The sequence below is a fragment of the Spirosoma endbachense genome, from assembly GCF_010233585.1.
GTDB classification, from domain to species: Bacteria; Bacteroidota; Bacteroidia; order Cytophagales; family Spirosomataceae; genus Spirosoma; species Spirosoma endbachense.
The window spans coordinates 7,550,654-7,781,339 of sequence record NZ_CP045997.1 but is presented as its reverse complement, the minus strand read 5'-3'; the positions used below and the strand labels follow the sequence as shown (position 1 = coordinate 7,781,339).

At 48.3% G+C, this 230,686-nt stretch carries 220 protein-coding genes (1 of these 220 only partly in view); 88 read left to right on the top strand and 132 right to left on the bottom strand.

From position 1 onward, the window contains the following. The 3 genes from GJR95_RS31790 to rpoN form a co-directional block, all read right to left on the bottom strand. Window positions 1-672, bottom strand: the 5' portion of a protein-coding gene (locus GJR95_RS31790) for an enoyl-CoA hydratase/isomerase family protein (protein WP_162389698.1). 126 nt of this gene lie to the left of the window's left edge; 672 of the gene's 798 nt are visible here — the first part of the coding sequence; its start codon is at window positions 670-672; its stop codon lies beyond the left edge, outside the window. Between the two features lie 115 nt (window positions 673-787). Beyond that, window positions 788-1,375, bottom strand: coding sequence for a phosphatase PAP2 family protein (locus GJR95_RS31785; RefSeq protein ID WP_162389697.1), 588 nt, complete (start codon window positions 1,373-1,375; stop codon window positions 788-790). A 166-nt stretch (window positions 1,376-1,541) separates the two neighbouring features. Then, window positions 1,542-2,993 carry an RNA polymerase factor sigma-54 gene (rpoN, locus tag GJR95_RS31780; RefSeq protein ID WP_162389696.1) on the bottom strand — a complete coding sequence of 484 codons (1,452 nt, stop codon included), beginning with the start codon at window positions 2,991-2,993 and terminating at the stop codon, window positions 1,542-1,544. A gap of 148 nt (window positions 2,994-3,141) precedes the next feature. On the opposite strand from rpoN, the gene GJR95_RS31775 reads away from it, so the two are divergent. The 3 genes from GJR95_RS31775 to GJR95_RS31765 all read left to right on the top strand — a co-directional run bounded on the left by GJR95_RS31775 (window position 3,142) and on the right by GJR95_RS31765 (window position 6,797). Beyond that, window positions 3,142-4,638, top strand: coding sequence for a nicotinate phosphoribosyltransferase (locus GJR95_RS31775; RefSeq protein ID WP_162389695.1), 1,497 nt, complete (start codon window positions 3,142-3,144; stop codon window positions 4,636-4,638). Between the two features lie 167 nt (window positions 4,639-4,805). Next, window positions 4,806-5,543: an HAD family hydrolase gene (locus GJR95_RS31770; RefSeq protein ID WP_162389694.1), complete on the top strand. Its 738-nt coding sequence runs from the start codon at window positions 4,806-4,808 to the stop codon at window positions 5,541-5,543. A 102-nt stretch (window positions 5,544-5,645) separates the two neighbouring features. After that, complete coding sequence (locus GJR95_RS31765) at window positions 5,646-6,797, top strand: TIGR03364 family FAD-dependent oxidoreductase (protein WP_162389693.1); 1,152 nt, start codon at window positions 5,646-5,648, stop codon at window positions 6,795-6,797. A gap of 85 nt (window positions 6,798-6,882) precedes the next feature. Here GJR95_RS31765 and GJR95_RS31760 read toward each other — a convergent pair whose 3' ends face one another. Further along, on the bottom strand, window positions 6,883-8,538 hold the full coding sequence (locus GJR95_RS31760) for a beta-N-acetylhexosaminidase (protein ID WP_162389692.1): 1,656 nt from the start codon (window positions 8,536-8,538) through the stop codon (window positions 6,883-6,885). A gap of 439 nt (window positions 8,539-8,977) precedes the next feature. Continuing rightward, window positions 8,978-9,847: an FkbM family methyltransferase gene (locus GJR95_RS31755; RefSeq protein ID WP_198424759.1), complete on the bottom strand. Its 870-nt coding sequence runs from the start codon at window positions 9,845-9,847 to the stop codon at window positions 8,978-8,980. Window positions 9,848-10,825: 978 nt separating this feature from the next. Between GJR95_RS31755 and GJR95_RS31750 the strand changes: the two genes are divergently transcribed. Then, on the top strand, window positions 10,826-11,098 hold the full coding sequence (locus tag GJR95_RS31750; RefSeq protein ID WP_162389690.1) for a hypothetical protein: 273 nt from the start codon (window positions 10,826-10,828) through the stop codon (window positions 11,096-11,098). A 307-nt stretch (window positions 11,099-11,405) separates the two neighbouring features. Here GJR95_RS31750 and GJR95_RS31745 read toward each other — a convergent pair whose 3' ends face one another. Beyond that, window positions 11,406-12,815 (bottom strand): DUF4403 family protein, encoded by a 1,410-nt coding sequence (locus GJR95_RS31745; RefSeq protein ID WP_162389689.1) that lies wholly within the window; start codon window positions 12,813-12,815, stop codon window positions 11,406-11,408. A gap of 138 nt (window positions 12,816-12,953) precedes the next feature. Between GJR95_RS31745 and GJR95_RS31740 the strand changes: the two genes are divergently transcribed. After that, window positions 12,954-14,321, top strand: a complete 1,368-nt coding sequence (locus GJR95_RS31740; protein WP_162389688.1) for a TrpB-like pyridoxal phosphate-dependent enzyme — start codon at window positions 12,954-12,956, stop codon at window positions 14,319-14,321. Window positions 14,322-14,377: 56 nt separating this feature from the next. Here GJR95_RS31740 and GJR95_RS31735 read toward each other — a convergent pair whose 3' ends face one another. After that, window positions 14,378-15,421, bottom strand: a complete 1,044-nt coding sequence (locus GJR95_RS31735; protein WP_162389687.1) for a Smr/MutS family protein — start codon at window positions 15,419-15,421, stop codon at window positions 14,378-14,380. 266 nt (window positions 15,422-15,687) lie between these two features. Here GJR95_RS31735 and GJR95_RS31730 point away from each other — a divergent pair, with 266 nt between their 5' ends. Beyond that, window positions 15,688-18,162, top strand: coding sequence for a helix-turn-helix domain-containing protein (locus GJR95_RS31730; RefSeq protein ID WP_162389686.1), 2,475 nt, complete (start codon window positions 15,688-15,690; stop codon window positions 18,160-18,162). A 127-nt stretch (window positions 18,163-18,289) separates the two neighbouring features. Here the strand turns inward: GJR95_RS31730 and GJR95_RS31725 are convergent, their stop codons facing one another. The 4 genes from GJR95_RS31725 to fabG form a co-directional block, all read right to left on the bottom strand. Then, a complete protein-coding gene (locus GJR95_RS31725) occupies window positions 18,290-18,790 on the bottom strand; it encodes a DUF6169 family protein (protein ID WP_162389685.1) in 501 nt (166 codons plus the stop codon). After that, on the bottom strand, window positions 18,768-18,935 hold the full coding sequence (locus tag GJR95_RS31720) for a hypothetical protein (RefSeq protein ID WP_162389684.1): 168 nt from the start codon (window positions 18,933-18,935) through the stop codon (window positions 18,768-18,770). Before GJR95_RS31720 ends, GJR95_RS31725 begins: the two co-directional genes overlap by 23 nt. A gap of 115 nt (window positions 18,936-19,050) precedes the next feature. Beyond that, on the bottom strand, window positions 19,051-21,174 hold the full coding sequence (locus tag GJR95_RS31715) for a vWA domain-containing protein (RefSeq protein ID WP_232540918.1): 2,124 nt from the start codon (window positions 21,172-21,174) through the stop codon (window positions 19,051-19,053). A gap of 102 nt (window positions 21,175-21,276) precedes the next feature. Next, window positions 21,277-22,023, bottom strand: coding sequence for a 3-oxoacyl-[acyl-carrier-protein] reductase (gene fabG, locus GJR95_RS31710; RefSeq protein ID WP_162389683.1), 747 nt, complete (start codon window positions 22,021-22,023; stop codon window positions 21,277-21,279). Window positions 22,024-22,177: 154 nt separating this feature from the next. Between fabG and GJR95_RS31705 the strand changes: the two genes are divergently transcribed. Together GJR95_RS31705 and GJR95_RS31700 are read left to right on the top strand one after the other, a co-directional pair. Next, entirely contained in the window at window positions 22,178-22,927 is a 750-nt protein-coding gene (locus GJR95_RS31705; protein WP_162389682.1) for a phosphatidylinositol-specific phospholipase C/glycerophosphodiester phosphodiesterase family protein, read from the top strand. A 228-nt stretch (window positions 22,928-23,155) separates the two neighbouring features. After that, window positions 23,156-24,910, top strand: a complete 1,755-nt coding sequence (locus tag GJR95_RS31700; RefSeq protein ID WP_162389681.1) for a GMC oxidoreductase — start codon at window positions 23,156-23,158, stop codon at window positions 24,908-24,910. An 85-nt stretch (window positions 24,911-24,995) separates the two neighbouring features. On the opposite strand, the gene GJR95_RS31695 is transcribed toward GJR95_RS31700, so the two are convergent. Both GJR95_RS31695 and GJR95_RS31690 read right to left on the bottom strand, forming a co-directional pair. Next, window positions 24,996-27,527: an ATP-dependent Clp protease ATP-binding subunit gene (locus GJR95_RS31695; protein ID WP_162389680.1), complete on the bottom strand. Its 2,532-nt coding sequence runs from the start codon at window positions 27,525-27,527 to the stop codon at window positions 24,996-24,998. 148 nt (window positions 27,528-27,675) lie between these two features. Beyond that, the gene (locus tag GJR95_RS31690) at window positions 27,676-28,320 is read right to left on the bottom strand and encodes a WbqC family protein (protein WP_162389679.1); all 645 of its coding nucleotides are present in this window, start codon (window positions 28,318-28,320) and stop codon (window positions 27,676-27,678) included. 133 nt (window positions 28,321-28,453) lie between these two features. Between GJR95_RS31690 and GJR95_RS31685 the strand changes: the two genes are divergently transcribed. Next, on the top strand, window positions 28,454-29,326 hold the full coding sequence (locus tag GJR95_RS31685; protein WP_162389678.1) for a lysophospholipid acyltransferase family protein: 873 nt from the start codon (window positions 28,454-28,456) through the stop codon (window positions 29,324-29,326). 262 nt (window positions 29,327-29,588) lie between these two features. After that, window positions 29,589-32,216, top strand: coding sequence for a S8 family serine peptidase (locus tag GJR95_RS31680; RefSeq protein WP_162389677.1), 2,628 nt, complete (start codon window positions 29,589-29,591; stop codon window positions 32,214-32,216). 91 nt (window positions 32,217-32,307) lie between these two features. On the opposite strand, the gene GJR95_RS31675 is transcribed toward GJR95_RS31680, so the two are convergent. From GJR95_RS31675 to GJR95_RS31645, 7 genes are all read right to left on the bottom strand, one after another. Next, window positions 32,308-32,640, bottom strand: coding sequence for a hypothetical protein (locus GJR95_RS31675; protein ID WP_162389676.1), 333 nt, complete (start codon window positions 32,638-32,640; stop codon window positions 32,308-32,310). A gap of 276 nt (window positions 32,641-32,916) precedes the next feature. After that, complete coding sequence (locus GJR95_RS31670) at window positions 32,917-34,206, bottom strand: site-specific integrase (RefSeq protein ID WP_162389675.1); 1,290 nt, start codon at window positions 34,204-34,206, stop codon at window positions 32,917-32,919. Continuing rightward, entirely contained in the window at window positions 34,207-34,377 is a 171-nt protein-coding gene (locus GJR95_RS31665; RefSeq protein WP_162389674.1) for a hypothetical protein, read from the bottom strand. 14 nt (window positions 34,378-34,391) lie between these two features. Then, window positions 34,392-35,117, bottom strand: coding sequence for an Ntn hydrolase family protein (locus GJR95_RS31660; protein ID WP_162389673.1), 726 nt, complete (start codon window positions 35,115-35,117; stop codon window positions 34,392-34,394). A gap of 27 nt (window positions 35,118-35,144) precedes the next feature. Continuing rightward, a complete protein-coding gene (locus tag GJR95_RS31655; protein WP_162389672.1) occupies window positions 35,145-35,477 on the bottom strand; it encodes a hypothetical protein in 333 nt (110 codons plus the stop codon). 27 nt (window positions 35,478-35,504) lie between these two features. Continuing rightward, window positions 35,505-36,083 carry an SHOCT domain-containing protein gene (locus GJR95_RS41915; RefSeq protein ID WP_198424758.1) on the bottom strand — a complete coding sequence of 193 codons (579 nt, stop codon included), beginning with the start codon at window positions 36,081-36,083 and terminating at the stop codon, window positions 35,505-35,507. Window positions 36,084-36,111: 28 nt separating this feature from the next. Next, window positions 36,112-36,810 (bottom strand): LexA family transcriptional regulator, encoded by a 699-nt coding sequence (locus tag GJR95_RS31645; RefSeq protein ID WP_162389671.1) that lies wholly within the window; start codon window positions 36,808-36,810, stop codon window positions 36,112-36,114. Window positions 36,811-36,943: 133 nt separating this feature from the next. Between GJR95_RS31645 and GJR95_RS31640 the strand changes: the two genes are divergently transcribed. From GJR95_RS31640 to GJR95_RS31535, 23 genes are all read left to right on the top strand, one after another. Then, window positions 36,944-37,177, top strand: coding sequence for a hypothetical protein (locus GJR95_RS31640; protein WP_162389670.1), 234 nt, complete (start codon window positions 36,944-36,946; stop codon window positions 37,175-37,177). Between the two features lie 53 nt (window positions 37,178-37,230). Beyond that, window positions 37,231-37,983 (top strand): KilA-N domain-containing protein, encoded by a 753-nt coding sequence (locus GJR95_RS31635; protein WP_162389669.1) that lies wholly within the window; start codon window positions 37,231-37,233, stop codon window positions 37,981-37,983. Between the two features lie 3 nt (window positions 37,984-37,986). Beyond that, complete coding sequence (locus GJR95_RS31630; RefSeq protein WP_162389668.1) at window positions 37,987-38,307, top strand: hypothetical protein; 321 nt, start codon at window positions 37,987-37,989, stop codon at window positions 38,305-38,307. A 97-nt stretch (window positions 38,308-38,404) separates the two neighbouring features. After that, complete coding sequence (locus GJR95_RS31625; RefSeq protein ID WP_162389667.1) at window positions 38,405-38,791, top strand: hypothetical protein; 387 nt, start codon at window positions 38,405-38,407, stop codon at window positions 38,789-38,791. 7 nt (window positions 38,792-38,798) lie between these two features. After that, a complete protein-coding gene (locus tag GJR95_RS31620) occupies window positions 38,799-39,038 on the top strand; it encodes a hypothetical protein (RefSeq protein ID WP_162389666.1) in 240 nt (79 codons plus the stop codon). Continuing rightward, window positions 39,038-39,487, top strand: a complete 450-nt coding sequence (locus tag GJR95_RS31615; protein WP_162389665.1) for a hypothetical protein — start codon at window positions 39,038-39,040, stop codon at window positions 39,485-39,487. The genes GJR95_RS31620 and GJR95_RS31615 overlap by 1 nt, the downstream gene beginning before the upstream one ends. Before the next feature lie 4 nt (window positions 39,488-39,491). Beyond that, window positions 39,492-39,884 (top strand): hypothetical protein, encoded by a 393-nt coding sequence (locus GJR95_RS31610; protein ID WP_232540917.1) that lies wholly within the window; start codon window positions 39,492-39,494, stop codon window positions 39,882-39,884. Continuing rightward, window positions 39,881-40,012 carry a hypothetical protein gene (locus GJR95_RS42615; RefSeq protein ID WP_262889738.1) on the top strand — a complete coding sequence of 44 codons (132 nt, stop codon included), beginning with the start codon at window positions 39,881-39,883 and terminating at the stop codon, window positions 40,010-40,012. The genes GJR95_RS31610 and GJR95_RS42615 overlap by 4 nt, the downstream gene beginning before the upstream one ends. A 518-nt stretch (window positions 40,013-40,530) precedes the next feature. After that, window positions 40,531-41,007: a hypothetical protein gene (locus GJR95_RS31605; RefSeq protein WP_162389663.1), complete on the top strand. Its 477-nt coding sequence runs from the start codon at window positions 40,531-40,533 to the stop codon at window positions 41,005-41,007. Next, window positions 40,898-41,896: a P-loop NTPase family protein gene (locus GJR95_RS31600; RefSeq protein WP_162389662.1), complete on the top strand. Its 999-nt coding sequence runs from the start codon at window positions 40,898-40,900 to the stop codon at window positions 41,894-41,896. Before GJR95_RS31605 ends, GJR95_RS31600 begins: the two co-directional genes overlap by 110 nt. Next, entirely contained in the window at window positions 41,883-42,410 is a 528-nt protein-coding gene (locus tag GJR95_RS31595) for a hypothetical protein (RefSeq protein WP_162389661.1), read from the top strand. The genes GJR95_RS31600 and GJR95_RS31595 overlap by 14 nt, the downstream gene beginning before the upstream one ends. A 36-nt stretch (window positions 42,411-42,446) precedes the next feature. Next, complete coding sequence (locus GJR95_RS31590; RefSeq protein WP_162389660.1) at window positions 42,447-42,743, top strand: hypothetical protein; 297 nt, start codon at window positions 42,447-42,449, stop codon at window positions 42,741-42,743. An 11-nt stretch (window positions 42,744-42,754) separates the two neighbouring features. Beyond that, entirely contained in the window at window positions 42,755-43,414 is a 660-nt protein-coding gene (locus GJR95_RS31585; RefSeq protein WP_394369971.1) for a DUF4494 domain-containing protein, read from the top strand. After that, window positions 43,407-44,246 carry a hypothetical protein gene (locus tag GJR95_RS31580; RefSeq protein WP_162389659.1) on the top strand — a complete coding sequence of 280 codons (840 nt, stop codon included), beginning with the start codon at window positions 43,407-43,409 and terminating at the stop codon, window positions 44,244-44,246. The genes GJR95_RS31585 and GJR95_RS31580 overlap by 8 nt, the downstream gene beginning before the upstream one ends. A 48-nt stretch (window positions 44,247-44,294) precedes the next feature. Then, complete coding sequence (locus tag GJR95_RS31575) at window positions 44,295-45,068, top strand: N-6 DNA methylase (RefSeq protein ID WP_162389658.1); 774 nt, start codon at window positions 44,295-44,297, stop codon at window positions 45,066-45,068. 131 nt (window positions 45,069-45,199) lie between these two features. After that, entirely contained in the window at window positions 45,200-45,796 is a 597-nt protein-coding gene (locus tag GJR95_RS31570; protein WP_162389657.1) for a DUF6794 domain-containing protein, read from the top strand. 21 nt (window positions 45,797-45,817) lie between these two features. Beyond that, the gene (locus GJR95_RS31565; protein ID WP_162389656.1) at window positions 45,818-46,267 is read left to right on the top strand and encodes an ASCH domain-containing protein; all 450 of its coding nucleotides are present in this window, start codon (window positions 45,818-45,820) and stop codon (window positions 46,265-46,267) included. Between the two features lie 14 nt (window positions 46,268-46,281). Continuing rightward, entirely contained in the window at window positions 46,282-46,506 is a 225-nt protein-coding gene (locus tag GJR95_RS31560; RefSeq protein WP_162389655.1) for a hypothetical protein, read from the top strand. Continuing rightward, window positions 46,503-46,904, top strand: coding sequence for a hypothetical protein (locus GJR95_RS31555; protein WP_162389654.1), 402 nt, complete (start codon window positions 46,503-46,505; stop codon window positions 46,902-46,904). The genes GJR95_RS31560 and GJR95_RS31555 overlap by 4 nt, the downstream gene beginning before the upstream one ends. Before the next feature lie 414 nt (window positions 46,905-47,318). Then, window positions 47,319-47,663: a hypothetical protein gene (locus GJR95_RS31550; RefSeq protein WP_162389653.1), complete on the top strand. Its 345-nt coding sequence runs from the start codon at window positions 47,319-47,321 to the stop codon at window positions 47,661-47,663. Window positions 47,664-47,756: 93 nt separating this feature from the next. Beyond that, the gene (locus GJR95_RS31545) at window positions 47,757-48,335 is read left to right on the top strand and encodes a hypothetical protein (RefSeq protein WP_162389652.1); all 579 of its coding nucleotides are present in this window, start codon (window positions 47,757-47,759) and stop codon (window positions 48,333-48,335) included. A 3-nt stretch (window positions 48,336-48,338) separates the two neighbouring features. Next, window positions 48,339-48,545, top strand: a complete 207-nt coding sequence (locus tag GJR95_RS31540; RefSeq protein ID WP_162389651.1) for a hypothetical protein — start codon at window positions 48,339-48,341, stop codon at window positions 48,543-48,545. After that, entirely contained in the window at window positions 48,542-48,790 is a 249-nt protein-coding gene (locus GJR95_RS31535) for a hypothetical protein (RefSeq protein WP_162389650.1), read from the top strand. Before GJR95_RS31540 ends, GJR95_RS31535 begins: the two co-directional genes overlap by 4 nt. 13 nt (window positions 48,791-48,803) lie before the next feature. Here GJR95_RS31535 and GJR95_RS31530 read toward each other — a convergent pair whose 3' ends face one another. Then, window positions 48,804-49,079 (bottom strand): hypothetical protein, encoded by a 276-nt coding sequence (locus GJR95_RS31530; RefSeq protein WP_162389649.1) that lies wholly within the window; start codon window positions 49,077-49,079, stop codon window positions 48,804-48,806. Window positions 49,080-49,254: 175 nt separating this feature from the next. Between GJR95_RS31530 and GJR95_RS31525 the strand changes: the two genes are divergently transcribed. Both GJR95_RS31525 and GJR95_RS31520 read left to right on the top strand, forming a co-directional pair. Next, complete coding sequence (locus tag GJR95_RS31525; RefSeq protein WP_162389648.1) at window positions 49,255-49,407, top strand: hypothetical protein; 153 nt, start codon at window positions 49,255-49,257, stop codon at window positions 49,405-49,407. 137 nt (window positions 49,408-49,544) lie between these two features. Next, window positions 49,545-49,835 (top strand): hypothetical protein, encoded by a 291-nt coding sequence (locus GJR95_RS31520; protein WP_162389647.1) that lies wholly within the window; start codon window positions 49,545-49,547, stop codon window positions 49,833-49,835. Between the two features lie 95 nt (window positions 49,836-49,930). Here the strand turns inward: GJR95_RS31520 and GJR95_RS31515 are convergent, their stop codons facing one another. From GJR95_RS31515 to GJR95_RS31245, 56 genes are all read right to left on the bottom strand, one after another. Beyond that, window positions 49,931-50,494, bottom strand: a complete 564-nt coding sequence (locus GJR95_RS31515; protein ID WP_162389646.1) for a glycoside hydrolase family 19 protein — start codon at window positions 50,492-50,494, stop codon at window positions 49,931-49,933. Further along, window positions 50,491-50,946, bottom strand: coding sequence for a hypothetical protein (locus GJR95_RS31510; protein WP_162389645.1), 456 nt, complete (start codon window positions 50,944-50,946; stop codon window positions 50,491-50,493). Before GJR95_RS31510 ends, GJR95_RS31515 begins: the two co-directional genes overlap by 4 nt. Further along, on the bottom strand, window positions 50,943-51,404 hold the full coding sequence (locus GJR95_RS31505) for a hypothetical protein (RefSeq protein WP_162389644.1): 462 nt from the start codon (window positions 51,402-51,404) through the stop codon (window positions 50,943-50,945). The genes GJR95_RS31510 and GJR95_RS31505 overlap by 4 nt, the downstream gene beginning before the upstream one ends. Then, entirely contained in the window at window positions 51,401-51,763 is a 363-nt protein-coding gene (locus GJR95_RS31500; protein ID WP_162389643.1) for a hypothetical protein, read from the bottom strand. Before GJR95_RS31500 ends, GJR95_RS31505 begins: the two co-directional genes overlap by 4 nt. A 64-nt stretch (window positions 51,764-51,827) precedes the next feature. After that, window positions 51,828-53,063 (bottom strand): SGNH/GDSL hydrolase family protein, encoded by a 1,236-nt coding sequence (locus GJR95_RS31495; protein WP_162389642.1) that lies wholly within the window; start codon window positions 53,061-53,063, stop codon window positions 51,828-51,830. Window position 53,064: 1 nt separating this feature from the next. Continuing rightward, window positions 53,065-53,769, bottom strand: a complete 705-nt coding sequence (locus GJR95_RS31490; RefSeq protein WP_162389641.1) for a hypothetical protein — start codon at window positions 53,767-53,769, stop codon at window positions 53,065-53,067. Between the two features lie 12 nt (window positions 53,770-53,781). Then, the gene (locus tag GJR95_RS31485; protein WP_162389640.1) at window positions 53,782-54,417 is read right to left on the bottom strand and encodes a hypothetical protein; all 636 of its coding nucleotides are present in this window, start codon (window positions 54,415-54,417) and stop codon (window positions 53,782-53,784) included. A gap of 3 nt (window positions 54,418-54,420) precedes the next feature. Then, window positions 54,421-56,481 (bottom strand): hypothetical protein, encoded by a 2,061-nt coding sequence (locus GJR95_RS31480; protein ID WP_162389639.1) that lies wholly within the window; start codon window positions 56,479-56,481, stop codon window positions 54,421-54,423. Between the two features lie 60 nt (window positions 56,482-56,541). Continuing rightward, entirely contained in the window at window positions 56,542-57,018 is a 477-nt protein-coding gene (locus GJR95_RS31475) for a hypothetical protein (RefSeq protein WP_162389638.1), read from the bottom strand. Between the two features lie 25 nt (window positions 57,019-57,043). Further along, entirely contained in the window at window positions 57,044-57,388 is a 345-nt protein-coding gene (locus tag GJR95_RS31470) for a hypothetical protein (RefSeq protein ID WP_162389637.1), read from the bottom strand. Window positions 57,389-57,409: 21 nt separating this feature from the next. After that, a complete protein-coding gene (locus tag GJR95_RS31465) occupies window positions 57,410-60,190 on the bottom strand; it encodes a carbohydrate-binding protein (protein ID WP_162389636.1) in 2,781 nt (926 codons plus the stop codon). A gap of 33 nt (window positions 60,191-60,223) precedes the next feature. Beyond that, window positions 60,224-62,152, bottom strand: a complete 1,929-nt coding sequence (locus tag GJR95_RS31460; RefSeq protein ID WP_162389635.1) for a hypothetical protein — start codon at window positions 62,150-62,152, stop codon at window positions 60,224-60,226. Between the two features lie 4 nt (window positions 62,153-62,156). Further along, window positions 62,157-62,528 carry a hypothetical protein gene (locus GJR95_RS31455; protein ID WP_162389634.1) on the bottom strand — a complete coding sequence of 124 codons (372 nt, stop codon included), beginning with the start codon at window positions 62,526-62,528 and terminating at the stop codon, window positions 62,157-62,159. Beyond that, the gene (locus GJR95_RS31450; protein WP_162389633.1) at window positions 62,528-64,777 is read right to left on the bottom strand and encodes a hypothetical protein; all 2,250 of its coding nucleotides are present in this window, start codon (window positions 64,775-64,777) and stop codon (window positions 62,528-62,530) included. Before GJR95_RS31450 ends, GJR95_RS31455 begins: the two co-directional genes overlap by 1 nt. Further along, entirely contained in the window at window positions 64,774-67,413 is a 2,640-nt protein-coding gene (locus GJR95_RS31445; protein WP_162389632.1) for a hypothetical protein, read from the bottom strand. The genes GJR95_RS31450 and GJR95_RS31445 overlap by 4 nt, the downstream gene beginning before the upstream one ends. Next, a complete protein-coding gene (locus GJR95_RS31440; protein WP_162389631.1) occupies window positions 67,413-70,355 on the bottom strand; it encodes a tape measure protein in 2,943 nt (980 codons plus the stop codon). Before GJR95_RS31440 ends, GJR95_RS31445 begins: the two co-directional genes overlap by 1 nt. Before the next feature lies 1 nt (window position 70,356). Further along, window positions 70,357-70,584, bottom strand: a complete 228-nt coding sequence (locus GJR95_RS42330; protein ID WP_232540916.1) for a hypothetical protein — start codon at window positions 70,582-70,584, stop codon at window positions 70,357-70,359. A 50-nt stretch (window positions 70,585-70,634) separates the two neighbouring features. Then, complete coding sequence (locus tag GJR95_RS31430) at window positions 70,635-71,030, bottom strand: hypothetical protein (RefSeq protein ID WP_162389630.1); 396 nt, start codon at window positions 71,028-71,030, stop codon at window positions 70,635-70,637. A gap of 81 nt (window positions 71,031-71,111) precedes the next feature. Then, window positions 71,112-71,582, bottom strand: a complete 471-nt coding sequence (locus GJR95_RS31425) for a hypothetical protein (protein WP_162389629.1) — start codon at window positions 71,580-71,582, stop codon at window positions 71,112-71,114. A gap of 4 nt (window positions 71,583-71,586) precedes the next feature. Next, window positions 71,587-71,982 (bottom strand): hypothetical protein, encoded by a 396-nt coding sequence (locus GJR95_RS31420; RefSeq protein ID WP_162389628.1) that lies wholly within the window; start codon window positions 71,980-71,982, stop codon window positions 71,587-71,589. After that, the gene (locus GJR95_RS31415) at window positions 71,982-72,464 is read right to left on the bottom strand and encodes a hypothetical protein (protein WP_162389627.1); all 483 of its coding nucleotides are present in this window, start codon (window positions 72,462-72,464) and stop codon (window positions 71,982-71,984) included. The genes GJR95_RS31420 and GJR95_RS31415 overlap by 1 nt, the downstream gene beginning before the upstream one ends. Further along, complete coding sequence (locus GJR95_RS31410) at window positions 72,464-72,823, bottom strand: head-tail adaptor protein (protein ID WP_162389626.1); 360 nt, start codon at window positions 72,821-72,823, stop codon at window positions 72,464-72,466. Before GJR95_RS31410 ends, GJR95_RS31415 begins: the two co-directional genes overlap by 1 nt. A 2-nt stretch (window positions 72,824-72,825) precedes the next feature. After that, window positions 72,826-73,371 carry a phage gp6-like head-tail connector protein gene (locus GJR95_RS31405; RefSeq protein ID WP_162389625.1) on the bottom strand — a complete coding sequence of 182 codons (546 nt, stop codon included), beginning with the start codon at window positions 73,369-73,371 and terminating at the stop codon, window positions 72,826-72,828. Continuing rightward, window positions 73,371-73,610 (bottom strand): hypothetical protein, encoded by a 240-nt coding sequence (locus GJR95_RS31400; protein ID WP_162389624.1) that lies wholly within the window; start codon window positions 73,608-73,610, stop codon window positions 73,371-73,373. The genes GJR95_RS31405 and GJR95_RS31400 overlap by 1 nt, the downstream gene beginning before the upstream one ends. Window positions 73,611-73,619: 9 nt before the next feature. Continuing rightward, window positions 73,620-74,885 carry a phage major capsid protein gene (locus GJR95_RS31395; protein ID WP_162389623.1) on the bottom strand — a complete coding sequence of 422 codons (1,266 nt, stop codon included), beginning with the start codon at window positions 74,883-74,885 and terminating at the stop codon, window positions 73,620-73,622. A gap of 2 nt (window positions 74,886-74,887) precedes the next feature. After that, window positions 74,888-75,880: an HK97 family phage prohead protease gene (locus GJR95_RS31390; protein WP_162389622.1), complete on the bottom strand. Its 993-nt coding sequence runs from the start codon at window positions 75,878-75,880 to the stop codon at window positions 74,888-74,890. Next, window positions 75,877-77,205, bottom strand: coding sequence for a phage portal protein (locus tag GJR95_RS31385; RefSeq protein WP_162389621.1), 1,329 nt, complete (start codon window positions 77,203-77,205; stop codon window positions 75,877-75,879). The genes GJR95_RS31390 and GJR95_RS31385 overlap by 4 nt, the downstream gene beginning before the upstream one ends. Window positions 77,206-77,353: 148 nt before the next feature. Next, on the bottom strand, window positions 77,354-77,638 hold the full coding sequence (locus GJR95_RS31380; RefSeq protein ID WP_162389620.1) for a hypothetical protein: 285 nt from the start codon (window positions 77,636-77,638) through the stop codon (window positions 77,354-77,356). After that, entirely contained in the window at window positions 77,631-77,969 is a 339-nt protein-coding gene (locus tag GJR95_RS31375; RefSeq protein ID WP_162389619.1) for a hypothetical protein, read from the bottom strand. The genes GJR95_RS31380 and GJR95_RS31375 overlap by 8 nt, the downstream gene beginning before the upstream one ends. A 129-nt stretch (window positions 77,970-78,098) precedes the next feature. Next, complete coding sequence (locus GJR95_RS31370) at window positions 78,099-78,389, bottom strand: hypothetical protein (RefSeq protein ID WP_162389618.1); 291 nt, start codon at window positions 78,387-78,389, stop codon at window positions 78,099-78,101. Between the two features lie 29 nt (window positions 78,390-78,418). Further along, window positions 78,419-78,550: a hypothetical protein gene (locus GJR95_RS42610; RefSeq protein ID WP_262889737.1), complete on the bottom strand. Its 132-nt coding sequence runs from the start codon at window positions 78,548-78,550 to the stop codon at window positions 78,419-78,421. A gap of 72 nt (window positions 78,551-78,622) precedes the next feature. Next, complete coding sequence (locus GJR95_RS31365) at window positions 78,623-80,377, bottom strand: terminase large subunit (RefSeq protein WP_162389617.1); 1,755 nt, start codon at window positions 80,375-80,377, stop codon at window positions 78,623-78,625. Window positions 80,378-80,398: 21 nt separating this feature from the next. Then, window positions 80,399-80,887 (bottom strand): phage terminase small subunit P27 family, encoded by a 489-nt coding sequence (locus tag GJR95_RS31360; protein WP_162389616.1) that lies wholly within the window; start codon window positions 80,885-80,887, stop codon window positions 80,399-80,401. Further along, window positions 80,887-81,498, bottom strand: coding sequence for a ParB N-terminal domain-containing protein (locus GJR95_RS31355; protein WP_162389615.1), 612 nt, complete (start codon window positions 81,496-81,498; stop codon window positions 80,887-80,889). Before GJR95_RS31355 ends, GJR95_RS31360 begins: the two co-directional genes overlap by 1 nt. Before the next feature lie 174 nt (window positions 81,499-81,672). Further along, window positions 81,673-81,876 (bottom strand): hypothetical protein, encoded by a 204-nt coding sequence (locus GJR95_RS31350; protein WP_162389614.1) that lies wholly within the window; start codon window positions 81,874-81,876, stop codon window positions 81,673-81,675. Window positions 81,877-81,915: 39 nt separating this feature from the next. Continuing rightward, complete coding sequence (locus GJR95_RS31345) at window positions 81,916-82,194, bottom strand: hypothetical protein (protein WP_162389613.1); 279 nt, start codon at window positions 82,192-82,194, stop codon at window positions 81,916-81,918. A gap of 7 nt (window positions 82,195-82,201) precedes the next feature. Further along, window positions 82,202-82,405: a hypothetical protein gene (locus GJR95_RS31340; RefSeq protein WP_162389612.1), complete on the bottom strand. Its 204-nt coding sequence runs from the start codon at window positions 82,403-82,405 to the stop codon at window positions 82,202-82,204. After that, the gene (locus GJR95_RS31335) at window positions 82,402-82,707 is read right to left on the bottom strand and encodes a hypothetical protein (protein WP_162389611.1); all 306 of its coding nucleotides are present in this window, start codon (window positions 82,705-82,707) and stop codon (window positions 82,402-82,404) included. The genes GJR95_RS31340 and GJR95_RS31335 overlap by 4 nt, the downstream gene beginning before the upstream one ends. Window positions 82,708-82,721: 14 nt before the next feature. After that, window positions 82,722-82,940 (bottom strand): hypothetical protein, encoded by a 219-nt coding sequence (locus GJR95_RS31330; RefSeq protein WP_162389610.1) that lies wholly within the window; start codon window positions 82,938-82,940, stop codon window positions 82,722-82,724. Further along, complete coding sequence (locus GJR95_RS31325; RefSeq protein WP_162389609.1) at window positions 82,937-83,320, bottom strand: hypothetical protein; 384 nt, start codon at window positions 83,318-83,320, stop codon at window positions 82,937-82,939. The genes GJR95_RS31330 and GJR95_RS31325 overlap by 4 nt, the downstream gene beginning before the upstream one ends. Continuing rightward, complete coding sequence (locus tag GJR95_RS31320; protein ID WP_162389608.1) at window positions 83,313-83,600, bottom strand: DUF4884 domain-containing protein; 288 nt, start codon at window positions 83,598-83,600, stop codon at window positions 83,313-83,315. Before GJR95_RS31320 ends, GJR95_RS31325 begins: the two co-directional genes overlap by 8 nt. A gap of 3 nt (window positions 83,601-83,603) precedes the next feature. After that, on the bottom strand, window positions 83,604-83,915 hold the full coding sequence (locus GJR95_RS31315) for a hypothetical protein (protein ID WP_162389607.1): 312 nt from the start codon (window positions 83,913-83,915) through the stop codon (window positions 83,604-83,606). Further along, entirely contained in the window at window positions 83,912-84,484 is a 573-nt protein-coding gene (locus GJR95_RS31310; protein ID WP_162389606.1) for a hypothetical protein, read from the bottom strand. Before GJR95_RS31310 ends, GJR95_RS31315 begins: the two co-directional genes overlap by 4 nt. Beyond that, window positions 84,481-84,798, bottom strand: a complete 318-nt coding sequence (locus tag GJR95_RS31305; protein ID WP_162389605.1) for an HNH endonuclease — start codon at window positions 84,796-84,798, stop codon at window positions 84,481-84,483. Before GJR95_RS31305 ends, GJR95_RS31310 begins: the two co-directional genes overlap by 4 nt. A gap of 83 nt (window positions 84,799-84,881) precedes the next feature. Next, on the bottom strand, window positions 84,882-85,076 hold the full coding sequence (locus GJR95_RS31300) for a hypothetical protein (protein ID WP_162389604.1): 195 nt from the start codon (window positions 85,074-85,076) through the stop codon (window positions 84,882-84,884). A gap of 226 nt (window positions 85,077-85,302) precedes the next feature. After that, entirely contained in the window at window positions 85,303-85,887 is a 585-nt protein-coding gene (locus tag GJR95_RS42325; RefSeq protein WP_162389603.1) for a J domain-containing protein, read from the bottom strand. Continuing rightward, window positions 85,884-86,675 (bottom strand): PRTRC system ThiF family protein, encoded by a 792-nt coding sequence (locus GJR95_RS31290; protein ID WP_198424757.1) that lies wholly within the window; start codon window positions 86,673-86,675, stop codon window positions 85,884-85,886. Before GJR95_RS31290 ends, GJR95_RS42325 begins: the two co-directional genes overlap by 4 nt. Continuing rightward, complete coding sequence (locus GJR95_RS31285) at window positions 86,672-87,388, bottom strand: PRTRC system protein B (protein ID WP_162389602.1); 717 nt, start codon at window positions 87,386-87,388, stop codon at window positions 86,672-86,674. The genes GJR95_RS31290 and GJR95_RS31285 overlap by 4 nt, the downstream gene beginning before the upstream one ends. Then, window positions 87,306-88,532 (bottom strand): hypothetical protein, encoded by a 1,227-nt coding sequence (locus tag GJR95_RS31280; protein ID WP_162389601.1) that lies wholly within the window; start codon window positions 88,530-88,532, stop codon window positions 87,306-87,308. Before GJR95_RS31280 ends, GJR95_RS31285 begins: the two co-directional genes overlap by 83 nt. 81 nt (window positions 88,533-88,613) lie before the next feature. Next, a complete protein-coding gene (locus GJR95_RS31275) occupies window positions 88,614-88,835 on the bottom strand; it encodes a PRTRC system protein C (protein ID WP_162389600.1) in 222 nt (73 codons plus the stop codon). A gap of 1 nt (window position 88,836) precedes the next feature. Then, on the bottom strand, window positions 88,837-89,382 hold the full coding sequence (locus GJR95_RS31270) for a PRTRC system protein E (RefSeq protein WP_162389599.1): 546 nt from the start codon (window positions 89,380-89,382) through the stop codon (window positions 88,837-88,839). Window position 89,383: 1 nt separating this feature from the next. After that, a complete protein-coding gene (locus GJR95_RS31265) occupies window positions 89,384-89,827 on the bottom strand; it encodes a hypothetical protein (RefSeq protein ID WP_162389598.1) in 444 nt (147 codons plus the stop codon). Continuing rightward, window positions 89,824-90,687: a hypothetical protein gene (locus tag GJR95_RS31260; RefSeq protein ID WP_162389597.1), complete on the bottom strand. Its 864-nt coding sequence runs from the start codon at window positions 90,685-90,687 to the stop codon at window positions 89,824-89,826. The genes GJR95_RS31265 and GJR95_RS31260 overlap by 4 nt, the downstream gene beginning before the upstream one ends. Window positions 90,688-90,691: 4 nt before the next feature. Continuing rightward, complete coding sequence (locus GJR95_RS31255; RefSeq protein ID WP_162389596.1) at window positions 90,692-90,904, bottom strand: hypothetical protein; 213 nt, start codon at window positions 90,902-90,904, stop codon at window positions 90,692-90,694. Further along, window positions 90,901-91,188, bottom strand: a complete 288-nt coding sequence (locus GJR95_RS31250) for a hypothetical protein (protein ID WP_162389595.1) — start codon at window positions 91,186-91,188, stop codon at window positions 90,901-90,903. The genes GJR95_RS31255 and GJR95_RS31250 overlap by 4 nt, the downstream gene beginning before the upstream one ends. Before the next feature lie 5 nt (window positions 91,189-91,193). Beyond that, window positions 91,194-91,484, bottom strand: a complete 291-nt coding sequence (locus GJR95_RS31245) for a hypothetical protein (RefSeq protein WP_162389594.1) — start codon at window positions 91,482-91,484, stop codon at window positions 91,194-91,196. Window positions 91,485-92,085: 601 nt separating this feature from the next. Between GJR95_RS31245 and GJR95_RS31240 the strand changes: the two genes are divergently transcribed. The 5 genes from GJR95_RS31240 to GJR95_RS31220 all read left to right on the top strand — a co-directional run bounded on the left by GJR95_RS31240 (window position 92,086) and on the right by GJR95_RS31220 (window position 95,971). Then, window positions 92,086-92,421 carry a hypothetical protein gene (locus GJR95_RS31240; protein ID WP_162389593.1) on the top strand — a complete coding sequence of 112 codons (336 nt, stop codon included), beginning with the start codon at window positions 92,086-92,088 and terminating at the stop codon, window positions 92,419-92,421. Window positions 92,422-92,687: 266 nt separating this feature from the next. Next, a complete protein-coding gene (gene ispG / locus GJR95_RS31235; protein ID WP_162391934.1) occupies window positions 92,688-94,730 on the top strand; it encodes a (E)-4-hydroxy-3-methylbut-2-enyl-diphosphate synthase in 2,043 nt (680 codons plus the stop codon). Between the two features lie 85 nt (window positions 94,731-94,815). Continuing rightward, window positions 94,816-95,004 carry a DUF6728 family protein gene (locus tag GJR95_RS31230; RefSeq protein ID WP_162389592.1) on the top strand — a complete coding sequence of 63 codons (189 nt, stop codon included), beginning with the start codon at window positions 94,816-94,818 and terminating at the stop codon, window positions 95,002-95,004. Continuing rightward, on the top strand, window positions 95,001-95,351 hold the full coding sequence (locus GJR95_RS31225) for an MmcQ/YjbR family DNA-binding protein (RefSeq protein ID WP_162389591.1): 351 nt from the start codon (window positions 95,001-95,003) through the stop codon (window positions 95,349-95,351). Before GJR95_RS31230 ends, GJR95_RS31225 begins: the two co-directional genes overlap by 4 nt. 35 nt (window positions 95,352-95,386) lie before the next feature. Beyond that, window positions 95,387-95,971: a tetratricopeptide repeat protein gene (locus GJR95_RS31220; RefSeq protein ID WP_317167097.1), complete on the top strand. Its 585-nt coding sequence runs from the start codon at window positions 95,387-95,389 to the stop codon at window positions 95,969-95,971. 63 nt (window positions 95,972-96,034) lie between these two features. Here GJR95_RS31220 and GJR95_RS31215 read toward each other — a convergent pair whose 3' ends face one another. Together GJR95_RS31215 and gldC are read right to left on the bottom strand one after the other, a co-directional pair. Continuing rightward, window positions 96,035-97,222 (bottom strand): thioredoxin family protein, encoded by a 1,188-nt coding sequence (locus GJR95_RS31215; RefSeq protein WP_162389589.1) that lies wholly within the window; start codon window positions 97,220-97,222, stop codon window positions 96,035-96,037. 66 nt (window positions 97,223-97,288) lie between these two features. Next, window positions 97,289-97,639 (bottom strand): gliding motility protein GldC, encoded by a 351-nt coding sequence (gene gldC / locus GJR95_RS31210; RefSeq protein ID WP_162389588.1) that lies wholly within the window; start codon window positions 97,637-97,639, stop codon window positions 97,289-97,291. A 124-nt stretch (window positions 97,640-97,763) separates the two neighbouring features. Here gldC and GJR95_RS31205 point away from each other — a divergent pair, with 124 nt between their 5' ends. Continuing rightward, window positions 97,764-98,108: a Spx/MgsR family RNA polymerase-binding regulatory protein gene (locus tag GJR95_RS31205; protein WP_162389587.1), complete on the top strand. Its 345-nt coding sequence runs from the start codon at window positions 97,764-97,766 to the stop codon at window positions 98,106-98,108. 24 nt (window positions 98,109-98,132) lie between these two features. Next, window positions 98,133-98,534 (top strand): group III truncated hemoglobin, encoded by a 402-nt coding sequence (locus tag GJR95_RS31200; RefSeq protein ID WP_162389586.1) that lies wholly within the window; start codon window positions 98,133-98,135, stop codon window positions 98,532-98,534. A gap of 81 nt (window positions 98,535-98,615) precedes the next feature. Here GJR95_RS31200 and GJR95_RS31195 read toward each other — a convergent pair whose 3' ends face one another. Next, window positions 98,616-99,377, bottom strand: a complete 762-nt coding sequence (locus GJR95_RS31195; protein ID WP_162389585.1) for a DUF4197 domain-containing protein — start codon at window positions 99,375-99,377, stop codon at window positions 98,616-98,618. 139 nt (window positions 99,378-99,516) lie between these two features. Between GJR95_RS31195 and GJR95_RS31190 the strand changes: the two genes are divergently transcribed. The 3 genes from GJR95_RS31190 to GJR95_RS31180 all read left to right on the top strand — a co-directional run bounded on the left by GJR95_RS31190 (window position 99,517) and on the right by GJR95_RS31180 (window position 102,923). Beyond that, window positions 99,517-100,767, top strand: a complete 1,251-nt coding sequence (locus tag GJR95_RS31190) for a competence/damage-inducible protein A (protein ID WP_162391933.1) — start codon at window positions 99,517-99,519, stop codon at window positions 100,765-100,767. A gap of 89 nt (window positions 100,768-100,856) precedes the next feature. Beyond that, window positions 100,857-102,305, top strand: a complete 1,449-nt coding sequence (locus GJR95_RS31185) for a dihydrolipoamide acetyltransferase family protein (RefSeq protein ID WP_162389584.1) — start codon at window positions 100,857-100,859, stop codon at window positions 102,303-102,305. 90 nt (window positions 102,306-102,395) lie between these two features. Next, on the top strand, window positions 102,396-102,923 hold the full coding sequence (locus tag GJR95_RS31180; protein WP_162389583.1) for a 5' nucleotidase, NT5C type: 528 nt from the start codon (window positions 102,396-102,398) through the stop codon (window positions 102,921-102,923). 84 nt (window positions 102,924-103,007) lie between these two features. On the opposite strand, the gene GJR95_RS31175 is transcribed toward GJR95_RS31180, so the two are convergent. The 3 genes from GJR95_RS31175 to GJR95_RS31165 all read right to left on the bottom strand — a co-directional run bounded on the left by GJR95_RS31175 (window position 103,008) and on the right by GJR95_RS31165 (window position 105,400). Further along, window positions 103,008-103,814 (bottom strand): acyl-CoA desaturase, encoded by an 807-nt coding sequence (locus tag GJR95_RS31175; RefSeq protein WP_162389582.1) that lies wholly within the window; start codon window positions 103,812-103,814, stop codon window positions 103,008-103,010. Window positions 103,815-104,033: 219 nt separating this feature from the next. Further along, window positions 104,034-104,696 (bottom strand): DUF4159 domain-containing protein, encoded by a 663-nt coding sequence (locus GJR95_RS31170; protein ID WP_162389581.1) that lies wholly within the window; start codon window positions 104,694-104,696, stop codon window positions 104,034-104,036. Further along, the gene (locus GJR95_RS31165) at window positions 104,693-105,400 is read right to left on the bottom strand and encodes an RsmE family RNA methyltransferase (protein WP_162389580.1); all 708 of its coding nucleotides are present in this window, start codon (window positions 105,398-105,400) and stop codon (window positions 104,693-104,695) included. Before GJR95_RS31165 ends, GJR95_RS31170 begins: the two co-directional genes overlap by 4 nt. 241 nt (window positions 105,401-105,641) lie before the next feature. Between GJR95_RS31165 and GJR95_RS31160 the strand changes: the two genes are divergently transcribed. Continuing rightward, window positions 105,642-105,851 carry a hypothetical protein gene (locus GJR95_RS31160; RefSeq protein ID WP_162389579.1) on the top strand — a complete coding sequence of 70 codons (210 nt, stop codon included), beginning with the start codon at window positions 105,642-105,644 and terminating at the stop codon, window positions 105,849-105,851. A 117-nt stretch (window positions 105,852-105,968) separates the two neighbouring features. Here the strand turns inward: GJR95_RS31160 and GJR95_RS31155 are convergent, their stop codons facing one another. The 4 genes from GJR95_RS31155 to GJR95_RS31140 form a co-directional block, all read right to left on the bottom strand. Next, a complete protein-coding gene (locus GJR95_RS31155) occupies window positions 105,969-107,192 on the bottom strand; it encodes a vWA domain-containing protein (RefSeq protein WP_162389578.1) in 1,224 nt (407 codons plus the stop codon). Between the two features lie 72 nt (window positions 107,193-107,264). Continuing rightward, complete coding sequence (locus GJR95_RS31150; RefSeq protein ID WP_162389577.1) at window positions 107,265-108,113, bottom strand: AAA family ATPase; 849 nt, start codon at window positions 108,111-108,113, stop codon at window positions 107,265-107,267. Window positions 108,114-108,229: 116 nt separating this feature from the next. Next, entirely contained in the window at window positions 108,230-108,790 is a 561-nt protein-coding gene (locus tag GJR95_RS31145; RefSeq protein WP_162389576.1) for a hypothetical protein, read from the bottom strand. Window positions 108,791-108,887: 97 nt separating this feature from the next. Beyond that, on the bottom strand, window positions 108,888-109,922 hold the full coding sequence (locus GJR95_RS31140) for a cytochrome-c peroxidase (protein WP_162389575.1): 1,035 nt from the start codon (window positions 109,920-109,922) through the stop codon (window positions 108,888-108,890). Window positions 109,923-110,294: 372 nt separating this feature from the next. On the opposite strand from GJR95_RS31140, the gene GJR95_RS31135 reads away from it, so the two are divergent. Continuing rightward, the gene (locus GJR95_RS31135) at window positions 110,295-110,978 is read left to right on the top strand and encodes an SDR family NAD(P)-dependent oxidoreductase (RefSeq protein WP_162389574.1); all 684 of its coding nucleotides are present in this window, start codon (window positions 110,295-110,297) and stop codon (window positions 110,976-110,978) included. A gap of 115 nt (window positions 110,979-111,093) precedes the next feature. Beyond that, window positions 111,094-111,984, top strand: a complete 891-nt coding sequence (locus GJR95_RS31130) for a hypothetical protein (RefSeq protein WP_162389573.1) — start codon at window positions 111,094-111,096, stop codon at window positions 111,982-111,984. A 28-nt stretch (window positions 111,985-112,012) separates the two neighbouring features. On the opposite strand, the gene GJR95_RS31125 is transcribed toward GJR95_RS31130, so the two are convergent. From GJR95_RS31125 to GJR95_RS31105, 5 genes are all read right to left on the bottom strand, one after another. Continuing rightward, complete coding sequence (locus GJR95_RS31125; protein WP_162389572.1) at window positions 112,013-113,347, bottom strand: vanadium-dependent haloperoxidase; 1,335 nt, start codon at window positions 113,345-113,347, stop codon at window positions 112,013-112,015. Then, on the bottom strand, window positions 113,344-116,712 hold the full coding sequence (locus tag GJR95_RS31120) for a VCBS repeat-containing protein (RefSeq protein ID WP_162389571.1): 3,369 nt from the start codon (window positions 116,710-116,712) through the stop codon (window positions 113,344-113,346). The genes GJR95_RS31125 and GJR95_RS31120 overlap by 4 nt, the downstream gene beginning before the upstream one ends. 6 nt (window positions 116,713-116,718) lie before the next feature. Further along, a complete protein-coding gene (locus tag GJR95_RS31115; protein WP_162389570.1) occupies window positions 116,719-118,050 on the bottom strand; it encodes a c-type cytochrome in 1,332 nt (443 codons plus the stop codon). Window positions 118,051-118,125: 75 nt separating this feature from the next. After that, window positions 118,126-119,835, bottom strand: coding sequence for a SusD/RagB family nutrient-binding outer membrane lipoprotein (locus tag GJR95_RS31110; RefSeq protein ID WP_162389569.1), 1,710 nt, complete (start codon window positions 119,833-119,835; stop codon window positions 118,126-118,128). Between the two features lie 33 nt (window positions 119,836-119,868). Continuing rightward, entirely contained in the window at window positions 119,869-123,168 is a 3,300-nt protein-coding gene (locus tag GJR95_RS31105) for a SusC/RagA family TonB-linked outer membrane protein (RefSeq protein ID WP_162389568.1), read from the bottom strand. A gap of 258 nt (window positions 123,169-123,426) precedes the next feature. Here GJR95_RS31105 and GJR95_RS31100 point away from each other — a divergent pair, with 258 nt between their 5' ends. Beyond that, window positions 123,427-124,659: an ROK family transcriptional regulator gene (locus tag GJR95_RS31100; protein ID WP_162389567.1), complete on the top strand. Its 1,233-nt coding sequence runs from the start codon at window positions 123,427-123,429 to the stop codon at window positions 124,657-124,659. 73 nt (window positions 124,660-124,732) lie between these two features. Here GJR95_RS31100 and GJR95_RS31095 read toward each other — a convergent pair whose 3' ends face one another. From GJR95_RS31095 to GJR95_RS31070, 6 genes are all read right to left on the bottom strand, one after another. Then, window positions 124,733-126,922 (bottom strand): glutamine synthetase III family protein, encoded by a 2,190-nt coding sequence (locus GJR95_RS31095; protein WP_162389566.1) that lies wholly within the window; start codon window positions 126,920-126,922, stop codon window positions 124,733-124,735. Window positions 126,923-127,051: 129 nt separating this feature from the next. Next, window positions 127,052-130,063 carry a M4 family metallopeptidase gene (locus GJR95_RS31090; protein ID WP_162389565.1) on the bottom strand — a complete coding sequence of 1,004 codons (3,012 nt, stop codon included), beginning with the start codon at window positions 130,061-130,063 and terminating at the stop codon, window positions 127,052-127,054. 40 nt (window positions 130,064-130,103) lie between these two features. Continuing rightward, window positions 130,104-130,553: a hypothetical protein gene (locus tag GJR95_RS31085; protein WP_162389564.1), complete on the bottom strand. Its 450-nt coding sequence runs from the start codon at window positions 130,551-130,553 to the stop codon at window positions 130,104-130,106. A gap of 49 nt (window positions 130,554-130,602) precedes the next feature. After that, window positions 130,603-130,767: a hypothetical protein gene (locus GJR95_RS31080; RefSeq protein WP_162389563.1), complete on the bottom strand. Its 165-nt coding sequence runs from the start codon at window positions 130,765-130,767 to the stop codon at window positions 130,603-130,605. A gap of 35 nt (window positions 130,768-130,802) precedes the next feature. Continuing rightward, window positions 130,803-131,237 (bottom strand): hypothetical protein, encoded by a 435-nt coding sequence (locus tag GJR95_RS31075; protein WP_162389562.1) that lies wholly within the window; start codon window positions 131,235-131,237, stop codon window positions 130,803-130,805. 489 nt (window positions 131,238-131,726) lie between these two features. Next, window positions 131,727-132,761, bottom strand: a complete 1,035-nt coding sequence (locus GJR95_RS31070; RefSeq protein WP_162389561.1) for a glutamine synthetase beta-grasp domain-containing protein — start codon at window positions 132,759-132,761, stop codon at window positions 131,727-131,729. A 642-nt stretch (window positions 132,762-133,403) separates the two neighbouring features. Between GJR95_RS31070 and GJR95_RS31065 the strand changes: the two genes are divergently transcribed. The 7 genes from GJR95_RS31065 to GJR95_RS31035 all read left to right on the top strand — a co-directional run bounded on the left by GJR95_RS31065 (window position 133,404) and on the right by GJR95_RS31035 (window position 142,784). Then, complete coding sequence (locus GJR95_RS31065; protein WP_162391932.1) at window positions 133,404-135,920, top strand: phosphocholine-specific phospholipase C; 2,517 nt, start codon at window positions 133,404-133,406, stop codon at window positions 135,918-135,920. 47 nt (window positions 135,921-135,967) lie between these two features. After that, window positions 135,968-137,284 carry an ethanolamine permease gene (gene eat / locus GJR95_RS31060; protein WP_162389560.1) on the top strand — a complete coding sequence of 439 codons (1,317 nt, stop codon included), beginning with the start codon at window positions 135,968-135,970 and terminating at the stop codon, window positions 137,282-137,284. 76 nt (window positions 137,285-137,360) lie between these two features. Further along, the gene (locus GJR95_RS31055) at window positions 137,361-138,743 is read left to right on the top strand and encodes an ethanolamine ammonia-lyase subunit EutB (protein ID WP_162389559.1); all 1,383 of its coding nucleotides are present in this window, start codon (window positions 137,361-137,363) and stop codon (window positions 138,741-138,743) included. Beyond that, window positions 138,740-139,519 carry an ethanolamine ammonia-lyase subunit EutC gene (eutC, locus tag GJR95_RS31050; protein WP_162389558.1) on the top strand — a complete coding sequence of 260 codons (780 nt, stop codon included), beginning with the start codon at window positions 138,740-138,742 and terminating at the stop codon, window positions 139,517-139,519. Before GJR95_RS31055 ends, eutC begins: the two co-directional genes overlap by 4 nt. Window positions 139,520-139,631: 112 nt before the next feature. Then, a complete protein-coding gene (gene mtaB / locus GJR95_RS31045) occupies window positions 139,632-141,017 on the top strand; it encodes a tRNA (N(6)-L-threonylcarbamoyladenosine(37)-C(2))-methylthiotransferase MtaB (protein ID WP_162389557.1) in 1,386 nt (461 codons plus the stop codon). A gap of 221 nt (window positions 141,018-141,238) precedes the next feature. After that, the gene (locus GJR95_RS31040) at window positions 141,239-141,631 is read left to right on the top strand and encodes a VOC family protein (protein ID WP_162389556.1); all 393 of its coding nucleotides are present in this window, start codon (window positions 141,239-141,241) and stop codon (window positions 141,629-141,631) included. A 40-nt stretch (window positions 141,632-141,671) separates the two neighbouring features. Beyond that, complete coding sequence (locus GJR95_RS31035; protein WP_162389555.1) at window positions 141,672-142,784, top strand: serine hydrolase domain-containing protein; 1,113 nt, start codon at window positions 141,672-141,674, stop codon at window positions 142,782-142,784. Window positions 142,785-142,868: 84 nt separating this feature from the next. On the opposite strand, the gene GJR95_RS31030 is transcribed toward GJR95_RS31035, so the two are convergent. The 4 genes from GJR95_RS31030 to lpxK all read right to left on the bottom strand — a co-directional run bounded on the left by GJR95_RS31030 (window position 142,869) and on the right by lpxK (window position 148,432). Further along, complete coding sequence (locus GJR95_RS31030) at window positions 142,869-143,507, bottom strand: gluconate 2-dehydrogenase subunit 3 family protein (RefSeq protein ID WP_162389554.1); 639 nt, start codon at window positions 143,505-143,507, stop codon at window positions 142,869-142,871. 10 nt (window positions 143,508-143,517) lie between these two features. Continuing rightward, the gene (locus tag GJR95_RS31025; protein ID WP_162389553.1) at window positions 143,518-145,263 is read right to left on the bottom strand and encodes a GMC family oxidoreductase; all 1,746 of its coding nucleotides are present in this window, start codon (window positions 145,261-145,263) and stop codon (window positions 143,518-143,520) included. A 90-nt stretch (window positions 145,264-145,353) separates the two neighbouring features. Next, complete coding sequence (locus GJR95_RS31020; RefSeq protein ID WP_162389552.1) at window positions 145,354-147,324, bottom strand: putative porin; 1,971 nt, start codon at window positions 147,322-147,324, stop codon at window positions 145,354-145,356. Between the two features lie 52 nt (window positions 147,325-147,376). After that, window positions 147,377-148,432 (bottom strand): tetraacyldisaccharide 4'-kinase, encoded by a 1,056-nt coding sequence (lpxK, locus tag GJR95_RS31015; RefSeq protein WP_317167023.1) that lies wholly within the window; start codon window positions 148,430-148,432, stop codon window positions 147,377-147,379. A gap of 93 nt (window positions 148,433-148,525) precedes the next feature. Here lpxK and GJR95_RS31010 point away from each other — a divergent pair, with 93 nt between their 5' ends. Then, window positions 148,526-149,632: an o-succinylbenzoate synthase gene (locus GJR95_RS31010; protein ID WP_162389551.1), complete on the top strand. Its 1,107-nt coding sequence runs from the start codon at window positions 148,526-148,528 to the stop codon at window positions 149,630-149,632. Here the strand turns inward: GJR95_RS31010 and GJR95_RS31005 are convergent. The 6 genes from GJR95_RS31005 to GJR95_RS30980 form a co-directional block, all read right to left on the bottom strand. Beyond that, window positions 149,624-150,475, bottom strand: coding sequence for a helix-turn-helix domain-containing protein (locus tag GJR95_RS31005; RefSeq protein ID WP_162389550.1), 852 nt, complete (start codon window positions 150,473-150,475; stop codon window positions 149,624-149,626). The genes GJR95_RS31010 and GJR95_RS31005 overlap by 9 nt on opposite strands. Before the next feature lie 79 nt (window positions 150,476-150,554). Then, a complete protein-coding gene (gene hemF / locus GJR95_RS31000; protein ID WP_162389549.1) occupies window positions 150,555-151,466 on the bottom strand; it encodes an oxygen-dependent coproporphyrinogen oxidase in 912 nt (303 codons plus the stop codon). A gap of 24 nt (window positions 151,467-151,490) precedes the next feature. Continuing rightward, a complete protein-coding gene (locus GJR95_RS30995) occupies window positions 151,491-152,120 on the bottom strand; it encodes an AlbA family DNA-binding domain-containing protein (RefSeq protein WP_162389548.1) in 630 nt (209 codons plus the stop codon). A 727-nt stretch (window positions 152,121-152,847) separates the two neighbouring features. Then, window positions 152,848-153,321: a hypothetical protein gene (locus tag GJR95_RS30990; RefSeq protein WP_162389547.1), complete on the bottom strand. Its 474-nt coding sequence runs from the start codon at window positions 153,319-153,321 to the stop codon at window positions 152,848-152,850. A 754-nt stretch (window positions 153,322-154,075) separates the two neighbouring features. Next, the gene (locus tag GJR95_RS30985; protein ID WP_162389546.1) at window positions 154,076-155,374 is read right to left on the bottom strand and encodes a sensor histidine kinase; all 1,299 of its coding nucleotides are present in this window, start codon (window positions 155,372-155,374) and stop codon (window positions 154,076-154,078) included. Next, on the bottom strand, window positions 155,371-156,048 hold the full coding sequence (locus GJR95_RS30980) for a response regulator transcription factor (RefSeq protein WP_162389545.1): 678 nt from the start codon (window positions 156,046-156,048) through the stop codon (window positions 155,371-155,373). Before GJR95_RS30980 ends, GJR95_RS30985 begins: the two co-directional genes overlap by 4 nt. Before the next feature lie 149 nt (window positions 156,049-156,197). On the opposite strand from GJR95_RS30980, the gene GJR95_RS30975 reads away from it, so the two are divergent. Beyond that, entirely contained in the window at window positions 156,198-157,295 is a 1,098-nt protein-coding gene (locus GJR95_RS30975; protein ID WP_162389544.1) for a TlpA disulfide reductase family protein, read from the top strand. Window positions 157,296-157,528: 233 nt separating this feature from the next. Here the strand turns inward: GJR95_RS30975 and GJR95_RS30970 are convergent, their stop codons facing one another. After that, window positions 157,529-157,990: a GNAT family N-acetyltransferase gene (locus GJR95_RS30970; RefSeq protein ID WP_162389543.1), complete on the bottom strand. Its 462-nt coding sequence runs from the start codon at window positions 157,988-157,990 to the stop codon at window positions 157,529-157,531. Window positions 157,991-158,197: 207 nt separating this feature from the next. On the opposite strand from GJR95_RS30970, the gene GJR95_RS30965 reads away from it, so the two are divergent. From GJR95_RS30965 to GJR95_RS30955, 3 genes are all read left to right on the top strand, one after another. Further along, window positions 158,198-159,634, top strand: a complete 1,437-nt coding sequence (locus tag GJR95_RS30965; RefSeq protein ID WP_162389542.1) for a TolC family protein — start codon at window positions 158,198-158,200, stop codon at window positions 159,632-159,634. Between the two features lie 68 nt (window positions 159,635-159,702). Beyond that, window positions 159,703-162,945, top strand: coding sequence for an efflux RND transporter permease subunit (locus tag GJR95_RS30960; RefSeq protein WP_162389541.1), 3,243 nt, complete (start codon window positions 159,703-159,705; stop codon window positions 162,943-162,945). Next, window positions 162,942-164,081 carry an efflux RND transporter periplasmic adaptor subunit gene (locus GJR95_RS30955; protein ID WP_162389540.1) on the top strand — a complete coding sequence of 380 codons (1,140 nt, stop codon included), beginning with the start codon at window positions 162,942-162,944 and terminating at the stop codon, window positions 164,079-164,081. The genes GJR95_RS30960 and GJR95_RS30955 overlap by 4 nt, the downstream gene beginning before the upstream one ends. Before the next feature lie 174 nt (window positions 164,082-164,255). Here the strand turns inward: GJR95_RS30955 and GJR95_RS30950 are convergent, their stop codons facing one another. Both GJR95_RS30950 and GJR95_RS30945 read right to left on the bottom strand, forming a co-directional pair. Continuing rightward, window positions 164,256-166,754, bottom strand: a complete 2,499-nt coding sequence (locus GJR95_RS30950; protein WP_162389539.1) for a TonB-dependent receptor domain-containing protein — start codon at window positions 166,752-166,754, stop codon at window positions 164,256-164,258. Between the two features lie 154 nt (window positions 166,755-166,908). Further along, window positions 166,909-167,835 (bottom strand): AraC family transcriptional regulator, encoded by a 927-nt coding sequence (locus GJR95_RS30945; RefSeq protein ID WP_162389538.1) that lies wholly within the window; start codon window positions 167,833-167,835, stop codon window positions 166,909-166,911. A gap of 369 nt (window positions 167,836-168,204) precedes the next feature. On the opposite strand from GJR95_RS30945, the gene GJR95_RS30940 reads away from it, so the two are divergent. Next, complete coding sequence (locus GJR95_RS30940) at window positions 168,205-169,731, top strand: aldehyde dehydrogenase family protein (RefSeq protein ID WP_162389537.1); 1,527 nt, start codon at window positions 168,205-168,207, stop codon at window positions 169,729-169,731. A gap of 223 nt (window positions 169,732-169,954) precedes the next feature. Then, complete coding sequence (locus GJR95_RS30935; RefSeq protein ID WP_162389536.1) at window positions 169,955-170,344, top strand: DUF779 domain-containing protein; 390 nt, start codon at window positions 169,955-169,957, stop codon at window positions 170,342-170,344. Between the two features lie 18 nt (window positions 170,345-170,362). Here GJR95_RS30935 and GJR95_RS30930 read toward each other — a convergent pair whose 3' ends face one another. The 3 genes from GJR95_RS30930 to GJR95_RS30920 all read right to left on the bottom strand — a co-directional run bounded on the left by GJR95_RS30930 (window position 170,363) and on the right by GJR95_RS30920 (window position 174,464). Next, window positions 170,363-171,001, bottom strand: a complete 639-nt coding sequence (locus GJR95_RS30930) for a response regulator (protein WP_232540915.1) — start codon at window positions 170,999-171,001, stop codon at window positions 170,363-170,365. A gap of 6 nt (window positions 171,002-171,007) precedes the next feature. Next, entirely contained in the window at window positions 171,008-174,094 is a 3,087-nt protein-coding gene (locus GJR95_RS30925) for a sensor histidine kinase (RefSeq protein ID WP_162389535.1), read from the bottom strand. A gap of 163 nt (window positions 174,095-174,257) precedes the next feature. Further along, entirely contained in the window at window positions 174,258-174,464 is a 207-nt protein-coding gene (locus GJR95_RS30920) for a hypothetical protein (protein ID WP_162389534.1), read from the bottom strand. A gap of 390 nt (window positions 174,465-174,854) precedes the next feature. Here GJR95_RS30920 and GJR95_RS30915 point away from each other — a divergent pair, with 390 nt between their 5' ends. Next, complete coding sequence (locus GJR95_RS30915) at window positions 174,855-175,310, top strand: DUF2147 domain-containing protein (protein ID WP_162389533.1); 456 nt, start codon at window positions 174,855-174,857, stop codon at window positions 175,308-175,310. 547 nt (window positions 175,311-175,857) lie between these two features. Here the strand turns inward: GJR95_RS30915 and GJR95_RS30910 are convergent. Then, the gene (locus GJR95_RS30910) at window positions 175,858-176,463 is read right to left on the bottom strand and encodes a T9SS type A sorting domain-containing protein (RefSeq protein WP_162389532.1); all 606 of its coding nucleotides are present in this window, start codon (window positions 176,461-176,463) and stop codon (window positions 175,858-175,860) included. 452 nt (window positions 176,464-176,915) lie between these two features. Between GJR95_RS30910 and GJR95_RS30905 the strand changes: the two genes are divergently transcribed. Then, window positions 176,916-177,872: an alpha/beta fold hydrolase gene (locus tag GJR95_RS30905; protein ID WP_162389531.1), complete on the top strand. Its 957-nt coding sequence runs from the start codon at window positions 176,916-176,918 to the stop codon at window positions 177,870-177,872. A 267-nt stretch (window positions 177,873-178,139) separates the two neighbouring features. After that, on the top strand, window positions 178,140-178,670 hold the full coding sequence (locus GJR95_RS30900) for a hypothetical protein (RefSeq protein ID WP_162389530.1): 531 nt from the start codon (window positions 178,140-178,142) through the stop codon (window positions 178,668-178,670). A 68-nt stretch (window positions 178,671-178,738) separates the two neighbouring features. On the opposite strand, the gene GJR95_RS30895 is transcribed toward GJR95_RS30900, so the two are convergent. The 4 genes from GJR95_RS30895 to GJR95_RS30880 all read right to left on the bottom strand — a co-directional run bounded on the left by GJR95_RS30895 (window position 178,739) and on the right by GJR95_RS30880 (window position 182,560). After that, a complete protein-coding gene (locus GJR95_RS30895) occupies window positions 178,739-180,127 on the bottom strand; it encodes a glycoside hydrolase family 140 protein (RefSeq protein ID WP_162389529.1) in 1,389 nt (462 codons plus the stop codon). Window positions 180,128-180,269: 142 nt separating this feature from the next. Continuing rightward, window positions 180,270-180,794, bottom strand: a complete 525-nt coding sequence (locus tag GJR95_RS30890; protein WP_162389528.1) for an anthrone oxygenase family protein — start codon at window positions 180,792-180,794, stop codon at window positions 180,270-180,272. Window positions 180,795-180,807: 13 nt separating this feature from the next. After that, window positions 180,808-181,680 (bottom strand): SDR family oxidoreductase, encoded by an 873-nt coding sequence (locus tag GJR95_RS30885; protein WP_232540914.1) that lies wholly within the window; start codon window positions 181,678-181,680, stop codon window positions 180,808-180,810. 64 nt (window positions 181,681-181,744) lie between these two features. Next, on the bottom strand, window positions 181,745-182,560 hold the full coding sequence (locus tag GJR95_RS30880) for a helix-turn-helix transcriptional regulator (RefSeq protein ID WP_162389527.1): 816 nt from the start codon (window positions 182,558-182,560) through the stop codon (window positions 181,745-181,747). A gap of 533 nt (window positions 182,561-183,093) precedes the next feature. Between GJR95_RS30880 and GJR95_RS30875 the strand changes: the two genes are divergently transcribed. From GJR95_RS30875 to GJR95_RS30805, 15 genes are all read left to right on the top strand, one after another. Continuing rightward, window positions 183,094-185,640: a galactose oxidase gene (locus GJR95_RS30875; RefSeq protein ID WP_162389526.1), complete on the top strand. Its 2,547-nt coding sequence runs from the start codon at window positions 183,094-183,096 to the stop codon at window positions 185,638-185,640. A gap of 341 nt (window positions 185,641-185,981) precedes the next feature. After that, entirely contained in the window at window positions 185,982-186,551 is a 570-nt protein-coding gene (locus tag GJR95_RS30870; protein WP_162389525.1) for an RNA polymerase sigma-70 factor, read from the top strand. Window positions 186,552-186,743: 192 nt separating this feature from the next. After that, a complete protein-coding gene (locus GJR95_RS30865) occupies window positions 186,744-187,997 on the top strand; it encodes a FecR family protein (protein ID WP_162389524.1) in 1,254 nt (417 codons plus the stop codon). Between the two features lie 180 nt (window positions 187,998-188,177). After that, complete coding sequence (locus tag GJR95_RS30860; RefSeq protein WP_162389523.1) at window positions 188,178-191,672, top strand: TonB-dependent receptor; 3,495 nt, start codon at window positions 188,178-188,180, stop codon at window positions 191,670-191,672. 42 nt (window positions 191,673-191,714) lie between these two features. Beyond that, window positions 191,715-193,247: a RagB/SusD family nutrient uptake outer membrane protein gene (locus tag GJR95_RS30855; protein WP_162389522.1), complete on the top strand. Its 1,533-nt coding sequence runs from the start codon at window positions 191,715-191,717 to the stop codon at window positions 193,245-193,247. A 103-nt stretch (window positions 193,248-193,350) separates the two neighbouring features. After that, window positions 193,351-195,390: a GSCFA domain-containing protein gene (locus GJR95_RS30850; protein ID WP_162389521.1), complete on the top strand. Its 2,040-nt coding sequence runs from the start codon at window positions 193,351-193,353 to the stop codon at window positions 195,388-195,390. Window positions 195,391-195,525: 135 nt separating this feature from the next. Beyond that, a complete protein-coding gene (locus GJR95_RS30845) occupies window positions 195,526-197,646 on the top strand; it encodes an outer membrane protein assembly factor BamB family protein (RefSeq protein WP_449618983.1) in 2,121 nt (706 codons plus the stop codon). A 13-nt stretch (window positions 197,647-197,659) separates the two neighbouring features. Then, window positions 197,660-198,658 carry a hypothetical protein gene (locus tag GJR95_RS30840; protein ID WP_232540912.1) on the top strand — a complete coding sequence of 333 codons (999 nt, stop codon included), beginning with the start codon at window positions 197,660-197,662 and terminating at the stop codon, window positions 198,656-198,658. A 56-nt stretch (window positions 198,659-198,714) separates the two neighbouring features. Then, a complete protein-coding gene (locus tag GJR95_RS30835) occupies window positions 198,715-200,079 on the top strand; it encodes an enolase C-terminal domain-like protein (RefSeq protein ID WP_198424756.1) in 1,365 nt (454 codons plus the stop codon). Between the two features lie 69 nt (window positions 200,080-200,148). After that, on the top strand, window positions 200,149-201,432 hold the full coding sequence (locus GJR95_RS30830; protein WP_162389520.1) for a glycoside hydrolase family 71/99-like protein: 1,284 nt from the start codon (window positions 200,149-200,151) through the stop codon (window positions 201,430-201,432). A 3-nt stretch (window positions 201,433-201,435) separates the two neighbouring features. Continuing rightward, window positions 201,436-203,004 carry a glycoside hydrolase family 43 protein gene (locus GJR95_RS30825; RefSeq protein WP_162389519.1) on the top strand — a complete coding sequence of 523 codons (1,569 nt, stop codon included), beginning with the start codon at window positions 201,436-201,438 and terminating at the stop codon, window positions 203,002-203,004. Window positions 203,005-203,301: 297 nt separating this feature from the next. Further along, on the top strand, window positions 203,302-204,696 hold the full coding sequence (locus GJR95_RS30820; RefSeq protein ID WP_162389518.1) for an ATP-binding protein: 1,395 nt from the start codon (window positions 203,302-203,304) through the stop codon (window positions 204,694-204,696). Between the two features lie 18 nt (window positions 204,697-204,714). Continuing rightward, a complete protein-coding gene (locus tag GJR95_RS30815; RefSeq protein ID WP_162389517.1) occupies window positions 204,715-205,095 on the top strand; it encodes a response regulator in 381 nt (126 codons plus the stop codon). Continuing rightward, window positions 205,092-206,138, top strand: coding sequence for an adenylate/guanylate cyclase domain-containing protein (locus GJR95_RS30810; RefSeq protein WP_162389516.1), 1,047 nt, complete (start codon window positions 205,092-205,094; stop codon window positions 206,136-206,138). Before GJR95_RS30815 ends, GJR95_RS30810 begins: the two co-directional genes overlap by 4 nt. An 81-nt stretch (window positions 206,139-206,219) precedes the next feature. Continuing rightward, window positions 206,220-206,822: an HD domain-containing protein gene (locus GJR95_RS30805; RefSeq protein ID WP_162389515.1), complete on the top strand. Its 603-nt coding sequence runs from the start codon at window positions 206,220-206,222 to the stop codon at window positions 206,820-206,822. A gap of 24 nt (window positions 206,823-206,846) precedes the next feature. On the opposite strand, the gene GJR95_RS30800 is transcribed toward GJR95_RS30805, so the two are convergent. From GJR95_RS30800 to GJR95_RS30790, 3 genes are all read right to left on the bottom strand, one after another. Continuing rightward, window positions 206,847-210,074 (bottom strand): cyclic nucleotide-binding domain-containing protein, encoded by a 3,228-nt coding sequence (locus GJR95_RS30800; protein WP_232540911.1) that lies wholly within the window; start codon window positions 210,072-210,074, stop codon window positions 206,847-206,849. Window positions 210,075-210,505: 431 nt separating this feature from the next. Further along, window positions 210,506-210,742 carry a hypothetical protein gene (locus GJR95_RS30795; protein WP_162389513.1) on the bottom strand — a complete coding sequence of 79 codons (237 nt, stop codon included), beginning with the start codon at window positions 210,740-210,742 and terminating at the stop codon, window positions 210,506-210,508. 7 nt (window positions 210,743-210,749) lie between these two features. Continuing rightward, window positions 210,750-210,947, bottom strand: coding sequence for a hypothetical protein (locus GJR95_RS30790; protein WP_162389512.1), 198 nt, complete (start codon window positions 210,945-210,947; stop codon window positions 210,750-210,752). Window positions 210,948-211,952: 1,005 nt separating this feature from the next. Here GJR95_RS30790 and GJR95_RS30785 point away from each other — a divergent pair. Together GJR95_RS30785 and GJR95_RS30780 are read left to right on the top strand one after the other, a co-directional pair. Next, window positions 211,953-212,648: a 3-keto-disaccharide hydrolase gene (locus tag GJR95_RS30785; RefSeq protein WP_162389511.1), complete on the top strand. Its 696-nt coding sequence runs from the start codon at window positions 211,953-211,955 to the stop codon at window positions 212,646-212,648. Between the two features lie 266 nt (window positions 212,649-212,914). After that, complete coding sequence (locus tag GJR95_RS30780; RefSeq protein WP_162389510.1) at window positions 212,915-214,453, top strand: TolB family protein; 1,539 nt, start codon at window positions 212,915-212,917, stop codon at window positions 214,451-214,453. A 223-nt stretch (window positions 214,454-214,676) separates the two neighbouring features. Here the strand turns inward: GJR95_RS30780 and GJR95_RS30775 are convergent, their stop codons facing one another. From GJR95_RS30775 to GJR95_RS30765, 3 genes are all read right to left on the bottom strand, one after another. Next, window positions 214,677-215,306 (bottom strand): hypothetical protein, encoded by a 630-nt coding sequence (locus tag GJR95_RS30775; RefSeq protein WP_162389509.1) that lies wholly within the window; start codon window positions 215,304-215,306, stop codon window positions 214,677-214,679. Window positions 215,307-216,096: 790 nt separating this feature from the next. Next, window positions 216,097-216,519, bottom strand: a complete 423-nt coding sequence (locus GJR95_RS30770; protein ID WP_162389508.1) for a hypothetical protein — start codon at window positions 216,517-216,519, stop codon at window positions 216,097-216,099. Window positions 216,520-217,441: 922 nt separating this feature from the next. Then, a complete protein-coding gene (locus tag GJR95_RS30765; RefSeq protein ID WP_162389507.1) occupies window positions 217,442-217,873 on the bottom strand; it encodes a hypothetical protein in 432 nt (143 codons plus the stop codon). A 593-nt stretch (window positions 217,874-218,466) separates the two neighbouring features. On the opposite strand from GJR95_RS30765, the gene GJR95_RS30760 reads away from it, so the two are divergent. The 5 genes from GJR95_RS30760 to GJR95_RS30740 all read left to right on the top strand — a co-directional run bounded on the left by GJR95_RS30760 (window position 218,467) and on the right by GJR95_RS30740 (window position 223,666). After that, window positions 218,467-218,670 carry a hypothetical protein gene (locus tag GJR95_RS30760; protein WP_162389506.1) on the top strand — a complete coding sequence of 68 codons (204 nt, stop codon included), beginning with the start codon at window positions 218,467-218,469 and terminating at the stop codon, window positions 218,668-218,670. Between the two features lie 135 nt (window positions 218,671-218,805). After that, the gene (locus GJR95_RS30755) at window positions 218,806-219,783 is read left to right on the top strand and encodes a GlxA family transcriptional regulator (RefSeq protein ID WP_162389505.1); all 978 of its coding nucleotides are present in this window, start codon (window positions 218,806-218,808) and stop codon (window positions 219,781-219,783) included. Window positions 219,784-220,271: 488 nt separating this feature from the next. Then, window positions 220,272-220,835, top strand: a complete 564-nt coding sequence (locus GJR95_RS30750; protein WP_162389504.1) for a methyltransferase family protein — start codon at window positions 220,272-220,274, stop codon at window positions 220,833-220,835. A gap of 91 nt (window positions 220,836-220,926) precedes the next feature. After that, window positions 220,927-221,280 carry a nuclear transport factor 2 family protein gene (locus GJR95_RS30745; RefSeq protein WP_162389503.1) on the top strand — a complete coding sequence of 118 codons (354 nt, stop codon included), beginning with the start codon at window positions 220,927-220,929 and terminating at the stop codon, window positions 221,278-221,280. 472 nt (window positions 221,281-221,752) lie between these two features. Then, window positions 221,753-223,666, top strand: coding sequence for an ATP-binding protein (locus tag GJR95_RS30740; protein WP_162389502.1), 1,914 nt, complete (start codon window positions 221,753-221,755; stop codon window positions 223,664-223,666). Window positions 223,667-223,967: 301 nt separating this feature from the next. Here the strand turns inward: GJR95_RS30740 and GJR95_RS30735 are convergent, their stop codons facing one another. The 7 genes from GJR95_RS30735 to GJR95_RS30705 form a co-directional block, all read right to left on the bottom strand. Beyond that, window positions 223,968-224,195 carry a hypothetical protein gene (locus GJR95_RS30735; RefSeq protein ID WP_162389501.1) on the bottom strand — a complete coding sequence of 76 codons (228 nt, stop codon included), beginning with the start codon at window positions 224,193-224,195 and terminating at the stop codon, window positions 223,968-223,970. Window positions 224,196-224,247: 52 nt separating this feature from the next. Further along, window positions 224,248-224,967, bottom strand: a complete 720-nt coding sequence (locus tag GJR95_RS30730) for a hypothetical protein (RefSeq protein WP_162389500.1) — start codon at window positions 224,965-224,967, stop codon at window positions 224,248-224,250. A 6-nt stretch (window positions 224,968-224,973) separates the two neighbouring features. Continuing rightward, window positions 224,974-225,954, bottom strand: coding sequence for a hypothetical protein (locus GJR95_RS30725; protein ID WP_162389499.1), 981 nt, complete (start codon window positions 225,952-225,954; stop codon window positions 224,974-224,976). 70 nt (window positions 225,955-226,024) lie between these two features. Beyond that, window positions 226,025-226,783, bottom strand: coding sequence for a LytR/AlgR family response regulator transcription factor (locus tag GJR95_RS30720; protein WP_162389498.1), 759 nt, complete (start codon window positions 226,781-226,783; stop codon window positions 226,025-226,027). A gap of 1 nt (window position 226,784) precedes the next feature. Continuing rightward, window positions 226,785-227,897, bottom strand: a complete 1,113-nt coding sequence (locus tag GJR95_RS30715; RefSeq protein WP_162389497.1) for a sensor histidine kinase — start codon at window positions 227,895-227,897, stop codon at window positions 226,785-226,787. 133 nt (window positions 227,898-228,030) lie between these two features. Then, window positions 228,031-228,450: a hypothetical protein gene (locus tag GJR95_RS30710; protein WP_162389496.1), complete on the bottom strand. Its 420-nt coding sequence runs from the start codon at window positions 228,448-228,450 to the stop codon at window positions 228,031-228,033. A 64-nt stretch (window positions 228,451-228,514) separates the two neighbouring features. Beyond that, window positions 228,515-229,789, bottom strand: a complete 1,275-nt coding sequence (locus tag GJR95_RS30705) for an FAD-dependent oxidoreductase (RefSeq protein ID WP_162389495.1) — start codon at window positions 229,787-229,789, stop codon at window positions 228,515-228,517. Window positions 229,790-230,686: the final 897 nt, after the last annotated feature.

Below are 230,686 nucleotides of genomic sequence, written 5' to 3'. Positions count from 1 at the left end.
ATAGAGCGATTGATTCAAAACTTTTTTCATTGCGCCGATAGCACGAGTCGGTGCAGTAGCATAATAAGCAACTACATCATCTACCGTTTGATCTAAATCGGTGGCGGGTACGGAACGACTTACCAGCCCAATTTGCGCGGCTTCAGGCCCGTATACCCGTCGGCCAGTGCTACTCAATTCGAATGCTCGTTGCGGTCCAATAAGCCGGGGTAGGAAAAAAGTGGAGCCAGCATCAGGCATCAAACCGATATTGACGAATATCTGACTAAAATAAGCCTCTTCGACACAAATGACAAGGTCGCAGGCCAATGCCAGCGAACAGCCTGCCCCCGCAGCAATGCCGTTAACACGACCAATAATCGGCTTTGCCAGATTTCGCATAGACTTGATCATCGGATGATAGCCATTACGCAACGATTCGCCCAGATTTAACTGACCACCCGAAGCAGCTGCATTAGCAAAACCTGCTTTCAGATCGGCACCCGAGCAGAACGCTTTATCGCCCGCGCCAGTCAGCACAACCACTCGAACAGTATCGTCATTTCCAGCCGCTTCTACAGCAACCGTAATCTCGTGAATCAGGTTAGGACTAAGCGCATTATATACCTGTGGTCGGTTGAGCGTAATGCGGCAGATACCATCAGTACTATCATAAAGAAGATTTTCAAACATGGGTAAGGCTATTTTAGCTGAATTGGTATGCAAGCATACAGCTTTTAGCAGATTCCACAAAACGAACGATGCCACAACATTCCGTTATGGCATCGTTCGTTTTATACTATAGCCTTTAAATCAACCAGTATACTGTCATCATGCTTATATTGAGACCCAGGACCAATCCAGCTCCGATCTGGGTGGGCGTATGTGCATTGAGTTGGAGTCGTGCACTGGCAACCATACCTGCTACTATAATCAGGGCAGCTAAAACCAGTATTAAGTCGGTTTCGCCGAATTTAGTAATGATGCCCGCCACAATACCAACTACTCCGCCGATCCCTACGCTATGCGCACTGATCTGCCAGTAGATGCTAATGAGTCCAACCAGCAAAATAGAGAGCGTTATTGAGCCAAGCAGGATAGCAATTCCAGGCGCTATGCTCGACAGAAGCTGCATTCTAAAGGCAAACAAAAAGGTCAGACCCGTATAGACGATGGCCGTTAAAAAATAAGGCAATCGACGGTCATCAAGGGATTCCAGTTGTAACGACCTGACGTAGCCGCTCCGAAACAGATAGTAGATCAGCAACGAAGGAACGCCAAAAGTGCCTATAAAAATCAGGATCAGCAGGCTAATGCGTAGTGTCCCCGAAAAAGCGTCGACTCCCAAAATAGAAGGAGCCAGATACAGTAAAATGCCGAACAGGAGCGTCGGCATTAACAACGGGTGAAAGACGATAGATAGAAAACGGGCCAGACTCGTATTCAATGATGAATTATCGATTATAAATGCGCTTCGAAACAGTCAATAACCACAAAGTTAACGAATGCTATCGTTCATCTTTCATCATTGTATCGTCAGCCCGGCTATAATTCATCAGGAGTTATAACTGTTTTCTGAGACGCGCCACCGGAATATTAAGCTGTTCACGGTATTTGGCCACCGTACGGCGAGCAATGTTATAACCCCGGTCGTTAAGAATCTTTTCGAGCTTATCATCCGAAAGCGGGTTAAGCTTCGGTTCGTTGTCGATCAGATCTTTTAAGATATTTTTCACCTCCCGGCTGCTAACGTCTTCGCCTGAATCAGTGGCAATACCCTCTGAAAAGAAATATTTGAGTGGATAAATCCCGAATTCTGTCTGCACCGATTTACTATTGGCCACCCGCGACACCGTCGACACATCCATATCGATCAACGTGGCAATGTCTTTCAATATCATCGGCCGAAGCTTCGATTCGTCGCCCGACAGAAAGAAATCATACTGAAAACGCACAATCGCGTTCATCGTCTTGAGCAATGTTTGCTGCCGTTGTTTAATGGCATCGATAAACCATTTGGCTGCGTCGAGCTTTTGCTTAACGAACGAGACGGTTTCTTTGAGCGATTTGTTCTGCTTACTGCTCTTATCATATGTATCGAGCATGTCGGCAAATGAGCGACTGATGCGTAATTCGGGTGCGTTCTTGGAATTAAGCGTCAGGTCGAGCTTGCCGTTACTATTGGTTAGAATAAAATCGGGGATCAGGTACTGAACAGAACCCGATTCTCCCTCAACCGAACCAGGTTTAGGATTCAGCTTGATGATAATGTCGATTACCCGTTTCAGGGATTCATCACTGATATTGAGCCGACGCTGGATTTTATCGAAATGTTTTTTAGAGAACTCCTCGAAGAAATCTTCAATAATACGCATCGCCAGGATTATATAGGGGTCTGATGCGTCTTTGCGCTGAAGCTGCAACAACAGGCATTCCTGTAACGAACGGGCTCCAATACCAGGCGGATCGAAGGTCTGGATTTTCTGAAGCACTTCCTCCAACTCCTCGGTATCAGTGAACACATTCTGCGAGAAAGCGAGGTCATTGACGATTGCCTGCATGGATCGACGTATGTACCCGTCAGCCTCAATACTGCCGATGAGCTGAAGGCCAACAACGCGCTGGTTTTCAGTCAGCTGGAGATATCCAAATTGCTGCATTAGTGCATCAAGCAGACTCGAACTGGTAGCGAGTGGCATATCCCGATCTTCTTCGCCATAATTGCCATCGCCCTGCATTTTATACCCCGTATAATCTTCATTCTGGAGGTACGTGTCAATATCCAGGTCATCGTTACGATCCTTATAATCGTCGTCAAATTCGTCAGCAAAGGAATCCTCCTCCTTCTGATCATACTCTTCCTCCATTCCCTCCTCGAGCGCCGGATTGATCTCTAACTCCTCCTCAATGCGCGTGTCGAGCTCGGCCGTGGGGATTTGCAACAGTTTGATAAACTGTATCTGTTGAGGAGACAGTTTCTGTTGAAGCGACTGGGAGAGGCTTAACTTCTGCATGGGTGGTAACTGTAAGCGGTAGAATTAATGAGTCATACGGAGCAATTCTTGGCAAAGTGCCCTGCACAAATATCAGACCAATTTACTCTTTTTTTGTTTGTCGCGAATAAAAATTTTGCATGAAGTTGTAGAATAGTACCTTCGCGTTATGACCAATAAACTCTACGATACCTCTTTAAGCTTACTTACAGACTTATATCAGGTGACCATGGCCTATGGCTACTGGAAATCCGGAACTGCTGAAAAAGAAGCTGTTTTCAACCTATATTTCCGGAAACACCCCTTTGGAGGAGGGTTCACCGTTGCCTGTGGACTGACGAATGTGATCGGCTATATAGAACACTTTAGCCTGTCAAAAAAAGATCTGCGGTATCTCCAAACGCTGACCGGCAACGACGGTCAGCCGCTATTTGAAGAAGCTTTTCTGGACTATCTGGCCAATCTGAAACTCACCTGCGATATCGAAGCGATTCCGGAAGGAACGGTCGTTTTTCCGAACGAACCACTGGTGCGGGTGCGTGGGCCAATCCTACAGTGCCAGCTGCTCGAAACACCACTTCTGAATCTGATCAATTTCGAATCGCTCATTGCCACAAAAGCTGCCAGATTACGATTGGTTGCCGAAAATGACACGTTGCTCGAGTTTGGCTTACGTCGGGCGCAGGGCGTTGATGGGGGTATGACAGCTTCCCGCGCGGCCTATATTGGCGGTTGCGATGCTACCTCGAATGTGCTGGCAGGTAAGCTCTACGGCATTCCGGTGCGGGGTACGCATGCCCATAGCTGGGTCATGTCGTTCGAGAATGAAGCAGAAGCCTTCCAAACCTATGCCGATGTTTTGCCAAACAATGTGACGCTTCTGGTTGATACCTACGACACCATACAGGGCGTTCATAATGCCATTGAAGTCGGGCGAAAATTGGAACAGAAGGGGCATAAACTGGCCGGAATCCGGCTCGACTCGGGCGATTTGGCCTATTTGAGCATAGCAGCCCGCAAACTGCTGGACGAAGCAGGCTTCACAGATACAGCGATTGTTGCCAGCAATGACCTGGACGAAACGATCATCACCAGTTTAAAACAACAAGGCGCAAAAATCGACGTCTGGGGCGTTGGTACTAAGCTCGTTACGGCTTTTGATCAGCCTGCACTGGGTGGAGTTTATAAATTAGCCGCCTTGCGGCATACCTCATCGGAAAATGCGGAACCTGATGGATGGGACTACAAAATGAAACTGTCTGAGCAGGCGATCAAAATTTCGACACCGGGTATTCAGCAGGTACGTCGGTTTCGGAACGAGCAGGGTTTTATCGCCGACATGATCTTTGACGAAAGTAATGCGGAGCCAAATCCTGCAGGCGTTACGATGACAATGATCGATCCACTTGATTTTACGAAACGACGAAAGTTCGACGCTACGCAGGCGTTCGACGATTTATTAGTGCCGGTTTTTAGAGACGGAACCTGTGTCTATGAAAGTCCTGATATTCATGCAATTCGGGCTCGGGTACAAACCCAGCTTACCAATCTGCATTCGGGTGTAAAGCGATTTGTGAATCCACATACGTACCCGGTTGGTCTGGAAAGAAACCTGCACGAACTGAAAACAGCGTTGGTCATGAAATTGCGGGAGAGAAATGACTAGTTTAAACCTATAAGGTTTTTGAAACCTTATAGGTTTGGAATCAATCGATCATGGTTGGTTAACAATTAGTGCTTTTGCAGGCTAATTTTTCTCGATTTCTTAATACGATCGGATTTGTATGTATTAAAAGATTGCGTTGCTTTACCTCCTCTTTCTCTGAAAAAAAGATGCAACCTATTGAATTAGTAGTATTCGACATGGCTGGCACAACCGTAACCGATCACCACGAGGTTGAGCGGTGTTTTGCACAGGCAGCCGCCGAAACGGGTCTGATCGCTTCAGCCGATCGAATTCTGGCCATGCAGGGACTGTCTAAACGGTATGTATTCAATTCGCTTTGGAAAGAACAACTTGGCGAAATGCACCACGATATTGCCAAGCACGTTGATGTATCTTATGCTGCGTTTCAGGGTATTCTGGAGAACCATTATCGTGTAAATGGCGCTACACCAACAGAAGGCTGTCTGGAAACGTTCGCTAATCTGCGCGAACGGGGTATTGCCATTGCCCTCACAACAGGGTTTTATCGGGTGGTTACGGATATCATTCTGGAAAAACTCGGCTGGCTCGATGGACTCGACAACCAGCATATAGGCACCCCATCCAGTATGATCCAGCTGTCGATTGCCAGCGATGAAGTCGAACGCGGACGCCCTTATCCATTGATGATCGAGCGGGCAATTCAGTGGCTGGATATCAGCAGCCCGAAAGCCGTTGTCAACATCGGTGACACCCCTTCCGATCTGTTGTCGGGGCGGGCAGCTGGCGTCGCGTTGAACCTGGGCGTTACCAATGGAACTCATTCACAAGACCAACTCGAAGCCTATCCGCATGATCTGCTGATCGGATCGCTTCGCGAATTACCTGCTTTGCTGGATTCTCGTACAATATCGGTTAATGCATAACAGTGAACCGATGCGGGGGCATAAGGATAGTGAACCAGAGCGAGTTCCCCTACCCTGCTTCCCGGTAAACCATTGTCGTCTCTTTCCATCTCTCTTTATCGTATGGCTACTTACGATCTGATTGTCATCGGCGCGGGTGCGCTGGGAACCTTCCATGCTTACCATGCGGCAAAAGCTGGTCAGCGCGTACTCTTACTCGAAAAAGATCAGTATCCAATCGGGGCTACGGTCCGCAATTTTGGGCAGGTAGTACCGTCGGGTTTAGCTGGCCGCTGGTTCGATTACGGCCGCCGAAGCCTGGAAATTTACCGTGATATCCAAAATCAGACCGACCTGACCGTACGGGCAAACGGTTCGGTTTACATTGCCTCTGATACCGACGAATGGAAACTGGCCAACGAACTCCACGACCGATACAATCACCTCGGCTACGCCAGTGAATTGCTCTCGAAAGCGCAGTGTCTGACTAAATACCCGACGCTACAAGCTGATTATGTTGTTGGAGGATTGTATTTCCCGGACGAACTGAGCGTAGAACCCGAACAGATGGTCCATCGACTGATTGCGTTTATCCAGAAGAAATATGCCGTGGATTACCGGCCTGGTTCGGCGGTGATCGATTGCCAGTCTAACTACAGTGGCGCTATCGTATCGCTCACCAATCGACAACGGTTTCAGGCAGGGCGCGTTATTATTTGCAGTGGTCACGAAGTTCGGTTGCTGTTTCCGGAAGTGCTGGCAGATGCCGATCTGGTCGTGAGTAAATTACAAATGCTTCTGGTAAAACCTGTCTCGGGCATTACATTACCCGGAAACATCCTGACGGGTTTGTCTATTCGTCGTTATGAGTCTTTCCAGGCTTGTCCTTCATTTTCAACTATTCCTAAACCCGAACACCTCGCCGAACTACAACGATGGGGCATCCACATTCTGTTCAAGCAGGCGATTGACGGTTCCTTCATTGTCGGTGACTCGCACGAATACGCCGATGCGACCAAAGCCGAAGACCTGGGCTATCATACCCAGGACTACATCAACGATCTGATGCTAGCCGAAGCAAGACGTATTGTAACCTTTCCGCTGGCTGTTGAAAAAACGTGGGCTGGCTTTTATAGTCAGACAAAAGCCGAGATTTTCGAACATGACGTTGATGAAAACATCCGGATCGTGACGGGCATTGGCGGTAAAGGCATGAGTTCCGGAGCTGGTTATGCCGAAGCCAGCATTCGGCAATGGCTGGGTGTAACAGCCTAAGCTATATGATTGACCGGGCGGATTACGCTCAGCCAGTCAATCATATAGCTTACCGTAAACATCATCTAGCTAAAGAATTTTAACCTTACTTTCCGGCAACTGCTTTTGGCCACTGATACTCAAATGTATTGTTGATCGGTGCCCCAAAATAATTGACCTTCAGAAAATCCAGCCGTTTTTTGTGAACTTCCAATCGCTGTTTGAAGTCATCAAAATTCTTGCCGTCGCTGGGAGTCCAGGCAGTTTCGGCAATGGCAATAAGGCGCGGAAACGTCATGTATTCAACGTATTGCGTCGTGGGCATGTACTCTGTCCAGATGTTAGCCTGCACGCCAAGAACGTGCTTCGATTGATCAGCCGTTAGACTATCGGTTACTGATGGATTAAAACTATACACTTTGTCGAGGGGCAGAAATCCGCCAATGGCAATGGGTTGCGTTTTGGCATCAGCCTGGTAGTAATCGAGGTAGCAGTATGTATTTGGGGTCATTATAACGTCGTGGTTTTGCCGGGCAGCTGCAATGCCCCCATTCACACCACGCCAGCTCATCACCGTAGCATTCGGTGACAGACCGCCTTCCAGAATCTCATCCCAACCTACCATCCGACGACCTTTCGCCGTAATGAATTTGTCGATGCGCCGAATAAAATAACTCTGCAATTCGTGCTCATCTTTCAGGCCTTCTTTCTTCATCAGGTCCTGGCAAAAGCGGCTTTGTTTCCATTGCGTTTTCGGGCATTCGTCTCCGCCAATATGAATATACTGACTAGGAAACAGGTCCATAACCTCAGTCAGTACATCCTGTAAAAACGTAAAGGTTTCTTCACGGGGGAACAGCACCTCGTCGTGAACGCCCCATTTGCTACTCACCTGCAGAATTTTATCAGGGTTACTACCAAACTCAGGATAAGCTGCAAGTACGGCAACCGAGTGGCCGGGCATTTCGATTTCGGGAACTACTGTCACATAGCGTGACTGCGCGTATTTAACCACTTCGCGCACCTCATCCTGGGTATAAAATCCACCATAGGGCTTGCCATCGTAGGTATTGTCGCTATACCGGCCTATCATTGATTTTGGACGTATCGAGCCAATCTGCGTAAGCTTAGGGTACTTTTTGATCTCAATCCGCCAACCCTGATCTTCCGTCAGATGCCAATGAAAGGTATTCATTTTGTGCAGCGCCAGCAGGTCAATGTATTTTTTGATAAACGGAACCGGCATAAAATTACGGCCGGCATCCAGCATCGATCCACGATAACTATACCGGGGCCGATCGTCAATAACACAGGCTGGCACAGACCACGTTACGCCCTCAACTTTTGTGGGGCTAAAAACAGCGGATGGCATCAACTGCAAAAGTGACTGAACCCCGTAAAAAAAGCCCTGGGGCTGTTCGGCCGCGATACTAATACTCTTGGGCGAAACCGTCAATCTATAACCTTCTGCGCCTAATGAACCCTCTTTTTCAAGCACGAATGAAATCCCTTTCGACGCTTTACCAGTCGTTATGGTCGGCGTGTTGCCGCTGGATTTAGCAATCTGATCGGCAAGGAGCTGGGCAATCTGACGAACGTTGTCGTTACCAGCCGGTACAGCAATGGCTAGCCTGGCGGGTATCGTAAACGCACCACTTTTTTCTTCAAGCCGGGTCGGCTTTGGTAGAATGGCGTACTTAGTCTGAGCAAAAAGTTGCGCAGAAAGCACCATAACAAGCAAACAGGTAAGCAGCGTCTTCATTCAAGTAGAGTTTAGTCTATATAGCTCCTTTTAGATAAGGAGATTTGAACCACTAAATTACGATGAAGCACCTTGCCTTAAACGCATGAACCTGCCAGGCTCAGCCAGAAACTGTTACCGTTACTATCTGTTGATTACCCGCACCGACCTTTCACGCCCCCGCCCATATGCATGATAAAGATCTAATTATTAGCACCTTAAATAACTGGATGTACTTGTTTAGGAAATTATTGATTACTGTATTACGCCTGGAGTTAGGCTGTGCAATCGTTTGCTTTATTTGCAGAAAAAAACGCGGCTGGATGTCAAAATTATCCAGCCGCGTTTCGTCAATATTATTTCAGGAGTTTCGTTTGGAGCCGTGCCACGGTTTGTTGTACATTAATTGTAACCGTGGCACGGCTCCAAACGAAACTCCTGGAAAGGCAACGTTAAGAACCTATGTTATAGGGAAAGCTTTCTTTTTTACGTTTAGCGTATCAAAAACGTCTTTCCGAATAAATGTGCGTTTCAACGATTCGGTAGAGTGTACCAGTACATAGCCTGCTTTTTTCAGTTGGCTACAGGATTTTTTTATGCGAAAATGATAGGCTTTATCGGTGGCATTATGTACCTCGTCAAACTCCACCAGGATTGCCTTGATATCTAATTTATCCTGAACAATTGTATCAATTACGGTATACTCGGCTCCTTCAATTTCCAGCTTCACTACATCTACGGCCGTATGGCCGAGCATGGCCATCAAGTTACTTAGGCGATCTACCGGTGCTTCGATAAACTCATTCGAATCCTTGAATAAGAAAACTGAATGTGACACATAATTTTCCTTTTGGGGAGCAAAGAAACGGAGCGTCGTTTTTTGATCCCATACGCCAATCGGTACATAGGTAATGGCGTTTACCTGGTCGGCCGTTAAACGATAGGTAAAAGGTGCTTTATTGTGAGGTGGCTTATTATGAATAGTTAGTGACTGGTCGTTTTGAGTATAGTCTTTTACTTTTTGAAAATGATTGATCCCCTCGGGTGTTGGATCAAAAATAAAGACCTGTGCGTCAAAAATAGCCTTGAGTTCAGTATCAAATGAAATGTCCTCGCCAGCTCCTACACAGTAGCAAATTGATTCACTTGTCAGAAAGTGTTCAGGCAAATGGTACCCATGAAATCTGGAGCCAATATGCACCAGGCCAGGCACCGGCTTTACACCTTGCTGGGGGTGTATTCCCATCACTTTCTTGGTAATGTCCAGAATGTTTTCCATGAATGGTTGATTGGTAAATGCTTCTTTTGGGTGGGTTTTTCTTAAAGTCATAGCTGCTGGTATGTCCATTATCAGACATCCACCTTTGACGTTCGGTTCGTTAGATAGTCATTGATAAGCCGCCCTGAACTGTTGTGATTTAGCTTCCATCGTTCATCGACACCAATGTACCTATATTTACAATTTTGGTGACAATATTTTCCAAAAGCTGTGTTCGTCTTACGACTGACAGTGGGTCTGTTTAGTTGATTTGCCTGTTAAGTATGACGATTTGGAAGGATTGGGACGGCCTTAATCGAGGCCGTGCAGATTGAATACTTCTTAGGAGCCCCGGCAGGGCTGAAATGGAAAGAGAAATTTTCAGCAATTGAGTCATGAATTTAATAACTAGTAACAGGACAAAATTAGTAAGTGTTGAAAAAGGGCCGGACGATAAAGAAGTCGTATGTTCTCTATAGTATTGAGAACACATACTAAGAAAGCAAATTTACGGGCTAATTCCGTTTGAATAATTACAGGATTTGGCTCAGTTTTTATAAAATTCCCTGAATTTCAATGAGATCAAACAAACAGGAGACAATTTTCAGCCTATACAACGCCAATTGGCGAATAATCAGCGAGCCCAGGCCATTCCTTTTAATCGTAATTAGCGCTAAAAGAACGGCATCAGGTATTTTAGTACAACTTGTTAGATCGGAAAATCCGATCTAACAAGTTACCGAAGTTCTATTTTTATCACTAATATTGTACATCTATCAAGTGCTACCAGCAATGGGAGCCTTGAAATGGTGTGGATAGAATTGGAAAGGCCCGGCCAGTTGAGTCGGGTCATTTCTTATCAACGCTTCCTGTCCTGAGGCTTTCTATTCACTACATAGTGTACGATCAATAAGTAGAGAAAATTTATCTGCGTTTATCCCAAAACAATCTGCTTATTTTGTTCTTCGCCAGGTTGTGGCGAAGACATATGTCTTTGCTCATTAGCGTTGGCTTTTCAAATCTCCAGCTTATCATAACCACTCCCCAAAGATGAAGACAAGATATTTTGATCTTATATATTGTCTGGAAGGTGTTCGGGCTGGGGTACGCTTCAATACAGAGCAAGACATTCAGGACTATATGTATAATCAGGTTAAACCCGGTGAGGATTCACGGTTTGAACTGAGGTCAGATCTTACGTATGCTCGCGTTTATCATAATATCAGGCCGGGTTATAAAGAAGAAGCAACCCTTCTGTTTGTCGTCAGTAATGGACAGATCATCCAACAATTGAGTCCTGACCAGGCTGAACGGCTTCAGTAATCATAATTCATCTTGGTAACAGCGTTTTAACTCATCCCCCGGTTTGGTTTACCTCCTGCCGTATAGGCGACTAGTCTGGTCATGAGAAAGCCTGACGATAATGGCCAGGCTTTCTCACAATCTACTATTACATTGCGTCATACTTTTGACGCGTAAAGGAAGTCTGGTCACAGCATTTTAAAGGAGCAATTCGTGTAGTATGTCAGAATATTAAACAATACAAAGAACCTACCGCCGGTATTCATTCCTGCCGAATTATGCATTCAGGGCGGCAATAACTGACAGAACAGTTTGTTCCAATAACAACTTACTGTAACCCATCCACTTTCACATCGATCCGGCCACGGGCGTTCACAACAGCCAGTAAAGAGGTGGGAGTCAAATAAACCTGATCAGGTTTTATTTCATCGATCCGGCCATTCACCACAACGCCTTTTGCCAGTTGGTTATTCTTGAGCTTATCCTGAAGTAGTTTCTGCATCTCGGCAATCTGCGAACCTACCGGAATTGTAAGCTGCTTTTCCAGCGTTCGGGCAAACGTGCCTTTCAGGAGCCAGCTGGCTGATTGCTGAAGTATATTTTTCGTATCCAGATCGTAGGCAAGATCTTTTAGAGAAATAGTCTGGCTCCTGGCATCATAATAGGGTCGGCCACGGAGGTAAATGTCCCCATTGATTGTTCCTTTCAGTCCTGCTTTAATAATAAGATTCTCATTCTGCCCATACATTTCCATACTGGTTATGGTGATGGTATACCGATTTTCACTGAACGAAAAACTCTTCCCGACAAACTCGTCCGCTACGATTCTGGCAGCTTCCTGATAGCTGGCTTCGCTGAGCAGACCAATTTGAAAATCATCCTTGACCTGCGACACAACCGTTAGGTCGGGAAGCGACACTGCCGGACGAATGTCTGGGCGAGCACCCGTCGTTGTCAGCGTAAACCCTTCTATGCCAATAGTAGCCCGAATGGTACGGCCTTCGAAACGGAGAGGAGTAATCAGCACCCGCTTCGGAACAACCTGTAAGTAGGTGCGGTATTTTTCGGAGATCAGGTAGGGCTCACGCAATGTATTCCAGGCTTTCAGAACGGGCGTTCGGAGATCAACATTACGGCGAATCTGCTGATCCAATGTCTTGGTGATCGTTCCCAGATTTTTGTCGATCAGTCGCCCAACGATGTTTGTTATCGGAATATTGACACCAACAACGCTTACCGTTGGCCGACGCACCCAACCATAACCGTCGGCCTGCGTTTGGGTATGTACCGTCCAATCATGGTCAAGGTCGAACTTCGTCTTAAACCGAAGGTCAATCTCAAATTCTGTTTCTTTATACTGCGTAAAACCCAGTACAGATACACCGGCTTTTGCCCAGATTCGTAAGGGAACTGTGAAATGAAAAAGGCTATCCTGCGCGTTAACGATAATGGTGCCGCGCTTCCAGACCTTCGTCATAAAATTATCGTTATTGTTGTCTTCCAGGCTATTGTCTTCATAGATCACGCCATTGACCTGAGCATTTATTTGCCGCTCAATGTCTCCCAGCGCAATGGAGACAGGAACATGCACGGTAGACAGAAAGCGATCGTTACGGACTTCCATTTCGGTGGTGTTATAGGCTTCTTTGGGCGCTTGTGGATTCAGACGTTTTTGGGATGGCTGACAACTCAGCATCAACCAGCCAAACGCCAGATAAACCACGAGAATACGACTCATAGCAGGTAGTTGATTTCGGGGCTAAGTTACATCAATTGGTCGCTTTTCGCTGTTTACGCTGAGTAGATTAATGGCAAATCGTGGGTTTTAGAAAGATGTTTTCCTAAAACCTGGCCAACGCTGGCCCTCCTGTTAATCATGACACAAATCAAGAAAATCAATTTACCCGAAACCGACATTCCGGAGAACTGGTACAACATTGTGGCCGATATGCCCAACAAACCACTCCCACCGCTGCATCCGGGCACTCACGAGCCTATTGGCCCTGAAATGCTCGCTCCGTTGTTTCCAATGGAATTAATTAAGCAGGAAGTATCGACAGATAGGTGGGTAGGGATACCGGAAGAAGTTCGAGAGATTTACAAAATATGGCGACCAACGCCGTTGTTCCGTGCCACTGGACTCGAAAAATTGCTCGATACTCCCGCCAAAATCTATTACAAATACGAAGGTGTTAGCCCGGCCGGATCGCATAAGCCGAATACGGCAGTTCCTCAGGCTTTTTACAACAAACAGGCTGGTGTTCAGCGCATCACGACCGAAACGGGCGCGGGTCAATGGGGCAGTGCGCTGAGTTTTGCCTGTCAGTTGTTCGGTATCGAATGCGAAGTATATATGGTTCGGGCCAGTTATGAAGGGAAGCCTTACCGAAAAATCATGATGAATACATGGGGAGCCAAGGTGTATCCGTCTCCCTCGGAGCGTACAGCATCGGGTCGGCAGATTCTGGCGAGGGACCCGCAATCGCCCGGTAGCCTGGGAATCGCCATTTCTGAAGCGGTCGAGCTGGCCATGCTGGACGAACATACCAAATATGCCCTCGGTTCGGTACTGAACCATGTACTCATGCATCAAACGGTTATTGGTCTGGAGGCTATCAAGCAACTGGAAATCGCCGGTGACTTCCCCGATATTGTTGTCGCTCCGTTTGGGGGCGGCTCCAATTTTGCCGGTATTGCTTTCCCGTTTCTGCGCTATAACCTGACTGCCGGTAAACAGATTCGCTGTATTGCTGCCGAACCAGCTTCCTGTCCCAAACTAACGCGCGGTGTGTTCCGCTATGATCTGGGCGATACAATCGGTATGACGCCCCTGCTACCCATGTATACGCTGGGGCACAACTTCATTCCGGCACCTATTCATGCAGGCGGGTTGCGTTACCACGGCGCGGGCGCCATTGTAAGCCAGTTACTGAAAGACGGGCTCATTGAAGCACAGGCATTCAAGCAGTTAGAATGTTTCGACGCTGGCATTCAGTTTGCCCGAACAGAAGGTATTATTCCGGCTCCCGAAGCAACTCATGCCATTGCCACGGTCATTCGGGAAGCCAAACAGGCTAAAGTGGAAGGAAAGGCTAAAACAATTCTGTTCAACCTATGCGGTCATGGTCACTTCGACATGAGCGCTTACGAACAATACCTGAGCGGCAAACTGGTTGAACACGAGGTCACTTCGGAGGAAATTCAGGCATCGCTGGCTGAACTGGACACACCGCTCATTGCCTAGTTTAGTATAGCCAACAGCAGGCCGGATAACCAGACGCCTGCTGTTGGCTACTCCAACTATTTAATTGTCACTTTGGTAGCCCCATACCCAAACTTCTGTTTCTGGGCATCTTCAAAGAATTTCACGTTGGGGTGTTTGCCCAATCGTTTATGGAGTTCTGTCCGCAGGGCTCCACTCCCAACACCGTGAATAAACGTGATGTCGTGCATACCGCTGGCAATGGCATTTTCAAGCGATTTATCAAACGTATCGAGTTGAAGTGTCAATAGATCAGCGGGTGTACGCTTACCAGTACCGTTGGGTAACAACGCTTCTGTATGCAGGTCGACAACCGACGATGGGCGCTCAATCGATAGTCCGGCCGATTCGGATTTGGACTTAAGCATTTCCGCTTTTAAATCTTCGGGCCGAATCGTGGTTGGGCGGGAATGCGTACCTGCCGTACGGTTACTCGACGGGGCAGCTGACGACGGCTCGGTTGGCGTTGCGGCTTCAACATCCAGTTGCGTCTGAAAGCCGGATTGATTCAGTACGGGAACCGTGGTTTTATTTTTGAAGAATGTAGCTGCCCGTGCCTTAAATCGCTTCACCAGTGGCGCTCGCAGCGATGCCTTTCCAGCCCGAAACCAAAGTCCCTGAACGACAAAAGTCGGCCATTCTTCGAATTTGGCGTGTGCGTAAAGGTCATTCATTTTTTGCTGTGCCTTGGGTTTCAATACGCCACTTTGGAGGCCACGATACTGTACTCCTCCCCCACTGGCCGCCGATTCCTCGCCTAATGTATAGGGAAACTCCCAATCCGTGTTGTTGATCAGGTGAAGCGTGTATTCACGGTCATTGACGGGTATGAATGCCAGATAAATGCCCTGATTAGACAGAATGGCGGGAGCCGATGGAGCCACCGTTTTCTGCGGTTCGTAAATACTGGTCTTTAAAAGTCGGTCGGCCTCCAGGGGCGAAACCAGAACCAGTTCCGATCGCATAACGGGAATCCGAAAACCATCTTCAATCTCAATTTCAATCATGTTGCCGGGCAGAAACCGCGACACGACACCCTGTTCTTTTGCCCGAAGTAGTCGGACTTTATCGCCAATATTCATAATTACTTAGTCAATTTCCAGAATATTTGCTTTGAGCCGTGCCACGGTTACCTGGGCAGAGCACATGAACCGTGGCACGGCTCAAAACAAATGTTCTATTTTTTCAAATGTACAACGTTGATCTTTTGTTTAAACACAGTCGTCACGAGATCACACAGAAAATAATCAGGTGCTGCGCTCAGTTCGCCAGATAGCGTCTCTCTAATGAAACAAATTTCTATGTCCACTATGTTCGTTAATTTTGCCCGGTTTATACCCACCGCTTTATGCCAGCTACCGTAAACGAAAAACTTGACCTTGCCACTAATTTCGTCCTGCATACGAATCGAAATATTTTTCTGACCGGCAAAGCCGGAACGGGCAAGACAACGTTTTTACACCAGATTAAACAGTCGAACGCAAAACGGCTGGCCGTTGTGGCTCCTACGGGCGTAGCCGCAATCAATGCCGGGGGCGTTACCATTCATTCACTATTTCAGCTTCCATTCGGTCCGCTTATACCGGGATCTACCCAGAGGGACAATCGAAAATTTAATCGCGAGAAAATCAACCTGCTCCGTACGCTCGATCTGCTCGTTATCGACGAAATCAGTATGGTTCGGGCCGATGTGCTCGACGGGATCGACGAAGTGCTCCGGCGGTATCGCTATAATTCGGAACCATTCGGGGGGGTGCAGTTACTGCTCATTGGCGATATGCAGCAGTTACCACCCGTTATCCGCGACGACGACTGGGCGCTTCTGAGACCACATTACGAAACAGGCTATTTTTTCGGCAGCAAAGCCCTTCAAAAAACACCCTATGTTTCCATTGAACTGACGCATATTTACCGCCAGGCCGACCAGCGTTTTATCGATATTCTGAACAGCATTCGGGAGAAAACCGTAACACAGAGGCAATTAGACGAACTCAATCAGCAGTACATTCCTAATTTTCAGCCCAGCGACGACGAAGGCTACATCACGCTATCGACACACAACACAACCGCGCAGCAGATCAATAGCCAAAAATTAGCGGCTTTAAAAACCAAACTCCATTCATTTACAGCCTCCGTTGAAGGTGATTTTCCATCCCACGCTTATCCAACTGAAGCCGAACTCGATCTGAAGGTAGGCGCTCAGGTGATGTTTATTAAAAACGACATCTCCCGCGACAAGCTGTATTATAACGGCAAAATCGGTCAGGTGACGGATATGGACGAAGGCGTTATTTATGTACGAAGCCAGCAGGACGGTGAAGAAATTGCCGTTTATCCTGCCGAATGGACCAATGTTCGCTATAGCCTCGATCCGGAAACGAAGGAAATAAAAGCGGAACCTATCGGAAAGTTTATCCAATTTCCGCTGAAACTTGCCTGGGCCATTACGATTCACAAAAGCCAGGGGCTAACGTTCGAGAAGGCGATTATTGATGCTTCGGGGGCCTTTGCACACGGTCAGGTTTATGTGGCACTGAGCCGCTGCAAAAGCCTGGACGGTCTGGTATTGCGCACTCCGATACCGTCGCACAGCATTAAAACGGAGCAAATGCTGGAAGATTTTCATGAGCAGGTTCAGCAGCAAACACCAACCGAACAACACCTTCTGGAGTCCAAACGAACGAATCAGGAACAATTGTTACGAGAGTTATTCTCCTTTGAACGGGCAAACTCACTGATTTATCGCTGTCGGCGGGTGGTTAACCAACACCTCGACAGCTTTCCGGAAGAACTACAGTCGGGGCTTGCCCAACTTGCCGACGCCTTACACGGAAAAGCACGAGACATTGCGAACCGGTTTCAGAAACAGCTCCCTGCTTATTTTTCAAATGAGGTGTTGCCCGAAGCCAACGAATCATTGCAGGACCGTGTCCGTAAAGCAAGTGCGTATTTTCAGACTGTTTTGGCCGATGAATTACTGCCGATTATCTATCGGTGCCCGACCGACTGCGACAATAAACAAGTTCGCGAAAGTATGCTGGAAATTCTGGATGAACTGGAAAAAGAGTTATTCAGCAAGCTCCGCAGTTTCGAGAGTAATCGCGATAAGTTTGATGCACTGGTCTACCTACAGGCACGCAATCGGGCCGAACTCGATTTTATGCCCGAACGGCGAAAAATTGAACCCCAACCGACAGAGACAGCCTCTGATAGCCCGGCCCGGGGAGGATTATATGGCGCGTTGATGAAGTGGCGTAACGATATGGCTGGCGAACACAATACATCCGGTTATATGGTGTTGCCTCAAAAAACTGTAGCAGAACTGGCTCGCCTTCGGCCCACAAGTACCGATGAACTACTGGCTATTAAAGGGTTTGGCAAAACGAAAGTGAAACAGGTTGGAGCCGATATTCTGGCTATTATCCAGACATATGCCGATCGGAGCGAAACTGCGGCAAAACTCCGGCAGGCGGCTAAAACACCGAAACTCAAAGAACCCAAAGAGCCTAAAATACCGTCGATCACCGTTACACTAACGCTATTTCAATCGGGCAAAAGCATCGCCGATATTGCAACAGAACGTAGCTTATCAGTGGGAACCGTTGAAGGTCATCTGGCCAAATGCATCAGCTCTGGCGACCTTTCTGTTGAGGATGTTCTGCCAGCTGCCCGGATCAGGGCCATCCGGTCTTACTATGAAACCAATGAACCCGAAAGCTTGAGTGAAGCTCTACAAGCCATTGGCAATGGGGTGACTTACAACGAAATTCGGTTTGTTCGAAACGCAATGCAGGTGGATCAGAGAGTGGCAGAAGACGAATAATAGGCAGACTAAACGTTTCAGTCTCTTTGGCCAACGACCATTTTATTTTGGTATTGGGCGTGTAGTTACTATTTATTGATCGACAATAATTGTCGATCCAAGCAGAATAACTGGCAAGCGAGTACGTCTATTTATCGGCTTCCGCTAAATGGTTGAAAAGATCGACAAACTGACTGAAGTACGGGTGTTTCTTGCATAGAATACCAGAGAGAAGGGTAAACTGGTCGCCATCAGGAAGGCGAGCGTCCATTTTAATGAAATCGGCGGTATTATTTTTGTAATACCAGCTGGCAAATTTTCGGAATCGTGCTTCCTGTCGCCCGTCGGAGCTATCGCAGATATAAACGATAATATGCTCTTTCGGGCGAAAAAAATTGTAGAAAATAGCCTGGATGGTCAGTTCAGTAAGTGGGTCAGCAGGTATTTGATTGCCGGTTGGATTGTCTGCCACAGCAATTATCATCTCAAAGGCATTGACTGTTTGTTCTACGTAATCGACGAACAAATAAGCTGACGGTACAAATTTAATCTCATAGCCAATATCGGTATTCGTTGTAAAGGCATACCTATTGTAATCCCCTCCAATCCAAACAAATTTGTAGCTACTACTTGGCCCGTCTTTCGGCATTTTCCTGCCTTAATTGTTGAAATATAGCCCGGTACTCCGGATCATTCAGGTATCGTTCCTTTGCTTCTCGCTGCGCCTGTTCTTTCACTTCCACGAGTTTGCGGATTTTTTCGCGGGCAGTCATTGGCTTCGATGGCGTTTCCATTGTCATTGCAGGTTTAAAGACGAATAAAAAGAGCCTAAGTCTCCACGGTCAAGCAGAAAACATTGATTTTCAACAAAAAAGTTTTGCAATACCAGTTTTGTACCTTTGACTGGTATCAATAACCCCCATAAAATTTCCTCAATCCCCACTCAATCGCAGCAAGCGTTAGAACGACGAAGAAAAGCCACCGCCAGTTGATGATTTCATTCATCTCTTCGGTACTGGTTAATCGGGCTGGACGCGAACGCGAAGTCAGATTACGAACGAGGTCGTCTACGGCAGCCGGACCGTAAAACTTCCCGCCTGTTTGCTGCGCCAACTGACGAAGCATGCCGTGATCGGCTGTTGTGTTAAGCGCTTCAAGTTGAAGGTCGCGCACAACAAACTGGCCTGACGACTGTTCAGACCGATTATTGATGGTTACACTGCCCTTAAAACGATAGGCGCCTTCGGGTAGCCGACTGATCTCGAATCGGCTATTGGCTGCTGTTGGTGTATAATTGTAGGACCGGGTCAGGTTTTTTTCGTCAGTTATTTCTAGCCGGACCGGGCTGTCGAATAACCGTTCGTAGATGTCGTTGTAGAGTTCAGTCTCAAAGATGACTTTTTCGCCCGCAATAAATTCATTCCGGATTGGATAAACGCGGAGCTTACGCCGGTCTTCCTTAACCGAAATCAATTGGATTACTTTCTGAACCAGCTCGTCAACAACTTCCTGTTTGTCGGTCAGTGCATACTCTTCCAGTCGCCACGACCACAATCCTTCGCCCGCCAAAACCGCCGTTTTACGGGGTGCCGTAACGTTCAGTGCTAATAACGGCTTTGTCGTACGAACGCTCCCGACCTGTTGCCACAAAACAACCTCGCTACCGGGTTGTAGCCGAAACTCACCGTAGGGAACAGACATGGGCGGAAGCTTGCTCAAAAGCTCAAGCTTGGCCGGATCCAGGTTTAACTGTTTAAAATCATTGTTAAAAACACCTGTCACCTTGTCACTCTGATTCGGCTGAGCCACAACCTGCATAACAGGATTTGAGGTATTAAATGGCCCCAGTGATGACTGGTTTCCTAAAATGAACAGGACTGGTGTATTTTTAGCCAGGTATTTTTGAACCAATGCATTGCCCACGCCCCCATTGTCGGGAATTTGATGCAGAATAATCAGATCGTAGGTTTTATCGGCTGGAGGAGTAGCCTCATTGGCCGTTCCGGTTAAAATACGGACGTCCAGTTCATAGTTCTGATTACGTTCCAGAATATTGCGTAACGCCTTCACATCAGGATGAGGGGCCAAAGCCAATAGCAATACTTTTTCTTTTCCGTCAATAACGTCCAGGTAAACGTCCTGCCGGTTATTTCGAGTACTGAATTCGCCCGGCTGTGGCAATACCTCAACCACATAATGCTGTACTCCTTTTTGGGTGGCCGTGGCCTGAAATGTCAGTTGGTTAAACGTATCGTTCTTACCGAAATTGATGGATTGGCGTCCCAGCTCGCGGCCATTTTGCCGCAATACAACTGTTGCACTTCGCCCCTGAAACCCATTACTAACAATTTCGGCCTGGACCGGAAACTGATTGCCCAGATAGGCAATCCGGTTCGCAACAATACCTTTAAGCTGGATGTCTTTCTTGGCGATTGTATCCCCTAAACCGACCGTCTGAACGGCGAACGGATAATCCCCAAAGGTTGGCGATACGCCCTGATTAAAAATACCATCCGACACCAGAACGACATCGGTCAGATTACGTCCTTCGTAATCTGACCGAATGCCCGATAACAGGCCCGACAGATTGGATGTACGCTGGGTAAACGGAATTTGGGTAAGATCAACGTCGGTGATGGTATCGCCAAATGTACGCACAGCTACATCCAGGCCTTTATCGGTGAGTTGTTGCCTCAGAGTTTGCAGACTTGTCAGCGCCCGGTTCAAAGCGGGCCGTCCTGATGCGACAATCGACTCGGAGTTATCCACCGCCAGCACAACTTTAGGCTTCTCGGTGATTGTTTTCAAACTTCGGATAAGGGGATTCAGCAGCAGAAAGCATAGAAAACTTACAACCACAAACCGCAACGCAGCCAGGCCATATGTTGTCCGCTTATCGAAACCACCAAGGGCTGCTCCACTCCCGGCAAGGCGCGGAAGCGGTTGATACATAGCAAACGCGTAGACCGCTCCTACGAGCAGGCACACTAAAATCCACCAGGGCGAAGTTTGAAAAATAACGTCAGAGCGCACGTTGTAAAAGTTTACAGTCTACAGCTTACAGTTTACGGTTGCCTTTCCAATAGCGATGCTTTAACCAGCCGAAGGAACTGAAAACTATAAACTGAGAACATTTTAAGTAAGCATTCCTCCATCCACTTGCAGCACCTGACCAGTGATGTAGCGTGAAAGGTCGGAAGCTAAGAATATGGCGCAATCAGCTACCTCGTCGGGTTGTCCTCCGCGTTTCATCGGTATTTGCTGCTTCCATTCTTCAATAGCTTTCTCATTTATTTCGCCGGTCATCTCGGTCTCAATAAAACCCGGCGCAATGGCATTGGATCGAATATTCCGTGACCCTAATTCTAGGGCAACCGACTTGGTAAAGCCAATGATTCCTGCTTTTGAGGCCGCATAATTCGCCTGACCCGCGTTGCCGCGAATACCAACCACCGATGTCAGATTGATAATCGAGCCAGACTTGGCCTTCATCATTGGTTTGATAGCGGCTTTAGTCAGATTGAAGACTGACTTTAAGTTAACGTTGATTACGCTATCCCATTGTTCCTCCGACATGCGCATCAACAATCCATCTTTCGTAATGCCCGCATTGTTGATCAGAACATCAAGTTTACCGAAGTCGGCCACAACCTGATTGATGAGTTCTTCCGCTGCTTTGTGGTCCGATGCATCCGAACGATAGCCTTTTGCCTCTCCACCAAAAGCCCGGAGTTCATTTTCCAGCGCCTGGCCTTTTTCAACACTAGACAAATACGTGAACGCTACGGTAGCACCTTCCTGCGCAAATTTGAGAGCCATAGCCCGCCCGATGCCGCGCGACGCACCAGTAATTAACGCAACTTTTCCTTTCAGTAAATCCATTAGTTAGTCAAAAACCCGACCGGCAAGATGAGCGGGTCGTTAATAAAAAACAAGAAGAGCCAAAAATAGTAGTTTGAGCGGAAACGGCAAGGTTGATGAGCGGTTTTGGTTTGGTAAATAAGTGTGTTACTTTGTCAGAAATTAAGTAGTGCTTATGTCGCTCCGTATCCTACTCCCTTTATTGCTCTCTGCGTCGGTCGCTACCGCACAGAAAATCCATGCCCATAACGACTACGCTCAGCCTAAACCATTCGTAGCTGCCTACGAACAACGTGCCGACTTTATTGAAGCCGACATCTGGTTGCAGGGTGATAAATTAGTTGTTTCGCATGAAAAGCCAGCTGGCAATGCCCCAACGCTGGATTCATTGTACATAAAGCCCATTTCGAAACTATTCAACCAATATAAGACCAAAGTAAGTCCCGACCGGGATTACACATTTGGTTTGGTGGTTGATGTAAAAGACAGCCCGGCAGACATACTACCGAAACTGATTACGCTCCTACAGGAGAATCTGGCATCGTTCAATAGAACCGCGAATACAAAGGCCATTCAGGTCATCGTTAGCGGCAATCGCCCTAAAATCGAAAACTACCTCGATTATCCACTTCTGATCCAGTTCGATGGTCGCCCGAGCGAAGTCTATGATGAAGAAACACTGCAACGGGTAGCCATGATCAGCGATAATTTCCGGCTTTACTCCCGTTGGGATGGCATGGGTGATATACCCGATGCGGACCGCGAAAAACTGAAGCGCGTTATCAAGCGGGCACACAGCGACAACAAACCGATCCGCTTCTGGGCCATTCCCGACACACCCAATGCCTGGAAGCAATTGAAAAAGTTAGGCATCGATATAATTAATACCGATAAAGTAGCCGAAGCCGTTCAGGCTATGCGGTAACGATTACCTGCTTTATAATTTAGGTCAGGAATCGCTCCTGAAAAGCATTATAGCCGAACAGCATTGTTCGGCTTTTTTCGTTCCTGAGCCACGAACGGGTTATTATTTTTAAAGCTGTAGATTTTCCACGGATTCCATACAAATAGATAACAGTAAACATGATGACTTCCCTCCTTTTAGAAATATCAACGTCAAGTTGGCTTTCCTAAAAAACCTCTTTCCTTTCCGATGGATATTCCTCAACTAAAAAAGGCTCCCCTTGTCTATGATGTCGTCATTGTCGGTTCTGGCGCGGGGGGTGGCATGGCCGCTTATACGCTAGCCAAAGCAGGCGCTAAAGTTGCCCTGCTCGAAGCTGGTGGCTATTATGACCCTGCCGATCCAAAATACATTACCCAACTGAAATGGCCCTGGGAATCACCCCGACGTGGGGCTAGTACAGCCGCTCGTTCGGGTGGCGATTTCGATGCAGCCTGGGGCGGATGGGATATCGACGGAGAGCCGTATTCGTCTAAGCCAGGCACCGAGTTTCACTGGTTCCGTTCCCGGATGCTTGGTGGACGTACGAACCACTGGGGGCGGATCTCGCTCCGGTTCGGCCCCGACGATTTCCGGCGTCGCTCCTTAACGGGTGTTGGCGATGACTGGCCCATCGGCTATGATGATCTTAAACCTTTCTATGACCGGGTTGACAAATTAATTGGTGTCTTCGGTTCGATCGAGAACCTTCCGAATGAACCAGACGGAATTTTTCTGCCGCCACCAAAACCCCGTCTGCACGAGCTGATGATTCGGAAGGGTGCCAAAAGTATCGGCATTCCTGTAATTCCATCACGGCTTAGCATTCTGACCAAACCCATCAATAAAGAACGAGGTCAGTGTTTCTATTGCCATCAGTGCAACCGGGGTTGCCAGGCTTATGCCGATTTTTCGTCATCGTCAGTTCTTTGTATTCCGGCGGTTAAAACGGGCAACGTAACACTGATCAACGGGGCTATGGCTCGTGAGGTTCTTACCGATCCGCAAACCGGACTGGCAACGGGCGTTAGCTACGTAGACACCCGTACACTGGAAGAGATTACCATTCGGGCAAAGGCTGTTATGCTCGGAGCTAGTACCTGCGAATCAGCCCGGATTCTGCTCAACTCCAAATCGGCTCGCTTTCCGAACGGCCTGGCTAATTCGAGTGGCGTTGTCGGGAAATACCTTAATGATTCGACCGGAGCCAGTCGCTCGGCGTTTGTACCGGCTTTGATGGATCGCAAACGCTACAACGAAGATGGCGTTGGGGGCATGCACGTCTTCACACCGTGGTGGCTCGACAACCGCAAGCTTGACTTCCCACGTGGTTACCACATCGAGTATGGTGGCGGAATGGGCATGCCAGGCTACGGCTTTGGCGGAGGGGTTGAAGCACTTAATGGTATGATTCCCGGCCGCGACGGCAAAACGAAACCGGGCGGTGGCTATGGCAAAGGGCTAAAAGATGATTATCGCCGATTCTACGGTGCTTATATTGGTATGTCAGGTCGGGGTGAACCGGTTCCACTTGAAAGTAACTATTGCGAAATTGATCCGAATGCGGTGGACAAATACGGGATTCCTGTTTTGCGCTTCCACTACAAATGGTCAGATTATGAGGTGAAGCAGGCCAAACACATGCAGGATACCTTCGAAGAAATCATTCATTCGATGGGTGGTATTGCGCTTGGTCCTAAACCTGGTCCTGATTCTGCACACGGTTACGGCCTGGCTGCACCCGGCCGAATCATTCATGAAGTAGGTACGGTCCGCATGGGCAATGACCCACAGAAATCAGCTCTGAATAAGTATCAGCAGGCTCATGACGTAAAAAATCTGTTTGTTATCGATGCTGCTCCATTTGTTTCGCAGGGCGACAAAAACGTAACCTGGACCATTCTGGCCAGTTCCATGCGAACATCAGAATATTTGATTGATCAGGTCAAGCAGAAAAACATATAATTTATAGCGCACCAGAAATTGTGCGCTATAAACAAAAAAAGCCTGCCAATTTTGAATTGGCAGGCTTTTTAGTATGTAATGAGGGTTACTCAACCACAGCTTCAGGCTTTTTTACCGTAATGGTTAAGACATCGCCTTCGCCACTATAGTCAGCCAGAATCGTATCGCCCTCTTTTAGTTCTCCTTTCAGAATTTCTTCTGCAACGGGGTCTTCAAGGTAACGCTGGATAGCGCGGCTTAGCGGACGAGCACCGTATTGTGGATCATATCCTTTCTCGGACAGGAAGTCTTTTGCCTTTTCAGTCAGTTCAACCGTGTAACCAAGGTTGGTTACACGACCCAGGAGTTTGCCCAACATCAGGTCAATGATTTTGTGAATGTCTTCGCGTTGCAGCGAGTTAAACACAATTACATCGTCCAGACGGTTGAGGAATTCAGGTGAGAACGCTTTACGCAGTGCACTCTGAATTGTACTCTTCATCAGATCGTCCTGCGATTCAGCCGACTTGCGGGTAGCAAAACCAATACCAGCCCCGAAATCTTTCAGGTCACGAACCCCAATGTTGGAGGTCATGATTATGATTGTATTCCGGAAATCTACGCGACGACCCAGACCATCGGTCAGGATACCATCGTCTAGCACTTGCAACAGAATGTTAAATACATCTGGGTGTGCTTTTTCGATTTCATCCAACAGCACAACGCTGTATGGTTTCCGGCGGATTTTTTCGGTCAACTGACCACCTTCTTCATAACCTACGTAGCCCGGAGGTGCACCAACTAATCGGCTTACACTGAATTTCTCCATGTATTCCGACATATCGATCCGCACCAGCGCGTCGTCCTTATCGAAGAGGTAGGTAGCCAGCACTTTGGCAAGCTCGGTCTTACCTACGCCCGTTGGGCCCAGGAAGATGAACGAACCAATCGGTTTCTTCGGATCTTTCAGACCAACCCGTGTCCGCTGGATCGCTTTCACCAGTTTATCGATTGCCGACTGCTGACCAATTACACGACCTTTTAGCTCCTCGCCCATGTTGACGAGTTTCTTGCCTTCGTCGTTGGATACACTGGTTACCGGAATTCCGGTCATCATAGCAACGACCTCGGCAACACTTTCTTCGTTGACCGTGTAACGACGCTTCTTCGTATCCTCTTCCCATGCCTGTTTAGCACGGTCGAGCTGATCGATCAGGCGTTTTTCCTTGTCACGAAGCTGAGCGGCTTCTTCGTATTTCTGGCTCTTAACAACCTGATTTTTCTCTTTCTTGATATTCTCAATTTGCTCTTCAAGCTTAAGAATATCTTCGGGAACCGTGATGTTCGAGATGTGTACCCGAGCACCTACTTCGTCCAGTACATCAATAGCTTTATCGGGCAGGAACCGATCAGAAATATACCGTTCTGACAGTTTCACAGCAGCCTCAATTGCTTCTTTAGTATAGGTAACGTGGTGGTGATCTTCGTATTTATCCTTGATGTTGTTCAGGATTTCGATCGTTTCATCGATCGAGGTCGCATCGACCATAACCATCTGGAAACGACGGGCTAAAGCACCATCTTTCTCGATATACTGCCGATACTCATCAAGCGTGGTTGCGCCAATGCATTGAATGTCACCCCGCGCCAGCGCTGGTTTGAACATATTCGAGGCATCCAGCGAACCCGATGCACCGCCTGCACCAACAATGGTGTGCAACTCATCGATAAACAGAATGACTTCTGGTGACTTCTCCAGTTCATTCATTACAGCCTTCATGCGCTCTTCGAACTGACCGCGATATTTCGTGCCAGCAACGAGCGATGCAAGGTCAAGTGTAACGACACGCTTACCGAACAACACCCGCGATACTTTCTTCTGCACAATGCGCAGGGCAAGTCCCTCGGCAATAGCCGTCTTACCAACGCCTGGCTCACCGATCAGGATCGGGTTGTTTTTCTTCCGGCGGCTCAGGATCTGGGCCACACGCTCAATTTCTTTTTCACGACCCACGATAGGATCCAGCTTGCCGACTTCTGCAAGTTTGGTCAAATCCCGGCCGAAATTGTCAAGAACAGGAGTTCTCGATTTTTCTGAGCCTTTGGGATCTTTGCCCGAACCAGAGCTGCCGCCACCGCCGAACATGCCCCGATCGTTGTCGTCGTCGTCGGTTTCGGGGCCCATCACTGGACGGCTTCCCGAAGACTGATATTCGAGCATTTCCTTAATGACTTCGTAATTAACATTAAACTTGTTCAGAATCTGCGTAGCGACATTGTCTTCATCACGCAGAATCGATAGCAACAAATGCTCCGTTCCAATGAGCGGGCTTTTGAAAATTTTTGCTTCCAGGTACGTGATTTTCAGGGTCTTTTCCGACTGACGGGTCAGCGGAATGTTGGCCAGATTTTTCACATTGTTGGTTGCGGTTCCTTTCGTTGCCTGTTCGATCGTGACCCGGAGTTCGTCGAGTGAGATACCGAGTTTTTTCAGTAGACCAACGGCCACACCCTCTCCCTCACGAATCATGCCTAGCAGCAGATGTTCGGTTCCAATGTAGTCGTGGCCTAAGCGTAAGGCTTCCTCCCGACTCAGCGTGATGACTTCCTTGACGCGGTTTGAGAATTTTGCTTCCATTCGCTTGGGGTCTCCTTAGGTAAGCGTATACTGGCTTAACGAAGAGTTTTAAGGATTTGTTCACTCCTGCCAGCGAGCCAGTTTTACAGTTATCGGTACGTACGCTTTCAGGTAAAATACTGCATATATAACGCCTGAAACCAGTAAATCATTTCAAACTTAAAAACTCCGTCGCCAGTGGTCCCTGGCAGAATAATAGGTCTATAATACTCAGATTTGGTACAAAATCAAAGCCAAAGTTCTGCTGATAGGGTATCGGTTTGTAGAATACATACGATTCTGACCTATTTCGCGGATTTATCATCGAACGAGCGTCAAATAGGCTGGCCACCGAAGGCTTTTCATAGCAATTTGTCAGGTTCACCGTCTTGGTTATCCCAAGTAGTTTCAGACAAATTGTCAGCAGCTCGCTATTCAAATCAAACAAAAACGTCCAGTTTTTCTGGTAAATCCGTTCAAACTCGGGCGCATAGTACTCAAAAAACGGTGCTTTACTATAAGCTGCCTGAAGGCTCCGCCAGTGATGCTTTTGCCAGGACTGTCCATTATCCACCTGGAGATCCCGAATCGGGTGATGATGGGTTCCCTGTTGTACGGGCACTGTAAGGGCATCTACTTTATTTGCCGTCAGAACGTAGCAGCGATTTCTGTAACTTTGCTTCTGGTAATGCTCATGAGCCTCTAACCGCACTCGCTGAAATTGCAATAACCCTGACACATAGTCCAGACAAGGCAAATAGTGTAATTCAACGAGTAACTCGGTCGGATCAGGCTGCGGTTGGTACTTTTCCAATAACAACAAACGTATCCGTTCACAAGTAAGGCAAAAAATCAATACCACCAACTGATTTTGTATATTTTTAATTTTTCGGGTATCAGCGAAGCAAAATCATCGTTTTGACTTCAGATTTCCTACCAATTACAGAATGATTTTCTTTCGTTTATTGTCACGGCTGCCGCTAGGATTGCTTTATGGCCTTGCCGACTTCCTGTACTTTCTGTTACTGCACGTCGTTCGCTATCGGCGTAAGGTCGTCATTGAGAATCTTCAGTTATCATTCCCGGAAAAATCACCCTCGGAAATCCACCGAATAGCCAGAGGATTTTATCGAAACTTAACGGATTTGATTGTTGAAACCATTAAAATGCCTACCCTCCCAGCGGAGGAGTTACGGCAGAGGGTTCGGTTTACGAATGCTGACCTGGTTAAAGAGCAGTTGCGATCGGGCCAGGCTGTGATCGGAATGGCTTCTCATAGTAGCAATTGGGAGTGGATTCCATCGGCTTCCGTATTGAACGGCATGCCGACCGATAGCATTTATAAACAGCTAAACAGTCCTTTTTTTGAAAAATTGATGCAGTCAGTGCGGGCGAGTTTTGGCGCGGTGCCTGTTCCGATGAATACGCTCCCCCGCCGGATGGTTGCCCAGAAAGATGTTCCGCGCATTATTGCGCTCGTGGCCGATCAGGTGCCGGATGTTCCTGAGCAGGCCTACTGGACGAATTTCCTGCATCGGGATACGCCATTTTATCCAGGTACTGAACGGCTGGCACGAAGTCGGGACCTGCCTGTTTTTTATACTGAACTAAGACGAATTCGCCGAGGCTACTACGAGGTAACATTTACGCTCATTGGCCAACCTCCTTACAAGGCGCTGCCGCCCGGCGCTATCATGGAAAACTACCGTGACTTACTGGAAGAAACCATCCGCAAATACCCATCCGACTGGCTTTGGTCGCACAAGCGGTGGAAACACTGGCGTGGTAAGTATGCCAAGGTTGGGGCGAAACTGGACTAGCCCTGGTTCATTACAATCAAACTACTTACCTTAAAAGTTGTAAGTCTGCCCAACTAATAGACCCTTTTAAGGTAGACCTATATACTACCAGGGCATCTCCAAAATGCAACCGTTTTGGGCATATGATATCACATAGTTCTATTGTTTCTACATAGGATAAATAAATTATATCATCACGAAACAGATAAAATTATTTTTTCCCATATTGGGCCACTTTATTTTTAGCCCAATACTTACAACTAACCTCTAACTCAAATTATTCATGAAATTACTTCTACAAGCAGGCAGAGGGTTTTTAGCCGTTGTGGTTATACTACTATGTCTATCGTCATGGAGCCAGGCTCAGGATGTCAAACAATTGGCAAAAGATGCCAAAGTTTCGCCCGATTTATACGCCATTATTTCGAATAATGGCATTCCCAATCAGGCACCCATTGGTGGCCTTCAACGGGTGAATCTGTTCAACACGGTTGGCAACACGATTGCCATTGAAGCTGCGGCCAACTCCGAACAGGAAGGGGTTGCTTTGTTACAGGTTCTCCAGTCGATGGGGCTCCAGAAAGGGCTGGTTTTCAAGCAAAAAGTATCGGGTTATCTACCAATCGACCAGTTGGGGGCTCTAAAGTCAGTTTCGGCACTGAAGTTTGCCCGCCCTTCTTATAAGCCCAGAAATAATGTTGGTTCAGTAACATCACAGGGGGATGTGGCCCTGCGCGCTGATGTGGCCCGCTCTACCTACAATGTTACGGGTGCTGGCGTAAAAGTTGGTGTTATTTCTGATTCCTATAATGCGTTAGGTGGTGCACCAGCCGGTGTAGCCTCCGGCGATTTGCCAGCTGGGGTCGAAGTGCTGGAAGACATATCTCCTGGCACCGATGAAGGGCGCGCCATGGCCGAGTTGGTTCATGACATAGCACCTGGTTCCCCAATAGCCTTTCATACGGCTTATAGTACAGAACTTAATTTTGCTCAGGGTATCCGAGATCTGGCCGCTGCCGGCTGTAAGGTCATTACGGATGATATCAGTTATTTTGCTGAGCCGTTTTTTCAGGATGGCGTGGTTGCGCAGGCGGTCGATGATGTCGTAAACAATCAGGGGGTAACTTATTTTTCGGCAGCCGCTAACTCGGGCCGTGCCTCCTATCAGGCCGCGTTCAATCCTGCTCCTTATTCTGATCCCCAATATGCAGGCGGAACCTACAGTGCCCATAATTTCGGTGGTGGCGACATAAAGCAAAGTATCACAATTCCAGGTAGAGGAGCTACAGCCATAATTAGCTTCCAGTGGGATGATCCATTCTTTTCGGTTAGTGGTGGGGCAGGCGCTCAAACCGATATGGATCTTCTTGTTTATTACAATGGAACACTTCTGGGAGATTTATCGAGTTTTGAAATAAATGTAGGTGGTGATCCGGTTGAAATCATTGGTATTCAGAACAATGGCTCTTCATCGGTTACGATTGACTTAGTACTGGTCAAATATGAAGGGCCAAACCCGTCATTGATTAAATGGGTCAACTTTGCGGATGATGTAACCATTGAGTACGACACGAAAAGTTCTACGATTGTTGGGCATGCCAACTCTACCCGTGGCATTGCGGTAGGTGCGGCACCGTTCAATTTAACACCTGCTTTCAATGGTGGGCTGACTACGGCTACCATCGAGCCCTTTTCTTCGGTAGGTGGAACACCTATTCTTTTCAACACGGCTGGTCAGCGGATAAGCCAGATCACTCGCCAGAAGCCTGAAATTACTTCAGTGGATGGCACCAACACGACATTCTTTGTCTCAGATTCGCCAAGAGATGCCGATGCGTTCCCGAACTTCTTCGGTACATCGGCCGCTGCTCCCCACGCTGCAGCCGTAGCCGCTTTGATGAAAGAAAAGGGTGGAAACAGCCTGTCGTCAAGCTCGATTCTTTCTGCGCTGGAACAGACAGCGCTGGATATGGACGATCCGTATACACCTGGCTTCGATACGGGCTTTGATTATGGGACTGGGTTTGGGTTTATTCAGGCCGATAAAGCGCTTCAGTCCATTAGTGGTTCATCGTCAGACTTCGCCATTGTTGGGACATCGAATGTTACCTGCACAACCATCTCAGTAGGACAACGCACCTTAACGTTCAACCCTATCTATGCTGGCGTGAATGGTCAACCGTTGTCGTTTTCGGTCGTGAACGAGTTAAGCCCAACTACCAATCCCGGCCCTTATACGCTTAACCTGTATACTGACAATCCGGTTATTACCCTCAAAGCTACTCAGGCCGGAACGCCTACTGAAGCTAGTTTTGTGTATAACTGGTTGGAAGCCTGCGGTAACAATACAACCCCGCCAGGAACGTTCGCTATCATTGGTGTCAATACCATCACCTGTACAGCTGTATCTCCTACACAACGGACGCTGACGTTCAATCCTAACTACGCTGGTGTGAATGGTCAGCCTTTGTCGTTTTCGGTCGTGAACGAGTTAAGCCCAACCACCAATCCCGGCCCTTATACGCTTAACCTGTATACTGACAATCCGGTCGTGACGCTCAAAGCCACGCAGGCCGGAACACCTGGTGAAGTTAGTTTCACGTATAACTGGCTGGCTGCCTGCGGAGGAGGCAGTGGTCGTTTAGGTGCCGAGTCGGGAGCCGGTTTGCAGGTGCGTGTACTGGGAAATCCGGTAAATGAAACGGCCGAAGTTGAAGTTAGGGGTGTATCCGGGCAGTCTGTACAGTTAGAATTAACAGACATTCAGGGCCGGGTAATCCAACAGCATACCATTGAAGAAGCAAAATCAATCGAGCGGTTGAGCTTACCCGTCGGTGGACGCAAGGGATTATTGCTGCTGCGTGTCGGTACGCCAACCGAGCACAAATCCATTAAACTGATGAAACAGTAAGACTAAAAATCGATTTGTAAAAGTAATCCCGCCGATCATCAGCAGCAGCAGTGATCGGCGGGATTTTTTGTCGAGTACTTATACTAATCCTTTACAAAGAATCTCGTTTTGCGGCACGCGACGAATCGCGTTTAGCTTTTACCTTATCGACTTCATCCGTAACGGCATCACCCACTTTCCGGGCACCAGTGCCTATGGCTTCACCCGCTACTTTTGCTTTCCGCTTTGCTCCCTGACCCGCTTCGGTAGCCGTTTCGCCAATGCTCTGGCCCGTATTCTTCATATCCTCCTTCAGGCGGGCTTTCCGTTCAGCCTTTTCCTGCCGACGCATTTCTTTCTTACTCATCGCAGTAGTGTCCTGCGCATAAGCCCCCACAGTCAACATCAAAACGAGTGCAAACACACTCAATAATTTAGTTTTCATAACGTATGTTTTATGTAAATGACAAGTTGTATTTCAGTTCGTTCGTAAAGATTACGTTCTTCAAACAGTTAGTCATGTTTCGTAACTCTAACCCACGGCATGGTTTTAATGTTTAATATAATGACTTATAGGGTCAAAAAAGCCTCTATATCGTCAAACAACACGACAAGCGTTAAACCGGGAAATTTCAGGAGTGGTGCGAGTCGGCCTATTTACTCCTTATATATATAGAGTGCATTTAACTTTTAGCCAATTTGACTCTATTTCGGAGTAGGGTCAACGCTTACCTTGCTTTGCCCAGGCCTCCAGTGTATGCTTTACAATATCTGGATTGGAAACCGTTTGGTAGCGTTGGGTTGAATTCAGGGATTTATGGCCCATCAATTCTTTTAACGTAAACGTATTGATCCCGCCGGCTGTCATACGTGTTGCAAAGGTGTGCCTGGCCATGTGGCTCGACATGGCATCATACAGGGGAATGGCATCGGCCAGCAGCTTGCCTTTATAAAAGGAGCCGACAGTCACTAACTGATTTAGTTTCGCCTGACGACCGATTAGGCGAAGGGATTGATTATAGGGTTCGCAGAGGGGTGGTTTTCGATCCGTTACAGGATTGCGTAGTAAATAATAGGCGGTTTCACTTAAGGGAATAGCTACCCGGTTACCCGTCTTTTGTTGAAGCGCCATTAAACAGGGCGTATTTTCAATGTGTTCGATCCGCGGATTCAGATACTGCCACTGATCAGAACGACGCAAGCCTGTATGACAGGACAAAATGAAATACCAGCGGACCATCTCCAGTAAATTCGCATGAACTTGCTTTACTTTCTGATTTTGATGCAGCGTGGCATTCAGAATTTTTTGTTCGTCACCCGCTTCCAGGCTGGGCCGAATCACCTCCCCCATTCGGGTTTCCACCCAAAAGATATCGCGTGGCACAACGATTCCGCTGCGCTCGGCATATTCACACATCCCCCGAAATAAGCTAATGTAGGTGTGAATGGTATTATCGGATAAATCTTTTTCCTCCTGTAAATACACCTTGAACTGATTGAGCGTATTGATCGTCAGGGTTGACCACTCCAGCCCAGGCCGAAATACCTCCAGTTGCCTCATGATGGTATTCAGTGTATTTCCCCAGGAAGGCGATCGGTCAGCCTTCATTTCGGCGATGTATTGGGGTGCAAATTCCTGGAGGGTTGGCGCGGTCGGCTCGATGTGAACGGGCTGAAGCAGGGCCGGTTTGGATTTTTTCTGAAAGAGTTCTACCCGGATCCGGTTGATTTCAGCCTGCACGGCCTTCGTTGTCAACTCGGTTTGGGTCGGGTCATTCTGGTGACGATAAAAAAATGTTTCCAGCTCACTGCGGTAGGTACCCAGCGTTTGATTGATATGAGTCGCATGAGCCAGTGATGCTTTAACACGCTCATTTTTAAAGTCTTTCGGCAACACCTTCTCCCCTGTTGAGAAGCGAACTTTCTGTGATTGCCAGCAGATTCGGCCGTGAATCATCAGCCGGCCTTGGCTGTCGGATTGCTCTGCTTTCAGATAGAAGGTAAGTTCCATTTAGCGCAATTGATTCATGATCTGCTCATACTCGGCCATTATCGCACGGCCTGACCGGTAAAGCTGTGGAGGCAAGTTTTGAAAAGGGCTGGCCCAATTGGCAATCATCATGTTGGCAATGATCAGGGCTTCGAGTTGTTTCTTTTGATTGAGTAGTTTTCGGCGTGGCATAAACCCCTCTAATTCTAATTACAATTAGCTTTTTTAGCGATCCATTTTTTACCAGTTGCCGAAATTTCAATGATATCGATTGGCCCGCCAACCTTTGGGTGACTCATTTCGGCCATGATGTAGTCTTTAATTACTTTTGCTGGATTTTTTAAAAGCTTATTAGTTACAGCATCTGGCGTTTCCTTGTATAAATGATCATTTATGCCCAGGGGTAATAAAATGTTGGGAAATCCTGGCTGGCTATCAGTAGAGGCAATTTTCACTTGTGGTTTGGCCATTAAAGCATTTGTCATAGTGATATTGTATTGCCTCAATTTGGCAGTTTTACCCTCAAAATAAACAATAACAATCTCTGCAATTCTACCTCGGCTATAAACATCTTTATAGATTGCGGGGAATTTCTCTTGTGCATCCAATAGCCTCTTTTCATAATAAGTTTTTATATTGAATTCAAGTTTTGGGAAGACAATTTTTGGATTAGCCGAATATTTTAACGCACTCTTTAACCTTTGATGAAGGTTGTCATTGTCAAAACCTGCGAACGTAAATACGTATTTATTGACCGGAATTATTTTGCAGTAGTTATCGAAATTTACATACGTGTTATCTGCCATCTGCCCAGCATTTCTACTGTCAGCCCCTATATACACGACGTTTCCTTTTTTAAATACGATTATACATGTTCCTAATGATGGAAGGGACAACAACAAGAAGCCTAACAAAAAAATGTAGTTGTGCATTGTTTCAAAGAGTGATTTAGGTGTTGATCAGTCTTCTGTTAATTCTAGACTGTAGCCTTTCCAGTCAAGCTTATCGGCTGTTAAAGAGCCGAAATGTATTCCCTCATGGTATTCCTGGACTTCATCCGGCAATTCTGTCCCCGCTGGCCAGCCGACTCTTATCATTAAAATGAGTTGATAAAAGACCTGTTTTGAGTGCTCAATAAGTTCTGCCTCATTAATTGACCAGGCACGATAATGCGTAGAGACAGTATGGATGCGGTGAACCGCAGGATCGTCATTAATCCGGTAGAAATAAATTAAGTCGAGACCATCCCGATCTAGGTTGATGCGTTTGCAGCCATCAAAGGTAAGTTTCATGGAACGGTGTGGTTTTGAGTTTTTTATTTATTGTTTAACAAACTTCCAATCGATCAAATGGCCATCGTTCCCGTCAATATTACCTTCTGCATAATTCACAATTTTACCCCCAAATGCATTCTTACCCCGAAACTTCGTCAGGACATAGATCGTGCTCCCATTGTCTTTGAAGCGTGTTTCCACATGCTCGTAACTGTCGGGATCATTCATGCTTTCTTTGATTGCTTTTTCTAGCTGGCGGTGTGATCCATCCCAGCCTGAAAAGAAGCCTTCAACGACTTCTCGACGAGACTTGGGAGCCTCAGCCGTTGTCTCTGTACTAGTCGACACATTAGCAGCATTTTTGTCGGGCGCCTTCTCTGGTTCAAATAGTCTCGAAATACCACCAACTACCGCAAACCCCAAAAACACATAAAGCCAAATTTTCCAGTTTGACTTCTTCCCAGTTGAGGTTGGTGTCGGCGATGGAGCAAGAGCACGGGCGATTGGTGAGGCCGTTGGCTTAAACAGGTTTGCTTTCTGTTGCAGAAACTCCTCTTCGGAAATAACACCCTGGTCTTTAAGTTTAGCCAGACGCTCCAGTTGGCTTAGTAGATCGTCATTCATACAGGAAGGTTTAGATTAGGATAGCACTTTATACCCTCGGTTTTTCGACTTTAAATTCGATGTTATACACCTGCCGTAGCTCTCTTAAAGAAATAGGGGCGACAGGATTATAGGTTGGGTTACTGCTACTCAGGTAAACAGTTTCATCAACCGTATTTTCGTACGCCTTCACGATAATACCTTCGTCGGTCTGAAACACATAGATTTTCCCTTTTCTCATCCAAGTCCAATCTTCTAATAAAGTTGATACAACATAGCTACCTGGCACATAATCAGGGAACATCGAAAAGCCTTCTACCTCAAAACAAAAACATTCACCCTGTATCATAGGGAAACTAACACGCTGAATCTGTTCAGCGAATAAACGTTTAGCGAAGCCATTAATAAATCCAGCCTGCGCACGAGCAGGTACGACCCACATATTTAGCCGTCCGCCGTTGTCTCTAGGCTGTGCGTTATAAGGTGAAATGGGCTCTTGCGTATAAGCCGAACTTTGATTGGCCGGCTTGTTCCAGAGCCGTTTCGGCCCTATACCCGTTCGAATCCATCGGGCTGACCATCCAAGTTCATCCTCGATAGTTCTCAAAAAAATGTCACTAGGTTTATTATCAGGATTCAAGTAACTACTGACTAAACCTCTTGACTTGTTAATTTTTTCAGCCAGTTCAGTTTGATTTAACTTATCCTCATCCATGAGACTTTGAATCCGGGATGCAGGGGTTTCCATAACTATTTCAATTTCAGGTTGAACTATCATGCCGTTAGAATTTCAAAAAAAAGTTTAGTAATTCTTGCGAATGTTAGAAAAACTAAACTTACATTTGTATCAACGATTTGTCAACGGTTAATAAACTACACAAATGGCGAAAATGCAAGACATAATTAACGCTCGCGACTTATTGCGTCTAGAGGTTGAAGAGTTGGATGGAGGCTACACGACAGTTGGAAAGGTCATGAGAAAGACTACGCAATTCGTTAACAAGACGTTAGGCCCTAATAATATTCCTAGACTTGAGACCCTGGAGGCTATCAAGGATGCCGTAGAACTTGCAAAAAGAAAGCAAAAAGCGCGTCTAGCTGGTCTAAAGGCTTAATTTTTTTTGCCCGTCTTGTTCAGTTTTTCTAAACAAACTTCAGCAATACTAACATGCATATTCAGCTAGGTACTTCTGAACTTGATATTCGATCTGAAGCCAATGGGTTGGTTAGTTTAACTGACCTCTGGAAAAGCATGGGCAGCCCCGATAAAAAATCGCCCACCGACTGGCAGGAACGGGAATCGACTATCGATTTAATTGACACACTGACTGCCGTTTTAAATACCCCAAAAATGGGGGTTTTAAAAGCAAGCCGCGGTCGATATGGTGGAACATGGGCACACAAGAATTTGGCACTCTCTTATGCCAAATGGTTAAGCCCTGAACTGCACCTGGCCGTTAACCAGGCTTTTCTGGAACGACTCGACGAAGAGGCCAATCCCGAACTCGCCATTCAACGTGGCACGGAACGCGCCGTTCGCAAATGGAAAGCCGATGGTAAGTCTGACAAATGGATCGAGGCTCGACTGAAAGGGGTGGCCACCCGCAACAGCTTCACCAAAACGCTGGCTGCGCATGGTGTCAAGTACGGCGGCTTCAAAGTCTGCACCAATGCCATATATACGCCCCTGTATGGGGGAACGGCCGAGGTAGTTCGGCTTAAAAAAGGGCTACCCGAAAAAGTAAATATTCGTGAAAACGTCAGTGCACTGGAACTGAAAGCCATTGAGTTCGCCGAAGCGATGGCTCAGGAGAATATTGACGCCATGAATTTGAAAGGCAATGCCCAATGTGAGCTGGCTTGTACTCATGCCAGCCGATCGGTGGCCAAGGCACTAATTGATAACAAAAAACTAGCCTGATCCATGCAAGCTCAAACGCTCTACACTGGCTCACCTGCCGACATTGAAGCGGCTATGCTGCGGGTAATTACACCCCTCATCGAGCAAATTCAGCAACTGCAAAAGGCCCAGCAATTGCCACAGGAACCTTCTGGAAAGGCTATTTACACGGTTTCGGAATTAGCCGAACACATTAGCTATAGTGCCCAGATGGTTCGGCGGTTCATTCGGGAAGGTCGGCGAGACCGAAAAGGTAAACTGGTTTACCTCAAAGCGAAAGAATTAACGGCTGGCGATTTCCGCATTACGTCGGCTGATCTGAATCAGTTCCTCTCCCATTTCTAGTAAGCATGCTGAGTAATCAAATCTTTTCTTTCTAAAACGAGGCACGCCCGGCGCAAAACGTCCGGACGTGCTGGGTAATCAAATCTACTGCAAACATATGCAATCCCGTCAACTATCTGCCCTCCCCCTTATCCTGGGGGCCTTTTTCGACCCAATTCTAATGCCGACAACACTGGCTGATCTAGACCGCGAAAAGGACTTTTTGGAACTCGAGCAACTGGTTGGCCAGTTGGCTGGCCCACACTGTTTGGGCATTGAATTTCTTGATGACAATCGGAAACATGGCTGCCGGGCCTTGGAATTCCGGGTCACTGTATCGGTCTATAATGGCCGGATTGAATTCAGCGAAGACGGAAAGCATCCTGATACAAGCACCATTCGGGAGACCGTTTGGGTTCCCGTTCGCGATACAGACACGATTCAGAACATCGCTGAGCGCGTCACTAAGGAGGTTCAGGGTATCGACTGCAACATTCACGCCTGATACGATCATGATGACCATCACCATCCTAGCCATTTTGGCCGCACTGGCGATTAATGGCCTGTTTTGTACGATCATGCTCCGATCGCTGCCCCTGGCTGACTGGCTGATTCACGTTCGCTACTGGTGGCTGACCAACCGGGCTACTATCATCACGGCCCTGATACATCGTACACTCCTGCTGCTCTTTTTTATCGGTCTGTTCGTCGGCCTATGGATGCTTGCCTATCACGGTTTAATCCTGTACTGATGGAAACGATCGACATAAAAGATTTGGTAGTTGGTAGCTATTTCTCCTATCTGGATAAGATTACGGAAGTACAAAGTTTCACTCGGACGCCTGTTGAGTTAGCCGTAGCGATTCATCTTGGCAAAGCGATGCCCATGCGTACCAGGTGCACACTCAGTGAGTTGAGCGTGCTTCCCATTACACCCGAATGGCTTGAAAAGCTGGGCTTTACGCTTTTAAGTAACGATCCGATATCGTCGAATTACGGCTTCTACGGATTGCATTGGAACAAGGCCTTTGGCGTCTACAACTACGTGCTGGTACCCGCCGAATCAAGCCAGTGGGATCTACTTTCCGATTCCCACTATTATGCAGCCGTTTTGGGCGTCCATCACCTGCAAGCCCTGATCTGGCATCTGGAACGGGTTTGGCTAACGATTCAGACAGAAATGGAGGTAGCCCATGAATAAGCCCATGCACACCTCCGCCCAACAGGAAGCTCACAAGTTTTTCGAGCTGCTTCACGATTTGCTGCCAGAAGACTGGCAGGCAGACCTGCAAGCCTGTCAATTCGAATTCGAGCTATGGCTGGCCACCTTTGATGTGAAACGGCATCAGGAAAAATTGTCGGGTTTTGCCCTGCTTACGGCTGCCCGACGGCGTGCAGAACGCTACTACCAGCATGATCTGAAGCAGTCCCACCACACATTACTGGAGTGGTCATACTTTCGATTTCGCCTGGAGATCGCTCTACTGCAAACCTGCAAAGTAGATGCCGATACGCTCCAGCACTGCTACCTGTACGCCGATCTGCTCAGCAACTACGCTTTTACCATCCTGACCGATAGCCGACGCCCTGTATCATGATACATTCCTCCACATTCACACGCTTCAAATGGTGCATGATAATTGGCTGGACTGGCCTGTTATTGTACGCTGTCGGCTGGTTTCTGGCCGAATACAACCGGATTATTCCGGGTGGAATCAACTATTGATTTCTGATTTTTTTGAGTGCCCCTCTATGGTTTCTTACATCGATCTCATGAACCGTTTCTGGCAGGTAGATAAACTCATTGGTGGCTTTTCGGGCAACGAATCGAGGCTGTATTACTTTCTGCTCAATGTGGCCAATGAGACAAGGCCAGTAGCCTGGCCTGAGAGTTTTTTGCTGGGTGACCCCGAAATTAAAGAGCATTGTAAGCTCTCAAAAGGTACGATTAGAGACTGCCGCAGACGGTTGGCCGACGTGGGTCTTCTAGATTTTTCGGAGGGCGGAAAAGGCCAGGGCGCGAAGCATAAATACGAGCTTAGGTATCAAATTTTGACACCTAAAACCGAAGAGCTTTGGTGTCAAATTTTGACAGCTAAACCCGCTATTAGGTGTCAAAATTTGGAACCTAAACCGATTTTGGTGTCAAAATTTGACACCTTAACGCTGACTTTGGTGCCAAATTTTGACACCAAGTCTATATATAAGAGATTATTAAAATCTTATACACTCACACAAAGGGGTGTGCGCGAAAAAACGAAACGGTTTATTTTTTTTAAACGCGCTCGAAAAAACAAAATTCGAAAACGCCCCCTCGTTCCGCGCGTTCCCCCAAAACCTAAGCCTCAGCCGTTTCGTAGTGACCCATTCCTGCTCAAACGAGATGCTGAAGCGCTAAATGTCCCCTTCTCGCAGTGGTACACGCTCTACGATCTCAACATTGCTCAGGATCAGTGCCGTCGACTCTGGATTACACTCACCAACGAAGAGCGGCAAACGGCCCTCCAGCATACGCCGGCTTACGTGCGGTCAACACCCAACAAACGTTACCGAAAGGCCCCCACCAATTATCTGGAAACAAAAGTTTTCAACGACGAAATCATCAATCGACATGAAGCCGACTCCGTCCCTAACTCCAGTCAATCCGACGCCAGCCCCCAGCGAGAAATCATCCGAACCGACTACGGCCCCCAAAAATTTAAGCGAAGTAGTAGCACTTAGTGATGAGCTACTCAATGAACATCTGGGTATACCGGATCCGGATCAACAGAAAGCCTATGAGCTAACTCAGCAGCGCATCGAGGAACGTCGAAACAAATTTTACGGCAAAACGTCCTTCGTTCAGCCCATCGATTACGATAAGCTATCACCGGACGGTCGGGCCCACCGGGCCAAAGTGGGCGCTGATCCGGTCGCCACGATGCGCAATGTTAGCCGACTGGATAGCATCCTCGGCAAAGTAGCTGCTCTTCGCAAGCCAGGTCGCAATCAGGTGTTGCCCTTTGAGGAAGCGCAGGTGATTGTTCGGGCCATTTACGAAACTGATTTGGCAGGCCGAGAGCGGAAACCTTATTGGACAACCGAAAGCTTTGCTGTCGTCGATGAAGTGACCAAATACTTTATCGGCGACCCAACAAGCCAGATTCCTTTATCCAAAAATCTGTATGTCTATGGCTCAGTCGGCGTGGGTAAAACCTACCTGTTTCGCATGATGGCCGTGCTCTGCGAGGTAGTACCCATCAAGGATATGGCGTTTCGGATGGTCAGCACTAAGCGGCTTATGCGGGCGATCAGTAGCGCCAAGAGCCTGAATCCAATTGCCAAAATTGAACAGGGCAACTGGCTGATTGACGAATTAGGCGGTGAAAAGAAGTTGGTCAAGGTCTACGGTGATCAGGAAGACCCGATGGACTATCTGATCAATAGCATCTATGAATCCTACATCGACTACGGCAAAAAGACGCATTTCACCTCCAATAAGGTGCCTGACGAACTCGAAGCGATTTACGGAACCCGCAATTATGACCGGTTCTGCGAAATGGTCGAAGCCGTTTATTTCCCCGGTAAATCCATCCGTATCGACCCTAACCTTATCGATGATGAAGAATAACAACGAACGGCCAGCTGGCTACCAAACCCCAATCAACCGCCCCTCCAAACGTCAGTTTGTTCTAGGCATCGATCCCGATAAAAATCAAAGCGGTTTTGCCGTCTGGAGCTATCCCCAGAACAAATTCGTTAAGCACGTTCCGCTCTACTTTGCCGAGTTGCAGGAAACCTGCTTTGGCTACGATCCCTATGATTGCGTGGTTTATTTGGAGGCTGGCTGGCTCAACGAAGGCCGCAATAAATACCAGTCGAAGACACTCCCAAAGGATTTCGATACCTGGTCTAGAGCCAGGCGCGAAGCCTACATTTTTGAACGGGGCTGTGACGTTGGAATCAATTTTGGCGCAGGCTTCGCCATCACTCACGTGTTGCGGGCCAACGGCTACACGGTCAATCACTACTGCCCGAAAACGGCTAAATGGGATGCTGCGGCCCTGCGTCGCTATACGGGAATTACCGCCATGACCAATCAGGATGTACGTGATGCCATTCGGGCCGCTTACCTCAATCGCTAATCAATAATTCGGTAATCAAATCTAATTCGAAAAATCATGTTGCAAGCCACCAGACCCGGGCGGCATAACCTACGTGCTGCCCAGCCGCCCGGTTTCATCCATCTGCCAACGATCGGCCCGACACCCATTGAGCGTATTCAAATGATCAGATCTGAAGGCATGTACAGCAAGGTCAAATTGAAACGCAAAAAGCTCCAATTGGTTAGCGAACCCTTATCCTATTTCGCTCGCTTACTGCCTGATTTTCAGGTCGTCATATTCAGGGATAAGCGAAGACGGAAAGTCCGTAAAAAGCTCATCAATCCCATTTTTATCAAGTCGTTCACCCAATAAATTTTACCACTATGCCTAATTGGTTCCTCGGCAAAATCCGCTATCAGCAACCCATCGACGATTCGAATGTCGGGTCTCGGAAGGATGAATTTATCAAGCAAAAAACGATTACAGAGGCTTATCTGGTTGATGCTGTCAGTTACACCGACGCTGAAGCTCGCTTATATCAGGAAATCGCAGCAAATACGCCTGACTTTGAGATTACCAACATTACCCGCATGAAACTCGCCGATGTCTTTTACCATGATGACGGTGGTGAGACCTGGTTTAAAGTGAAGGCGGTATTTATTACTGACGACGAAAAAACGGGTAAACAGAAGAAAACGCCGAGCGTGATGCTGGTGAATGCTGAAACGCCTAAACAGGCCTACGAACGTGTAGAGTTGAGCTTGAAAACCGCTCTTGATCCGTTCGAAATTACGGACGTCAACACGACTAAAATACTGGAGATTTTCCCCTATACAGAGGAATCTGAATCAACAATCGTCGATGAGCAGACGGGTGAGGTCACCAATCATCGGCCTTCTGCCCAATGGGCGCAGCTAAAAGACGGTTTGCGTAAAGCCAGATCCATTGCCAATACCATGGTTAAGGGCTTAGCTAAGGAGGGCATCAGTGTCAGCGTTAAAGGGCCAGGTGAGTCTGAATATCAACAGCTGAAAGATGGCTAATCAACGGTTTACCGCCCACCCCAGCCTGATCGTTTACCTATCCAATTTTTATAGTGTAGGTCAGCTGGAGCTCTTTTACTGTACGCTGACCGATTCTAGTCCATTGCCGGGCTACAGTGATCGGAAACGGGGCGAATACGCCGATGCGATCGCCAAAATATTAGGCAAAACGCCCATGGTACCCGAACCGACACCCGCAAAACAGATGCCTTTGGAAACCAACAAAACCGACAAAGTGCCTGCTCCAGAACGGCAAAAGATTGAACTGGCAAAAGCCAAGAAACTGGCCGATAATCTGGTTTTTGAACTGGAGGACTACTGCGATAAGATTTACATCGCAGGCAGTATTCGGCGGCTAAAACAAGAGGTCAAAGACATCGAGCTGGTTGTTTTGCCAAAGAAGTTTTCGCCTACGGATTTCAGTCTGTTTGGGGGTGTCGCTCAGCCCGCCCAGGTCAGTCCCGCATTTCGGCGAACAGTTGAAGGCTTTGGCAACGTGATCAAGGGCAAGCCCGACGGCAGGTACATGCAAATCGAAATGCCTCGAATTGTCCTGGATTTATTTATGCCGTCGAGGGAAGACTTTTATCGTCAATTCGCCATCCGTACCGGCTCTGCTGATTATTCGGCTAAAGTTATCGCTGGCGGCTGGAAACGAAAGGGCTGGTGTGGAACGCCCGACGGTCTTCGGCTCATTACCGACTGTGAAGAGAAGCACTCCACCTGGAAGTGCATCAACCCGAATCCTCAATTGCCACCAGTTTGGGAGTCTGAAAAACACTTTTTCGACTGGCTGGACGTCAAGTGGGTTGCCCCTGAAAAAAGAATTTAAATCCATCTCCTTACTATCCTTCAATCAATGGCTCAAGCAATGTCTGCTATGGCTAAGGCGATTAATGCCCTGGCATATAAGCACGGTACGTATAATGTCTTTGCTGACTTCTGCGAAATGGCCGCTATATCCTTTTCCAATGCAGTTGATAAGCAGCAGTACCAGGGTCGAGAGTCCCGGTATATGGAAATGATCAAGAAGTATTCGGCAGAGGAGCTCAACGAATTTCCAAAGCTGTTGATCCTGCTAGCCAATGAAATGGAGATAGCTCCGAGAGATGTACTTGGCGAATTATTCCATGAACTGGAGCTTCACAACCAACATGCTGGCCAGTTCTTTACGCCCTACGGTCTTTGCGAAATGATGGCTAAAATGACTTTCGACAAAGGGATTCAACGGACTATCGATGAAAAAGGCCACATGACCCTTCAGGAGCCTGCCTGTGGATCTGGAGCGATGGTAATCGCCTTTGCAATGGCTATGTATTCGTACAAGATCAACTACCAGCATTGTTTGCACGTCTCGGCTATTGATATCGATATACGGTGCGTGCACATGACCTATGTACAGTTTTCACTACTACACATCCCAGCTGTGGTCTATGCCGGCAACACGCTCACGATGGAAATGAGGGAATCCTGGTATACGCCTGCGCACATTATGGGAGGTTGGGATTGGAGGCTAAGGAGCACTGCAAAGCCAGTTCCGGAAGCGGCAATTCTGCCCATTAAAACCGAAACGGTCTGCATCGATACAACGCCAAAAGAAAGCCCCAAAACAGCTAGAAAAGTGGCTAATGCTGGCCAATTAACTCTGTTCTAATGAACCAACTCTTCCACCTGCGTGGACCGCCAGGCCTGCGCTGATCCGACCCACACCGGGCGCACTGATTGGGTATCAGAAATGGGAACGCCCGGTGTTTTAATCAATCAATTTACTAATCAAATTTTACGATGTATACACTCGAAAATTTATATCAGGAGCTAAGTAAACTTACGCCTGAGCAACGCCAGCAGCCAGCTCGCATACTTGGGGAAAAATTCAATCAGAATATTGATTCTGTATGGATATTGAACGAAGACCACATAAATCCAACCAGTGATGGCTGGGAGCCCAAGTCTGTTTATGCTCAGGAAGAGGGCTATGATGATGAACCCATTGTTGGTATAAAAGGCGATATCTATTTGACCTGCATACCTGGTATGGTGGTAGAACCTTCATCGACTACCCCCGATCAGCCTAAGCCTCCCTTACCGATAACCCTCAACGAGGCCGTTGATTACCTACTGCCACGTTTTCAAGGGATGGAAAAGTACCTGAAAGACGGTGAAAATGATTTTGCCGCATTCTGTCATTCTCAGCTGAGTGGTGGCATCGGGATGCAGATCCGGAATGAGTTGAAATTGTGGGTGCATGAATCCCCCATCCATCAGCACTTTCTGGCTGATCATCAATTAGTCCATCCAGACGAAATGAGCGATTTGATTATTCGGCACATCTATCGAAAAATGGCTTCAGCCAACGCCCCTGCCCAAACGCCTCAAAATTAGAATGTGTCCAGATCAAGAAACATGAGAATCATAACGCTATATCAGCCCTATGCAACTTTGATGATGTTAGGGCTAAAGACTAACGAAACCCGCAATAGACGGACGTTGGTTCGTGGTACGCTTGGCATTCATGCCGCTGCGGCTATTCCGAACTGGTGTAGGCTGAAGATGAATGAAGCGTCGTTCAAGTCAGCACTGAAAGATGTGGAGTTGCCGACCGGAAAGATATTGGGCACGGTTGAATTGATTGGCTCGATGCGAACGGAAGAATGGCTGCTTAGTCAGTCCGATATCATTGAAGGATTCTACACGGCCGCTGTGTGGAATGAAATCGCATTTGGTGATTATTCCGCTAACCGGTGGGCTTGGCAGACAATCAATCCGACACCCTTTGAAACGCCTATCCCAGCTAAGGGGTCACAAGGTTTCTGGTTTTTCGACCTTCCCAATGAAGTTATTCAGCAGGACTAATTACATATTTTCTCATGAATGTCGAATCGCATAACGAAACAATCGTCTGCCCAAAATGTGAACTGATCCAGATTGCAACTGTCGAGCATACAGTTCCCTGGCACTCGTACGTGCATACCTGTTCAGCCTGTCAGTACATCATCACCGAAAGCGAATGGCAGCGAGTGCAGGATACGGTCGCCTATTACGAGGAATTGAAACGAGGAGTAATGGGCGTGCTCGGTGAAACACCACTATGAAAAATATCATTGCTACTATTCCGAAAGGCCGCTTCAAAACCTGGGAGGTTGCCGAACGGGTTTTACGGCGATGCGATGGCGAAACCGATTGGGACGAAGTAGACCGGGTAGGCACGAATCAGGGCAAGGAATGGCTCTGGTTTGTTCGCCTGGTCCGATTGCCTAAAGCACCCCTGGGCGAGTCGGTTTGTTTTATGATCTATGACGGAAGAGTCAGAGGCTACTTTCACATCATCTCTTCCGATAGTGCCCAGGTTTGGATTAACAAGGGGTATTTACTGGAAGACAAACCATCGGGTTTTGTTATCGTGCTAGCTAACTGGGTTTCCCTGCCCTACTCAAAGCAAATTGAAATGACCGGTTTTCAAGGATGGCGATACACGGCTTTACGACCTTAAAATTTAGGCTTTTAAGTAGTGTCTCAGTTCGATAAAAGTATAGGTATAATTCCATTTTTATTTGTACAAAAAGGACTAATCGACTGATAGCCAACGGAAATATTCGCTCAAAACCTTGTGTATAATTCCATTTTTTTTTGTACAAGCCAATCTAATACATTATGGGTTTTTATCAACTCCCCGGCGGAGGCTGGGTGCATCTTAATGAAGCCAGGCCGCCAAGGGTGGTACCGGGCAACGAGCGCCACAAATGGGATGGTAAGCCAGAATGGGGAGAAAGCGCTACTTGCGTGAAGTGTGGTTGCGTAAAACGCAGAAAGAAACAGCGACCCGACTGGATTGAAACCTACCAGATGCCGGGAGGCGAGGAGGTGACAGAGCGACCTGCTTGTACTGGACAGATTATAGCGACCAATGGACATTCAACTTGATCAACCCGAATGGACGCTGGAGAGTCCGATCATGACTCAAAAGCTTTCTTGCATACTGCAAATCGAACTGCTTACCATGCGAGGGGAAACTATGCGAGTGGCCAGACATATGAGCATTGCGGTTCCTAATGATCGGGATTCTTTGCCTTCAAGTCCTACCCTTCGTGATTTGGTCATGCTCGCCATTAAGCGGCTGCATCCGGCGATGCAATACATCGCTGAGCTTAACGGCATTCGGGTATGGTATCACGAGCAATGGGCATTGCATCAGGTTTGGGGCTGCATCGAGTTTGGGCCCGATGGGGTGGCCAAACGGATCGTGCCCTGAATTGCAGAAAATGGGCGAAAAGTTGCTCAAACGTGAGCGAAATCACCCAAAAACGAGCTAAAAATTGCAACAAACGTGTCAAAAATCAGATCTATGTCGAAACAATATGACCACCAAATACTAACCGAGTTAGACGATCATTTTAGCAGCATTCTGGAATTGCTGGCGGAATCGGATATGGGAGACGATAGCGCGAATGGGTTTCGCGATGAAATCTACCAATACATCAATCCGCAGCAATTGCGACTTCAGTTGATCATGAAGGGTCTTGGACTGCCAGAGCCTACTGAATCCGCAATTAACGAAGCTGATTTACGCGATGAGTTTCGCCATCTCTTAAATGGATTCATGCGGGCATTACTCGAAAAATTGATTGCCAATGAGCGTAAATATAAGTTCGGTTGGGCTTGGCAGGAATCCGATTGGGAAGAGCAGCTGCAACGTGATTTAGTGAAGCATATCGAGAAAGGCGATCCGCGCGATACAGCCATTTTCAGTTTGTTCGCCTGGCACCACCAGTGGCGAACTGGCCCCGCTCCCGAAACCGACGAACAATTGGAAGCTCGTACTGAGCGAAACATGAATCTGATCAGTCAGTTTTTGGATCATGTAAAATCAGAGTCCGGAATAGCTATTTCAGAAGATGTAGTCCTATCTTTTTTCAACGCCTAAGCCATGACGAAGAAACAAGCTGAACAATTCAACAAGATGCGAGCTGCTCTCCTGCGAATCAGTAAGATGTATCAAACGCCCGCTCAGCTACGGAAATCCAGCAAAAGCCAATTCGGTTTGGATTACGAAGAAGCCCTGGAAATGACCTATGAGAATCTTCAGAGCGAAGCGGCCGCTGCCGTTAAAGGCGTGAAGGAGGTTCAGCCATGAGCATTCAGATCTTACCAACCGACACCCTATTTCGTGATTCGCCTGATGCTGGCCATCCCCAATGTTTATGCAGTCGCTGCGGGAAAAAGCTTGAGGAATGGCATCATCCTATTCGTGCCTGGCCAGAAAAACAGAATGCAGAATACCGATTTCACCTGGCCTGTATAGGATTAGGGAAAGATCGAACCAAGGAAGAATGGGAAGCTGAAAATGAGGCCTTTTACGATGATATTGATTTTCCTTAAAAGAGAACCCGATTCACGCAGGATCGGGTTTTGCTTTTGTTGGCGGTTCTTCAGGCAGGCCTTTCTCAATGGCATCGGTTGCGCTGTTGTCTAACAGGTTCAGTTCGACGAAGGTTGACCGAAAAACGGCCCACTGTTTGCGCTGTAGTGGTGCCCAGCTATAGGCTGGCGGTGCATTTTCAGGAGCGATCCTCGTCCATCCTGGGCCATTGATGCGGCGATACCAGATGCCATTCAGGCGTAGATAGGGATCATTTGTATTGGCGTAAATGCTTGTTTTTTCGTCCATGGTCGCAAAACTACGAAACAAAAGCCCGGATCTGCTAGGTCTGGGCTTTCCTGTTTTTAGGCCAATTGGTACCCTAAAAAAATCTAAAAATTTCTTGAAAATAATTGCCACTTTTCTTGTTCCATTAGTGAACAGACTATATCTTTGTTCCATAATCAAACAACGCACGAAGATTATGAATCAGGGATTTATCAACCGAATCAAGGCACAGATCAGAAAGATTGAAGCCTACCTCAAAGAGCATCAAGGCGAGCTAACAGAAGAGGAAATCAATGAAGCATTAGACCGAATCAACTTCTTAAAAGACTGCCTAGAAGGATTCGACTAATGAAGGGGGTGAAAACCCCCAACCATAATATGCCGCAGTGATATAGAGTAAGGACGTATAATTTGGGTGACAATCATGGATAGGGACGGTACAATGGGGATGGAACAATTAGGACAATAATCAAGGATATGAAAACTATGGAAACTAAAAGCAAGGTAAAAAATGAAGGGTTAGCGAACCTGCTCAAGGAAACGGACGAACTAATAAAGGAAATTAAGGCAGGAGATGCCTACATGGTTGTTAACGGCAAGAAAATAGATTTCTCTGAATGGGTCACGTTGAAGGAGTATGCGAAACGGCACAACCTGGAGAGCATCAATGTAGTCACGAACTGGATCAGACGGGGCATTATTCCCGCTGAAGATGTGAGAGAATATTCCTTTCTGAATAATCTACGGATGATTCGGGATAAAGAATACAAGAAGTAAAACCTTCAACTGTGCGTTGTAGAAAAAAGGCTGGTCACACTGTGACCAGCCTTTTTAGTTATAAACCCTAATCTATTCTACATGAAAGTTCTTTATCAAAACATCTCAGCCAATACGCCCTTACATCGCCTGACTAATGCCTGACGCTCTACCCATCCGTTGGGAAATTGACGTTTTTCATTTGGCAGAGGTATATGGCCAATATTGATCAGACAGCTAATCTGATAAACCCTATCCATATCGGCCCAGCCATTTAATTTATTGACGTTCCAGAAGTTCAATGCTGAGGCTACTGCCCAGCGAGGTTCGGCGATCAATTCCGGATGGTTCATGCAGTCTACGCCGAATTTCTCCGCAAACGCTGCGTAGTTCTTTCGGCCCGTTAACTGAATCAAGCCACGCCCTTTAAAGCGCATTCCGTCGCCGGGTTCACTATTCCCTAAGTCCTCTCTACCTTCGTAGGCTGCCCCTGACGCATATTCTTCTGCAGTTTTCATCGAGTCGCACTCATGCAGCACTTGCGCCAGAAAATGCGATACCCGCAGATGGGTCGTGATCTTGTAATAGGGAAGTAGTTCGTTCAACAGGGCGACGTACTTCTCGGCTCCCGACCGGACAGCTCCGCAGCGAACCAGTAGATCAACTGTTAGTGCTTTCATGGTACCGCTGCTTTAATGGCGAAAAACAGAACGGTTCCGCCCCCTACGTACTTCAAAGCGTTACTTACTTTCCGGATCGCTTTTCCGGCAATCGTTTTGCCTTCATATTTGGCGAGCTCGTCACTAACCGGTTTTAATGCGGTTTCAGCTTTTACGGCTCGATCAGTCTGCCCATTACGTTCTTTGACGAGTCGAACAATAGTTGCATTCTGCTTAATAATCGTATCATTGGCAGCTTTGAGGCTTTCTGACAATCCATAAATAGCAGTTCGCCCGTATTGCTCAAGTCCGTTCGCTCTGGCCTGTTCCTCCTGATACAGATTATACCAGTAGCCAGGATCCTGATTGATGTACATGGGCAGGCTCTGAGCCTGTGCCATGGAGAACAGCATCACTCCCGCATAGAGCAGCAGCAGGTTGACAATAATCAATCCGATTCGCTGAGCTTTCATTTCGACAGGGCGTTAAACTGATCAATTGCTTTCTGCGTACTATCCCCGATCGCAACGGTTGTTGAGGTCGGCGCCTGCGTTGCGTCCACTGGAGTAGCGGCTACCGGCTCGTTCAGCTGGAGTATCAACGCTGTGGCCAGTACGGCCGCTACCGACGTGATCACGACGCCAATCGCATATTCACGAATCAGTTTTACCCGTTCATCCCGAGTCATGACGGCTTTATGGGTATGGCGAAAGCCGGTTGCTGCGGCTAGTGTAATCGACAGGCCGAGGGCAACTATCCCATAGTTGGAATGAATGGACCATTTCCAGACGAGCAGAAGGGTTAATCCAAACGATGCTGCAATGCCTGCTACTGATAAGCGAACCAGCTTTGGGACTTTATGCAGACCAGCTAAAAAAATAACGCTGGCGTTCATGGCCAGAAACAGAATAACGATGGTCAGTACTTTCATGGTTTTACGGTGGTTTTTGTAAAGCGTTTTTGTATTTCATCCAAAATGAATGGAAGCAATTCCTTGATTGGCATTTTCTTGATTTCATCACCTTTGGCAATCAAGATTTCGACAATGAAGCTGCTGGCCAGCGGAGCTGCCAGAGCGACCCACCAGGCTGTTTTCATGTGCCATTCTGCCTGATAGATGACACAGCCGGTAATAGCGGCACCAACAATGAGCGACCAGTAAAATTCTTTGAGAGCGGCCATTGCTGAAATCGACTCATTCCGGGTCAACCGAGCCAAGCTACTCGCAATCAGGCACAAAAAAATTAGGGCGTCTCCTGGTATTGAATCGATAAAAGGGGTTTCGTTCACAGGTTGAGTGGGTTACGGTTTACTAATAGGTTTCACTGCTGATCGCAATCATTTGCGTGGCGTATCAGAATGAACTGTAGAAAGGCGTTGTCTTAATCACGGTGTATAGCCCTTTTCCGATGAGCGTGCTGCCGATGCCACTAGGGTGCACCCGGTTGGTAGCCGTGCGATCGGTACTGGAAATATTTACATCAGCTGTGGCTGTAGCGTTGAGTGAATACGCATTACTCGCATCGTAGTAATAGACCCGGTTTGCTGTGCTGACCAGTGCACTCATTGCTGATCGATAACCCGCTACGTTAGACACATAGGGCGTTTTGTCGGTGACGGGCATTCCGATCAATACAATGGATGGTTTTTGAATCGTAGGATCATCCTGAAGTCGAATGTTCCATTGCCGATTGCGCCAGCGAATAATCTCATTGAGCTCATCGGTGAACTGTTGCGTGATGGTAGCTGTAGCATTATTAAATCCCACAAAGACAGTCAGCAAATCAAATGGAATGTCATCGAGTGTACCATTTCGAATAGCTTCCACCAGATCCGTGGATGTTCCGGAATCGAGATGTCGATTGACCAAACGCGTAATTTTTCCTTCAGCAATTAAGCTGTCTACACCGACGAATGAATAATGCCAGCGGCCCATATAGCGTTTACCTCCAGCGTCATTCCCCATCGCATTGGCACCCGACATGCTATCGCCAATGTTAAGCCAGACCTTTTTCGCATTCCAGACCTGATGATTCGTAAATTCAGTCCCGTTAATCATGGCCGTGACAGCTGCGGACTTAATCGAATCACTAACAATTCGGGGAGCCAGGTACTGACTATTGAGCGTAATTTTAGCGCCTTCATAGAGGTATTTGGGTAATATGGCTTTGTAGACATTGCCCGGTCCAGCAATCACATTCAACGGAATAGCTGCTCCGCCGACCGTATTGGATTCTGAGTAGTTTCCATGTTTTATATAGCCCCCAAACGCCAACGGCTGATCCGATTGAATAATCAATTCGCCATCAGCCAGCACACAACCTGGTGTAACGGTAAACGTTGTCGAGGGACCCGAACTACCAGGTGTGCGCGTCGTGCGACTCGCTCCTGTCTGTGTACTAGCGTACGACATATTGGGCAAGTGTCCCTCTTTTAGAATGCGATACGCCCGATCATCCACCGAGCGAATGTGTAAATCGGTATTGGTAACCTTAACCGGGGGCAATACGCCAATATCGACTTGACGGTTTGGAATGGATTGAGCCAGGGCAGTACTGGCCAAAAGCAGGAGTGCGAGTATCGTTTTCATCTTAAAAAAGTGGGTATTGCAAGGGTTGATTATCTCCGTCATAGATGTACTTATTGGTTCGATTGCCGTCTGATTCATCGGTCGTGACCGTAATAATTTTTGGTTGCAAACCCGTTGCTGCCAATGCCGCAGCTGTTTTGTTGGCCACCGTGACGCGCAAATAATAGCCTTGTAGAATCGTGGTGACTTCAGCCTGAGTATAGGTCTGACTTTTAGGGTACACATTGACGGCCTTCGCATACGGTTGCAGCATCGACGTGGTATCCGATTTGTTCAATTTGGTTGGCAATGCATCCTGTATTACAGCTACTTGACTCAGATATTTTGCAAGTAAAGTACCGTCAGCGTTTGTCACAGCCGTCCCATTTTTACCGACACTGACGACACCAATGAACTTGGTTTTGCCGACGCCAGCGGAGAGTTCATACCAGCCCGTTTCTGGCAAAGTAGCCGTCGAGGTAAACCGCAAAACGACAGTTAACCCAGTTCGTGTAATGGTTGGCTGGGGATCAACGAGCTGACTGGTGGTGGCCTTCGTATAGGTGTAGCGAACCGATAACGTTTGCAATGTATCGGCTGGCACCAGTGTCAACGGCTTCGATTCGTAGATATCCCCTCGGAAGATTTGAAAATCTGCCTGGACCGGCGCTGGTGTTTGCGCCAGCACTGGTAATGCCAATACCCAGAAGAATAATAGCTTTTTCATGGTAGTGCCTGGTTAAATGCCTGCTCTGGCAACGATGCCCAGCATGCCTATTTTCATCATGATATAGACCCGCTGTTGAGAACGTAGCTCCTCTTCCGATACGATTCCCTGAGCGATCAAAGCAGTATCCGGTAAGTTTTGATAGAAAATCCGCTCAGGGATTGCCCCTTCAGGAACATTACCGTCAGCGTCAGGCTTGACCATTTCCATCGTAGAAGGAATGATCCAGCTGTCTCTTGTGGATTTAGGGGCTAATCGGTAGGAGGCAAACAACTTCTTTTGTTGCTCCTTCGCATCAGCGGATAGCGTAGGGTCGTTTATGATTTTGTCGATCATTGGCGTTCCATCGGGGGCCCAGTGATCGATTTGCACTGTCATTACTTTATGAAGATCCTCCTGATCTGTACATTCGATCATTCTGACTGTTCGAGTATGCTCGATCGTAATGAGAGCACTAGGAGGAATAGCAGATATGAGCCCACATTGTGCGCCACTCTCGTATTCTTCTGTGACCGCAGGCACTTCCGGCGAACCGCCCTCGAATTGGCCCGTTTCCGGATTAAACGTACCTGGTACAGCTGGTATGGCAGGCGTCACTACACGAGTGAGGACTTCATATAATATTCCGTTTCGATTGATAGCTCCCATAATCTATTGAGTCATAGTGAATGTAAAGGCGTATTCAGTAGTGGCTTGCAGGGCAGTCACAGCCCAGATCTCAAACCCACTAGTAGTAATGTTCTTAACCCGATACCTGCTGAAATCCGTAGCAGCCGCATCGCTATAGGCCGCTAAGGATACGTGAGGCTGCTGATTTAAAGTTGTGTTGAACGTGTAAGTCAGAATCTTGCCAATGGTAGGCGAACTACCCGTCGTAAAGTAGATCTCACCACCACCGTAAGTCGTAGCGTTCGTGATGATCGATGAGGGGGCAGTACCCATCCCTACGCTGGCAGAAGTCGTAGGGCTCATACTCGGACTACTGACCGGCTTACCTGTTATGTTACCACTTACATCGATCGAGAATCTGGACGTGAAGGTTGCGTTTGCATCTTTGATGCCTGATGGAGCCGTAAAAATGTATGAAGTCCCACTTGCTGATTGAAAGAATAGCGAAGCGGGGCCATCATTTTTGTACTTGAATCCTCCCCCCGAAATAGGATAGGCATTATTGGCTAAAATGAGATCATTGGAAGATAGCGATGCCAGTATGACAGCCGATTGCCCCAAGTGCTGTTGCGTATAGGCTGTGCTCAATGAACCTGGCAAAACACTGGACTGGATAACATTACCTCCTACGGTCAGACTGCCCGGTATTGAAACGTTACCCGCTTCAGTCGACATTAGATACCGTTCCCACACTGAACCGTTATATCTATACGTGCCTGGCCAGCTGTCCGTCTGGTTAATCATGAACCCAGTACTGGGAGTCATTGCATTGCGATTGCCAGCTGTCGTATTTCGAAATCCGAACCCGTTCGCCGTAACATAGGCGATATCAGTCAATCCAGACTGGAATAGATGAATCGCGTTACTTCCTGCTCGGTGTATCAAGGTACTAGGGGCTATACCGAATCCATAAGCTTCTGCATAGGAGGAGCCTCTATACAGATACGCTTTCAATCCTTCTGTTGTAGTAGGGGCGTAGTCACTACCAAGGTTGAAGTTAGTAGGATCGTTCCTGGCTGTTTGAGCAGCACCAGCACCAATTACTAAATCCCCTGTAAAAATCCCAGGACCAGAGACTTGCAATTTATACCCAGATCCTACCTCAGTAGTCGAACCGATCCTTACGCTACCTCCCTGATCCTGCATTACGATGGGAGCCGTATAGGCTACACCAGCATATAAACCTTGAATATGCGTGTATCCTCCGTTAGCATTCGTACCAGTAGCCGCTATTATCGTTGCAGCACTGCCCCCTCCTGATCCTCCGTTACCTGACGAGGCTACGAATTGACCGCCGTTATGAATGCCGACATACGGACTCACCAGGCTAGTCGCCACAATATTTTTACCCGTAACTGTCTGCGCACTGGAAAGGTCTACATACCTGGCGTCGGCTTCAGTTTTAGACCAGGCTCCTACCTGGCTTGCTGAGCTAGGAATGGTTGGCTTATTGAGAAGATCTAAATAATTGCCTGAAAAAAAGTTGGGTTTTCCAGTTAGTTCAGCAAAACTCGGAACATAATTGATGGCTTTAAACCGGCTGTCTGACTGACTTTTCGAATACACTTCGGTACTGTTGATCTTCAGACCCAGCGCCGTACTTAACCCGACAACATCAGCGATCGTAGAAGGAAAACTAGTCGGTTTCTGTAAGATCTGATTCCACGTAACGGTTGATGTTGAACCTGATCCTCCACCGGGAGGCATGGTTTCTCCGATAGTCAGTTTTCCCGTATACCGACGTACCCCATTCGTTACAACTTCAACGAAGGTTTCATTTTGCAGGGCTGCTGATTGACCCGCCGAAATTGTCACCGTAAGCGACACGCCAGCTTGAACAACGGCTGGCTGCATTTTTGTCGGATAGACAGATCCACCTGATGAATAATAGAGCTTCACTGTTGCCGTCTCATTGCCGTAAATAGAAGCCAATGATACCGTATTGACAATAGGCTGTCCGCGAACGCCAACCCAGGAAAAGTCCTGAGCGAGAACCGCCGTTACCAGTAGGCTAAATACGATGGTTAATAAGTTACGTTTCATGGAGTCAGAGACAAGATTGGAATAGTGGCCACTGCCAGAATCGACAGTGGCCAGTTTTAATTAAGGGATAGCTGGGCCACCGGTTGCCCGTTTCCAGATCAGGAAACGATTCATGCCCTGCTCATACCAATACATGTACTGGAGATCGCTGGAAAAGCCGATTGTGTAGGAAACCTGTACCTGAGAAGTCAGGTAGTTATAAGCATTGCGGTTGAGCGTAAACGGATCGCTATCGTAATTCGAATAAAACTCGATCGTCTCTCCAGAGAAGTTCGGCCACGACTCGAAGCCAATGCCGCCATACGCTGCCTCGGCCGCCAGATCATATAGGCTATGGCTGCCACACCCACCATAGTTACCATTGTAGATGCTGATCGAGCCATGCCGCCCATCTGGATACAGGGAGTTATAGAGCCAGACGTAGCTTAATGGGCAGGACGGGTGATCGCTATCCCAATTGTAATTGGTGTACCCACCATTGTAGAAACCATCTAGTTTCCATTGGCCAGCTGTTTTAGCGATTTCAGTTGTTGTCATTCTATAGGTAGTTAAAGTGGTTGCGTTAATAGATGTGATGGGCCGGTGTTACCGTGTGTCGAAATGCCTTGACGACCGCGATCAGGATGTCGAGAATGGGCCGCTCTGAATCCTCGGCAAACCGCAGCTCACTCTGATACTGATAGATCAGCAGTTGGTCTGTATAGGTATCAGGATTATTGAGCACGTAGGACAGCTCTGAAGCATACGGAGGCAAACCATGCGTCGAGCACTGCTCCGCAAAATCCTTTTGAAAAAAGGGTTCATGCGGCAGTAGAATGCCAGCCGCTGCATAAAACAGTTTAGCCAGGTTGATGTAGTCCGCATTCGTACGGAACGGCTCTAGATTCGGAGTTGGATTCTTCAACATGATTTTGGATTGATTAAAACGTTAGTTGGCGGGCGCCGAATTGACCGTATTGATCCAGTTGGGCACGAAACGCTCGCTACCCGTCATGCTGGGGCGTAAACTGACTGGCGTACCAATGAAGAATCGGACGATCGTCCCATCCCAGCCAGACGTACCCGCCATGTTGATCGTGAGCGTTTGCGGTGAATTCGGGTTGGTGATGTTGATCAGCTTACGCTGAGAAGCGGCAGCATTGTCATCCTGACCCGCTTTGATCCAGCCAATTTCTAACTGAGACACACCAACGGACTCCACATTGAGGTAGATGGTGTTCAGACTGGAGGCTGACCAGTTGCCGTACTGGCTGTTAAATTTCCCCTCACCACGGGTACCGCTTGGATTTTGATCCGTGATCGAAGTCGGATTGACATCGGTGATGTAAAAAACCACCTTGCCATTTTCGGCTTTCGTTTTCGCATCGACCGATGACCAGCCGTTAAATTTCCCACCCGCGAAATTGGTAGCGAAGGGTAACAGCTCGATGGAGCTATGAGCGGCCTGCCAGCTTTTAAATTCAGCGTTGGTACCTACATGGATGTAGCCTGAAAAGGCCACTTTACGAGGTGAATCCAGATCCGTGAATGGGGCACAGTTGATGTAGGAGCTGGCCAGGCTTTGGTAATTACCAAAGCGGCTGTTGAACTGCTTTCCGTTGAATCGACTCGTATAGGGGCTAAAAATGGTAATACCATAGCCATCGTCTCGATAGCTACCCATATAGTTTTTAGTCGTATTCTTGGTTCCGGTGTCGGTCTGGTTGTTTGGCGGGTTTCCCGGTGGCGGAGAGGTAACCTCAGCCACATCGCCATTGCTACCCAGCTCTACCTTATGGTGGTAGTAATTGGCCGATGTATAGATGCCAGGCAGCTCCTGCTGACTGCCCTGAAAACGCATCTGGTTATCATCCCGGTTATTCTCATAGATGTAGAAATACCGGATGGTTTCCCCCTCCAGCCAGTACCAGGCATGACGGACATATTTGGTACGCACCCGATCCATGGACCACATCATGGTCACGGTCCGGGTATAGTCTACATCCCCGTAGCCGACAACATTTTTGCGCTGGTAGTAATCGACTGGATTCTGATGGGCGTAGCGGTCACCCGCCGGGATACCATTATAGCCGGTATCATCACCACTGTCTTTCGTACTCTGAGTACCTTCTCTATAGTCCTTTGGTGTACCATAGGCCCAGGCATCACCTGAACGTCCTTTATCCCAGAGATCCGGATCATTTGAATCCCGATTCCAGGTGTTGACCATGTTTTCACTAACCCGAACATCCTCAATGCGGGTGATACTGGCCCCGATACTCTTGTGAATGCCGAACCGAATCCGTGAATTTTGCTGCGTTTTTTCGGTGCGATCGGACCAGCTGACAATCTGATTCTGATCAGGCACAAAGGGTGCAAACGCATACAACTCCGAGAGCGTACCCTCCGCATACCCGCCTCGCATGGCTGTTGTGGGCGGATTAACCGATACACAGCCCGACACACTCACGGTCGCTGTTGCCTGTACCGAACACCCGGCTTTGGTCGCTGTGACGATATAGTCATAGGTGCCATTCGACTGAGCCGCTGCGATGGCAATCGAGGCTCCTGAGCCTACGTAATTGTTTGGCCCTGTCCAGGCATAGGTCAGGCCAGTGGCACCCGTTCCGGAAGCCGTAGCGGTTAGCGTCACATTGCCCCCACAACTCGTGGATGGTGAGTTTACGGCCACGGTATAGCCACAATTCGGGGCTAAAACCGTTCCCGTCCGACTCACCGTGATTTTATCCTGGGCGAAATAGTCGCCCGCTGGGGTAACCTTCACCGAATTGGTACCCGTTGTAAAACCGGGCACCGTCGTGCTGATGCTCGTCAGCACTCCGCCTGTAGCGGCCAGATTGAAATTGGTTGCCGTGCCGCCATTGACGCTGATCTGAGCGACGGGTGGATTCGTATTGGACTGATACGACAGGGCAACCGTGTAGCTGCCTGGAGCCGGAATATTCGGCACCGTATAGGTAATTTCACCGTCCTTGATTTTACTATCGGTGGCCCCTGGTTTATCATAAATTGTTCCGGAACCCGATGCCTGATAAGCCGCAAAACTCTGATTATAGGTAATCGTTGTCGTACCTGATCCCGGATTGGAGGTGGTTCCAATGACCTGCACCGTGCCTGCGCTGAGCGATGGCGTTAGATTGAGCACATACGTTTCGGTACCTCCAGCTTTCTGAAATGTGACATTCAGCGCAACCGCAGGAATGTTGATTTCCCATTGACGATCATAGCCATCGGCATCGCCGGTTATTGACCCATAGCCATAATACTGATCATTGGTAATGGGTACACCGCCTGGGTTATTGATCGTGAATGCTTGCCCATCCACCCGAGCGAATTTGGCCTGCCCAATTGTGCCTCTGGCCTCAAAGCGTAGTTTCTGAGGAGACTCGTATTTGTAGCGCAGGCCCGTTACCCAGCTGGGAGCGGTGGTGGTCGAGCAGGTAGGCAGCGTAATCGGCGTGGGTACACCCACCGCAAGCGGACAGCCATTTTCTGCAATCCGTTCAATCTGATTCAGCTTGATGGCATTCAGGAAATCAATCCAGCCCTGATTGTTGGACGGGAAGGTGCTCGTATTGCGCACGGCCGTCATTTTGTAGACGTTCGTGCCGGGTGGATACTGAACGATCAGGTGTTCAGTGACCGTCGTCTGTGCCCAGCCCGAAATGGCCAGACACAGTACGGACAAAAGGGAGAGGAATTTTTTCATAAAAAGTTACGGTAGCACTGGAAAGAATAGAGACTAATTGACCCGACCACCATACCCGGCTTTTTCCCAGTTGGTCTGAGCCGTGGGAACCGCTTCGTAGATCTGGCCTGAATCACTGGCATTGACGGAAAACTCGTAGATCTGAGCCGCTGGCCCTCGCAGTTTGACCCGGAACATGTTTCCGTTCACCCCACCACCAGGCACCCGAATGATGTCCGTTCGTTCGGCGGTCCAGTCCTGATTCATGCCGCCCAGCACATATACTGTCCAGCCGGTGGCTGTTTGTTTGTAGCGGAGCATGTATGCCGGTTTCTGCACACCCTGCACACCTCCAGCGTAGTTATAGGCCGCCGTGGCATTGTAGGCCGAAAAAGAGCCAACGCCATTCAGCTGTACCTCCGGATCTTCCACCAGTGTCGAGCCGGTGTAAAATCGCTCCAGTGGCTGCATGTCTGCTCTGGCCTGAAACAGGGCCGTGACGGTGTGCAGATCGTGATTGTAGAGCGGTATCTGGCTGAAATCACCCCGAACGAACTGGGGTGAAGTCGGAAATAAATAAAAGCCCCAGTCCTGCTCATTCCCCGCAAAAAACCGGGTCACCGCATAGCGGCTGTACATGGCATAGGGCTGTTGCCAGACTTTGGGCGTTTCATAACCGCCCGGATTTTGCAGATCTGGAAACGGTACTGGATTCGCGATGGCAGGATATCCGCCATCGACAAACCCCCCATCGCCCTCGTACATGGGCTCGCACATCCGCCAGAAAGGACGGGTAACGCCCTGACGGGCCAGCATCCGTTTTCTGTTCAGCTGGATGTAGCCTTTTTCGTCGGCTACAATGTGAACGGTCTTGATTTTCGACCACAGATAGGGATAATTCTGGGTACCCGGCAGCTTATTGATCCAGATATCCTGATAATCCTGACCAGAAATATCGAAATTAAACCAGTAGTAGTACCCCATGCAGAAATCCTCTGCATCCCAGGCCGATCCGGTGAGCTGATAGGTACGAGTGCCGCCGTCCGGATTGTTGAACGTAATGTTGCCCTGCGCATCACCGCCGATGCCGGGTGCATCGACCTTGCAGGAGCCCTCCAGAAAGACACCATGCGAATTATCCTCAAAATCCGTTCTGGGACGGCCCTGATAGGGACTGGCACCAATGCTGACTTTGCAACTCGGATGTGATTTCTGTTTTAAGACCAGCAGTAACAGCCGGTAACGATTGGTACGACGGATATAGGTTTCGTTTTGCCACCAGCTGTCACCCATCGCCTGAATCTGCTCCACCGTCCGGGTTACCCCGTCTGTTTCGCATTTGACTGATTTGGTTTTGCCCACATCCCAGCTGGGCCAGCCAATCAGCCCGGAACCATAAATGTCCCGTTTCCAATCGGAACTCGTTTCAATGTTCAAAACGAGGTACTTCATAAATGCCAGATCCCCATAGCCATAGGCTGGGCACCGGCTCCAGATCATGTTATAGTAGGTTTGCAGATCCGACACATAGAAACCTTCTCCCTCCAGTGTGTGATGAATGCCGCTTTCCGTGATGTACGCTTGCCCTTCACCGGGTGAGTACTGGGATCTGTCGGCTTCAGCGACGCTAAAATCATTAAACGTATTAACGCCGTACGCTAACCGTTGGGCTTTGGTGGCTGTACCGACGAAATCAACCGAAAATCGGAACGTGGGCGAATAGTATTTATTCGTTCCGAATTGGGCGGGATTAAATACCCTTTTATTCTCTGGTGCATACGGGATCAGGCTCCTGCCACCCAGACGGCTGCGGACAGCATCCGTGGGTAAGTGATCGACCTGTACCTGCGTACCATCTGAATATTGCCGGTAAACTAACTGGGTGCCATCGACCAGCGTACTGGCCCGATAGCCAGTGATGGTCTGGGCTGTGGTGCTCAGTGCAATCAGCACCAACGACAAAAATAGGCTGAGCTGTCTCATTGGGCTAGACGGGTCCCCCGTCGTTATTTGAAGTGGATGTATACAGAATGGAGTTGGTCTCATCGGAGGGGTTCGTACTACCCGGATCAGTGCCGCCACCCGGTGTGTCAGGTACGTGCGGATAGGCCGGATCGTAAATGATGGTCGGTACGGCTCCCGAGGGCGAACAGCCTCTAGGATTCCAATGCATGCCCGCCAGATTCACCGGCACATCCGTTGTCGTTAGAGCCTGTTTGTTATCAAGTGCCAGGAATGCAGCGGCATCCGTATCGCAATCCACGCCAGCAACGGCCTGTAGAAAATGCCGGGTTTCCAGTACCGGAGCTCCGCCATCGACGACGGTCGATTTTTGGACTACTAATCTCAGTCGTGCCATTAGGGTGTGGGTTCTACGGTTTCAGTGAACGTTGCTGTGTTGTTAGCCAGATTGACCGACCAGCGACCAATTACGAAATCCACGTCGGCGGGTATCAACACGCCTTGCACACTGTCCCCCAAATACTTTTTCTGCACTCCGTCTTGCGAAATGCCGTTGTAGTCATAGTCCACGCCCGTGTTATCATTCAGCGGAATCGAGACGATACCATACGAGCGGTGATTGCTGAAATTGACCTGCGTAACCCGGTACCTGGAGTCAGCATCATAGGTAGTCCCCGATGCAAACTTTCGTTTTACAGTCAGATCAAAATCAATGACGGTCGCCGTTGGATACAGCGCTTTGAGCCGCTTCAGGGAAAGAGCGAAGCTGTAATATTTTGAGTTGGAGGTGGTATTGCGAAAGCTCTTGTAGGGGCTAGCAATCACGCTAGCCGTTTCGACCGTCAGGCCATCCAGGAAGCGAGCGGATGTAGCCGGATTGTTGGTTACGAATTGATTCGAAATGGTTAACCCAGCGGTTACGCATTTCACTTTCATCTCGTAATCAATAACCAGGTTGGTCGAACTGCTAATCGTTGAGAAAATGACGTTGATGGCTGTTGCTCCGACTTCACTAGGTGGTGTTACCGGCGTCGTATACGTCGAATCTTTGACAGCCACAATTTTGCCACCAACAACCTGAATCGCCTTTTTCACGGTGTTTCCACCCTGACTATCGAAAACAGCATAGATGTTATCGCCCGCCTTCTCGCAGCTGGTACCATTCCCCAAATACACATCCGTACCCACGTTGAGGTTGGCAGCCTGAATAATAAACATATCCAGATTGCCGGGCCGAGTATTGTCGAAGGCTTCGCCTGCCGTATCGTTTGCCTCGTCCAAGGTTGGATAAGGAGGGTCACTGAACCCACCGGTCGGGATAAAGTGATAACTGGCGTTATAGGTCGTCAACCCACCAGGCCGGGTACAACCAACCGTAATCACCTGAACGGTCTGCGGCAACGTCAGCGAACAGGTAATGACAAAATCAGAAACCGTTGCATCATTGGTTGCCGCGACATCAAGCGTTTTAGCCGGATCGTAGGGAACCGCCACAATACCCGCAGGCACGCCCGAAATACCCCATACCGGAACAAGTGAGCCGGCATAAGCTGTTTCTGACCAATCGGACCAAACCTGAATCAGGGTTACTGTCTTACTATCGCCCCCTTTGTTGACCGAGTTGATCAACGACTGCTTGATGAACATCTCGTAAGGGACGTCCGGAACAACAGGAGCTGCGCAGGTCTTTTCTTTCGGCACATTGTAATCAACCGCTTCGACTCCATCGACAAATACGCGCCAGGCGTGCTGAACCCCGTCGTGGTATTTGGCTGGCTTCATGTAGTTAAAGCCAAATACCGTATTGTCGGTCTGGATACCGGCAGCAATCAACGCATCGCGCACATCGGTGCGGACCCGCTGAGCCGTTACATTGGCTTCAAAGACACCATCCACGGTAATCGTGACGACGGCTGGAATGACCTGGCTATTATAACCCCAACCGGCCAGCTGTTCGCAGTCGTTGACGTCCATCGCAGACTTTTTGGTAAACGGCGGTGGGTCGGGGGGATCAACAACATCATCGTCCTCTTCGATGTACTGCTCAAGAACAGTCCACGTTATGACTTCGGTGGGTAGAGTTACTTCCGTAGATCGGTACAAGATGCCATCGTTGCCAATCAGCACATTCGCAACTGGCGTACCGGGCGGAGGGGTAGGCAGGATCGCGTTAATTCCACCTTTGAAAAAGGGCATGATCGTCGTATGGGCACCATTTTGGGTAACAATCTGAAGCGTCGGATCATCGGGCACGGCATAGTATGCATTGCCAATTTTTAGTACTCCCCAGAACTGGCCGTTTTTCCCAGTACCTGGTAAAAAGGTTACACCATTGGTGCTGCCATTGCCTACGTCTCCAGATCCGGGATTCTCGTTCGGGTCCAGAAAATCATAGCCGCCTGTTTCTTTGAAGACGACCCGCACCAGCTCCTGATCGGCCATGTACACCGGGTGATAGCCCAAAAACCGGTACACCACGCCCGCGACAAACGGCTGGTTGTCGTAATCGGCCACAAACAGCGGATCCTCCTGCTGATCCCGCTGGTCCTCTTCGTGGCCAGCCTGATTGGAGAGCACCGAAAACGTAAAGCCTTTTGTGAGAAAGCCGCCGGTCGTCAGGGTTATGGATTTTGCAGGTAGGCTCATGGGTTCATCAGGCTAATTTGCCGGCGCAGGCTGGCGATGACAGAGCCAACCTTAATGCCGTTCGTGAATACATCGGCTCCCAGTTTGGCCTTTCCCGTTTCAATCGGGGTATAGCCTCGGATGGCCGAGCTAATGCCCAGTTTGGCTTTCAGACCGGCCCCCTGGAGGTTCCGCTGAAATTGTTCGGTCTCGCTGAGCGTCGTTTTCAGGGCAGGCGGAACGGGCTGATCGTTGTCATCGAGCGCCAGGGGAATCAAATTGCCGTCCTTATCCGCCCAGTACCCTTTGGGCATGGGTAGTTGTTCGACATCGAGATCCATCACCCGGCTGGCGGAAGTAACGATTTCGCAGCCACGTACATCCCAGTCCATGCGGGTCTGCTGAAAGATGTAGGGAGTAAACAGGCCATCGTCGATGGTGCTGGTATCCGTAATGGCTACCCCCGAACTCTTGCCTGGTGTCAGCGTACCATCGACCGTAAAGAACCAGGGATCTTTCACCAGGCCTGAATAGCTGGTTACCGTGTAGGTACCCGAGTTGGCACCGGATGGATCCATGATCGTTACCTGCATGCCCACCTTGATCCAGGGCAGATACACGCCCGGCAGGACGTAATTGCCAAAACCCGGACTCTGGAACTCGACAGACAGATTCGTCGATTGCAACGGTATCTGTCCCGAGCCGCTGCGACCAATATCCAGAAAGCGAAGACCGGTGTGCAGGCCGTACGGCAGCCGTCCCATGAGTGTCACTTCAATGACCTCACTGGGCTGCATGGTCTGCCGGGCCAGCGATTCAGCCAGCCAGTTTGTAAGCGGCTTACCGGTTGCATCACCAGCATCCCCCCGGTTCCAGTCGACCGTCGGTTCATGACTGCCGGCCCGAAACAACGAGCCAATCCGGTCATTGGGCAGGGGCCAGGGCACGTCGCCCAGCGTCAGGGTCGCCGTCGCATCGAGCTTGCGTTTGGAGTCGGTAATGACGACCTGACTGCTTTCCAGGTTGACGCCATCCTTCTCGGTTTCCAGCGTGACGTTGTAGTACTTGACGAAGGGGCGATTGCCCGGTGTACCCAGGTTGGGCCCACCACCCGGCAAATCGAGTGCTTCGCCCACACAGACCCAGATATCCAGCATCCGCACACGATCCAGCGCATTCATGGGCAAGGTGATCGAAGAGATACCCGGAAAGGAAATCGTGCCGGCTTCATTCGCATTGTAGGTTAGGAGGCCTACCATTTCCGCCCGGCTCGGCGCCCGCTTCCAGGTGCCACCTCCCTGCAGAATGTATTCACCACCATCATTGTTGCCACTATCATCCCGATAGGCGAGCACCACGATTTTAGCGGCCCGAATCAGATGCAGTTCAAACTTGCATTTCAGGGTTCGTTTGTAAGATTGGGTATAGGCGAGCGATCCCTTTTCAAAAATCATTCGGGTGCGAATGCTGGGCGTATCGGCGTTGGCTTTTTCGTCGCCCGCTCCGTACAGCACCATCCCATATTGGTCCTCTTCGTTGCCCAGGCCCACCCGGAAGGAATTATCCGCTGTGATGTTATTGCGCGTCCAGTTGGTCGGCAAAAAGGTTGAATCGACTGATGCCCAGTCCCCGTTTTTCAAATAGTTCAGGTACCGGCCAAACTGCTGCACCACTTTGACGCCGGGTTTGATGCCCAGCAGGCGCAGCGTGGGATCTTCGTTTTTCACCCGAACGGTCTGATTGGGGTAAATATCGATCAGCATATCCCGGCTGACATCGGAATTGATATCCGGACCTGCCGACAAATCGGAGCTGGTGTAGGTACGGGTATGCAGGCGCTTGCCGGCTTCCTGATTCCAGACATCCCACTCGCCCGTAATTTCATCGGCCCGAATGGCAAACCACTTACCCTCAGCTTGTCCCAATCTTACCCCCATGGGTTCCAGCACTTTTTTGAGCGCGTCGTAGCAACTCAGGGTCTCACCCGAGTCACTAACCAGCGCTTCGGCCTGCATCTGGGTGGTAAAAAGCGGGTCACTGGCTGGATTGGCTTTTCCATTGATCAGCTGGCCAGCGGCCAGGCTCGCCCGCTCAAACAGGTTCACCCCCGTGATCAGGGGCAATTCCAGACCAGAATTATACAGAGCCGTGCGAATAACGGTCGATTTACTAACGTATCCCTGTAAACGTTTGCCGTCTGGGTCCAGAATGGGCCGATCTTTCAGCGTCGATAAGCCACAGGATGCCGAGACCGAAATGGGGTAGGGTTTTTTGCCGTACCGCTCGGAAAAATCAGCGGGCAGCAGCCAGCCCGCAAAAACCGTACTGGTGTAGGCAAAGCCGGTAGCCGTGGTATCTTTTAAAATAACGACCTGGATATCGCGATCGGAGCGGACATAAAATTCCCGGCTTTCGAAGGCATTCGACGCGCGAAGTTTGAAATCTGCCTTCAGCGGATGCCAGAACGCCAACCGGCTGGAGTCCGAGGTCGATTTACTGATCTTGACGGGCGAATCTTTATAGACCTGTAGTTTGGTCGGTGTTCCCGAGAAATCAGGAAACCGAAAGGATATTTTATATAAAGCAGGAAATAGCCCCAGCCCTTTGTTTGGCTGCTCGATGAATTCGGCGTAGTATTTTTCGACGTACTGGGGCATTACGAATAGTATTCGTTGGTTTGCTCGGCATCGGCCAGCGACAGGGCTAAATCGCCCTTGCTGAGCCTGAATTCACCGGTATGGGTCACCAGCAGCCGCTGGGGCCGTACCTGGCTTAAATCGGGTCGGTTGATCTGGGGGCCACCCAGATTTTTCATAATGCGTTCCGAGATTAAATCAGCGCCTAAGCCAACGGGTGATACCCATTCGCCCAGACCACCTGAAGTTGCCCGGCTGGACTCACCCACCCGGATCAAACTTTCCGATCGGAACAGCCCGCCTTTGGCGAAGCCTTTTGTGTTGTCGGACAGCAACGCCCCGGCCAGGCCTTTGGCCACGCCACCGGCCAGCACGATGGCACCACCCGTCAGGATCTGCTTGAAACCCAAAGCGGCCGTTGCCGGGAATAGTGTGAGCGGAATACCGGTCGTGATCATCACCTTACCAATGGCGATGACCGCATCGGCAATCATATCGATGACACTTTTGATGATCGACTTGAAGCTGAGCTTACCCGCTCCCAGTCCTTCGCCAATGCCAGCCAGCAGATCAATACCCCCTGAAATCAAACTATCGCGAGCACTGGAAATAGCCCCCGAAATGGCCTGAACGGACGAAAGAACAGACGTGATTAGACCCTGCGTATTAAGAGGATCGCTCGTGATCAATCCCTGCATTTCGTCCTTGATGGAGCCAAACACCGTTGGGAAATCAGCCAGGGCGATACGCAGCGTATCTTTGTTGTTTTTAAGCGTTAATTGGGCTTCGAAAATCTGTTCATTCGCTTTCCGCTGAAATTCATCGAGTCCTGGTAAGCCAATTGAAGCCAGTGACCCATTGGCACCTTGTGTGGTTACCCCACCACTACTGATAATCGAGTTTACCCGTTGATTGGACGCATTCGGTGCGACAATCGGCTTTAACTCACCGAGATTAACGGGTTTGAAATTAGCAAGCTCCTTTTCCTGTTTAACCAGGTCCTGAAACAGGGCTACCTGCTGGCTTCTTGATTTATTGGCCGTATCGCCCTGCTCTCTAAGTTCTTTGGTGAGCCGCTTTAAAATGCGCTCATTCGTGGTCAGTGCCGATCCAACCCCTTCAACGGCAGGCTTTTGCGCCTTAAATGAAGAGGTGGCCGAATCAAGACTAGCCTTTAGTTTATCGTATTCAGCCTGTTGAGCCGATACATCCTTCCCTAACAGCTTCCCACTGGCAATCTCGTCTTTTAATTCTTTGATTCGCTTTTTGGTCTGCTCAGCGGCAGACCCTGCCATGCTAATGCTGGCGTAATCAAAGGCTTTGTCTTTACTCGTAGCTGCCCCGGCTTTATTGCCCGTCGCTACATTGAGCGATACGCCTGCTTTGGCAACCGCCTGAACGGATTGAATACTTCCCTTAAGTCCATCCAGTTTACTCAGTGCCTTATCAATACCGGCTGTAATCTTATCCGCCAGACTGGTGGCTCCGAACAGCTGAAAAATAGAGCCGATGGTGCGGCCGATCGTAGCAGCCATGAGCTTGAAGCCGTCAATCAGTAAGTTCCAGATGGATTTGGCGACAATCAGTAAGCCGTTGCCGAACTGGCTCCAATTACCCGTTAGTAACCCCGTAAGCGCCGAAAAGATACCCTGCAATAAGCCAGCCCCGAACTTAAAAACGGCCACGACTCCTTCAAAGGCTCCTTTGGCAATGGTTGTAAAGAAGCCCCCGAATCGTGCCCAGACGGCCTGGATATAGCCGACATAAACGGTAAATACTGACCGCACAAAGCCCATGGCTGAGCCGACCAGATCCTTGACCGATTGCCAGATGCCCGAATTCGTTAAAACTGTTTTGATATAATCCCAGTTGGCGGCCACCAGCACGGCCACACCGGCAATGGCTGCACCAATTAGCAGGATGGGTCCAATCGACACGCCCAGCGCAGCTGTTATAGCCGCCGATCCGGCGACTACGGAAGGGACTAGGGCAAGCAGTCCGCCAATCCCCAGAGCCAGTGGACCAATGGCGGCCACCAGGCCCGCAACGGTCAGGATTACTTTCTGCGTCGTGGGTGAAAGGGCCGTAAAACGATCGGCCAGACTACCGACGGCATTGCCAATCCGGTCGATTAGTTCTGTCAGCCCAAAGGCTTTATCGGCCGCTGATGCGAACTGGAATTGGGCAATCTTCAGGCCATCACCGAGATTTTCCAGGGCATTTTTTGGCCCACCTTCTACCCGCTCCAGCTTGGCTAGGTTAATGACCAGATCGTTGATGAAGTCTTTCGGACTCCGACCCACCGCTTGCAGTTTGGCACTGATCTGCTCCGAATCGACCGTGCCGAACATATCGCTGATCGCCTTGGAGATAACGGGCGAGGCTGTAATGATGGGTTTCAGGTCATCTCCCAGTACTTTGGCTTTTCCTGCCATCTGGGTAAACTGGGTAATGACCTGCGCAAATTCGACTTTGCCTTTCCCACCCAACGCGATGGCATTCCCCACCTCATTGACATATTTCTCGGCGGTCTGGGCTTTATAGCCTAACGTTTCGAGTTGAAGGCCTGCCTGGGTTACTTCTTCCAGACCTAAACCCGGCAGACGGGCCAGCTGTCGAAATTCCGCGAACTGTTTGGTGGCCTCCTGCGCGGAACCCGCTGTAATTTTCAGTGCCCGCTGAATGCCATCGATCTCGCCGTAGGTTTTAAACGATGCAATACCCAGTGCGGTAATACCCGCCGATACTAGCGAAGCCGTTCGGCCAAAACTCTCCATACTGGAAGCGACCCGGCCCAGGCCCCGCTCGAACTGACGGGATTGCCGATCAGCGGCCGCAAAGCTGGCGACCACATTGCCATTGAGCTGCGTAACCAGTTGACCAGCCGCAGCGCCTGCAGCCCGAAACCCGGCAACAAAGTCGGTAACAACTGCCCCCAGCTTAATGTTAACTGCTCCTGCCATGTTAAGATTTAGCGATTCGACTCACCAGTTCAGCCCATTCGGCCTCGGTTCGTTTTTTGAGTTTGGGCTGTGCAGCAGCTCGCGGCTTTTTCTCGCCAGGTAGCCGCATCACATCAATCCCTTCGATAGCCGGGGCTTTCTCGCCCCGGTTGATGTTATAGAGTAGTGCGTAGAGTTCGCGGAAATACACGCCCTCTTTGTTAATGCGACGCACGTAACCGGCAACCATTCGGTCAAATTCGGCGGGGGTTATCTCCCAGAATTCGCCTGGCCGCAGGCCTACTTCGTAAGCTGTTTCCTGGAGGGACTCCCAGTCAGTGTAACGGGGCTTCCGTCTGGCAGCTGCCCGAGTAGTTTTTCTACCAGACTGTTTACGTTTGGGATTCGCTCGAATGCCGTTTTGGAGATCACCAGCGCTTGGGCCAGATCCTCGTCACTCATCGTGTCCATCCAGTCAAGCATGGTGTCGATGGTAAATACGGCCGGCAGATCGTTCTGTTCAAAGCGACACATCAGACCGGCCCAGAGGGTGAGGCCCATCATCTCATAGTTGCCCGAGACACCTTCGCCTTGCTTTTCGACGAGTTTGGCGGCCAGCATGCCGAACTTAAACGTGCGGGCTTTGCCATTGACTTCGGCGACGAATTCGCCGTTGGCTTGTTCAATTGGTTTCATAAAGACGGTAGGTACGATTAGGGTAATGAACTTGGTTAAAACCTACTAAAACCGTTAAGCTTTAGTAGGTTTTAACCGGAATTACGGAGCGACGATCAGGCTCCGGGTGGGCATCGTCAGGAAATTAAACGTGGCTCCGCCCGTGGCATCGCCTTTCTGGGGGCCTTTGCGGGAAAAGCCGTTAAAGAAGCCCTGACCCGTATAAACCGGATCGCCGATTTTATCACCGACTGAATACTTGAGGTCGATAATCTGAGCGGTATCGTTCCACTGCTGGACTTCGTCGTCAGAAACGTTGGTTGCCTGATCGCCGGTCGCATAGTGACGCACGATGTGTTCGATCGACAGTGTCGGTACGGCGATATCGCCCGACGGGCTTTTTTCAGTACCCGACCGGCAGGCGGTCTCTTCCACTTCAGCCCCCGGTGAATCCAGGTCAGCAGCGGTCATGCAGCCAAACAGGATATAATCAGCTCCCGCTGGCTTTTTGATGAGCACAATAATCTCTTTGCCTTTGACCAGTGTTTTGGTCCGTGCTACAGGAGGTGCCATTGCGTTACAGTTTGGTTACGGTTAAATCGAAAAATTGTCTTTTGTAAAAAGCCCCTATGTCCGGGTCGGTCTCGTCGAAATCATCGTCGTTGATCTCCAGACTGATCTGGTAGCCCAGGTGAACGCCTTCGTAGCCATCGAGTACATCATTGACTGTATCGGCCAGCGTTTCAAGCTCGATGGAGTTTTTGGCGACCAGGCCGATTTCCAGCAGGCCCTGTTTGGTCTGGTCAGGTGTCCGACAGGCCAGTTTTTTAAGCCCTTTGGTATTGTAATAGAGCGCCGAAAAGCTGTCAGCCTGCGCAAAGGTGACGGGTGTCACCCGCCCTTCATGGAGGGATTCCAGGTCAATCTGCGTATTGAGCAGATCGTAGAGGGCTTCGCCAATTTTTGCGTCCATTATTTTACTAGCTCTTTTTCTACTTCAGCATGCAGGGCTGTGGTCAGGCTCGCTTCGGCCAGTGCGCCTCCCTGCGATTCGGCTCTGGACAGAAAGTCGTCGACGCCCCGGCGGTGGATATTCGGTCGGGTGATCAGGTGTGTCCGCCAACCGGCATACCCTCGTTTTTTGCTGGCTCCGACCAGAACCCGAACGACCTCGCCCTGACTACCCGGTACCACCAGGATCCGCAGGCTTCGTTTGGTGGCTCCGCCCTTGTCATAGGTGCCGTCCCGTTTGGTTTTGCCCGATTTAAGCCGGCGAACCTTCTGGCTTCGAAACAGCCGTTGACCGATGGGCACTTCCCGTTTGGCAATGTCGAGCATCGGTTTGACGGCCACCCGCATCGTTCGGCCCATGAATCGGGCATCGACCACACGGCCCGTTCGGGCCAGTTTTCGATCGAGCACAAACAGCTCGCGCGTGTCGATGCTGCCCCTCATCAGTCATGTTTCTGGGTTTCGATCGTTAACCACTGCCGGCGCGTTCCAGCCATTGCATGGATGTTGAGGATATCATACTGAATCCCTTCGCAGTAAAGAATCATGGTCGGCAACAAATCCATACGGTAGCGAATATCGAAGTCAACCAGCCCGTAGGCGGTTTCGCGCGACGCAGCCGGGCTTCCCGATCCATCACCACCCGTTTCCACACCACCCCGTTCGCGTTTGCGGCAGGAGAGGTTCTGAACGAAGGGACTTTCGGATTGGCCAATCGATTCGCCTTTGCCGTTTTTATGGGTATCCAGGGTGAACAGGCTCAGTTTGCAGTCCAGATCGCCCGCTTGCAGTGCTTTTGCCATGCTTATAAAATCGGTAAAACGTACTTGTCCATGATCCATTCGGCATGCGAACGCCATTGTTTGCGATCATCGGCCCGGTTGTCATACCAGCGCCCAATGAGCAGCCGCACCACCTGCAGAATATCAGCCGGCAGTTCGGTCGACTCGTAGCCAGCCCGGTAGCTCACCCGAATGCGGGTAACTCCCCGAATCTGACAGGCCACTGGTAAAAACTGAATCTCACCCGTTTCATGCCAGCGGTAAGCCGTTGGGGGTAACTCGACCCAGTCCGCGGTATCCTGTTGGTAGTGAATGGCCGAAACCGTCTGCACATTTAAACTGTGCAGTTGCGCCGGGCAGAAATCATCCCCATAACCATAGTAATCGCGGGCGAACAGGGGCTGCTTGCAGAAGCTTTCCGCCCAGTCCATCGCTGCTTGCACCAGACTGACCGCCTGCCCTTTATCAGCCACACTGTCCCGATCGATCCGAATCCAGTCGCAGGCTGTAGCGCCGTCGATGCATGGCTCGAAAGGAACAGCGGGTTTTTTCAGGCGGGCGGTGAGCATTAGCGTCTGCGCGTTTCGGCGTTGGGTTTGACGGTGGCAGTTTGACCGGCCGGCGTCCGTTTGGCCAGTTGGCCAGTCGGTACAACAGCGGCCGTTTCAGGCTTTTTCGGTTCCACCGGCAGGGCCAGTTGGTGTTTGATCAGGTCAGCAGCCTGCTCGGGCTCGACGTCAACTACTTCACCAGGGAAATAGCTAAAGTTGATACCCGAACAGGATGCCAGGATTTCTATCGTTACCATACCGGGCGCTTAGCTGGCTGCGTGCTGGAGGAACTTAACGGCCCCCTGGTTGATCAGCTTGGCATCCGTCCGCATAAAGCCGACATAGGCCGTCTGGTTGAATTCAGCAAAACGCTCAGTCAACCGGATAATCAGCGGAGAAGCTACATTACGGATGATGTATTTGCTGAAATCGCCGAAACCGACCGACTTCGCACTGAGGCCTATATCAGCCAGATCATCGTTAATCACGTACGTATATCCCCACAGATTTTCGGGTGTTCCTTTCTGAATGTCACCCATCTGCCAGATGTAGCGGCCCTGGCTGTCTTTCAATTTACGGACAGCGGCCAGCGTCAAATCGTTGAAGGAGAACTTACCGTTTTTACGGTACGCCCGGTTGACCGAATGCAATAGATCCAACAAATTGTCAGCCGTTAAAGCCGTCCCGGCTACACCCGTGTTAAAGACACCCGCATTAATGATGACCCCTTCCGGTTTGTTGGTCCCGTCGGCTTTGGTGTAGTGATCGTTCTGAATCCGGCCAAACCGAATGCCCATGGCTTCCGTGATCAGGGCGCCCAAATTGAAGGCTGAATCCTGAATCAGGGCGTTATCGACCTTGATCACGTCCGAGGTGTAGGTGTAAGCGCCCAGTGTTTTGGAGCCAAATCCAAGATCCGTTGAACCGGTCGTGGCATCGGTACCCGAGGAAAGCAAACGACCTTTCGTCGCTGTGTCATCGAGGGTTGGCCAATCCACCGTCGCCCCGGTACCGGTGCCCCAGATGCGGCCTAGTTCCAGCATGCCGCCGTAGGCTTTCAGGGCAATTTCCAGTTCATTGCTGAACTCACGGGGTACGGTGTAGCCGCCAGCGGCACCCGAACCTGAACTCTGGGCGCGGGTTTCAGCGCCATTGCCTTCAACGGCTTTGACAAAGCCACCCAGTGCCCGTTTTTCAGCTTCGGTCATATCGGCAACCCCGTAGCGCAGGTACGCATCGAAAGCCTGTTTATGAGCCGTTTCGGCCGATTTTTCATCGGTTTGAGCGCGTTTTTCTTCCTGCGCTTTGTTGGCTGTTTCCGCAACCGCCCGCTGATCGGCTTCTTCGCGCTGAAAATGGGCGATTTTCCGATCGATATCAGCAATATCGCTGTCGTGTCTGTCAAACTGAGACCGTTCCTCAGCAGAAAAAGCACGGCTGTTCTCCGTTTCAGCTTTGTCGATGAGCGACCGCTGCTCCGCTACAATACGCCCTTTCTGTTCCTGAAGGGCTTTCAGTTTGTCTACTGACATAGTTATAAAGAGTTACGATGGGCATTATTTTTGGCTATATACCACTCCAGGGGGTGCCCTTGTGATTCCCCGGAATGGATTTCTTCGGACGACTCAACGGAGCGCGTCTCGGGATTTTCAGTTATAGTTTTTTCTATCGCCGTTTCACCGGTTTCTGAAGTACTGCGGCCTTCCTCGGTCTCAGTACCGGCCGTTTCCAGCGTGGCTTCGGTTAGTTCGGCGATCGTTTCTTCGATCCAGCTCTGCTGGTAGATCAAATCGCTTAACCGACCCGCTGCCAGGCGCTTGACATTGCTATCGGTCAGCTTCGAGACGGCCGTGGAAATGAAATCGACCTGCGTTTGCATCTGAGCCACCAGGCCGGTTAGAAAAGCCTGGTCGTTTTCACTGAGTTGCCGTTTTTCGCGGAAATACATCCCCCGAGTGGCAGCCTGCTGATCCATAGCATCGGTATAGGACCGCGTTGTGGCGGCCACATTGATCGTCGTTTGTAGATAGGCGGCACGAGTGACGAGTGACAGATCCATGAGTTTGGAGATCTTCTCGACGTACCGATAGAGGACATTGTCTTTGGTTTCCCAGCGGTCTTTGGCCACAAAAAACTTAAATGACATGCCCCGGATATCGCCCCGGTTGACCCATACTTCACAGTCATTGCCGACCGTATTTTCAGGCTTGAGAATACGCACCTCGACGCCCTTCTCAGTCGTTTTGAAGGTGAGCGTACCCGAGTAATTAGCTCCCAGAAGCCGGTTTTCGTCGTGATTGAACACGGCCAGTACTTCCGACAGATCGGTATCGGCATCAATGGCACCCGGCTCAATAATTTCCTGAAACATCCCCCGCTTCTGATCATAGAGCGGACGGGAAGGCTGATTAAACACAATGCCGGTACCGATAAAGAATTTACCACCACCCTCGGCAGCAGCCCGTTCCTCGACGGTGACAATGGTTTTATAGAGCCGTTCTTCGACGGTGGCTACTTGTTCGCTCATGCGTCAGCAGATGGTTTAGTGTCGGCAGCTGGCTTGGTTTTGTCCGCGGCCGACGGTGTAGTTTCAGTAGTTGAGGACGGATCGGGCGCACCCATGTGGGAGCCCGGCAAGACCCGCTGCATGTTCATTTGCACGAACGTATCATCCAGACCCGCCAACCGGTTGAGGTTGTTGCGTCGACGAATCTCGTTCTGGGTAATGGAGCCCGTATTGAACAGAGCCTGCGTCTGGGCTGCCTGCGCTACCGAATCACCCCGTAGCAGGAAGTCATAATCCCAGACCACCTCTTTGGATGGCTTTTCGGCTTCAGCAATCAATTTGCGTTTAAACTCCTGACCAATCCGAACGGTCCAGGGTAAGATGGTGCCCGTAATAAATTCTTTGCTCTGGTGCTCGATGTTATTATTCGTCGAGCGGTCCAGCTTGCCAATCTTGTGCTGAGGCACGTTGTACATCCGGGCAATGTCTTCGACCTGAAAGTTTCGGGTCTCGATGAACTGCGCATGGTTAGGCGGGATGGTGACCTGTTTATAGGTCATGCCATCTTCCAGAATCAAGGGCTTATGCGCATTTTGGAGACCGGTCTGACGCTCGGCAAACTGCTTGCGAAGCCGGTCGACGGTCGCCTGCTCTTTAAATACTTTACCCGTTTCCAGCACACCCATGCCACCAGCGCCCTGTCCAAAGAAACGCCCACCGAACTCTTCGGCCGCCAGCGAGAGTCCAATGCCATTGGCAAACAACTCAATGGGGCTTTTGCCTTCGATGCCGTTGGTACCCAGACAGCGAATGTGAATGATATCGCGTTTATCGACGATCTCACCAAATACATTGTAGTAGAGGTAGCGCTGGCGACCCATGTTGACATAGATCGGCTGACACTCGCCGGGTTCCAGAAACCGAATACTCAGGGGTTTCATGTACGTATCCCGCTCAATCAAGGCATAGGCGTTGCCGCGCGATAAAGCCGCAGCCACCAGCACATACATGAAATCAGACCAGTTTAAAAAATCATCCGGGCCATATTCATACAGAAGCTGTAAAGGATCCTTGGGGTCAAGATCACGTCCCAACTTCGTCTCCTTAAAGACGCCAATGGGAATCGTGGCAATGGTGGAAGCGATGGTATTGATACAGGCGTAAACCGCCGATACACGCCAGGCTGAATCGGGAGTCACAACGACACCCGCATGGGAGCCGCCTGATACATGCCCTGTTAAATCATCCCAGGAACTCATCTGCGAGAGCGGTACCGCTGGATTTTCGAGCGAACGGACCTCGGCGGGCAATTCGGCTGAACGCTCGCCACTATACGCAACGGGCATAGGGGCGCTATCAGCTGTAGCTGCCCCTGTTAATAAATTCCAAGCCCGTGTTGCGAAACCCGCCATCTACCCAGAATCTCCGGAAAAACAAATGAAGAGGTACGAATATGGGGGCGGCCGACAGCGAGATACATAGCTACTCGGCGGGTTATCTCACTTTCACTACCTTTTCGCCAGCCCGTTTGCTGTAGGCATCGAAGAAATTTTCCCGATCGGGAAAGCAGCGACCGCGCTGGAAAAACTGCTCATAGAGGACTTCTGTCTGCTCATAGGCTTTCGATTTGAGGCCTCGTTTTTTGCGTGAAGAGCCCCAGATGAGTGCCAGTTGCTGCTCATAGACCCGGAAAAAGCCGCGCCTGGTCTGAAAAAGCAGGCAAAAAGCCAGCGTTTTGCGGGTTGGCTCGTCCAAAGGAAGCGTCGGGAGCTCACCCATGGCGACGAACGGTTACGATAGCCGAAATCGGAATATGCTGTGTTTTGAGCCGTGTTTCGGTGCCAATGACGCACAAACGGCCCCGCTTAAGGCCAATAATGGCCGCTTCTCCCTGACTCTCCAGCACCAGATAGTCAATATTCTCAGTTTCCAGACCAATAAAACGGCCTTCCAACTGATAGGTAATGGAGGAGAGTTCAGGGCCTGTTGGCGTATAGCGTTTGCGATCGGCTTCTGCTGGGCCTTTGTAGAAGATATTGGCCGATGAGGTGCAGCAATATAAGCACACCAATTCACCTGGCTTGAGTCGGGCGAGTTCAGAAAGAAACATTCAAGTACAGTTACGGTTACGGTCTGCTTTTTGGGCAGTGATGTAAAAGTAGCCGACTTGTTTGGCGATTTCGTCGCAAAATGAGACGAAAATCAGCGCAAAATGAGACGAAAATGTGTAAATATTTAATTAGGATGCCTGTTGCAAATACTCAGACAAGAGCTTGCCGAATATCCACCGCATGGTTTTGGAAACATACGCATTCATCGTTTCGGGCAGCGGCATAGTAACGGGAACCCATGCGACGTTTGTCGTTACCCAAAACTCTAACCCTAAGCGCTCAGGTCGCAGGGATATTTTGACGTTCCCAAAGTCGTAATGTACATAGTATTTATCCTCACTAACGATGCCACCAAAATTGCCAATGGCAATAATTCTCTTAATGCGTTCGTGATCAAGAATTGAGTCTACGGTTTCCATCTATTTTGTTTTTTACTGTAAATTTTCGACTACCGTACGCTGTAAAACACCCGCTTAAACGTGGCCAGTGAAAAGGGCAGTTGGTGCCGATGCTGCTGCTCATAGTGCTCTTTGGCCCAATCAAACCGTTCGTTGATGGTTCGCAGCTGACGATTTTTCATTGCAGGCTCGTAAAACTGGGTCAAAAACTGTTGTTCAAGGGTAGGTAAGAGTGGCATCGGTTGATGAGTGGGTTAGAGTTCTAGAAAGCCGCGCGTATCATAGATATTGCTGGTTTGCTCATTGCGATCCATCATCCAGGCGGCTTTGGCCATGATGCCCGAAACAATACCATCCACTTTATCAGGAGCTCGCTTGGGATCTTTGGTGATTTTGATGTTGCCGTTAGTGTCAGCGATCGGGATGGCATTACGCATCATCCACTGGGCAATGGGGTTCATGCCGTGATTGAAGCGCTCCTGCAACACCAGGTCCCGAAAAGCCTTGGTAGGCTCGGCGAACATGGGCATCGTCTGGGGAAATTCCAGCGCCGGCACACCTCCTTTTTCCTGGATGGTCAAGGCTGTCGAGGTCGCGTTATAGCGGTCGTAGGCCATGCCCTGAATGTCATAGAGCGGCTTTAACGGTAAAACCGTTTCCTCAATCTGTCGCGGATCGATCACGTTGCCATCGAGAACGGTGATGTGCCCCGCTTTCTGCCAGTCGCGCAAATTGTGAAGCCCATCAGCGATGCGTTTGTCAAATTTGAAGTCGGGGATCCAGAACCACCAGAGCATGTAGTGAATGCCTGGTACTTTCAGAGGGGACCGCATATAGAGCAGCTTTTCTTTCTGCTCTTCAGTCAGCTCCTCATCGTACTGGGCCCAGTCAACTGGCGGGAAATACAGCGAATAAGCACAGAAATCGTTGGTGGCTCCCATATCCAGACCTGCCCAGGCCTGCCGACCCTCCAGTATAGCCGGGTCAAACGTGCTGCCGGACTTGATCCAGATGGAATCAGGAATAAACACCTGGGGGGCATCGCACCACCAATTTAAATTCAGTGTTTTGAAGCTGACAATACCCTCTTCCCCCTTCAGATATTGCGCATCGCGTTCTTCGACGAGGGTTTCCAGCTTGATAATGCCCCCTTTACAGAGCATCGGGTTCGATTTGATCCAGGTTTCTGGTTTTTCAATCTCATCTTCCGAATCCTGGGAGTAAATCACCACAAAGAACGAGTCGTTGTGCACCGAGGCCTCCAGAATGGGGATGTACACCTTAAATTCAGCCTGAAAACAGGGCCATTCCTTATGGCTGCCCCGCGTCGTTACAATGCTCATGATCGGCTCATCCTTCTTGATCAGACCCGAGGTAAGTTTGTTGAGCATTTTATCGTCTTCAAACTCGTGATACTCGTCGATGACGGCGTAACTCGGCCGGGTACCGTCGGCTGTTTTCGGATTCGAAGTCAGAAAGCCAAATTTGGCGTTGCTAGTCGGGTTAAAAATGCGCTCAGCGGACGAGCTAAGGTAATCCTGTAGATCAGGCGACGAGTTGAGCATCAGCACGGCATCGTCAAAGGCGATTTTTGCCTGTGCTTCTTTCGTCGCTGATACGTAGGCTTCTGCATTGGTCAGCCCTTCAACCGTCAGGTGATAGAGAATTTGTAGGGATTCGATTGGCGTTTTGCCCGATCCTCGTGCACAACTCTTATACTTCCGGCGAAACCGACGTAAACCGTTTTCCCGCTTCCAGCCATAGAAAACGTAGAGTTCCCAGACCTGAAACGGAAAGAGGTGTAGTGGTTTTTCGGGGCCAATGTTGACGCAGTCGGTAAAGTCGAGCATGCGCTGGCCTGCGTCATGATCGAAATAAATACCTCGCTTGTGTCCATTAGCCAGATCGTCACGCTGCCGTTTGATGGCCAGCTTCAGCAAACGACCCGCAGTCAACCGGCCCGATAGAATATCTTCTTCGTACTGCCAGGCAATCGCATTATACTCCATTGTTACGGTAGGAAATTATGCTTATTTACGATTCATCAGTTGGGCCATCTTAGACTTAGGCTTATCAGGAATTGCTCCCATGGTCAGACGTGTCCGAGCCGACGGGGTAAAACCGAACTGGGTGGCCAGCTTTAGGGCTGCATCGAGCGAATCTTTGCGCAAGGCTGTAAATGGATTCTTCTGCACTCGAACAACCAGGCCGTCTTTGTTTTTGATGGCCACCACCGCACCTTTTGATTTTACCTGTGCATCATACTCCCAATAGTTCGATACTTCGTTGCAGTAAGCAGCGATTAACGATAAATCCGTGGCAGCCAGATTGCCAGTATCATGAAGCCACCGGCAGACGACATGCCACTCCCGAACACCCCATTCGCCCAGGCCTTCGGGCGGTTCCGGAATTTGGGCAAGCAAATCGGGCTGCACTTCGTTGGAAAGCGCCCGGTCAGGTCGATAAGTACCTTCCAGCACTTTGACGGCCGTAGGTTTGGCAGGTCGTCCGGGAGGCATTAGCTACGACGTTTGAGAAATTCCTTGACCAGGACCATCAGGGCTTCACCATCGGTTTCCTTGACTGAATCGAGTTCAGCTTCCAATTTGGCAGTGGCCAGCGCTTTCTTGAGTTCAGCTTGTTGGAAGGTGCTCAGCTGAAAGGTGATTTTATCATCTTCCTTGGGGGCCTTCTCTTCTTTTTCGGCTTGTTCTTCCTCATCGTCGAAGCTGGAGAAACCCCAGGCATCCAGATCGATACTGTACTCATCGCCCAATTCTTGCAGCACATTCTCGTCAAACTCCAGATTGGCCTGGCTGACTTTATTGTCGGCGATCGCCAGCTCCCGGCCCTGCTTGCTGTCGATGTCCAGATCAGTCCGTTGCACGACGATCAGTTTGGTACCGTCCGAGGGAACAATGATCACGTCATTCAGGCCGATGGCTGCTGCTGTTTCGAGAGTCTTATTGCCCGCTATCACATTGCCATGCTTATCGGTCAGAATGGAGCGACCGGTACCGAGTTCACGAAGTGATTTTTCCAGAAGGTGCTGGCCGAACTCCCGGCCCTTATTGGCATTTTTCTGATCCGGAATCAGATCATCAATGGTTCCAGTTTTGACAGTATTCATACGAGTTGTTACGGTGAATTAATGGCAATTATTTTCAAGTTGATACGGTGGGTTACTCACTATAAAAATCAGCCACTTAACTGACGGACCACAAGCCCAAAAAACTGTGAATTATGACGCGCGCTTTTTTCGGGGTAAGCAGCGGTCGCAAGACACATGAAATTTTTAACATTTTTAGTGCCCCTCCCCCTTCTTGGTTTCGTCCTGCTTCTGGCCTTCTGGCTGCACTATTCCTTCGTCAGGATCAACCTTACTATTCTTCGTTCGCTCATCAACTATATCGAGTAAGCACTTGACCATTGAAAGAATGCCATTCGTGCTAGGCTGCGAGGGCGATGGTACTGTAAGGGCAATACCTTTATAATGAATACTAATCATGAGTGGCTAATGGTTTATAGTGAGCTTCGATCGTCATGGCTATTCGGCTCTACTGGTATCAACTCTTACTCGTTCAGGCATACCATCTATAATACGACTCTTAAGTTCGCTACCTGAAACCTCTGCTTTAATTTCGATAGACAACGGCATGACGATGAAGTTCTCAGGGTGCTCAATGATATCATCAATAGTCTGCTTGAGTAGAGCCAGCACACGATTGGCTGTTTCAGGAAACCCGTTCGTTTTATAGCGCAGATAGTCGTTGACTAGATCATGCAGCAGCGGCACCTCTTTGGGCATTGGGAGGGGGTTAGACATGTTACGGTTAGTTAGAACGTTTGGCGTTGATCTCAACACGCTTGGTAATCAGTTCAATCTCCTTGAGTCGGCGTTCGGTTGTCTCTACTTTGATGAGTGACAATTGCTGTAGTTTCGAATAGTGTGTTACTTCAAACGTAAAACCGGCCTTTTCAAGCTCAGCCCGAAAGAGAGGCACTTTATAATCATCAGCAACGATCCCTGCTTTCATGAGCCTACTAGTTGATCGGTTCCATCCCAAACGAACTCACCAACGGGGAGATGCTTGATACAGCCGCAGCAGTAAGTAGCGCCGTAGAATTTAGGATTGCGAGCGTATGTTTCGGCAATAGCTTGGCTCATAGTCGTAGCGACTCCACATTTACTGTGTACATAGGTTCGTCGCACAGGTCGAACAAAACCCTGTGCCCGCTCTTCTTCGGATAAGACCAAATACACATCATGCTGTGCGGTTGGCTCCTGATCAACGCCACGACCTAGTCGCGGATCAGTTGGGTCGGTGGTATGACTCATATTGTTACGGTAGGTTAGTTTTCGTTTAAGCCAAATAGTCTCCTCTTTGCCCAGTTCAGCATACCGCTTAATGGCCCTTCATAGACGTTATTGTGATTGTCGTTGTAAACCACGATGATTGTTTCTGGCTCCTCATTCATTCGGCGAATCAACTCGCCCAGTTCAGCATTATTGTAATCGCCATCCTGGTCGACTGTCATCTTCGTATCCTTGTAATAGTAGGTGATCTTCATGATTGCTTTTCCTTCAGGCGTCGTAAGATCTTCGAAAACAAATTGATGAGCCGGGTTAACTCTGGTTCATCTGAGATTTTAACAAAGTCCCAACTACCAAAGGCTTTAACGTAGATAAACGCCTGGGAACTGGTCAATTCCTTCCGATTGCCCATCTCCTGTAAGATGACCGTTTGCAGCTGCGGCAGCTTGGCTACGTCGACCTCACCAATCATTTCGAAGATTACCTTCCGAATGCCCAATAGAATAAAGTCGGTATCATCCTCTGCATTCAGAATACCGATGATCAAGCCGTTTAGGGCTTCAAGTGCTGCATCAGACAGGGTTTTGATGCGAGCTTCCAAGTCCTGCAATTCCATCAACTTTGTAAGGTTATTCATGGGTCGATGGGAGCTCCTCGGTTAACGAATCCACATGGTGAGTAATGCTGGTCTTGCCGGACCGAGTCGTATACTTGTAACTAACCTGACCTTTACACGTCGTGAAATAAACGTCGCGGTTTCCATCCTCAAACCGATAGACCTTGCAGCCATCGACTTCAAGCAATAAATACGCATGTTGGCCAGGATTGCCCGTGGTGACCAGACCTATGGGCGTGATTTTGCTTTTGCAGCTGGCAACAAATAGAATAACTGCCAGCAATAGGAGTACTTTTTTCATTGGTTACGGTAGGTTTGACTTAATTAATTGACATTGTTGAGCTTGGGTCTGCTCTTTTTGACGAATTGTCTGCTGCATGGCTTCAACGACGATATCGGGCAAGCGTAGGTTTAGAGCCCGCCGAAAGCTTTGGTTTCCCTCTGGTGTTAGCTGCCTGACAAATGCATCTACATTTACAGGCTCGCCTTCCGGGGTAAAATCAGCAACCATCGTGTTGATTGTGGGTACCAGACCACTGATGTAAGCCCGAATGAAAACAGGATCGACAACCAGGTCGAGATAGAACTGAACCAGGGAAATAGTTTTAGGTGTCATAGGGCTGCTGCTTCCCGTTTAAAGCCAAAGTCCGTTTTCCGGATCTTACACATTCGACCGTCGGGATGATGGAACACAATACCCTCAACTTGTAGAACGAAAAGAAAAGCCTGGATAAACTCAAAGGTTCGCTGTGAGTAAGTCAACACTAATGGCCAGGCTTCATGTGGAATTAGAAAGTGTGTAGTAAAACCTTCAGGATTGCGCTTAACCTTGGGCCCACACAGTTCATACGTGCCATAATGGCGATTTCCGTCTCCCAGATTCAACCAGCCTTCCCAGAAGTATTGATCAGCAGGGTCATTCGGGTCGCAGCGAACCCAGTGCGGCCAGTGACCAGTAATAGGGTCAGGATCCTGACAGGGTATACCGCCGATGGGTGCAGGCTTGCCGTGCTTGGCATCATAGCGCTTATATAATTCCCCATCGATGATAGCGCAGGCGGTACCGTCAAACTTACGGTAGGCCATACCTGATGTCAATGCCCAGGCATTCTCTGGATCCACTTCAGCAATAACCCGACTCAGATCAGACGGGTCTTTTTTAAACAGCGTACTGATTTTCTTCATGGCTGCTTCGCTAGATGACGCTCCCTGGCTGATTTTTTCTGGTGACACTTCAGGCAAAGCCCCTGATGGTTGTCCGAATTCCACGGTTCACCATTCTGATTAATAGGGACAATGTGGTCGGTCACGGTGGCCAGCGTTTGCTTGCCTTTAGCAGCACAGCGAATGCAGAAAGGATGGTCCCGTAAATGATTTTTGGAGGTCTTTTTCCAACGGGAGGAGCCATAGATATCCCGATTGGCTTCCGTGCGGCCCTGATTGGGCGCATTGGCCTGAACCCCGGCTTTGGGGAACTTGACTTTATGGACGGTGGGCATCGACAGATTTGATTACTTGTTTCAAAAATATAGATAAAATCTATATATCAGTAAAAAATCATAGATACGGTCGATAAGTAGGATTACTCAGGCAGAATGCCGAGGTTTTGGGCTGTATTAACCAGGTTTTGCAGCTGATCGAATTGCTGTTGCTGCTGCTGCCGGGCTGCCCGTAAATGGAAGTTTTTTCCCGTAAATAGGTATAGAGCAAAATCGAATTCTCGGACTTGACGTTCGAGTTCATCGACAGTGGGTGGTGGTAGGGATGCTTTGCGCATAGTGAGTACGCAAAGATAAAATAGTATATGTGCATGAACGTAGTCTTCTGCACATACAAAAATGCCCGGTCTCAAAGTGAACCGGGCATTTTGATTAATCTACTTAAAATATACTCTTAGTTCATTTAGACGTACTACCTGTCAAAAGGGGACAAAAACGCCCGGCATCAAGTGACGCCGGGCGTTCCTTACTATCCACACCATAGTGGTTTACACCACTAATTTCTTAGTTCATGCCATTGAAGAACTTAGCGACTTCATAGGCATTTTGAATTTTCTGAAACTGATCGGCTTTTCCACCTTTATCAGGATGATGCCGCTGAGCCAATTTAATATAGGCTTTCCGGATCTCATCCGGGCTGGCGGACTCAGGCACTTCGAGCACGCTCCACCATTCCTCTTTATGGGTCGCGGGTTCAGCGAGTGCTTTAAAACCTGTAAAAGTACGCTTTAGCATCTGGCTTACTCCCCATCGCTCTAAACCTCTAATGGCTTCGATGGCCAGCCCCAAGGCACGAATGTTATCACCGATATCTAGCCATTTATCGCAGGCAAATACGACCTGCTCACCTTCATATAAAAAATAGACCGCAACACCTGGATCATTGACTGCCGGTTGTTTTGAGTAGGGCAATCCATCATTTCTCAATTTGGCGTTCGAGGAAATAACAACCTGTGTTCCGCCGAGCCTGCGAATCTGCTCCAGTAAATCATCGCGTGAGTCGGCCAGCGATCGGCCAAATCGTGAGGGCTTTCTATAGCCAGTACGTGGGTAACTGGCTGGCCACTGAAGGGGATAGGCTTGTGTCATACTTTTACAGGCTGTGTTCTAAAATCACTCAGGTTCAGAAAAAAACCTCTGTTCTCAGTCATACCATTCCGGAACAGGCTCCAGAGTAGAGCACTCCCCATGTTGGCCAGCGTCGAATTAATAAATAAATCCTGCTTTTCGAGTGCTTCAGCGAGCGAGCAGCTGGGCGTGTTGTCTTCAACTTCGCTTTGTCGTAGTGCATCCCCCCATTCCTCCGTAATAAGAGGTAATTGATCAACTGGGCTATACTTCATTGATTCTGGCTGCTTGACTTTACCGATCGTAGAAAGAATTACCTGACCGGTTTTTTGACTATTACCGAAGTCGAGCCAGTAATAGGGTCGGTCCCGTTGCTGATCCTTCATGTTCAACCCTTTTAGGATGTCGGCAATCTCGAACCGGGCTGAAACCGTATCAACGCAGCTGATAATAATGTTCGCCGTTCCGTTCACACCAGCCAGGTAATGATCGGCACGATCGTACCGCCGATTCTGCGCTTTCCAGTTCGTGCCGAAAAACCGATTAACACGATTGATCAGGGCTACGCTCTTCGCTAATCCCACTTCAGCCTGAGCAAACAATTGTCGGCCTAAATTAGCCGTGCTTACGGTATCGTTGTCCCAGACCGTTACGTGCAGGCCTGGATGACCCAGCGCGACCATCGCATGATTCATCTTGCCAAGGGCCGTAAGTACTTGCGATCCGGTACCACCGGCACCGATGAGCTGAACGGTTATCGGGTTTTGTGGCTCCATGAAATAGGTAGCGGTGAAGTGTACGCGTGTCATGGTAAGATCGATTTAAGGGTGGTTTTGCTAGTGAGCAGTAATTCGTTCGGGAACGGTTTACCCGTTTTAATTAGCTCGTTCCATAGCTCTTTTGGGTCTACCGATACCGGTAGCAAGCCGTTGAGATGCGAAAACTTGGAATTGAAAAAGAAATCCTGCCAGGCTTGCATGAATCGACCTAATGAAGCGGTTTCCAGTGAGGGGATTGTTACATCGCCAATGCATACCAGCCCGTTAGCGGCTGTGTTGAACAGGGGGGCATGATAGAGCGGTGTGCTGACCGTTGGGCGTTTTTTCGATTTAAGCGCGAAAATGTACAACTGGGACTTCGTCGCTTTCCACAGTAATGCCGGCACATAAGCGGGGCCATCTTTAATCTCTAAGTGTTTTGAGAAAAACAGTTTTCGCTTCATGGGTGGGGTGTACCAGATCGCCAACCCTTCGCTACGAGGATTAACATACAGTACGGTTTCGGGCATCAAGCCATCGGGTACCAGAAACCCCATATGCTTTTCCTGAGCCGAGTTCAATTGACGGCCTAGCTTTGCGGCCTCCTCAATGCTAAGTGGGTGTGCGTTGATCGGTTGGCCAGTGGTCTGATCGATCTCGAACGATTCGACGTAAACATCATTAAGCTTTGATGTGTGCCGATAGATCAGTAGAGCTGTCTTCGGTTGGTAATATTGTTGAAAGTCGCTTGTTATATTCTGCATCGTCGAGTTTACTGATGTAGGTGATAAATTCAGCCATGCTACTTAGCAGGTGACTCATGAACATTTCGCTGTTTAGTAGCTCGTCTTTTGTTGCATACGATTTATCATATAAAACGGAACAGGCATAAGGCCCTTCCTCTGATCCAGACGAAAACTCAGCATCAAAATTTTCGATGATATATTGATAGACCAGGTCGTTCTCAGCCCAGATAAATGAAACCCGGCGATCAATACTTATTTGATATTCCTCTTCTTCACTTACATCCTGATTGTAATTGTAAACCTGAGCCAACTCAAAACTATGCTCGGGAAACGTTTCGTAGAGTTCGAGAAAACGCCGGGCTACCTGCAATAGGGTGTGATCGTCTTCACAAATAGGCTGGAACGTCTCGCTGAGACGAGCGAATTTTTCGAGGTGTCGCTGCTTATTAAACCGCTTCAGGCATTTGATCAATTTCCCATTGATCTCCTTAATATAGTTGGCACCTGCGTCCTTTTCCGCCTCCATATCGGCGAGCTCATAATCGCTCCATTCCTGTTCACGCTCCCGGATGTAATCATATTCTGAGCTGACATAACTGCCCTGATCATCGGTACAGTAGGGAATTTTTGCGACTTGGTATAGGTAGGCGTATATGCAACAGATGAGTTCCGTACGGGGGCTTTTAGTGCGCCTTTGAATCAGATAGTAAAGCGGGCGAACCGGTACGTAATAAAGTCCCCATTCGGCTTCTTTATCTTTTACCGTTGCCAGCGTCGCCAGGTGTTTATCATCTTTGATGATGATCAGCCGGGCGTCGGGTTCTAATGGGTTGAATTGCTGGCGGGTTATTGTTAAAACGTGGCCGATATTGAGTGGGTATGGTAAGGTATCCACTTCAGTCGTTGGCGTGAATCCATACGTCGTGGCCAGATAGCTGAGCGATTGGAAAAACTCAGCTTGTACGGCTTCGGGCGTACGCTTTTCATCTTCCGGGCGGTTGGTCCGTTGCTCCAGGACAATCGGACTAAAACTAACCCTTAGAAAAGCATCGGCAGTGACTCGATCGGGCAGCTTCGCAGGCGCTGGCTTAGCACTGTGGCCGCGTCGGGTAGTTGGTAGATGTCGGTCAACAACTCGCCGACGTTGTTGTGTAGCTGGCATACGCGATACTCAGGCTTAGGTAGGGTACGTACACCCGATTCGAGTGTACGTACGATTTTCTTTTTGGGCATTGGATAATGATTAACCTTTGGTTCCCATGACGGCCGTGCCGAATGAATACAGCATCGCATCGTTCTTGATCTCAGGCCCGGTAATCTTAGCGGAGATTAATTCGGGGTAGGTGTTGCTGTAGAAATTCATCACAGCTTCAGGACTCATACTGCGGTCAGGATCAGGCAGGGTAACGTTCTGGCCTTTGACGGAGTAGCTAAACTTGCGCTCAAGTTGGTTTACGACTAACATATTAAGCGGTTTCTACGGTTGATGTATCGAACATGGTACCCTGTAAGGCGAGGCCATTGATTTCTTTTCGCTTGGCATCGATCAGATCAACTTTTTCAGGATAGTCAGCGACTAAGGGTAGCTTGCTAATGGCATCGCGGTATTTTTTAGCCTTTGCCAGTTCGTCAACCTTACTCATAGCCTGATCAAACTGGAGCTGTTTCATGTCTACGGGGGCTGGTGGAATTACTTCTTTGGCTTCTGACTTCTTATCCTTATTCATGGCGGCTTGCTCTTTAGCAGTGGCCACGCTTTTAAGGTGGTCTTCCATATTGACTAATAGGCTCGATGTTTCACGAATGGGAGCTGCTATGTTGTCAAAAAAGCCTTTGTCTAACTCCTCGGCTGTGCCTTTCAGAATTAGTGGTAAAATGGCATTAGCGGCTTTATCGCCACATTTTGGATTATTCAGCATCACGCTGACAATCAGTTTATCGCTGTTTTTGGTAACAACGATTTTCAAATCACCCTGTAAGTCCAGGGCATCGAGTTGTTTAAAGAAGTCCATATTAAAAGAGTTGAAATTGACCGTGTCTGCCTGTTATTGGCTCAGGCAATTGAGCTGATTTAGGCTTAGGTTTGAGATGCTCAAATTCCGCTGCCAAAGCGTGATTATGGGGCTGGTTAAACCAGGTACCGAGTTTAGAAGTCTTGATTGCATTCCCCTCGATCGTCAGATCGCGCCAGGCCAATGCATGATTATGTACGTTGTAGCCGCAGCGGCATACATATACCAGCTGGAATGTATGGTAGCCATCGCCGTTGGTATAAAACGATAGTTTGCCCTGGCAACCGATAGGGGTTAATACCAAGCCCAGATCCAGCATCACAACGGAACCTCTTTTGAAGTCCTGCCATTGTGCGATAACCTGCATTTTCCCTAATTCAGGAGTTTCAATGATAAACTCATCGCCCTCCGTGAAGGTCTGCCCGTTGATGTCGAAGGTTTTCATACAATTCGGGGAAAGCCTTCACTCATTCGCCACACCAATTGCCCAATCGTTTTTCCTTCCCGCAAGGCATTCCATGCTTTAATGGTGAGGGCCAGTCGCTCGACGGCTGTAAAGTTGAAGCGGCCATCACGGGCCTGCTGCAATCTATTCCGTAACAGATAAACCGGATGCCCTTCTGTCAGGTTAAGCCCAGTCATGATCTGGGTTAAAAAAGCATGGCCCCGCTGCGGCTCTTTCTGCTCAAGCAAATAATGCAGTACTGCCCATTCGGGGAAATTCAGAAGGCGGCAACGGCCATAGTACATAGCAGCTTGCAAAACGGATGGATCCAAATCATGGCTATTGACGTACTGGAGTAACGTCTGATGCGTGGCTATTTTCTGCTTTTGCCCCATAGTAGACAACGTTCCCTTTTCAAATAAAAAGAGCAGCTTCGCTGTAGCAGCCAGGTTATTCGAATTCTTTTTGCCAGCTGTGGCAAGCACGTCTCCTGCACTTCGCGCCCGGCCTGTATCCAGTACTGAAAATATTTCCTCTTCGCAATCCCGAGCAACATACACGTTTTGTGTTGTACCACTCTCGACGATCGCCATGAGTCGGTGTTGTCCATCGAGGAGCCGGCCAGTACTGGAAATCTTCACCGGATCCCCGGTTACCTGCCAGGCTCCAGCCCGCATTTGATCGGCAAGAAATTTGACGTGTTTCGGTTTGGTCGGCCGATTGTCCGTATTGCCAAGTAGAATCTGCTGAGCAATTTGGGGCGTAATGACCTCCAGCTGAATGATCATTGCTGAGGTTTTGGGGGCCACATCGCTAATAGTGATGGCATCCGAATTTTTGAAAAAAGTGATATCATTCATGGTGTTAGAAGATTTTGAGTTGCTCGGTTTGCACAGGGAGCCGATTCCCGTCTTTATCGTAGTACTTACGATGCACTTCCAGGTAGGCCAGCCATTTTCCAGCACGTTCCGAACTGCTACAATCAGCACATTCAGCGAAAGCCTTCCAGACTTCTGGTACCACACCTTTCGGACAGGGTCGCTGCAAGTAGGGCAGCGAGAATTGATCAGCTTTCATAGTGTTACTATTTTCTTACAGACCCATAAGCGACGTTTCTCTAACCCTTCAAGTACAATCTTCCAGGCTTCGAGCTCAGTTTGAGTTGCAATGAGTAAGTCCAAAGCATGAAGGTAGACCGGCCTCTTGTTGCTGATTATACCATCATCGTCCGGCGGGTGTGTGAGCGTATAGTAGTCTCGGTTCTTTACACGACCATCAAGCAACCATGTTTGTACTTCCCAGTCGGTTGGTAAATAGATGATCGTTCCTGATGGAAGGGCGTCGAGCTCAGCTGTCGTCATGACTCTTAGTCTCTGGCTATTCCGGTGATGACAATCGGAAACCCACCTTTCGGATCGGGAGTGTACAGGTTTTGCATTTTCTCACTGGAAAGCGTGTAATAGGGCTTACACATAACCCGTTGCCCGATTTTGTAGCTACAACCGGCTGGTACTTTAATCCGAGCCGGTATTTGGGCAGGTACATCAACGTAACCCAGAAGCACCGAGCTAACCAGCGGCCTTTTGTTTTGAATATTAGAGATTGTGAGTTGGCAGAAAACAGCCGATAGGATAAATAAAATGAGTGCTCGTTTCATGGCGTTAGATTTGATTACCTGATTGTGATCTGATTTAACTTAAAATTGTACGGGATAAGCGAAATTGACGGGTAGCCCATTCGTAAGCCTCATCCTTATTGAAATGAGGTGAATTATCGAACAGGTAAGTTTTCAAAAAGGACTCGGCTAAAGCCCTCTTAACCTGATTGGCGGGAAGACATAAAACCGAGCAAAGCTTATGTTCTTCGATTAAGTCAAGGGGAGTGTTATGAGAACCTCTATTATACCGCGGACAAAAAGCATAGATCGCTTCTCGTTCAAACCTATTGCGGTCCTCTCTCAAACAATTGATTAGTGAGAAGGAATCAAATCGCTTATTGTGATGCATACCAATTCGGGCATACAAATTGGTAGTTTGTCCAATATAGACGATCTCATCCCCATCAAAGAGGTAGTAAATACCTGCTAACCGTTCCCATGTATTAATGCGAACAGACTTGACCTTTTCTACGTCCAAATGCGCCATCATTTGCAGAACTGGAAATTTTATGCATCAAAAGTGAGAATATATTTCCAGTTCTGCAAACAAATTCTCACTTTTGCATAAAATATTTTTAGTTCTGGAAAATTATTGCCAATTATGGAAGCGATATGCGAAGTGACTATGCTATATGATTCCGGGATCAGGGACCGGCTGGTTGAGACTTTCGAGCGATTAAGCCTTTCTGTGGAGGAGGTTGCCCGAAAGTCTGAAGTGCCTATGAGTACTCTGTATAATTTTTTGAGTGAAGATCGCCGGGTAAAATCTATAAAAGATACCCACTTGGCAGCCATCATTAAGGCTTACCCATCTATTAATGCCAATTATATACTTACGGGGGAAGGCAATGTCTTCTTAAAAGAACTGACCGACGAAAAGCCGGTTGTTTACATTATTGCGCCACCCAACGTAAGTGTGAAAATTAGGGAAGAATAGTGTATCCATAGACCCTGCAATTGACCCTACTTTTCAAAAATAGCCTTATGAGCCTCTATTAGGCTATTTTGTTTTAATGTTTATTAAATTTTACTCAACAGCCCTCATTGTCAGTTAGAAAACAATAGGCGTAAAGTCTTCATTAAGCGAACATTTACGATAATGCTGGCGTTTTCTAAACAAAACAGACGGCTGATTGGAAGACTCCTTTTCCGTACCTTTGTCCCCGACAAACGTCTGTGTCAAACGGCTTTGCCGCCATCTGTATGCTCGATTCGCTGCTTACTCCTACTATTTCTGCTTCAGCCGGTACGCCGGAACAATCCGGTTCACCCGTTCTTTATACACCGTCATTAACCCAATACTCTCGTCGAAAAACCAGTACGGTAACCATTGGCGATGTACCATTGGGATCGGACTACCCAATCCGGGTTCAATCGATGACTACGGTGGATACAATGGATACCAAAGGCTCCGTTGAGCAGAGTATTCGTATGATCGAGGCTGGTTGCGAGTACATTCGAATCACTGCTCCCAGTGTGAAGGAAGCGCAGAACCTCGCCACTATTCGTCAGGAGCTGCGGGCGCGGGGCTATACAACGCCCCTGATAGCCGACATCCACTTTACTCCTAATGCAGCTGAGTTAGCAGCCCGGATTGTGGAAAAAGTCCGCATCAATCCGGGCAACTACGCCGACCGCAAACGATTCGAGTTCATTGACTATACCGACGCAGCTTATGCTGCCGAACTGGAGCGGATTCGGGCTAAATTCCTTCCGCTGGTTCGTATCTGTAAAGAATACGGGACGGCCATGCGTATCGGGACGAACCACGGCTCGCTGTCTGACCGGATTCTGAGTCGCTATGGCGATACGCCGGTTGGCATGGTTGAATCGGCGCTGGAATTCCTGCGGATCTGCGAAGCTGAAAATTATTACAATATCGTCTTGTCGATGAAGTCGAGTAATCCACAGGTGATGGTACAGGCTTATCGGCTGCTGGTACAGCGATTGGACGAAGAAGGGCTAAAACCGTATCCCCTGCACCTCGGCGTTACGGAAGCTGGTGAGGCCGAAGATGGTCGAATTAAATCGGCACTTGGCATTGGCACATTGCTCGAAGATGGCATTGGTGACACCGTCCGCGTATCGTTGACAGAGGAGCCAGAACGCGAAGCTCCGGTGGCACAGGCGCTGATTGACCGGTATACAAACAGGGCCGCCGAAAGTGCTCCTATTCCAGCAATCACGAACTACCCGATCAATCCCTTCCAGTATACTCGCCGATTATCCCACGAAGTCGGCAATTTTGGCGGGCAAAACGTACCGCGGGTTATTGCCGATTTTAGCCAGACACCCGTTACAGACCATGACAGCCTCCATCCAATCGGTCATTTCTATTTGCCCGTACCCGACAAGTGGCGCATGAACGACCTCGGAGCTGATTACATTTATACTGGGTCGAATCCGGCGCAGTTTATGCTGCCCAACGGCTTGAAAGAAATTCAGGACTTCGCCGTTTGGCAGACAAGTTCAGATCAGGTCAATATATTCCCGTTGCTGAATGCGGCTGATTATCTGTCTGCTGCCCAGGCCGTAAAGCTCCATAGCCGGTTAAATTTTGTGCGTATTACGCTGGCCGATTTATCCGCTGAGTTATTGACTGCATTACGCACTGACAAAACGGTTGTTCTGATCATTGCAACCGAGAATGCCCACGCGATGCCCGAATTACGTCGGTTGGTTGTTGAGCTGATCAATCAGGCGCAATCTGGGGTTCCGGTTACTACACCAGTAATTATTCAGCGGGGTTACCCCACAGTTCCGGAAGAAGATATTCCGCTCTATGCCGCTACTGACGTTGGTGGCTTGCTGATTGATGGGCTCGGCGATGGCATTCTGCTAACTCCAGGGGCGGCAACAACCGACGAGTTAAAACGATTGAATAATCTGGCTTTCGGCATTTTGCAGGCAGCCCGCACACGCATCACCAAAACCGAATACATCTCCTGTCCATCGTGCGGACGAACCTTGTTCGATTTGCAGGAAACAACGGCCCACATTCGCCAACGCACCGACCACCTCAAAGGGGTGAAGATTGGGATTATGGGCTGTATTGTAAACGGCCCCGGCGAAATGGCTGATGCCGACTATGGTTACGTTGGGATCGGTCGCGATAAGATTGCGCTTTACCGTGGTCAGCAGGTGATTAAAAAATCTGTCCCAGCCGATCGTGCTGTCGATGAGCTTATTGACCTGATCCGGGAAGACAGTCGCTGGATTGAGCCCGAAAAAGTTGAAACATTTTGACTAAACAATCGATAATTTTTGTTAGCCAACCAGGGTAGGTTTTTAAACCCCTGTGCCATCAATTTAAACCCGCCCGTTACTCTTTATGAATCGTTTTCTTGATTATTTAAAAATAGGGCCTGTTTTCTCTTATTTCCTTCGGGTATTCCGCAAACCCGACCCAGCTCATCCGACAAGTGTCAATCTGCGTATGATGCACGGCATCAACCGGATTTCTATTGTCATGTTTTTGTTTGCGGTGATCGTTTACACCGTTCGTCACTGCGTCCGATGAACATTGAAACCCTACGCGACTACTGTCTGGCGAAAGCTGGCGTTACAGAATCGTTTCCGTTTGGCGAAACAACACTGGTGTTTAAAGTAGGCGGCAAAATATTTGCGCTGGTCGATACCGAGAGTCGCCCAACAACAATCAATTTAAAGTGTGACCCTGAGCGGGCAGTCCAGTTACGGGAAGAATATCCGGCTGTGGTCCCAGGTTATCACATGAACAAAACGCACTGGAACACCGTCACGATTGATGGTAGTGTTCGTAGTAGTGAAGTACAGGTGTGGATTGATCATTCTTACGAATTGGTCAGAAAGAGTTTACCAAAGGCCATTCGGGACCAATTAAACTGACCGATTGGCTTGCCCTGTGAGGGCTAAAAGTTGTAATTTCGCAGGGATGTGAAAAACCAGACTGTGTTATGGAAGTCGCGCTGTTGTGTCTGTTTTTTGTGGTGTATTTGACCATTCGCTATTATCTTGTGGATCACGACACACCGTCTGATAAAGATCGGAATCGGTTCCGGAAAGGGATTGAGCAGGTCAGTAATCGAAAAATTACCGAAGCTCATCGCTACTTCGATGAGGCTGTTCGCCAATACCCAAAATCAGCGATTGCCTACGCGTATCGGGGAAAATGTCAGCTCATTCAGGAGAACTACTATTCAGCTATCTATGATCTAACGCAGGCCATCAGCCGTGATAATACGCTGGCTGAGTGCTATTTAGACCGGGGGATTGCCTACTATAAAATTGACCAGTTTAACGACGCATTCCGCGAATTTGATAAAGCGGTCTGGCATTTCCGCGATGAACAACCCGATGCCTACCGTTGGCGGGCTTTAGCCCGAATTCAGGTTCGGCAGCTACCGCAGGCCGAAAGTGATCTGCGCCGGGCTGTTTCTCTGGGCGACGAAAATTCGTTTCACCTTCTCCTCCAGCCCCCGTTTACCAAACCAGTCTACCAAAAATAAGCAGGCAGTGTTCAAGAGTACACTGCCTGTGAGAATTGCTTACTGAAGACTGACAGCTAAGGTTTATTTAAGTTTCGCCATCTGCTCAACATTCCGACGAGTGTCCAGCCGGCTCGTCTGGGCCAGTTCCATCGATTTCTGGGCGGCTTTCTGAGCATCTGCACTTTTACCACCACGGCGGTAGGCTTCGGCCTGTTCAAAATACAGATCGGCCTGTTCTTTTGGCGTTGGTTTTAGTGCAAGGGCCTTATTTACCCATTTCACAACCGTTGGTGCATCGTTAGCATCAGGACTGGCCCGGTTAAAGAGTCGTGAAATGTACAGATATTCCAGTACAGTCAGTTGATTAGAAGCGACTTGATTATCCATCCGATCAACGGCTTTGTTGGTTTGCCGGGCCCGGAAATAGGCGTTTACTTCTGGAAGCAGTGTACGGTTGGCGGCAACTCTTGGATCAATACCGATTTTTATTAGATCCTGACGGATTTGTAGAATTTTAGCCACCGGGAATTGTGCACCTCGCCCACTATAGAGCGACGACATCAGAATATTTTCGGCCACTTTCTGGGTTGGCTCGGCACCATAGGCTTTCCGATAGGCATCCAAATGCCCCAGCATGTATTGAAACATGGGGTTTTCGAAATCCAGAACGAGCTTCTGTAATGCCAGCCAGTTTGTTTGATTCGTAAACGTTGCGGGCGATTGCTGACGGGCATAATCGTTCATGGCTGCCATATTCACCACTGTGTCTCGCGTAATACGACCAAACATGGCATAGTCGATCAGGAAATTTGTCGACCGTTCGCCCTGCTGATAACGCGACTTCATGTTCTGACTGCGAACCGACGTATTCAGCGCGTTGGTGCCATGACGAATGACTTCATCCGTCGAATTATTGCTCATGGCAAAGTGAATCAGATTCTGCTGTGGATCGAAATACAGAAACAGGGGCAACGACGGTACAAACAATCGGTTTTTTTCCAGAAAAGCCTTCGTTGATGGCTGGTCTATATCCAGTTTAGTATTAACGAACTTGTCGTTATAAAACTTCCCTACCCGCCCATCGGCCAGGGTTGGCATAAAACTCTGACATACATGACAGGTAGGCGAGTAAATTTCGAGGAATACAGGCTTGCCAGCTCTACGGGCATCCTGAAATACTTTTTCTACTGGAGTCGGCTTAAATTGAATACCCGTTTTTTGGGCAAGGCTAATGTGAGCGACAACGAGTAGCAGAAGAATCTTTTTCATAAATTGACAATCATTGCTAGGTAGATCTTAGCAAACTAACGACCAATCAGGCCGCTTCGGTGTTGATTACTGTTGCTTTTGCTGCTCTTTAATTTCTTCTTCGAGCCGCTTGCTCAGCACACGGCATGTGTTTTCGATGTCGGTTGCCATACGCTTATCGCCGGTTGCATTAATCGCCGTATCGGCAATGCCGCTCATGATCTCGATCAGGAAGCGTTTCATGTCCACAACCTCCATCTCCTTTGTCCAAAGGTCAATTTTAAGCGTACTGTTGTGGTAATGATCCCAAAGTGCAATAGCAATGGCCCGTGTATCACTTAGACCCTCGTTTGGGTTATCGGTAGCCTCCCAATAAATTTTTTCGGGAATATTCTGATTATCTAATTCGACGGCAAAATGAATGTCTGATTTTTTCATGGATGCAAATATACGTAACGTGGACGGTTCACCGTCGCAATGGAGACATGTACTTCCAACACCAAAATAGGCTGTACGGGTTTCCGCCTGCGTTACTAAATTCGCCCTCACAAAACCAATCACTATGTATACCTTATACGCCATTCCGAATTGCGATACCGTGAAAAAAGGCCGGTCATGGCTTGCCGAACACGGCATTGATTATCAATTTTACGACTATAAAAAGCAGGGAATCGACCGAAAAACAATTGAGCACTGGCTTACGCAAAAGCCCTGGACTGACCTGGTTAACCGCGCTGGGCAAACCTGGAAAAAGCTGCCTGATACAGAAAAACCGACCAGCGCAGAAGAAGCTATTGCGCTGATGATCGACAAACCATCCGTGATTCGTCGGCCTTTGATTGAATCAAATGGGCAAATTATTGCGTTAGGCTTTAAGGCTGACCAATACGAAGAGCTATTCGTGTAAAAGTCAGTTTCAACCAGGTACGTTATGCCTCAACGAACACTCGATTCGCCAGAAGATATTCGATTTCTGGTGGATTCATTCTATGAAAAAGTGCAGATTGATCCGCTGATCGGCCCGATTTTCACCGATGTAGCCCAGGTTGACTTTTCGAAGCATTTACCCAAAATGTACGCGTTCTGGGAAAGCATCATTCTGGGCAACAATGCCTATGATGGCCATCCATTTCGACCACACCTGATTGTCAATCAGAAGCATACGCTTACTATCGAGCACTTTGAGCGATGGCTACAGTTATTCTCGGCAACCCTCACGGAGAATTTTTCGGGCGAAACCGCCGAGCAGGTACGGCAGCGGGCCACTCAGATTGCGCTGGTGTGGAATAATAAGCTTGAGTATCTGAATAACGATGCCTATATGGGCGGATAATCGAAGGAGGAATACTTGCAAAAAAGCCTGCCGAACGTTTAATGCGTTCGGCAGGCTTTTTTAAACTGGGTCAGGCCCGAATTACTGCTTCGAAAACACCTTCTTCAACAGATCGGTTACGCGGGCAGCCGGATTTTCGCGAATTTTCGTTTCTTCCTGAGCTACCAGAATAAACAAACCGTCAACGGCCTTATTCGTCGCATATTCGGTAAGATTAGGATTCGCTTTCTGCACAAATGGAATCTTGTTGTACGTATTAACGAGATCGCCATAATAACGGGTAGCATTATTTTTCTTCAGCGTGCTGTCGATGATAGGTGTAAATTCAGTCACCAGTTGTTGGCCCGATGTCCGGCGTAAATATTGAGTAGCTGCGTCATTAGGGCCGCCCAGAATACCAACCGCATCCTGAATGCTCATCGACGTAATGGCTTTAACGAACACGGGAGCGGCTTTTTTAGCGGCATCTTCAGCAGCCCGGTTGAGCGATAACTCAAACTGATCGACCTGTTTGTTAAACCCTAACTGGCGAAGTTTAGTCGCCACTTTTTGTGCTTCGGGTGGAAACGCAAGCTTCAGCAGTGGATTTTTAAAATAACCATCTAACTGCGATGCCTGAGTAGAGCCATTCGTTACGCCTATTCGTAATGCTTCTTTCAGGCCGGAGGCAATATCACTGTTGGTAAGACCGCCCGAAGTCCCGGCCGATGGCTGGGTAACGGCCTCCAGAATTTTACCAAAAATACCACCGCCCGACGATTTCTGACGCGTAGAGTCCTGACCGAAGCTGGTTGCGCTGATCGTCATAGCCAGCAACGTGGCTGTAAGAACATTTTTTTTCATTAGTTAGGTAAATCAGGTTGCCAATAAATAACGGACAACGGCTCTAAATCGTTTTTTCGTACTTTTGACCGCTGTCAGAAGCGAAGGTTTAAGCATACCCCGCTTCACCATTTACAGCGACCTCCGGGCCGCATCCATTATGACCAACACGATCCGTGCCGAAGTGGTTACTATCGGCGACGAAATATTATTCGGACAGATTACTGACACCAATACAGCCTGGCTCGGTACTGAACTTACCAACATCGGTATTCGCATTGTCCGCAAGTCCTCGGTAGGCGATCAGGCCGACGCCATTCTTCAAATTCTTCATGAAGCGCACCAACGTGCCGACGTTATTATTCTGACCGGTGGCCTTGGCCCCACCAAAGATGATATCACCAAGAAAACGCTCTGTACGTATTTTGGCGTTGATCTGGTCCGTAACGAAACGGCGCTGGCTTTGGTGACGGGTTTCTTTGAAAAACGGGGTCGCGAAATGACTGACCTCAACCGGGGCCAGGCCGACTTACCCGCCAACGCCACGTACATTCAGAACGACTGGGGAACCGCTCCGGGCATGTGGTTCGAGCATGACGGATGCGTCTACGTATCGCTGCCGGGTGTACCGTTCGAAATGAAACACCTGATGTCGAACCGGATTCTGCCCAAACTGCGCGAGCATTTCAAGACGCCGATCATCAAGCATAAAATGATTCGGACGGTGGGCATTGGCGAATCATTTCTGGCCGAACGCATCGAAGCCTGGGAGGATGCCTTGCCAGAACCGATAAAGCTAGCGTATCTGCCCAGTTTCGGGGGGGTCAAACTACGTCTGACTACGACTGGCGATAACGATGCCCTGCTCGACCAGCAACTCGCCGAACAGGTCGAAAAAGTGCTGCCGTTAATCGAAAAAAATGTATATGGCTACGATGATGATGAACTGGAAGTGGTCGTTGGTCGCTTGCTAAAAGACAAACAGTTGACACTTGGTATTGCCGAAAGCTGTACAGGAGGCTATGTATCATCCCAGATTACTAAAGTGCCGGGTTCGTCGGCCTATTTCTGGGGAAGCATTGTGAGTTACAGCAATGCCATTAAGGTGAATCAATTAGGTGTCGAACCGGCTACCTTAGAGCAGTTTGGTGCCGTAAGTGAAGAAACGATTCGTCAAATGGCGGAGGGTGTCCGTAAAGCACTTGGAACCAATGTTGGCATTGCAACCAGTGGTATTGCTGGCCCGGACGGTGGTACACCCGAGAAACCCGTTGGCACCATCTGGATTGCCTGCGCTACCGACCAACGCACCGTTGCGAGATTACTCCGGCTCGGCCAGTATCGCGACCAGAACATTCAACTCACCTCGACGTATGTGCTGAACATGCTGCGGGAAGAACTTTTAAACTAATGTCGAATGATAGGTTCTGACTAATTAAACCAGCAGTTGGTTTGTTCAGTAGTCAGAACCTATCATTCGACATTCATCATTAGAGAAATATGGCTCTCATTGACATGGTTATGCCCAAAATGGGCGAAAGCATAATGGAGTGTACGATTATTGCCTGGCTGAAGCAGCCCGGTGATCGTATTGAAGCCGACGAATCGGTATTGGAAGTTGCTACCGATAAGGTAGATACCGAAGTTCCGGCCCCGCAAAATGGCATCCTGAAAGAAATTCTGGTTAATGATGGCGATGTTGTGGCGATTGGTGCGCCCATTGCCCGTATCGAAGTCGAGGAAGAAATCACATCTGAAACCCAACCTGTGACTGGTAAGCCCCAGTTAGAGGCTAATCAGACGCCAGAAGGAATCGGCGACGTAGCGAATGTTCCTGCCGAACTAGAAAGCGGTGAGGTCTCCGAATCGGCACGCGAGCTGGAAACCAGCATTGCAGCCATGAGCAGCCGTTCTGTTATCCCAGAAAAAGCCGTTGCAGCTTCGGCTACCGCACTGGCAGGCAGTCAGGCCGTTTTCTCCGACCGATTCTATTCACCACTGGTGTTGAACATTGCGAAGGAAGAAGGTGTTTCGCGCGACGAACTCGATCGTATTCCAGGATCTGGCCTCGAAAATCGGGTCACGAAAAAAGATATTCTGGCTTATGTCATCGACCGCTCCGAAGGTCGGCTTCAACCTGTAATGAGTAGTCAGCAGTCAGCAGTTAACGGCCAGTCGATTGCCCTCCCAACACAGCCAGCCAGGAAACCCGAAAGCCCAAAAAGCGCGTCGCTCAACGGTCACACCGACATCATTCAGATGGATCGGATGCGGAAAATGATCGCCCAGCGGATGGTGGAATCGAAGCAGATTTCGCCCCATGTCAGTTCGTTCGTTGAGGCCGATCTGACTCCCGTGGTTGAGTGGAGAACCCGTATCAAAGATCAGTTTAAGCAACAAACTGGCGAGAACCTAACCTACACGCCGATTCTGGTTGAAGCCATCGTAAAGGCCATTAAAGACTTTCCGATGATTAACATTTCGGTAGAGGGCGATTCGATACTGGTAAAAAAATCGGTCAATATCGGTATGGCGGTCGCATTACCCAGTGGTAATCTGATCGTTCCGGTCATTCATGATGCCGATCAGTATAATCTGGTTGGCCTAACCAGGAAAGTGAACGAACTGACCAAACGCGCTCGTGAAAACAAACTTTCTGCCGACGATCTGGCGGGGGGCACTTACACGATCTCCAATATCGGTACGTTCGGCAACCTGATGGGAACCCCCATTATTGTTCAACCTCAGGTGGCCATTATGGCATTCGGGGCCATTGTCAAAAAGCCCGCTGTTATTGAAACGCCCCAGGGCGATTTTATTGGCATTCGCCAGTTGATGTTTCTGTCGCACTCCTACGACCACCGCGTTGTCGATGGCTCGCTGGGTGGGCAATTTGTCCGGCGCGTGGCCGATTATCTGGAACAATTTGATATCAATCGAAAAATCTGACCGGGATTGAGCTGATTTATGGGATTTTGCTTTCTCCTGGAAGAAATCCTGTAAATCCCTAAATTGGCTCAATCCTGGTTTAAAACGTGTATGAAACAACGCATTGCTATTGACATGGATGATGTCATGGCCGACACTCACGCCAAGTTTGTCAAGCTCTATCTGGAAGGCGAAATGCCTCGATATACGCTCGAAGAATTAAAAGAAAAATCATTCCATGAATTGTTCGACGAGCACGAATACAAGGCCATATCGGAGCGTGTCTATGAAGTGGGATTCTTTCGGGATATTCCGGTAATGGAGGGTGCTCAGGATGTTATTGCCGATCTGATGACAAAATATGATGTTTTTGTCGCTTCGGCTGCTCAGGAATTCCCGAATTCGTTACGGGAAAAGTGGGATTGGCTACAGGAACATTTTCCGGCTCTCTCCTGGCATAATTACATCTTTCTGGGCGACAAGAGCGTCCTGAATACTGATTTCCTGATTGACGATCTGCCGCGAAACCTGCGTACGTTTCAGGGCGAAGGCTTGTTGTTCGATGCCCTGCATAATCGGGATGACCGGCAGTTTCGGCGCGTAACGTCCTGGCAGGATGTAGCTACGGCACTCCTATAGCTATAGGCAAATTTTTGGAAAGACTACCAAAACAAAAAGTCCCGATACATGTCGGGACTTTTTGTTTTGGTCATATTGGGATGATCAGGCTTCTATTTCGTCTTCAACCCGTCGGTCATGCCCAACTTCGAACTGAGCCTTTTTGCTTTCTGCTGAAGGTCGCATACGAACAATATGAAGCTTATGTAAAAGACCGATAACCGGATAGGTTGGATCAAATTCAAACCACTTGGCTCCAAAATTGGCCGAGTTCGGGCGTTTGTGGTGGTTATTCTGAAATAATTCACCCATCATCACAACATCCAGAATCAGGGAATTCTTCGACTTGTCATGGTTATCGAAGTTAGCATAGCCATACTTGTGGCCGCTCCAGTTGATGATTGCACCGTGTACGGGGCCCATTACGAAGTGAACAGGCAACAGGAAGAAAAACGCCCAGTGCATATCCAGATAGATAAAAGCAAAGACGTAGAACAGGCTATAAAACACACCCCAACCCGCTCTCGAAATCCAGGAATCACCGAGTTTTTCGATAAAATTCCACTCTGGATAATTCCGGTCGAATTGCTTTTCGATAACTTGTTTACGGTGCAGAACGGCGTTGTAGATATTTTTCGTCTGCCACATCATCGTGAATACGTTCTTTGTATGATGGGGCGAGTGTGGGTCTTTGGGTGTGTCGCTAAACGCATGGTGCATCCGGTGTAATACGGCATAAGCCCGTGGACTTAGGTAGGATGATCCTTGCGAGAGGTAGGTCAGGAAATAGAAGAACCGCTCCCAAAACTTGCTCATAGCGAACATTTTATGGGCTGAATAGCGATGCAGAAAGAATGTTTGGCAAAACAGGGACAAATACCAGTGTCCGATGAATGCGGCCAGTACAATCACAATAATGACTGATTAAAAGGTGAACAACCGAGTGACATAAGAATACTCCTACAAAACTAACGAAATTTAAACCGTTTTGGCTTGCCGTCTCCAAATAATACTTTAATTATTTTGAAATTCAGGCCATTAGAGCGAATGGGTAGTGGTTATAAAGTAGGCAATTGCGCGCCTGGGAAATAGCAGGAGAACCAATGAGCCAACTTACTTTCTCACAAATTCTTAGTTCGTTGTTGTAGCGTATTGAAGCAAATTGGCGCCCATTCGAAGGGCTTGTTGCCGTGTTGGCTCAGGATCATTGTAAACGCTTTGGTCTTCCCAACCGTTGCCCAAATCACACTCGTAACTATAAAAGCAGACCAGACGACCCTGATAAATCAGGCCAAATCCTTGCGGAGCTTTTCCATCGTGCTCGTGCACTTTAGGCAGCCCACTGGCAAATTTAAACTTCTGCTGATAAACAGGGTGATTGAACGGCAACTCCACAAAAGAAAGTTCAGGAAAGACTTTTTTCATCTCGCGACGAATAAATTTATCCAGGCCATAGTTGTCGTCAATGTGTAGAAACCCTCCTGAAATCAGGTATCGGCGCATATTTTGTACGTCGCCTTCACTGAACGTGACATTACCGTGGCCAGTCATGTGAATAAATGGGTATCCGAATATATCCGGACTGCCGGGTTCAACAATATCTTCTTCGGGGAAGATGTTCATCCGAAGATTGGCATTGGCAAACTTGATCAGGTTCGGCATTGATGTTTTATTGGCATACCAGTCGCCCCCACCGTTGTACTTCAGCTTGGCAACTTTATAAGCATACTGCGCATGCGCAGTAAAGAATGACGATTGAAGAATAACAACTAAGATGAACAGCAGCTTTTTCATGTATTTATAAAATTTAATAACTGACAAGCCGTCAGTGCAGCGGTTTCTGTACGCAGTCGGTTAGGACCTAGCGTCACCATCTGAAAGCCAGCGGCAACAGACTGTTGAATTTCTTTTTCCGAAAAATCACCTTCGGGCCCAATCAAAACCGCATACCGGCCAGCAGTTGTAGCTGCCTTGGCCAACTGTACAGCAGCTGCATTTTCGGGTAAATGAGCGATATACAATTGCTCTTCCTGAAAGGTCGACCCGCCCACTGTTTTTAGTAAATCACCAAACGAAACGGCATCATCTAGCTGGGGCAGAAACGACTGCAACGACTGTTTCATCGCGGCAATGGCAATTTTTTCGAGCCGGTCAAGCTTCAGCACCCGCCGTTCAGAATGTTGGCCGAAAAAGAAACTGATTCGCTCAATACCAATTTCGACAGCTTTTTCGATAAACCACTCAATACGGTCTATATTTTTTGTCGGCGCTACACAAATTCGGACCGAAAACGGGCGCGGGGCCGTCATGTGGGTATCGACTATTCGAAACGTACACCGTCGACTATCGGCCAGTGTAATAACGGCCGAATGCCGGTTTCCGTGTCCGTCCGTTATGGCAATCGAGTCGCCAATACCCAGCCGCAGGGTTTTGACAGCATGGCGGGAATCGTCTTCGGTGAGGTAAAGAACTGGCTTTGGCTGATAAAATAAATGCATAGATTACAAAAATACGCATTCAGGGAATGAGAGCCATCATTTGCAGATAACGTCGGACCAACTCATTGCCCGAGAAGGCAGAATGCATCCAAAAATACCGAAGAGAAAACACATTGTTCGTTCAGCAAATTTTAAAGTAATGTAGAATACAATCTCCAGGTTAGTCAACTCCGTATGGTCTCCGGGCAGGCATCAAATCACAGTATCCCTATTATTTTTGTTCTGGTAAATAGAAAAAACTATGCTTACTAACCTAAAGCCGCCCTTGTCGAATGTGCAGATGGAATTACTAAAGCTTTACTCGACAGGCGTTTCGGACGAGACATTGCTCGAACTGAAAAAAGTGATGGCAAAATTCTTCTTGGAAAAACTGAGGAATCAGGCAGATCAGGTTTGGGAAGAAAAAGGATATACTGATGATTCGTTTATCTCATTAAATACAGATGTCTGATTACCGTATTGTACTTGATACTAACAACCCTATTTTATCCTCATTGACTTCCCCAAACTCGCTGGTATTCAGGCCTAAACTTTCGTTTAGTTCCTACAGCAAACTCCGTAAGATTGTCTAAAATGTAATTTTCGGGTTCTTCAAACTTTTCATTGCCTGCTCCAGGCCATTCAGCGTGAGTGGAAACATTCGATTACCTGACCACTCGCGGATGAGCGATGTACTTTGTGTATATTTCCAATAAGCCGCAACATTGGGATTAAGCCAGACCAAATTCGGATATTGTGCCTTAAATCGGCCGAGCCAGACAATACCAGCCTCTTCGTTGTAATGTTCTACACTCCCTTTAGCCATTGTAATTTCGTAGGGCGACATGGCCGCATCACCAACGAAAATCACTTTATAATCTTTGTTGTATTTGTGCAGTACTTCCCATGTAGGCACGCGTTCACGTCGGCGCAGGTTGTCTTTCCACAAGGTTTCATAAACACAATTGTGGAAGTACATAAACTCAAGATGCTTGAACTGATAGCGGGCTGCCGAGAACAGATGCGAACACAGTTCGATATGCTCGTCCATTGAACCTCCCACATCAAAAAGCATCAACACTTTTACGCGATTCTTACGGGATGGCTGCATCTGAATGTCCAGCATACCTGCATTGCGGCTCGTGCTGTCGATTGTACCATCAATGTCCAGTTCATCCTCAACACCCTCACGGGTTAGAATTCGCAACCGGCGCAGGGCCATTTTCAGGTTGCGTGTATTCAGTTCAATACTGTCGTCGAGATTTTTGTAGTCACGCTGTTCCCAAACTTTCGATGCGCTGCGGTTACCGCCCGACGGGGATTTTTCACCGGTATCAAGGTTAAAGCCTTCCGGCGAACTACCCCCGCCATTGGTTCCAAACGGTGATGTTCCATCCGTACCAATCCAGCGACTACCACCAAACATTGGTCCGTTTTCATTCCGTGCATTCTGCTCGTCGAGTAATTCGCGAAATTGCTGCCAGAGTGCGTCCAGACCACCAGCAGCGTCAAGATCCACCCGATCTTCGTTAGTTAGCTGATCGTTGATCGCATCTTTTAACCAATCGGGAGGTACATCGGGAAGACTTCCCAAAGGTGTCGACTGTCGGCCGGCAATATACTCCCCAAAAAGCCGATCGAACAAATCGAGGTGCTGTTCGTGCTTGATTAGGGCCGTTTTGCTCAGGTAATAGAAATCCTCCACGTTCGTGCTTCCGACATCGCTCCGCAACGCCGACAACAACGTCAGATATTCCGGCAATGTGACCGGCAAAGCGTGTTTACGCAGGAGGAGAAAGAAATCGAGAAACACAGTTTGAATGATCTACAGGAGGAGTTATAACTATCAAGCACTTGATTTATCCATAACTCATCTCGTATTATTTTAATACGGTCGTCCACCTTTTTTACGCAGGGCCAACATCAGATCGGTATCCTGCTCATTTTTGAGCAATGAACCCAGATATGGAGGCAGTTCATTGAGCGCATCCAGATCCGTCAGATCATCCTGCGTAACCCCCGCCACTAACAATAAACGAATCCAGTCAATCAGTTCACTCGTCGATGGCTTCTTTTTGAGCGCTTTCACGTCGCGGATGCTGTAGAAAACCGACATCGCTTTTATCATCAGTTCCTGCGACAGATTGGGAAAATGAACGGTAACAATCTGCTGCATCGTTTCCCGGTCCGGGAAACGGATGAAGTGAAAAAAGCACCTGCGCAGAAACGCATCGGGTAATTCTTTTTCGTTGTTAGACGTAATGATGACTACCGGCCGATGTTTGGCCGAAATCGTCCGGCGAAGTTCATAGCAGTAGAACTCCATCCGGTCGAGTTCCTGAAGCAGATCATTGGGAAATTCAATATCAGCTTTATCGATCTCATCGATCAGTAAAACGGCCTGCTCCTCTGATTCGAAGGCCTCCCAAAGCTTTCCTTTTTTGATATATGCTTCAATATCTCCTATGCGCTCGCTTCCGAGTTGCGAATCCCGCAACCGCGATACGGCGTCATATTCATAAAGCCCCTGCTGTGCCGATGTTGTCGATTTGATATGCCAGGTATAAAGCGGCTTGCCAAGAGCCTGTGCAATCTCATAGGCCAGCAACGTTTTACCGGTGCCGGGTTCACCTTTAATCAGCAGCGGTTTCTGAAGCTGAATAGACGCGTTCACGGCCGTACTGAGTTCACGGGTTGCCACGTAGGTATCGGTGCCCGAAAAAGTAGTTTTCATAGTTGGCCTGTTCCAGTATACGGTGGGCAGTTTTCAGTTAGCAGTTCTCAGTGAACAGTCTTTGGCCACTACGCCCTATTTATCGGATACTGCCCACTGTAAACTGCCCACTGTAACTACTCTTCCCCGTTGCTTGTAAATGAATACAGCGTGTTATCTAAATGTAGATTGTTGGCTTTGAAGCTGCTGACAAAGTCCTCAATTACTTCATCGGTAATTTCTTCAACGTTCAGGCATACATCCAGACTGATACCATAATCGAATTCAGTGTCAACCTCTACGTGTTCCTGTACTTTAACCGTTTCAGTTTCTTCAATTTCCTCAATTATTTCGGTCAGGGCCGTTTCGGCTTCCTCTTCCAGTTCAGGAGCGATTTTATAGGTTGGCTTACGGTCTTCGGGCGGAACATACTCTGGAAACGTCTTCTGCACCTCCTCAACGGCCATTTCATATACGAGGCTGCTGTGGTGCAGGCGCAGCGTGTAAACCAGCGCGTCAAAGATCACCTCCTGCCCCTGGTAAGCCCCTGGAAACTGAATATGAACGCATTCGCCGGATTCCAGCACGTCGAGATCATCGTCTTCAACATACACAAACGATTTACCTTCCTGCTGGCACTCTTCCTTGAGTGCGTTTATTTCTTCGGGATTAAATCCCTCATTTTTGTAGTTTGCCATGGGGCAAAACTACTATTTCTTAACAAGAAACCATATTCGGTTATATCTCTGATGTAGCGTTCATTAGCCGTTTTCCTAGCGTCCGGCTCCAAACGGTCTAGTTAAACGGATCTGAGAATTTAGGGTCCTGGGTTATCGACTCGTCGGTGAGGGTATTCAGAAAGGCGATCATATTGGCCACATCTGGCGCAGGTATATTATGAGCGGGCACCGGACGTTGGCCATTGAACAGCGAATTTACATCGGGGATAGTGCCCTGATGAAACAAAAATTTACGGGTGCCGACATTCCGTAGCGATCCACTTTTAAATCGATTTTGTCCGTTGATACCCGCTTCGAGTGGAAAAGCAAATGGCCCGGCCGGCGCCGATGTAATAAACATGGGTGGCGTGTGGCAACCGCCACAGGAAATAGCTCCACCCCCGCCCGGTGTTGCCAGAAAAACCTGTTCTCCACGCGCTTCGGCAGCGGTAAAGGTCTCCAGACCCTGTTTCACTCGGTCGTATTTGGATCGATACGTTACAAGGGATCGTTCAAACTGGGCCAGTGCTTTCGCGATTTTTATTGAATCGACCGTCGTACTGCCAAATGCCTTCTGAAATAGCGCAGGATAATAACTCAGGGATTTTACCCGATTTTCGAGTTCAGCGAGGGTAAGTCCCATTTCCAAAGGATTCTGAATGGGTTGTAAAGCCTGTTTTTCAAGGGTAGCAGCCCGCTCATCCCAGAACATTTTACCTGATCTATAGAACCGCACATTGAGGAGCGACATCGAATTGCGGGTGGTAAGGGCATTGTTGAAGCCTTTACTCAGCGCGACCTCATCGTCGAACGAAGCAGCCTGTTTATGGCAACTCCCGCAACTGACCGTTCGATTGAGCGATAAGTTTTTATCGTAAAAAAGCACCCGCCCCAACGCTGCTCCATCGTTGGTCAGGAGGTTATTGGTCGGGGTATTGTCAGTGCCTGCCAGCGCCGTCTGAATATGGGCCGGTAAGGTAGTCAGGTAGTTGTCAGCCGTTTCGGGTACTCTCGGACTGGCCGTTTCGACCGGGTTTGGGGCTTCTTCGGTCGACTTACAATGTTGTAGGAATAAGGACAGAGTGGCAAGTAACAACAGGTGTTTTTTCATACGGGGCGAATGGCTTTTAGGCATTAGACGCCCTTCGTCTAAAAATCCTACGGGTGATTCCTACTTTCACGGCATTGCCTGGCTTTTATCCATAGATCTGTCCTGAAAAATCAGTCATCCTTTCATGCAATCTACTGTTATACAGCCAAATGCAATAAGAGATGAAAGGTAGTTATAAATCTAGACAGTATCATCGAGTTTCTGGGTGCAACATTACTACCAGCACTCCACCGAATTATTTCAGCCATTTTTAGTGGAATCTGCCACCTGATTTCACTACGGCAGATTGATCAAAAATTGGTAGCTTGCCAACAACACTACTTTCCTCGACAAAGGCCAATTCACGTTGGTTTAACTGATAATTGTGAAGACATGAAATCTGTACTTGTAACCGGTGCTTCCGGAAATCTGGGCATCAGCCTCGTAGAAGAATTACATAACGACGGCTACCACATTATAGCCACACTTGGCTCAGCGAAAGAACCGGGACTATTTAATCATCTGCCCAATGTAGAAAGTTATGTTGTCGACCTGCTGGATGAGGACAAAATAGCCGATTTTCTAGCCAGAATTGCTGATAAGCCCATTCACGCGGCCGCGTTGCTGGTCGGTGGATTTATGGCTGGCAGCATCGGGGAAACTGACCTGTCAGCCCTGGACAAGATGTATCGGATTAATTTTTTAACTGCGTTCAACCTCGTTAAGCCCCTAATGGCCCGGTTCGAAGCCCACGGAAATGGTCAGTTTGTTTTCATTGGAGCCCGTCCTGCCCTGGTGCCCGAGGCTGGCAAAAACCTGTTTGCCTATGCCCTCAGCAAATCGCTGATTTTTGAACTGGCGAATCTGGTCAATGCACAGGGAAAAGGAAAACATATTTCGGCAACAGTCATTGTGCCCAGCACCATCGATACACCAATAAATCGACAGGCGATGCCCGATGCCGATCCGACCAAATGGGTAACTCCAGAGGCAATCAGCCAAACAATTGCGTTTGTTTTATCGGATACCGGCCGAACAATCAGTGAACCCATCCTGAAATTATACAATCAATCGTAGTTCATCAGTCATTCTAACTGCGCTCTTTCGGGGAATTTCACCGGCAAGCAACGTAGTGAGGGAAATGTGCGTAATCACTATAGAAACACGAGTCTATTTGGTCAGGCACTATACCATGAAAAATATCTCGCTTCTTGCCTTTCTGGTCGGTTTGTCACTATCGGCACAAGCTCAGGAGGTCGTGATCGATACAAATTATTATGCTCCTCCTCCTGTTCGTCGGCGGGTGATTCTGGCAGATCCCGACGATAATCTAAAAACCCGGCAATCGAAGCGGGCCGATAACCGACGAGAGCTACTGGATCAGCTCAACGAAATACAAACCTGGTATATAGGGGTCGAAGGTGGATTTCGAAACGATGGCAGCATCCTGAGCAATTCGCTCGACGGGCTGGTGAGCAGCGCTACCCTGACAAAAGCTACCTGGAGTGTTCTACTGGGCTATACATACCATAATTCATGGACTATTGAAACGGGCTACACCCGGTCGCCTATTCACCTCAATATTACGATTGCCAACAATGCAGATCCGCTTGAATTTAATTACCTGAACAACGGCTATGGCATTCCTCTACGAATAAAACGACGCATTGGATCGGGTAAAGGGTCAGCAAACGGCACTGGTTTCTGGCTCACCGGGGGCGCGTGGCTTATCCCTAACGGAAGCGGACAAACGGGCGATTTTCAACTGATTGGCTATAGTCGGCGTGGCAGAAATCGCATCGATACGCTTAGACTCAACAATACAACGACTATTTTTAACAGTGTTACGGGGATTGCCGAACTGGGAATTGACTATGCCACCCGATTATCCACTCGGTTCGAGTTAGGATTTTATGCCCGCAAATATTGGGGACTGGGCGACGCGCTTAAATCTGACTTGCTCTATACGGTTAACAATGGTTCGCAACAGCAGGCCACCATTACGTCGAATGGTTCTGGCTGGGGCCTGGGGCTTGCGCTACGTTACATTTACGGGCGGCAATATGAAGTAAAGAAACACTGAACGGGTACTGAACACCCGCGAGAAATCATCATGGTTTCTGACTTAAAACTGCCTGACGCAGGTTAATTCGTCGGATTACAAGCTCTCCTATTGCCTTTCCCATCACTTGGCCGTTTTGCAGCGCGGCCCGATAATGAATACCTCCATACAAACGACTGATTGAAGCCTCATCGGCGGCCTGGTTAAATGATGTGAACCGACGCGACGGTAAGCCATAAGCCATTTCGGTGCTATCGACGAACGAAACATTTTTGCCCAAAACTGCCGACAGCACAACTGCCGAAGCGGTCGATACAACACTGTGGCCGCTGGGATATTCAGGAAAAGGCGGTGTTTGCAACAACGGCCGCCAGTTCTCGTCAATATGGGCGTTGATGTACGTTTCGGGTCGGATAACGTTGTAGCGATATTTCTCATGCCAGCAACTAATAAACCCATCAAAGAGCGCAATCGCCGTCATTGTGTAAGCTGCGCTCGTAGTGATCAGATTGGCTTTCGTTAGGCGTGCAACCTGTCCGGCAATAGACAACCAGTGACCACCCGGCGAAAGCTTCTTGCTGGCAAAATTCAGATGCCCCTGTGTGTTCAGAAAAAATGGATTACAATCCCAATAACTCGCAATTAGCCGCTGTTCGGCCGTTCTGTTTTTACCCGTTTCGTAGACCTCCCACGCAGCCTCACGAAATTGACTTTTCTCGTTTGTACTGAACGGAGGAGGTCCGGTTGTCCGACACTGCGCAGCCGAGTCGAGCACGAATGGTCGGATGCGGCCCCAATAAGGCTCAACAGCGGTCATGTAACCGGGGGGCGTCGGTGCCCATGCGCCAGCCTGCTTTACGGGGGCATACCGACGGAGCGACCGTGTTTGCCGGTAGTTGTCGCCCTTAGCCCAGGCAATGATATGCTGAGCGGCCTGTTCACCAAATGCTTTCGACACTTGAATGGTTTCCTCAGAATAGCCCGCTGCTTTGATCTGTTCCCAAAGTTGCGTTGTTTCCTGATCGAAGGTTTTCTCCGAAAAAATCATTGTGCGTCCAACGCGCAAAAACGCTTCGGTGGCCGCCAGAGCCGGATTACAGCCAGCCGGTGGCGTAGTGGTCAATGTTGCCATTGACGGGATCTGTCCGGCCAGGGATCGATAACGTCCAGCCTGAAATGGCACAAGTGTTTCGTAGGCGGCAATGTGCGCATAGGCGTAAATCCGGGCAGCAACGGGGGGCGAAAACACATCCGATACTATGATGGCCGTTAGTAGTTGGTGCGCCGAATGCAGCCAGCGCGTCTCTGCCGATGCCGAACGATTCGGAGCGGGCGCTGTCAGACTCATTAAACCTGCGGTGATGACCAGTAGTCGTTTCTTCATCGCTCAAACCCTATTAACGAACCATCATTGACCGTAAACAGTAATCGTCGTCGACCGGCTCCCGACCGCAGGCTAACCACCTGTCGCACATCACCGCTGGCCCAGATGCCCGTTTTTTGGGGAGGCACAGGTTGAAATTTACCTTGACCATTACCCTTTAACAAGCAACCGAAACTTGCCGAGCAAGGGCCAAGCTGTACGCGATAGGGATAGAAATTTCCGGCCACCAGCAAATCCGCTTTTCCATCCTCATCCAGATCGTCGATCAGCAGCGCGCTTGCCCGCGACAGTTGAGCTTCTGTTGGAAAAGCCTCAAACCTGAATGTTTTATTGCCCTGATTTACAAAAATACCTGATGCCAGTTGCCGAACCGTTACGACCGATGCCTGGGTTAATTGTGAAGGATTTAAAATATCGGTGACGGTTGCATCGGCGTATTGATGGTAGCGGGTAAATTTTTTCCGCAAAGGCACTACCTGATCGAGCAATTCGTCGCGTGAAGCCACCGGATAAGCTTTGCCCTGAATATAATAAGTCCAGATTGGGTCCTGCACGCCATCATTGTCAATATCGGTTGTGGTGATCTGCATCGGTTGCCTGGCGTCAGCCCGGAACAGATTATTCAGGCCAGCATTACCCGCTATGATGTCAGTATCGCCGTCCTGATCGATGTCGGCCAGTAACAGACTCGCCCACATTCCTTCCGTGCCCGTAAAGCCAGCCCCACTGGAAATATCAGTCAATTGCCCTTTCTGATTGTCGATCAGATGCATGGGCATCCAGTCACCCGCGAGAACCAATTCGGGAAATTTATCCCCCCGAAAGTCAGTCCAGGCAGCAGCCTGAACCATACCGATATGCCGTAGAGCCGGGGCTATATGGTCAGTAACGTCGGTAAAACGTGCAGATCCGCCGGAGGGTGTATCGTTACGCAGCAGATAACTTTCCGACGGGAATGGAAAGGTGCCTGGCTTACCCCGACCACCCACAAACAAATCCAGATCGCCATCCTGGTCCATGTCAGCAGCCGCTACGGCCAGTTTGCTGCTTCGCATTTGTGGCAGTGCCTGTGGGGCGCGGGTAAAATTCCCTTTTCCATCGTTGACATAAAGACGATCCTGATATTCCGGCGATCCATCTTCATATTCATTTCCTCCGCTTACGGCATATAAATCCGCATCACCATCGCGGTCAGCATCGAAAAACAGGGCGTTTACATCCTCACTGGCTGCATCGGCAAGCCAGGGCTGCGAATCAGCACGATTAAACGAACCATCCGACTGCTGAATCCATAGTTCATCCCGTTGCCCGACGGCACCGCCCAGAAAAACATCATCCAGCCCATCGGCGTTTACATCTGCTTTGGCTAATGCTGGCCCCAGCCGCGACAGTTCATAAGGAATCAGCACCTCTACCTTAAAGTCGATAAAATCGTTTTCGCGGTGCCGATACGGCAGCAATTGATTCATCGCCAATGGCTTAAACCAGGCGACTTCCGGCATTCGCTGGACGGTTTGCCTGCTACCTTCATTTTGTTGTATCGTGAAGGTTTGATCGCCGGGCAGATTGGCGAGCTGGCTCTGTGTGCCGTCAGGCCAGTATACTGTCAATCGGGAAATGCTGGTTTGCTTTCCCAGACCAAAATGCAGCGTTGGTTCGACTGATGCCTGGTAACCCCGCACAGCATAAGCCTCCTGTAGTTGCCGTCCGTCGGTGGTTTCGAGCACTACCCTCGCCCCGACGGCCTGCGTATTGGCTCCCTTCCCCCGCAGGCGAATCTGCAGGAAATGAGCGTCGGCCCGGTTCCGTTCGGCATTGTTCCGGTAAATACCTACCGGTTCGTTTTGCTTACAGACGACCAGATCCAGGTCGCCATCTCCATCGAAATCAGCATAAGCCGCAGCACCCGACACCGCCGGTATCGTCAGTCCCCATGCGGCTGATTGATTGCTGAAAGTCAGGTCGTGGTTGTTCCGAAACGCATAGTTAGTGGGGCGGTTCGAGGGCATTTTCCGTAACAGATCAATTGTCTGAAAGTTCAGATTTCCCTTTGCCGCTTCCTGTAGTTTAGTTTCAGCGACGGTGTATTTCATAAAGTCCAGATCCGTAAAGTCGCGGAGATACCCGTTGGTTACGAACAGATCTTTCCAACCATCATTATCCAGATCGGCCAGCAGGGCCGACCACGACCAATCGGTGGCGGCTATACCGGCCAACTGCCCTATTTCACTAAAACGGATTTGCTTTTTGTCTTCCAGCCCCCGGTTGAGTTGAAGCATATTTCGCATCTGCTGCCGGAAGTATCCGCTGTCAATCAGCATCTGATAGGCGTCATATTCATCCGGGCCTTTCAGCATTTTCTGGCGGTGGTTGTCCTCCGGCAACATGTCCAGTGTCACCACATCGGGTAACGTATCATTGTTAAAGTCAGCCAGATCGCAACCCATCGAAAACCGGGATGTATGCGTCATCGCGGTTCGTAATGATTCTTTGAAGCCCGTGTGGTGGCCAGCACCATCATGCTGATTTAGATACAGACAATCCTGTTCCGTGTAATCACTGGTGGTATAGAGGTCGGGCCAGCCGTCGGCGTTCAGGTCGCTGACACCCACGCCAAGTCCAAAATTTAGTGGATTGTTGATAATGCCCTCTGCCAGTGTAACATCGGTAAATTTTTGGTTATCGTTGCGCAGCAATCGGTTCCCGAACCGCATATCGGGTGTTGCCCTGATTTTGCGGGTATTCAGAAATGGATTGTAGGTGTGGTTGGAGTGGTTCAGCAGAAAAACATCCAGATCGCCATCGCGGTCGTAGTCGAAAAAAGCAGCCTGCGTCGATTGCGTACCCGGCAAATCGAGTCCAAACTCTCTGGCCCGGTCCTTAAATTGCGGCACGCCATCGCGAACGCCTTCATTGATAAACAGCTCGTTGGCCAGCTTTTCGGCAGGGTATTTTCCAGAATGACAGACGTAAATATCCAATCGGCCATCGCCGTTTATGTCGGCCACGCTCACGCCCGTTGCCCAGGTTCCATTCCCTACAACGCCCGCCCGCTCGGTCACGTCATCGAACTGCCAGCCCCCCCGATTGAGATACAACTTATGCGGAACGGTGTTGCCCGAAAAAAACAAATCGGGCTGGCCATCATCATTAAAATCGCCGACACCAACACCATTGCCATTGTAGAGATATTCGTACCGAAAAATGTTCAGTGAATCAGTTTCCGTCAAGGAATTGACGAACCGCACATGGGTTTGTTCGGGCGATAGTGCCGTAAAGAGCGGGGCCGGATCTGAACTTGTTTCGGGCCAAAGCAATCCGGCCACTAAACAGACAGCCGCCAGCACTAATTGAGGAGTCCACATAGCAGGTCAGTTAAGCCGAAGGTTTTCGTCGCCCGGTTCGTAAGCTACGTACAGCAGCAGCAGTGTCAGCATTTCCTGATCGCTACGCATCTGACCATCTGAGGTGATCAGCTTAGGCGGTTTGTTCGGATTCTGGAGGTTTCCTTCGGTGTTATCATACGTTCCAATCACGTTAATTACCGCCCCTGTCGGCAGAATGACTGGCTTCTGATAGCGATATACTTCCTGCCAGCGAAAGTCCCAGTCCGGAATGCGTACCAGCCGCAGCGTATCGGCACCGGGCAGGGTAGCGAAAGCGGTGAATCGTTTGCCAATCTGGTGCATATGGGGCCAGGCATATAACAGCGTGATGGGTTGATTTCGATAGGCGATTCGCAGTCGGGTTGTCAGGCTATCGCCACCAAATACCAGCAGCGGAGGTGTAATTTCTTTCTCACCAATCCCCCCAGACCCTAAGCTGATCACTTTCACAGTTCGTCGGATGGGCTTTTTTGTAAAGAAAAAATTGACGCCACTTACATTCTCGATGTCTTTAGCAGCTGGGCCAAAATGAACAGTCAGCAGTACAACTCCTCGTTTAGGCATCACCCAGCCCATATCGGCCGGATACGTTTCAACGGTTGTTCCGGGAATCCAGCCGCTATAATAGGTCAATTGTTTTTTGTAGGGCAACCACTCCCTATAACGCGACGCATCATCGCCATTCAGGTTAACCTGCGCGACCGTATTGTTCAAATCGATGCCCGGATCATCGACCGGGTGAATGGCAAAATTGGCGTGATGGATACTCTTTTTGTCTGTGGATGTAAACTCAATTGCTTCTACGTTCGCTTCCCCGGCCAGTTCGAATGGGATCTTGAACACCATAAACCGCTCAACTCCATCGCCGATTACCTTAAAGGGCTGGGGCATTTTTAAGGTCAGATCGGGCACCCGGTTGTAGCCCGTACCTGCCTGAGCCCGTTTGAGCAATTCCTTTTCGGCATCGGTATTGACCTTGCCTTTGGGCAGTTCTGCATCGATCCAGTCGGTTAGTATTTTGATCTGCTCTGGTGTCAGGCTGCGTTTGTTGGCAAATGCGACATAATGATCATCGGCCCGCCAGGGGGGCATGTACCCCGAGTTCACCACTTTCCGGATGAATTTCGCCCGTTTCGTTACATCTTCATAGGTAATCAGCGAAAACGGAGCAGCCTCACCCGGTCGGTGGCAAACCGCGCATTTAGCGTGAATCAACGGTTGGACATCCTGATAAAACGTTGGCTTCTGTGCATAAACTGCGTTGCTTACTAAAAACCAACTTAACCAGATTATTCCATGTGCCAGGCACTGCTTCATAAACAATCCGAAAAAAGCCAACCCGTCAATGTGACGGGTTGGGCATTAAGTTATGAAAAATTCAGCGGGTATACACTAGAGCTGATCCCACCAAACACGACCCGTAGCATCCTGAGGGTCGGTTCCGAAGCCGGTTATTTTAGCCATTTCATCAAGGGCCGCCCTGCGGTTCGCATAGTTCGGATCATTGACATTCGGAATACCAAGGGGGGCCCGCCGAGGAACCACCAGTGTAGCACCGTTCGAAATCAACGCTGGCAAAACCAGTGTCGACGTTGTATTGGGCAGTCCGGTTCTTTTCCAGGTTGCCCACCCTTCGGCTGGCTGACGTAGAAAATGGATATACTCCTGGCTGGCGATTAAATCCATCGCTTTGGCAGCATTGAAGGCCACTTTGGCATTAGCTAGATAAGCGGTCTTCTCTGCCGCCGTCATGGCTGTATAGTTGAACACCTGCGCTCCCTGCGCAACCATATCGTACCAATCCAACGATGCAGTTACTGCCGTTTCATACCAGGTTTTGGCACTTTCGCCCGTAATGGCCTGTGCTGCCAGTTCAGCCCGCATGAAGCAGAAATCGGCATAGGTGATAACAGGGAAATAGTTTTTGCCCGTTCCGGCAGTTCCACTCGCATCAGCATAGCCCGCCTGGAACAGACGCGGCTGCACATACGACAGCGTATCGATTGCCGTACGATTGCCATTTAAGGTAAGATAGCGCGGAGTGTAGAAACGTTGTACATTCTGGGCCACTTTCGCAGCATCCGGGCCGGTGAACCCGCCCAGATAACGGCGCGACTCTTTGGTACCGGCTGGCAGTTGCTTGTCGGCAATCAGCAGATCGATATTGGACTGAGAATAACTGTTTTGCGTAAAGAAAGCATCAAGTCGGGGGTCCTGGGTATCCCACATGAAATCGACCAGCGGCTTGGCAGCCCGCAAATTGGCGGGATTCCAGTTCGAATCACTACCGCCCGTAAAGCTGGCTGGCGTAATAAACATCCACCCATCGGCATTGCTGCTCATCAGATCGGCTGCCGGAGAACTTAATACTTCCTGCGCAATCGTTTTAAGCTTCGCGGCATCGCGTTTTGCCAGACGTATCGCTATTTTTAGCCGTAGTGCATTAGCCGCTTTTACCCACTGCTGTGTATTACCGGCATAATACTGGTCATTGGTACCCAACGCTACCTGTGAGGCAGTCTGAGCGGTTTTCAACGTTGTAATCGCTTCTTTCAATTCGGTATCGAGCGTTGCGAAAATGGTTTGCTGCGGGTCATACTTTGGCGTTAGTGTGCCGCCATAACGGGCCTGAAAAGCATCCGAGTAAGGAATACTGCCGTAAATATCACTCACATAAAACGTGTAGTATGCTTTCAGAATCCGCGCAATCCGGATCATGTGTACGTAGCGGGGCTGCTCTTCGGCGGGGAGATTCGCGACCAGTTTTTCTACGTCAACCAGCGTATTGCCAACACCATTATACAGGCGTCCATATCGCTGTGAGAAGTTGTCGTATACCTGCGTAAAATTCTGTCCATTTCCATTCACAGCTGTTGAATACTGCATCCAGGGCATGATCCGCTGGTAAAGGTCATAAAACGCTTCAAAATCCTGTCCGTGCAACGACAGCGTTGCGTTCAGGAACTGATTGGCTGGCGGAACGCTCGTTAGCCCTTCCGGATTAATGTTGGTTTCCACGAAAGCCTCCTTCTGGCACCCGCTGAATACCAGCGTCCCTGCCATGAGCAGTCCGGAGAAATAGTTTTTATAGGAGATAAGCATATGCGTAAGTTCGATTGAGATACGTGCCGAGAATTAGAGTCCTACGTTGACCGTTACACCGATGTTGCGGCTGAAAGGCAGTCCGCCGTATTCAGCAAATTCACCGGCATTGTTGCTCTTCAGCGACTGCGGGTTGATACCATCTTTGGCAGTCATGTAGAGATAGCCCAGATTACGGCCAACCACACTCACCCGCAGTGATTGAATTTTAACCCTGTTCAGGAGTGTAGCCGGTACATCGTAGCTAACCGATGCTTCACGAAGAGCCACCCACGAGTTTTCAAAAACCGAATACTCACGGATCCCCGATCCCCAGTTGGACAGGTTGTCGTAATAAGCATAGGCCGGAACGGGTGTCAGATAGCCTTTGTCGACAGCATCTTTGTAAGTCATACCGCCCAGATCAATCTGTTTGCCATCGACCGTAGCCGTAACCCCTTTGTTCAGTACACCATCGGGAATAATACCATCGTTCCGTTTGTTGCCCTGTGCATCGGTGAAAGCGATCCCACCCGACTCCGCATCGCGACCGGCCAGGCTATTCTTGAAGCTACCAAAAGCCGACCCGTAGGCGTGGGTTGCAGATGCCATCACACCGCCAATTTTGGAATCGACCTGCAACGTGGCCGAGAAATTACCATAACGGAAATTGTTGGTGTTGCTCAACAGAAACTTCTCCAGCATGGTCCCAATATCTTTCGACCCCTGCCCGGCAGCTCCGCTACGCAGATAAGTTAAATAGCCACCGGTCGTGCCACTGGCCGCGCCGATCAACTTACGACCCTGATCATCGCGGGCATAAGCATAAGAGGTATTGATGGTGCCATAATCCCCTCCTACCCGAGCAATCGACTGAATATCAGCTCCGAAAGCCAGACTCAACTGGTAGGTATCCACGCCTTCGATCAGTTCCAGAATCTTGTTGCGGTTCCGGCTGAAGTTAAACGCCGTGTTCCACTGGAATTTATTCGTTTTAATCGGCGTACCGGTCAGCAAAATCTCAACGCCACGGTTCAGAATTTTACCACCGTTGGCCAACCGCGAAGCAATACCCGACTCCGTAGCCACAGGCAACGTAAAGATCTCATTGGTCGTCAGTTTGTTGTAAATAGCGAAATCAATGCCTAACCGATTGTTGAAGAACCGCAGGTCTGCACCTACCTCCCATTCGCGGGCTAATCGGTTCCGCAGGTTGTAGTTAGGCAGGATATTATCCCGAAAACCGTACTGCTGAATCTGTCCACCGGTAGACGTAAAGATATTTCCTGCCGAGTAGAAGCCCGTCTGATTCGTCCGCCAGGCATCTGTATCGCCCCCGGTAAATCCGTAACTAGCGCGTAGTTTACCAAACGACAGGCTTTTCGGCAGATTTTTCACAGACTGGGTAAAATCCCAGGCTAAGCCCACCGATGGATAATAGTACGAATACTGTCCGCTTCCATTGGCATAGGTCAACGCCGAGGAATAGTCGATCCGGTTGGTGAAGTTCAAAAACAGCGCATCCTTATAGCTCAGATCGCCATAAGCGTAGATGGCATCCGTTCGCTTGGAGGGAGCCAGCCGGTCGCCACTGATATCAGCCACAATCGGATTGATGGAATTAGGAAGTGCAAACTGGCCGGGTATCCGCAATCCGCCATCCGTACGAAGCCGGTAGTCCCGACCGCCGTTAATCCGGTTCGTTTCACCACCAGCCGACAGATTCAAATGAAACAGAGGACTCAAATCCTTGCTGAACGTCAGCAATGCCTGAATGCGCGACTGATTGTTAGCCTGCGAATACTGCGAATATTCACCACCGGCAAAGCCTACGCCATCGCCCAGATTTTTGTTCTCGGTCTGGTATAATTCGTTCTGGATGTTAGCCCGGACCAACCCTGTCAGCCAGGGCGTGAAATTCATATTGACGTCGATATTTCCCCGAAAAATCTTCTCCTTACGAGTCGTGTTCCACTGGAAAGTCTGCCACATGAACGTCGAGATGTTATACGGATCAGCCGCGCCCTGCTTACGACCACCCACGGGTGACGCATAATTATTGGCCCAGTAATCAATATCAAAACTCCGGGGACGACCATAGACGAACCGGAAAACAGGGTTAAAATTACCACCCTGCCGAATTGGGTTCAGGTTATTATTGTCGGTGTAATCGGCCGAAACATCGAGGCTGAAAATTTTGCCCAATTTCTGGGTAGCCCGGACATTGAAGTTATTCCGCTTCATTTCGGCACCACCCGGCATAATCGTATTATTAAACAGATTCGAGAACGACGCCCGGAACGAGGAGCGTTCATTGCCACCCTCTACGGCTACATTGTGATTGATGAACTTACCTGTCTGGAAAAACTTCAATGGGTCATTGGCTTTCCAGGGAATCATGCGGCCATCAATATCCTGCACCATATGGCCATCCAGCTTGGGTCCGAATGAATAAGGCCAGTTTTGCGTATCAACCAGGTCAGTACCGGTAGCTGATTTACTAAAGGTCGGTGCAATACCGGCCCCATACTGATTCTGCACATCAACAAACCGGTAGGCATTTTCAAATGAAGATGTGTGATTATAAGTAACGCCAAGGCCTTTTTGCTCACGACCGTGCTTTGTCGTGATAACAACCACACCATTAAGAGCCTCTGAACCATACAGGGCGCTGGCTGCAGACCCTTTCAGCACCGTCATGGTCTCAACGTTATCAGCATTGAGGTTTTTCATGATGTTGCCAAAGTCCTGAGCGGCTCCCCACGAGTCAGCACCAGTTGTTGTTGGCCGAATCAATACGCCATCGACAACAAAAAGCGGCTGCGTGTTCGGGCTAAGCGATGCATTACCCCGGATGCGAATCCGTGAAGACGACATCGGACCACCCGACCCCTGATCAATTTGTACACCGGCCACTTTTCCCTGTAACGCATTGACAAGGTTAGCGCTATTGGCCCGTTCCAGATCCATTCCTTTCACCTCCTGGGCAGCATAGGAAAGTTTACGGGTCTCCTGCTTAATACCAAAACCGGTTACAACCACTTCGCCTAGTGTTTTGGAATCGTCCGCAAGTGTAACCGTAAATTCTGAGGCATTGCCAATGGCTACTTGCTGCGTGACAAACCCAATTGCCGATACAACCAATGTAGAAGCGTTGGCAGGCAGGCTCAGTCGAAACGTGCCATCAGCCCCTGCTGTTGTTCCGGTTGTAGAGCCCTTTACCTGAATGGTAGCCCCCGGAATGGGATTGCTTTGGCTATCGCGCACAAGACCCGTAACGGTGGCCCTGGCCTGTGCCAGAGTCGGTAAGCACCGAACCAGGATCAGCATCATTAACAGTAAGAGTTTTTTCATCCGAGCATGTAATTAAGTAGGTGATAAAATGAATCCGTTGCCTAGTGGAATTACCTAGAAAATCTAACGGCTCTGCAATCCTAAGAAATTTAATTTAGAAATAATACGCAGTTAATATATTTTTTTAAAAACTTTAGCAAAAAGCCCACAAATATCATCAGTCTTTAAGTAGCTACGGCGTAAAGTTGTCTTTGAGACTTTGACGTAACTTGTTGATCGGCCAGATGACGGCGCGATAGTATCATTCGTCTTAACAAAATGAATACAACTATTTTTCTTGAGGATGACCTGCCTGTTTCCCAGTCAGTTGTAGATTATAAGAAGAAACAAAAGCAGCGCGACATGCTGGCCTATCTGTATGCAGAAGGCCCCTGCACACTGGCGCACCTGGCCAAACTGCTGCACAGTAGTGTACCCTCCGTGACGAGTCTTGTCGACGATCTGGTTAGTAACAAATGGGTAACAGCCATGGGTACCGCCATGGGTAACAATGGTCGAAGGCCAGCGCTGTTTAGTCTTGATACAACCAAGCATTATGTGGTTGTGATCGATGTCAGCACGCACGACACCAAACTGTTAGTGATGAATGTGCTCCGTGAGATCGTCTTTCGTCGTGAATTTGATCTGCGCCTGGAAGACAATCCAACGTTTCTGGCGACGCTGGTTCAACAGTACAAAACTACCCTTGCCGATTCGGGTATCAATCCCAAAACGATCAGGGCGGTTGGCATTTCCATGCCCGGCTTAGTCAATGCCCGGCATGGCACCAATCTGACCTATAAGAATCTTAGTCCGGCAAATATCTCGCTTCCTCGCTGGTTTTCGGAGCAGATCCGTTTACCTGTTTATTTAATTAACGATACCAAAGCTACCGTACTTGGAGAGAGCCGTTTTGGTGGAGCACAGGGTAAAAAACAGGTGCTGGCCATTAATATTGACTGGGGAGTTGGCCTGGGAATTGTCGTTAATGGCGAAGTTTTTCAGGGTACCAGTGGTTTTGCCGGTGAATTAGGGCATATTCAGGTCGACCCTGAGGGTGAATTATGTTACTGTGGTAAAATAGGCTGCCTCAATACCATTACATCGGCCTCGGCGCTGGTTCGGCGGGTTCAACGCGATATTACCGATGGACAGGTTTCTAAATTAGCCGTTTTCCGGGAACGGGTTGAGCAGATCGATATTGATGAACTGATCAACGCAGCCCACCAGGGCGATTCTTATGCGATTGACATGTTACACGAAACGGGATTCCAACTAGGGAAAGGCCTTGCCGTTGCGATCAGTCTGTTCAATCCCGAAATGATAATCGTTGATGGTGTTCTAACCAAAGCCGCAGCTTTTATCCTAAACACCATCGAACAGGCAATTAGTAAATACTGCCTGAGTGATTTCCGCAACGACCTGACCATCGAAATAACCCAGTTGAATGGAGCCGCAAAATGGCTGGGGACACACGCGTATATGATGGAAGATATTTTCGCTAATTATTAAACCGGCATTTAACGGATTGAGGAATTAAGCTGATTTTGCTTAATTCCTCAATCCGTTAAATGCCGGTTCAGACTTATTTCACAAACAATAACTCCCGGTACTTAATCAGGGGCCAGTCTTCGTCATCGACAATCTCCTCGAGTTTGTCCACTTCATAACGGATAATTTCGAAGTGATCTTTAACCTCCGTTGCGTATAGTTTAGCGCGTTCAGCGGTATCGGTCGTATTATTCGCTTTCTTGCGCGATTCGATCATCGCTTCGACTCCTTTTTTGATCACCAGCACGCGGGTCGAAATTTCGCGCAGAATGTCTTTAATCGGCTCTGCTTCAGCGACCATTCCCAACTCCACCAGATTACGGGCCGTTTCGGCCAGTTTATTCTGATACTTGAGCGCCGTAGATACAACGTGATTCATGGCCAGATCGCCCATAACCCGCGACTCGATCTGTACATTTTTAATGTATTTTTCGAGTTCGATCTCGTAGCGTGACTCCACCTCGGCGTGGCTCAATACGCCCGTTCGTTCAAACAGAGCCAGTGATTCGGGTTGCACATAAACGCCCAGCGCTTCAGGCGACGACTTGATATTCGACAGACCCCGTCTAGCAGCCTCTTCGACCCATTCATCAGAATAGCCATTGCCCTCAAACAGAATTCGCTTCGTGTTAGAATAATACGCTTTCAGAATATCGACAATCGCCAGTTCCTTCTTCTCGCCTTTCGCCAATCGTTCGTCAAGGTCTGTTTTGAATTTGTTCAACTGATCGGCCACAATCGCATTCAGCACGGTCATGGTAGAGGCCGAATTGGCCGAACTGCCTACTGCCCTAAACTCAAACTTATTGCCCGTAAAGGCAAATGGCGATGTTCGGTTGCGATCCGTATTATCACGCATCAGGCTGGGAATACGGTTGAGACCGAGTTTGTAATACACGTTATCGCCCTTGTTTACCGTAACTTCCGACTTGGTTTCCAGATCATTAAGGGCCTGTGTCAGCGATTCGCCCAGAAAAACGGAGACAATGGCTGGTGGAGCCTCATTAGCTCCCAGCCGGTATTCGTTTCCGGCAGAGGCAATGCTAGCCCGCAACAGATCGGCGTTATCGTGAACAGCCTTCACGACATTGACCAGAAAGGTCAGGAATCGAAGGCTTTCTTTGGGCTTGGTACTGGGCGCTAACAGATTAACACCCGTATTGGTCCCCATCGACCAGTTGTTATGCTTGCCACTCCCGTTGATACCTGCGAATGGTTTCTCGTGGAAAAGAACTTTCAGATTGTGCTTTTCGGCAATTTTTTCCATCAGATCCATCAACAGCGCGTTGTGGTCGATAGCCAGATTTACTTCCTCAAAAGTTGGTGCAACTTCAAACTGGCCCGGTGCAACTTCGTTATGCCGCGTCCGAACGGGCATGCCCAACTTCATTGACTCGAACTCAAAATCGACCATGAAGGCATTGATGCGGGGAGGAATCGAGCCAAAATAATGGTCTTCCAGCTGCTGGCCCCGTGCGGGCGCATGACCAAATACCGTACGGCCCGCCAATACCAGATCAGGGCGGGCGTAGAACAGTGCCCGGTCAACCACAAAATATTCCTGTTCGGGCCCAAGCGTTGGGGTAACCTTGGTAATGTTCCGGTCAAAATATTGACAAACAGCCGTTGCCGCCTTGTCCAGTGCGTTTAATGCCTTGAGCAGCGGGGTTTTATAATCGAGTGCTTCACCAGTGTAGGAAATAAAAACGGATGGAATACAGAGTGTTTTTCCTCCGGCTCCATTGTCCATCAGGAACGCAGGTGACGAGGGGTCCCAGCCGGTATAGCCGCGAGCCTCGAAGGTATTCCGAAGTCCTCCATTCGGAAACGACGATGCATCGGGTTCCTGCTGCACCAGGGCGCTGCCTTTAAATTTTTCGATGGCCTTGCCGTCGATGGTAATATCGAAGAAGGCATCGTGTTTCTCGGCAGTTTCACCCGTTAGTGGCTGAAACCAGTGGGTGTAGTGAGTGGCGCCTTTCGAAGTTGCCCAGGATTTCATGGCCCCGGCCACTTCGTCGGCGATGTTCCGGTCGATCTGACCATTCGTTTGAATGGCCTCTGTGACCTTAATATACGCTTCGGGCGAAAGAAGCGTTCGCATCACTTCATTGTTGAATGTGTAGCTGCCAAAGAAATCGGCGACGCGCTCGGTGGGAGCGGCAACGGCCATCGCCTGACGGCTTTGGGCGATTTCGAGGGCTTTAAACCGAAAATTGCTCATTCTCTACTATGCGTGGTTTTGGGTTGAAAAACTTTGTCAAACATACACGCCTTCGGGCATATTCCAACGAGCGGCAAAAAAAAGCCCGACCACTTGCGTAGTCGGGCCTGGAAGAGGGGTAACCAGGACCTATTCTTTCACCAGCTTATGAATGATTCGCTGCCGTTCCAGTATTACTTCCAGCGCATAGACACCGGTAGCCAGTGACGAAACAGTCAGAACACGTTCGTTCTTACCAGCTATACCCTTATGCGTATGCTGCTGATAAACACGGCCCTGTACGTCTAGCAAACGCAGTTGAACATCACTGGCTTCTTTTAGCATAAATGTTACTATAACCTCATTATGAACCGGATTCGGGCGCACTTTCACTAAGCTTACCTCCTCTATAGTCTCCTGTTGGGCACCCACTCGTAACCCATTCGTTGAGAAATAAACGGCTCCATCCTGAGTCGTTCCCTGTTGATAACCCGATGGAGGGGTTATGCTTGTTGGGAATTCAAGGCCCCACCAACCCGTAGTTCCTGCATTGAGGCACCCTTGGAGATTTTCCACACCGGAATCTTTGGTGAAATTATCCCAGAAATTATCACCGCGTGGGTAGTACTTGTCATTGTATGCGTTCGGCTCAGCGGTTACCAAGGCCCGCTTCCCATTCGGAAACTGGCGAATCTCGACGTTCAAATTATTCCAGGTGCCCACATGGCGGGGGCCGCTACTAAAATCGCAGGGATTAGGCGGATTGGTACCGTTCTGTGCATAATATACGGCCCCATCCTGCTCCGTGCCCTGATAATAACCGGCTGGCGGAGCAATGCTGGAGGGGTTAGTCAGGCCACCCCAATCCGTAGTACCTGCATTGAGACAGCTTTGCAAACCAGCCGCATTGGGGTCTTGATTAAAGCTTCCCCAGAAATTATCACCACGCGGGTAGTATTTGTCATCGGAGGAGCCTGGAATGGCCGTCACTAATACATTTCTTCCGGAGATCGAGCGAATCTGAACGACCAGATTCGACCAGGTGCCCACATAACGAGGGCCGTTACTGAAATCGCAGGTGGGAGTGGAACCACAGTTTACACTGACGTTGAAGTTAAAAGTTGGTGTATAACAACCAGCGCCAGATTTGGACATGGCCAGACTGTACTGATATGTTCCTGCAGAAGCTGGAGCCGTTACGTTCAAACTTGGGTTCGAGCCTGGGTTATAAGGAACATTAGGGCCACTATAGGTATAGGTAATTCCCTGACATTCCCAACCGTTTGAATTGCCGGGCCCAGCCGTACAGCCCGAACTGAGAGTCATGGCCTGATTGCAATTGACACTCGTTGGTGTAATGGCTGTTGCCGTAAAATTACAATCTGGACTACAGATGTAGCTAGTGGGTATACCTACCGCTCCCCAGGCAGCAGCGACGGCGCGTTGTTGAGGAGAACATTCGCCAAAAACGGCTCCAGCTGCGATACGAAGGGCATTGGCGGTATTAGCGTAGTTATAATCACCATAAATGTAATTTTCAAGCGCCCAATACACGACGCTCATCGCATCATTAATCGAACTAATGGGCGTTATATCCCCATTTGGCCCTTTTCCTGTTATCAATGTATGAAACCATTTATCCAAGACGCCGGCATTTATATGGACCAACTGGGGATTCGTACTATTCCAAAAGCCAGGTTCGTGATATATCTTGGGATGGCCAAATATATTAGGATCGGCCATATTGCGAACATACCAGGCGTTTTCTCCCATCTGCCAATACCAATCTCCTCCATTTGGGCCTCCATCGGGTTGCAGTTCTCGCTCAATCACCGAACCCATGATATCAGAAAAGCCTTCATTTAACGACCCCGTTTCGCCATCAAAAATTGTCCAGCCACCAACTAAATGATTAGAAACTCCATGTCCATATTCATGACCAATTATGTCAACGGCAGCAGCCACTTGACCTTGGGGATTAGCCTCGACCACCATTAGCCGCTCATTTCTCCACCAGACAGGACCATCTGCGTAACCTGGGCTTGATAAAACCCGCGCGATTGTTCCTTGACCATCAGTACCGTTCATATTAAAACGGTTCAAGAAATATTGGTAACATCTCCAGACAGCCCAGTGACTAAGGGTAGCCGCCTGTGCATTAGTCCCCCAGTTTGTAGAAGAATTTGTTACCTCAGGATCGTCCCAAGCGTTATTGATTTGCGGTGGATTCTGATTCGCCCAGAGCCAGGCATTATTGTTCAAATCAACTCGGGTAATTAAAGCCTGGGGAACATTGGTACTCATGGATAAGCGAAAGTCCGTACCCAAAGGCTCTACTTCAAAAGAAGGAGTGGGATTGCCGCGTGGATGTAGTGAGTTGAAAGTCGCGGCTTGTAATGGTTTACCAAGGTTTTGAGTTGTAGGAAGTAATTGAAGCTGATTGTGGCTCACTTTGCCATGACTATACTTAGCATCAAAGCATTTGCTAACCAAGGGGACACTTTTTATGACTGCTCCACTAATGGCATTGATGTATACTCGATTTGGGCCAAGTGCTTTTTTAATATCGCCCGATTCCCTTCCACCCAGTATATCGAATGTATAGGCAAGCTGATAACTTTCTGTTGCAAAATTTCCATCCTGGCTCGTTAGAATTAATTGACCTTTGGGTAGGTTATTTTTAAAATCAGCTAGGCTGATTTTTTGGGCAAAAACTGCTGATTCAAGTGCTTGGCTTTCCGATATGACTCGTTCTGGGTTTAGAGCTAAGCCATCAATAATCCGGGAATGAACAGACTTGAGAACACCTTTTCGCGAATGTAAGGTTAAATGACCGCCTTCGACGACTATGTTTTTCCAGAGCAGTTGAAAGTGTTGATGTCTGGTTTCTTTTACATCGGTTTTGTCTTTTACTAACCAAAGTTGATAATCCCCACTCAACCCCAAAGAATTCTGAAATCTTGACGTAAACTTACTGGCTTCAATGGATTCAGAATCCGGGTTGAATATTAACCAGCCATCTTCGGTATATTGGCTGGTTAGGGATAATAGACTTTTGTCGTTTTCTCTTAAATATTTAGGTGCAAATTTCTGGCCATATAAGATGTCATTTTGGAACAATAGGCTACAAAATAAGAGCCAGAAAATTAGATACTTTTGCATAATGTGAGGGATTAAAGGGATTGAATAAGAAATAGAGAGATTAATTAGCCTTTTCGATCTTATCAATTCGCACTGCATGGACTGGAGCTCCATCAAAGGCATAGATGGGGACGCGATAAATGGTACCCCATACACGATAAGGGTACATATTGGTCGAATCAACTAGACGAGCCTTGAGTGTAACCGGGTCGATTACAATGCTGTTTGTCAGATTCATATGCTGAATCTGTTCACCCTGCACACTGCAAATAAAGGCTGTACGAATTAGTCGGGACCCAAACCAAGTAATTGAATCCTGGAAGGTAAATGAGGAGCCGCCAAAATAAGCTGGCGCATTGACATAGGTCCGTACAACGGTATTTTGATAGCCTGCCATACAACAGCTCCCATTCTTGCAGTCAGGTTGAGGTGGTTTTTTGCTACAACCTGCACTCAAACACGACCACAGCAGGCCTACCGTGGCCAGGCTTGATAATTGCTTAATTTTCATGATAAGAATTTATTTAGGTTGATTTGGTTACAATTCTACGTATCTCATTCTAGCTTTTAAGCCAGCCATCATCAGTGGCGCGACTGGTCAGTTGGAGCAGGGTTTTATCATTTTCACGGAGATACTTAGGTTTGTAGCGCTGAGCCATTGAACCATAAGTAGCACCGAAAAATATTAGGTTACATAAAAAAATACGAAAAAATAGGGTGGCCATGATGATTTACAAGTTGAAGGGTGGTTATAAAAACTTTAATAAACGGACTCGACTTTATCAAGCCGAATCGCATAATTAGGCCCAGCGAATCCAGGCATTTCGACTAAATTATAGATGGTGCCCCACACTCGATAGGGGTAGGCATGGGTCGAATCAATCAGGCGAATCTTACCCGTCGCGTCAACCATTGTATTGCTCTTCAGATGCAGGGCTGTTATCATCGCCTGTTGGGTAGGGCAGGTAAAGGCAGAAGCCTGATTGATATTAGGTGCCGCGCTAACAACCTCCTGAAAAGCAAATACAATACCTCCATACTCGGCTCGGGCCCCTTCAACCCGTCGGACAAACGTTACTTTACCCCGGCCACAACATTCGCCATTTTTACAGGGATCGGGTGGACTACAGCCCGCGCTCAGACCCAGCCACAGCAGGCCTACTGTGGACAGGCTTCGTAGTTGATTTGATTTCATGATGAGTATTTAGTAAGGTTGATTTGGGCATAAACATAAGTAATCTTTTTTCTTCTTAATAGTTATTTAAATTATTTTCTAATACAATTATAAATACTTAGTATCTAAAATTATATACTAAGTATTTATAATTCGTATACTATAATTATTCAGAGTTTCACAAAACCAACCAATGCCGTTGATAGTCTTTCGCTGCTGTACCAGTGTTCAGATTCCTCCCCTATTTTGTAACACAGCAGATAACATAGTCAATACAAATCCCTTTATCCTAAAAAGGCACCAGACTGGTAACCCTCAACGAATCAGTCAGGTCTACTTTTCTCTCAGTCTTTATAAATCTGGACAAGGTTCAGCACTGAGTTGTATGGTTCCCCATTTAGCAACAAAAAAGCCCGACCACTTGCGTAGTCGGGCATTCTATCGTTTACAGATATTCGATTAATGAGCTAGCATTCTTACGTCTAACCTCTTTAATCCAGCATCCTGTTATTAAGCAGTTTCCAGAATCTCAGCCGATTTAACGGTTTTGATAATGACAGCGGCTACTTTATAAGGATCAGCGGCCGAGTTCGGACGACGATCTTCGAGCCAGCCTTTCCAGCCGCGTTCTACCGTAGCGATAGGGATACGGATCGAAGCACCACGGTCAGAGATACCGTAAGAGAACTGATCGATCGACTGGGTTTCGTGTTTACCCGTCAGGCGTTGCTCGTTATCAGCACCATAGACAGCGATGTGTGCTTTGATAACGTCGGCAGGCGAGAAAGACTGACAGATTTTGTCGTATACTTCCTTGCTTCCCGACGTGCGCAGAGCCGTATTTGAGAAGTTAGCGTGCATACCCGAACCGTTCCAGTCGGTTGCGCCCAGCGGCTTGCAATGCCAGTTGATGGCAATATTGTATTTTTCACCGATACGCTCCAGGATATAACGGGCAACCCAAATCTGGTCACCAGCTGCTTTTGCTCCTTTAGCGAAAATCTGGAATTCCCACTGACCTGTTGCCACCTCGGCGTTGATACCTTCAACGTTCAGGCCAGCTTCCAGGCAAGCATCCAGGTGTTCTTCAATAATGTAGCGACCATAGGCATTCTGAGCGCCTACAGAGCAATAATATGGCCCTTGTGGACGCGTCGGGAAACCTTCGGCCGGGAATCCTAGTGGTTTATCAATGCTTAAATCCCATAGGAAATATTCCTGCTCAAAACCAAACCAGAAATCGTTATCGTCGTCTTCAATCGTAGCACGTCCGTTTGTTACGTGAGGAGTACCATCAGCGTTCAGCACTTCACACATCACGAGATAACCATTCTTACGCTGCGGATCTGGTACAATGAAAACTGGTTTCAGCAAACAGTCTGACGAACCGCCTTCGGCTTGCTCGGTCGAAGAGCCGTCGAACGACCACATAGGGCAATCTTCGAGACTACCCGAGAAATCAGCTTCAATTTTAGTTTTGGAACGCAGGCTTTGGGTGGGCTTATAGCCATCGAGCCAAATGTACTCTAACTTCGACTTTGCCATGGTATACAGGTGGATTGTATTGAGATACGGGTTTTGTTACGATACTTTCAGCAAATATAGAACGACGCAACAATAATTTATTAATGCATCTACCCTCATAGACGGTATTTCTTACGGATTTTATGGAATTATTATAATTAAAATTCGTTTGGTACAGAAAATAGCCATATTTCATTAGAAAAATTAATGAAGCTCTAATTTGGAGATCGAATGACGAAAACCATCCGTTAGAAGCACTACATCTTTAAAAATGAACCTGATAGCGCCTACGCAATAGCTTTTTACCCATTTTTACCTAAATTGACAAGAAGCTTACAGGAATAAAATACGCCCGATCTTTCTCTACAATTCGTATCTGCATTATTTTGCGCATTCATTCTGCTTTTACCAAACCGCTGTAGAACTTTCGCTGGTAGCCGTGCCACGGTTACTAGTGATGCGCAAACAAACCACGGTCCGCCGTGCAGTGGCACGGCTACCAGCAAAAGGCTTACAGTGTTAACATACTGGTAAAAAGAAACCCTAAAGTCTGTTGATCGCTTTCTTTACTTTTATGACCTCAAGCTATCATTTTGCATTGTCCATGAGTCAGCCGTGTAATCAGGATAGCCTCTTTTGTCCATCAATCATCCTATGAACGTAATGGATTCCAGACGGGAATTTTTAAAGAAAGCAGCCTTACTGTCAAGCACAGCCGGTTTTTCGGGCGTATTGCCCACTTCGATTCAAAAAGCGTTTGCCATTGATCCTCAACCCGGAACAACGTATCTGGATGCCGAGCATGTGGTCATTCTGATGCAGGAAAACCGCTCTTTCGACCATACATTCGGTACGCTTCAGGGCGTTCGTGGCTTTAATGACCCAAGAGCCATCGACCTGCCGAACAAAAACAAAGTGTGGCTCCAGACCAACGCGGCCAACGAAACCTACGCTCCCTTCCGGCTTAATATCCGGGATACAAAAGCGACCTGGATGAGTTCGCTCCCCCACTCCTGGACCGATCAGGTTGATGCGCGTAATGGTGGAAAACTGGATAAATGGCTGGACTCCAAAAAGTCGGGCAATAAGGATTATGCCAACATGCCCTTAACGATGGGCTATTATAACCGCGACGACCTCCCCTTCTATTATGCGCTGGCTGATGCGTTTACCGTTTGTGATCAGAATTTCTGCTCTTCGTTGACCGGAACAACGCCAAACCGGTTATTTTTCTGGACAGGCACCGTTCGAGACCCCAAAAACCCGCAGGCAATTGCCAACGTTCGCAATGAAAACGTAGATTATGAAGCGGAGGTTAACTGGACGACTTTTCCCGAACGACTGGAAGATGAAGGCATTTCCTGGAAAATTTACCAAAATGAAATCAGCTTACCTACCGGCCTGGAAGGTGAGGAAGATGCCTGGCTGAGTAACTTCACGGACAACCCAATTGAGTGGTTTTCGCAGTATCGCGTTCGGTTTCACCCGGCCTATTATCCATTCATTCAGCAACAGGAAAAAATCATACCCGAACGCATCAAGGCACTGGAAGATAAACTAAAAACGCTGACCGAAACGGATAAAGACTATGCAAAAACGAAACGTGAATTAACGAGTCAGCAACACTTTCAGAAACTCATTCAGGAGGATCTGGTGAAGTATACGCCAGCGAAGTTTAAGCAACTCTCGCAGCGGGATAAAAACCTTTGCGAAAAAGCATTTACAACCAACGCCAACGATCCGGATTACCATAAACTGACCAGATTAGATTATCAGGACGGACCGATAAAGCGGGAAGTACAAGTACCCAAAGGCGATGTGCTGCATCAATTTCGGGCCGATGTAAAAAATCAAAAACTACCCACTGTTTCGTGGTTGGTTGCGCCCGAAAACTTTTCCGATCACCCTGGCGCACCCTGGTACGGGGCCTGGTATATTTCGGAGGTTATGGATATTCTGACTCAGAATCCTGACATCTGGAAGAAAACTATTTTCATTCTGGCCTACGACGAAAACGACGGCTATTTCGACCATGTTCCGCCGTACGTACCGGCCCACCCCGACCAGCCTGAGACGGGTTTAACCAGTAAAAGCATCGATACCCGGCTGGAGTTTGTTACTAAAGAACAGGAGGTCAAACGTCAGAACAAGGGGCGCACCGGCCCAATTGGTCTGGGCTACCGTGTTCCGCTGGTCATTGCCTCTCCGTGGAGCCGGGGTGGTTATGTCTGTTCGGAGATTTTCGACCATACATCGACGCTTCAGTTTCTTGAAAAATTCCTGAGTCATAAAAAAGGCCGGAAAATCGAGGAATCGAATATTAGTGACTGGCGTCGCACTGTTTGTGGCGATCTAACGTCGGCATTCCGGCCATATCAGGGCGAAAAAATTAAATTACCCGCTTTCGTCGCCAAAGAAGCGTTCATTGAAAGCATTCATAAAGCCCAGTTCAAGCCCGTTCCAACTGGTTATAAAGCTTTTAGTCCAGATGAGATTCGCCAGATCAATGCTGACCCAATGGCTTCTTCGCACTGGCCCCGGCAGGAAAAAGGCGTTCGTCCTGCCAATGCGCTTCCCTACGAGTTGTATGCAGATGGTCGAACAGCCAATGACCGCTTTACGCTGACGTTGGCTGCCAGGAACGAAGTTTTCGGAAAACGGGCAGTCGGATCGCCTTTTCAGGTCTACCAGCTCATGAACGATAACGTGGCGATTCGTTCTTATACGGTTTCCCCCGGCGATCAACTCAGTGATTCCTGGCCCTTAAACGAACCTTACCACCTGCGTGTTTATGGCCCCAATGGGTTTCTTCGCGAATTTAAGGGGGCAACGGGTAATCCGCCGATTGAGGTTTCGTGTACTTATGAACGGGATGCGAAAAACCAATTTACGGGCAATGTGTTGATAAAAATCAAAAACACAGACGCACAACGGTCTTATTCGGTTCAGCTTACCGACAATGCCTATCGAACCAAAGGTGAGCAGAAAACCCTGGAAAAAGCGGGTACAAAAGCGGCCCAAACCACTATCGTACTGAATTTAAAAAACAGCTACAACTGGTATGATTTTAGTCTGCAAGTAGCTGGTTTTGCCGCTTTTGAACAACGGTATGCCGGTCGCGTTGAGACCGGGAAAGCGGGTTATAGTGACCCCCTGATGGGTCAGTCTGGAAACGTTTAGCCTAGTAATTCTCAAATACCCTCTTTACCAAATTACATCTTTCCAGTATGGCCAACGAACAACCAGCCTTAAAACAAGCATTAAAACCGATTCATTTATGGGCAATTGGGGTTGGTCTGGTCATATCCGGTGAGTATTTCGGCTGGAATTATGGTTGGGGGGTGGCTGGAACCGTTGGGCTTTTACTGGCAACTCTTGTCATTACTCTTCTCTATTTCACCTTTATTTTCAGCTTTACCGAGCTAACCACATCGATTCCCAATGCGGGCGGTCCCTTTGCGTATGCACTCAAAGCGTTCGGCCCGCTGGGAGCGTTGGTGGCAGGCTATGCAACCCTCATCGAGTTTCTGTTTGCCGCCCCGGCTATTGCGCTTGCGTTGGGGAGCTATGTTCACTTTCTGTACCCATCCATTTCGGTGGTCGGGGTATCAGTCGGATCATACATTTTATTCACACTGATCAATTTGCTCGGAATCAAAGAAGCAGCCTGGTTTTCGCTGGTTATGACGCTACTGGCCATTGCCGAACTGCTTCTGTTTATCGGCGTCGTTGCTCCTGATTTCAAACTGGCTAATTTTCTGCATAACCCCATGCCATTTGGCTGGTCGGGAGTATTTGCGGCACTGCCCTTTGCGATCTGGCTTTATGTATGTCTGGAAGGCGTCGCGATGGTAGCCGAGGAGGTCAAAAACGAGAAAAATGCCATTGCAAAAGGGTATATTTCCGCGCTGCTGACGCTAACGATCCTGGCTCTGGCGGTCATGGTTTGTGTAGGGGGTATTGCCGAATGGGAAAAGCTATCTACGCTTGATTATCCCCTTCCCGAATCAATTGGACTGGTTTTAGGCCGTACGAATCCGTGGACGAAACTGTTTGCCAGTATTGGACTCTTCGGGCTCATTGCGTCCTTTCATGGCATTATTATCAGCTATTCCCGGCAGATTTTTGCGCTCTCCCGCAGCGGCTATTTACCCGTCGTTTTGTCAAAAGTTAGCCCTCGTCAGCAGGTGCCATACTGGGCCTTAGTTGCTGGTGCTGCTCTGGGAGTTTTAGCGTTGCTGTTGCTGGATACGAGCAAGCTGGTTATTCTTTCAACGATTGGCGCGGTGGTTGTCTATATTGTCAGTATGCTGGCTTTATTTAAACTTCGCCGGAGCGAACCTACTCTCAGCCGACCCTTTAAAGCACCTTTCTATCCGGTATTTCCTGCATTAGCCCTGCTGCTGGCCATTGTAGCTCTGGCCGCAATGATTTATTTTTATAGTTGGTTGTGTCTGCTGTTTCTTGCTGGATTGATCGCCATTATCGTTCTCTTCTACGCCTTTGGTAAACACCGAAAAACCAAGGAACTGATGCAAATCTGACGAGCAACGGGTTTATTCTTTAACCAGACGCGTCAGCCAGCCATACCTGAAAAATCATAAGCCGAAAACCACGTTCATGAGCTATCAGCATACCATCCGGGGTTTTACCTACCAATTTGAGGACTTGAAAACGCTTTTGGCCAAAGCAAGTCCGTTGCGCTCAGGTGATGTACTGGCGAGGCTGGCGGCTGAGAGTTACGAAGAGCGGGTGGCTGCCCAACTGGCGCTTGCTGATGTGCCTCTGCCAACATTTCTGAATGAGGTACTCATTCCCTACGAATCCGACGAGGTTACCCGCCTTATTGTCGATACCCATTACACAGAATCCTTTTCGCTGATCAGCCATTTTACCGTTGGCGATCTGCGCGACTGGCTCCTGAGTGACGCGGCCGACGTGATCGCAATCCGGCAAATCGCGCCCGGCCTGACGCCCGAGATGGTATCCGCCGTGTCAAAGCTTATGCGCAATCAGGATTTAATTCTGGTGGCAAAGAAATGTGAAGTGGTGACCCAGTTTAGGAATACAATTGGATTGAGAGGGCATTTATCGGTTCGATTGCAACCCAATCACCCCGTAGATGATGCCAAAGGAATAGCCGCCAGTATGATCGACGGGCTATTGTATGGCAGTGGTGATGCCATGATCGGGATCAATCCGGCAACCGATAGCCCCGCCGTAACAGCCCGCCTTTTGCACATGATCGACAGCATACGGGAGCGATTTTCGATACCAACCCAAAGTTGCGTGCTGAGCCACATTACAACTACGCTGCAATTGATTGAACAGGGCGCACCCGTAGATCTGATCTTCCAGTCGATTGCGGGCACCGAAAAAGCCAATACCAGCTTTGGTGTGAGCCTGTCGCTACTTCAGGAAACCTACGAAGCCGGATTGTTGCTGAAGCGGGGGACGCTTGGCCAGAATATCATGTATTTTGAAACGGGTCAGGGAAGTGCGTTATCGTCCAACGGGCATCATGGTGTCGATCAGCAAACCTGCGAAGTTCGAGCGTATGCCGTTGCCCGTCATTTTGACCCATTTCTGGTGAACTCGGTTGTCGGTTTCATTGGGCCAGAATATTTGTTCGACGGCAAACAGATCATTCGCGCCGGACTTGAAGATCATTTCTGCGGAAAACTGATGGGATTACCTATGGGAATGGATATCTGTTATACCAATCACGCACAGGCCGATCAGGACGATATGGACACCCTTCTGACGCTATTGGGTGTGGCGGGTATTAATTTCATCATGGGAATACCGGGTGCCGACGATATTATGCTGAACTACCAGTCTACGTCTTTCCATGATGCGTTATACCTCCGCCGGGTTCTGGGATTACGGGCTGCTCCGGAATTTGAGGCCTGGTTACTTGGGCAAGGAATCATGGACGCATCTGGAAATCGCCTGTCGACAAGTGTACAAAAACAATTTTACGCGGAGTTGATTGGTGGATGAATAAACCGAAAAAAATAGCAACCGAAACGGACGATTGGCAAGCACTGAAATCGTACACAGCTGCCCGAATTGCCCTGGGCAGAACAGGCGTTTCGATTCCACTTCGGGAGTCGCTTCAATTCAATCTGGCTCACGCCCACGCCAAAGACGCCGTTTATTCATGTCTGGATCATAGTGGTTTACAGGAAGCTTTAGCCGATACAGCATTACCCATCTACAGTGTTTATAGTCAGGCAGCAAACCGGGATATCTATCTGCAACGGCCTGATCTGGGAAGGTTACTGGCGAACGAATCAGCCCGTCAGCTTCACGAATTAAATGCTTCTCCTTCCCAGCTGAGTATTATTATTGCCGACGGCCTCTCGGCTAATGCGGTCAATACCTATGCACCACTGGTCGTTCGCAGGCTAATCGATACGGCCCGACTGGCGGGCTATACATTCGCTCCCATTACGCTGGTTGAGCAGGGCCGTGTGGCAATCAGCGACGACATAGGCCATATTCTTCAGGCTCAGCTGGTCATTATGTTGATCGGCGAACGGCCGGGTCTTAGTTCGTTCGACAGTATGGGCGCGTATCTTACCTACGCTCCCATACCGGGTCTGACGGATGAACGTCGAAATTGTCTTTCCAATATCCGCGACCAGGGCCTCCCTCCTGCCGTGGCCGTCAGCAAGTTGATGTGGCTGGTTGATTCGGCCTTTCGGCTGCAACTTACCGGCGTTTCCCTGAAAGATACGGACGGCTCTGAACCGGATCGTTTGTCAATTGGGTGACATTCAGTAAACAATACGGAACCCACCCCGCTGTTTTTTTGTAATTTTGCAGAATCAGTGTGTTTGTGCTGTGGCGGAGGGTGGGTAGGTATGCGTGCCACGGTTTGGAACCATGGCACGCATACCTACCCACCCTCCGCCACAGCACAGGAAATTACGTATCGTGAAAAAAGTCGCCTTCTATACGCTTGGCTGTAAGCTGAACTTCTCAGAAACCTCTACCCTCGCCCGTTTGATGGAACAGCATGGGTATGAACGGGTAGAGTTTAATCAACAGCCTGACATATTTATCATCAATACCTGCTCTGTGACGGACAATGCCGATAAAAAATGCCGGAAAATTGTACGTGAAGCACAAAAAATCAACCCCGATGGCTACGTAGCCGTTCTGGGGTGTTATGCCCAGCTGAAACCCAAAGAGATTTCAGAGATTCCGGGTGTTGATGCGGTACTCGGTGCGGCAGAAAAGTTTCGGCTCCACGAGCTCATGTCGACATTCGAAAAGGTGCCCATGGGTCAGACCGGGCAGATTTTCAACTCGCCCATTGAGGAGGTGATCGACTATCATGCTTCCTACTCACTCAACGACCGGACACGTACGTTTTTGAAGGTACAGGACGGTTGCGATTACCCATGCGCCTACTGTACGATCCCGCTCGCACGCGGAAAAAGCCGCTCCGACACAGTTGCTAACGTGGTGCGGGCAGCCAATGAAATAGCCGAACGTGGGGTTAAGGAAATCGTACTGACAGGCGTAAACATTGGCGACTTCGGGCTAGTCAATGGGACCGGGCTGGCGATCCAGAGACAAGAGACGTTTTTTGATTTGGTTCAGGCACTGGATGAGGTCGAAGGTATTGAGCGTTTCCGGATTTCGAGCATCGAACCGAATCTGCTTACCGATGAGATTATTGCCTTTGTAGCCCAATCGAAGCGGTTTGTTCCCCATTTTCACGTACCGTTACAATCGGGGAGCAACCGGGTGTTGGGGCTGATGCGCCGTCGATATAAGCGCGAATTGTATGCCGACCGGGTTCAGAAAATAAAGGAATTGATGCCACATGCCTGCATCGGTGTGGATGTGATTGTGGGCCACCCCGGCGAAACAGAAGAAGCCTTTAAAGAAACATACCTGTTCCTGAACGAGTTGCCGGTTTCGTACCTGCACGTCTTTACGTATTCCGAACGGCCAAATACCACCGCATTATCGATCAGGCCGGTAGTTCCTGGCCATGTTCGCGCCGATCGCTCGAAGATGCTGCATATTTTGTCGGATAAGAAACGTCGTGCTTTCTACGATTCGCAGGTGGGTCGTGATGCTACAGTTCTGTTTGAAGAAGATATTGCCGACGGGATGATGCAGGGCTTCACCGAAAACTACGTTCGTGTGGTTGCCAAATATGACCCATTGCTTATTAATGAAACGCTACCCGTTCACCTGACCGCCGTCAACGCCGATGGGCTGATGGAGGTTGCGGAAGCTGTCGATATGCTCTAGTTTAAAAACAGAATACTATTTTTAAGGCCGGTCGATGAACCGGCTTTTTTTATGGTAATAACTGGTGATTCACGAGCCGATAATCAGTGGATGTGAATTACGAATAAAACGGAGGCTACCCATGGCTGGAACGGCGAGATAACCGATATTGCCGAATTTACGAATTGATTCGATAAATCCCTGCACCACTCTGAGCCACCTAATCGTTAACCGAACAACGCATGAAACAACACATTGCCCATCTTGCTCTCGTTGTCAATGACTATGACGAAGCTATAGCCTTTTACACCAATAAGCTCAACTTCGATCTGCTGGAGGATACCATTTTAAGTGAAACAAAACGATGGGTTCGGGTAGCCCCCAAAGGTTCATCGGAATGTTGTTTATTACTCGCCAAAGCAGACGGTGAAGATCAAAAAAGCCGGGTGGGGAACCAGACGGGTGGGCGCGTCTTTCTCTTTTTGTACACCGATGATTTCTGGCGCGATTATGAGGCCATGCAGCAGGCAGGCATCACATTCGTTCGGCCACCTGTTGAGCATCCTTATGGCACAGTCGCCGTTTTCGAAGATCTGTATGGCAACTTATGGGATTTGCTTGAGCCTAAAAAGTAGCGTTCACGGAAATCCAGTTGAGTCTCATACCATCACGATCATGCTAAAACGCATTTACAGTGTCCTGCTTCTTGTGGTTTCTCCACTGGTTTGCTGTCGGGCTCAACAGAATGTAGCCTCGATTGACTCACTGCTACAGGTTTATTACAATCGACAGGAGCTTAATGGTACTATTCTGATTGCTCAACATGGAAAAGTGATCCTTTCCAGAAGCTATGGCATGGCAGACGTTGATAAACAACGCCCGCTTACCAGTTTGACACAGTTTCAAATTGCGTCGGTGTCAAAACAGTTTACGGCTTATGCCATTATGCAATTAAAAGCAACTGGCAAGCTCCAGTACGATGATAACGTGCAGACCTATCTGCCCACCTTTCCGTATCCGAATATTACAATCCGTCATTTGCTCACCCACACATCGGGGCTACCCGATTTCTGGACGCAGATCAGGCCGAAGCTGGATACCTCAAAATCGAACGGAAACGCAGACATGCTGGCTTATTTAGCTGAACATAAGTTGCCGCTTCAGGCAGCTCCTGGCACAAAATGGATTTATTGCGACATCGGATTCGATTTACTGGCAACCCTCATCGAACGACTATCCGGGATGAATTATCAGGCATTTTTGCGCAAATACCTGTTCGAACCAGCATCCATGAACGACACAGAGGCCCTGCTGGTCACGGATATTCGACGCATAAAGGCAAAGAATCTGGCAACCGGCTATCTACGCCGTAACAATACACTCAAGCCAGCACACCTCGAGCCTGACCAGAATTTTGTATTCTACCTCGGCGATTTTTACGGCGACGGGTCGGTCATTTCAACAACTGGTGATCTGAAAAAGTGGGATGATGCCCTGAGCAATTATAAACTCCTGCCCAAAGCGATTCAGGATGAAGCCTTTCGGCCCGCCCGTACTCCAGACGGGCAATTGATTGAGTTTAGATCCGGTACGACCTATGGCTTTGGCTGGTTTTTACGGCAGCATCCGGTTCTGGGTCAGCAGATTATGCATTCGGGTGGGCAGCCGGGATTTCAAACCTGGTTTGCCCGTTTCCCGGATAAACAATTGTGTGTGGTCATCTGCATGAACGTAGAAAGCAAAAAACTGGATGAGATTACAAAAGGAATTCTGTTCCATCTGCAGTAACAAAACAGGGAAAAACGAGCTGACCATTATAACAGAGCGCGGCCTCATTCAATGAATGAGGCCGCGCTCTGTTAACACCTGATTCTATTTCCCCTGCGTTAGCTCGCGCTCTTCGTAGGCCAGGTTGTATTGTTTCAAAACATCTGCCGGTACACCGTCCCACTGGTTCGGAACGTTACCAACATAACCGATGTCTTTAACGCCCATCTGGCTGGTAAAAAAGCCGGTTGCCGTCATGTTCCGCATCATCGAAAAAAACGATGCGCCCTGGGTCATGTCGGACTTAGCCAGTTTGGGGTAAGCGATCTGCTCAATCATATCGATCTGCTGCGCTTTTGTACACAACACAAACTGTTTGCCATAGCGTTTGACGCAGGTATTGTCGAGCCAGCGAATACCACCCCGCATCGGTGTCTGATTACTGGGCTGGTCTTTCATCATAAACTCGATGAAAGCGGGAACACCCGCCTGCGACGCACTACCCGACCGTTCATCGGCAGGGATAATGATATCCGACAGCACAGTAACGGTCTGCAATTCGTGGGGTGTAAAAAACTTTTCGGCATTCAGTTTGGCATCGCGCTCAGCTTCGAACTTCTGCCGTCCGCCTGGAATTTTGAGCGGTTTAACGTCAGGCGGTGCTGGCACGGCTGCTTCTACTGGCGAAACTGCCAGACCGAAGCCGGCAAGGGAAAAGGCTTTAAGGGTGTCTCTGCGTTTCATGACCGAAAATTTATATATTCTTCTTCTTTACCTGATCAATTAAGTATTCCGATGTACGCATTGAACTGGCCAGAATCGTCCAGGTTACGTTTTTGTCGCCCTGGGACGGGAATGGCGCAGCATCGACTACGAATAGGTTCTTCACATCGTGAGCCTGCTGATATTTGTTCAAAACCGAATTTTTAGGATCATTACCCATGCGGGCAGTACCAACTTCGTGAATGATCTTGCCGGGTGCTTCCAGTCCATAACTGTTCTCAGGACCGGGTTTGTTACCAAGCGCAATACCACCCATCGAATGAATAATTTCTTCGAAGGTATCCTGCATGTGTTTGGCTTGTTTCACCTCATAGTCCGACCATTTGTAGTTGAATCGAAGCACCGGAATACCGTACTTATCGACAACGTTCGGATCAATTTCGCAGTAGTTACTCTCAAGCGGGACTGGTTCACCCCGGCCTGCCATACCAACATACGCGCCATAGAAACGACGGTAATCATCTTTCAGGCTGGCACCATAGCCACCACCCGGTTTCATTTTACCATCGCGACCGGGAATCATACCATTCATCGCTTCAACACCCCAGCCGAATCCGTAAGCGGGCATACCCATGCCACCCCAGTATTCAATGTGGTAACCGCGCGGGAAATCAAGTTTTTTGTTATCGAGCCACCAGGGTGTGAAAACGTGCATCCCACCAACGCCATCTTCGTTGTAGCGTTTGCGGTCCATCAGCGCGGGCACAAACGCCGATCGGCTGGCTCCGGTCGAATCGTTGATATACTTTCCAACAACGCCACTCGTATTGGCCAGCCCCTGCGGGAAACGGCTTGATTTCGAGTTAAGCAACAAACGGGCCGTTTCGCCCGCGCTGGCTGCCAGCACGACCGATTTCGCCATGATTGTTTTTTCCTGAAGCGACAGCGTATCCACGTAGCTAACGCCCGTTGCCAGACCCGTTGCGGTGTCGGTAAGCACTTCGCGAACCATGGCCCCGTTGATGAGGGTAACGTTGCCGGTTTTCAACGCTGGCTTTACCAGTACCGACGACGAAGAGAAATCGGCATAAGCCTGACATGCCCGCCCACACTGGCTACAATAAAAGCATTGGCCGCGCTCTTCGTTAATCTGTTTGGTAAGAATGGACAAACGAGACGGAATTACCGGAATACCAATACTTCTGGCTCCCTTCCGAATCATCAGCTCATGCAAACGCGGTTTAGGCGGGGGCAGGAAAATACCATCTGGTTCAGACGGCATGTTTTCAACCGAGCCAAAAACCCCGATAAGACGGTCTACGCGGTCGTAGAATGGTTTGAGATCATCGTAGCCAATTGGCCAGTCTTCACCAACGCCTGTCATGCTTTTACGCCGGAAATCATCAGGTGCAAACCGGAGTGAAATACGGCCCCAGTGGTTCGTACGCCCACCGAGCATCCGCGACCGGAACCAATGGAATTCGGTCCCTTTAGCGGTCGTATAGGGTTCACCATCGATCTGCCAACCACCCCATGCGGCATCAAAATCACCAAATGCACGCGTCGTTCCAGCACCACGACGGGGCGACTCCCAGGGCCATTTCAGTTGCGTAATATACTTAGGATCAGCTGGATCGAAATAGCCACCGGCCTCCAGCAACGCGACTTTAGCGCCGGCCTTAGCAAGTGTGTAGGCGGCCATGCCGCCCCCAGCGCCAGAGCCGACAACGACTACATCGAATTGTGCCGGGGCTTTCTTAATCTGAAAGGGGTCCATGCAAAAAGTTGAGATTATTATGAGTACTCTTAAAAATAAGCTTAAATATACTAGCTAAAGAGAGAAACCAGCAGTTGCTACCCTACTTACTTAATCAAACAAATACCAATCGACGCCGAAAGCAAAACTCCGGCGCATGGGAAGAAAATCAGGAGCGACAAAATAGCCCGGCTGAAACACCCCCTGATTGACATGAGAAAACTTAACAAACAACCGGGTTCGGTTCACACGCAGGTTGGCGAAGACATCAGCCAGCACATATCCCTCAACCTGTTTTGTATTCTGAATATAAAATTGCTGAGTGACAGGCATATAGGCATCGGCATAATAGGGCGACTTGTAATGCAGATCAACCCCTACCTGAATGTAGAGCACTTTGGCATACAGCAACTCATACTGAAAGCGAGCATTCATAAAAAACGGTGGTGTCCGCAAGACATCCCGCCTTGACTGAACCGTGTAATAGGCCTGCCCGGACGCCAGGAACTTACCAATTTCAAAGCGATAACCCAGCCCCGTTCGTAACACGCTAAATGAACCACTTAGCTGCCGAGCCACAGCGGCCGTGTCGAAATAGACGTAATTACTGAGCAGGTAATAGTCCAGACCCGGTTGCAACTGTAATTTCTTATAGCGTAGATTAAGCTTCCCATACGCATGGTTATAGCCTCGCAGACTGAAGTTATTGCGCCAGAAGAAAATATGGCTCTGAAAACGCTCCTGCAACAGCGTCGGATTGGCAAAAATAGACGAATAGCCAGCCGTTAGATACTTACTCTCAAACTGGCCCTGTAGCCGATACCCACCCCCAACCTGGTACTCAGCCTCAGCCGTTACCTGTGATAAACTGTCGGGAAAATAATACCCTAGCCACCCGCCCAGAAACGTCTCGACCCGGCGGGTTTCGTATTCGTTATAATTAGTTCGGGCGGTGTTGTAGCGCGTATACTGGCCATAGATCCGGCTTCGAAGATAAGCCCGGTAGTTAAACGCCGATTGGCCCCGTTTATAGATTCCCTTTAGCCCAAACTGGTTTTCAAGCAACCGGAAGCGGGCATCCTGTTCGATACGCGATGTATCGCCCAGAATTGCGGGGTAGAAAGCTTTATTAATCGCCAGTGTATCGTCCTGAAAATAGTTTTTATGCCGGTTATAATCGAGCCGATGATACACCTGAAATCCCTGGTCCAGCACATATTGATGGTAAATATGCCAGTCATTTCGAATGTCGCTGCCTTGTGGGTCCGGCAGGTTTAAAGCGCCACCCGTCAATATTGCATCACCGGTATAGGCATAAATATTTTTCGATCCGTCGAGATTAGTGCCTGGCAATACGCCCCCCTGCTCGGAAATAGTATGGTGCATATTGATGAAATGCAGCAGCAGGGTGTATTTATCATTTTTCGATCGGTAGTTCGTATGGCCCAGAAATCCCCAGTTTTGCGCCAGCAATTTAGTTGGATCATTCGCGCCACTGGTGCCAAACTGTTTCTGGGACGTGAATCGCTGCAGATTGAAGCCTACATTCCAGCGGGGCGAAATATTCTGGGAGAAATCAAACCGAAGGATGTTCTGATTATGTCCGCCAAGTGCCAGATACATATCCGTAAAGGGCGACTTGGTGTCGAAATATTTCACCTGCATCGTCTGATAGGCATAGGGCGAAAAAACCGAATAGCCTGTTTGCGCACCTAACTGCTGAGGCACCGGCACATACACATCCTTCATGGGCGTACCCAGATTGCCTAAGTCCTGAAATTGGTTCTGACTTCGCTGGACATACAGAAACTGATGAACATTATCCATGGTCGTATCCATGGTGTAGAGTTTCTTCCGGTTGTTAAAAATATCCGCTTCCAGCATGTAGCGGGTCGACTTGGGTCCATAAATGACCTTCGTCGTATCGTCGATACCACCAAAACTAGCACTGGAGGTACTTCCTGGGCGGTTTGACTGACCAAAACCACCCGGTAGCTGCTGCGTTGTCCCCGGAAACTGCTGTGCCCGAACGGTAAGCGTCAGGCTTATAAAAAAGAAAAGAAAAAGTACGCTTCGATTCATCAAGTCAAAAGTACGCCAAAACCGCCGGATGCCCGGAATAGAAGGCCTTCGATTAAGTATTTTTAAGGAGAAAACCATTTACCAGTGTTTCAAATTCGGCTTCATAACCGGGCAAGAATGCCATTTCGACCGGTATATAATACAGCGGAAGCTGACGTCGCTCGTCGGCGGTGAGCAGGGCATCAATTTTCACCCAGTCTTTTTCTGTTGTCAGTAACGAATCATCCGGACTTAGCGTATCGAACAACTGATCGAGATCGGTACGGGAATAGGCATAATGATCGGCAAAGCGATGATGTTTCTTCATCGAAAACGTTTGCTGAACATAGCCCTCCAACGGAACAGCATTGGCCAGACCCGATACCAATACCACCGATTGAAGACTACTTACCGGTTTATTGTCGGCAAAGGAAATGGGCTGCCCATACTGTAATCCGGCAAAAAACAGGGGCGTACCTTCACGAATGTACGAACGAATGTTTGCTCCAATTTTCGCTTGCTCGGCTGCGGACAGTGAATCAGGGCACTTGGTTACAATGACCGCATCGGCCCGCTGCGCCCCATGCCGTCGCTCACGCAAACGGCCCGCCGGAAAGGGATGATCGTTGTAAAACGGCCGGCTATACTCGGATAGCATCAGATTCAGGTTTGGCCGAACCGCCCGGTGCTGAAAGGCGTCGTCCAGCAGAATCTGTTTCGTTTCGGGGTATGTTTCCAGAATCTGCCGGATAGCTTCGGCCCGCTGTTCGCCAACAAAAATCCGTACCCGGTGTTTAAATTTTCGGTAAAGCTGTAACGGCTCATCACCGATGGTTTCGGCCGTATCGAGATCAGTAGCTATCCGAAAGCCTTTTGTGCGCCGACCGTACCCTCGGCTCAAAGTGGCCACTTCAGGGCGTAAAATTGAGTCTGGGGTCAGATGCCGTTTAATCAAATATTCAATCATGGGAGTTTTTCCTGTACCGCCAACGGTAAGGTTCCCAACAGCGATTACACAGGAACTGGATTCATAACTTGAATATAATTTCCTATCATACAACCAATTACGAATATCGGTAATTAACCCATAGATTCTGCTAAATGGCAGGAGTAGTATAAGAGTGACCAATTGCTTCGCTAATAATTTCGTAACATTGACTTTATTGAGCAGCCAAAAGTAGTACTTTTAGGATTGTGAACCCCCGCCATACCGTCTGGTACAATGAGTCTCAGAGCCGACTACCTGAAATACAGCTTGCATTTTCGTTTCGAAGCGGGTACGTCGCGTGGTATTCTTACGGAAAAAACATCCTATATTATTCGGCTAATCGACGATGAAGATCCCTCAGTTATTGGTTATGGCGAGTGCGGTCCGCTAAAAGGGTTGAGCTACGATGACCGTCCGGATTTTGAGGAGCAACTGTCCCTGAACTGCCAGGAGTTTAATGACCTCGATTTGCAGTTGTTTAGCTGGAATGTCTCCATTGTTCTTAACCAACTGATCAGCCCTCAATTTCCTAGTATACTCTTTGGTTTCGAAACAGCCATGCTCGATTTTCTGGCTGGTGGCCGACGGATCATTCACGAAACCGAATTCACAAATGGGCATCGCACTTTACCGATCAATGGATTAATCTGGATGGGTAGCCCGGAATTCATGCGCCAGCAAATTGAGGATAAATTACGGGATGGCTACACCACGCTCAAGTTAAAAATAGGCGCGATTGATTTCGAGCAGGAATGTGACCTTCTGGCCATGATTCGGGAGCGATTTACGCCCGAACAGATTACGCTCCGAGTAGATGCCAATGGTGCGTTCAGCCCCGACGAAGCGATGAAAAAGCTTGACCGGCTAGCGACCTTTGGGCTGCACTCTATCGAACAGCCCATTCGGGCCGGTCAACCCGATCTCATGGCCGAACTCTGCCGTAATTCGCCCCTACCGATTGCCCTCGATGAAGAACTCATCGGCCAGATGGAGTATGTTCACAAATTTCGATTGCTAAAAAAAATACAACCGCAGTTTATCATTCTGAAACCAACCTTGCTGGGTGGGCTGCGTCATTGCGACGAATGGGTCGAGGTGGCCGGTCGGCTTAATATTGGCTGGTGGCTAACATCGGCACTGGAATCGAATATTGGCCTGAATGCGATTGCTCAATATACGGCCCAGTTTAAAAATCTCATTCCACAGGGTTTGGGAACCGGGCAACTTTACTTCAATAACATCGACAGTCCCCTCACAATTGAGCATGGCCACTTACGCTATGATCCTGCCCAGCCCTGGGATTTCACTCAATTGGCCAACAGCAGCATGCAATCACGGTAACGCATAGGGGGCGCAATACAACCGCTCATTGCCCAACTCATGAAGGAGATGCGTAGGAGATTGGCCAACAAAATGTGCAAAATCATGAATCAGGTGGCTTTGGTCATAATAGCCATTTCGTTCAACAAAATCATACCAGTCGGGCTGAGAACGGGCAGTTGTCTGAAGTTCGTTTAGTACCCGCTGAAAACGCACAAAGCGCGCAAACTCTTTTGGCGAAAATCCAACGTATTTCTGAAATCGAAGCTGCGCCGTCCGCTCCGAAACCCGTTGCTCTTTAGCCATCAGCTTGACTGGATTCAGGTGCAATTGCTTCTGACACAAGGTGATGAGATCAGCCACATGGTTCAGGGCATTATCTCCTGCCTTCAGATAGGGTTCGGCAAATTTGTTGACAATTGCGACTCGATCCTGATGATCAGTGGCCTCCATCAATTGCTCCCAAAGCAGGCTGAAGCATTTTTTCACCAATAGATCGTCGGGATGGACCACGTGACCGTTAAGCTCCTGAACGGGTAGGTTAAAAAACCGATAGAATCCATCAAATGAAAAATTGACAGACAGCATATCTGCCCCTGCTTCGCTCTGGAAGCGTATTGCCTGTTTGATCGGGCCTATGATAGCAACCCGATTCAGAGTAAACGTCGCATTCTGCTTAGAACCGACCTGCATTGTATGAGGCCGCCCGAAATTAAAGATAATACTAGCCTGAAAATTCGGCAATAAAACGCGCTCCGCTGGCTGCTCGACTCCCGACCAGAATGAATAGATGTGCCGAATTGCCGACCGTACACCAGTGGCTGGTCGGGCATACAGTTCAAGTTGATTGCTCTGCTGATCCATTCGCTAAGTCGTCAGTAGGTAATTGGCTTCGTTCAGGTTTTGGGAAGCAGTTTGCCTACCAAAGCCTGAACGTTCAATATCATGCCCAGTGCACACCTTTCCGCAACCAGTTCAGCGTATCTTCTTCGCGGCTACCGGATTCCGGACGAAAATCGTAGGTCCAGTTCGCCTGGGGTGGCATACTCATCAATATAGACTCCGTACGACCATTGGTTTCAAGGCCAAATTTAGTCCCCCGGTCCCAGACCAGATTGAATTCCACATAACGTCCGCGACGCAGCAACTGCCATTGTTTTTCGCGATTGCCAAAAGAAAGGTCGCGATTCTGATGCATAAAATGCGTGTAGATAGGTGCAAATGCATTTCCGACATCCTGCACGAAGGCAAACAGATCAGCTTTATGGGCAGCATCAACCGGTTTTAGGTAATCGAAGAAAATACCCCCGATTCCGCGCGTTTCCTGCCGATGCGGAATATAAAAATAGTCGTCGGCCCAGGTTTTGAATTTGGGGTAATAAGCCTCATCATGCCGATCACATACGGTTTTCAGACTTTTATGAAACCAGCGTGCATCTTCTTCAACAACATAATGAGGAGTCAGGTCGATGCCTCCACCAAACCAGCTTTGACCACTACTCATCTCAAAATACCGGACATTCATGTGAATGATCGGCACCATCGGATTGCGTGGATGGAGAACAATTGAAACGCCTGTGGCATAAAACTCGGCCGGTTCGGTTAGGTTTAGTGAACGCAACGTGGCTTCGGTTGCCTCACCATATACTGCCGAAAAGCCAACACCTCCTTTTTCAATTACGGCCCCGTCTACTAGAGTTCGCGAGCGCCCTCCGCCCCCACCCGGCCGCTCCCAGGCGTCGGTCCGAAACTGGCCTGCACCATCGGCCTCCTCCAGCGACTGACAAATCCGGTCCTGCAGGTCGGCAAAAAAAGCGGTAATTGTATCCTTCGTAATAAGTTGTTCCGACGTCATAGTGCACGCAAAGATACAACACGATTATTCCGCGAGCTTCAATGCATAGCGCACCGGTCGTGGTTTGTCAATCATAAGCAACAATCCCTGAACAGCTAATAGTCGCAACATTTTACCCGCCCGATAATCTGAGATGTTGATCAGTTTGGCAAACCGTTCAGGAGTAACGTACTCATTTTTGCGAAGGTATTGAATCAATGTCCGCGTCATGGGTGACTTCACTAATTCATGGACATCGGCCTTTTCCTTCGTAATAATCAGCTTGTTTGTAGGAACTGACTTATCCTTTGCCCGAACGTATATTGTTCGTTGGCCCGATTCGTCGACAGCATAGTGAGGCTTTTCTGCGCTTTCGGCCACATGAATGACCAAAACAATTCGGCCATCGGGCGTTAACGTTTCGTAACTGACCGATAAAGCCGGTTCAACGAACTGATCAGTCGCATCTTCAATTTTATGGACTTCCCGAAATTCGGAGGGGACACCGACAATTTTCCCATTATCGGCGACGCCTATCAGTAATGTACCACCCGACGTATTGGCAAAAGCAGCCAGTGTTCTGGCGATACGGTTTGCCGATGAGATCGAGCGTTTAAATTCTAAACGAGTGTTTTCACCCTGTGCAATCAGATCGTCGAGGTTGTTTCGAGTCATAACTGGATAACAAGAAAGTCAACGATTTGTCCATTCCACTCGCCTACTTTACATTCAATCATAGTGTATTGGTATAAATTAGTGAATACAACCCCTTCGTTCGGGCAACCTTTCTGTTGATTATTCCCAAACAGAAGCAGTCATTCCGTTTCCAGATGAAATTAGGAAAATTTCACTAAAAATAGGAACCATCATCAACTAATTTATTTGTCGAACGAATTAACCAATTCGAACAAAGTGCTTCATGCAGGCATAGCAGACATATCCTTTGCTTGACAAGAAGAAGAATAACGTTTTAAAGATGATTGGGCGGGTTGTTCGATCCAGGGCAGTAGCTTTTTTGCAAACTGGGCACTGGCTTCTGAATGTAACCCGGTAATAAACAAGATTGACTAATATAAAGACAACCAATAGAATACCTATCAAGATAAGAAGTTTCATAGTAGGGATTATAAGGGATCGACAATAACGTAAAGTTATCGTACGGGACTTATTTATTTCCCCTTTCTATTTATTGAATATATTAAATTTACTATTAGGGATTAATGATAAACAAAATACTAATTTATGATTTAAATATTACATTTTTTATACAGGCCAAACTATGAATTGGAGTTGAACCTGTTTTTCGTTTAGGTTTATTCACTCCCCCATAAACAGCATCGTCATGGGGGAGTATAGCATATGCTATATACAGTTACAAATTAGCCTTTGTGTAGCCAGGTTACTATTCCACAGCCTTGTTCTGAGGTTTGCGGCCACGTGGTTTTCCTGTATAAGCTGGTTTGGGAGCCTGATCGTTTAGCAATAATTCATAACCTACGACACCATCTTCGTAATCGAATGGTTTGATTGTAAAAACGTATTTTGAATCGGCATAATCGATTCCGCTTTTCTGCAAAATAACAGGTAGAGAAACGCTGTAACTTTTAGCAGCTTTTTCCAGTTCAAATGCACCTTCCTGACCATCAGTAGCAGGAATTACATAAAGCGACTTTATTTTTCGCTTTCCTTCCTGAACACCTACTTTAAACTTGGTATTTTCGGGATCGAAAGCTAATTGTGCTACGGATTTGGCTGGAAAAACAAGCTTACCTGCCGAAGAAATATAGCCCGTGACAGGCGCCGATTTTTTAGCCTTTTTCTCCTTAGGTTTATTATTTTCCAGCGGAGAGAAGAACCGAATTTGCGTTGCTTTCATGAAGACAGTCTGTTTTATATGCGTATAATGAAACCCAGGTGCGAATATACTGTGTCTATTTATATATTAGTATCTCAGGCTAACAATTATAGAAAATATTTGACACGATGAAGACTATAATTATTAATTCGGATACAAAAAAAGCGTATTCAATTTTATTTTTTAGAAAAAGATATATGATTTTAGGCCTTGATTATAAATCCATTTTAAGTCAATGTATTTCTGTTTGCAAATAAAAAAAAACAACTAGAGCTTACTGCCTACACACTCAAATCGCCTGTCAATTGCTATATTTTTACCGAAACATCGCTAGTAAAATGTACCAAATTAACTAACATTACTTCATTACGTAGTGTCTAAAATCCATTCGTGTCAGTGCAAGCAAACAATAGTATATCATATTTTGGCGAATGAGTTTTCTTACTTACCAAATAGACAGAAATATTAGCGACTATAGGCCAATTGAATAGACAGTGTTTAAACAACGGTGACATAATTCGCTTATTTCTGCTTCACCGATTAAGTGACAATCTACTTTATTGCTTTCGTATTATAAGTCACTATACGTCCTTGTTTATGAAATGATGCAGCTAAAAGGTGAGGTTCATAAAGGAAATTTTAATGACCTTACTGAAAAAAAAGTATTCGATCAAAAGCAACTTGCTTATAAATTATAGCTTTTACTACCACTTGTTTCTATTTTTTATTAGCCAAATTACCACCGATTCTTAAATCAATTTTAATTATTTTTTGATTAACTGACTAAATTTTCATTTGCATTATCTATCGGCATTTGTGAAATACAGAATTGATGTCGTTCCTGATTTACATGATAAGTTACATCTAAGCCATAACTATCACAGATTTGCTTGACAATTGACAAACCCAACCCTATCGAGTCCGTTCCTGTACCCTCTTTCTTAAATCGCTCGAAAAGACGCTCAGGCGCTGAGATAAGCGGCCCGCCGGTATTACTCAGGTAGAGTCGCTCTTTCGTAGAATCCAACTCAATAGAACCCCCTGGCTGATTGTGTTTAATCGCATTGTTTACCAGATTTGTTACCAGAATATCGGCCAGAGCAACTGGTAATTTAACCTCAAAGGATATCGATTGATGAATATGAATAGAAAGTTCTTTAAATGATAATACTTCTTCCATATCCTGCAATTTCTCCATAAAAAGTTGTGATAGATTAACGCGCTGAACATCCTGAAACTGGTGATTTTCAATTTTCGCCAGCAATAGTAGTCCCTGATTCAACCGTACAATACGCCGGGAGGCTTCGTATATTGTTTCGATCCAGTTCGTTTGCGCTTCCGTTAGCTGTTCACTTTGAATTAATTGTTCAACTTTTGCATTGATGAGCGCCAGTGGTGTCTGCATTTCATGAGACGCATTTTCGGTAAACTCCTTCAGGCTTTTATAATCATGCTGCATTTTATCAGCCATTTTTTGCAGCACTTCATTCAACGAATAGAATTCGGTAATCTCAGGTTTAGACAACTGTAAAGGTGATTCACTATTCAGGTCGAAATTTTTGATGCGCGATAAGGTATCGTAAAAGGGATACCATAACCTCCCTGATAATTTACCCTGAAACCAGAATGTACCCAATAACAACAACCCTAGAAATGTGGCCATCGTAAAGGTAACTGCTTCAATAAGTCGATAAGTCTGAATGAGCGATTTTCGGATCGACACCCGGTGCATCCTGCCCTGAATGGGTTCATAGAAGGTTAATTGCCGAAAAGGTATCAGTTCATCGTCATATCGGTTTCGAATCAGCGTATCCGTAAAAACCTCGCGTATTTGTTTCGGTCGATCGCTAATTGGAACAACATCGATTTTATTCTCAACAAAATAAGGGCTACTCGACCATGTGTTATGCGCTCGTACATACGCCTGAAAGTCACGGCGTTCTACCTGTAATCTACTTTCAACTTCGTCGTAAATCAATAAACGAACGATCTGATAAAAAGCCAGGGCCGTTAGCAGATAAATTACCAGCGAAAATGTAAGATAGATGCGGTTGGTTTTGGCAAGCAGTTTCAAGGCTGACTGAATTTATATCCAATGCCATAAATCGATTGTACATAATCGGCGGCACCTTTTTCAATTAATTTCCTACGCAGATTTTTAATATGCGAATACACGATATCAAACGAGTCGACCGAATCGATGTTGTCGCCCCACAAATGCTCCGCAATCGACGCTTTTGTCAGGGCTACATCCACATTTGATAAAAAATACAACAGCAAATCATATTCCTTCCGCGATAAGGTTGTGAGTTGACCATTCACGTAGACCTTCCGGTTATGAGGTACAACCACAATTTCCTGAAAACGGATTTCAGTATGCCCGCCAAATTGTCGGCGTCGCAACAACGATTTAACTCGGGCATTTAATTCGGAAAGGTGAAATGGCTTGGTTAGATAATCATCCGAGCCAATTTCAAGACCCCGCAACTTGTCTTCCAGGGCGTTACGGGCTGAAATAATGATAATTCCAGTGGTGGCAACGAGCCGTTTTAACGACTCAATGATCTGAAAACCATCTCCTCCGGGTAAAGTCAGATCGACAATAACGCAATCATACGTATAGAGATATATTTTCTCGTCGGCCTCCTGAAAAGTAGCAGCAGTTTCGCAGATGTATCCTTCCTTCACCATATAATCAGTGATACTCTCAGCCAATCCCTTTTCATCTTCAACTACCAATACTTTCATATCATTGCCAGATCAAATAAAATACGAAAATAACCGTCAATTTTGGAAAGATTCTGGAAGTTTATGCGCCATAAATTGTCACTGTTATGCGTTAAATAGTCTAACAGCCCAGAGTTCGGTTAAACGTCTTTGCTGTCAAATTTTAATCTATGCAAACAGGAATACGTTACTATGCTCTCTTTTTTCTGCTCTCAATATGTGTATTCACAGCTGACGTGAATGCCCAGTTTAGCAGCACTATTAACTGTCTATTTCCTAAGTCCTGGGAGGGAAAGCAAGCGATGGTAGTCGCTAAACCGTTGGATCGATCACCAATTATTGACACAATTACGATTCTAAATAGAGTTGCGGTATTTACCATCAATTTACCCGAGCCTTGCCCAGCCTACCTTTGGGCGGAGGGCAATAAAGATGATCTGCATTTCTTTATCGATTCGCCCCGGATCGATATTGGTTTTGATCCCGGAGCTACTATTAAGACCTTAATTACGGGCTCATCGAGTAGTGAATTCTGGGCCGATCAACTCGGCATTTCAACCAGAATCCGGGAAGCTCAGCCCGACTTACGGATGGATCTTTTTAATGCTCTACAGGCTGGGGATTCACTAACGGCGTCAACACTTGAACAGCAAGTCGATTCATTGCAACTGGCGCATGATTCCTTACTAGCCAAAACTATCCTTGAGAATCCTTCACTGGCATCCAGCTGGTATCTTTTTGCTTCTAACTATTTCAATTATACCCAAACGCTGAATTTATTCGGCAAACTTTCGGCCTTTTCTTCATATCCTTCCTACCAAAAAATTAAAGAAAAACTGGCGCGAAAACAGGTTGGCAATAAAGCAACTAATTTTAATTTACCAACGGCAACTGGTACAACCATTGCCTTATCAGGCCTTAAAAACACCTATATTTTACTTGATTTCTCCAATCGATATTTCTTACCGTGCCAACAGAGGCATAGGGATTTAAGAAAACTCTATAAGCAATATCATTCTTTAGGATTGGAAATTGTTACGATCTCATTTGAATTTAACAAAACACAGGGAGAAGAAGCGATCAGGCAGGATCATCTACCCTGGATTCAGGTTCTGGACCTGATGGATTCATCGTCGGTTATTAAAAGCTTTGCTATTGAACGAATGCCTGACAACGTATTGCTCGATGCATCAAAAACTATGATTGAACGTGATCTATCTGCTCGCGAGCTTGACGCCAAGCTTAATTATTTGCTGAAAAAGAAATGATCTACCACAGCATAAAGTAGTCAGCAAACAACACGTTCTTTGTCAATGACTGATGTGAGGTCAGGTTCTTAAACCTACCCCTGCGGACGGTTCGCCGTTGCGATTCTTAAAACCGAGTGTATAGTCTGGATGAGATTTGTAGAGTCGCCACGGCACATCGGCGAACCGGCCCCGCATTGTCGGTTTTGAAAAACCGACAGCACCCTACCACATCGACTTTGTTACAGATGAATTCACAGGTCTATAATCGGTATTGTTCCTTTATAGGCCCACTCCCATACCGTACCATCTTCGTCATCCCAAACATCTCCTATAAAGGCAAACTTATTTTTTCGCAGAATACGTGTGGAGTAATTTTCTTCTGGTAGAGTCCGGGCTGTGACGATAACAGTAGGGTCCGTTTCCAAAGCAAGAAGCACCAATTGCCTGCATACGTCTGCCCCAATACCCTGATTTTGGTAATGTGGAAATACACCATATGCAATTTCAACCCGCCCTTCTTTAGGCTTTCCCTTAAAGCCTGCGCTTCCCACTAACGTATCGTTTTGCTGAACAAAATAGCCAATCCAGGGCGGGGTATACCCGATCCGGTTAAAAAACTCGATTGTCAACGTCAGACCGGGTTCACTGCCCGGAAGCTGAAGAAACTGGGTATTTTCCTCAATTGTCTGTCGAATGGGCAAGAGCGTCATCATGAAGACTATCGTTTATAATTGTACGCATCTAATTAGCAAACAGCCGGTTAAATCTGACTCATCCTGTTTGTTTCACTGATCAATCTGGCAAAAAAACTACTCAAATCTCTGGCGAAACGCACCTTTTCCCAAATGTTTCCAAAATTGAGATGGTGTTTTGCAGACACTTGTCCGCGAGCCAGACCATATCCGGGCAAGTTAAAGCCAATGATCTACCCGCGTTTTCAGGCGACTGTACAAAAGGTACCAGCCTCCGCAAAGTACCGAAGAACAACGGGCTGGCTGCTCTGGCTGGGAGCCGGACTCGTTACCGTTCAGGCACAGGCACAATCGCTGAAGTTGAGCCAGGTTGTTGAACAAAGTACCCGGCAATATCCATTTCTGAAGTCCAAACAGGCTGAAATTAGTAGTGCTGAACGACGGCTTCAGGCAAGTCGTGTCGAATACCTGCCAAGCCTGATTGTTCAGGATCAGTACAACTATGCTACCAGCAACAGCCTGAATGGTTCGTTTTTTCCGAACGAAGGAACCGCTATTTCTACATCCGGCGGGGTTCGGGCCACTGCTGTTTCAAAGGCCAGTTTTGGTAGTTATACCAGTGCTGCTATCGAATGGCGGGCCATCACATTCGGGCGGATCAAAGCCAATGTAGCCGTGGCCGATGCCGAACTCCAACGCAGCCGCATCGATTACGACAATGAACTTTTTCAGCACCAGGTTCGAACCATCGATGCCTATTTGCTACTGCTGATCAACCAGAAACTGGTACAGATTCAACGCAGTAATCTCGAACGGGCGCAAACGTTCAAACGGGTGGTCGATTCGGGCGTACAATCGGGTATGCGCGCTGGCGTAGATAGTTCACTGGCGACCGCAGAAGCCGTTCGAGCCCGGATTCTGCTATTGGAAAGCCAACAGCAGGAGCAGGTACAGCGGTTACGTTTATCCGAATTGACCGGCCAGCTCCAGCGAAATATTCAGGTTGATAGTATGCGTTTCTACACCGCTCTGCCAACAGGAGCTTCGTTATCAGATTCGATCTCACCTAAAAATCCGGTTCTGCGACTCTTTCAATCCCAGATAGCCCTATCGTCGGCCCGCAGCGTGGCCACTCAGCGAACCAGTTTACCCGTTATTTCACTGGTTGGTGTTGGTAATGCTCGCGGTTCCGGTTTCTCTAATCAGGGCGATATCTTTCTTAATAACCAGATAAATGGACTTGGTTATCAGGTATCCAACTACCTGGTTGGCGTGGTTGCCCGCTGGAATTTGACGAACATTCTGCGTGTTCGGCACGATTACCGAAGCGAGCTTTTTCAGGTAGAACGGTTCCGACAATTGTACAATGAACAGCAACTGCGTATAAACCGCCAGTATCAGGAAGCCGAAACGCAATATCAGGTTGCACTCGAACAGGCTCGTCAGGCACCGATTCAACTTCGGGCTGCCCGACAGGCTTATAATCAGGCAAAATCGCGCTATGAAAGCGGTTTAACGGATTTACCTACGCTGTTGCAGAGCGTTGTTACGCTCAATCGTGCCGAAGTTGACGGGTACGTAGCCACCAGCAATGTCTGGCGGTTCCTGCTCCTGAAAGCGGCTGCCGATGGCGATCTGTCGCTGTTCATGAATCAAGTTCAATAAAGCTTATTGTTACGGGTGTTGGTTTATAGCCTGAGCCATGAACCAACTACCCAATACTGGAAACTACTATGTATCAACTCATTCGATCTGCCTTACGAAAACCGATTTCGGTGGTGGTAGCGGTTCTGGGACTCCTGTTTTTTTCAGTGATGTCGCTGTTTACCATTCCCGTCGATATCTTTCCGAACCTCGATCTGCCGACCATTTACGTCGTTCAGCCTTACGGTGGTATGGCTCCCGACCAGATGGACGGTTTCATCGCTACCCGTTATCAGGATCACTTTCTGTACGTATCGGGGATTCGTGACATTGATGTAAAAACCATTCAGGGCCTATCGCTCATCAAGTTGCAATTCTATCCGGGAACCGATATGGCCCAGGCGGCTGCCGAAGTTGCCAATAACGTCTCCCGTGCGAAAGCTTATATGCCCGAAGGGACGGTTCCGCCCCAGGTAGTGCGCTTCGATGCCAGTTCGGTTCCGGTAGGTCAACTGGTGTTCGAAAGTCAGGGGCGCTCGCTAAACGAAATTCAGGATTACGCATCATCACGGGTGCGGCCGATGTTCTCCCGCATTCCGGGCGTATCGAGTCCCCCACCCTTTGGCGGTAACCAACGGACGGTGATTATCAAAGTAAACCCACAACTGGTCCGCAGTTACCAGCTGACGCCGGAAGAAGTCATTAAATCCATTATCACCAACAACCAGCCTTCGCCCGCCGGAAACATTCGAATCGGTGATAAAGCCCTGATGACACCAGTAAACTCGCTCGTCAAACGGCCCGAAGATTTTCTGAATATCCCGATTCGCGTTGGTTCCGGCCCAACCGTTTTTGTGCGCGATATTGGTACAGTTGAAGATGGCGCTGATGTAACGGTGAGCTATGCGCTGGTGAACGGTCGTCGGGCGGTCTATATTCCGGTCGTTAAAAAGTCGGATGCGTCTACGCTTGATGTGGTAAACAACATCCGTAAAGCCATGCCCGAATTGCAGGCGGCTGTTCCCGAAGATGTGAAAATTTCCTACGAATTTGACCAGTCGGTCTACGTAACAAATTCGCTCAAAAGTCTTGTTACTGAGGGCATTCTGGGGGCCGTACTAACGGGCTTGATGGTATTGCTATTCCTGCGCGACTGGCGGAGTGTAATTATTGTGGTGGTAACGATCCCGATTTCCATTCTATCGGCGGTGATTATGCTTAATCTGTTCGGGCAAACCATCAACATCATGACTCTGTCGGGGTTGGCTCTGGCCATCGGGATTCTGGTCGACCAGGCTACGGTAACGATCGAGAATATTCACCAGCATCTGGAAACTGGCAAACCTAAAGCCGTTGCCATCTGGGATGCCTGTAAGGAAATCGTCTTCCCTGAATTTCTGATTCTGCTGGCGATTCTGGCCGTATTTGCCCCGGCGTTCGTTATGAGCGGAGTGCCTCGTTCCATGTTCCTGCCGTTGTCGCTATCGGTTGGTTTTGCCATGATTGCCTCGTTCCTGCTCTCGCAGACGTTCGTGCCTGTCCTGGCAAACTGGCTCCTGAAAAGCCACCCTCCACACGAAGCCCCAACACTGGCTCTCGACGCACAGGAACGGCACGCTATCCTCGACGAAGCCGCCCATCCTGTTCCTAATGCTACAGGGTTCGAGAAGTTCAAACAGCGATATTCGTCGTTGCTCGATAAAATACTGAATCGTAGAGGTCTGGTCGTCGGGGGTTATCTGGCTGGCACACTGGCAATCATTGTTGTTTGTTTCATGGTCATTGGAACGGATATTCTGCCGCATGGCAACAGCCACCAGTTTCAGATGCGGCTTCGCGTTCCCGACGGCACACGGGTAGAACGTACCGAGTTGGCCACCCTAAAAGTGCTGGATATTATTAAGGATGAGGTTGGCGCCGACAACGTTGAGATTTCTTCAGCCTATGTTGGAACTGTTCCGTCAAGTTATGGTACATCGAACATCTTCGTATTTAACAGCGGACCGCATGAAGCCGTTTTGCAGGTATCGCTCAAAGAAGAGCATCCTGTAAAAATGGATGATCTGAAGGAATCGTTGCGGACGCGGATCGCCAAAGCCTTACCAACGGCCAACATCTCGTTTGAGCCGATTGAGCTGACCGAAAAAATCATGAGTCAGGGTGCCTCCACGCCCATCGAGGTAACAGTAGCGGCCAAAGATCTGACCGAAGCAGGGCGGTTTGCCAACAAAATCCGGGAACAGATGGCCAAAATCGACTTCCTGCGTGATGTACAGATCGCACAGCCGCTGGCCTACCCGGTTCTGAACGTAACGATGAATCGGGAACGGGCCGGACAGCTGGGTGTTACCTCAACGCAGGTGGCCCGGTCGATGGTGGCGGCTACGTCATCAAGTCGCTTTACGGATAAAAATCTCTGGCTCGATGAGTCGAAAGGATTGGCGTATCAGGTTCAGGTCCAGATCCCTGAATATCAGATGAGCAGTACCAGCGACATTGGAAATATTCCGTTAAAAAGCGGCAACATGCAACCGCTGTTATCGGATGTAGCTACCTTTTCGGAAGGAACAACGCCCGGCGAATATGACCGCGCCGGACCGAATCGGCTGGTTACTATTACGGCTAACTTACAGAAAAAAGACCTCGGAACGGCCCAGAAAGCCGTAGAACAGGCCATTCGTAACGCAGGGGAAGCCCCACGCGGTGTTATTGTAGAGATGGGTGGACAAACGAATCTGCTCACCGACACGCTGAGTAGTCTGCAAACGGGTCTTCTGGTCGCCATCGTGATCATCTTTCTGCTGCTGGCAGCCAATTATCAGTCATTCAAGCTTTCGCTGGTGATTCTGTCGGCAATTCCGGCGGTGGTTGCCGGAGCACTGCTGATGCTCCTGGCCTGCGGTGCCACGCTCAATCTGCAATCCTACATGGGGTTGATCATGTCGGTCGGTGTTTCGGTTGCCAATGCGATTTTGATGGTTACCAATGCCGAGAACCTTCGGCTTGAGGTTGGTGATACACTCAAAGCCGTTGTGCTGGCCGCCAACAGCCGGATTCGACCGATCCTGATGACGAGTATCGCCATGATTGCGGGGATGGTGCCAATGGCATCGGGGCTTGGCGAAGGGGGTGACCAGATTGCTCCACTTGGGCAAGCCGTAATTGGTGGTCTGATTGCCTCAACCCTGGCGGCTCTGCTCATTCTTCCCTGTGTATTTAGCCAGCTTCAGGCCAAAGCTACGACTCAATCAGTATCGCTCGATCCGGAAGATCCGGAAAGCAAATTTTTCGATAAACAACTGACTCCTGCTCCGGCAGTCCGCTCCATATGAAACCATTTTTGAGATTTGTCTGGCCGGTATCGGTTGCGGCCGGTATAGCAGCCTGCTCGTCTTCGGGCAACGACAAAAAACCGACGGCCTCCAAAGAACCGGAAACACCGCAGGTAGTAATGACCACTGTTCAGGCGTTACAGCCGAGCAAACGCGTAACCTTGCCGGGTGAATTAAAACCCTGGAACCGGGTAAATATCTACGCAAAAGTGAAAGGATTCGTCCGTGATATTCCGGTCGATCGCGGAACGTTCGTTCGCAAAGGGCAGGTCTTGGCCCGACTCGATGCGCCTGAAGTAATTTCGGAACTCAGTCAGGCGCAGGCGCAGGTTCAGGCTCAGGAAGCAACACTGGTCGAGCAAACAACCCGTTCGCGGGCCAGCCGACTGACTTATCAGCGACTGTTGCAAACGGCAAAAATGGAGGGGGCTGTATCGGCCAACGAACTGGATCAGGCCCAGGCCAAAATGCAGGCCGATAGTGCCATGGTTGCGGTGGCACGCGGTACGGTACTGGCCGCCCGCTCGAATTATCAGGCAAAAACCGAACTTCGGCAATACCTGACCATTACGGCCCCGTTCGATGGCATGGTCATCGAGCGGAATATCAGTCCAGGCGCACTGGTTGGCGCAGGTGATAGCGGAAAGCCGCTGTTTGTACTGGAAGACAGCCATACGCTTCGTTTGACGGTAGCTATTCCGGAAACGTTTGCCAATCAGTTGGCCGCAAAAAGCGCCGTTTCATTTACAGTAAACGCCATTCCTGAACGACGCTTTAATGCCAAATTAGCCCGTAGCGCCGAGAGTTTGGTAGAAGCAAACCGCGCCATGATGGCCGAATTTGACGTCAATAATGCAGCTCATGAACTGAAGTCTGGTATGTATGCCGAAGTAACACTTCCGGTTGAACGTTCTGCCCGCACTATGTTCGTTCCAACATCGTCGGTGGTAAGTTCCAGTGAAAAAATGTTCGTCATTCGGGTGCACGACAATCGTGCACAGTGGGTATCGGTGCAGAAAGGTAATGTTATCGATAGTCTGGTTGAAGTGTTCGGTGATCTGAAGCAGGGCGAACCCATCGTGAAAGCAGCCTCGGAAGAAATTCGGGATGGACAGGCGATTAAAACGAAACAATAGTATCTAGAGAGATACCCTTTGTGCTTTTAACCGCAAAGAGTACCAAGATAGGCCGCAATGAACGCAAGGGGTATTCTGATAGCTCCTTTGCGTACTTTGCGGCATTATCCTGGCGGGCTTTGCGGTTAAAACAGGCTCTGAAAGCAGCGTTTTCTGAAAGCAAACTTTTCGATCCTACCTTACCCGGCTCTGTTCGTCCTCTACACTGGACTGCCGCTGGCGGGCCGCTTTTAGGTTGCGATTACCGAAATTATAGGTGAAGGTCAATCGGGCAACGCGGGTTTCCCAACGATTGGTGAAGGTTAGATTCGTGGTAGCATACTGGATTGTGCCCCGGCTGCGGGTAATATCCAGTATGTCGCTGATATTCAGGCGAAGAGTTGCTGCCTTGCTCAACATCGTTTTCTGAAGTCCTACATTTACCTGACCCAAACCACTAAATTGCGCCTGAGCGTATATCGAAGCCGTGTTATACCAACCCGATAGTTCGGCGGTAAATCCTTTGGCGAGGGTAAAGCGGTGGTTCATCGTGAAATTGGCCGATACGCGTCGGTAATCTAACCGCTGACCCAGATACTCAGCATTATACGCATTCAGGAAAATATCAGCCGTCTGCCGAACGGTCCACCAAGGCGCAAGTTTCAGCGGTGAACTTATACTTAACACAACATTATCGAGCGCGGCCAGATTCACGGTGGTCGTTTTCAATATCTGCCCTTCCTGCTCGTTGACGCCTGTAATCACGTCGGTCGTATGATTATAACCCAGGCTAACACTGGTTTCGTTTTTGTACGTATACCCCAGCTGTAGTGCATTCGTATATTGAGGCCGAAGGAACGGATTACCCTGCGCATAGGTATACGGGTCCATGACGTAAATGAATGGATTAAGATCCTGGTAGCTGGGCCGGTCGATTCTACGGCTGTAGGAGCTTGTCCACTGATGGTTTGTGCTGGCTTTATAGGTTACGAACAGGCTGGGAAAGGCATTCAGATAACTACGGTCCACAACTTTCTGAAGCGTTACCGAATTTCCGATCGATCGGGTGTACTCCATTCGTAATCCAGCCTGCAACGACCATTTTGTCCAGTTCCGGCTTCCGTTCAGATACCCGGCGCCAATGGTTTCTTTATACAGGAAATGGTTCGTTCGCTGCGGATCGGGTACGTATCCCCCTTCGATCAGTGTACCGAAACGTACATCGTTGTCAGACGTTACGTAACTGACTTTACCGCCCGTTTCCAGTTTAAAGCCACTCCTGAAGGGGTGAACATAATCGAGTTTCGCAGCCCGGATCAGAATATCGGACGGGGTCTGGTTACGCTGAAGCAGGGTTGGCCGAATTTCTTCCTGCTGAGCATTCAGGTAGCGTGTCCGCATGTTATCCTGCCCATTTACGTGAACCTGAGCGTAATCGACATCGACTGTCAGTTCCCGACCCAGCGTATCGAACGTGTGTTTCAGATTTGCATTGGCCGACAGCCGCTGCATGGGCCGGGTCGATGCGTTGATCATCGTTACGGTTTGCTGAAGTTGGCTCGTTGCGTCATAAATCAGGTTTTTGTTGTCAATTTCTGCCTGGCTGTCGTTGATCAATCCGTTCGCCATAAAGCCTAAAGTCGTTTTTCGGCTGAGCGTATAATCGGCTCCTGCTTTAAAGGTATGAACCCTATCAGTGCTGGTACGCGTCCCCAGATTATTGACTGTTGTCAGCGAATCGCCTGCACCGAACCGGCGAAGCGCATCCACCGAACCGTAGCGTTGGCGATAATCGTAGTTGTAGTTCCCAAACAGGTTCCAGTTGCCCGACTTATGATTTACGGTTAGGCCAGCCGAAGCTTTCGGATAACGACCGTATCCGGCCCCGAACGTAGCGCTACCAGCCGTTCCGCCAGCCAGATTCCGGCTGCCGCGTTTGAGCTGGATGTTGATAATACCAGCGTTTCCGGCCGCATCATATTTGGAAGAAGGATTTATGATCAGTTCAATTGTCTGGACGCTGTTACTGGGTGTATTCCGTAGCAGGTTTACTACTTCCTGCGCCGACAGATAGGTTGGTTTCCCATCGATCATAATCAGAACGCCTTCGCGGCCTTTAAAACTGATCCGGTCATTCTGATTATCGACTACAACACCGGGTGATTTTTCGAGAACGTCAAGTGCCGTTCCACCCGCCGAAACGATACTATTTTCGACGTTGACGACGGTTTTGTCGGGTAATTGTTCGATGAACGGCTTTTGGCCGGTAACGGTCACTTCGCCTAATTCTTTGGTCGCCTGACGAAGCACAAGCGTTGGCACGATGACCTGATGCTGGTCAGGGGCTAGTGTAAACGGTGGGGATGTATTCTTCTGGAAACCAACTACCTGAGCCGACACACGGTACGAACCCGGTACTATGTTCTCAAAAACGTAATGACCTTCTGCGTCACCGATAGTCCCTTTCACTAACGTAGAGTCGCTGGCCTTTACCAGCATGAGGGTGGCAAATTCGAGCGGTTTATCAGCTATAGTGTGGATCGTACCACGTATCGTAGTGCGCACAGAGGTTTGAGAAAAACTACTGATTGAGAACAGCGTACCAATAAAAATCAGCAGCAGGCTTTGCACTAAAAAGGGCAGAGCGAAATGGCTGGTAACCGGGCAATTGTGTAGTAGAGGTTGGCGTTTCATTGCAGATGTTGTTTAACACTGCAAAGTTGGCGGGTTCACCGACGCCCATCAATCGCACAAACATGTGAAATGTAGCCCTCTCTGTGCCGCTCGTGACCAGCAATACCCTATTCATGTGATCCGAATCGCTTGTGGCTTTCTTTTTCGGATCTTGTTACAACACCTGTTTCCGATACTGCGCTGGCGACAAGCCCATTTCCCGCCGAAACAGTTTCATGAAATAGGTCAGGTTGTTGAAACCACAGTCGATGCTGATGTCGGCTAAGTAGCGATTGGTTGTTCGCAATAATTTTGACGCTAGTGCAATGCGCTGCTGGTTGATAAAATCGACGGGTGTCATACCGAATGTTTGCCTGAAGGTTCGGTAGAAATTGGGTTCACTCATGCACGCTTCGTCGGCCAGTTCCTTAATAGGCAGATTCCGGCCAAGATTCTTATTGATGTACTGAGCAATGTGCGCTAATCGGTTCACATTCGCAACGTTCGTTTCTGTGCTCAGTAGCAGCGTACGGGCCTGGGTTTGCATCAATCGTACGACCAGTTCCTGTAAAACAAGGTTGGCAAACACCTCTTTAGCCTTATTATTTTCGGTAAAAATGTAAATCAGTCGGGCAATAAGCTGGTGAATTGGCCCGTCATTCGTCAGAAAGAAATTCGCCTGACCAAATTGCCAGCCATTCGAATTGTCGATCAGGGGTGCCCGGTCGTTTAACAAATCCGTTACCTGCTTCACCTTGCCGGGGTCAATGGCCAGCGCCAGACACTGCGTAGGATTCAGCGTTTGCGCTTCCGGGAAATCAATGCGCATGGTTTCCTGGCCAGGCACAATCACCGACTCGCCGGGCAGAAAATCGAACGAAGGCGTACCGGGCAAATGCATTACTTTTTTTCCCCGGATCATGCTGGCCAGTACAGGGCTGCTAAACGTTAACTCGACTTTCTCGGCGATGTGTTGCGTTTCGTAGATGTTTAATTCTGCCGTATCAATCGTATAAGCAGTCCGATTCTCTACTTCCTGTTCCAGCCTCCGGGACTGTAAATGGCGTGAAATGTCAAGTGGAGTTGTCTGTATGCTTTTCATGAGGAATGGGCTATTTAGGCTGGCTTTAATTGACTGAAAGCAGCTTACTCATCTGCAAATTAGGCATTTAAAACCGTTCGTTTAGTGTTATTGTTATATATTTTATTGTGATTAGAAGAAGATACGAGTAGCTCAACTAAGCTGATTCTGGCTTTTCTTCTCCTGCTATTCTGAACGGAGCAGATCTTTCCGGCGAGTAATTCGTAAAGTAATCAATAGTTCTAAATTCTCCTTTTTTCCAGGTAGCTGCTACGGGGCTCATCGCAATTTTGATAGGATTGTGCTAGCAGACGATACGATTGATAAACTATTATTGAATAATTCACGCAAACTTTGTAACAAATCCAATTTAACTTTTTAACAACAAACATGGAAGTATTAGAAGCCCCCAGTAAGATTCTGCCCCGGCCTGAGTTTAAGAGCCAATACGAAAACTACATCGGTGGCAAGTGGGTAGCACCGGTAGACGGTGAGTATTTCAATAATACATCGCCAATCGACGACAGTCTGATCGCCCGTGTTCCGCGTTCGAAAGCCGCTGATATCGATCTGGCGCTTGATGCTGCCCACAAGGCTTTCCCGGCCTGGTCGCGCACGTCAGCTACCGAACGCAGTAATATTCTCCTTCGCATTGCCGACAAAATAGAGCAGAATCTGGAGTTTCTGGCCCGTGTCGAAACGGTTGAAAACGGAAAAGCCGTTCGCGAAACACTGGCCGCCGATTTACCACTTGTCGTCGACCATTTCCGTTATTTTGCTGGTGTAATCCGTGCCGAAGAAGGCAGTCTGGCCGAGCTCGACTCTAATACTGTTTCGTTGATCGTTAAAGAACCCATTGGCGTTGTCGGGCAGATTATCCCCTGGAACTTCCCGCTCCTGATGGCCACCTGGAAACTGGCTCCTGCCCTGGCTGCGGGTTGTTGCGTTGTGATGAAACCCGCCGAGCAAACGCCTACGTCCATTCTGGTTTTGATGGAAGTACTGGAAGGGTTAATTCCTGCTGGTGTGGTGAATATTGTTAATGGCTTCGGACCGGAAGCGGGTAAGCCACTGGCCCAATCGAAGCGGGTGGCCAAAGTAGCCTTTACGGGTGAAACCACAACGGGTCGCCTGATTATGCAGTACGCATCCGAAAATCTGATTCCGGTAACGATGGAACTTGGCGGAAAATCGCCGAATATCTTCATGGAGTCGATTGCCGATGCCGATGATGAATTCTTCGACAAGTGCGTAGAAGGGGCGGTCATGTTTGCGCTGAACCAGGGCGAAATCTGTACCTGTCCATCCCGGCTCTTAATTCATGAGCGGGCCTATGACCGGTTTATCGAACGGGTGATCGAGCGTACCAAAGCAATCAAACTCGGCCATCCTCTCGATCCCGAAACGATGATGGGAGCCCAGGCCAGTAATGATCAGTACGAAAAAATTCTTTCCTACATCGACATTGGCAAGCAGGAAGGTGCCGAAGTTCTAACGGGCGGTGGCCCCGCCGGATTGGTTGGCAATGGACTTGAAAGTGGGTACTATATCCAGCCGACGATCTTCAAGGGCAACAACAAAATGCGCATTTTCCAGGAAGAGATTTTCGGCCCCGTGGTGTCCGTAACTACCTTCAAAGATGGAAACGAAGCCATTGCGATGGCGAACGATACCCTCTATGGTCTGGGTGCTGGCTTATGGACGCGCGATGCCCATGAGTTGTATCAGGTTCCGCGGGAGATACAGGCGGGCCGCGTATGGGTCAACTGCTACCATAACTACCCGGCACACGCTCCATTTGGCGGCTATAAGAAGTCGGGCTTCGGTCGGGAAAATCACCACATGATGCTCAACCATTATCGTCAGAGCAAAAACATTCTTATCTCGTATAGCAAGAGCAAACTTGGGTTCTTTTAATCAGGACTTTCGCAAAATCCCGTACCACGTTTTTTTTGAGCTTCATGGTTAACCACGGTCCGCCGTTCGGTGGCAAGGGATTTTGCGAAAATGCCATTACTAGTAGATGGGAGGGTTGAGCGAGTGAATGAGCGAGCACGTGCAGACTCATTCGCTCCTTTGTCTACTTTCTCGAAAAGACGTTTATTATTGACAGCTAAAGGTGTTTCTTTATTGATTTTTTATGACAACTCAAACCATCCCGCGCGTAGACCTCACTCCGGCTGCCGCAGACGTTATCGAAAAACTTAGGGCTCAACACGGGCCACTAATGTTTCACCAGAGCGGAGGATGCTGTGATGGTTCGTCGCCCATGTGCTATGCCGTGGGCGATTTTATTATTGGGTCATCCGACGTGTGGATGGGCCAGATTGATGGCTGCGACTTCTGGATGTCGGGAGACCAGTTTGAGTACTGGCGACATACCCATCTCACCGTTGATGTCACACGTGGCCGGGGTGCCAGCTTCTCACTGGAGATTCCGATGGGCATCCGTTTCCTGATCCGCTCCCGGCTCTTCGAGGAAAACGAGATGGACCATTTGACGCCTATACGAATAGGGGGTGAATCGTAAAGGCGCGACCAGACTTCTTTACACCAATCCTTCCCGCATGGCTTTTAAAACGGCTTCGGTTTTGGAGTTGACCTGAAGTTTATCGTAAATACTACGGATGTGGGATCGAACGGTGTCAATACTAATGTGCAATTCGTCGGCAATCAGTTTGTAACTATACCCACTGACCAACCCTTTTACAATATCCAGTTCACGAGCCGATAAATTATACTCTTCCGTTGGCCGTGCTTTGGGCTGCTGAAAGTGCTGCAATATTTTCCGGGCAATGCTTGCAGTCATGGGCGATCCACCCCGGTGCAGATCGAAAATGGCGGCTATCAGTTCTGCCGGTGATGTATGCTTGAGCAAGTAGCCGCTGGCTCCGTTGCGAATCGCCCGAAATATCTTGTCTTCATCATCAAATACGGTCAGCATCAGCACCTGAGTCGCAGGCAAAATGGCTTTAACCAGCGGTACGGCATCTATCCCGCTCAGACCCGGCAAATCAATATCCATTAATACCACATCCGGGCGGAGTGACCGGATTTCATCGGGCAGATGCTGACAGTTGCCGAATGCTCCGCGTAATGACAGGCCGGGCGTTGCCTGAATCAAATATGACAATCCTTCGCGTAGTTCGCGGTTATCTTCGTAGTATATAATGCCGATATCAGCCATGATCTGTTAGGATAGAGTAGCCGTTAATGAAATGGATGTGCCTGCGCCTGGTGCTGATGAAATGGCGAGTTTAGCCCGAATGTCGTGCGCTCTTGTCTGCAGATTTGCCAGCCCGTTGCCCGAGCGAACCGTACCCGGATCAAAGCCCTGTCCATCATCCTGAATCAGAACGTGGAGTTGGCGCCCCGTCACAGTTAGGGTTACGTCTACTCGCGTACAATCGGCATATTTAACGGCATTGTTGACACTTTCCTTGAAAATCAGGTACATATTCCGTCGCTGTTCGACGTTCAGTTTCAGAGCCGGGAAAGGCTCGGCTACAGTCATTGTGAAGGTAATTCCTTTCGCTTCAGTGAGTCGTAAGCCAAATTCCCGCATCCGGCTCACCACATCGTCCAGGCCATCGTGACGCGCTTTTGTCGTCCAGATAATATCCTGCATTGACTCGGCCAGCGTGGAAGCATTGGCACTAATACGCTGTAACAAAGGCACTGATTCTGGCCGAACATCGGCAATCTGCGTCTGAACTACATCGCTAAAAATACGAATACTGCTTAGCGTAGACCCAATGTCATCGTGCAAATCTTTGGCAATACGATCGCGGATTCGGGCAACTCGTTGCTGCTGAATCTGTCGATTGCGGTAAATTCCCCACAAGGCTCCAATAATGACAGCCAGAATCAAGAGTTTGAACCATAGTGTCTGGTAATAAGCCGGAATCACCCGTATCAGCAAGGTCGTGCCGGTCTGATTCCATATGCCATCGTTATTGGCCGCCCGAATGCGCAGCTGATAATTGCCGGGTGCTAAATTGGTATACGTTGCCGTGCGGGCATCGGTGGTAATCCACTCATCGTCAAAATCTACCAGTCGATACGCATATCGGTTCTTTGTAGACTGGCTATAGTTGAGCGCAGCAAAGGCGACTGTCAGGGTCGTTTCGCCTGGCGCCAGCTGTATTGATTGGGCAGGTTCAAGCGCACGCGGATGATTATTGACCCGAACCTCAGTTATGACAACCGGGGGCGGCACTCGATTCTGGCGTAATTGCTCCGGTCGAAAGTAAGTAAAGCCGCCTTCAGCCCCAATGAATAATTCGCCCTGCCGATTTTGCGTGATCGGCTGAAACAAACTGTTCGCCATCAAACCACTGGCTTTACTGTAATACTGAAAACGCCCTGTTGCGGGATCAAGCTCATGCAACTGTTCGTCGGTTGCCAGCCAGAGATGACCGCGTTTGTCCTCGGCAATCCCGAAAATATGGTCGGCTAATAGTCCATTGGCTAACGTGTACGTCTGGGAAATCCGCCCGTTTGTGTCAGCCTTCACCAGAAAATCAATGCCCGATAACCACACATTCCTAGCCTTATCGACCAGGAATGTGCTTTGTAACTGATCTGACGGTTGAACCGTACGCCCGGTCGTTTTTATTTGCACTCGTACTGTATGATTACGATCAGGGCTGATCCGAACCAATCCTCGGGTTGTTAGTATCCAGAGTCGCCCACGACTATCTTCCTGGATACGACTCACGCCCAAAGATTGCCCAGAGTCACCTTTGATCGGCCAGGAACGTATCTGGTCGGTTGCTGGATCGTACCAAAATAAACCCCGTCGGACAGAACCTAACCAGATACGTCCCCGATGATCCTGATATAGCTGTTTAACACTAACTCTTGGGTAGTTTTTTGAGCTATTTGGCACGCTCAGCTTTCTTTTGTCCGTAGTAAAGTCGGCCTCGTCAGACAAAAAATCCTGCCTGTACTGCCACTGATTAGTGGTGGGATTGTAAATTCCAACCCCATTTTCCAGGCCAACCCAAACCCGCCCGGCCAAGTCCTGTGTGAGTGCATAGGACCTTTTCCCCGCAATAGAAGTCGGTACAGGAACTGCCTGGAGGGTAGACTGTTGTCGATTCCAGCGAAACAAGTTTACTTTATCGGTGATGCCCCAGTAGACTGAGTCGTTACGTCGATCCTGCTTTATAACCTGCACGTTTTCGATCAATTCTTTATCATCGGCAACGCGCACCAGTTGCCGTCCGAATTTTAACGCTAGTGGATCAATTACGGCAAGGCCATGTGTTGTACCCACCCAGAGTGCATTAGTCAATGAATCGTTATACAAAGGGCCAGTTATCCCCCCAGGATAGCTGTTGGGATCATCGATAATTCGGGCAAAGTCGGTATACTTATTTTTATCGGGCTCATAGCGTGTTAGTTGCGAGAGTCCGCCCAGCCAGAAAACTGGTTTACCATCCGTTCCTTTCGCTTCAGCCATTTCGGTCACGAGTAGCTGGTGGTCAAGGTACTTGACAAAACGGTTCGTTTTAGCGTCATAGCGCAATAGACCCCACGGCGCTAACTGGGCAAAAAGCTGCCCGTTCCGGCTCTCAAACAACCCAATGACATCAACCGCACCCGTAGCATAAATCGGTTTTTTACCAATAACATAGGTCCACTGGCGCGTTGCCCGATCAAACCTATATAAGGTTCCCGGCATAAACAGCCATAATTGTCCGCTCCGGTCCGGTACTGGCGTGGCATAGGACGTTGGCGTCGCATAAGGCAATGAATAGGCCGTCAGCTGTAATGTCTGGGGATCAATCCGATACAAACGATCGACGGAGGAAAACCAGCCCATACCGGCCTGATCGAAACGAACAGGCGATATAAAATCATTATCAGCCTGCTTATCCTGGAGTTGTGGCAGCATTATGGTCTGCCCCCGTTCACGGATCGGGTCAAACCGGTAAAGACCACGGTTTGTTGATATCCACAGATAGCCGTTACGATCAGGTGTAATCCCATTCGAGACAATGTAGTTACCCGGCAAATCTTTGGCCTGACCTGTACGTTTAAAAATCTTGAACTGAACACCATCGAAGCGGTTTAGCCCATTGAGCGTACCGATCCACAAAAAACCGCGCGGATCTTTCGCAATGGCCGTAATGACGTCATTTGATAATCCCTGTTCGGTGGTGTAGCGAACAAAAGGAACCTCCGCCGATTGAGCACGCAACCCAACCGATAGCCAGACCGCCAGCAGCCAGCCTACCAAACCAGAACGGAGCAACCTGATGCCTGTAAACATAGTCTAATAAACTAGAAGCAAAGGTTGGCAGGAACGTTGGGAAAGGCAAATTAGCCGCATCGCATAAAGATGCTACGAAAAAAGTTGAGGTGTTGGCAGGTGAAAACTAGAAAAGAAAACCGACTGATTATCAACCGAATATTGACCTTAAATTTCAATGAAGTTAGCCTCTTGGCTCATAGACTTTTACGATAGTGAATGCGTGTAATGCTTCATTTTGTCGTTTAATGTAATCAATGGCCGACTGCTCTGACTTGTGTGGATTAGGCTCTGTTTTCGGCAGGTCGAACAGTTTAGGGCCAGTAACGCGGGGCTCTTCGTTTAGTACACGATGTACTTTGTAGACGTAATAAACGGCTTCGATGTTCATGACTTAATAAATTTAAGGCTCGTGGAGTAACCTTCATGCAAGGGCACAGGACTGGTAATTGTTAACTGACTCTTTCGGGATCGATCAAACTCCATTTTCAGGCCCAAACTTCGCTTTACGAACGGCGAATCTCCACCTGTTACTAATTGAGTTGTGAAGAATGTCGTATCAACCGTCGATAGCAGAGGATGAACTGAACAGGTAAATAAGAATTCTATTCCATAAACGAATAAAATCAGTTTAATCTTTTCGGCAGTTACCAACTCTAACAGCGAGGTATTATGTCCAGGAGAGGTGTCAGTCAGATAATCTAATTTACGTTATGATCGACGAATTGACTACACCTCCCCTAGTTGAGTTTATACAACAAAACGAATTACCTATCATTCTATGAACGCATATCGCTTAACCGCTTTAGTCCTATTGCTTTTGCTAACGTTATCGGCCTATGCTCCCCAACCCGATGATGCAGACCTCCTGGTTGGAAAATGGCTTAGCTCCAGAAAGAAAAATCAGGTTCAAATTTATAAGCAGGGCAATAAATATTATGGTCGACTGGTATGGATGGCCGAACCGACTGATCCGGCTACCAATAAGCCAAAATTGGATAGCCAGAATCCAGATGAAAAACTACGAAATCGACCACTGCTTAACCTGGTCATGGTGACCAATCTGAGCTATAAAGGCAATAATGTCTGGAGCGATGGACAGATTTATAATCCGGAAGATGGAAAGACTTACAGCTGCGATTTAACCCTCAAAGACCCAAATTCACTGGATCTGCATGGTTATATCATGGGAATACCGTTTTTAGGAAAAACCAAAACCTGGACACGTGTCAAGTAAGTAGCACTTTCGCTCAGAACCACGGTTGAATAATCCCACTGTGTTACGGTCAAAATGGTTTGGCCGTCCTTCGCCGATTCGGTCGTGATTAAACACCCCTGCGATGTTACAGTCAGAAAAGGATTCGAGGTCGAATGGATAATACGAATCGATTTGAGTCGAAGCCATGAAAAAGCCCAGCTGTTCGGACCAGCTGGGCTAAGAGCTAAACCTCAACGGCAAGCCGTCGGGGTTTTACCCATTTTTGACCCTGTAAAGGTAGGGATTGCAACCCTAAAGAAAAACCCAAAACGGAATTAGTAGAAAAAAAACAGCCCCGCTGCGTTTACGATGATCTACTTTTATTGCCTGTTACTCAACCTCATACTCCTTTTCAGCAGAAAAATACGCGTATGACCAAGGTCTATCCATAAAAAAACCGCTGCGTTTGTGAAAACGCAGCGGAGAATTGGGGTGCGACCAGACTTGTCCGAAAAATCTTATCGCATAAGTTGAGAATCTATAAGCCAATAAGCCCTGAGGCTATCGACATGCACTTGCCAGTGGCTTAGTGCTTAATGTCAATGCGTGTTGCGAATTGCTTCTGATCCGGGCCTACGATAAACGTGTAAGCACCATCGGGCAGAGATGACAGATCGAACCGACGAACTGAACCTTTGAATGAATCTGTTTGAACCAGAACGTTCTGCGCATCATAGATGGCGACATTCGCTTCTTCTACATTCTTGGCAGGTAGATTCACTTCAAACTTATTCTTGCCGTAAGACGATACGGTAGGCTGCACCAGTTGTTTCTGGTTGCTTTCATCGAGGATCACCGAGTTTCCTTTAATCGTCAATACTTGCGACATCCAGTACGTATCGTTGGTGGCTGTTACAAAATACTGACCGTCGGGCAGTCTGTTCAGGTTGAATGAAGTAACTCCCTTTTGGCTCTTGGAAACGATTCCACGATAGAGCAGGTTGCCGTCGGCATCGATGATGGACACGTCAACAGGCTCTGTCGTTTGGGTATATAAACGCACTTTCTTTTGCTCGGACTTCTCAACATTTACCCCGTTTACGACCAAACCATTGTCGGCTTTAGCATCTCCCATGCCAGCCAGACCCCATACTGAAAGTAGTACAGCAATTGATAAACGGAACTGTTTCATTGGACTTTAATTTATATTTTTCCGTGACAAAGGTGCTATAATCAGCCTATCTAATGCAATAGATCAGTGGTCAAAAAGCACCTTTTAAGGCAAAATTCTTTTAAAAAGTCAATTCATTATAGGCAAAATAGGCTAGTTATTAGAAAAGTACAATAAGTCCCTTTAAATTGCGCATGATTTGTATTTTTCTAATAATTCTAATTTTTAGGACTATCCATTTTGTGAGGACTAATTTTCATACAAAAAGTACAATTCACTCAAGAAACTCGTAAAATCTAGCGTGTCCTGAACAGCCATAGAAATGGGGTACACAACGATCAGGAACGGCTGCAACTAGATTTCGGGTCGCTATCAGCTAATTAACCAACCATGCCTTTTTGCCGTTGTAAACGATAGAAAAAAGTCAAAAGGGTATTCGAAAACCTCCCGCTCACCCGTCAGAATAATTCGTTATGAAAAATCATTTCTATTGTGTGCTTCTCTTTTGGATCAGCACCTTTCCCGTTTTTGCCCAGGCTATTTCCTATCCGTATCCAATGAAGTATTTATCAATACGACAGGAGCAAAAAACCATACGAATGGCCTATATGGATGTGGCTCCAGCGGGTAAGTCGACCGTAGGAACAGCGATTCTTTTTCACGGCAAAAACTTTTCAGGTACTTATTGGCGGGATGTTATAAACTTTCTGAGCAAATCAGGCTATCGGGTTATTGTGCCGGATCAGGTTGGCTGGGGCAAATCGGACTACCCAGATCTGCATTATAGTTTTCACGCACTGGCAGCCAACAACAAACAATTACTTGATTCACTTAAAATTAATAAAGCCATTGTTATTGCTCACTCCATGGGCGGTATGCTGGCAACACGCTTTACCCTACTCTATCCAGACCGCGTCAGTAAGCTAATCCTGGAAAACCCGATTGGACTGGAAGATTACCGGACCTTTGTTCCCTATTCGCCTATTGACAGTTTATATAAAGGTGAGTTAGCGGCTACGTATGAATCCTATAAAAAGTATCAGCAGAGTTATTACCCGGAATGGAAACCTGCCTATGAAGAATGGGTACGGGCTCAGGCTGCGGCTCTAACTGATCCGCGATTCAGGCAAATTGCCTGGGTAAATGCATTGACCTACCAGATGATATACGAGCAACCCGTGTGCTATGAATTCAACCGGATTAACGTGCCGACCCTCTTGATCATCGGTCAGGCCGACCGCACTATTGTTGGTAAGGCTCGCGTGCCCAAAGCGCTGGTCAACCAGCATGGTCAATACCCGGATTTGGGCAAACGCACACAGAAACAAATACCGGGCAGTCAATTACTGGAACTCCCTGACGTGGGTCACATCCCGCATGTTCAGGCTATCGATGCTTTCAAAAAGGCAGTACTGGGTTTCCTGAAATAAGGCGTGTTTGAACCAGGGCGTGTCGGCACCCATGATTTAATTTATTAAGGGTTTTCGTTTGGAGCCACTGACGGTCGTTGCCGTGCCACCGCAGCCGCGGACGGTGGTTACTAATCATGTGCAAACAAACCGTGGCACGGCAATGACCGTCAGTGGCTCCAAACGAAAACCCTATTTTGGTAAACCAACTCTCCATAGCTGCCCTTTTTTGTGAAAGGAAATGACGACAAGCATGTTCAGAAACGGGATAAATGCGAAATTTACAGCATGAAAAACGTTTGCTTAACACTTTTAGCCGTCAGTCTGCTAACCGCCTGTGGTCGGACCGAAAAAAAACAGGATGAAGCCACACAGTCCTCTACTGCCGCAGCCGAATCAGCACCGTCGCCCAAACCTCAGAATTGCCTGTCGATTATTGAGAAAGACAAATTGGGTAAATCGAACGAGTATCAGGAGTCGGCGAAATCGATAAAAGTTACGCTGACACTAGACCAGGATACCAGCACCATGCCAACTGCCCAGGGGTGTTATTTTAATAACAGCGTTACGGTGCTGGCTACAAAAAAGTCGGGGAGTCGCGTTTTTAAACGGACCTTACTAAAAGATGACTTACTGTATTTTACCAAAATCGACGAACCCATTCAGAAAGCTATCCTGCAAAATGCCCTTTACAAGCCAACCTTCAATGGCCAGAAATACATAACACTGACCATGCGATTGAAAGAGCCCGGCAGTAAAAAGACAATGGATTACACCGTATATATGAATTACTTTGGCGAAATTGTTAAAGTTAAATAACACACAGGTAATTGCAGCCCGACAGTAGGTTGCCTCAGCACCAGCGGTGCATCTGGATTTAATTAGATTTATAAAGCTGGGTAATTCCTGGCCGTATCATCCAGCACAAGTACCCAGTCCTGGCCATACCCCTTTGATGGAGGAGCGAATTGTTGCGGCTTCTGGTTATCGAACGTACCGGCGGGCTGGGTTTTGCCCGTGCGCGGATCGAACCAGATTGCCTTGATGTTCTTGCCGGAAATTTTGCCAGAATTGACCGTGAAGGGCTTTCCAATTGCAGTATAAATAAATGCATAATCGTTTCCTCTCGTAGCCTGAATCCGTTCGGCAGGGCCAAGGTCATTTTCTACAATCATCGACTGGTCGGGAACACGATCGAGCAACGGACGAGCCGTTAGCAAGCGTTTAACGTGAGTCATCTGGTTAGCGCCGGGCAGATCAAGAGCCTCCTGCCAGAAAATATGCGGATTATTAACCGCAGGCCGTTTGGCACTGTACATCTGCCAGATGTCGTGGCAGCCATAAGTGTGCCCATGCGCCCCGGCAAACAGGTCCAGGTAGGCATACAGGCGCACATCATAGGCGTTGGACGTACCCAGATCTTTCGCATTGAAGCAAACCGGATGGTCTTCATAGATCGGTTCAGCATCCATTGTGGGCTTGATTGGCTGGCGGTTATACGACACCGTGATGTGGTCATACATGGGTGTAAAGCGGCAATGCCCATTCTGGTGCATAGTAAAGTCAAACCACGGCTCATTTTGAAACCATTTCGACGCCCCTCCTTCCATACCATTCGGCTGGGGGTGGTATGTGATTAACGCTTTATCGGTTCCACCAACTCCTTCCTGAATACCATCGGCCATTGCCCGCCAGATCGCTACATCCTGCGATCCATCACGCGGATTGCGGTCACCACCCAGAATCCAGACGATATTGTCGCGGTTTTTGTAGCGATTACCAATGTAGCGACCATATACCAGGGCGTTGCCCGTATTGAAAATTTCCGGCCCTTGTCCCCAGGAGTTCTTGAATACTTTATCCCCCCAGGTCGGTAGAAATCCAATGACGATACCATACTGGGCCGCCTTATCGACAATGTAATCGACGTGCTTGAAGTAGGCTTCATTGGGCGTTGCCGGATCGTTGTTGATAAGCGGCACTTCGCCGTAAGGATTCTGCTCCTTAAGCCCATCGAACTCAGCAAGCGCTACGGCCTGTACGACCGTAAATCCCTGTTCGGCCCGCCGTTTGAGGTATTGATCGGCCTCTTCGCGGTTGAGTCGGTGAAATAACTCCCAGGCTGTATCGCCAAGCCAGAAAAATGGCGTGCCGTTCTGGTGAACCAGGTATCGTTTATTGTCGGATACTTTCAGTCGACCATTGGTAAACGGCTGTTGCGCCAGAAGTAGTCCCTGCATCAGCAGCAATCCGGTCAGAATGAGGAGTTTTTTCATAAAGAGGAACAAGGGCTAATTTTCTATTGACAATGAGTTTAAGCACTGTCAATAGATTTCAGCCAGCAAAATAAGCTTTTCATCAGAAAACCTGAAGAAGGCTTTCAAGATGGGGACGACTCAACTAAATAAAGCGACAGGATCAATTTACATCAGTAGCTGAACTGGTCGTTTCCCGGTCAGTAAGGCAGGCAATGATAACAAGAATAACAGCAAGTACGGCGGCCACTGTCCGGATCGCATGCAGCCTGTTCCAGGGTGCTTCAAACCTGGCTCGTTGCGCCGTAACCTCTTCAGCCGAAGCGGTTTGTATCGAAAACGCATCCAGTGCATCATTCAGCGGAACGTTCCCTAAAATAGTGACGCCGAACGTGCCGATCAGGTATACAATGGAGGCACACAGCAACAGCCAGAAACGACCTGAGACGGGCTGCTGATAATGGCTCCAGGTACTGAGTGGTAACAGAATGGCCGTTCCCATAAAGCCGACAAAAAAGACAGGATTCAATATAGCCCGGTTAATGGACTGCATGGCAGATAGATACGCGACGTCGGATAAACGACCCAGTCCGGGATTGACCGAGCAGGAATACGCGTAAAAAAGGCCGCCCATCAGGGCAGTCGTTGTTGCCGCACTGGCGAGGGTGATCGTTTGTAAGGTTGGCATACGCTAGTAGCATCTAACGAGTGGCCCAGATACCACTGGCGACTGTTTTGTGAATAAATTCGGCGAAATCGGTTGGTTTCCTGTCCAGAACCTGTTCTACTCCATTGGCTACGGTGGCGTTCCGGCCATCCATGACTTCGGTAAATAAATAAGTCAGTAACGTTATATACTCGTTTGGCACACCATATTCTGTGAGCGCGGCAACGTATGCTTCGCCAGAAATCTGCTCATACTGAATTGATTGTCCTGTTGTAGTAGCGATTTCCCGAATAGCCTCCTCGAAGGTTAGCAGTCTCGGACCAGTCAATTCATAAAGTTGATTCGTATGCCCGGCCTCGGCCAATACGGTAACAGCGACGTCAGCAATGTCGTCTACATCAATGAACGGTTCGCCAATGTTTCTGACCGGAAGAGCCATATACCCACCCAGAATCGGGTCCAGCAGGTAACCTTCGCTAAAATTCTGGCAAAACCAGCTCGCTCTCAGAATCGTCCACTCGGCACCGGAATTCATTACGGCCTGCTCGCATTCCTCCGCTTCTTCCTCGCCCCGGCCCGACAATAAGACTAATTTCTGCGTGCCATTTTTTACGGCGGTTTCGGCAAACGAACGAATGCTGTCTACCGCCCCAGGCACAGCCAGATCGGGTTGAAATGTGATATAAACGGTATGGATATCCTGAAGCGCTAGCTCCCACGTCGCCTGATCCAGCCAATCGAATGCGGGCTCTCCCGAACGCGATCCGATCCGAATGGGCCAATTGCGTTGCGTGAGCCGATGCGCAACCCTGCTTCCTGTTTTACCGGTTCCTCCTAAAATCAGGATTTTTTTCTCTGTACTTCCCTGTGTGTTGTTCATTTTTCGTTCCGTTTCTGCGAATTCCATTCGAGTTTTCGGGTCAAAACTACCATGGCAGCAACCGGTGAAATAGAACAAAACCGACAGACGGCTATTTAATCAGTTCAGGGAAATTCTCAGCCACCTCATTCGACTGTTTTCGAAATTGATCCGGTGAGAATCCGGCAAATTCCTTAAAAGTCCGGATAAAATGAGAATGGTCGGCATAGCCATTGTCGAACGCTATGTCAGAAAGTTTTTCATAGTCATTGTTCCTCAATTGGTCTAATGATGCCTGGAAACGGCAGATTCGGGCATATAACTTAGGCGAAAGGCCGACCCACTGCCTGAATTTTCGTTCGAAGCTTCGTTCGGTTACGTTCAGTTTATCCTGTAATTCTTTCAGGGAAATAGTGCCTTTTGAATGGGCTATCTGGGCCAGAGCATAGCCCATTATGGTATCCTGCTGCGTATTATTTTGCTCGATCAGCCGCAATAAATAAGCAGATAGCCAGTCAATCTGATCGGATAGCGAGGAGACAGGTAGCACATTTTCGGACAGAAAAATAGCCTCTTTTCTAGTCAGGAAACGTAAATCAACGCACGAGTCGGTCAATTCATGGGCATCGAGGCCGAAAATGGATTTCAGCGCATTCGGGTAGAAAAAGACCCCAATTGTCCTGAATGCTTCGGTGGAGGAGATTTCTGTAGGCAAAGTGGATTGTCCATACAGGAAAATGTCGGGCAATTGCTTGTCAAACTGGTAGAGTGTTCCGTTACCGGCATATTGCAACATTAGACCGGGCGATCCGTCGACAATCGTCTTAAAGGTTTTTGGCTCAGTATCAGTAGGTAAACTTTCCAGGCGCCAGAAATAACGGACATAATTTTTAAGATAGTCGGGCGGTAGTATCTGTTCGTATATCATCACGTTTATCGGTCATGACCCTACTGCCAATACCTGAATTTCAGGAACCCAGCTATGGTAGCTCTACACTCACTTGACTGGAAATACTATACCAAAGACCAGAAATCGGCTCCTATAGTTGCCTTGGCCCGTATGGTTTATATAAATAGGCCGAATCCATTTTAAATTCAGTCGTTCTGACCGCCATACGGTGGCTTCCCGACTGATTGCAGTGTCGAGCAATTTTGCGAATAGCAAGTACTTAATTATTGGCATTCGAATCAATTATTTTGTTCAATCCTTTGCGGTTTTCTTCTTAATTTACCCCAATTCTCCTCAAAAGAGCGAAATGAATTACTGTTTTGTCAGATAAGTAGCATTCGGTAAATTATTAGCCCCAATAACCTAAACTTGCAGAACAGGCAGTAAGCCATAAGCAATGAGTAGATTACCGTATCCTGCTGATCGGTCAAGGCTCGACAACTAAAATGGTATTAGGATTTACTATATCAAACTACGGCATACTACTTCGCTTATGCTTTTATACGATAACTATGCTCTGTATAGCTTCAATTACCCTCAAAGCCCAATCGTATGGGCTGCGTTTTGCAGGGCAGGAAGAAATACAGGATAATCGTACTTCCCTGAATCTTACCCCAGAAAAGCCTTTATGCCTCAATGGAACGGTTGACATTACGTTTGACTTATCGCTGGCCTCAAGCTATACAACCTATTTTGGGTACATTTTCAGAATCATACAGAATGAAAAGCAAAATCTTGACTTACTGTACGAACAAAAATCGAAGAGTTTTAAAATCATTATTGGGGAGCGATTTTCTAAGTCCGTCATAAAAATTGACTCGGCTCAATTGTTCGACCACTGGAATCGGTTCAGAATACAGATCGATCTAAAGAATAGCACAATACTCGTCTACGCCAACAACAAGCTGATTATCAGAGACCAGGTCCCGTTCGGCGAAGGCGATTGCTTTACAATTTTTTTCGGGGGCAATGAATTCAGGAATTTCAAATCCAAAGATTTGCCACCCATGAATTTGAAAGATATAACGATATCGGAAGATGGCAAACGGAGGTATCATTGGCCTTTAAACGAGTTGAAAGGCACTACAGCAACCGATGAACTTGTGGGACAAACGGCTTCCGTTAAAAATCCCATCTGGATCAAATCGCTGCATAATGAGTGGAAATTAGCCAAACAATTTACGGTAAATGGCAGTGCCTGTGTAGCGTTTGATCCTGCTTCAGAAACGGTACATGTAATCGGCTCCGACATCCTCTATCGGTACTCTGTCCGAAGTCGTCAGGGGGAAGCGTTGCCGCAAAAAAACTCTCCTCCGAGCTTTTTGCCGGGCAATCAGGCCATTTTTAATCCATCTACCGGCAAACTTTATAATTATTACATAGATCAAAAATCCATCTCTGCCTTCGATTCTGTTTCCAGAAGCTGGAAAAGTGAGACCCTTACCCCTAAATATACCATTGCAACTGAGTATTGGCAGGCTAATAAGTTCATTGCGGGTTCTGGCTCGGACTTGTACATTCTGGGCGGATACGGCCAGTTGACGTATAAAAACAGTATTCATCGGTATCACTTTGCAACCAAAAAATGGGAAACGATCCCAACCAAAGGGAATGTTTATTCGCCCCGTTATTTAGCGGCATTGGGCACAACACCCGGTGCCGATACGGCCTATCTGATTGGTGGATACGGTAGCCTGACGGGCGAGCAAATGCTTAACCCCAAAAGCACTTACGACCTCCTGGAATACATAGTTAAGGAAAACACATTCAGAAAGCTTTACGAGCTTCCCGTTCCGAAAGCAGACTTTGCGTTTGCCAACTCGCTGATCATTGATTCAAAATCAAACCGTTTCTACGGGCTCATCTTTCCAAATCAACAATTCAAATCACACCTTCAGCTTATTCGTGGGTCGTTATCGAAACCGACCTATGAGCTGGTGGGCACCTCCATTCCGTATCAGTTTCACGATACGCATTCCTATTCAGACCTGTACTTTTGCCCGACCAGCCATCAGTTAGTTGCTGTCACGCTTTATCGAAATGAAAAGAATACCGCTGCAATAAAGAATACAACAGATGTAAAACTTTACACGATTTCTTTTCCCCCGAATGCCCTGGAACCTACCCCTTCTGCTGAAAAGCAGTCCTTCAAGACGTATTGGCTTTGGATTCTGGCTGGTCTGGTTGCAGGAGGGCTTGTACTCATCTATGCACGTCGGCGTCGCCAGTTGGAATCACAGAGGCCTCACCCAAATTTGCTGTCCGAGCAATCACCCGCCAGAGGAGTGCCTGTTGACGAACCTTCGCTTGCCAGCAATTTCGTTGACAAGCCTGTGTTCAGGGCAAGTGTTTATCTCTTTGGCAATTTTCAGGTATTTGATCATTCAGGTTCCGATATCACTAAATTATTTACTCCCCTACTTAAAGAGCTTTTTTTGCTACTGGCATTAAACAATATTGGCAAGCAACGGGGAGTGCCTTCCGAAAAACTCAATGAAATACTCTGGCCCGACAAGTCAGGCCGGGATGCAAGCAATAACCGATCGGTCAACATTGCCAAGTTGAGGAGTATACTCGAAAAAGCTGGCCCCTGCTCGCTCTCAAAGGAGTCGGGCTATTGGAACATATTGTTTGATTTTAACCAGATTTACGTTGATTATGAGCGCTATATGGCCATCATCAACAATAAAGCAACGCTCACGAAACAAACGATTATTGAACTGGAGGAGATCACTAAACGAGGCTCTTTTTTACTCAATACTGAATATTATTGGCTGGACGATTTTAAAGCGGATATTTCAAATAACATTATCAACACGTTCCTTCAATATGCGGATAAACTGAATATCAATGATGATCCTGAGTTTCTGATTCAGTTAACCAATTTCATTTTTTACTACGACCCGGTCAATGAAGATGCCATCATCCTGAAATGCAAATCACTGGCATTAATGGGAAAGCATACTTTGGCCAAGAATGCCTTCGAAAAGTTTACCAGAGACTATAAGATCATTTATGGTGAAGACTATAAACAGTCATTTTCGGCGTTTATGGACTAGGGTATTCTATTCCCGTCTCCAGGCCTACTCCCGTAAGCCAATCGCCGGTTTTCATCTTTTTTTCCTATAATCTCCCGATTTACTTCCAAATTAAGCATTTATTAAGATTTTTTTAAGAGGAGCTTCCTTAATTTGCGCCAGATTAATCTATAAAAATACTCATTTTGTCTAATTCTCCCGGCTGGCCAATTTCAGCATGGAGGCAATGATTAAACAGAATACCTAAAACTCGTTTAGTTTTTGTGGTTGGGTGAACATAAGCGACAGATTGTGCTGATTGTCTTTGTCAACCAAGTCATTCTTAAACATGAATCTTTCTTAAGATGGGTGTTATCAGGAAAATGTATTCAATGATCAGTAATCCGGAAGAAAAGCCGGAGGAGTTGGCGCTGGATGCCCTGTTTAAAGAATTCTATGACCGCCTTGTCTATTTTTCCCTTCAACTAGTTCGAGACCAGGCCCAGGCTCAGGACATTGCACAGGATGCATTTATCAAATACTGGCAGGAAAGAGATTTCGTCCTCGCCAATAAAGTAGCAGTAAAAAACTATCTGTACAGTACCGTTCGCCATGCCAGCCTTAATGTCATACGCCACAGTAAGGTAGTCGATGATTACCTCCTGCAACAGGGAACGAACGAGCCCGAGGAGCATAGCATTATGGATGCGATCATTTCCTCTGAAGTCATCGCTGAACTTCACGCAGCCATCGACGCTTTACCAGAAAACTACCGCGTCGTTTCGGTAATGAGCTATCTGGAAGGAAAGAAGAACCAGGAGATAGCCGATGAATTAGGCATTTCGATTAATACCATCAAAAAGCAAAAATACCGGGCACTCGAATTGCTAAAAGTAAGCCTTTCGCCCGAACTATTCGGCGTGGTACTCCTCCTGGACACGGTTTCTTTTTAGAGTAACCAGGAGCGATGAGAAAAAAAACAAAAAATCCTGCCTTAGTCATTCATTTTAATTAGCTCTGAAAATCAGACCATTATACTATGATTTTATTGATTTTTTCTTGATCCAAAAAAATATTTCCTTAAAATTTATCTCCCCTTTATCCTATTTCCTCCTTCGCGTGTCTCTATGATGTAATGCAGCATTATGGAAGACTATAGCGGCTATTTCAGACAAGGGGACCTGATTGCGAAGCACCTTAAAGGCGAACTAACCTCTCAGGAAAAAGCGGAGCTGGATGATTGGGTTGCGCAAAGCGATCACAACCGGGCGCTATTCGAAAAGCTGACCGAAAAAGGAAATCTCAACAACGAGTTCGACCAGTTTGCTACATCAGGCAAAGAAGAAGCCTGGGAAAGAGTAGCCAATGAAACGGGATTTACTAAATCCAGGCGAATTACGTATATAGGTAGTCGTTTCGCCAGGCTTGTCGTGGCAGCCCTGGTGATCATTATATCGGGCGTATTTGTTTATCAGTTAACCTTCCGGTCAAAGCCTGCCAGGCAGGTTGCCCAACAAACCGACATTCTACCCGGAGGAAGTAAGGCAATACTAACGCTGGACGATGCATCACAAATAGTTCTGGACGATGCAACGAATGGTGAAATTGCGAGACAGGATGATATGGTCATTACCAAAACCGCTGATGGTCAGATCATGTACGATGGTTCGAAGTCGGCGGAAACACCTCCCGACGGAAAATCAGATCTATCCTATAATACAATTACTACTCCGCGCGGAGGAAAATTCCGGGTGATTCTTCCCGACGGAAGTAAGGTTTGGCTGAATGCTGCTTCGTCACTGAAATACCCAACTACGTTTCGGGGTCGGGAACGAACCGTTGCCTTAAATGGGGAGGCCTATTTTGAAATAACACACGTTACTAGTGGCTCTAGTGAAGCCATACCGTTTCGGGTGCGTTCGGCCGGACAGGTTGTGGAGGTAATAGGCACCCACTTTAACATCAATAGCTATTCTGATGAGAGCAGTATAAAAACCACGCTGCTCGAAGGAAAGGTAAAAGTTATCAAAACACAGCCTAGTGTTTCAAAAACGGTCAGCGAGGGAAGCGCATCGGCTATCATTCTAAAACCAGGCGAACAGTCACAGCTGGCGTCAGGCAACAGACCCAGACTTAATCGAATTGACCACGCCGATCTGGAAGAAGCAGTGGCCTGGAAGAATGGGCAATTTCAATTTAAAGACACTGATTTACCGACGATTATGCGCCAGATAGCCCGCTGGTACGATGTAGAGGTGGCTTTTCAGGGAAAATTGCCGGACAAAAAGTTCAGAGGTAAGATTTCCAGAGATGTGCCCCTGTCTCAAATTTTTCAGATTCTGCAATTAAGTGGTGTAAACTTTAAACTGGACGGACGAAAAATCACGGTTAAATCATGATCGACAATGGCCAGTCTGGGCAAGGCCTGGAGTAGCCACAGGCTATCTTAATAAAAAAGCCGGAACGTGTTGCGAGCACTTCCGGCATGAAGCTTAGGATAACCTACCTGTAAAAAACAGGAAGAGATGTAAAACGATTGACGTACAAGCTTTTACTAAACCCCAAACTCTTACAAAAGTATGAACTATTCTACTTTTTACCTACGGCTATGCATGGCAGATCCGTGGGGGCAACTTAAGAAATCTATCAATTCCCGATTGGCTGACATTAGTCCTGGAATGAAACGAAAATGGATTATGCGACTCAACTTTACCGGCATACTCTTATTGGCAGCCTGCCTGCATATTTATGCGGCCGGTTATAGTCAACGTATTTCAATTAATGAACGTAATGCTCCCCTCGAAAAGGTGCTGGATAAGATTGAGAAACAGAGTGGTTACTCATTCTTTCTACAAACGGAGCTGCTGACGAAAAGCAATAAGGTGTCCCTGCACCTCAAAAATGCGACCCTGGAAACGGTACTGGATGAATTATTCAAAAACCAGCCGCTGAGTTATTCCATCGTTAGCAAAACCATTGTTATCAAACGAAAAGAAGAATCGCTGCTTGATAACAGAACGAATGCGTTATCGCTACAAACGGCCGAAGTAAGAATAGGGCTTAAAGTGGAGCCAGGTGCAGAATCGGAGAGAAAAACGTCGGATATAATGACCGACAAAGTCCAGAGTATCAAGAGTGCGCTCGCCCCAATTACCGGTAGGGTTACCGACGAAAAAGGCGAAGGTTTGCCTGGCGTAAGCATTGTTGTTAAAGGAACGCAAAAAGGAACGACAAGCGATACCAGAGGGCAGTTTCAGCTTGAGGTGACCGATAGAGGAGCAATTCTGGTCTTTAGTTTTGTCGGCTACGAAAGTCAGGAGGTTCCCATCGGAACACAGACCACACTGAACGTGACCCTAAAGGTTAGCGAACGTGGCTTGCAGGAAGTTGTGGTGGTCGGCTATGGCGAACAACGCAAAAGTGATGTTACGGGTGCAACGAGTACGGTAACGGCCAAGGAGATTGCCAAACGGCCACTCGTGCGGGTTGAGCAAGCCTTGCAGGGTACAACATCCGGGGTAGTCGTGGCCAGCAGCAGCGGCCAGCCAGGGCGTGGTCTCAGTGTTCGGATACGGGGGTCAAACTCCATCACCGGCTCCAATGATCCACTCTATGTGATCGACGGGTTTATCGGCGGGAACATCGAGTCCATCAACCCCAATGATATTGAATCACTGGAAATCCTTAAAGATGCCTCTGCAACAGCTATTTATGGGTCCAGAGGATCAAATGGCGTTGTACTCATTACCACAAAATCGGGTCAGGAAGGAAAGGCAAAGGTTAATTTCAGCACGTGGTTCAGTAGAGCCAGTATGCCAAAAAAACTGAGCTTGATGAATGCCTACGATTTCGCCCGTACCGTCAATACGCAGTTTACATCGACCGGAAATCCACCCGCTTTTTCGGATGATCGACTTCAGACGTTGAGGGCAAATGGTGGCACCGACTGGCAAAACGAACTGCATCAGGAACCGTTGTTACAGAATTATCAGCTCGATGTATCGGGTGGATCTGCCAATGTCAAATACCTGCTGTCGGCTAATTACCTCGATCAACCTGGCTTGATTCTCAACCAGTATTATAAGCGAACGACCTTACGGGCCAATATCGATGCCAGGATCAATGACCGGATAAACCTCAAGTTCAACGTGGCTGCGGTGCTGCCGCAAAACCGGAATACCAACTACTCCGGCGACTTGACGGACCCATTTACGCAGGCAACCGAATGGGACCCGACCTCCCCTGTTCGCGATCAGACGGGCGCGTTTATCCTCACAGCGCCCTATGCCTCAATTCAGTTTAACCCGGTTGCCCGAGCGACCAGCCAGTTCGATGAAAGCCGGAATACCAACCTTGCCGGAACGGGCATATTGACGTACCGCATTCTCGACGGACTTACGTTTACCACAAACACGACCTATCAGGTATCATCGCCCTTTAATCAGACTTTGTTTGGTCCGGGAACGGGTAATGGCGTATTGTATGCGCAGGTAAATGCTTCCAGAAACTGGAATTTCCAGAACAGTAACTTCCTGACCTACAAGGCCAATTTTGGCGATCATGGCCTGACTGTAACCGCACTCTATGAACAGCAGCAGGGACAGGGGATGTCCGTGAATGCCCGAGCCAATAGTTTATCGACCTATGCGCTGGGTTATTATAATTTAAGCCTGGGCACAACGCAGCAAACTTCGTCAGGTTATTCGGCCGATGCCCTGCAATCGTACATGGGTCGGGTCAACTATGCGTATAAAGACAAGTACCTGCTCACAGCCAGTGTTCGTACGGATGGTTCGTCGCACTTAACGCAGAAATACAGCACATTTCCCTCGCTGGCTTTGGGCTGGAATTTATCCAAAGAGGCTTTCATGCAGAACTCGAAGCTGTTCTCTGATTTAAAAGTACGTGCCAGCTACGGGCAGACCGGTAACCAGGCCGTTGGAGCCTACGCTACTATTGCCCAGGTTACGACAGGTGGCACCCAACCGGCTTATTATTATGATGGCACGACACCGAGCGTTGCAACACCTCTGGGAGCACCGGTATCGAGCAGCCTGAAATGGGAAACAACAACCCAATATGACGCCGGTATCGATGCTTCGTTTTTAAACGGCCGTATACGGTTCACGGCGGATGTCTATCAGAAAAATATATCAAACCTCCTCTACAGCTACCAGGCACCGTTCTACCTGGGTGGTGGCAATTATCTCCGAAATATTGGTAGTGTTGAGAATAAAGGGCTCGAATTTTCGCTCAGTGGAACGCCGGTTTCGGTGGGTAAACTTCGCTGGACCAGCAACTTCAACATCTCCTTTAACCGGAATAAGGTAATCGATCTGGGTGGCCTCGACAATGTTATCGTAAACGGTGTCGGTTCTGCCCTCAACAGTGCTTCTATTCTGCGGGTCGGTCGTCCGCTGGGTGAGTTTTACGGCTACCAATTCCTGGGAACCTGGAAAACGAGTGAAGCCGATCAGGCCGCCCAATTTGGCATGAAACCGGGCGATGCCAAATACGTTGACGTGAATAATGACCACGCTTACACGGCTGCCGATCGCATGCCCATTGGCAACGGTACGCCCAAGTATTCATTCGGATTTATCAACGACGTAAGCTATGGCAATTTCACCCTGAGCTTTATGTTCCAGGGCACGCACGGCAACCAGATTTACTCGCAGACTCTGGCTTATTTGTGGGGTGGTCTGGGCGATCAACGGAACGCTACAACCACCGACGCGCTGAATATCTGGACATCCAGCAACCAGACCGATAATCCGGCATTCAGCAACACCAGCAAGAATTTCAACAACAGCAGCCGCTACGTATACGATGGCAGCTATACGAAACTGAAAAATCTGTCGCTGACGTATCGTATTCCCGACAACCTGCTCAACAAGGCAAAGATTCGTAACCTCGAAGTATATGTGAGTGGTCAAAACCTCTTCACAATCACCAAATACCCAGGCTATGATCCGGAAGTATCGAATGGTACCAATGCCATTACCCAGGGCCTGGAAATGGGCGTTATCCCAAACCCAAGAACCTATACGGTAGGCTTACGGCTTGGTCTGTAATCAGTGTTTGTCCGTTTTAGAACCCGACTAAGAGACATAATCATGAACACCAAATATTCACTTATACTCGTATTCCTTGTCCTGATTCTGACTGGTGGCTGTCAAAGTCTTACCGAGGACCCCAAAGGCAGCTTAACGCCCGGAACTTACTTTAAAACGCAGGCGGATCTGGACGCGTCTGTTTCGGCCATTTACATCCAGTTTGCCCGCGATGGTGCCTGGGGATTTACGAACCGAAGTACGTCCTATTTCGGGTCCGATGATTTCACCACTGATCCCGGCCTCAATAAAGAAGATTTTCGCCTGTTCGATCGCTTAAGTGGCGGTAGCGGTAATGGCAGTCTGGTGGCGCAATGGCAAGGGCCCTGGCAGGGTATTTACCAGGCCAACAACGTGATTGCCAATTATGCCAAAGTGAATTCAACCGACGTGTTGAAAAATCAGGCTGCGGGTCAGGCGTATTTCCTGCGGGCATTGGGCTACTTTTATTTAGTGAGAACCTTTGGGCCCGTACCGATCATTCTGACGCAGATTGACGTGAATGATCGACCTCCCAGAGATGCCGTCGATAAAGTTTATGCCGCCATTATCAGCGATTTACAGAAAGCGAAAGAGCTATTACCCGTTTCGTTTCCAGGTCAGCCGGGCAAGGCCAATCAAATGGCCGCACGGTCGCTACTGGCCGATGTGTATTTAAACATGACGGGCTGGCCATTAAATCAGGAAACCAATTACAAGCTGGCAGCCGACGAAGCAAATTTGGTGATGCAATCGGGGCAATTCAATGTAAATACGGCATATGCTACCGTTTTTTCCACAAACAACAGCCCCGAATCTATTTTCGGCTTTCAGTATAATGTGAGTGGCGGCCTTCCGCTTCGGAGTGCCGGTTCATCCTCTGTCCCACTCGACGAGGTAGCTACGAATGGCTCTAGTGGTTGGGATGATTATTATCCTGAAATCAATTTCTATAAAAACGCGCCAAAGTGCAGCCGGACCGATGCAACGTTTTATACGACGATCAAGCTGCGCCAGCCCGATGGCAAAACGTTTAAGCTGGTTCCCTGGGATTCGCCCGAAACCCACGCTGGTCACCCTTATTACAAGAAGTTTCGGGCCGGTCTGAATGGCGACGGAGTCTCGGAAACTGAAACGACCATTAACGCCATCAATCCAAGTACCAACAAAGTGTATGATGTGATTCGCTATCCGCTTGTTCTGTTAGCCTATGCCGAAGCCTCAGCAATGGCAGCCGGTGGGCCAACCGCTGCCAGTTATAGCGCTATCAATCAGGTCAGAAAGCGTGCCGGCCTACCCAACTTAACATCAGGGCTGTCGGCGCAGGCGTTTAGGGATTCGGTCGTGTATGAACGAGCTTACGAGTTTGCAGGTGAATTTGGGGTACGCTGGTTCGATATCGTACGGTTACAATTACTTCCAAAGATTATTGCGGCCCGAAGTCCATTAGAAAATCCGATTCCGGCAAACACCAACGTCAGTCAGAAGTACTTAGCTCCCATTCCCGTGAATGAAATGGCCAGAAACCCAGCCTGGACGCAGAATGATGGGTATTAACTAGCTTACTATTACTCAACTTCCCGAATGTTTAAACGTTCGGGAAGTTACAAAATATGATTCCAACGAATAGGCGAATTATTACGGCATAGATTTACTACAAATGAGCTCTGTAAAAGAATATAAGCCAGCACAAAAACAATCGCCTAAAAGGATCGTATTCTTTAAAATACTGAGTATTTTATTCTCAATTCTACTGCTCTATATTCTCGAATTTTCCCTTAAATTTTTTCATTACGGGCACGATTTACGATTATTTATTGAATCACCTGAAGACAAAAATTTCTTACAGCTAAATCCAGACGCATCGAAGAAATACTTTACCAATCAAAAAATTGCAACGACCGGAAATATTGAATTATTTAAGAAGAAAAAAGACCCAAATACGTTGCGAATTTTCATCCTTGGCGAATCAACTACAATTGGCTATCCTTATTTTCATAACGGGTCATTTCATCGCTGGCTTCAATATCGATTAAGCCATACATTTCCTGATCGCAATTTTGAAATTATCAATCTTTCGCTGACAGCTGTTAACTCCTACACCGTATTTGGTTTTGCAAAAGAAGTCGTTCATTATGAGCCCGATGCGGTACTGATTTATACCGGCCACAACGAATACTATGGAGCCTTAGGCGTTGGCTCTACCGAAAAGATAGGCAGTAACCCTGAACTTGTAAACCTGATCCTTTACCTGCGCCAGTTTCGGCTTGTGCAGCTAATAACCAACACCTACGAACAAATACAACGCGCTATTGGGGGGAATGCAGTCGACACCGGCGGAACCCGCATGAAGCTCATGGTTTCTGAGCAACAAATCCCCTATCAATCAACGCTTTACCAGATGGGAATTGAACAGTTTTATCACAACATGGATGAAACCCTAAAATTACTTTCTAAACGAAATATTCCTGTTTTCGTCAGCAATCTGGTCAGTAACGAAAAGGACTTAAAGCCGTTTGTCAGCTTCCCAACCGAAAACGTTAAACTCCCGGCTTTTAACCGAAATTATACGCCAGGTGTAGCCGCTTTTACAAGACAGAACTACGCCGAAGCCTACAGGTATTTTCAGGCGGCAAACCAGATCAATAACACCCACGCTCTTTGCACTTATTATTTAGGTAAAACCGCCTACGCACAAGGTAATTTCGGGCTGGCCAAAACCTATTTTACCAACGCGAAAGATCTGGATGGTTTACGATTCAGAGCACCCGAAAAACTCAATGAGCTGATTAGCCAATTGTGCCAGAAATATAGCAATGCTCATCTGGTCAATGCAAAAATCGAATTTGAAGCAAAGTCGGCAAATAAAATTATTGGTGACGAATTAATTCTGGAACACGTCCATCCTGACTTAATGGGTTATGCATTGTTGGCCGATGCCTTTTACAAGGCCATGAAAAAAGAAAAGCTGATCGCGGTCACTACAGAGAATGAGATGAGCTTTTCTCAATTGATTCAGGAAATGCCCATAACGAAAGTGGATTCATTAGCAGGGCTTTACAAGGTGAGTAATCTGAAGCGAAACTGGCCTTTTCGTGAGGTCATGTCCTCGCATCCCTATTCCATTAAAACAGTGGAAGAAAAGCTGGCTTATGGTGTAACGTCTCAGCAACTGGCATGGCCAGATGCCATCAGCCAGCTATATGACTATTACATCAATAACCATGAATTAGAAAAAGCGCGAAAGGTCGTTGAAACATTTGTGCTCGAATACCCAACCGATGCACGCTACTACGAAAAGGCAGCCATGTTAAGTGGCGAGTTAAAAGACGATGCGAAGGCTATTTTCTATTTTAAAAAGGCATTCGCCCTCGCGCCCTCTTTTGACAAAGCCAGATACCTCTTTGTGCTCTATCTCAGGCTCGACCGGCCTGCCGAGGCCATACCCTATCTGGATTATGCCATCCAGAATAACACCTCGCAATTCAATCTGAACCCTGTGAAAGCCTATGCGGAACAGGTTGTTCAGCTTAAACAGGCTTATGCAACAGACTCGACAAATCTGATTACCATAAACCAAATCGCCAATGCCTACTACCGCATGGACAACAAAAGTGGAGCGTCTAAGTATCTCCTGAAAATCCTGAAAATAGACGCTGATAACCCAAATGCCCTGGCGCTGATGGCGCAAATCAAGTAAAAAATCCAGTGTACGATGAGCATGCTCAAAAAACGAATTAACAGAGCCAATAATCTTAAATCGACATTGACAACTGTACCTATACGCCGGGTAGCCATTGCCGGGTTGCTTGCCGGTAGTTGCCTGATCTATAGCATGCAACAACGGGATGGGGAGTTGCCCGCCGGTCGTGATTGGCCCAATTATGGTGGTAATAAAGCAGGCAATCGGTATTCGCCACTCACCCAGATCAACACCAAAAACGTTACCGACCTACAAGTTGCCTGGATGTACGATGCCTCCGAAAAACCAGACCCCAACAACCCTGGTCGGCGGAGAGACAGGGCCATTCAGTGTCAGCCCATTGTGGTCAATGGTGTTCTGTATGGAACCACGCCCGAGCTTAAATTATTTGCACTGAAAGCCGGAACGGGCGAGCAACTCTGGAAGTTTGAACCGGCTAAATCAGACCGGCTGAATTCAAACCGGGGCGTCGTTTACTGGGAGTCAGGCAACGACAAACGTATACTCTACACCGTTGGATCGAGCCTGTATGCAGTCAACGCTGAAAACGGGCAGGGCATTCCCAGCTTCGGCACGAATGGGAAATCAGATCTGCATGAAGGATTGCAAACCAACATGGATCATGATGTAAGTAAGCTTTCCGTAAATGCCACATCGCCCGGAATTGTTTATCGAAATACATTCATCATCGGTTCAAGTGTATCCGAATCCGGCGATGCGGCTCCCGGCCATGTGCGGGCTTTCGATGTATTGTCGGGTAAATTAAAATGGGTTTTCCATACCATTCCTCAGCCCGGAGAGCTTGGTTATGATACCTGGCCACCAGAGGCTTACAAGAAAATTGGCGCAACCAACAACTGGAGCGGTATGTCGCTTGATGAAAAGCGCGGAGTCGTTTATTTTGGCACAGGCTCGCCCGCTTCTGACTTTTATGGTGGTGAGCGCAAAGGTCAGAACCTGTTCGCCAACTGCATTATGGCGCTGGACGCAGAAACCGGCAAAATGAAGTGGTATTATCAAACCATTCACCACGATCTGTGGGATCGCGACCATCCCAGCCCACCAAACCTCATCACGCTGAAACGGAACGGAAAAAGCGTCGATGCCTTGGTACAGTCTACCAAAGATGGCCTGGTTTACGTACTGGATCGCGACAAAGGAACGTCGTTATTTCCGGTTGAAGAGCGTAAGGTTCCGGTCAATGGTTTACCGGGCGAACACCCCTGGCCCACCCAGAAATTCCCGCTCAAACCCCTCCCCTTGTCCCGACAGGTATATACTGAAGCCGACATTACAAACATTTCGCCGGAGGCACACACCTACGTAAAGGAGCGTTTTCTAAAAATTCGCACCGACAATAAGTTTGCCCCGCCGAGCACGAGTGGCACCTTGCTTTTTGGCTATAGCGGTGGTGCCGAATGGGGTGGCAACGCTATCGACCCCAGTGGTATTCTGTACCAAAATGTCAATGAAGAACCCTGGGAGCTGATCATGACCGAACGGGCAAGTCTGAGTAAGCAAAATATACCAATTACGGCTGGTAACGCGCTCTATACGGCCAATTGTGCCGCCTGCCACGGGCAGGATCGGCGCGGAAGCGGTCCCGAACTTCCTTCACTGATCGATATTGGCAAGAAACGCTCTTCGGACGAGATTAAAGCCATTTTGAAAACGGGGAGCGGTCGAATGCCATCCTTCCAGCACCTGTCTGAAAAAGACCGTGATGCGCTCGTCGGATTTCTGCTAAACACGGAGACGGTTACGGCAAAAGTGGCCAGCACGCCATCTGCCGCTCCCGCGGCAACCAATAAAAATGGCTTTCCCTACGTACCGGCCTATGTGAGCAAGGTCTGGCAGCGCTTTACCGATAAGGATGGGTATCCGGGTATTAAACCACCCTGGGGCACGCTGAACGCCATCGACTTAAACACTGGAAATTACCTCTGGCGGGTTCCGTTGGGCGAATACCCCGAACTGACGAAAAAAGGTGTTCCGATTACGGGAACAGATAGTTATGGCGGCCCACTGGCCACGGCGGGCGGACTCGTATTTATTGCGGGCACCAAAGACGAAAGAATCCGCGCTTTCGATAAAAAAACGGGTAAGGTTGTCTGGGAATATCAACTGCCAGCGGGTGGTTTTGCTACGCCGATCACCTACGAAGTCAATGGGAAACAGTATGTGGTTATTGCCGCTGGTGGTGGCAGAGGTCAGAAAGCAGGAGGAAATTATGTCGCATTTGCGCTTAAATAACGATAAAACAGTCATGATTTTGACAAGCAAAGAACGCCTTTTCACCCATTCGCTCCTTGGCTCGTTATTTATCCTGCTGGCAAGCTTAACCATCAGCATGAAACCTGCCCTGGAGGTGCCGGAAGCCGATATCACAAACGGCCTTGTTCGCGCGAAACTTTATTTGCCCGATGCGGAGAATGGGTATTACCGGGGTACTCGCTTCGACTGGTCGGGCGTTGTGGCCACCCTCGACTACAAGGGGCATACGTATCATGGCAAGTGGTTCGACAACTACAATCCAACAACGCACGACGCTATTATTGGCCCGGTCGAAGAGTTTGGCCCGTTAGGCTATACCGATGCAAAAGCGGGCGAAACATTCGTTAAAATCGGAATCGGCGGTCTCACCCGGCCCGACGAAAAGCCCTACAATTCCTTCAAAACATACGCAATTGCCAATCCGGGTAGCTGGTCGGTGAAAAAGAAAGAAGATCAGGTACAGTTTACGCATACCCTGACCGATAGCAACTATGGGTATACCTACCAGAAAACGCTGAAGCTGACCAAAGGCAAACCCGAGTTGGTGATAACGCATACGCTGAAAAACACAGGGACCCGCGCGATTGAGACAACGGCCTACGACCACAATTTTTTCGTGATCGATCAGCAACCTACCGGCCCGACGTATTCGGTTACGTTCCCGATTGCCAGTCTGTCGGCAGAAGGCGGAAAAGGAGTTGGTGAGGTCGTCAATCTTCAGGGCAATCAGCTTGTCTATCTGCGTGATTTAGGCAAACGCGAACAGGCTTACTTCCCCGATCTGGCGGCAGGCAAACCGGTCCGCTATGCCATCAATGTCGATAATACCAAAACAGGAGCCGGCGTGAAAGTGACCGGCGATCGGGATATTACCCGATTAGTCTTCTGGTCATCGTCAACCACTGTATGCCCGGAGCCTTATATCGATATTAAAGTAGAACCGGGCAAGTCATTTAGCTGGCAGATTGCCTATCAGTATTACACCAAATAAAACAGTAGTCAAACAACCTGAACAAACTTTTGCCTTTAAAATCACGAAAACCTGCTATGAAAAACCCAGACCTACAATCAGAATCCAGTCGCCGGAACGCCCTTAAAATGCTGGGACTCGGCTCAACTGCCGGAATCTTCGGCCTCTTCGATAGCCCTAAAGCCAGAGCTGAAAATCGTACGACTCCTGCCTACGCCAAAGGAATGGCTCCCGTTACCATCAAAAGCGTTCGGGCTATCACCACAGCACCCGGAGGTCCCAATCTGGTCATTGTCAAGGTAGAAACCTCCGAACCCGGCCTCTATGGGCTAGGATGCGCTACCTTCACCCAGCGGGCACTCGTCGTCGTGCCCGCGATCAACGTCTACCTCAATGAATTTTGCGTCGGCAAGGATGTCGATAACATTGAAGATATGTGGCAATCGGCCTATGTAAGTTCCTACTGGCGCAACGGGCCAGACCTTAACAATGCGCTCTCGGGCCTCGATCAAGCTTTGTGGGATATTAAAGGAAAACGAGCAAATATGCCCGTCTATCAGCTTCTGGGCGGCAAAGCCCGCTTTGCGGTGGATACATATACGCATGCCAGCGGGCCAACCCCCGAAGCGGTGGCCGATAAGGTGCAGCAATTCATGGAGATGGGTTTCCGGCACATCCGCATTCAGCAGGGCGGTTATGGTGGCGTTGGTGCAATGGCCGATATCAAACCAGATTTCAAAGCGGCTGGCTTTGCCCGCGAAACCGACGATTTCTCGGACCAGCGGACTTATTTGAAACGTGTTCCTAAAATGTTTGATATCGTGCGAAAACGATGCGGTGAAGACATCCAGCTCCTGCACGACATGCACGAACTGACCGAGCCCATCGATGCCATCAACATGATTAAAGGTCTGGAAGAATACCGGCCTTACTTTATCGAAGACCCATTTTCACCGGAAAACATGGGTTGGTTTAAGCAACTCCGCGCCACCACATCAGTACCGATTGCAATGGGTGAGTTATTCAACAATGTGAACGAGTTCAAAGAGCCAATGGCTAACCAGCTCTTCGACTTCATCCGCATTCATATTTCGCAGATTGGGGGCATCACACCGGCCATGAAGGTGGCTCGACTGGGCGAGTGGTTTAATGTTCGAACGGCCTGGCATGGCCCAGGAGACACCTCGCCCGTAGGTCATGCGGCCAACAACAGCATCGATATTGCTGTGTGGAATTTCGGAATCCAGGAGTCGCAGATGTTCAATGATAAGGTGAAGGAGGTTTTCCCCGGTTGTCCTACAATCAAAAATGGGTATTACCATGTCAGTGAGTCGCCGGGACTGGGCATCGACATCAACGAAAAGGAAGCGGCCAAATATCCGATCGGCACCAAATCGCGCTGGACGGTTCGCAAGAGTGATGGCACGATTTTGAAGCCGTAATCGATCGTATTGGATCTTTTTCCGGAATGCCTGCCGAAAGATCGAAACTTTCGGCAGGCACCTAACCGAATGAAAACACAGCCTTTCTTTATCCTGTTTCTTTTTTCACTAATTGCGATTGACGCTAGAAGTCAGCAAGTTAAAGTGAACAATAAAGAGAGTAGCAGTCTATTCACCAGCTACAAAGGCCTGGTTATGGCTGGCTATCAGGGTTGGTTTGCTGCGCAGGGAGACGAATCGAACCGAGGATGGCATCACTACCAGAAAAAGGGCAGGTTCGAACCGGGTTTTGCTTCCATCGACTTCTGGCCCGATGTGAAGGACTATCCAACAACCTATAAAACGGCATTTCAATACGCCAATGGCAGCCCCGCTTATGTGTATAGTCCCTACGACGAAACCAGCGTCGATCTACACTTCAGGTGGATGAAAGACTATGGTATAGACGGAGTGTTTATGCAGCGGTTTCTGTCCGAAATAAAAACCGAGAAAGGGAAACGTCATTTCAACAAAGTCCTGGCCAATGCGCTCAAAGCGGCAAAAAAGTACAAGCGCGCTGTGTGCATTATGTACGACCTAAGCGGCTCAACCTCTGCCGACATGGCTCTGTTAGTGAGTGACTGGAATGAGCTGCAGCAACGTTTCGCTCTGTTCGATACGAAAGAAAATCCGACCTACCTGCACCACAATGGGAAACCGCTTTTGGCCATCTGGGGTGTTGGTTTCAATGATAACCGCAACTACACCATTGCCGACATCCAAACCCTGGTTGATTCGATAAAAGGCCCTACGAAGAAAACCTCGATTCTGCTGGGCGTGCCGTATTACTGGCGGACAATGACAAAAGACACTGAACCATCTGAATCGCTCCACCCGCTCATCAAAAGCGCCGACATTATTATGCCCTGGGCCGTCGGTCGGTACAATGCCAGTACGTACGCAACTGTCGCCGTCAATACCCTGGCCGATGACATAGCCTGGTGCAAAACCCATTCGGTCGATTATGTACCGCTTGTTTTTCCGGGATTCAGTTGGGGAAATTTAAAAAATAATCCTGCGGTCTATAATCAGATTCCGCGACTAAAGGGCGATTTCCTGTGGCAACAAGTCGCTGGCGCAAAGCAGGCTGGCGCTCAAAGCCTTTACGTGGCCATGTTCGATGAGGTCGATGAGGGAACGGCTATTTTTAAAACAAAAAAAGAAGATGAACTACCTTTGAATGGCAATGGTAACTTTGTGGGCATTGAAGCTGATCTGGATGCGGATTATTATCTATGGCTCACAGGGCAGGCAGCCAATTGGTTTCATAAAAACAAAGGATACAATCAGCAAAAACCATTCAGAAAAAAGTAGCTCATGAAATTTACCCTGACCATTGCGATACTGTTATTGATGACCCTACGATGCAGTGCGCAATCGGGTCGGGCACCCGGATCAGGTGCCACGTATCGCAATCCGGTCATTGCCGGTGATTTTGCCGACCCATCGGTTATTCGCGTTGGCGATACCTATTACGCGGCTGGCACATCGTCGGAATGGGGACCGGCTTATCCGATTTACACCTCAAAGGATCTGGTCAACTGGGACTATGTAGGACCCGTTTTTAAAAACCTGCCCGATTGGACAATGGGTAGCTATTGGGCACCGGAGCTTTTTTATCGGAATGGTACATTTTATTGCTACTATACGGCCCGCCGTAAGTCAGACAAACGTTCGTATATTGGTGTGGCTTCTACCCGTGACCTTCGTAAGGGATTCACAGACCACGGATTACTGATCGAATGGACTACGGAAGCCATTGATGCATTCGTGCTCGAGGATGGCGGCAAATTGTACATAACCTGGAAAGCTTACGGTCTCGACAAAGGAAAAGACATCGAAATCCTCGGTGCCGAATTGGCTCCCGATGGGTATAAAGTAACCGGGAAAGCAGTTACACTCCTGAAGGCGGATCGAAATACCTGGGAAGCTGGCGGAGCCGAAGGGCAGGCAATCGTCAAACGAGGACGCTATTATTACATGACTTATTCGGGCAATGCGTGTTGTGGTGCGCAGTGCAATTATCAGGTGGGTCTGGCCCGCGCCGAACGACTTCTGGGCCCCTGGGAAAAATACACCGGCAATCCCGTATTGGTTAGTAACGATAGCTGGAAATGCCCTGGTCACGGAACGGTCGTAACGACACCAGACAATCGTTATTTCTATTTGCATCACGCCTACAATGGCGTCGATTTTACCTACACCGGGCGGCAGGGCGTACTAAGCGAGTTGGTTTGGGATGAAAAGACCCTTTGGCCTTCGTTTCTGAACGGAACCGCTACACCTACCGAAGCAAAATCACCGACGGCCCGTTTGCAGAAAATGAACACGGATCTGGTCATTGATTTTGGCAAAAATACGGCTGATGTTCCCTGGGTATGGGATGTAAGTCTTCCTAAACCCGTATTTACTATCGGGGATGGACAGTTACAATTGACCAATGCGACTCCCGGTAAATCGGGCAGTTTTCTGGGTCTGGTTATAAAAAAAGGGACATACACCTTCTCTGCCGACATCAATCCACAAGCCGATTTGGTTCAAAGCTTATGCCTGTATGGCGACGCCAGTAATGCGCTGGGTCTGGGGGTTCGCAAAGGCTCGCTCGAACTCTGGCAAATCAAGGAGGGGGTTCGTTCGGTATTGAAAACACAGCCAATTCCGGAGAACACGTCCCCTATTCGGCTACAGATCCGAAGCCATTCAGGATCGTCTTATGAATTCGGCTGGGCAACCAAAGGAGGCTCTATGAATCAGCTTCAGGTTGACAATCAGCCAAATGGCTCATTTTTACCCCGTTGGGACCGGGCACCACGCATAGGCATTAGTGTTTCGGGCGAACAGAAAGGCAGTAGCCGGATTCAGTCGCTGGCGATGCAATACAACTAAGCCGATAAGACTAACTAGACTTTACGGATTATCGCCAGGCACCTCACAACCGCACGGTTCGTAGTGAGTTTTACATCACTAGTAACCGTGGCACGACTTTTGGCGAAAGTCGTGTATACTTATAACCCAGCCTTGAAAATCGCAGGTAAAAACGATGGGGCTGAGGTTAAGCACGCTTATTTTCAGGATGCTGGGTCTATGGTGTTTATTTGCTAATTCATAGCTCACGTTAATAATAGTATTATTTTGCGTAATCTAACCCCATAAGAACCTTATCGTACTCAACTTCAATTCCCTATGGATGGTAGCATTGTCATAAGTATCGTAATTGCCTTTCTGGTTGTGCGGTGGTTTCGTCGATTTATGAATACAGCCACCTACCTTCCCCAGTGGGATAATGTGCTGAAGCAAAGCTGGCTGGTTTTTATTGTTTTTCTTGTCATCGGACAATTGTTTTCGATCAAGGATAGCCATTTAAGTGATTGGTATCTTTTTATCACGTTTAGCGGAATAGTTGTCGCTCTATTTTTGATGCGCTCCTATCGCCCGGCCCGAACGATATTATTGGCAGTCATCCCGTTTATGTTCTGCTTTTTAGTTTCCACACTGCTGGAAAGTATCGTACCCTCATTCGCCAAACAATACGGTGATTTGATTGATTCGTCGAAGATATTTGCCAGTATCTGGTTATTTACGTTCGTTATTATTGCCCGGAATCAGAAAAAGACACTAGAGGCCGATCGGTTAAAGCAGGAAGCAGAAGCCGAACGTACCCGGATGATCGAAGCGCAGAACGCTGACCTTGAACAACTTGTGCAGGCCCGTACGGCAGAACTGATGGGCCAAAAGGAAGAACTACAGCAAGCGCTTGTCCATTTACAGGCCGCACAGAATCAGCTCATTCAGTCCGAAAAAATGGCGTCACTGGGCGAGCTTACAGCCGGTATAGCTCACGAGATTCAGAACCCGCTGAACTTTGTCAACAACTTTGCCGAAGTATCCGTCGAATTGGTCGATGAGCTCAAGGAAGAATTGGCAAAACCCGAAATAGACAAAGATTACATTCTCGATTTAGCCGATAACCTGACCCTCAGTCAACAGAAAATCAATCATCATGGTCGCCGGGCCGATGCCATTGTGAAGGCCATGCTCCAACACTCGCGGAGTAGCACCGATGAACGTCAACTCATCGATATCAATGCGCTCTGTGATGAATTTCTGCGGTTGTCCTATCATGGATTACGTGCGAAGGACAAAGAGTTCAATGCCGAATTAGTTACTCAATTCGACCCTAAAGCCGATAAGATAATGGCTGCCGGGCAAGAAATGGGCCGGGTGTTGCTCAATCTGTTCAACAACGCCTTTTATTCTGTTTCGGAAAAGAAAAAACGAAAAATCGGGCCAGCCGATTATATGCCGCTGGTACAGGTTAGTACGAAACGCCTTTCTGATCAGATCGAGATTCGGGTCAGAGACAATGGGCTCGGTATTCCGCAGGAGGTTCTTGATAAAATCTATCAACCTTTTTTTACGACTAAACCAACCGGAGAAGGTACTGGATTGGGGTTATCCCTTTCGTATGACATCATTACCAAGGGACATAATGGCACACTTACCGTCAACACAAGTGAAAACGAGTTTGCCGAATTTGTGATTACTCTACCGGCATCTGACGGAATCAGCGTATCTTAGATCATAAAATCGCCTTACATGAAGATATTAGTGGTCGATGACGAAACGGATATTCAGCCACTGTTTGAGCAACGGTTCAGACGGGAAATCCGAAGCGGCACTATGACATTTACATTCGCCAACTCGGGCGAATCTGCCCTGGCTTATTTAGCACAGAAAGGAACCGAAGCGGTCCTGATCCTGTCCGATATCAATATGCCCGGCATGAGTGGTCTGGAACTGTTGCGCCGAATTCGGAAGAGTCCCGTCGTTCCATCACCCATCGTCATGATGATCACGGCCTACGGCGACCAACAGAACCATGATCAGGCCATACGCGATGGAGCCGATGATTTTTTAACCAAACCAATCGATTTTGCCGAGTTGAAAAATAAACTCAGCCAGTTGAATCCGTTATGAGTACAAAAATATTGGTGGTCGATGACGAGACTGACCTCGAATTGCTGATCAAACAGAAGTTCAGACGTAAAATTCGTGAGAATGCGTATGAATTTATCTTCGCCAGCAATGGTCAGGAAGCCCTAACTAAAATAGCAGAACACCCTGATGTAGAGATCGTTTTGAGCGATCTTAACATGCCTATTATGGATGGGCTTACGCTGCTGACAAAACTTCCGGCACTGAATGCGATTTTGAAGGCAGTTGTGGTATCGGCCTACGGTGATATGAATAACATCCGCACTGCCATGAACCGGGGGGCATTCGATTTTGTCATGAAACCGGTTGATTTTTCCGATCTGGAAATAACGATCGAAAAAACGATAACCTATGTCGCGCAGGTACGCGAAACGCTTCGTGCCATTCAGGAAAACAATATCCTGAAAATGTACGTAGACGAAACGGTGATCAACTTTATGGCCCGGCCCGAGTTCGAAAATAGCTTATTAGTGAGCGAAATCGTTGAGGCCACGGTCGTTTTTTTTGATATCTGTGGTTTCACTGCAATCTCCGAAAAGCTACCTCCCGATCAGGTAGTTAACTTACTGAATACGTATTTCGACCAGATCGTGAAAGGAGTCATCGCTCAGGGCGGCTACGTCGACAAGTTTATGGGTGATGCCGTAATGGCTGTTTTCCGGGGAACTCACCACCTCGACCGTGCCATTGATGCGGCTCTGGCTGTGCGGCAACAGATCCAGACCAATCAGGCTCAGCTATCTGAAGGAATTCAATTTCAGCCTAGTGTTTCTACGGGTATTAACACGGGAGAGATGGTTTCTGGCAATATTGGTTCGGCATCGCTCCGGCGGCTGGATTATACGGTTATCGGCGACACGGTCAATCTGGCACAGCGGCTTCAGTCAGTTGCCAAACCCAATCAGATTTTAATCAACGAGTCTACCTATCAGCTTATTAAGGAATCGTTTCAGTGCGAACGAGTTGGCGAAGTAAACCTGAAAAACAAAGCCAACCCCGTTACTATCTACGAAGTACTGGCTTAGTTAAAGGTTACACTTTGTATGAAGTTAACCCTAGCTTTGTGACCAACTACGGTATCGATCATTCAGGAAAACGGCTATTCTATGAACTACCAGGCTGCCGAACACTACATCCTGCATCAGTTGAAGACAAACCTGTCGCCAACACTCTATTATCATGGTGTTCATCACACACTGGACGTAGTTCAGGCGGCCCGTCGCCTGGCCGAAGCAGAAGGAATTGATGACGAAGAGTCCGTCGAGTTGCTGCATACAGCGGCCTGTTTTCACGATGCCGGTTTTCTAACTACTTATCAGGGTCATGAAGAAAAAGGAGGCCTGATTGCCAGGGAGGTTCTGCCGCGTTATAATTACCTGCCCCAGCAGATCGAGATTATTTATGGAATGATAATGGCCACCCGAATTCCACAAACACCTCTCACCCACCTAGAGCGAATTATATGCGATGCCGATCTCGATTATCTTGGTCGCGACGACTTCGAGCCCATTGCGGATTCGCTTTTTCAGGAACTCCAGGCCCGGAATCTGGTGGTCAGCAAGCCGGTCTGGAACCGCATACAGGTTCAGTTTCTGGAAAAACACCACTATTGGACAACGACTGCTATTGCCTGGCGTCAGACTACCAAGCAGCAATGGCTCGATAAATTGCGAGCGATTGTCGAAACAGAAGCGAACCTGGCCAATTAAGTGAACTTGTCGCAGGTGTGGCGATTATGCCGACGCGGATAAATCCCGAAGGAGTTCATTCTGTCGGCGTAATCGCTGGCACAACGCCCTGATGATGTTTTGCAGGACTTCGCCCCGCTCTTCCATCAGGTCATAGAAATCGTCGTGGTCGATCCGGAAAGTCAGGGTGTGCGAATGGGCTATGGCCGTTGCCGAACGAGGCTCAGCATCTAACAGCGCCAGTTCGCCGAAAAAGCCACCCTTCGTGAATTTTGCCAACTGTTCGGACCCATCAAAAATTCCGACTTCACCATCATAAATAATGAACAGACTGGTACCCGTCTCCCCTTTGGCAAAAATCTCCTGTCCCTCATGAAACGTTACCTCGTTCATGATCTGCGCTACGCTGCTTAGTACATTTTCGGGGGTGTCGGCAAAGAGCGCTGTTCGTTTAAGCGCAATTACGCGATCCACTGCCGAAATCTGGGCGGTTTGAGAATGTTTTATGCTCATATAGTCGTGTCCATTCAGCGAAGCAACCAGCTTTTTCTGGCTATCGGCTTCATTAGCGGCTAGTTGTTGAAGTGCACTGAGTGCACTTTCATGGATCAGTAAATTAGATGAGTTCAGATGCGGGTAGATGTAGGTCAGTACGCCTTCACTGGCCTTGATCTGATGTAGGGCCACACTGATCGTCCAATCAGAAAAATAGGCTTCACCCTGCCGTATAATATAAACCTCTATCGGTTCTGAATCGGGAACCGGTGCCAGTAGTTTAGCTAACAATCGTAGTTTTTCGTCAACGGGCAGATCGTCGACCAGCGTCTGCAAACTGCGGTAGACCGGTTGAGGAATCAGATTGTCAAGCATTTCGAGTGCATTGGCTTTGCGATCGCGGGTAGCGTTGGCAACACCCCGCTGAGCATCGGCAATTGGCTGCGGATCGTAAAGTTGCATCAGCAAACCAAAAACGCGTTGTTGCAGAAGCGTTAATTCATACTCAAGACACGTAGCCAGATAAACGTTCGGTTCACCGGCGAGGCTTCTAAATAAGCGTTGCGCCAATTGCCATTCCTCATCCAGAATTGCCTGAAATCTGGACGAATCATCCGTCAGTGGATCAAAATTTCGCAGGGCCTTTAGCGCAGCCGCCCGCCAGAACAAATTGGGCAATTCGGCCAATTCAGCCAATAGCTCCCGGCTTTCGGGCGCATCAATGTGGCCGCATACGCGGGCTATACGTTGAATCAGTAACCGGTTCGCCTGCGGCTGCACTGCCATCCGCAGATAGGGAACAACGGCATCTCCCCCACTGATCAGGCTCTCCATAGCCGCCCGCCAAAGCAGGGGCTTCGTCAGTAAGCCAATAACCGTAGGCGTCAATCGACTTCCAATCAAACTACCTGCTACCTGTATACCAGCCTGTTGCAGCGTTACGTCCTGACTAGTCAATGCCTCGTCGACCATGAGGTGTTGTTCACTTTGCGTAAAAAACGCATGGAGTGTCAGCACTGCTTTGCGGTGCGTTATATCATCGGATTTGAGCAGCTCTGATAGATGCTGACGAGCAGTCTGATCATCGGGTTTGGCTTTCAATCGGCCCTGAATGGCTCCTATTCTAATTGGCAGATCAGTTTGTTGCCAGAGGTCTGTCAGGCGCTGACTGCCTGCATCGGGATGTTGCGCCAGCCAGTGGGCAGCCGATTGGCGCAGAAGTGGTTCGGTATCTGTCGTCGCAACAGCGAATAACAAAGTAGGGTCCGTTTGAACCTGTAGCGAGCTTAGTGTCCTGACCCGTATCGAACCGTCGGGATGTTGCAGTAACGTTGCCGACTGCGCTACTAAAGTAGCCGGTTCATGGTGTTGTAGCCAGTCAATGGCATTCAGCACATCGGTAGAATCTGCACTTTGCAGATTGCTGATAATGGCTTTGCGAGCGGCTACGGGCATGAGCAGATCATCGCTACCCAGAAAACGACGCTCCAATGCATTTTTTAGGGTATCGAGATAGTGGCGATACGTCCGATTCAAAAAAAACAGAGCAAGCCCCATAAACAGCGCCATCCATACAAAAGGAATCCAGTACGGAAGCTGCGGAAAGTAATGCACGCTAAACAACAATACGCCAGCCAATGCCATTCCGAGCGGCTCGTAAAAGCCTTTAACCAACGTATGCCCTTTTAGCCGGGTATGTGGTGTAAGGGGTTGAAACAGAACCAGAAAAATCGGATCGAACACCGCCCGGCGAAGCACCTCCAGGAGCAAATACAAGCCACAAAAATAGACCAGCAGGCCCGTTTCGCTTACATTCGATTCCAGTAGAATGCCAAACAGCGCTATGCCAAATAAGGCGACAATGGGCAGCATCGCCAGCGACCAGCGAATGCCAATCCGCTCGAACGTTTTCCAGGACAGCACCAACTTAAACGCTAAGGCCGATAAGTATGTCAGGATAAGTACGAAGCCGATAAACTGCATCAGATCGACCTGGTGGTGAAATTTTTGTTTAACGTTGACAAAGAAAAAATACTCGACACTCGTTACCACGCAGGCAATCGCTGCCAGACTCAGGCACATTGAAAAGACAAGTTCGCTCCCGCCAAACAACTGGCTGATGAGTGGTGGCGTCGGGCGTCGATGGATTCGGGTTTGAACTGGTGATACATCAACGACATGCGACTTAATCGTGAGTCTGAGTACATACATAGCCGCGCCAAAGGCCACAAATGCGGTAAGCAGTAATAAAACCAGATCGGCATGGGCGTGTACCACAACCGACAACAGAGCGCCAAGTGCTTTGGCGGGCATGTCTCCCGAACTAATAATACTGAACAAACGCTTACCCTGGCGCACATCGAACACAACCGCCGAAACACCCCAGAACTCCAGATTGGTCAATAGATAAATCATCCGGTAACCAACCATAATTGCCACGGCCGATGCTACTGAATGGCCAAAAAGCACAAACAATCCCAGAATAAAAGTCAGGACAGAAACAGCCAGCAGCACCCGGAAAGCGAGTCGTTTTAATAACAGGTGATGCTCGAAGTACGTATAAATCCGGCCGACAGCCATCATGGCCAGAGCAGCGCTTACATATGCAATCGGCAAGCTGGTTTGAGGATGATTTTCGAGCAGAATCACATTGGCCGCCACATACACTAAGATGGTGCCAATGCCTAAAAAGAAATTATGCAGAAAAAAGAGCCAGACCGTTGCCGCTTCCGTTGAGCGAACACCAATGAACCGATACCAGACCTGAGCAGATGTCATTATGCGAAGAAACGAAAGTAGCTCAATGTTTACCATTCTGCCGTAAAATCAGCGAATGGACTGTAAAATAACACAAAGTTGCCGGTATCTGGTCAAAAGAATTGAACAACAGACGCGATTCCGTCCAATGTATTTGGCCGCCAAAGAGTTAGAAGTGCAACCGATTCGTTGGCCTATTACCTCAGGTCTTTCGCTGCCAGGCGTGCCACGGTTATCAGGAGCAGCATCAGCAACCGTGGCACGCCTGGCCTAAACCTGTAAAATCCGACGAATCAAGTTGGTTCCACTGACCAATCAGACAATGGGTCTACCCATTTATACACCAGATTTCTTACCCGGCTGTTGTAAACGGATGGACCTCCCGCAGTCAATGGTTTCACTCAAGCGTACTGCCTAAATAAAGGGTGCTAATGATGCCTTTAGTATTGGTTTTATAAAGGATCTAGTGGATTAAAGTGACCAACGCGTGTTAGCGATCCAAAAAGGGATCGTTTCTCGGTCTGACTGCCATTATTAAAGATTCGGAAGCTATCCCAGCTTACATAAGCGGTGTTGCTGTCAATTTCCAGATAGCCGGGTGTTTTAACCGTGTCGAGTTGAGGTAAATAGACCACCGAGAGGGTTACACTTGGCTGACTTTTGGGGTAAAATGTCCAGGTGAGCCGCATAGAAATGTCAGGCCGGAGTTTCGTTAATGAAGGATAAGGCTGCTTCGGCTGAAGACAGATCGTAATTATCCCAAACAGTATACAGCCAATCGCGATCAGAGGGACTGAGCGGATCAGAATAACCCAGTTGAGTCAATTCATCAATTACGTCGTCGAGCCACTGCTCAAAGGTTTGCGATTCGATGGGTTTACTATACTCGGACATAATGAATAGATAGGTAAACAGGCAAATTTATGGACCACAGCAATACAAAGGTATAATCTCCTGGTAATAAACAAATTAACGTTTTATATTCTCTATAGCTACCAAAGCTACCGATTTGCTTACTTTCATAACTGGCAATTTTATCGCTTGTGTTTAAGGTTCCGTATAGGTCTTCTTTTGGAGGTGATCCGTGCCACGGTTTAGAACCGTGGCACGGATCACCTCCAAAAGAAGACCTATACCTACCCATAGAGGCTCCTTTCCCCATCCAGCCAACTAACTTATTTAGGAGTAACTAACAATTTGTGGACTTATTGATCAAATTTAGATTTAACCGTTCATTTGCGACCTGAGTATTGTAAGCAAATCTGAGAAGTTGTTTGCTGTTCATCTCAAGCAGATGTCTGGCAATCAACGATACTCTTTGACAGCGATTTTAGTAGAATCCGATCAAAGCCCAAAGTCAGAAATGTCCTTTCAAACTCATTACTTCATCAACAACTAAAAACATCTAGGTAAGTTACCGGCAGCTACCCGTATATCTTTAGTGAGCTTGGGTAGCTGCAGCATCGGCCAAACAGATTGAAAATGGCTAAGTTGAAGTAGCCGGGAATGTGAGTGTAGCTACCTGTTCAGGTTAAATCGTTCCGGCGGATCTCGCTCTGGTGCCATCGGCCAATCGCTTCTCTTCTAAAACTCAGCAGACTATAACCCACTTCAGATAGCCCCGAAAATACTGGAATACAACCCGCGCCAACATGAAGTCCATTCCGACATGGTCGCTACAACTACTGGACAGGTATTTAAGCTTACGCGTTATGCGTCTGATATACAGACTGTATCAAGCAAATTTGTCGGTAATGGATACGTTTTCACCAGGAAAGAACTCGCAAAACATGTCCTCAAAATTACAATCAGCATGATGTACCGGAAGCAATAAAAAAGCCGTTGCCCCATTCATTATGTTCTTTTCGCATTCACTATACCCTTACTAATTTATTTTTCATGAAGCCGTTTCCTCTTTATCTGATTACCCTATTTATTTCATTCAGCACCCTGGTTCGCGCTCAGCAAAAAGGACAATGGACTTATTTGTTTGATGGCAAATCGGTTGAACCATTAAGAGGTTACAAGATGGGCTCGTTTCCGGCCGAATCCTGGAAAATTGAAGACGGAGCCCTGGTGGCTCAGACAGGTGTGCCTAACATAGATCTGGTGACGAAGCAACCCTACAAAAATTTTGAACTTACCCTCGACTGGAAAGTATCGGTAGCAGGTAATAGCGGTATATTTTATTACATGAATGAAGAAGCCGATAAGCAGGTTGGCAATGGCAATAGCTCAAATTGGCTGGATAATTTCGAAATGCAGATACTGGACGATATCAACTTTAACGATAAAGCCGCAATACGGTCGGCGGGGTCGCTTTATGACCTGATCGAACCTACTCACAAACAGTTGAAACCCGTAGGCGAATACAATCAGGCTCGATTAATTGTCAACAACAATCACGTAGAGCATTGGCTGAACGGCATCAAAGTAGTTGATTATCAGATTGGATCGCCCGAACTGATCGACTTGATCAGCAAGAGTAAATTCAAGAACAATCCCAAATTTGCCAAATCGACTAACGGTCTTATCATGATTCAGCACCACGGGCAAAAGGTCTGGCTGAAAAATATCAAAGTCAGATCGTTATAGGCGATAGTTCTGGAATTGATTGCGCTTAACACTTCAGCCTTTAATAGCTTCCGTTTCAGTATAACTCTACTGCCGAAGTAGGTAAATAACGCATCTCAACGCCTTTTCCAAGGGCTGGAAAATCCGCACATTCCGAAGATCTCACGCAGGCTTGGGGCAGGTTCATTGACTTTACGTTCAGAACAATACGTCTGGTATATTCTTGCTGTTCCCTGTACATAAAATCCTAAATCTCTTCTAATCAATCACTTAGATAAACGATCTTGATGAAAACCCTAAACCTGATTTTACTGACATGTATTGCCAGCTTATCACTACTAACCATCACTCCCCTTCTGGCACAAAAACAGAACCTTGGCCTGTTTGACGGTCATGGCGATATTGGCGACGTTCTGAAACCCGGATCGGCCGTCTATAATGCCCAGAACCATACCTATGAGCTTTCGGGCTCAGGCTACAATGTCTGGTTCGACCACGATGAGTTCCATTTTATGTGGAAACGCTTAAAGGGTGACTTTATCCTTTATACCAGAGCCTCGCTTCTGGGTAAGGGCGTAGACCCTCACCGTAAAGTCGGCTGGATGGTTCGGAGTAGCCTGGACGGGAAATCGGCCCACATCAATGCCGTTGAACATGGCGATGGCCTTACGTCGCTGCAATTCCGCCGGACCAGTGGAGCCAATACCGAAGAAGTGCGTTCTAAATTAACGGGCGCCGATGTGATTCAACTGGAACGGAAAGGGAATACCTATACAATGCGGGTAGCTAAGTTCGGCGAACCCTTTGTGACGGAACAGGTAAGCGACCTGAATCTTGGTGATGAAGTATATGTCGGGTTATTTATCGGGTCGCATAACAAAGATGTACTGGAGCGGGGCGTCTTCCGGGACGTACGCATTAGTGTTCCTGCCCACGATGGCCTGGTGCCCTACCGCGACTATCTGGCCAGTAATCTGGAGATTCTGGATGTAGCTACGGGTAATCGGCAGGTGATTTTCAATGCACCCAAATCGATTCAGGCCCCTAACTGGATGCCTGATGGAAAAACGTTACTCTACAACGGCGATGGTCAGATGTATACATTCGATCTAGCTAAACGGCAGCCTTTGCCATTAAATACGGGGGAGGTAAAAAATAACAACAATGATCACGTACTGTCTTTTGATGGCAAGATGCTTGGACTCAGTAGTGGCGTAAAAGAGTTGGGAGGTTCAATTATTTACACCGTTCCTGTAACGGGTGGTTCTCCCAAACAGATTACCCCAAAAGGTCCTTCGTATCTTCATGGCTGGTCGCCGGATAAAAAGAGTCTGGTCTTTACCGGGTCGCGAAACAACGAATATGATATTTACCGGGTACCGGCAGCCGGTGGTGATGAAGTTCGGCTAACTGACGCCAAAGGTCTCGATGATGGTCCGGAGTATACACCCGATGGCAAGTACATCTATTTCAACTCCAGCCGTACCGGCACCATGCAGATCTGGCGCATGAAAGCCGATGGCAGTCAGCAGGAAGCGATTACCAATGGGGAGTTTCACGATTGGTTTCCGCACATATCGCCCGATGGCAAATGGATTCTGTTCCTTTCTTTTTTGAAGGAGGAAGTAAAACCTGATGATCACCCGTTCTATAAGCACGTTTACCTGCGTATACTGCCCATTTCGGGCGAAGGCCAACCCAAAGTGATCGCCTATATCTACGGGGGTCAGGGAACGATCAACACACCTTCCTGGTCGCCCGATAGCAAACGGGTCGCTTTTATAAGTAACACCGCAGTGAGCAGCATTAGTCCGGTTGAAAAGTAGCCCTGAGCTTGCGTATACACGCAAAGGTTTAGATCAAACTGTCTCTAGATAAATCGTTCATAGAGCCTGAAAAAAGCCTGATCGCTTGATCAGGCTTTTTTCGTTCGCTTATCTTTCGTCTTAAGTGAACGTTACAATGGCGGCACTATCCGATTGGGTCCTAGTTCCACTCTGTCGCAAGGTAGCACTCATACCGTCGTCCATTATTGTCCATCAACCAGACTTATTCGATTTCATAGAGCGCAAAAACAGGCCACTGATCAACCTGGCGAAAATAACCCCGTTGCAGGGTAGACGCTTCGGCGAATGCGTCCATAAATACAAATCGATTCCCTTTGCTGTCGATCAAACCATAAACGGCAAGATATTCGGGCGCACCCAGCGGAAACGTGTCCAACGTAAATGCCCTGGAACGCTGATAAAATTGCTGGACCTGCTCCGTATATGAGCCGCAGTAAATTAGTTTAAGGGAGACGACCTGGCTGCCAGCTAGCCGCTGCTGGCAATACGCGAGTCGCTCGTCAAGAATCGCTTTGCCTAACAGGGAATCCATGTCAACTGGGGCCATCCGTCCTCTTTTATCCACCTTACGACCCAGCTGCGTTTCGATGCGCTCGGACAGCAAGAATGAGCAAACCAGCCAAAAGCTAATCCCGCCCATGCTCACTGAGATGATAAAGCTATGCGTAACAGTTTGGGCTATACCGGTTAAATAGGTGGATAGAATAGCAGCCAGTGTGATGGCCAGTCCCCTGGCTACCTGCATGGCAAAGACCTTCCCCAGTGAGGGGCCCTGTTGACCTTCCATTGAAAGGTTATCCGTAGAGCTATCACTCAGCAGCAATTCGCTCATAGTCAGTATATAGTTGGTTTACATAAAACTCCTTTGCGTTCATGACAAGATCTATCCAGTCGATGATTATTCCTTCAGTTCGGGAATAGTATCCGCTCTTCAATAGGCTGAAGTTACTCAATGAGCATCACGATTAGGCATTCTTATGAGATCAGCTTATATAACGGTATCTAATTTCACAAATGCCTTCCCTGAATTTATTAAGCGTTTTCATCGATGGCGGGTAATTTTCGGCGTAGCTACCCATACCATAAGGGCATTTCGCCCAGGGTTTGTATGATCGACAATCGCCACCTACCCGGAATCGATGCCGAACCTGCTCAAATTGGAGAGGTCTAACCAGGGGCAGACGACCAGACTGTATGGGTTTGTTCAGGGGAGAAAGCTTGTGTGATTTGCATTGAGCAGCAAGGCCTATTTTGTGTCGACTCATGGATACTGTAGTGTTTCTATAGGAATAAATAGGTTGATAGATTTTACACAATAATCGGGCCGCACTAATCAGGAATTAAAAATAAAAACGCCGTATCGCACTAGATACGGCGTTAGTTAACTACTATCCAAATAAAGTTGTTAATGCAGTAAAGTGAAGCAATAATAATGCCTTTAGTTAGTAGGCTAAGGCTAAACTTAACTGCCCTGACACCATTTTTTTATAGAGCTTAATGATTGGCTATTGTTTGGTCAACCCGTAATGGATTAGCTTACCTATTTAAACAATATGTAAGCTAACCGACTAAGGTTGGTATGCGGTTCAGTGTATCAAAAACCGGTAAAAGTTAGCAGGCCATTAAATACGCCTTTGTATTGCCTGAATGGCTAAACTATTCTGAGTTCGTTTTATGTCAACTGGTTTCGCAATGCGCAGGCAGTTGATGTTGTCCCGTAGCTCACCGCTTTGCTTTTCTGTCAAAGGTCGCTCAAAAGTTCCCAGTTTATAGTGCCGGATCGAATGCTGGGCCAGGAGATTCATTTGCTCCTCGGTTACCTCCAGTTGAGTAGTGGCCACCAACTCCGACGATCGCCATAGCACATGCTGATGCTGTGTCTGTACCCTAAGCGGTTGAACTGGCCACTCGAATTGTTGCCCATTCGTCAGTAAAACAACCACCTTTAGTTGCTCCGACGCTAGACTTCCGGGCGCAGTCAGGACTAAAAAATAGCGTTCTGGCCCACCCGTAATTACTTTACAGGCACTCACTGATTGATTCATTGGGGAACAGATCGTAATGTAGGATGAATTGGCATCCATTCTTTTGCGTAAAGATTTACATTGGCTATAGCTTATCTCAGAAACCAGGCAAACAAGTACTAGCACATACAGGTATTGTTTCATGGGTTTATTTAGTTTAGTTTATAATGATTCTCCTTTGCCTGTGGGCACAAAATGGCGTTTTGCAGTAGGGTAAATTATAAGACTTCTTCATAGGATTCGGCATTCAGATACGACCTTTCATTGATGTGATCACCGAAGGCTACGGCGCGCTTCTATAGGAATAAATAGATTACAATAATCGGGCCGTATTGGTGTGGAATATACTCAAAATAAAACCAGCAATGAAATACAAAGCAGCAACAATTATGCTGGTTCTGATCGCCACTTCACACTTTTGTTTTCCAAATACGGATACTTATCATACACATGACGAAATCAGGCATGCCAGCAATTGGTGTAGTTATCCCTTTGCCTCTTAGTCGCTGGCTAATGACATCTGCCCGACATGAATCAGGTGTTGGTCCTGTTTCAAAAGATTTTTGAAAACGTGAATTAGGCTTCCTGTTTTGCTGGTTAAAAAACAGACCATACTTATAGTAAGCATGGTCTGTTGGAATCACGTCTAAATCGTTAATTATAGCTGTAAACTTCAGAAGTGCCCTACTCGACCAGGTGCGTCTTAAAAAGTAAGGATATGGCCCAATCCAGATGAAATTCGTATTTAACAATCGCGAAGCAGTTTGGAGCTGGGAGCACCTTTAGAGCCCAGTTGCCTGCGGTACTAATGAAAAGGCAAGATTTGGGTTAACTATGTTTGTCTTGGGCAAGACAATAGTTGTGGGCTAACGACTACAATTAAATTAATTATTTCGGGCGTCAATGCCACAGAATAGCCGTTTGTTCAACTGGCAGTATAAAGCTAATGTCGTCTATCCATTAATATGGGTAGTTTGGCCATTGCCGTCAAATCAAACTGTTGCGATGCTTTCAATAGAATATGTTCCTGAATTTCATTTGCCTGTTCACGATCATGATCGAACAGCATATTCGAATCAGTACAGTTAGAGCATAGAAGTACCGTTTTGTAGCTGGTTTCATACTTGTCCAGCCCACTTTTACAGTGGGGGCAGTAGGCTTTAAGATGGCTAATCGTCCATACTTGCGTAGTTGAGTCCCATTTCCATTTCCACTTCCACACCCAATAATAAAAAGTATCCTGCGTATAGGTAATGGGTGACCCAAATTGTATAGGGAAGCGGAAACCTTTTACCTGATGTACCGAAACAGGGATTCTCAACAGGAGGTTTTGTAGCCACAATCGGAATCCATGACTAATTTTATAAGAAGCCATAAAAAGCAAGTTACAAGCAACGTATTATTGGGTAAATATACTTAATAAATTTAAATTTTTTTATTATTCAATATTGGTAACATAACATATTTACTAGAAGGTTGGCCTTTTATTACTAACATCTCTCCGGCGAACGATTCAGGCACTTAATATAGACTACTATGACCCAGCTGTTTATCGAGTCGTTCGATGCTATATACGATAAATAAAATAACGATAAAATTCGCTTTTCTAGGTCATCAAATAACTAAGTCAGAATGAAGGCGCAGGCTGCGCCTTCACTGATTCAGAAACGCTAGTGCTACGTCTTCAGACTGATTTGGGAATCTGTAAAGTGTTCTTTACCATGTTCGGCGCTGACACTCTAGTAGAATTGCTTTACTGGTTAGACGTAATGCTTGAGAAGGTCATCAAAACTAGATTGGGTGATTCCATCGAGCCCAGAAGCCTACGTGCTACGGCCAGGTTGTGAAATCACCAATAGTATTAGTTGCCCTTGCATATTGCCTTACATAAGTTTCCAAATCATTAAAAGTCTCGTATTTATTAACTGATGTTACGCCACCTTTTGGATGGCTGGTTTAATTTTGAGTATGCAGACAACCCTCGACCTCTATACTGACTACTTACTTAGTAGTTTTGGCCAGACTACCGCGACTGGCTTGTCACGGCTGACCGATGGAGCCGTAGGCCCATACAATCACCGTCGTCCTCATCAAGGGTTAGACAACCAAATTCCCTTTGAGGTATATCGGCGGGATTACCCGCTTCATGCTGCCAGTCGGGGAATAATCTAATCACTCAATACACGTAGTCACTAAGAACGAAGCAAAAGTAGCGTCTTGATTTCGGCATGACAGGGTGTAAAGTAGACATTCTTCCGGGTTGATTTGGACAACTATTTGCCGTAGTTTTGACCAAAAAAACGGGTCATGAAACACGTCACCATACTTGTCCCTAAAGGCAACGCCAACCTCAGCAGCATAACCGGTTCGCATGAAATTCTGACCAGCGCGAACGCATACTGGCGAAAGCAAGGCCACAAGCCTATGCTTGAGATTACCCTGGCCAGCACCGTGTCTGAACTGAAGCTGGATGCCGGATTTGTTACGGTGCATCCGATCCATATCCAGGAGATAACCAAAACGGACCTGCTGATTATTCCATCGGCGCCCTACTCGGCGCAATTGATCCGGGAGAACGAAGCGATGATCGGCTGGATCAGGGAACAGTATCTGGGCGGGGCCGAAATTGCGAGTATGTGCACGGGTGCTTTTTTGCTGGCGGCTACCGGCCTGATGGACGGCAGACTGTGTTCGACGCACTGGAGCGCGGAAGCCAGTTTCCGGCAGATGTTCCCCAAAATCAACCTGCAGGCCGATAAACTCATTACGGCCGAGAAAGGAATCTATACGAATGGGGGAGCTTACTCTTTTTTGAACCTGATCCTGTTTTTAGTCGAAAAATATTTTGATCGACAGACCGCTATCTACTGTTCAAAAATATTTCAGATTGATATGGAGCGCAGCTCGCAATCGCCTTTCTTTATTTTCCAGACTCAGAAACATCATGGCGATGCCATGATCGAGCAGGCGCAGACGTACATCGAAGAAAATCTAAGCGGAAGGATCTCCTTTGAGGAATTAGCGGCTGAACTGGCCATCAGCCGACGCAATTTTGACCGGCGTTTTATCAAAGCCACGGGCAATACACCCGTCGAATATTTACAGCGGGTAAAAATCGAAGTCGCTAAAAAGTCGCTGGAGAAGGGTCGAAAATCAATTTTCGAAGTGATGGACGAAGTTGGCTATTCCGACGACAAAGCGTTCCGGGAGGTGTTCAGAAAGATAACCAGCTTATCACCTTTGGAATATAGAGCAAAATACAATCGGGAAGCTACGTCTGTATAGCGATGGTTGGCAGAAACGGTTTAAGAGAGATTTTTTGATGGAAACTGTCCCATCAGTTCAACGATTGCTCCTATCTGGGGATCTCACTTTATTGCATTCTCAGAAAACCCTCCTTCTTGAGACGAAGGAGCCATCATGGATCTACATCTCAACTGGGGCAATTAAATCGCATCAATTATACTTCAAGTAGGGCCATTACCAGAGTCCAATACAGTAGTAACAAATGTCGCAAGCGACTCCTTATGGTGTCGTTTCCACACGCACAGCGTGTTGGTTAATCTGACTATTTTGATTCTATGGTTGCAACCATAATACAAGTCTAAACCCGTTCTATAAATAACGTTTGAGCCGTTGTAGTTCTAAACATATATAACGATAAACCCAGTTATAGCACTAGCATTAGGCGGATGCCTGATTATAAGCGCAATAAACCATAATAGGTTAATAAATAAACAAAATTCGCAGTCGATAATTAACTAGTCGCACCTATGTACAGTTCAATAATTGCCGTTTGCTGGCTCACATTTATTCTCGTTTGGCTGGTCATGGGTGGGCTGGCTAAAAAAAGTATAAGGGCTAAAGGACAGCACCATACTTCGACTATCTATATGCTTATCGCTATTACAATGGTCGTTTTAGTATTGCACACGAAAGGGCTCGAGTTTCTCATTACCTATCAGCTGTTTCCGTCCACGCCCTTGATAGAATCCATTGGGGTTTTTATGTGTGCCGCTGGCATTGCCTTTGCGATCTGGGCACGAATTCATTTAGGCAAGAACTGGGGCATGCCCATGGCTTTAAAAGAGAAACCAGACCTGGTAACCGGTGGCCCCTATCAGTTTGTTCGTCATCCTATTTACACAGGTCTCTGGGCGGCTATGCTAGGCACCAACATTAACGGAGGTTTCATGGGGCTTGTTTGGCTCCTTTTTTCCGCCACTTTTTTTGTTTATAGCGCAAAACGGGAAGAAAAAATGATGCTGCGTCAATTTCCGGATGACTATCCTGCCTATATGAAATGTTCGAAAATGCTTATCCCATTTATTTTCTGAGACTTTCGTTTAGCTGACCGGTCGAGACTATGCCTCTTCAGTCACGGCGGCCAGCTTTGGTAGTTGCAACCTTCTATCTAAACAACAGCTTATGGACATGACCATTCAACAGATTGCAGAAGCTTTTTCCCGGCATGACTTTGCGAGTACCTATCCGTATTTATCGAATACAATTCAGTGGAATCTAATCGGCAGCCAGGTGCTAATTGGAACGCAAGACATCATTGCTGCGTGTGAACAATCAGCGGCTTATCTGAAAACGGTCACCACTACGTTCGATATGTTTTTAGTACTTTCTACGCAGAACGACATCGTGATCGACAGTTTATCTACTTACGCAGATAGCGAACAGCGGCGTTCAAAGGCGGCCTCTTGCGATTGGTATCGTTTCAAGAAGGGGATACTGGCCGAAATAACGTCCTACACGATTGAAGTCAATGACTAGGAAGCTCAATTTCTGTACAACAAAATCGGGGATGTTTTCCAGTAACGGCTTTTATTCGTTGGGAATGAGATAGATGGGATTTACCCTAACACTCAATTACTGTCAAAAACAGATTGCGATTATAGATTTATATTCTCAGTAAACGCTCCTACCTGAGACAAAGGAACTTTCATTTTTATGCTTCAGGAAATGGGCGTATAATGAGATAGTGGCCAAGCGAAAATCTAGTGAAGAAAAGTGGCTGGTGAAGTCGTGGTTAGCACAAATCTGGAGTGCGGATTTTAATTGTCTAGTAGGGTTTTAGAACTAACTGAAGGATAGTGTGTGACCACTGATGACCATACATTTGCCCGCCAGTGTAGCACTGTTTTTTATTTCTCTATGGCTGAACATGAAGAGACTTAGTAGATGTATTATTGGCTGATCGCTAGTATCTTAGCGTTTAGCCAATCCAGCGCCAGATCCAATTTATATGAGGCTCAGTTACTTTCTGATTAGTCTATTGGGCCTAGGCTTGATGCCCACCTATAGTTTGGGACAACGCCACACTTCATCCATTCCAGACTCGCTCGTCAATTACCTGCAAACCGCCAAACAGGATACCACCTATGTTCGGGCAGCTAATCAATACGCCTGGTGGCTGATTAACCCACTGGGCGAGACTAATAGAGCAGATTCGCTGTTGAAACGTACCGAGGTGTTAGCTAAACGACTGAATGATCCAATGGGATTACAGCGGGTATATTACCATCAAGCCTGGATTTGGCTGCGGCAACCGTTTAAAGAGCAAAAAAAAGCATTACCCTATTTGAGAAAAGCTTACCAAATTATCCAACAGGCGCATCTTCCTCCAAGTGAACGACAGCGGGTGCTATCAAGTATAGGTCAGTTATACCACATTGATAATCAATTCGAATTAGCACTAAAGTATTTTCTAACCGCTATTCAACTCACTGAACGATATAAACTGAGAGAGTATGTAACTCGTGCTTACATCGGAGCGGGCGAAGTGATGGAGGTAACTAAGCGGTATGCTGCGGCAGAACACTACTATCGGAAAGCGTATACAATAGCGTATATGGATCAGGACAAAGCGATGATTGCCTGGGGAGAAAGTTATCTAGCCTACTTGCTTGAGCATCAGGGTAAGTATCGTGAGGCCTTACCGCACCTCCAGAAAGCACTAATGTTTGGTACCGTATATTCGACAAAAGCGGGGAGAATACACAGTATGCTTGATATTAGCCACTGTTATTTGAAAGTTGACCCAGTCAAGGCCTATAATTTTTTAAAAAAAACAGAGCAATATGCGAATGAAATACAGGCTGACCCCGATATAAAACTAACGATCAGTTGGGTATGGGTTGAATACTATACCCTCAAACGACAATACGTTTCCGTAGTAGTTCATCTTAAAAAGCTAATCCGGTACGCGAAAGAAGAAAATAACGTCCGGGATGAACGGGATGCGGTCAGAGAAATGGCTACTGTATATGCCAAGATGCACCAATTTGATAAAGCTTATCACTATCACGTTCAATTCAGTCAATTGACTGATTCTTTAGTCTCCAATCAAACAGTTCGTAAAATTCAGGAAATTGCGGAGAAGCATGAAATTGAAAAACGGGAAGCGCAAATTAAGCTGCTGAATCAGCAACATCAAAGTGATCAATTTCAACGGAATACTTTTTTAATTGGAGGTATTTTAGTACTCATTCTAGGCCTATTATTAGGGGCATGGTTACTAAACCGCTCCCGACTGCATCAGCTACAGGAAGCCCACATGCTCCGTCAGCAAATCGCCCACGACCTGCATGATGAGGTGGGCAGTACGTTATCCAGTATCTCGATGCTTAGCGGCCACACGGATACGTTACTCCGCCAGAATCAAGCCGAACAAGCTCAGAAAACCGTCCAGAAAGTCTATGCTGACGCCCGTCAGATTCTCGAATCCATCGATGAAATTATCTGGACGGTCAGCCCTGGCAATGACTCCCTGCACCGTATTGCCATGCGTTTGCAGGAATATGCTCAACCCCTAATGGAATCGAAAGGGATTGATTTTCAATGCAAAATTTCGACCTCTCTGGACCAGTTTACGGTCTCTATGGAGGTACGTCGCAACTTGTATCTGATTGGTAAAGAGGCTATCAATAATCTGATTAAATACTCCCAGGCTACGAAGGCGTCCTTAGTGTTAGAGTATGGACAGGATCGTCTCATGGTTCTACTTGATGACAATGGAAAAGGATTTGATCAAACCCAACTAAGCCATCGGACAGGGCAGGCCAGCATGCAACAGCGGGCCAATGCCATCGGGGGCAAGTTGCAAGTGCGTTCGGTACTTGGTCAAGGGACTCACATTCAATTGGTTGTGAATACGTAATGGGGTCAAAAAGAGATTAGACCAATTGTCTAATCCAGTCTTCGCTTATGTGCACGTTACGATCCCACGTGACAGATAGATTATTCAAACTAATCCAGTAACTGATATTTACTCATTATCGGAAAAACGCTCCCCAAAGTGAGACGAATAAGAATTACTTATTGATAAATAGGGCGTTTTGTAAGAATGGATGGTTCTATGGAAAGGGAAGGGGGGCGCCATTGCGAACGGTACGCCGTCGTGGGCCGGGGGATAATTCACGGTCGGCCGATGCCATCAAATGACAGATTTGGCCTCCATACTATTTGCAAAGCCACTGACGAAATAATCCCTGAAAGGCGGGTAGACCGAACCCAAAGGTCGGTAGCAATAATAAAGAAATTAGGAATGAACTCAGCAGCGGATGTAAGTCTTTCAGATAGGGGCCAACCAGGGCCAGAATCAGGTTGATGGCCGGATAGGCAAACACCCAGGAAATGAGAAGCATTTTCCAGGTTCGGGGTTTGGGCGAAATGGGAAGCGGTTTCATGGCAATACAGAGTATTTTGTCGAAAATAAATAATGTTGAACGCGGTCAATCCTCAGAGTTGTTTCAACAGACTAAGCTGTAGCCCACTACCGTACAGATGCTCCCGATACGAAGAGCCGGGTCGTAGGGACGTGAGGGCATACTGGACCGTGGGGGTTAGGCGCAGGTGAATCGCCGGAGATACGGCGTATTGAAGGCCAGCACTGAGGACCGGGCTCAACAGGATGCGCGAAACGCCCACAAATTTGACACTGGTCGAGCGGCTCTCCGCGGTAGCGAATTGGATCAGCACAATGGTTTGCTGGGAAATAAAGAGTTTCACTAATAAACCACCACTGATAACACCTTGCCAGCGGCCCCACCCAACGGTGTAGGACGCTCGCAATGGGATACTCAGGAAGTTGTATCGACTGCGGGTGATGCTGGAGCGGGGAAAAGCAGGGTTAACCTCCGTCCAAGAAAGGCTCACCGGCTGGGTTTGATACAGTTGAGACGAAAGCCCCAGCCCGGACTCCACCCCCAGTCGGGGCGTCAACGGAACCTGGATCAACAGGCCTGCATCGTAGCCCCATCCCGGGCGTTCAGCCGCGTTTCGATTGGCCACTAACTGGTTTTCAGTAGGTTCCGCCGTTCCAGCCCGCACGTGTCGATTCGTCAGGGTCGGCGAAAAACATAGCCCAAGAGTCACCCGACGAGAAAAGGATGGGGTCACTGACTGACCCAGCATTCCAAGGGGCAGCAGCAAGCAGAGAACAAAAAAGTTTGGTTTCATGGCTAATTACGGTAAGCTGTTGATATACACTTTCAGAAGGGCGAGCCCTGGCTCATCGACCACCGTCGTGCCTAGGCGGGGCATACTGCCTTTTTCCACTTTATGCACCACATCCTCTTTGTGTTTGGCGATCGTGGTTTGGTCATAGGGCAATTCGTAGCCAAAATAAAGTTTGGTATCGGCCGCAGCCCCCCTGGTATTATGGCAATGGGCACAGTTGACATCCAGATAGGCACGGCCCCGCTCGGAGAGCGGTACCCGGTTATCGGCATAGGCGGGCAGGGCCAGTACACTGGCGGCTACCAGCGGACTCATCAGGCCGACTTGTTGCAGGTAGTCGAGTTGGTTGAGGGGTTGCCCCGCCCGAACGACCGGGCGGTTTAAATTGCGTACTTTGGGGCCAATAGGTTGGGTGATACCGCCTGATTGGTGGCAGGTGGTACACTCCCGGTTGCTGGGTACGTGGTAGGCAATGACCTGGGGCTGGCCGTCGGCCGCAATCCAGTTGACGGTTTTGGACAGCCCACTGGTGACCAGCGAAGCCTCCTGCTGAGCTTCGTCCCAGAGGTAAGTCGCTACGTTCCAGCCAGCCTCGGCTTTCACCAGCAGCCGGGTTTCCAGGATAGTTTTTCCCCGGCTGGTATCCCGGTTGTCTTTGTAATAAAAGAACGTTTTGACGAGGATCGTACCGGTTGGAAAAACGGGTAGGCCCTCCCCCTGGGCCGTCAGCCGGGTGCCAGTGGGCAGTTTAATCAGGCGTTGTTTTTCGGCGTAGTCCGAAAACAGGGTTGAGGCCAGTTCGTAGAGCTGATACCCATTCGCCGGGACTAAGTGAGCGGGCGTTCCCTGGAAAATACCATACTGCGAGAGGTGCGGCAGAAACGATTGGCTATTCCCAACGGCGATTAATCCGTCGCTCTGACAGGCCATCAGCAGACTGGTCAGGAGACCGATCGTGAGTCGGTTGATGCAAGTTGAATAAGTCATAAGCACAAAGCGGTTATCGTCCCCGGATCAGCTGGCCCGGGGAAAAGCAATACGGGAGAAAATAAGGCGATTAAAGCAGTTGTAAGCGGGCGATGATCTCGCGACTGTTGGTCGAGGTTTCGAGTTTTGAGGCTTTTACATCCCCCAGGGTCAGCAGGTAACTGCCGTTGAGCCGTTTGCGAAGTTGCCGAATCAGGCTGCGGTTGACCAGACTGGCCCGGCTGATGCGTACAAATTGGTCGGGTAGTCGCTCGGCCAATTCCGTCAGGGTATACTCCACCACGTGCTGTTTGCCATCCACCGTATGCAGCAGTACGTATTTACCCGCCGTTTGAAAAAACGCGATTTCATCCAGCACCACCAGCTCCAGACTATCGCCATTCTTGACCGTCATGGCCCGCATGGGCGGAGGCAGCGTGTGGGACACCAGTAGGCTCCGGAGCGTGTCGAGGGTCAAGGGCGTGGGCGACTGGCTTTGCTGGATTTTCTGTACCGTTTTGGCCAGCCGGGCCGCATCAATGGGCTTGAGTAAATAATCCAGTGATTTTTCCTCAAAAGCCCGCAGGGCATACTGGTCATACGCCGTGGTAAACACCACGTAGGGCGGATCGGTCAGGCGGGCCAGCATGTCAAAGCCCGTTAGCTGGGGCATCTGGATGTCCAGAAAAATGACCGCTGGCCGCAACGACTCGATGAGCGCCATCCCTTCCCAGCCGTTGGTAGCCTCCCCGCTGATCGTCAGGATAGACCTATACTCGGTCAGCAATCGCCGGAGTCGTTCCAGGGCCAGGGGTTCGTCATCGATCAGCACTGTGGATAAAGGAGCCATCTTACAGGGGGATCCGAATGAGGACTTGTTTGGTGGGGGCGTTTTGCAGGCTCAGACTGGCCTGCCCCTCGTAAAGGAGCTGGAGCGTTTCTTTGATGCTGGTCAGCCCGTAGCCAATAATGGCCTGCTGGGGAAACGGTTCCCCATTATCCCCCACTGTAATGTGCAGCCAATGGTCTACCTGGTGCAGGCCCACCCGAATGAACCCATCCGCCAGTCGGTCATTAAGCCCATGTTTAACCGCATTTTCCACCAGGGGCTGGAGCAAAAAGCGGGGGATCTTCACTTTGTTTACCGCCGGATCTACCTCCAGGTGGTAACGAAGGCGAGAGCCAAACCGGACCTGCTCAATCCGTAAATACCCTCGAACGAAATTCATCTCGTCCGCCACGGGCGCCAGGATCTGCGCTGAGGCATTGGTGGTGGCCTGAAACAGCCTGGCTAATTCGACGACCATCTCGTCGGCCTTGGCGGGCTGGGTGTAGACCAGACTGCTGATGCTGTTGAGGGTATTGTAGAGAAAATGTGGGTTAATCCGGGCTTGTAAGGCCGTCAGCTCCGCCTGCGTTTTTAGCTGGTTCAACCTGGCCAGCTCGTAGGATTGGTGGCGAATGGTTCGGCTAAAGGAATGCGCCCGTTGCCAGAGAAAAAAATACAAACAGACCGCAATGGCGGGTGCAAACAGGTAGATCACGTTGCGCTGAAAATTCGCCGGGCCGGGATGTTGCAGGAACTGATCCAGCACGTAGATCCACACCAGCCGCTGGAGGGCTAGGGTCAGCAAGCCAGTCAGGCCAAACAACACGGTATATTTTAGCCATGGGGTAGCGAGTCGTTTTTCAAACCGAACAAACTGGGTCAATATCCCGTAGGCCAGGGCCACGCTAAGCAGGCTGCTGAGAATACGGATCTGATCGCCATCGGCATAGACCAGTGGGGTTGTCACCAGCGTCTGGGTCATAAACAGGACAGCGGTCATGCCGTAGACGGTCAATAGCAGAAAGACCAGCGAAAAGAGCATGCCCCGGGCTGGATCGGCAAACATATCCAGTAACCCAAACGGTTCGCCCGTTGCCGGTTGACCAGTCGCCAGCCTTGGCCATGACTTCTCCATCCGTCCGTGAATTTTTAATCGAAAATCGGGTTGCGGCCCCCAAGGGACCGCCGATCTAAAGTACAACATAATACGAGACGATCCATGCATGAAGGGGTTGGCCGGATCTAGATGGCCAACGAGCCCGGGCGATTTATCGGGTCAGGATGTACTGCCCCGTTTTGAGGAAGGGAAGCCAGTCCACCGACTCTACGGTGAGTCGGTTACCAGCCAGTTGGACGTGCGTCAATTCGGCCGGGGTATCCAGGCCAAGCCGGATGCGCCGGGTGGTCGGATCATACTGCCAGTGGCCCGGTTTGGGTCCACTGGGGGTGCTGAGCCAGAGGTGCCCGCCCGCTTCGAGCTGAATCGTCAGCTCGGCCAGTTCGGGCAAGGCAGATACCTGGGGTTGGCTTCGGTCAAAAAAGAGGTGGTCGTGAGCTGGACCAAACCGGACCTGTTGAAGCTGCCAGCGACCCAGTAGCGAGCGGACGTCAGGTTGGGGTGGGATCTCCACTAGGCTAGCGATGAGCAAGCGACTCATCAGCAGAAACGAAAGCAGGACATTCATCATAAACGAGTTGATTCGTAAGCTGGATTAATAATTTAGTTCGGGGCGGGCACTTGCGATTGCCCCGTTAAACAGTGCTTTCGGGGAAGAGTAGCCGTTTGACGGGGGGTAGCGCCTGGGCCAGTCTCAGGAGGGTGCGAAAGGTGCCCCGTTTCCAGGGGCCATCAGATGCGGCATGTTGGGCGTTGCTGAAGGAGAGGCCAACGGCTTGGTTGGCATAGGCTCGCATTTGCCGCTCGTACTCGCCCACCGCTTTGACCAGGGTGCGCTGTTCCGCCTGAACCTCCCCTAAGCATTGGCACAGTGTCTGCGCATCCAGCAGCGCCGTGTTGGCACCAGCCCCCGCCATAGGCGTCATGTTGTGAATCGCATCGCCGAGCAGGGTGACGGGGCTGGGGGGCCAGGGATCCAGGTGGGGCATGCTCTTGAAGGGAATGGGCCGCAGGGTGGCTAGATCCCCCTCGCTGACGATCACACGAAGGTCGGCATGCCAGTCGGTGGTCCGGGCGAGCACCAGATCCCGAAGCTGTTCGGGCTCGAATTGCTCGATGTTGGTCGGATAGGAATGCCGCTGGGCGACGTAGGCCCACACCAGGTACTTCTGGGTTGAGTGAAAGCCGGGTTTATCGGGTTCCGTCGTCGGAGTATGCCAGGCAGCCACAAACATCCACTGCCTGGCGGGAGCTACAATGTTATTGATGGATCCGTCTATCAGGGTAGCGGGCAGCGCAGCTTCCCGCTCCGGGGTCAGCATGTAGCGCCCGGCAATATTCAATACACCGGTGTCGACGCGCTCAAGTGAAGGCAGGTACTGCTTTCGGACGCGGGAGTTGCTGGCATCGGCGCCCACCAGCAGGTCGCCGGTTGCCTGACTGCCATCCGCGAAAAAGGCCCTCACCTGGCCATCGGGCAGTTGCTCATAGTGGGTAAAGGGTTTATTCCAGTGAACCACGCCCTTTTTGGTCGAGCTGGTTTGGGAAAGCCCCTGAAGGAGGAGCTTCCGAAACTCGATGCGATCAACATCCCGGCGTTCTACCTGAGCCAGGGGTTTGCCCGTCAGTTGTGCGTCATCCCGCTCTGCCAGCAGGTGCAGGTGTTCATCGCTAAATCGCAGGGTAGCCCCTGCATGGCCCGCGAGGGCATCGAGTTGGGCAAAGGTAGTCTCCGGCAGGCAGGCCCGCAGTGCCTTCATACCCAGGGGGGTCAGGTGAATCCCATAACCAGCCAGGGTTTCGCTGGTTTCGGCGTTACGTTCATACACGCTGACATCAATACCCGTTTTCACTAAGCCCTGGGCCAGGCATAGTCCGCCAATGCCTCCGCCAATAATTAGTACGTGCATTCGTTTAATCGGTTTGCTTATGCCGACAAAAGTAGAAGCAGGTTTCTAGCCCGGAAAGCTCGATCCGCTGAGCGCGCCGGAAGCCGGAATGAGTGGGTGGATACACCGGATGAATGAGCCTTTGTCTTTTCCAGTCTTGAGTCTTCTTGACGAATCGTACGGCTTTTTGACCCCTTAAGCTCGTTTAATCTTCTTTTGACAGTTCATTCGATTCGATGAGTCAACTGACGGAGATGGCACGGTAGGTCGTCGCGGGACTGTGAATTATCGCTCTTTCCGCAGAACTATCAATTCTTACAAAAACGCTCGATTTCTGTTATACGGACTCCCTTGAGTCAAGTGTCCACAACGGTAAATGCGCCCACCTTCTGATAGTTGTAGCCAATCCCAGCTTCCTACTTAAAAGCTGTATGAAGGACTCTTGTTTCGCAATAGAGTTAATGCGTGAATGGGCTACTATTCAGGAGGTTTTGAGCGTTAATGACCCCGCTCTAATTACGAGTAAATCCCCGTCAGCCTTGATGGGCTGGTTTGATGTTGGCTTATCCAATAAGCTGACTCGATTGAAACCATGAAGTGTCTGCTTTACGCAACTGTTCAAATAATATATCCCCTCTCTATAGACGCTGTGCAGCTGGAAATGGCCAGGAGTTAGAAAAGCAAATAAGTGTCAAACTTGAGGCTTATTTCACTCAATAAAAGCGGTTTAGTGTATGCCGGTAGGGGTTGAATTTTAGCCTATGTTAACATAATGTAAGTTATACAACAAATCGTATGCTACTGATTTCTGTGTACATTAAATCGGTAAGCTTATGTATATTAGCGTATTACAACGAAATAAGAAAAGTAGAAAGTCGCTGCATTTTAAGCGAATGGTTACCGAAGTCTATCGAGCCG

Bases quoted from the DNA above. Each gene is read 5' to 3' on its own strand.
- GJR95_RS30955 (WP_162389540.1), top strand. From the start codon at position 162,942: ATGAAACCATTTTTGAGATTTGTCTGGCCGGTATCGGTTGCGGCCGGT.
- GJR95_RS30910 (WP_162389532.1), bottom strand. From the start codon at position 176,463: ATGAAACAGTTCCGTTTATCAATTGCTGTACTACTTTCAGTATGGGGT.
- GJR95_RS30780 (WP_162389510.1), top strand. From the start codon at position 212,915: ATGAAAACCCTAAACCTGATTTTACTGACATGTATTGCCAGCTTATCA.
- GJR95_RS31515 (WP_162389646.1), bottom strand. From the start codon at position 50,494: ATGAAAGCACTAACAGTTGATCTACTGGTTCGCTGCGGAGCTGTCCGG.
- GJR95_RS30980 (WP_162389545.1), bottom strand. From the start codon at position 156,048: ATGAAAGTATTGGTAGTTGAAGATGAAAAGGGATTGGCTGAGAGTATC.
- GJR95_RS31280 (WP_162389601.1), bottom strand. From the start codon at position 88,532: ATGCCAGCTACACAACAACGTCGGCGAGTTGTTGACCGACATCTACCA.
- GJR95_RS31150 (WP_162389577.1), bottom strand. From the start codon at position 108,113: ATGAAAACTACTTTTTCGGGCACCGATACCTACGTGGCAACCCGTGAA.
- GJR95_RS31785 (WP_162389697.1), bottom strand. From the start codon at position 1,375: ATGCCGACGCTCCTGTTCGGCATTTTACTGTATCTGGCTCCTTCTATT.
- GJR95_RS31085 (WP_162389564.1), bottom strand. From the start codon at position 130,553: ATGAAAATTAAGCAATTATCAAGCCTGGCCACGGTAGGCCTGCTGTGG.
- GJR95_RS31655 (WP_162389672.1), bottom strand. From the start codon at position 35,477: ATGAAACTTACCTTTGATGGCTGCAAACGCATCAACCTAGATCGGGAT.
- GJR95_RS31595 (WP_162389661.1), top strand. From the start codon at position 41,883: ATGATGAAGAATAACAACGAACGGCCAGCTGGCTACCAAACCCCAATC.
- GJR95_RS31740 (WP_162389688.1), top strand. From the start codon at position 12,954: ATGACACAAATCAAGAAAATCAATTTACCCGAAACCGACATTCCGGAG.
- GJR95_RS31665 (WP_162389674.1), bottom strand. From the start codon at position 34,377: ATGCCACGCCGAAAACTACTCAATCAAAAGAAACAACTCGAAGCCCTG.
- GJR95_RS31270 (WP_162389599.1), bottom strand. From the start codon at position 89,382: ATGGACTTCTTTAAACAACTCGATGCCCTGGACTTACAGGGTGATTTG.
- gldC (WP_162389588.1), bottom strand. From the start codon at position 97,639: ATGAAAAAATCAGACATTCATTTTGCCGTCGAATTAGATAATCAGAAT.
- fabG (WP_162389683.1), bottom strand. From the start codon at position 22,023: ATGGATTTACTGAAAGGAAAAGTTGCGTTAATTACTGGTGCGTCGCGC.
- GJR95_RS31260 (WP_162389597.1), bottom strand. From the start codon at position 90,687: ATGAATGATATCACTTTTTTCAAAAATTCGGATGCCATCACTATTAGC.
- GJR95_RS31365 (WP_162389617.1), bottom strand. From the start codon at position 80,377: ATGGAGTATAATGCGATTGCCTGGCAGTACGAAGAAGATATTCTATCG.
- GJR95_RS31300 (WP_162389604.1), bottom strand. From the start codon at position 85,076: ATGCGCAAAGCATCCCTACCACCACCCACTGTCGATGAACTCGAACGT.
- GJR95_RS30805 (WP_162389515.1), top strand. From the start codon at position 206,220: ATGAACTACCAGGCTGCCGAACACTACATCCTGCATCAGTTGAAGACA.
- GJR95_RS31205 (WP_162389587.1), top strand. From the start codon at position 97,764: ATGTATACCTTATACGCCATTCCGAATTGCGATACCGTGAAAAAAGGC.
- GJR95_RS30840 (WP_232540912.1), top strand. From the start codon at position 197,660: ATGATTTTGACAAGCAAAGAACGCCTTTTCACCCATTCGCTCCTTGGC.
- GJR95_RS31450 (WP_162389633.1), bottom strand. From the start codon at position 64,777: ATGAGCCTACCTGCAAAATCCATAACCCTGACGACCGGCGGCTTTCTC.
- GJR95_RS31370 (WP_162389618.1), bottom strand. From the start codon at position 78,389: ATGGAAACCGTAGACTCAATTCTTGATCACGAACGCATTAAGAGAATT.
- GJR95_RS31465 (WP_162389636.1), bottom strand. From the start codon at position 60,190: ATGAAAAAATTCCTCTCCCTTTTGTCCGTACTGTGTCTGGCCATTTCG.
- GJR95_RS30875 (WP_162389526.1), top strand. From the start codon at position 183,094: ATGCTCTGTATAGCTTCAATTACCCTCAAAGCCCAATCGTATGGGCTG.
- GJR95_RS31120 (WP_162389571.1), bottom strand. From the start codon at position 116,712: ATGTGGACTCCTCAATTAGTGCTGGCGGCTGTCTGTTTAGTGGCCGGA.
- GJR95_RS30770 (WP_162389508.1), bottom strand. From the start codon at position 216,519: ATGAATCAATCAGTGAGTGCCTGTAAAGTAATTACGGGTGGGCCAGAA.
- GJR95_RS30965 (WP_162389542.1), top strand. From the start codon at position 158,198: ATGATCTACCCGCGTTTTCAGGCGACTGTACAAAAGGTACCAGCCTCC.
- GJR95_RS31525 (WP_162389648.1), top strand. From the start codon at position 49,255: ATGAATCAGGGATTTATCAACCGAATCAAGGCACAGATCAGAAAGATT.
- GJR95_RS31735 (WP_162389687.1), bottom strand. From the start codon at position 15,421: ATGAATATTGGCGATAAAGTCCGACTACTTCGGGCAAAAGAACAGGGT.
- GJR95_RS31510 (WP_162389645.1), bottom strand. From the start codon at position 50,946: ATGAAAGCTCAGCGAATCGGATTGATTATTGTCAACCTGCTGCTGCTC.
- GJR95_RS31620 (WP_162389666.1), top strand. From the start codon at position 38,799: ATGATGACCATCACCATCCTAGCCATTTTGGCCGCACTGGCGATTAAT.
- GJR95_RS31670 (WP_162389675.1), bottom strand. From the start codon at position 34,206: ATGGAACTTACCTTCTATCTGAAAGCAGAGCAATCCGACAGCCAAGGC.
- GJR95_RS30995 (WP_162389548.1), bottom strand. From the start codon at position 152,120: ATGACTCGAAACAACCTCGACGATCTGATTGCACAGGGTGAAAACACT.
- GJR95_RS31580 (WP_162389659.1), top strand. From the start codon at position 43,407: ATGGCTAATCAACGGTTTACCGCCCACCCCAGCCTGATCGTTTACCTA.
- GJR95_RS30900 (WP_162389530.1), top strand. From the start codon at position 178,140: ATGAAAAACGTTTGCTTAACACTTTTAGCCGTCAGTCTGCTAACCGCC.
- GJR95_RS31055 (WP_162389559.1), top strand. From the start codon at position 137,361: ATGAGCTATCAGCATACCATCCGGGGTTTTACCTACCAATTTGAGGAC.
- GJR95_RS31395 (WP_162389623.1), bottom strand. From the start codon at position 74,885: ATGTCAGTAGACAAACTGAAAGCCCTTCAGGAACAGAAAGGGCGTATT.
- GJR95_RS31495 (WP_162389642.1), bottom strand. From the start codon at position 53,063: ATGAAAACGATACTCGCACTCCTGCTTTTGGCCAGTACTGCCCTGGCT.
- GJR95_RS31140 (WP_162389575.1), bottom strand. From the start codon at position 109,922: ATGAAAAAACACCTGTTGTTACTTGCCACTCTGTCCTTATTCCTACAA.
- GJR95_RS30790 (WP_162389512.1), bottom strand. From the start codon at position 210,947: ATGTCCGAGTATAGTAAACCCATCGAATCGCAAACCTTTGAGCAGTGG.
- GJR95_RS31110 (WP_162389569.1), bottom strand. From the start codon at position 119,835: ATGCTTATCTCCTATAAAAACTATTTCTCCGGACTGCTCATGGCAGGG.
- GJR95_RS31430 (WP_162389630.1), bottom strand. From the start codon at position 71,030: ATGAAACCAATTGAACAAGCCAACGGCGAATTCGTCGCCGAAGTCAAT.
- GJR95_RS31080 (WP_162389563.1), bottom strand. From the start codon at position 130,767: ATGGCCACCCTATTTTTTCGTATTTTTTTATGTAACCTAATATTTTTC.
- GJR95_RS31410 (WP_162389626.1), bottom strand. From the start codon at position 72,823: ATGGCAAAAGCACTGCAAGCGGGCGATCTGGACTGCAAACTGAGCCTG.
- GJR95_RS31625 (WP_162389667.1), top strand. From the start codon at position 38,405: ATGCAATCCCGTCAACTATCTGCCCTCCCCCTTATCCTGGGGGCCTTT.
- GJR95_RS31335 (WP_162389611.1), bottom strand. From the start codon at position 82,707: ATGAGTCATACCACCGACCCAACTGATCCGCGACTAGGTCGTGGCGTT.
- GJR95_RS30885 (WP_232540914.1), bottom strand. From the start codon at position 181,680: ATGGAATTCGCAGAAACGGAACGAAAAATGAACAACACACAGGGAAGT.
- GJR95_RS31720 (WP_162389684.1), bottom strand. From the start codon at position 18,935: ATGGAAACGCCATCGAAGCCAATGACTGCCCGCGAAAAAATCCGCAAA.
- GJR95_RS30970 (WP_162389543.1), bottom strand. From the start codon at position 157,990: ATGATGACGCTCTTGCCCATTCGACAGACAATTGAGGAAAATACCCAG.
- GJR95_RS31675 (WP_162389676.1), bottom strand. From the start codon at position 32,640: ATGAAAACTAAATTATTGAGTGTGTTTGCACTCGTTTTGATGTTGACT.
- GJR95_RS31470 (WP_162389637.1), bottom strand. From the start codon at position 57,388: ATGTTGAAGAATCCAACTCCGAATCTAGAGCCGTTCCGTACGAATGCG.
- GJR95_RS31765 (WP_162389693.1), top strand. From the start codon at position 5,646: ATGGCTACTTACGATCTGATTGTCATCGGCGCGGGTGCGCTGGGAACC.
- GJR95_RS30775 (WP_162389509.1), bottom strand. From the start codon at position 215,306: ATGAGCGAATTGCTGCTGAGTGATAGCTCTACGGATAACCTTTCAATG.
- GJR95_RS30835 (WP_198424756.1), top strand. From the start codon at position 198,715: ATGAAAAACCCAGACCTACAATCAGAATCCAGTCGCCGGAACGCCCTT.
- GJR95_RS31105 (WP_162389568.1), bottom strand. From the start codon at position 123,168: ATGAAAAAACTCTTACTGTTAATGATGCTGATCCTGGTTCGGTGCTTA.
- GJR95_RS31530 (WP_162389649.1), bottom strand. From the start codon at position 49,079: ATGGACGAAAAAACAAGCATTTACGCCAATACAAATGATCCCTATCTA.
- GJR95_RS31700 (WP_162389681.1), top strand. From the start codon at position 23,156: ATGGATATTCCTCAACTAAAAAAGGCTCCCCTTGTCTATGATGTCGTC.
- GJR95_RS31660 (WP_162389673.1), bottom strand. From the start codon at position 35,117: ATGCACAACTACATTTTTTTGTTAGGCTTCTTGTTGTTGTCCCTTCCA.
- GJR95_RS31405 (WP_162389625.1), bottom strand. From the start codon at position 73,371: ATGCTCACCGCCCGCCTGAAAAAACCCGCTGTTCCTTTCGAGCCATGC.
- GJR95_RS41915 (WP_198424758.1), bottom strand. From the start codon at position 36,083: ATGAATGACGATCTACTAAGCCAACTGGAGCGTCTGGCTAAACTTAAA.
- GJR95_RS31100 (WP_162389567.1), top strand. From the start codon at position 123,427: ATGAATACAACTATTTTTCTTGAGGATGACCTGCCTGTTTCCCAGTCA.
- GJR95_RS31480 (WP_162389639.1), bottom strand. From the start codon at position 56,481: ATGAAACGTAACTTATTAACCATCGTATTTAGCCTACTGGTAACGGCG.
- GJR95_RS31135 (WP_162389574.1), top strand. From the start codon at position 110,295: ATGAAATCTGTACTTGTAACCGGTGCTTCCGGAAATCTGGGCATCAGC.
- GJR95_RS31275 (WP_162389600.1), bottom strand. From the start codon at position 88,835: ATGTTAGTCGTAAACCAACTTGAGCGCAAGTTTAGCTACTCCGTCAAA.
- GJR95_RS31420 (WP_162389628.1), bottom strand. From the start codon at position 71,982: ATGGACGCAAAAATTGGCGAAGCCCTCTACGATCTGCTCAATACGCAG.
- hemF (WP_162389549.1), bottom strand. From the start codon at position 151,466: ATGACGTCGGAACAACTTATTACGAAGGATACAATTACCGCTTTTTTT.
- GJR95_RS30735 (WP_162389501.1), bottom strand. From the start codon at position 224,195: ATGAAACCGCTTCCCATTTCGCCCAAACCCCGAACCTGGAAAATGCTT.
- GJR95_RS30765 (WP_162389507.1), bottom strand. From the start codon at position 217,873: ATGGCTTCTTATAAAATTAGTCATGGATTCCGATTGTGGCTACAAAAC.
- GJR95_RS31075 (WP_162389562.1), bottom strand. From the start codon at position 131,237: ATGAAATCAAATCAACTACGAAGCCTGTCCACAGTAGGCCTGCTGTGG.
- GJR95_RS31775 (WP_162389695.1), top strand. From the start codon at position 3,142: ATGACCAATAAACTCTACGATACCTCTTTAAGCTTACTTACAGACTTA.
- GJR95_RS31750 (WP_162389690.1), top strand. From the start codon at position 10,826: ATGAAGACAAGATATTTTGATCTTATATATTGTCTGGAAGGTGTTCGG.
- GJR95_RS31730 (WP_162389686.1), top strand. From the start codon at position 15,688: ATGCCAGCTACCGTAAACGAAAAACTTGACCTTGCCACTAATTTCGTC.
- GJR95_RS30785 (WP_162389511.1), top strand. From the start codon at position 211,953: ATGAAGCCGTTTCCTCTTTATCTGATTACCCTATTTATTTCATTCAGC.
- GJR95_RS31545 (WP_162389652.1), top strand. From the start codon at position 47,757: ATGTCGAAACAATATGACCACCAAATACTAACCGAGTTAGACGATCAT.
- ispG (WP_162391934.1), top strand. From the start codon at position 92,688: ATGCTCGATTCGCTGCTTACTCCTACTATTTCTGCTTCAGCCGGTACG.
- GJR95_RS31180 (WP_162389583.1), top strand. From the start codon at position 102,396: ATGAAACAACGCATTGCTATTGACATGGATGATGTCATGGCCGACACT.
- GJR95_RS31610 (WP_232540917.1), top strand. From the start codon at position 39,492: ATGCACACCTCCGCCCAACAGGAAGCTCACAAGTTTTTCGAGCTGCTT.
- GJR95_RS30810 (WP_162389516.1), top strand. From the start codon at position 205,092: ATGAGTACAAAAATATTGGTGGTCGATGACGAGACTGACCTCGAATTG.
- GJR95_RS31390 (WP_162389622.1), bottom strand. From the start codon at position 75,880: ATGAGCGAACAAGTAGCCACCGTCGAAGAACGGCTCTATAAAACCATT.
- GJR95_RS30950 (WP_162389539.1), bottom strand. From the start codon at position 166,754: ATGAAACGCCAACCTCTACTACACAATTGCCCGGTTACCAGCCATTTC.
- GJR95_RS31040 (WP_162389556.1), top strand. From the start codon at position 141,239: ATGAAACAACACATTGCCCATCTTGCTCTCGTTGTCAATGACTATGAC.
- GJR95_RS30845 (WP_449618983.1), top strand. From the start codon at position 195,526: ATGCAACAACGGGATGGGGAGTTGCCCGCCGGTCGTGATTGGCCCAAT.
- GJR95_RS31325 (WP_162389609.1), bottom strand. From the start codon at position 83,320: ATGAATAACCTTACAAAGTTGATGGAATTGCAGGACTTGGAAGCTCGC.
- GJR95_RS31425 (WP_162389629.1), bottom strand. From the start codon at position 71,582: ATGGCACCTCCTGTAGCACGGACCAAAACACTGGTCAAAGGCAAAGAG.
- GJR95_RS30760 (WP_162389506.1), top strand. From the start codon at position 218,467: ATGCAGACAACCCTCGACCTCTATACTGACTACTTACTTAGTAGTTTT.
- GJR95_RS30820 (WP_162389518.1), top strand. From the start codon at position 203,302: ATGGATGGTAGCATTGTCATAAGTATCGTAATTGCCTTTCTGGTTGTG.
- GJR95_RS31225 (WP_162389591.1), top strand. From the start codon at position 95,001: ATGAACATTGAAACCCTACGCGACTACTGTCTGGCGAAAGCTGGCGTT.
- GJR95_RS31705 (WP_162389682.1), top strand. From the start codon at position 22,178: ATGTCGCTCCGTATCCTACTCCCTTTATTGCTCTCTGCGTCGGTCGCT.
- GJR95_RS31010 (WP_162389551.1), top strand. From the start codon at position 148,526: ATGAGTCTCAGAGCCGACTACCTGAAATACAGCTTGCATTTTCGTTTC.
- GJR95_RS31160 (WP_162389579.1), top strand. From the start codon at position 105,642: ATGCTTACTAACCTAAAGCCGCCCTTGTCGAATGTGCAGATGGAATTA.
- GJR95_RS31165 (WP_162389580.1), bottom strand. From the start codon at position 105,400: ATGCATTTATTTTATCAGCCAAAGCCAGTTCTTTACCTCACCGAAGAC.
- GJR95_RS31095 (WP_162389566.1), bottom strand. From the start codon at position 126,922: ATGAGCAATTTTCGGTTTAAAGCCCTCGAAATCGCCCAAAGCCGTCAG.
- GJR95_RS30975 (WP_162389544.1), top strand. From the start codon at position 156,198: ATGCAAACAGGAATACGTTACTATGCTCTCTTTTTTCTGCTCTCAATA.
- GJR95_RS31630 (WP_162389668.1), top strand. From the start codon at position 37,987: ATGCAAGCTCAAACGCTCTACACTGGCTCACCTGCCGACATTGAAGCG.
- GJR95_RS30925 (WP_162389535.1), bottom strand. From the start codon at position 174,094: ATGTTTACAGGCATCAGGTTGCTCCGTTCTGGTTTGGTAGGCTGGCTG.
- GJR95_RS31145 (WP_162389576.1), bottom strand. From the start codon at position 108,790: ATGGCAAACTACAAAAATGAGGGATTTAATCCCGAAGAAATAAACGCA.
- GJR95_RS30715 (WP_162389497.1), bottom strand. From the start codon at position 227,897: ATGGAGAAGTCATGGCCAAGGCTGGCGACTGGTCAACCGGCAACGGGC.
- GJR95_RS31380 (WP_162389620.1), bottom strand. From the start codon at position 77,638: ATGGGTGAGCTCCCGACGCTTCCTTTGGACGAGCCAACCCGCAAAACG.
- GJR95_RS31490 (WP_162389641.1), bottom strand. From the start codon at position 53,769: ATGAAAAAGCTATTATTCTTCTGGGTATTGGCATTACCAGTGCTGGCG.
- GJR95_RS31695 (WP_162389680.1), bottom strand. From the start codon at position 27,527: ATGGAAGCAAAATTCTCAAACCGCGTCAAGGAAGTCATCACGCTGAGT.
- GJR95_RS30855 (WP_162389522.1), top strand. From the start codon at position 191,715: ATGAACACCAAATATTCACTTATACTCGTATTCCTTGTCCTGATTCTG.
- GJR95_RS31555 (WP_162389654.1), top strand. From the start codon at position 46,503: ATGAAAAATATCATTGCTACTATTCCGAAAGGCCGCTTCAAAACCTGG.
- GJR95_RS31355 (WP_162389615.1), bottom strand. From the start codon at position 81,498: ATGAATACTGTCAAAACTGGAACCATTGATGATCTGATTCCGGATCAG.
- GJR95_RS30815 (WP_162389517.1), top strand. From the start codon at position 204,715: ATGAAGATATTAGTGGTCGATGACGAAACGGATATTCAGCCACTGTTT.
- GJR95_RS31350 (WP_162389614.1), bottom strand. From the start codon at position 81,876: ATGATTAGTATTCATTATAAAGGTATTGCCCTTACAGTACCATCGCCC.
- GJR95_RS31445 (WP_162389632.1), bottom strand. From the start codon at position 67,413: ATGCCCCAGTACGTCGAAAAATACTACGCCGAATTCATCGAGCAGCCA.
- GJR95_RS31125 (WP_162389572.1), bottom strand. From the start codon at position 113,347: ATGAAGAAACGACTACTGGTCATCACCGCAGGTTTAATGAGTCTGACA.
- GJR95_RS30750 (WP_162389504.1), top strand. From the start codon at position 220,272: ATGTACAGTTCAATAATTGCCGTTTGCTGGCTCACATTTATTCTCGTT.
- GJR95_RS31305 (WP_162389605.1), bottom strand. From the start codon at position 84,798: ATGCCCACCGTCCATAAAGTCAAGTTCCCCAAAGCCGGGGTTCAGGCC.
- GJR95_RS31585 (WP_394369971.1), top strand. From the start codon at position 42,755: ATGCCTAATTGGTTCCTCGGCAAAATCCGCTATCAGCAACCCATCGAC.
- GJR95_RS31540 (WP_162389651.1), top strand. From the start codon at position 48,339: ATGACGAAGAAACAAGCTGAACAATTCAACAAGATGCGAGCTGCTCTC.
- GJR95_RS31345 (WP_162389613.1), bottom strand. From the start codon at position 82,194: ATGTCTAACCCCCTCCCAATGCCCAAAGAGGTGCCGCTGCTGCATGAT.
- GJR95_RS31475 (WP_162389638.1), bottom strand. From the start codon at position 57,018: ATGACAACAACTGAAATCGCTAAAACAGCTGGCCAATGGAAACTAGAT.
- GJR95_RS31375 (WP_162389619.1), bottom strand. From the start codon at position 77,969: ATGTTTCTTTCTGAACTCGCCCGACTCAAGCCAGGTGAATTGGTGTGC.
- GJR95_RS31535 (WP_162389650.1), top strand. From the start codon at position 48,542: ATGAGCATTCAGATCTTACCAACCGACACCCTATTTCGTGATTCGCCT.
- GJR95_RS31285 (WP_162389602.1), bottom strand. From the start codon at position 87,388: ATGCAGAATATAACAAGCGACTTTCAACAATATTACCAACCGAAGACA.
- GJR95_RS42615 (WP_262889738.1), top strand. From the start codon at position 39,881: ATGATACATTCCTCCACATTCACACGCTTCAAATGGTGCATGATAATT.
- GJR95_RS31460 (WP_162389635.1), bottom strand. From the start codon at position 62,152: ATGAGACAGCTCAGCCTATTTTTGTCGTTGGTGCTGATTGCACTGAGC.
- GJR95_RS30745 (WP_162389503.1), top strand. From the start codon at position 220,927: ATGGACATGACCATTCAACAGATTGCAGAAGCTTTTTCCCGGCATGAC.
- eat (WP_162389560.1), top strand. From the start codon at position 135,968: ATGGCCAACGAACAACCAGCCTTAAAACAAGCATTAAAACCGATTCAT.
- GJR95_RS30730 (WP_162389500.1), bottom strand. From the start codon at position 224,967: ATGAAACCAAACTTTTTTGTTCTCTGCTTGCTGCTGCCCCTTGGAATG.
- GJR95_RS30990 (WP_162389547.1), bottom strand. From the start codon at position 153,321: ATGAAAGCAACGCAAATTCGGTTCTTCTCTCCGCTGGAAAATAATAAA.
- GJR95_RS30960 (WP_162389541.1), top strand. From the start codon at position 159,703: ATGTATCAACTCATTCGATCTGCCTTACGAAAACCGATTTCGGTGGTG.
- GJR95_RS30920 (WP_162389534.1), bottom strand. From the start codon at position 174,464: ATGAACATCGAAGCCGTTTATTACGTCTACAAAGTACATCGTGTACTA.
- GJR95_RS31755 (WP_198424759.1), bottom strand. From the start codon at position 9,847: ATGACTTTAAGAAAAACCCACCCAAAAGAAGCATTTACCAATCAACCA.
- GJR95_RS31590 (WP_162389660.1), top strand. From the start codon at position 42,447: ATGTTGCAAGCCACCAGACCCGGGCGGCATAACCTACGTGCTGCCCAG.
- GJR95_RS31330 (WP_162389610.1), bottom strand. From the start codon at position 82,940: ATGAAGATCACCTACTATTACAAGGATACGAAGATGACAGTCGACCAG.
- GJR95_RS31770 (WP_162389694.1), top strand. From the start codon at position 4,806: ATGCAACCTATTGAATTAGTAGTATTCGACATGGCTGGCACAACCGTA.
- GJR95_RS31035 (WP_162389555.1), top strand. From the start codon at position 141,672: ATGCTAAAACGCATTTACAGTGTCCTGCTTCTTGTGGTTTCTCCACTG.
- GJR95_RS30850 (WP_162389521.1), top strand. From the start codon at position 193,351: ATGAGCTCTGTAAAAGAATATAAGCCAGCACAAAAACAATCGCCTAAA.
- GJR95_RS31195 (WP_162389585.1), bottom strand. From the start codon at position 99,377: ATGAAAAAAAATGTTCTTACAGCCACGTTGCTGGCTATGACGATCAGC.
- GJR95_RS31600 (WP_162389662.1), top strand. From the start codon at position 40,898: ATGAAGCCGACTCCGTCCCTAACTCCAGTCAATCCGACGCCAGCCCCC.
- GJR95_RS31005 (WP_162389550.1), bottom strand. From the start codon at position 150,475: ATGGATCAGCAGAGCAATCAACTTGAACTGTATGCCCGACCAGCCACT.
- GJR95_RS31115 (WP_162389570.1), bottom strand. From the start codon at position 118,050: ATGAAGCAGTGCCTGGCACATGGAATAATCTGGTTAAGTTGGTTTTTA.
- GJR95_RS31190 (WP_162391933.1), top strand. From the start codon at position 99,517: ATGACCAACACGATCCGTGCCGAAGTGGTTACTATCGGCGACGAAATA.
- GJR95_RS31215 (WP_162389589.1), bottom strand. From the start codon at position 97,222: ATGAAAAAGATTCTTCTGCTACTCGTTGTCGCTCACATTAGCCTTGCC.
- GJR95_RS31520 (WP_162389647.1), top strand. From the start codon at position 49,545: ATGGAAACTAAAAGCAAGGTAAAAAATGAAGGGTTAGCGAACCTGCTC.
- GJR95_RS30940 (WP_162389537.1), top strand. From the start codon at position 168,205: ATGGAAGTATTAGAAGCCCCCAGTAAGATTCTGCCCCGGCCTGAGTTT.
- GJR95_RS31455 (WP_162389634.1), bottom strand. From the start codon at position 62,528: ATGGCACGACTGAGATTAGTAGTCCAAAAATCGACCGTCGTCGATGGC.
- GJR95_RS31025 (WP_162389553.1), bottom strand. From the start codon at position 145,263: ATGGACCCCTTTCAGATTAAGAAAGCCCCGGCACAATTCGATGTAGTC.
- GJR95_RS31615 (WP_162389665.1), top strand. From the start codon at position 39,038: ATGGAAACGATCGACATAAAAGATTTGGTAGTTGGTAGCTATTTCTCC.
- GJR95_RS31030 (WP_162389554.1), bottom strand. From the start codon at position 143,507: ATGAAACGCAGAGACACCCTTAAAGCCTTTTCCCTTGCCGGCTTCGGT.
- GJR95_RS31680 (WP_162389677.1), top strand. From the start codon at position 29,589: ATGAAATTACTTCTACAAGCAGGCAGAGGGTTTTTAGCCGTTGTGGTT.
- GJR95_RS30945 (WP_162389538.1), bottom strand. From the start codon at position 167,835: ATGAAAAGCATACAGACAACTCCACTTGACATTTCACGCCATTTACAG.
- eutC (WP_162389558.1), top strand. From the start codon at position 138,740: ATGAATAAACCGAAAAAAATAGCAACCGAAACGGACGATTGGCAAGCA.
- GJR95_RS30825 (WP_162389519.1), top strand. From the start codon at position 201,436: ATGAAATTTACCCTGACCATTGCGATACTGTTATTGATGACCCTACGA.
- GJR95_RS30880 (WP_162389527.1), bottom strand. From the start codon at position 182,560: ATGATATACGAACAGATACTACCGCCCGACTATCTTAAAAATTATGTC.
- GJR95_RS31640 (WP_162389670.1), top strand. From the start codon at position 36,944: ATGGCGAAAATGCAAGACATAATTAACGCTCGCGACTTATTGCGTCTA.
- GJR95_RS31070 (WP_162389561.1), bottom strand. From the start codon at position 132,761: ATGGCAAAGTCGAAGTTAGAGTACATTTGGCTCGATGGCTATAAGCCC.
- GJR95_RS30705 (WP_162389495.1), bottom strand. From the start codon at position 229,789: ATGCACGTACTAATTATTGGCGGAGGCATTGGCGGACTATGCCTGGCC.
- GJR95_RS31315 (WP_162389607.1), bottom strand. From the start codon at position 83,915: ATGACACCTAAAACTATTTCCCTGGTTCAGTTCTATCTCGACCTGGTT.
- GJR95_RS30915 (WP_162389533.1), top strand. From the start codon at position 174,855: ATGAACGCATATCGCTTAACCGCTTTAGTCCTATTGCTTTTGCTAACG.
- GJR95_RS30725 (WP_162389499.1), bottom strand. From the start codon at position 225,954: ATGACTTATTCAACTTGCATCAACCGACTCACGATCGGTCTCCTGACC.
- GJR95_RS31760 (WP_162389692.1), bottom strand. From the start codon at position 8,538: ATGAAGACGCTGCTTACCTGTTTGCTTGTTATGGTGCTTTCTGCGCAA.
- GJR95_RS31745 (WP_162389689.1), bottom strand. From the start codon at position 12,815: ATGAGTCGTATTCTCGTGGTTTATCTGGCGTTTGGCTGGTTGATGCTG.
- GJR95_RS42330 (WP_232540916.1), bottom strand. From the start codon at position 70,584: ATGGTTGCCGGTTACGTGCGTCGCATTAACAAAGAGGGCGTGTATTTC.
- GJR95_RS30740 (WP_162389502.1), top strand. From the start codon at position 221,753: ATGAGGCTCAGTTACTTTCTGATTAGTCTATTGGGCCTAGGCTTGATG.
- GJR95_RS31245 (WP_162389594.1), bottom strand. From the start codon at position 91,484: ATGAAACGAGCACTCATTTTATTTATCCTATCGGCTGTTTTCTGCCAA.
- GJR95_RS31725 (WP_162389685.1), bottom strand. From the start codon at position 18,790: ATGCCGAAAGACGGGCCAAGTAGTAGCTACAAATTTGTTTGGATTGGA.
- GJR95_RS31170 (WP_162389581.1), bottom strand. From the start codon at position 104,696: ATGAAAAAGCTGCTGTTCATCTTAGTTGTTATTCTTCAATCGTCATTC.
- GJR95_RS31385 (WP_162389621.1), bottom strand. From the start codon at position 77,205: ATGCCCGTTGCGTATAGTGGCGAGCGTTCAGCCGAATTGCCCGCCGAG.
- GJR95_RS31685 (WP_162389678.1), top strand. From the start codon at position 28,454: ATGATTTTCTTTCGTTTATTGTCACGGCTGCCGCTAGGATTGCTTTAT.
- GJR95_RS30895 (WP_162389529.1), bottom strand. From the start codon at position 180,127: ATGAAAAAACTCCTCATTCTGACCGGATTGCTGCTGATGCAGGGACTA.
- GJR95_RS31575 (WP_162389658.1), top strand. From the start codon at position 44,295: ATGGCTAAGGCGATTAATGCCCTGGCATATAAGCACGGTACGTATAAT.
- GJR95_RS31485 (WP_162389640.1), bottom strand. From the start codon at position 54,417: ATGGGAGCTATCAATCGAAACGGAATATTATATGAAGTCCTCACTCGT.
- GJR95_RS31200 (WP_162389586.1), top strand. From the start codon at position 98,133: ATGCCTCAACGAACACTCGATTCGCCAGAAGATATTCGATTTCTGGTG.
- GJR95_RS31290 (WP_198424757.1), bottom strand. From the start codon at position 86,675: ATGACACGCGTACACTTCACCGCTACCTATTTCATGGAGCCACAAAAC.
- GJR95_RS31440 (WP_162389631.1), bottom strand. From the start codon at position 70,355: ATGGCAGGAGCAGTTAACATTAAGCTGGGGGCAGTTGTTACCGACTTT.
- GJR95_RS30795 (WP_162389513.1), bottom strand. From the start codon at position 210,742: ATGCGGCTCACCTGGACATTTTACCCCAAAAGTCAGCCAAGTGTAACC.
- GJR95_RS31570 (WP_162389657.1), top strand. From the start codon at position 45,200: ATGTATACACTCGAAAATTTATATCAGGAGCTAAGTAAACTTACGCCT.
- GJR95_RS31130 (WP_162389573.1), top strand. From the start codon at position 111,094: ATGAAAAATATCTCGCTTCTTGCCTTTCTGGTCGGTTTGTCACTATCG.
- GJR95_RS42325 (WP_162389603.1), bottom strand. From the start codon at position 85,887: ATGACACAAGCCTATCCCCTTCAGTGGCCAGCCAGTTACCCACGTACT.
- GJR95_RS30755 (WP_162389505.1), top strand. From the start codon at position 218,806: ATGAAACACGTCACCATACTTGTCCCTAAAGGCAACGCCAACCTCAGC.
- GJR95_RS31505 (WP_162389644.1), bottom strand. From the start codon at position 51,404: ATGAAAGTACTGACCATCGTTATTCTGTTTCTGGCCATGAACGCCAGC.
- GJR95_RS30930 (WP_232540915.1), bottom strand. From the start codon at position 171,001: ATGGCTGATATCGGCATTATATACTACGAAGATAACCGCGAACTACGC.
- GJR95_RS30710 (WP_162389496.1), bottom strand. From the start codon at position 228,450: ATGATGAATGTCCTGCTTTCGTTTCTGCTGATGAGTCGCTTGCTCATC.
- GJR95_RS30890 (WP_162389528.1), bottom strand. From the start codon at position 180,794: ATGCCAACCTTACAAACGATCACCCTCGCCAGTGCGGCAACAACGACT.
- GJR95_RS31565 (WP_162389656.1), top strand. From the start codon at position 45,818: ATGAGAATCATAACGCTATATCAGCCCTATGCAACTTTGATGATGTTA.
- GJR95_RS31645 (WP_162389671.1), bottom strand. From the start codon at position 36,810: ATGGAAACCCCTGCATCCCGGATTCAAAGTCTCATGGATGAGGATAAG.
- GJR95_RS31635 (WP_162389669.1), top strand. From the start codon at position 37,231: ATGCATATTCAGCTAGGTACTTCTGAACTTGATATTCGATCTGAAGCC.
- GJR95_RS31020 (WP_162389552.1), bottom strand. From the start codon at position 147,324: ATGAATCGAAGCGTACTTTTTCTTTTCTTTTTTATAAGCCTGACGCTT.
- GJR95_RS30870 (WP_162389525.1), top strand. From the start codon at position 185,982: ATGTATTCAATGATCAGTAATCCGGAAGAAAAGCCGGAGGAGTTGGCG.
- GJR95_RS31265 (WP_162389598.1), bottom strand. From the start codon at position 89,827: ATGAAAACCTTCGACATCAACGGGCAGACCTTCACGGAGGGCGATGAG.
- GJR95_RS31250 (WP_162389595.1), bottom strand. From the start codon at position 91,188: ATGACGACAGCTGAGCTCGACGCCCTTCCATCAGGAACGATCATCTAT.
- GJR95_RS31065 (WP_162391932.1), top strand. From the start codon at position 133,404: ATGGATTCCAGACGGGAATTTTTAAAGAAAGCAGCCTTACTGTCAAGC.
- GJR95_RS31320 (WP_162389608.1), bottom strand. From the start codon at position 83,600: ATGAAAAAAGTACTCCTATTGCTGGCAGTTATTCTATTTGTTGCCAGC.
- mtaB (WP_162389557.1), top strand. From the start codon at position 139,632: ATGGCACGCATACCTACCCACCCTCCGCCACAGCACAGGAAATTACGT.
- GJR95_RS31090 (WP_162389565.1), bottom strand. From the start codon at position 130,063: ATGCAAAAGTATCTAATTTTCTGGCTCTTATTTTGTAGCCTATTGTTC.
- GJR95_RS30935 (WP_162389536.1), top strand. From the start codon at position 169,955: ATGACAACTCAAACCATCCCGCGCGTAGACCTCACTCCGGCTGCCGCA.
- GJR95_RS31230 (WP_162389592.1), top strand. From the start codon at position 94,816: ATGAATCGTTTTCTTGATTATTTAAAAATAGGGCCTGTTTTCTCTTAT.
- GJR95_RS31185 (WP_162389584.1), top strand. From the start codon at position 100,857: ATGGCTCTCATTGACATGGTTATGCCCAAAATGGGCGAAAGCATAATG.
- GJR95_RS31560 (WP_162389655.1), top strand. From the start codon at position 46,282: ATGAATGTCGAATCGCATAACGAAACAATCGTCTGCCCAAAATGTGAA.
- GJR95_RS31240 (WP_162389593.1), top strand. From the start codon at position 92,086: ATGGAAGCGATATGCGAAGTGACTATGCTATATGATTCCGGGATCAGG.
- GJR95_RS30830 (WP_162389520.1), top strand. From the start codon at position 200,149: ATGAAAACACAGCCTTTCTTTATCCTGTTTCTTTTTTCACTAATTGCG.
- GJR95_RS42610 (WP_262889737.1), bottom strand. From the start codon at position 78,550: ATGAAAAATCGTCAGCTGCGAACCATCAACGAACGGTTTGATTGGGCC.
- GJR95_RS30720 (WP_162389498.1), bottom strand. From the start codon at position 226,783: ATGGCTCCTTTATCCACAGTGCTGATCGATGACGAACCCCTGGCCCTG.
- GJR95_RS30865 (WP_162389524.1), top strand. From the start codon at position 186,744: ATGGAAGACTATAGCGGCTATTTCAGACAAGGGGACCTGATTGCGAAG.
- GJR95_RS31255 (WP_162389596.1), bottom strand. From the start codon at position 90,904: ATGAAAGCTGATCAATTCTCGCTGCCCTACTTGCAGCGACCCTGTCCG.
- GJR95_RS31340 (WP_162389612.1), bottom strand. From the start codon at position 82,405: ATGAAAGCAGGGATCGTTGCTGATGATTATAAAGTGCCTCTCTTTCGG.
- rpoN (WP_162389696.1), bottom strand. From the start codon at position 2,993: ATGCAGAAGTTAAGCCTCTCCCAGTCGCTTCAACAGAAACTGTCTCCT.
- GJR95_RS31400 (WP_162389624.1), bottom strand. From the start codon at position 73,610: ATGGTAACGATAGAAATCCTGGCATCCTGTTCGGGTATCAACTTTAGC.
- GJR95_RS31360 (WP_162389616.1), bottom strand. From the start codon at position 80,887: ATGCCTCCCGGACGACCTGCCAAACCTACGGCCGTCAAAGTGCTGGAA.
- GJR95_RS30905 (WP_162389531.1), top strand. From the start codon at position 176,916: ATGAAAAATCATTTCTATTGTGTGCTTCTCTTTTGGATCAGCACCTTT.
- GJR95_RS31550 (WP_162389653.1), top strand. From the start codon at position 47,319: ATGGACATTCAACTTGATCAACCCGAATGGACGCTGGAGAGTCCGATC.
- GJR95_RS30800 (WP_232540911.1), bottom strand. From the start codon at position 210,074: ATGACATCTGCTCAGGTCTGGTATCGGTTCATTGGTGTTCGCTCAACG.
- GJR95_RS30860 (WP_162389523.1), top strand. From the start codon at position 188,178: ATGAACTATTCTACTTTTTACCTACGGCTATGCATGGCAGATCCGTGG.
- GJR95_RS31415 (WP_162389627.1), bottom strand. From the start codon at position 72,464: ATGAGGGGCAGCATCGACACGCGCGAGCTGTTTGTGCTCGATCGAAAA.
- GJR95_RS31310 (WP_162389606.1), bottom strand. From the start codon at position 84,484: ATGAAGAAAATCAGTACGCTGTTTAAAAAAGACCCGTCTGATCTGAGT.